Annotated in this window: 178 protein-coding genes, 1 tRNA gene, 2 rRNA genes, 1 other RNA gene, 4 pseudogenes and 3 riboswitches (2 of these 189 running past the window's edge); of the genes and pseudogenes, 161 read left to right on the top strand and 25 right to left on the bottom strand. The window is 28.8% G+C overall.

Translation table 11 applies throughout. From position 1 onward, the window contains the following. The 7 genes from JJC01_04935 to JJC01_04965 form a co-directional block, all read left to right on the top strand. Nucleotides 1-515, top strand: the 3' portion of a protein-coding gene (locus JJC01_04935; protein ID UDN59207.1) for a DeoR/GlpR transcriptional regulator. 271 nt of this gene lie to the left of the window's left edge; 515 of the gene's 786 nt are visible here — the last part of the coding sequence; its start codon lies off the left edge, out of view; the stop codon is at nucleotides 513-515. 257 nt (nucleotides 516-772) lie between these two features. Further along, nucleotides 773-2,683 (top strand): 2-aminoethylphosphonate--pyruvate transaminase, encoded by a 1,911-nt coding sequence (gene phnW, locus JJC01_04940; protein UDN59208.1) that lies wholly within the window; start codon nucleotides 773-775, stop codon nucleotides 2,681-2,683. Nucleotides 2,684-2,937: 254 nt separating this feature from the next. After that, the gene (locus JJC01_04945; protein ID UDN59209.1) at nucleotides 2,938-3,780 is read left to right on the top strand and encodes a hypothetical protein; all 843 of its coding nucleotides are present in this window, start codon (nucleotides 2,938-2,940) and stop codon (nucleotides 3,778-3,780) included. A 39-nt stretch (nucleotides 3,781-3,819) separates the two neighbouring features. Beyond that, entirely contained in the window at nucleotides 3,820-4,590 is a 771-nt protein-coding gene (locus JJC01_04950; protein UDN59210.1) for a polymer-forming cytoskeletal protein, read from the top strand. Nucleotides 4,591-4,597: 7 nt separating this feature from the next. After that, nucleotides 4,598-5,218, top strand: a complete 621-nt coding sequence (locus JJC01_04955) for a YhbD family protein (protein ID UDN59211.1) — start codon at nucleotides 4,598-4,600, stop codon at nucleotides 5,216-5,218. Nucleotides 5,219-5,432: 214 nt separating this feature from the next. Next, a complete protein-coding gene (locus JJC01_04960) occupies nucleotides 5,433-5,867 on the top strand; it encodes a MarR family transcriptional regulator (GenBank protein ID UDN59212.1) in 435 nt (144 codons plus the stop codon). Further along, nucleotides 5,860-7,191, top strand: coding sequence for an MATE family efflux transporter (locus JJC01_04965; GenBank protein UDN59213.1), 1,332 nt, complete (start codon nucleotides 5,860-5,862; stop codon nucleotides 7,189-7,191). Before JJC01_04960 ends, JJC01_04965 begins: the two co-directional genes overlap by 8 nt. Nucleotides 7,192-7,586: 395 nt before the next feature. Here JJC01_04965 and JJC01_04970 read toward each other — a convergent pair whose 3' ends face one another. After that, entirely contained in the window at nucleotides 7,587-8,174 is a 588-nt protein-coding gene (locus JJC01_04970) for a rubrerythrin family protein (protein UDN59214.1), read from the bottom strand. A gap of 86 nt (nucleotides 8,175-8,260) precedes the next feature. After that, entirely contained in the window at nucleotides 8,261-8,698 is a 438-nt protein-coding gene (locus tag JJC01_04975; protein UDN59215.1) for a MarR family transcriptional regulator, read from the bottom strand. A 120-nt stretch (nucleotides 8,699-8,818) separates the two neighbouring features. On the opposite strand from JJC01_04975, the gene JJC01_04980 reads away from it, so the two are divergent. Then, nucleotides 8,819-9,814, top strand: coding sequence for a YhdH/YhfP family quinone oxidoreductase (locus JJC01_04980; GenBank protein UDN59216.1), 996 nt, complete (start codon nucleotides 8,819-8,821; stop codon nucleotides 9,812-9,814). Nucleotides 9,815-10,013: 199 nt separating this feature from the next. Here the strand turns inward: JJC01_04980 and JJC01_04985 are convergent, their stop codons facing one another. Next, nucleotides 10,014-10,940, bottom strand: a complete 927-nt coding sequence (locus JJC01_04985) for a carbon-nitrogen hydrolase family protein (GenBank protein ID UDN59217.1) — start codon at nucleotides 10,938-10,940, stop codon at nucleotides 10,014-10,016. A 398-nt stretch (nucleotides 10,941-11,338) separates the two neighbouring features. On the opposite strand from JJC01_04985, the gene JJC01_04990 reads away from it, so the two are divergent. After that, nucleotides 11,339-12,937, top strand: coding sequence for an amidohydrolase family protein (locus JJC01_04990; protein ID UDN59218.1), 1,599 nt, complete (start codon nucleotides 11,339-11,341; stop codon nucleotides 12,935-12,937). Nucleotides 12,938-13,117: 180 nt separating this feature from the next. On the opposite strand, the gene JJC01_04995 is transcribed toward JJC01_04990, so the two are convergent. After that, a complete protein-coding gene (locus JJC01_04995) occupies nucleotides 13,118-13,660 on the bottom strand; it encodes a helix-turn-helix domain-containing protein (GenBank protein UDN59219.1) in 543 nt (180 codons plus the stop codon). Between the two features lie 370 nt (nucleotides 13,661-14,030). Here JJC01_04995 and serS point away from each other — a divergent pair, with 370 nt between their 5' ends. From serS to JJC01_05070, 15 genes are all read left to right on the top strand, one after another. Beyond that, complete coding sequence (gene serS, locus JJC01_05000; protein ID UDN59220.1) at nucleotides 14,031-15,302, top strand: serine--tRNA ligase; 1,272 nt, start codon at nucleotides 14,031-14,033, stop codon at nucleotides 15,300-15,302. A 198-nt stretch (nucleotides 15,303-15,500) separates the two neighbouring features. Then, a complete protein-coding gene (locus JJC01_05005; GenBank protein ID UDN59221.1) occupies nucleotides 15,501-16,994 on the top strand; it encodes a histidine kinase in 1,494 nt (497 codons plus the stop codon). Between the two features lie 128 nt (nucleotides 16,995-17,122). Beyond that, nucleotides 17,123-17,821 carry a response regulator gene (locus JJC01_05010; protein UDN59222.1) on the top strand — a complete coding sequence of 233 codons (699 nt, stop codon included), beginning with the start codon at nucleotides 17,123-17,125 and terminating at the stop codon, nucleotides 17,819-17,821. Nucleotides 17,822-18,106: 285 nt separating this feature from the next. Further along, nucleotides 18,107-19,195, top strand: coding sequence for a hypothetical protein (locus JJC01_05015; protein UDN59223.1), 1,089 nt, complete (start codon nucleotides 18,107-18,109; stop codon nucleotides 19,193-19,195). Nucleotides 19,196-19,375: 180 nt separating this feature from the next. Beyond that, on the top strand, nucleotides 19,376-20,632 hold the full coding sequence (locus tag JJC01_05020) for a serine hydroxymethyltransferase (GenBank protein ID UDN59224.1): 1,257 nt from the start codon (nucleotides 19,376-19,378) through the stop codon (nucleotides 20,630-20,632). 356 nt (nucleotides 20,633-20,988) lie between these two features. Continuing rightward, nucleotides 20,989-22,590, top strand: coding sequence for a GGDEF domain-containing protein (locus tag JJC01_05025; GenBank protein UDN59225.1), 1,602 nt, complete (start codon nucleotides 20,989-20,991; stop codon nucleotides 22,588-22,590). 103 nt (nucleotides 22,591-22,693) lie between these two features. Then, nucleotides 22,694-24,172: a GGDEF domain-containing protein gene (locus tag JJC01_05030; GenBank protein ID UDN59226.1), complete on the top strand. Its 1,479-nt coding sequence runs from the start codon at nucleotides 22,694-22,696 to the stop codon at nucleotides 24,170-24,172. Continuing rightward, nucleotides 24,172-25,461, top strand: coding sequence for an EAL domain-containing protein (locus JJC01_05035; GenBank protein ID UDN59227.1), 1,290 nt, complete (start codon nucleotides 24,172-24,174; stop codon nucleotides 25,459-25,461). Before JJC01_05030 ends, JJC01_05035 begins: the two co-directional genes overlap by 1 nt. A gap of 36 nt (nucleotides 25,462-25,497) precedes the next feature. Beyond that, complete coding sequence (locus tag JJC01_05040) at nucleotides 25,498-27,144, top strand: peptide ABC transporter substrate-binding protein (GenBank protein UDN59228.1); 1,647 nt, start codon at nucleotides 25,498-25,500, stop codon at nucleotides 27,142-27,144. A 27-nt stretch (nucleotides 27,145-27,171) separates the two neighbouring features. Next, nucleotides 27,172-28,128 (top strand): ABC transporter permease, encoded by a 957-nt coding sequence (locus JJC01_05045; protein ID UDN59229.1) that lies wholly within the window; start codon nucleotides 27,172-27,174, stop codon nucleotides 28,126-28,128. A 58-nt stretch (nucleotides 28,129-28,186) separates the two neighbouring features. Next, on the top strand, nucleotides 28,187-29,107 hold the full coding sequence (locus tag JJC01_05050) for an ABC transporter permease (GenBank protein ID UDN60128.1): 921 nt from the start codon (nucleotides 28,187-28,189) through the stop codon (nucleotides 29,105-29,107). Further along, complete coding sequence (locus JJC01_05055) at nucleotides 29,085-30,089, top strand: ABC transporter ATP-binding protein (protein UDN59230.1); 1,005 nt, start codon at nucleotides 29,085-29,087, stop codon at nucleotides 30,087-30,089. Before JJC01_05050 ends, JJC01_05055 begins: the two co-directional genes overlap by 23 nt. Then, nucleotides 30,073-31,053 (top strand): ABC transporter ATP-binding protein, encoded by a 981-nt coding sequence (locus tag JJC01_05060; protein UDN59231.1) that lies wholly within the window; start codon nucleotides 30,073-30,075, stop codon nucleotides 31,051-31,053. The genes JJC01_05055 and JJC01_05060 overlap by 17 nt, the downstream gene beginning before the upstream one ends. A gap of 268 nt (nucleotides 31,054-31,321) precedes the next feature. Beyond that, on the top strand, nucleotides 31,322-34,096 hold the full coding sequence (locus JJC01_05065) for a calcium-translocating P-type ATPase, PMCA-type (protein ID UDN59232.1): 2,775 nt from the start codon (nucleotides 31,322-31,324) through the stop codon (nucleotides 34,094-34,096). Between the two features lie 497 nt (nucleotides 34,097-34,593). Next, nucleotides 34,594-35,346 (top strand): EFR1 family ferrodoxin, encoded by a 753-nt coding sequence (locus JJC01_05070; GenBank protein ID UDN59233.1) that lies wholly within the window; start codon nucleotides 34,594-34,596, stop codon nucleotides 35,344-35,346. A 183-nt stretch (nucleotides 35,347-35,529) separates the two neighbouring features. On the opposite strand, the gene JJC01_05075 is transcribed toward JJC01_05070, so the two are convergent. Beyond that, nucleotides 35,530-36,291: an EFR1 family ferrodoxin gene (locus JJC01_05075; protein UDN59234.1), complete on the bottom strand. Its 762-nt coding sequence runs from the start codon at nucleotides 36,289-36,291 to the stop codon at nucleotides 35,530-35,532. Nucleotides 36,292-36,772: 481 nt separating this feature from the next. Between JJC01_05075 and JJC01_05080 the strand changes: the two genes are divergently transcribed. The 4 genes from JJC01_05080 (at nucleotide 36,773) to JJC01_05095 (ending at nucleotide 44,061) form a co-directional block, all read left to right on the top strand. After that, nucleotides 36,773-38,392: a hypothetical protein gene (locus tag JJC01_05080; GenBank protein ID UDN59235.1), complete on the top strand. Its 1,620-nt coding sequence runs from the start codon at nucleotides 36,773-36,775 to the stop codon at nucleotides 38,390-38,392. 234 nt (nucleotides 38,393-38,626) lie between these two features. Continuing rightward, nucleotides 38,627-39,805 (top strand): cation transporter, encoded by a 1,179-nt coding sequence (locus JJC01_05085; GenBank protein UDN59236.1) that lies wholly within the window; start codon nucleotides 38,627-38,629, stop codon nucleotides 39,803-39,805. A gap of 120 nt (nucleotides 39,806-39,925) precedes the next feature. Beyond that, nucleotides 39,926-40,011, top strand: a riboswitch (cyclic di-GMP riboswitch). A gap of 116 nt (nucleotides 40,012-40,127) precedes the next feature. Next, nucleotides 40,128-43,028 carry an SrtB-anchored collagen-binding adhesin gene (locus tag JJC01_05090; GenBank protein UDN59237.1) on the top strand — a complete coding sequence of 967 codons (2,901 nt, stop codon included), beginning with the start codon at nucleotides 40,128-40,130 and terminating at the stop codon, nucleotides 43,026-43,028. A gap of 184 nt (nucleotides 43,029-43,212) precedes the next feature. After that, nucleotides 43,213-43,299: riboswitch (cyclic di-GMP riboswitch) on the top strand. Between the two features lie 99 nt (nucleotides 43,300-43,398). Continuing rightward, a complete protein-coding gene (locus tag JJC01_05095; protein ID UDN59238.1) occupies nucleotides 43,399-44,061 on the top strand; it encodes a hypothetical protein in 663 nt (220 codons plus the stop codon). Nucleotides 44,062-44,156: 95 nt separating this feature from the next. Here JJC01_05095 and JJC01_05100 read toward each other — a convergent pair whose 3' ends face one another. Next, the gene (locus JJC01_05100; protein UDN59239.1) at nucleotides 44,157-45,122 is read right to left on the bottom strand and encodes an EamA family transporter; all 966 of its coding nucleotides are present in this window, start codon (nucleotides 45,120-45,122) and stop codon (nucleotides 44,157-44,159) included. A 166-nt stretch (nucleotides 45,123-45,288) separates the two neighbouring features. Continuing rightward, nucleotides 45,289-46,479: a pyridoxal phosphate-dependent aminotransferase gene (locus JJC01_05105; GenBank protein ID UDN59240.1), complete on the bottom strand. Its 1,191-nt coding sequence runs from the start codon at nucleotides 46,477-46,479 to the stop codon at nucleotides 45,289-45,291. 310 nt (nucleotides 46,480-46,789) lie between these two features. Here JJC01_05105 and JJC01_05110 point away from each other — a divergent pair, with 310 nt between their 5' ends. The 6 genes from JJC01_05110 to JJC01_05135 all read left to right on the top strand — a co-directional run bounded on the left by JJC01_05110 (nucleotide 46,790) and on the right by JJC01_05135 (nucleotide 52,394). Next, nucleotides 46,790-47,236, top strand: coding sequence for a MarR family transcriptional regulator (locus JJC01_05110; GenBank protein UDN59241.1), 447 nt, complete (start codon nucleotides 46,790-46,792; stop codon nucleotides 47,234-47,236). Between the two features lies 1 nt (nucleotide 47,237). Next, complete coding sequence (locus JJC01_05115; protein ID UDN59242.1) at nucleotides 47,238-48,332, top strand: NADH:flavin oxidoreductase; 1,095 nt, start codon at nucleotides 47,238-47,240, stop codon at nucleotides 48,330-48,332. Between the two features lie 77 nt (nucleotides 48,333-48,409). Then, entirely contained in the window at nucleotides 48,410-48,940 is a 531-nt protein-coding gene (locus tag JJC01_05120) for a flavodoxin (protein ID UDN59243.1), read from the top strand. A gap of 209 nt (nucleotides 48,941-49,149) precedes the next feature. Further along, nucleotides 49,150-49,422, top strand: a complete 273-nt coding sequence (locus JJC01_05125) for a DNA-binding response regulator (protein ID UDN59244.1) — start codon at nucleotides 49,150-49,152, stop codon at nucleotides 49,420-49,422. Nucleotides 49,423-49,605: 183 nt separating this feature from the next. Beyond that, on the top strand, nucleotides 49,606-51,165 hold the full coding sequence (locus JJC01_05130) for an ABC-F family ATP-binding cassette domain-containing protein (protein ID UDN59245.1): 1,560 nt from the start codon (nucleotides 49,606-49,608) through the stop codon (nucleotides 51,163-51,165). A gap of 371 nt (nucleotides 51,166-51,536) precedes the next feature. Then, a complete protein-coding gene (locus tag JJC01_05135; GenBank protein ID UDN59246.1) occupies nucleotides 51,537-52,394 on the top strand; it encodes a MerR family transcriptional regulator in 858 nt (285 codons plus the stop codon). Between the two features lie 277 nt (nucleotides 52,395-52,671). Here JJC01_05135 and JJC01_05140 read toward each other — a convergent pair whose 3' ends face one another. Then, entirely contained in the window at nucleotides 52,672-54,033 is a 1,362-nt protein-coding gene (locus JJC01_05140) for a hypothetical protein (protein UDN59247.1), read from the bottom strand. Nucleotides 54,034-54,296: 263 nt separating this feature from the next. On the opposite strand from JJC01_05140, the gene JJC01_05145 reads away from it, so the two are divergent. Genes JJC01_05145 through JJC01_05155 form a run of 3 tightly spaced genes read left to right on the top strand, consistent with a single transcriptional unit; the run spans nucleotide 54,297 to nucleotide 56,642 of the window. Beyond that, the gene (locus JJC01_05145) at nucleotides 54,297-55,469 is read left to right on the top strand and encodes a M20 family metallopeptidase (GenBank protein ID UDN59248.1); all 1,173 of its coding nucleotides are present in this window, start codon (nucleotides 54,297-54,299) and stop codon (nucleotides 55,467-55,469) included. A 14-nt stretch (nucleotides 55,470-55,483) separates the two neighbouring features. Continuing rightward, on the top strand, nucleotides 55,484-56,131 hold the full coding sequence (locus tag JJC01_05150) for a hypothetical protein (protein UDN59249.1): 648 nt from the start codon (nucleotides 55,484-55,486) through the stop codon (nucleotides 56,129-56,131). A 1-nt stretch (nucleotide 56,132) separates the two neighbouring features. Further along, nucleotides 56,133-56,642, top strand: coding sequence for a YjiG family protein (locus JJC01_05155; protein UDN59250.1), 510 nt, complete (start codon nucleotides 56,133-56,135; stop codon nucleotides 56,640-56,642). Nucleotides 56,643-56,869: 227 nt separating this feature from the next. On the opposite strand, the gene JJC01_05160 is transcribed toward JJC01_05155, so the two are convergent. Further along, nucleotides 56,870-57,982 (bottom strand): alanine racemase, encoded by a 1,113-nt coding sequence (locus JJC01_05160; GenBank protein UDN59251.1) that lies wholly within the window; start codon nucleotides 57,980-57,982, stop codon nucleotides 56,870-56,872. 340 nt (nucleotides 57,983-58,322) lie between these two features. On the opposite strand from JJC01_05160, the gene JJC01_05165 reads away from it, so the two are divergent. The 3 genes from JJC01_05165 (at nucleotide 58,323) to JJC01_05175 (ending at nucleotide 62,630) form a co-directional block, all read left to right on the top strand. Beyond that, a complete protein-coding gene (locus JJC01_05165; protein ID UDN59252.1) occupies nucleotides 58,323-58,859 on the top strand; it encodes a dihydrofolate reductase in 537 nt (178 codons plus the stop codon). Between the two features lie 247 nt (nucleotides 58,860-59,106). Beyond that, nucleotides 59,107-60,834, top strand: coding sequence for an ABC transporter ATP-binding protein (locus JJC01_05170; protein UDN59253.1), 1,728 nt, complete (start codon nucleotides 59,107-59,109; stop codon nucleotides 60,832-60,834). Then, nucleotides 60,834-62,630 (top strand): ABC transporter ATP-binding protein, encoded by a 1,797-nt coding sequence (locus JJC01_05175; GenBank protein ID UDN59254.1) that lies wholly within the window; start codon nucleotides 60,834-60,836, stop codon nucleotides 62,628-62,630. The genes JJC01_05170 and JJC01_05175 overlap by 1 nt, the downstream gene beginning before the upstream one ends. A gap of 144 nt (nucleotides 62,631-62,774) precedes the next feature. Here the strand turns inward: JJC01_05175 and JJC01_05180 are convergent, their stop codons facing one another. The 3 genes from JJC01_05180 to JJC01_05190 all read right to left on the bottom strand — a co-directional run bounded on the left by JJC01_05180 (nucleotide 62,775) and on the right by JJC01_05190 (nucleotide 64,667). Beyond that, on the bottom strand, nucleotides 62,775-63,083 hold the full coding sequence (locus tag JJC01_05180) for a hypothetical protein (protein ID UDN59255.1): 309 nt from the start codon (nucleotides 63,081-63,083) through the stop codon (nucleotides 62,775-62,777). A gap of 263 nt (nucleotides 63,084-63,346) precedes the next feature. After that, nucleotides 63,347-63,895 (bottom strand): hypothetical protein, encoded by a 549-nt coding sequence (locus tag JJC01_05185; GenBank protein UDN59256.1) that lies wholly within the window; start codon nucleotides 63,893-63,895, stop codon nucleotides 63,347-63,349. A gap of 100 nt (nucleotides 63,896-63,995) precedes the next feature. Beyond that, on the bottom strand, nucleotides 63,996-64,667 hold the full coding sequence (locus JJC01_05190; GenBank protein UDN59257.1) for a GntR family transcriptional regulator: 672 nt from the start codon (nucleotides 64,665-64,667) through the stop codon (nucleotides 63,996-63,998). 402 nt (nucleotides 64,668-65,069) lie between these two features. Between JJC01_05190 and garR the strand changes: the two genes are divergently transcribed. The 3 genes from garR to JJC01_05205 all read left to right on the top strand — a co-directional run bounded on the left by garR (nucleotide 65,070) and on the right by JJC01_05205 (nucleotide 69,000). Next, complete coding sequence (gene garR, locus JJC01_05195; GenBank protein UDN59258.1) at nucleotides 65,070-65,975, top strand: 2-hydroxy-3-oxopropionate reductase; 906 nt, start codon at nucleotides 65,070-65,072, stop codon at nucleotides 65,973-65,975. Nucleotides 65,976-66,122: 147 nt separating this feature from the next. Then, nucleotides 66,123-67,505: a GntP family permease gene (locus tag JJC01_05200; protein ID UDN59259.1), complete on the top strand. Its 1,383-nt coding sequence runs from the start codon at nucleotides 66,123-66,125 to the stop codon at nucleotides 67,503-67,505. A gap of 58 nt (nucleotides 67,506-67,563) precedes the next feature. Beyond that, nucleotides 67,564-69,000 carry a hydroxyacid dehydrogenase gene (locus JJC01_05205; GenBank protein UDN59260.1) on the top strand — a complete coding sequence of 479 codons (1,437 nt, stop codon included), beginning with the start codon at nucleotides 67,564-67,566 and terminating at the stop codon, nucleotides 68,998-69,000. Between the two features lie 139 nt (nucleotides 69,001-69,139). On the opposite strand, the gene JJC01_05210 is transcribed toward JJC01_05205, so the two are convergent. Together JJC01_05210 and JJC01_05215 are read right to left on the bottom strand one after the other, a co-directional pair. Further along, nucleotides 69,140-69,994, bottom strand: a complete 855-nt coding sequence (locus JJC01_05210) for a hypothetical protein (GenBank protein UDN59261.1) — start codon at nucleotides 69,992-69,994, stop codon at nucleotides 69,140-69,142. Between the two features lie 284 nt (nucleotides 69,995-70,278). After that, complete coding sequence (locus JJC01_05215; protein ID UDN59262.1) at nucleotides 70,279-70,602, bottom strand: DUF1540 domain-containing protein; 324 nt, start codon at nucleotides 70,600-70,602, stop codon at nucleotides 70,279-70,281. A 202-nt stretch (nucleotides 70,603-70,804) separates the two neighbouring features. Between JJC01_05215 and JJC01_05220 the strand changes: the two genes are divergently transcribed. The 40 genes from JJC01_05220 to JJC01_05415 all read left to right on the top strand — a co-directional run bounded on the left by JJC01_05220 (nucleotide 70,805) and on the right by JJC01_05415 (nucleotide 125,419). After that, on the top strand, nucleotides 70,805-71,434 hold the full coding sequence (locus JJC01_05220) for a hypothetical protein (GenBank protein ID UDN59263.1): 630 nt from the start codon (nucleotides 70,805-70,807) through the stop codon (nucleotides 71,432-71,434). A gap of 412 nt (nucleotides 71,435-71,846) precedes the next feature. Beyond that, entirely contained in the window at nucleotides 71,847-73,097 is a 1,251-nt protein-coding gene (locus tag JJC01_05225; GenBank protein ID UDN59264.1) for a transposase, read from the top strand. Between the two features lie 129 nt (nucleotides 73,098-73,226). Then, complete coding sequence (ruvC, locus tag JJC01_05230; protein ID UDN59265.1) at nucleotides 73,227-73,736, top strand: crossover junction endodeoxyribonuclease RuvC; 510 nt, start codon at nucleotides 73,227-73,229, stop codon at nucleotides 73,734-73,736. Next, complete coding sequence (ruvA, locus tag JJC01_05235; protein UDN59266.1) at nucleotides 73,729-74,331, top strand: Holliday junction branch migration protein RuvA; 603 nt, start codon at nucleotides 73,729-73,731, stop codon at nucleotides 74,329-74,331. Before ruvC ends, ruvA begins: the two co-directional genes overlap by 8 nt. A gap of 72 nt (nucleotides 74,332-74,403) precedes the next feature. Then, nucleotides 74,404-75,423, top strand: a complete 1,020-nt coding sequence (ruvB, locus tag JJC01_05240) for a Holliday junction branch migration DNA helicase RuvB (GenBank protein ID UDN59267.1) — start codon at nucleotides 74,404-74,406, stop codon at nucleotides 75,421-75,423. A 316-nt stretch (nucleotides 75,424-75,739) separates the two neighbouring features. Then, nucleotides 75,740-76,765 carry a tRNA preQ1(34) S-adenosylmethionine ribosyltransferase-isomerase QueA gene (gene queA / locus JJC01_05245; GenBank protein ID UDN59268.1) on the top strand — a complete coding sequence of 342 codons (1,026 nt, stop codon included), beginning with the start codon at nucleotides 75,740-75,742 and terminating at the stop codon, nucleotides 76,763-76,765. An 11-nt stretch (nucleotides 76,766-76,776) separates the two neighbouring features. Beyond that, nucleotides 76,777-77,262 (top strand): hypothetical protein, encoded by a 486-nt coding sequence (locus JJC01_05250; protein UDN59269.1) that lies wholly within the window; start codon nucleotides 76,777-76,779, stop codon nucleotides 77,260-77,262. 77 nt (nucleotides 77,263-77,339) lie between these two features. Further along, on the top strand, nucleotides 77,340-78,461 hold the full coding sequence (gene tgt, locus JJC01_05255; GenBank protein UDN59270.1) for a tRNA guanosine(34) transglycosylase Tgt: 1,122 nt from the start codon (nucleotides 77,340-77,342) through the stop codon (nucleotides 78,459-78,461). 133 nt (nucleotides 78,462-78,594) lie between these two features. After that, on the top strand, nucleotides 78,595-78,888 hold the full coding sequence (gene yajC / locus JJC01_05260; GenBank protein ID UDN59271.1) for a preprotein translocase subunit YajC: 294 nt from the start codon (nucleotides 78,595-78,597) through the stop codon (nucleotides 78,886-78,888). 57 nt (nucleotides 78,889-78,945) lie between these two features. Beyond that, on the top strand, nucleotides 78,946-79,308 hold the full coding sequence (locus tag JJC01_05265; GenBank protein ID UDN59272.1) for a TIGR04086 family membrane protein: 363 nt from the start codon (nucleotides 78,946-78,948) through the stop codon (nucleotides 79,306-79,308). A 65-nt stretch (nucleotides 79,309-79,373) separates the two neighbouring features. Beyond that, nucleotides 79,374-79,517, top strand: a complete 144-nt coding sequence (gene scfA / locus JJC01_05270) for a six-cysteine ranthipeptide SCIFF (GenBank protein UDN59273.1) — start codon at nucleotides 79,374-79,376, stop codon at nucleotides 79,515-79,517. 312 nt (nucleotides 79,518-79,829) lie between these two features. Continuing rightward, nucleotides 79,830-81,719, top strand: a complete 1,890-nt coding sequence (locus JJC01_05275) for a cell wall-binding protein Cwp8 (protein ID UDN59274.1) — start codon at nucleotides 79,830-79,832, stop codon at nucleotides 81,717-81,719. Between the two features lie 502 nt (nucleotides 81,720-82,221). Continuing rightward, nucleotides 82,222-83,625 carry a cell wall-binding protein Cwp9 gene (locus JJC01_05280; GenBank protein UDN59275.1) on the top strand — a complete coding sequence of 468 codons (1,404 nt, stop codon included), beginning with the start codon at nucleotides 82,222-82,224 and terminating at the stop codon, nucleotides 83,623-83,625. Between the two features lie 204 nt (nucleotides 83,626-83,829). After that, nucleotides 83,830-83,915, top strand: a riboswitch (cyclic di-GMP riboswitch). Nucleotides 83,916-84,037: 122 nt separating this feature from the next. Further along, nucleotides 84,038-89,968, top strand: coding sequence for a calcium-binding adhesion protein (locus tag JJC01_05285; protein ID UDN59276.1), 5,931 nt, complete (start codon nucleotides 84,038-84,040; stop codon nucleotides 89,966-89,968). A 213-nt stretch (nucleotides 89,969-90,181) separates the two neighbouring features. Continuing rightward, entirely contained in the window at nucleotides 90,182-92,065 is a 1,884-nt protein-coding gene (locus JJC01_05290; GenBank protein ID UDN59277.1) for a cell wall-binding repeat-containing protein, read from the top strand. 352 nt (nucleotides 92,066-92,417) lie between these two features. Next, the gene (locus JJC01_05295) at nucleotides 92,418-94,019 is read left to right on the top strand and encodes a cell wall-binding repeat-containing protein (GenBank protein UDN59278.1); all 1,602 of its coding nucleotides are present in this window, start codon (nucleotides 92,418-92,420) and stop codon (nucleotides 94,017-94,019) included. Between the two features lie 218 nt (nucleotides 94,020-94,237). Next, a complete protein-coding gene (locus JJC01_05300) occupies nucleotides 94,238-95,836 on the top strand; it encodes a cell wall-binding repeat-containing protein (protein UDN59279.1) in 1,599 nt (532 codons plus the stop codon). Nucleotides 95,837-96,070: 234 nt separating this feature from the next. After that, nucleotides 96,071-97,852: an S-layer protein SlpA gene (slpA, locus tag JJC01_05305; protein UDN59280.1), complete on the top strand. Its 1,782-nt coding sequence runs from the start codon at nucleotides 96,071-96,073 to the stop codon at nucleotides 97,850-97,852. A gap of 244 nt (nucleotides 97,853-98,096) precedes the next feature. Beyond that, nucleotides 98,097-100,439, top strand: coding sequence for a preprotein translocase subunit SecA (gene secA, locus JJC01_05310; protein UDN59281.1), 2,343 nt, complete (start codon nucleotides 98,097-98,099; stop codon nucleotides 100,437-100,439). 599 nt (nucleotides 100,440-101,038) lie between these two features. Continuing rightward, complete coding sequence (locus JJC01_05315; GenBank protein ID UDN59282.1) at nucleotides 101,039-102,904, top strand: cell wall-binding repeat-containing protein; 1,866 nt, start codon at nucleotides 101,039-101,041, stop codon at nucleotides 102,902-102,904. Between the two features lie 305 nt (nucleotides 102,905-103,209). Further along, entirely contained in the window at nucleotides 103,210-103,668 is a 459-nt protein-coding gene (locus tag JJC01_05320; protein UDN59283.1) for a hypothetical protein, read from the top strand. A gap of 12 nt (nucleotides 103,669-103,680) precedes the next feature. Continuing rightward, nucleotides 103,681-105,297, top strand: coding sequence for an O-antigen ligase family protein (locus JJC01_05325; GenBank protein UDN59284.1), 1,617 nt, complete (start codon nucleotides 103,681-103,683; stop codon nucleotides 105,295-105,297). A 44-nt stretch (nucleotides 105,298-105,341) separates the two neighbouring features. Beyond that, nucleotides 105,342-106,493 carry a glycosyltransferase family 4 protein gene (locus JJC01_05330; GenBank protein UDN59285.1) on the top strand — a complete coding sequence of 384 codons (1,152 nt, stop codon included), beginning with the start codon at nucleotides 105,342-105,344 and terminating at the stop codon, nucleotides 106,491-106,493. Between the two features lie 34 nt (nucleotides 106,494-106,527). Beyond that, nucleotides 106,528-107,313: an ABC transporter permease gene (locus JJC01_05335; protein ID UDN59286.1), complete on the top strand. Its 786-nt coding sequence runs from the start codon at nucleotides 106,528-106,530 to the stop codon at nucleotides 107,311-107,313. A 14-nt stretch (nucleotides 107,314-107,327) separates the two neighbouring features. Next, nucleotides 107,328-108,059: an ABC transporter ATP-binding protein gene (locus JJC01_05340; GenBank protein UDN59287.1), complete on the top strand. Its 732-nt coding sequence runs from the start codon at nucleotides 107,328-107,330 to the stop codon at nucleotides 108,057-108,059. Between the two features lie 12 nt (nucleotides 108,060-108,071). Continuing rightward, on the top strand, nucleotides 108,072-109,343 hold the full coding sequence (locus tag JJC01_05345; GenBank protein ID UDN59288.1) for a glycosyltransferase family 2 protein: 1,272 nt from the start codon (nucleotides 108,072-108,074) through the stop codon (nucleotides 109,341-109,343). A 71-nt stretch (nucleotides 109,344-109,414) separates the two neighbouring features. Further along, complete coding sequence (locus JJC01_05350; GenBank protein UDN59289.1) at nucleotides 109,415-112,288, top strand: glycosyltransferase; 2,874 nt, start codon at nucleotides 109,415-109,417, stop codon at nucleotides 112,286-112,288. Nucleotides 112,289-112,379: 91 nt separating this feature from the next. Further along, a complete protein-coding gene (locus JJC01_05355; GenBank protein UDN59290.1) occupies nucleotides 112,380-114,287 on the top strand; it encodes a hypothetical protein in 1,908 nt (635 codons plus the stop codon). A gap of 51 nt (nucleotides 114,288-114,338) precedes the next feature. Next, nucleotides 114,339-115,307 (top strand): glycosyltransferase family 2 protein, encoded by a 969-nt coding sequence (locus JJC01_05360; GenBank protein ID UDN59291.1) that lies wholly within the window; start codon nucleotides 114,339-114,341, stop codon nucleotides 115,305-115,307. After that, entirely contained in the window at nucleotides 115,279-116,679 is a 1,401-nt protein-coding gene (locus tag JJC01_05365) for an NDP-hexose 2,3-dehydratase family protein (protein UDN59292.1), read from the top strand. The genes JJC01_05360 and JJC01_05365 overlap by 29 nt, the downstream gene beginning before the upstream one ends. Nucleotides 116,680-116,682: 3 nt before the next feature. After that, the gene (locus tag JJC01_05370) at nucleotides 116,683-117,672 is read left to right on the top strand and encodes a Gfo/Idh/MocA family oxidoreductase (protein UDN59293.1); all 990 of its coding nucleotides are present in this window, start codon (nucleotides 116,683-116,685) and stop codon (nucleotides 117,670-117,672) included. Further along, nucleotides 117,659-118,228, top strand: a complete 570-nt coding sequence (gene rfbC, locus JJC01_05375) for a dTDP-4-dehydrorhamnose 3,5-epimerase (protein ID UDN59294.1) — start codon at nucleotides 117,659-117,661, stop codon at nucleotides 118,226-118,228. The genes JJC01_05370 and rfbC overlap by 14 nt, the downstream gene beginning before the upstream one ends. Then, on the top strand, nucleotides 118,221-119,135 hold the full coding sequence (locus tag JJC01_05380) for an NAD(P)-dependent oxidoreductase (protein UDN59295.1): 915 nt from the start codon (nucleotides 118,221-118,223) through the stop codon (nucleotides 119,133-119,135). The genes rfbC and JJC01_05380 overlap by 8 nt, the downstream gene beginning before the upstream one ends. Nucleotides 119,136-119,147: 12 nt before the next feature. Continuing rightward, nucleotides 119,148-120,329: a UDP-galactopyranose mutase gene (gene glf / locus JJC01_05385; GenBank protein ID UDN59296.1), complete on the top strand. Its 1,182-nt coding sequence runs from the start codon at nucleotides 119,148-119,150 to the stop codon at nucleotides 120,327-120,329. Beyond that, a complete protein-coding gene (locus JJC01_05390) occupies nucleotides 120,319-120,708 on the top strand; it encodes a GtrA family protein (protein ID UDN59297.1) in 390 nt (129 codons plus the stop codon). Before glf ends, JJC01_05390 begins: the two co-directional genes overlap by 11 nt. Before the next feature lie 17 nt (nucleotides 120,709-120,725). After that, nucleotides 120,726-121,592, top strand: coding sequence for a glucose-1-phosphate thymidylyltransferase RfbA (rfbA, locus tag JJC01_05395; protein ID UDN59298.1), 867 nt, complete (start codon nucleotides 120,726-120,728; stop codon nucleotides 121,590-121,592). A gap of 3 nt (nucleotides 121,593-121,595) precedes the next feature. Next, a complete protein-coding gene (gene rfbB / locus JJC01_05400) occupies nucleotides 121,596-122,654 on the top strand; it encodes a dTDP-glucose 4,6-dehydratase (GenBank protein UDN59299.1) in 1,059 nt (352 codons plus the stop codon). A gap of 127 nt (nucleotides 122,655-122,781) precedes the next feature. Beyond that, nucleotides 122,782-124,176, top strand: coding sequence for an undecaprenyl-phosphate glucose phosphotransferase (locus tag JJC01_05405; protein UDN59300.1), 1,395 nt, complete (start codon nucleotides 122,782-122,784; stop codon nucleotides 124,174-124,176). Between the two features lie 47 nt (nucleotides 124,177-124,223). Next, entirely contained in the window at nucleotides 124,224-124,661 is a 438-nt protein-coding gene (locus JJC01_05410) for a small multi-drug export protein (GenBank protein ID UDN59301.1), read from the top strand. 50 nt (nucleotides 124,662-124,711) lie between these two features. Next, a complete protein-coding gene (locus tag JJC01_05415) occupies nucleotides 124,712-125,419 on the top strand; it encodes a PIG-L family deacetylase (GenBank protein UDN59302.1) in 708 nt (235 codons plus the stop codon). Between the two features lie 63 nt (nucleotides 125,420-125,482). Here the strand turns inward: JJC01_05415 and JJC01_05420 are convergent. Then, nucleotides 125,483-125,857, bottom strand: a pseudogene (locus tag JJC01_05420) (GtrA family protein). A 256-nt stretch (nucleotides 125,858-126,113) separates the two neighbouring features. Between JJC01_05420 and JJC01_05425 the strand changes: the two are divergent. From JJC01_05425 to JJC01_05525, 21 genes are all read left to right on the top strand, one after another. Next, on the top strand, nucleotides 126,114-128,525 hold the full coding sequence (locus JJC01_05425; protein ID UDN59303.1) for a cell wall-binding cysteine protease Cwp84: 2,412 nt from the start codon (nucleotides 126,114-126,116) through the stop codon (nucleotides 128,523-128,525). A 209-nt stretch (nucleotides 128,526-128,734) separates the two neighbouring features. Next, the gene (locus tag JJC01_05430) at nucleotides 128,735-130,312 is read left to right on the top strand and encodes a cell wall-binding repeat-containing protein (protein UDN59304.1); all 1,578 of its coding nucleotides are present in this window, start codon (nucleotides 128,735-128,737) and stop codon (nucleotides 130,310-130,312) included. Nucleotides 130,313-130,459: 147 nt separating this feature from the next. After that, complete coding sequence (locus tag JJC01_05435; protein UDN60129.1) at nucleotides 130,460-131,572, top strand: DUF5009 domain-containing protein; 1,113 nt, start codon at nucleotides 130,460-130,462, stop codon at nucleotides 131,570-131,572. 248 nt (nucleotides 131,573-131,820) lie between these two features. After that, nucleotides 131,821-133,845: an N-acetylmuramoyl-L-alanine amidase gene (locus tag JJC01_05440; GenBank protein ID UDN59305.1), complete on the top strand. Its 2,025-nt coding sequence runs from the start codon at nucleotides 131,821-131,823 to the stop codon at nucleotides 133,843-133,845. Between the two features lie 219 nt (nucleotides 133,846-134,064). After that, entirely contained in the window at nucleotides 134,065-134,751 is a 687-nt protein-coding gene (locus tag JJC01_05445; GenBank protein ID UDN59306.1) for a sugar transferase, read from the top strand. A gap of 94 nt (nucleotides 134,752-134,845) precedes the next feature. Further along, entirely contained in the window at nucleotides 134,846-135,901 is a 1,056-nt protein-coding gene (locus JJC01_05450) for a cell wall-binding repeat-containing protein (GenBank protein UDN59307.1), read from the top strand. Between the two features lie 115 nt (nucleotides 135,902-136,016). Continuing rightward, entirely contained in the window at nucleotides 136,017-137,573 is a 1,557-nt protein-coding gene (gene murJ, locus JJC01_05455; protein ID UDN59308.1) for a murein biosynthesis integral membrane protein MurJ, read from the top strand. A gap of 45 nt (nucleotides 137,574-137,618) precedes the next feature. Beyond that, nucleotides 137,619-139,325 carry a phospho-sugar mutase gene (locus JJC01_05460; protein UDN59309.1) on the top strand — a complete coding sequence of 569 codons (1,707 nt, stop codon included), beginning with the start codon at nucleotides 137,619-137,621 and terminating at the stop codon, nucleotides 139,323-139,325. A gap of 21 nt (nucleotides 139,326-139,346) precedes the next feature. Further along, on the top strand, nucleotides 139,347-140,420 hold the full coding sequence (locus JJC01_05465) for a mannose-1-phosphate guanylyltransferase (GenBank protein ID UDN59310.1): 1,074 nt from the start codon (nucleotides 139,347-139,349) through the stop codon (nucleotides 140,418-140,420). Between the two features lie 11 nt (nucleotides 140,421-140,431). Further along, nucleotides 140,432-141,154 carry a glycosyltransferase gene (locus tag JJC01_05470; GenBank protein UDN59311.1) on the top strand — a complete coding sequence of 241 codons (723 nt, stop codon included), beginning with the start codon at nucleotides 140,432-140,434 and terminating at the stop codon, nucleotides 141,152-141,154. Between the two features lie 15 nt (nucleotides 141,155-141,169). Then, nucleotides 141,170-142,327: a polysaccharide polymerase gene (locus JJC01_05475; protein UDN59312.1), complete on the top strand. Its 1,158-nt coding sequence runs from the start codon at nucleotides 141,170-141,172 to the stop codon at nucleotides 142,325-142,327. A 2-nt stretch (nucleotides 142,328-142,329) separates the two neighbouring features. Beyond that, a complete protein-coding gene (locus JJC01_05480) occupies nucleotides 142,330-143,169 on the top strand; it encodes a glycosyltransferase family 2 protein (GenBank protein UDN59313.1) in 840 nt (279 codons plus the stop codon). Nucleotides 143,170-143,183: 14 nt separating this feature from the next. After that, nucleotides 143,184-144,359 carry a CDP-glycerol glycerophosphotransferase family protein gene (locus JJC01_05485; protein UDN59314.1) on the top strand — a complete coding sequence of 392 codons (1,176 nt, stop codon included), beginning with the start codon at nucleotides 143,184-143,186 and terminating at the stop codon, nucleotides 144,357-144,359. A gap of 28 nt (nucleotides 144,360-144,387) precedes the next feature. After that, a complete protein-coding gene (locus JJC01_05490; GenBank protein UDN59315.1) occupies nucleotides 144,388-145,137 on the top strand; it encodes a glycosyltransferase family 2 protein in 750 nt (249 codons plus the stop codon). A 21-nt stretch (nucleotides 145,138-145,158) separates the two neighbouring features. Continuing rightward, the gene (locus tag JJC01_05495; protein UDN59316.1) at nucleotides 145,159-146,067 is read left to right on the top strand and encodes a glycosyltransferase family 2 protein; all 909 of its coding nucleotides are present in this window, start codon (nucleotides 145,159-145,161) and stop codon (nucleotides 146,065-146,067) included. Between the two features lie 47 nt (nucleotides 146,068-146,114). Then, a complete protein-coding gene (locus JJC01_05500; protein ID UDN59317.1) occupies nucleotides 146,115-146,867 on the top strand; it encodes a glycosyltransferase family 2 protein in 753 nt (250 codons plus the stop codon). 25 nt (nucleotides 146,868-146,892) lie between these two features. Then, nucleotides 146,893-148,188 (top strand): UDP-glucose/GDP-mannose dehydrogenase family protein, encoded by a 1,296-nt coding sequence (locus tag JJC01_05505; protein UDN59318.1) that lies wholly within the window; start codon nucleotides 146,893-146,895, stop codon nucleotides 148,186-148,188. A gap of 5 nt (nucleotides 148,189-148,193) precedes the next feature. Then, complete coding sequence (locus JJC01_05510) at nucleotides 148,194-149,285, top strand: glycosyltransferase family 4 protein (GenBank protein UDN59319.1); 1,092 nt, start codon at nucleotides 148,194-148,196, stop codon at nucleotides 149,283-149,285. An 84-nt stretch (nucleotides 149,286-149,369) separates the two neighbouring features. After that, complete coding sequence (locus JJC01_05515; GenBank protein ID UDN59320.1) at nucleotides 149,370-151,283, top strand: polysaccharide biosynthesis protein; 1,914 nt, start codon at nucleotides 149,370-149,372, stop codon at nucleotides 151,281-151,283. Between the two features lie 198 nt (nucleotides 151,284-151,481). After that, on the top strand, nucleotides 151,482-152,189 hold the full coding sequence (locus tag JJC01_05520) for a C40 family peptidase (GenBank protein UDN59321.1): 708 nt from the start codon (nucleotides 151,482-151,484) through the stop codon (nucleotides 152,187-152,189). Between the two features lie 297 nt (nucleotides 152,190-152,486). Further along, nucleotides 152,487-154,601, top strand: a complete 2,115-nt coding sequence (locus JJC01_05525; protein UDN59322.1) for a cell wall-binding glycosyl-hydrolase Cwp19 — start codon at nucleotides 152,487-152,489, stop codon at nucleotides 154,599-154,601. Nucleotides 154,602-154,842: 241 nt separating this feature from the next. Here JJC01_05525 and JJC01_05530 read toward each other — a convergent pair whose 3' ends face one another. Together JJC01_05530 and JJC01_05535 are read right to left on the bottom strand one after the other, a co-directional pair. Further along, entirely contained in the window at nucleotides 154,843-155,808 is a 966-nt protein-coding gene (locus JJC01_05530) for an LCP family protein (GenBank protein UDN59323.1), read from the bottom strand. 335 nt (nucleotides 155,809-156,143) lie between these two features. Then, entirely contained in the window at nucleotides 156,144-157,100 is a 957-nt protein-coding gene (locus JJC01_05535) for an LCP family protein (GenBank protein ID UDN59324.1), read from the bottom strand. 368 nt (nucleotides 157,101-157,468) lie between these two features. Here JJC01_05535 and JJC01_05540 point away from each other — a divergent pair, with 368 nt between their 5' ends. Beyond that, nucleotides 157,469-158,257, top strand: a complete 789-nt coding sequence (locus JJC01_05540; protein UDN59325.1) for an HAD family phosphatase — start codon at nucleotides 157,469-157,471, stop codon at nucleotides 158,255-158,257. Between the two features lie 362 nt (nucleotides 158,258-158,619). On the opposite strand, the gene JJC01_05545 is transcribed toward JJC01_05540, so the two are convergent. Then, the gene (locus JJC01_05545) at nucleotides 158,620-159,090 is read right to left on the bottom strand and encodes a DUF4358 domain-containing protein (GenBank protein ID UDN59326.1); all 471 of its coding nucleotides are present in this window, start codon (nucleotides 159,088-159,090) and stop codon (nucleotides 158,620-158,622) included. Nucleotides 159,091-159,228: 138 nt separating this feature from the next. On the opposite strand from JJC01_05545, the gene JJC01_05550 reads away from it, so the two are divergent. The 11 genes and pseudogenes from JJC01_05550 to JJC01_05600 all read left to right on the top strand — a co-directional run bounded on the left by JJC01_05550 (nucleotide 159,229) and on the right by JJC01_05600 (nucleotide 171,011). Continuing rightward, a complete protein-coding gene (locus JJC01_05550) occupies nucleotides 159,229-159,873 on the top strand; it encodes an undecaprenyl diphosphate synthase family protein (GenBank protein ID UDN59327.1) in 645 nt (214 codons plus the stop codon). 42 nt (nucleotides 159,874-159,915) lie between these two features. Beyond that, nucleotides 159,916-160,821: pseudogene (locus JJC01_05555) on the top strand (N-acetylmuramoyl-L-alanine amidase). 325 nt (nucleotides 160,822-161,146) lie between these two features. Beyond that, the gene (locus JJC01_05560; protein UDN59328.1) at nucleotides 161,147-162,697 is read left to right on the top strand and encodes an EAL domain-containing protein; all 1,551 of its coding nucleotides are present in this window, start codon (nucleotides 161,147-161,149) and stop codon (nucleotides 162,695-162,697) included. Then, nucleotides 162,697-163,095, top strand: coding sequence for an Rrf2 family transcriptional regulator (locus tag JJC01_05565; GenBank protein UDN59329.1), 399 nt, complete (start codon nucleotides 162,697-162,699; stop codon nucleotides 163,093-163,095). Before JJC01_05560 ends, JJC01_05565 begins: the two co-directional genes overlap by 1 nt. 39 nt (nucleotides 163,096-163,134) lie before the next feature. Next, nucleotides 163,135-164,868: an N-6 DNA methylase gene (locus tag JJC01_05570; protein ID UDN59330.1), complete on the top strand. Its 1,734-nt coding sequence runs from the start codon at nucleotides 163,135-163,137 to the stop codon at nucleotides 164,866-164,868. 230 nt (nucleotides 164,869-165,098) lie between these two features. Continuing rightward, entirely contained in the window at nucleotides 165,099-166,310 is a 1,212-nt protein-coding gene (locus JJC01_05575; GenBank protein ID UDN59331.1) for a patatin-like phospholipase family protein, read from the top strand. Nucleotides 166,311-166,501: 191 nt separating this feature from the next. Next, complete coding sequence (locus JJC01_05580; protein UDN59332.1) at nucleotides 166,502-166,762, top strand: HPr family phosphocarrier protein; 261 nt, start codon at nucleotides 166,502-166,504, stop codon at nucleotides 166,760-166,762. A 261-nt stretch (nucleotides 166,763-167,023) separates the two neighbouring features. Continuing rightward, nucleotides 167,024-168,736, top strand: coding sequence for a phosphoenolpyruvate--protein phosphotransferase (ptsP, locus tag JJC01_05585; protein UDN59333.1), 1,713 nt, complete (start codon nucleotides 167,024-167,026; stop codon nucleotides 168,734-168,736). Nucleotides 168,737-169,174: 438 nt separating this feature from the next. Then, nucleotides 169,175-169,570 (top strand): annotated as a pseudogene (tnpA, locus tag JJC01_05590) (IS200/IS605 family transposase). Nucleotides 169,571-169,577: 7 nt separating this feature from the next. Then, nucleotides 169,578-170,665, top strand: a pseudogene (locus JJC01_05595) (transposase). Nucleotides 170,666-170,804: 139 nt separating this feature from the next. After that, entirely contained in the window at nucleotides 170,805-171,011 is a 207-nt protein-coding gene (locus JJC01_05600) for a hypothetical protein (protein ID UDN59334.1), read from the top strand. A 441-nt stretch (nucleotides 171,012-171,452) separates the two neighbouring features. Here the strand turns inward: JJC01_05600 and JJC01_05605 are convergent, their stop codons facing one another. Continuing rightward, nucleotides 171,453-172,118, bottom strand: coding sequence for a hypothetical protein (locus tag JJC01_05605; protein UDN59335.1), 666 nt, complete (start codon nucleotides 172,116-172,118; stop codon nucleotides 171,453-171,455). A 343-nt stretch (nucleotides 172,119-172,461) separates the two neighbouring features. Between JJC01_05605 and JJC01_05610 the strand changes: the two genes are divergently transcribed. From JJC01_05610 to JJC01_05705, 20 genes are all read left to right on the top strand, one after another. Beyond that, nucleotides 172,462-173,892, top strand: coding sequence for a DUF4116 domain-containing protein (locus JJC01_05610; protein ID UDN59336.1), 1,431 nt, complete (start codon nucleotides 172,462-172,464; stop codon nucleotides 173,890-173,892). Nucleotides 173,893-174,197: 305 nt separating this feature from the next. Further along, complete coding sequence (locus JJC01_05615; protein UDN59337.1) at nucleotides 174,198-174,806, top strand: accessory gene regulator B family protein; 609 nt, start codon at nucleotides 174,198-174,200, stop codon at nucleotides 174,804-174,806. 3 nt (nucleotides 174,807-174,809) lie between these two features. Beyond that, nucleotides 174,810-174,956 (top strand): cyclic lactone autoinducer peptide, encoded by a 147-nt coding sequence (locus tag JJC01_05620; protein ID UDN59338.1) that lies wholly within the window; start codon nucleotides 174,810-174,812, stop codon nucleotides 174,954-174,956. 356 nt (nucleotides 174,957-175,312) lie between these two features. Beyond that, nucleotides 175,313-176,692 carry a thioether cross-link-forming SCIFF peptide maturase gene (gene scfB / locus JJC01_05625; GenBank protein UDN59339.1) on the top strand — a complete coding sequence of 460 codons (1,380 nt, stop codon included), beginning with the start codon at nucleotides 175,313-175,315 and terminating at the stop codon, nucleotides 176,690-176,692. A 28-nt stretch (nucleotides 176,693-176,720) separates the two neighbouring features. Beyond that, nucleotides 176,721-177,215 carry a gamma carbonic anhydrase family protein gene (locus JJC01_05630; GenBank protein UDN59340.1) on the top strand — a complete coding sequence of 165 codons (495 nt, stop codon included), beginning with the start codon at nucleotides 176,721-176,723 and terminating at the stop codon, nucleotides 177,213-177,215. A 301-nt stretch (nucleotides 177,216-177,516) separates the two neighbouring features. Continuing rightward, a complete protein-coding gene (locus JJC01_05635; protein ID UDN59341.1) occupies nucleotides 177,517-179,181 on the top strand; it encodes an AarF/ABC1/UbiB kinase family protein in 1,665 nt (554 codons plus the stop codon). A 12-nt stretch (nucleotides 179,182-179,193) separates the two neighbouring features. Next, the gene (recJ, locus tag JJC01_05640; GenBank protein UDN59342.1) at nucleotides 179,194-181,644 is read left to right on the top strand and encodes a single-stranded-DNA-specific exonuclease RecJ; all 2,451 of its coding nucleotides are present in this window, start codon (nucleotides 179,194-179,196) and stop codon (nucleotides 181,642-181,644) included. Between the two features lie 12 nt (nucleotides 181,645-181,656). Next, nucleotides 181,657-182,169: an adenine phosphoribosyltransferase gene (locus JJC01_05645; GenBank protein UDN59343.1), complete on the top strand. Its 513-nt coding sequence runs from the start codon at nucleotides 181,657-181,659 to the stop codon at nucleotides 182,167-182,169. Between the two features lie 73 nt (nucleotides 182,170-182,242). Further along, the gene (locus JJC01_05650) at nucleotides 182,243-184,450 is read left to right on the top strand and encodes a bifunctional (p)ppGpp synthetase/guanosine-3',5'-bis(diphosphate) 3'-pyrophosphohydrolase (GenBank protein ID UDN59344.1); all 2,208 of its coding nucleotides are present in this window, start codon (nucleotides 182,243-182,245) and stop codon (nucleotides 184,448-184,450) included. 24 nt (nucleotides 184,451-184,474) lie between these two features. Beyond that, on the top strand, nucleotides 184,475-184,924 hold the full coding sequence (locus tag JJC01_05655; GenBank protein ID UDN59345.1) for a D-tyrosyl-tRNA(Tyr) deacylase: 450 nt from the start codon (nucleotides 184,475-184,477) through the stop codon (nucleotides 184,922-184,924). A 14-nt stretch (nucleotides 184,925-184,938) separates the two neighbouring features. Further along, on the top strand, nucleotides 184,939-185,553 hold the full coding sequence (locus JJC01_05660) for an MBL fold metallo-hydrolase (GenBank protein ID UDN59346.1): 615 nt from the start codon (nucleotides 184,939-184,941) through the stop codon (nucleotides 185,551-185,553). 92 nt (nucleotides 185,554-185,645) lie between these two features. Continuing rightward, complete coding sequence (locus tag JJC01_05665; protein UDN59347.1) at nucleotides 185,646-187,205, top strand: coproporphyrinogen III oxidase; 1,560 nt, start codon at nucleotides 185,646-185,648, stop codon at nucleotides 187,203-187,205. Further along, nucleotides 187,195-188,457 (top strand): histidine--tRNA ligase, encoded by a 1,263-nt coding sequence (locus JJC01_05670; GenBank protein UDN59348.1) that lies wholly within the window; start codon nucleotides 187,195-187,197, stop codon nucleotides 188,455-188,457. Before JJC01_05665 ends, JJC01_05670 begins: the two co-directional genes overlap by 11 nt. A gap of 73 nt (nucleotides 188,458-188,530) precedes the next feature. Continuing rightward, entirely contained in the window at nucleotides 188,531-190,318 is a 1,788-nt protein-coding gene (gene aspS, locus JJC01_05675; protein UDN59349.1) for an aspartate--tRNA ligase, read from the top strand. Nucleotides 190,319-190,651: 333 nt separating this feature from the next. Next, on the top strand, nucleotides 190,652-191,404 hold the full coding sequence (locus tag JJC01_05680; protein UDN59350.1) for a GntR family transcriptional regulator: 753 nt from the start codon (nucleotides 190,652-190,654) through the stop codon (nucleotides 191,402-191,404). Between the two features lie 24 nt (nucleotides 191,405-191,428). Then, a complete protein-coding gene (locus JJC01_05685) occupies nucleotides 191,429-191,842 on the top strand; it encodes a PTS mannose transporter subunit IIC (protein UDN59351.1) in 414 nt (137 codons plus the stop codon). Nucleotides 191,843-191,845: 3 nt separating this feature from the next. After that, a complete protein-coding gene (locus JJC01_05690; protein ID UDN59352.1) occupies nucleotides 191,846-192,589 on the top strand; it encodes a membrane biogenesis protein in 744 nt (247 codons plus the stop codon). Next, on the top strand, nucleotides 192,589-193,059 hold the full coding sequence (locus JJC01_05695; protein UDN59353.1) for a PTS sugar transporter subunit IIB: 471 nt from the start codon (nucleotides 192,589-192,591) through the stop codon (nucleotides 193,057-193,059). The genes JJC01_05690 and JJC01_05695 overlap by 1 nt, the downstream gene beginning before the upstream one ends. Nucleotides 193,060-193,075: 16 nt before the next feature. Further along, nucleotides 193,076-193,834 (top strand): PTS sugar transporter subunit IIC, encoded by a 759-nt coding sequence (locus tag JJC01_05700; protein UDN59354.1) that lies wholly within the window; start codon nucleotides 193,076-193,078, stop codon nucleotides 193,832-193,834. Beyond that, on the top strand, nucleotides 193,818-194,660 hold the full coding sequence (locus JJC01_05705) for a PTS system mannose/fructose/sorbose family transporter subunit IID (protein ID UDN59355.1): 843 nt from the start codon (nucleotides 193,818-193,820) through the stop codon (nucleotides 194,658-194,660). The genes JJC01_05700 and JJC01_05705 overlap by 17 nt, the downstream gene beginning before the upstream one ends. Before the next feature lie 6 nt (nucleotides 194,661-194,666). Here JJC01_05705 and JJC01_05710 read toward each other — a convergent pair whose 3' ends face one another. Beyond that, a complete protein-coding gene (locus JJC01_05710; protein ID UDN59356.1) occupies nucleotides 194,667-194,864 on the bottom strand; it encodes a hypothetical protein in 198 nt (65 codons plus the stop codon). A gap of 505 nt (nucleotides 194,865-195,369) precedes the next feature. Between JJC01_05710 and JJC01_05715 the strand changes: the two genes are divergently transcribed. Next, nucleotides 195,370-196,602 (top strand): cytosine permease, encoded by a 1,233-nt coding sequence (locus JJC01_05715; GenBank protein ID UDN59357.1) that lies wholly within the window; start codon nucleotides 195,370-195,372, stop codon nucleotides 196,600-196,602. A 13-nt stretch (nucleotides 196,603-196,615) separates the two neighbouring features. After that, a complete protein-coding gene (locus JJC01_05720) occupies nucleotides 196,616-197,422 on the top strand; it encodes a carbon-nitrogen hydrolase (GenBank protein ID UDN59358.1) in 807 nt (268 codons plus the stop codon). Nucleotides 197,423-197,543: 121 nt separating this feature from the next. Here JJC01_05720 and JJC01_05725 read toward each other — a convergent pair whose 3' ends face one another. Continuing rightward, a complete protein-coding gene (locus JJC01_05725) occupies nucleotides 197,544-198,413 on the bottom strand; it encodes a LysR family transcriptional regulator (protein UDN59359.1) in 870 nt (289 codons plus the stop codon). A 171-nt stretch (nucleotides 198,414-198,584) separates the two neighbouring features. Between JJC01_05725 and JJC01_05730 the strand changes: the two genes are divergently transcribed. The 6 genes from JJC01_05730 to JJC01_05755 all read left to right on the top strand — a co-directional run bounded on the left by JJC01_05730 (nucleotide 198,585) and on the right by JJC01_05755 (nucleotide 203,949). Next, nucleotides 198,585-199,646, top strand: coding sequence for a DUF917 family protein (locus tag JJC01_05730; GenBank protein ID UDN59360.1), 1,062 nt, complete (start codon nucleotides 198,585-198,587; stop codon nucleotides 199,644-199,646). A 264-nt stretch (nucleotides 199,647-199,910) separates the two neighbouring features. Beyond that, complete coding sequence (locus tag JJC01_05735; protein UDN59361.1) at nucleotides 199,911-200,846, top strand: DUF1177 domain-containing protein; 936 nt, start codon at nucleotides 199,911-199,913, stop codon at nucleotides 200,844-200,846. Nucleotides 200,847-200,955: 109 nt separating this feature from the next. Beyond that, complete coding sequence (locus JJC01_05740; protein UDN59362.1) at nucleotides 200,956-202,383, top strand: cell wall-binding repeat-containing protein; 1,428 nt, start codon at nucleotides 200,956-200,958, stop codon at nucleotides 202,381-202,383. A 373-nt stretch (nucleotides 202,384-202,756) separates the two neighbouring features. Then, entirely contained in the window at nucleotides 202,757-203,158 is a 402-nt protein-coding gene (locus JJC01_05745; GenBank protein UDN59363.1) for a hypothetical protein, read from the top strand. A 42-nt stretch (nucleotides 203,159-203,200) separates the two neighbouring features. Next, a complete protein-coding gene (locus JJC01_05750; protein UDN59364.1) occupies nucleotides 203,201-203,494 on the top strand; it encodes a metal-sensitive transcriptional regulator in 294 nt (97 codons plus the stop codon). Nucleotides 203,495-203,508: 14 nt separating this feature from the next. Further along, a complete protein-coding gene (locus JJC01_05755) occupies nucleotides 203,509-203,949 on the top strand; it encodes a SoxR reducing system RseC family protein (protein UDN59365.1) in 441 nt (146 codons plus the stop codon). 88 nt (nucleotides 203,950-204,037) lie between these two features. Here JJC01_05755 and JJC01_05760 read toward each other — a convergent pair whose 3' ends face one another. Together JJC01_05760 and JJC01_05765 are read right to left on the bottom strand one after the other, a co-directional pair. Next, nucleotides 204,038-204,511 (bottom strand): threonine/serine exporter family protein, encoded by a 474-nt coding sequence (locus JJC01_05760; protein UDN59366.1) that lies wholly within the window; start codon nucleotides 204,509-204,511, stop codon nucleotides 204,038-204,040. Beyond that, entirely contained in the window at nucleotides 204,511-205,299 is a 789-nt protein-coding gene (locus JJC01_05765; protein UDN59367.1) for a threonine/serine exporter family protein, read from the bottom strand. Before JJC01_05765 ends, JJC01_05760 begins: the two co-directional genes overlap by 1 nt. A 316-nt stretch (nucleotides 205,300-205,615) precedes the next feature. Here JJC01_05765 and JJC01_05770 point away from each other — a divergent pair, with 316 nt between their 5' ends. The 7 genes from JJC01_05770 to JJC01_05800 all read left to right on the top strand — a co-directional run bounded on the left by JJC01_05770 (nucleotide 205,616) and on the right by JJC01_05800 (nucleotide 213,646). After that, entirely contained in the window at nucleotides 205,616-206,860 is a 1,245-nt protein-coding gene (locus JJC01_05770; protein UDN59368.1) for a serine hydroxymethyltransferase, read from the top strand. A 247-nt stretch (nucleotides 206,861-207,107) separates the two neighbouring features. Next, nucleotides 207,108-208,205: a UDP-diphospho-muramoylpentapeptide beta-N-acetylglucosaminyltransferase gene (locus JJC01_05775; protein ID UDN59369.1), complete on the top strand. Its 1,098-nt coding sequence runs from the start codon at nucleotides 207,108-207,110 to the stop codon at nucleotides 208,203-208,205. Beyond that, on the top strand, nucleotides 208,196-208,894 hold the full coding sequence (locus JJC01_05780) for a polysaccharide deacetylase family protein (GenBank protein UDN59370.1): 699 nt from the start codon (nucleotides 208,196-208,198) through the stop codon (nucleotides 208,892-208,894). The genes JJC01_05775 and JJC01_05780 overlap by 10 nt, the downstream gene beginning before the upstream one ends. A gap of 2 nt (nucleotides 208,895-208,896) precedes the next feature. Beyond that, nucleotides 208,897-209,961: a flippase-like domain-containing protein gene (locus JJC01_05785; protein UDN59371.1), complete on the top strand. Its 1,065-nt coding sequence runs from the start codon at nucleotides 208,897-208,899 to the stop codon at nucleotides 209,959-209,961. A gap of 179 nt (nucleotides 209,962-210,140) precedes the next feature. Then, the gene (locus tag JJC01_05790; GenBank protein ID UDN59372.1) at nucleotides 210,141-210,845 is read left to right on the top strand and encodes a response regulator transcription factor; all 705 of its coding nucleotides are present in this window, start codon (nucleotides 210,141-210,143) and stop codon (nucleotides 210,843-210,845) included. Beyond that, the gene (locus JJC01_05795) at nucleotides 210,838-212,160 is read left to right on the top strand and encodes a HAMP domain-containing histidine kinase (protein UDN59373.1); all 1,323 of its coding nucleotides are present in this window, start codon (nucleotides 210,838-210,840) and stop codon (nucleotides 212,158-212,160) included. Before JJC01_05790 ends, JJC01_05795 begins: the two co-directional genes overlap by 8 nt. Before the next feature lie 112 nt (nucleotides 212,161-212,272). Then, on the top strand, nucleotides 212,273-213,646 hold the full coding sequence (locus tag JJC01_05800; GenBank protein UDN59374.1) for a hypothetical protein: 1,374 nt from the start codon (nucleotides 212,273-212,275) through the stop codon (nucleotides 213,644-213,646). A 249-nt stretch (nucleotides 213,647-213,895) separates the two neighbouring features. Here JJC01_05800 and pdaA read toward each other — a convergent pair whose 3' ends face one another. Next, a complete protein-coding gene (gene pdaA / locus JJC01_05805; GenBank protein UDN59375.1) occupies nucleotides 213,896-214,837 on the bottom strand; it encodes a delta-lactam-biosynthetic de-N-acetylase in 942 nt (313 codons plus the stop codon). A 353-nt stretch (nucleotides 214,838-215,190) separates the two neighbouring features. Here pdaA and JJC01_05810 point away from each other — a divergent pair. The 3 genes from JJC01_05810 (at nucleotide 215,191) to JJC01_05820 (ending at nucleotide 219,961) form a co-directional block, all read left to right on the top strand. Continuing rightward, a 16S ribosomal RNA gene (locus tag JJC01_05810) occupies nucleotides 215,191-216,691 on the top strand. Nucleotides 216,692-216,912: 221 nt separating this feature from the next. Next, nucleotides 216,913-219,809 (top strand): 23S ribosomal RNA (locus tag JJC01_05815). Together the 16S and 23S rRNA genes with 1 tRNA gene alongside form the textbook arrangement of a ribosomal RNA operon. Before the next feature lie 77 nt (nucleotides 219,810-219,886). Continuing rightward, a tRNA-Thr gene (locus tag JJC01_05820) sits at nucleotides 219,887-219,961 on the top strand. A 239-nt stretch (nucleotides 219,962-220,200) separates the two neighbouring features. Here JJC01_05820 and srtB read toward each other — a convergent pair. After that, nucleotides 220,201-220,884 carry a class B sortase gene (gene srtB, locus JJC01_05825; protein UDN60130.1) on the bottom strand — a complete coding sequence of 228 codons (684 nt, stop codon included), beginning with the start codon at nucleotides 220,882-220,884 and terminating at the stop codon, nucleotides 220,201-220,203. Between the two features lie 134 nt (nucleotides 220,885-221,018). Between srtB and rnpB the strand changes: the two genes are divergently transcribed. The 7 genes from rnpB to JJC01_05860 form a co-directional block, all read left to right on the top strand. Then, an RNA gene (gene rnpB / locus JJC01_05830) (RNase P RNA component class A) lies at nucleotides 221,019-221,353 on the top strand. A 276-nt stretch (nucleotides 221,354-221,629) separates the two neighbouring features. Further along, nucleotides 221,630-224,140 carry an SPOR domain-containing protein gene (locus JJC01_05835; protein UDN59376.1) on the top strand — a complete coding sequence of 837 codons (2,511 nt, stop codon included), beginning with the start codon at nucleotides 221,630-221,632 and terminating at the stop codon, nucleotides 224,138-224,140. Between the two features lie 122 nt (nucleotides 224,141-224,262). Further along, the gene (locus JJC01_05840) at nucleotides 224,263-226,254 is read left to right on the top strand and encodes a hypothetical protein (GenBank protein ID UDN59377.1); all 1,992 of its coding nucleotides are present in this window, start codon (nucleotides 224,263-224,265) and stop codon (nucleotides 226,252-226,254) included. Further along, nucleotides 226,244-226,564, top strand: a complete 321-nt coding sequence (locus JJC01_05845) for a hypothetical protein (protein UDN59378.1) — start codon at nucleotides 226,244-226,246, stop codon at nucleotides 226,562-226,564. The genes JJC01_05840 and JJC01_05845 overlap by 11 nt, the downstream gene beginning before the upstream one ends. Before the next feature lie 199 nt (nucleotides 226,565-226,763). Continuing rightward, entirely contained in the window at nucleotides 226,764-227,633 is an 870-nt protein-coding gene (gene galU / locus JJC01_05850) for a UTP--glucose-1-phosphate uridylyltransferase GalU (GenBank protein UDN60131.1), read from the top strand. Between the two features lie 22 nt (nucleotides 227,634-227,655). Further along, the gene (galE, locus tag JJC01_05855) at nucleotides 227,656-228,669 is read left to right on the top strand and encodes a UDP-glucose 4-epimerase GalE (GenBank protein UDN59379.1); all 1,014 of its coding nucleotides are present in this window, start codon (nucleotides 227,656-227,658) and stop codon (nucleotides 228,667-228,669) included. A gap of 110 nt (nucleotides 228,670-228,779) precedes the next feature. Beyond that, nucleotides 228,780-230,686, top strand: partial view of a cell wall-binding repeat-containing protein gene (locus tag JJC01_05860; GenBank protein UDN59380.1) — the 5' portion only. 28 nt of this gene lie beyond the right edge of the window; the window shows 1,907 of its 1,935 coding nt (coding positions 1-1,907); its start codon is at nucleotides 228,780-228,782; the stop codon falls past the right edge of the window.

Below are 230,686 nucleotides of genomic sequence, written 5' to 3' on the forward strand. Positions count from 1 at the left end.
TTGTGAATGATAATGAATCAATTGTAATAGATGAAGGGACTACTAATTTACAAATTGTGGATTACATAGTTTCTATAAAAAATCTAAAGGTTATCACCAGTTCTTATCCTGTGCTATCAAAGTTGATTTCATATGAAAACCAAGGCGTATTTGATGGAGAAGTTATATTCATTGGTGGTAAAGTAAATTTAAAACATCAAAGAACAGCATGTCAGATGTCAATAGATGCTATGAAAAACTTATATGTAGATAAAGCATTTATATCTAGTGAAGGTATAATTGACAGCTTTGGAATTAGTAGCATAGACCAAAGTAAAGCTTTATTGTCAAAAGAGTATATAAGAAATTCAAAGGAAAGTTTTGTATTATGTGATAGTTCTAAGATAGGAATTGTAAGTATGTACAAGATAGCTGATTTGAATGAATTAGATTTTGTTATTTGTGATGCAGAACCTCCAAATGAATGGAGAGATAAATTAAATGAATCAAATATAACATGGATAGAAGCAAAATAGAAATGATAAATTTATAAAATTTAACCAATTCATAGATTTAACCTAAAAAGAAGATTACAAATTTTAATTTTTTGTATAGAGTTTTAATGTGATTTTTATATTGAAAACTAAAAACAAGTAAAAACAACTAAAAACATAAATTTAATATACATTTAACCTAAATATGATGTATAATTAACATGAAAAAGTTATACTTTAAAAGTAAAAACAAGTAAAAACACAAAAATTCTAAATGAGAATCTATGGAGGTTATAAATATGAAAAAGTTATATGGAGAAAAAATAAAGGCAGTAGTATTTGACTGGGCTGGAACAACAGTAGATTATGGATGTTTTGCACCTCTTAATGTATTTATAGAGATATTTAAAAGAAGAGGTATAGATGTAACAATGGAAGAAGCAAGAAAACCTATGGGAAAATTAAAAATAGATCATATAAGAGAAATGTGCGAAATGGATAGAATAAAAAATATTTGGGCAGAGAATTTTGTAGGATTTCCAACAGAGGAAGATGTAAACAAACTTTATGCTGAATTTGAACCTATGTTATTTGAAACTCTAGAAGAGTATACAACTCCAATTCCTCATGTTGTTGAAACTATTGAGAGATTAAGACAAAATGGATTAAAAATAGGTTCTACAACAGGTTATACAAGAGAAATGATGAATATAGTTGAACCAAATGCAGCTAAAAAGGGATATTCACCAGATTTTCTTGTAACTCCATCAGAAGTATCTCAAGGAAGACCATATCCTTGGATGTGTTATAAAAACGCTGAAGCTTTGGGAGTATCTCCAATGAGTGCTATGGTAAAAGTTGGAGATACATTAAGTGATGTAAAAGAAGGTGTAAATGCTGGAATGTGGAGTGTTGCTGTAATAAAAGGTTCAAGTGAATTAGGACTTACACAAGAAGAAGTAGAAAATATGGATAAAGAAGAATTAAAAGTTAAGATGGAAGCAGTTTCAAAGAAATTTAAAGAAGCAGGAGCGCATTTTGTTATAGAAACTATGGCTGAATTAGAAGATGTTTTAGTAAAAATAGAAAATGAAACAATTAAGTCAGATTTTGTACCAGAAAATGATTACATATTACTTACACCAGGACCATTATCTACTACTAAATCAGTAAGAGCATCTATGTTAAAAGATTGGTGTACATGGGATGTTGAATATAATGATTTGGTACAAGATGTTAGAAGAAGACTAGTATCTTTAGCTACAAAAAATACAGAAAAATACACAAGTGTATTAATGCAAGGTAGTGGTACTTTCTCAGTGGAAGCTACAATAGGAAGCACTATCCCAAAGAATGGTAAACTTCTTGTAATTGCAAATGGAGCATATGGGAAGAGAATGAAGGACATATGCAGTTATTTAAATATAGAATATGTTGACTGTACATTTAGTGATGTAGAAGCAGTTGACTTAAACAGAGTGGAAAATTTATTGAAAGAAAATAAAGATATTACACATATATCAATGGTTCATTGTGAAACTACTACAGGTAGATTAAATCCTATACAAGATATAGGTAAGATTGCAAAAAAATATAATAAAGTTTACATAGTTGATGCAATGAGTAGTTTTGGTGGAATTAAAATTGATGTTGAAGACTTTAATATAGATTTTTTAGTGAGTAGCTCTAATAAATGTATACAAGGAGTACCAGGATTTGGTTTTATAATAGCTAACAGAGAAGAATTAGCTAAATGCAAAGGAATTGCTAAATCTTTATCTCTTGATGTATACGCTCAATGGGAAACTATGGAAAATAATAATGGTAAATGGAGATTTACTTCTCCTACACATGTTGTAAGAGCTTTTTATCAAGCATTACTAGAGCTAGAGGAAGAAGGTTCTGTTGAAAAAAGATATGCTAGATATAAAGAAAATCAATTTACAATATCTTCGAGATTAAAATCTCTAGGGTTTGATACATTGGTGAATGATGATGCTCAGTCACCTGTAATAACAACTTTCCTATATCCTAAGAATGCAAAATTTGAATTTATGGAATTCTACACTTATCTAAAAGAAAATGGATTTGTTATTTATCCAGGTAAATTGACTGATGTAGATACATTCAGAATAGGAAGTATAGGAGAAGTTTATCCAAAAGATATGGATAGATTAGCTGAGGTAATCGAGAAATTTATCAACATGTAGATTATATAAGTTCATTGATAGGTTATAAAGTTTAGAGACAAGTATATGTAAATAGTTAAATAATAGAGGGTATTTTATTTGAATTGGAAATCTAAGAAAGATTCATAGTTCATATAAAATATTTCCTCTATTATTTTTTTGTCTGTCTTTAAAGGAGGATTGTTTTATTCATCGAGATTATTATACTTGACAACGTAACAATGTTTTGTTATATTATATTCAAGAACAAAATAAGTTATTGAAAGGAAATCATTATGGATGGAGAATTACGTTCGCTAAATTTTAATGGAATGGGAAAATGTAAAGGTGGAATTTTTGATGAAGTTAATATAGCAGGTACAGGAAAAATAGATGGAAATATAAAATGTAATAAATTTGATTCTTCAGGTTCAGCAAAAGTGATTGGAACAACAGAATGTAATGAGTTTTTTACAGCAGGATTGAGTAAAATTGAAGGAAATATATTGGCATCACAAGTGACAATATTTGGACTTCTTAAGTGTACTGGAGACATAAATTCAAGTAAAGTTAAATCTGGAGGAATTATCAATGTTGGAGGAAACTTAAAGTCAGATATTATTAGCGGAGAAGGATGTCTAAAAATCAATAAGAGCGTAGAATGCGAAAGTGTTGACTTAAGTGGAATTTTGGATTGTAATGGATTTTTAAATTGTGAAGAACTCAAGATAAGTTTGCATGGAACTTCTAATCTAAACGAAGTTGGTGCATGTAGTGTAAATATAAAAAAGGGACATGGCGATTATTGTAAAAGCTTTTATAGAGCCGAAAAAAAGAGTGGAGATTTTGAAAAGGCATCTTCTAATCTTAGAAATCTAGGTCTACTGTCAGTTAAAAAATATACAGAAAGTAGATTATTAGCAAATGTTATAGAAGCAGATGAAATCAGCTTAGAAAATAGTGAAGTTAAAATTGTAAGAGGTAAAAATATTAACATAGGCAAAGGTTGTTATATAGAGAGTTTGGAGTACAGTGAAAATATAGATATTGATGAAAGCTCAATAGTTGTTGAAATAAAGAATGTAAATGGAAAAGTAAATCTAAATAATGAAAAAGTAAATCTAAATAAAGATAAGTAATATTTAGGCTTAAAATAAAATTTAAAATGAGGTAATGATATGGAAAATGGAACTATAAAAATACTTGGAGAAGGATTTATCAATAGTGGAGAATATGAAAGTATAAAAATTATGGGAAGTGCTAGGTCAAAAGGAAATGTAAAATGTAATGAAGTAAATGTATTTGGAAATGTAAAGTTTGATGGAGATATTAGTATAAAAAACTTTGTAGTAAATGGAAAAGCTACTATAAAAGGGAGTCTTAAAGCTGAACGTGTAAGGGTTAATGGGCAACTTAGTATAGATGGAGATGCAGAAATAGATGACTTGATTATAACTGCTCAACAGAAAATTAATGGAAATTTAAAGTGTAATAATGTTACAGTAAAAGGTCAATTAATTGTAAGTGAAAGTATTTATGCACAGGATATAAAAGTTTATGGTGAAATGAGAAATAAAGAAAATATAGAATGTGAAGATATAAAGGTTCACGGAGCAATAAAATGTGATGGTCTTTTAAATGGAGAAAACATATATATCTATTCAGGAGGAGGTTCTTATTGTAAGGAGATAGGAGCAACTAATATAGAAATAGGTAGAAGTAAAGATATTTTTACATTTGGGATTAAATTTATTAACATTTTTTCAGGCAAATTTAAATGCAATTTGATAGAGGGAGATTCTATTGAATTAGAAGATGTTTCAATAAAGGATATACGAGGAAAAAGCATATCCTTAGTAAGCAATTGTGATGTTGAAAATATTGAATACAGTGACAAGTTGTTAGTTTCAGATAATTCGAGTGTAAAAAATAGTACAAAGGTGGGCTAGAAAAATTATGGAAGAATTGATATCTAAGAAAGATTTATTAAGCAAAACTAATATATCTTATGGGCAGCTATATAGATGGAAAAGAAAAAATATAATACCAGAAGAATGGTTTATAAAAAAATCAGCTTTTACAGGTCAAGAGACGTTTTTTCCAAGAGATAAAATACTAGAGAGAATAGAGTTAATACTATCTATGAAAGAAGATACATCTCTTGATGATATTGCAAACATGTTTACAAAAAAAGATACCAATAAAGAGTTTGACATTGACTTTATTTTAGAGAAAGAAGCTATATGTAATTACACAAAAGAAATATTTCAAAATTTATATAAAAAAGAACAGAGTATAGGCAAAAAGGAATTGCTTATATTGAGTATAATAGAGAAATTTTTAGTTAAATCCACAATAACATTTGAAGAATTAAAATTAATAGTAAATATAATAGAAGAAAATTTTAAATCAATATACAATGAAAATGGAAGAATTTATTTGTTTAGGAAGTTTGGTGTTCCATTTGTAATAGGATGCTTGGATTATAAACAAGTAAAATTTGAAAAGGATGTAGTTAAAATTGTTGAAATTGACTTAATGAAAGAAATAAATGATATAAGTATTAAGTTATCATAGTAAGTTGTTGTAGATTACTTATTATGTAGGAGAAGAGTTAGGATTTAAGTATGTGGAAAACGCACACTAATGCAAAAGTGTGCGTTTTTATTTTTCTATAAATTTTCTTAAATACTACATTTTTTTGAGAGTTTAAATATCCTATTGACTATAGTCCTAATTAGTACTATACTAAAATAGTACTGATTAGTACTTTTATATTGGGAGGGATATTATGGAAATTCGTGAACAAATTAAACTTGTAAATGCTGTTTTAAGTGGAACTTTAGATTTATACAGGGTATGGGCTAAAAAACATGATTTAAATTATAATGCATTAGTTATCTTATATACTTTAGATGAGTATAAGGTATGTACGCAAAAGCAAATTTGTGAGTGGTGGGCTTTACCTAAACAGACGGTACATGGGATTTTGATGGAATTTGAAAAGAAGGGATATATTACTATTTCGTCTAATTCTGAAAATAAAAGAGAGCGTCTGGTTTCTTTTACAAAGAGTGGAAAACAATTTACTGATTCAATATTAGAACCACTTCATAGCATGGAAGAAAAGGCTATTGAAAAATTAGGAGATGAAAAATGGAATCAACTTATTGCTTGTAATACTGCATACTATGAATTGTTAAAGGAGGAAATTAAAAATGGATAATGTATTAGCTAAAAAATTTACATTTACTTCTTTACTATCTTTTGCAATTCCTAATGTTATTATGATGATTAGTTTATCTATGTACATTATTGTTGATGGTATGTTTATTTCTCGTTTGCTTGGTACAATAGCATTATCATCTACGAATATGGTATATCCAGCTATCAGTTTTGAAATGGCTGTAGCAATCATGGTTGCAACAGGTGGAAGTGCTATAGTTGCTAGAAAGATGGGGGAAGGAAAACAAGAGGAAGCAAGAAAAAATTTGAGTTTCTTAATCATTGTAGAAATATTGATTGGTATTTTTATTGCTATTATTGGAAACTTGTTTATTGATGAAATTATTTTGTTTTTAGGTGCAAGTTCAATACAAGCTCCTTTGTGTATTACTTATGCTAAAATACTTTTTAGCTTTGCACCTGCATTTTTTCTTCAAACAGCATTTCAGACTTTTCTGGTTACTTCTGGTAAACCAACACTTGGTCTGATTGTTACGTTGTTAGCTGGAGTTGTGAATATTGTGCTGGATTATATCTTTATGGTTCCATTGAATATGGGTATTGCTGGTGCAGCGATTGCAACTGGATTAGGTTATTGTATTCCTGCAATTGTAGGTTTAGCCTATTTCTTTTTTGCAAGAAATAATCCTCTGCACTTTGTAAAACCAGAACTAAATTGGAATGTGCTTTTTCGTTCTTGTACAAATGGGTCATCGGAAATGGTAACAAACTTAGCAAATGCTGTAACAACATTTATGTTTAACTATACTTTTTTGCAATATTATGGTGAAAATGGTGTTGCTTCTATAACAATTATCCTGTATTTCCAATACATCTTTACAGCTATTTATTTTGGCTATTCCAATGGAATAGCTCCAATTATCAGTTTTAAATATGGACATGGTGATAAAAAGCAACTACAAGATATATTTAAGAACAGTATATTATTTTTGATTATTAGTTCAATAGTATCGAATATTTTAATTCATTTGACTATAACAAAGTCATTGACTATTTTTACTTCAATTAACAGTGATGTTTACAATATTACACTTTATGGTTTTTCCTTCTATTCTCTAGCTTTTGTGATTATGGGATTTGGTATTTTTTCTTCTGCAATGTTTACAGCATTTTCTGATGGGAAAACATCAGCTATTATATCCTTTTCTAGAACGTTTATTTTTATTTTAGGTGCTATTCTTATTCTTCCAAATATATTTGGAGAAATAGGAGTTTGGATAGCTGTCCCTGTTGCAGAATTTTTAGGATTATTTATTTCTCTTTTATTTTTGATTAGAAAAAAACATTATGGCTATTGTAAATAAAACCTTAATTAAGGTCAATCCTATTACTCATACTACAACAGATAAGAATGTAAAAAGCAAGTTGTAAAATAAGATAGAAGTATACCCCAACAATACGAAACATATTGTTACAATATGTGGTGTAGGATATAAATTCAATGACAAATTGAAACAGCAAAAGGAGAAGTGCCATTTTTAATAATTGCACTTCTCTTTATTTTTATTGTATCAAAGTCTTTGATAAATATTAAATAAGTGGTAAAATTAGTTCTCAAGTTTTTTTATACTTTTAGAATACTGTATTTAATGGATAATATCATTTTTATAATATAATTTCATATTAGAATAATCTAATATTTATAAAACTAGATAGTATCAATATAATAAATTGCTTAAATACAGTAGATTATTTTTACTTATTCAAATAATGAATTTTTAAAGTCCAAGAAATATCCTTGTGGATGAAGACAAACAGGGCAAGCTTTTGGAGCTTCTTTACCAATATGAATATGTCCACAGTTTGTACATATCCATTGGATATCTTCATTTCTTCTAAATAAAGTACCTTCTTCTAAATCAGTAGCATATCTACCAAATCTATCACCATGAACTTTTTCTATTTCAGCTATATTTTCAAATAATTTAGCTATAGCTTCAAAACCTTCTTCACGTGCTGTTTTTCCAAAGTTTTTATATACATCATCCCACTCTTGAAGCTCATTATGTTGTGCAGCTTTAAGATGTTGAGCTGTTTTATCATATAAATCTACAGGATATGCTCCTGATATACTTATATTTTCTCCAGCAAATTCTTTTAATTTAGTAAAAAATTGTTTTGCATGTGACTTTTCTTGGTCAGCAGTATAATTAAATAAAGATTCTATTATATATAATCCTTCTTTTTTTGCTACAGATGCAGAAATATTATATCTATTTCTAGCCTGGCTTTCACCTGCAAAAGCTCTCAATAAATTTTCTTTAGTTTTACTGTCTTTTAAATTCATATTATACCTCTCTATTAACAATAAATTTTTACAATATTTGATTCTTTTTATTTATTATTCCAAAACTAGATATAATTATGCTCAATTTAGTCAGCATTTTTGAAATTATTATTGATTTTTTTTAAAATTCTAAGAAATTCTTGCTTTTCCTTTTCTGTGATATTACAGTAGGCTGTTTCTTTAACTTGTGATGAAATACTATTGAATGTATCCTCTATTAGCATTGCTTTCTTTGTAAGTTTTATATATGTAATACGTTTGTCATTGTCACTCTTTTGTCTTTCTATATATCCTAGACTTATAAGTTTATTAACTAATACTGTAACAGTAGATTTGTCTTTTCCTATTTTAGTTGCAATTTCTTTCATTGTAAGTATTCCATTATTTTCATAAAGTGCAGTGAGTATATTTCCATGTGTAGGCAACAATTCATTTAAACCGTTTTTATTGAGTTTATTTTCAATGAATTTAAGCATATTAGCTTTTGTCTTACTTATAAAATGTATAATATATTTATCTTCCATAAATTAATCTCCAATCTTTAAATTATTTGAGGTACTTTGAAATAAAAAGTAGTTTGACATAAAACTATTTTTCAACTATAATTAGTTTAACATAAAACTAAATGTATTGGGAGGAAATTTATGAGTAAAAATTTTAAATCACTATATATTACAGAAGAAGAGGGACGTTTTAAGAGAAATATAATCGAAAGAGATATAGATGAACTACCAGAAGGAGATGTTCTGATAAAAGTAAAATATTCTTCACTAAATTATAAGGATGCACTTTCAGCAAATGGAAATAAGGGTGTAACTAGAAAATATCCTCATACTCCAGGAATAGATGCATCTGGTGTAGTAGAATTTAGTAGTTGTGATGATTTTAAAGTTGGAGATGAAGTTTTGGTAACAGGTTATGATTTAGGAATGAACACCTCTGGAGGGTTTTCAGAATATATAAGAGTTCCTTCTAATTGGGTTGTCAAACTTCCAACTAATCTTTCTCTAAAAGAAGCAATGGATTATGGTACAGCAGGATTTACAGCAGCTTTATCTGTATATAAATTTGTAAATACTGTAGACAAAGATATGGGAGATGTACTAGTTACTGGTGGTACTGGAGGAGTTGCTGTGATTGCAACTAAAATATTAGTTAAATTGGGATATTCAGTTGCAGTTTCAACAGGAAAATTGGAAGAACAAAAAGACACATTATTAAAACTAGGTGTTAAAGATGTTATACATAGATCAGAAGTAGATGATAATTCAGGGAGACCTCTACTTAGACCAAGATGGGCTGGAGTAATAGATACAGTAGGAGGAAATACTTTATCAACAGCAATAAAGACAACTAATTATTGTGGAGCAGTTACAACATGTGGTAATGCAGGTGGAATTGATTTTACAAGTTCAGTATATCCATTTATATTAAAAGGTGTTACTTTATATGGTATAGATTCTGTAGATTGCCCAATGAATTTGAGATTAAAAATATGGGACTTATTGTCAAATGAATGGAAGCTAGAAGATTTAGATGACATGGTAACTGTAGTATCATTAAATGAATTGAGTAAAAGCATAGATTCAATAATAGAAGGAAAGCATGTAGGAAGAACAGTAGTTGATTTAGGATTGTAGTGAAGGTTAGGTTTATAGTTAAGTTAACTGATTCTGAATATATAATTGGTTCTTAATATATAGTTAAGTAAGTTTTAATGTAAAACTATAACATCAAATCATAAAATAAAAAATGAGATACCTTAAAATTATTTTATTTAAGAGTATCTCATTTTGATTTTTATGTAAAAAGTTTATGTAAAGATTTTGGATAAAAAGACTATTCGTGAACAATTAATTCAAATACATCAGGTCTTGAATAGTGACCCTCTGAATCAAAATCTAGTCTACTAAGAACTATTTGTTCTAAATCTAAATCAGCTATTAATATTTCTTCTTTATTGAAAATAGGGCCTGCTACATATTTTCCAAAAGGGTCAACTATGCAACTTCCACCTGGACACATAATCTCTGGTTCTGCATCAAGTTCTTTATAATAGTTAAGGTCAGTTGGGTACATATTTTTTTCAACATATTGATTGCATCCAATAACAAAGCATCTTCCTTCTAAAGCGATATGCTTCATAGTTGATTGCCACTCTTCTCTTGAATCAGCAGTAGGGGCTATATAAAGTTTTACACCTTTAGCATAAAGAGCTGTTCTAGCTAGTGGCATGTAGTTTTCCCAGCAAATTAATGAACCCATTTTCCCATATGGAGTATCAACAACTGTAAGAGTACTTCCATCACCTTCACCCCAAATGCATCTTTCTGTTCCTGTAGGTTTAAGTTTTCTATGTTTACCAATAAGTTTACCTTCTGGTGAGAAAAATAAGTTTGTACAATAAAGAGTGCAATTTATATCGTTTCCATCTCTTTCTGTTATTCCCATTGATAGATATACTCCTGCTTCTTGGGCTGCTTTTCCTAATAAATCTGTTGTAGCACTAGGTACTGGTACAGAATTATCATAGTATCTTTTCCAATCTTCTCTACCTTTCATTGTTCTACTTCCAACAACAAATCCAAATGAAAGTCCTCTTGGATATGCAGGTATAAATGCTTCTGGGAAAACTACTATATTTGCCCCTTTTCTACCAGCTTCTTTAATTAATTCTAATGCTTTTTCAACAGTTTTATCTAAGTCCATTATAATTGGTGATGCCTGAACAACAGCAATTCTTACATTTTTATTTTCTTTGTTCATAAAAACCTCCTAAAAAATATTTGAATTTGTTGATTTGAACAGATTACATCAGGTTTTATTTGAGAAAAAAGTATCTTATCTTGTAAATAATGATGTAACTGTATATTTAAAATGATACATCATGATTTAGCAAATTACAATTATACAAAAAAATAATTCATATTAAGTACTTTTTTTTATTAACATATAATATTAATTTTTCACATCAATATTATGACTATTAAATTATAATATTTGTAATGAATAGTATTTATTTCTTGGCGAACAATAATTAAAAATGAGATTTTTATATATTAATATTAGTTAATATTAAAAAAAATAAGCTTAATGAAATACGAATAATTAATTATAAAATACTAAAATAAATTTATCAAAATAGACAATTTAAGGAGAACTTTATGAAAGAAAAAATTTATTATAATGGAAATATCCTTACAATGGAAGATTCAATATGTGGAGATGCTATTCTTATAAAAGATAAAATAATAAAAAAAATAGGAACTAAAGAAGAAATTCTAGCTTTAAAAAATAATGAAACAGAAGTCATAGATTTGCAGGGTAAAACATTGATGCCTTCCTTTATAGATTCACACAGTCATTTGACAGCTTTTGCTACTACTCTAAGATTAGTTCCTTTAGAAGATGCAACTAGCTTTAAAGATATAGTAAAGAAAATACAAGATTTTAAAGATTCAAATGATATAAAAAAGGGTGAATGGATAATTGGTTTTTCGTATGATAACAATTTTTTAGAAGAAAATATTCATCCAGATAAAGATTTATTAGATAGTGCATCTTTAGAAAATCCAATACTAATTTCACATGCTTCTGGTCACATGGGAGTTGCAAATACTTTAGGATTAAAAAAATTAGGTGTTACTCATGAAACACAAGACCCAGAAGGAGGGCATATAGGCAGAGTCAAAGGGAGTAAAGAGCCAAATGGATACTTGGAGGAAAATGCCTTTTTTAAAGTATCATCTAAAATAAAACAACCATCATTAGATGAAGTTTGTAATCTAATTGAAAAAGTACAAGATATTTATTTAAGTTATGGTATTACAACAGCACAAGAGGGATTAATGGCAGATAATCAATTTAATCTCTTAAAACTAATGTCAAATCAAAATAGACTAAAAATAGATATTGTAGGATATGTAGATTTAAAAAATAGTAAATCTGTAAAAGATGATAATAAAAATTTTGTAAAGAAATATGTAAATAGATTTAAAATAGGAGGATATAAGATATTTTTAGATGGTTCTCCTCAAGGAAAGACAGCATGGTTAACGAAACCATATGAAAATTCAGAAGATGGTTATCGTGGGTATTCTATATATAAAGATGAGGAAGTAGAGAAATTTATAAACATTTCAGTAGAAGAAAAAATGCAACTTTTAACTCATTGTAATGGGGATGCAGCGGCAGACCAGTTGATAAACTTATTTGAAAAAGTTATAACAGGAAAAAATATTAAAGATAATATGAGACCTGTGATGATACATGCTCAAACTGTAAGAGAAGACCAAATTGATGAAATGGAAAAAATAAACATGATACCCTCATACTTTGTAGCTCACACATACTATTGGGGAGATATTCATATTAAAAACCTTGGGGAAGATAGAGCATTTAAGATTAGTCCAATTAAAACAACTATAGAAAAAGGTTTAATTTATACTTTACATCAAGATACACCTGTAATAGCACCTAATATGCTTGAAACAATATGGTGTGCGGTTAATAGAATTACAAAAAAAGGAGTATTGATAGGTGAAAATGAAAAAATAAGCCCATTAGAAGCTTTAAAAGGTGTTACTATAAATGCAGCATATCAATATTTTGAAGAAGATAAAAAGGGTTCAATCAAAGAAGGCAAGCTAGCTAATTTAATAGTACTAGATGAAAATCCACTTACTGTTGACTCTCTTAAAATAAAAGATATTAAAGTTTTACAAACAATAGTAGAAGGGGAAGTATTATATTCATTAAAATAGATATGAATTATATTCTTTTAAATATTATGTAAAAGTATTGTATAAAAAATATTATGTAAAAATAAAATCTAATAAAATAGGTAGAGTTAAATAATATTATATGTGACTGAAGGGCTAGCTTATTAGGTCTAAAGGTTAATTGCCATAATTTTATTAATTCTACCTTGAAAATTTGTGTTTTTAGGACACAACTATGTAGATTACCTTACTTTCAACTTCACTTGGATTTCCCCATTTATGTCTCATACCAAAAGGTATTTTTACACTATCACCTTCATTTAATTCAAATATATCATCTTCCAAACTAAGTTCAACACTTCCTTTAAGTATATAAGCAACTTCGTCTCCAGCATGCCCATTTTTTTCTTTACAGTAAGACTTAGGAGACAAATTCATAATGGCAAATTCGAATTTATTAAATGGATTATTGGATAACATTTCATATAAAATATTTTCTGATTCTGGAAAAATTACTATTTTTCTAAGATTGTTTCTTACAATTAATTCTGAATCATCAATAGAAGGAACGAAAAAAGTAATTAATGGTACATTTAAAGCATTTGAAATTGATTTTAAAAAATTTATGGATGGATTTACGCTTCCTTTTTCTATTTGACTAATTAAAGAAGGTGTAACTTTAATTAATTTAGATAAATCTTTTATACTAATGTTCTGTTTTTTTCTACATAAAGTCAATTTTTTACCTATACTTGAATTACTCATTAAAATCCTCCTATTCTAACATCTGACAAAGAATATATAAAGAATTATATCATAAGGTAAAAAAATTTATATGAAAATTGATAATTATATAAGATTGATAAAAAAAAAGTCAAAATAGATAATTGATTGCTAAAATTAGCATAATTATAATGAAAGTAAAAGTAAGATTAATGATGAAAAATTAAATTATATTAATTTAATTAAATATAATTTGACAATGTGTAAAAAAGTGAGTAAAATATAACTAAATAAAAATAATAGGTTCGGATAAGACAGAAAAAGATTTCTTAACCTTAAGCAAATATACTATTATCAAAGTTAACTGAGATTAAGAGATAACATCCAATCTTAAAGTATTGAGGAGGAAAAAATGCTTGATATAAAAAGAATAAGAGAAAACTTAGATTGTATAAAAAAAGCAATGGAAAGAAGAGGTGAAAAAGCCTTTAATCTTGATGAAGTAGTTAAGTTAGATGATGAAAGAAGAAAAATTCTTCAAGAAGTTGAGGTTATGAAAAACGAATTAAATACTGCATCTAAAAATATACCAAATCTTATAAAAGAAGGTAAAGATGTAGAAAATGAAAAAATTAAGCTAAAAGAGTTATCTGACAAGATTAAAGTTATAGACCAAAACCTTAAAGATGTAGAGGAAAAAATGGAATACTTGTTAATGAGAATTCCAAATGTACCACATTCAGAAGTACCACAAGGGGAAACCGATGAAGATAATGTTGAGGTGAGAACTTGGGGTAAGACGTCTAATTTTGATTTTGAATCTAAAGCTCATTGGGAAATAGGGACTGAGTTAGGTATACTTGATTTTGAAACAGCTGGTAAAATAACTGGTTCAAGATTCACTCTTTATAAGGGATTAGGAGCTAGATTAGAAAGGGCATTATTAAATTTTTATCTAGATACAAATACAACAGTAAATGGATACACAGAAATTATTCCACCATTTATGGCAAATAGAAATAGTTTTTTGGGTACAGGACAACTACCTAAGTTTGAAGAGGATATGTTCAAAATAGAAGGATTAGATTACTTTTTAATTCCAACATCAGAAGTTCCTTTAACTAATATACATGCTAATGAAATACTTAAATTTGAGCAACTACCAATAAATTATACAGCATATACTCCTTGTTTTAGGTCAGAAGCTGGTTCTGCTGGAAGGGATACAAGAGGTTTGGTAAGACAACATCAATTTAATAAAGTAGAAATGGTAAAAATAGTAGCTCCAGAAGAATCTTACAATGAATTAGAAAAATTAACTAATAATGCTGAGACTATGCTACAATTATTAAATTTACCATATAGAGTAGTAAAAATATGTACAGGTGACTTAGGATTTACAGCTTCTTTTAAATATGATGTAGAAGTTTGGATGCCAAGTTATAACAGATATGTTGAAATTTCATCTTGTTCAAACTGTGAAGATTTTCAAGCTAGAAGAGCTGGAATAAGATTTAAAAGAGACAAAAATTCTAAAGCTGAATATGCACATACATTAAATGGTTCTGGACTGGCTATTGGAAGAAGTGTAGCAGCTATATTGGAAAATTACCAACAAGCAGATGGCTCTGTAATAGTTCCAGAAGCTTTAAGACCATATATGGGTGTTTCTGTTATTAAATAACAATTAAAATATATATTTTTAAATAATAAAGTAAGCTATAAATAATTAAAAAATAATAATTAATATAATAATGTGTACAAACTAATGAATATTGATATAGTATAGCTATCATATGAAAGAGTATGTGCACATTTTTATTTGATAATTTATTTAAGGGTAAATGAATATAAATAATCTATAAACAGAAAGGGTTTTTTTATGAAGATTCAAAATACTGAGTGGGGATATATTGAATGGAAACATACTTATGATGAGAATAACCCAAAACAAGCTATGAATATATATATTGCAGTTACTATGCCAGGTAAAAAACATTTTAATCATGTTCATTATGGTCAAGAACAGATGATATATATTTTAGAAGGAGAAGGGTTATATATTATAAATGGAGTTTGGAAGCCATTTTCGCAAGGTATGATTTTTTACATAGAATCTGGTAGCACACATGAGTCTATAAATACAGGAGATGGACCAATAAAAGAACTTATTGTTTCAAATAATGTAGGAAATATAGGAGAAAGTGAAGTTATAGAAATCAATCCTAATAGTGATTTAAAAAAGACCTTAATAAATTATAGTGAAAGTACTTTAAATTTATATGCAGCAGTAGAATCAATTCGTGGTCAGTTTATTGATCCATTTAAAATTCCACTGATTATATATGATGATTCTTGGAACATAGTTTTAAAAAATCCATATTTTCCATTATTTTGTTTTGAAAAGTGTAACCCTATGAAGTTTCCTAAAAATTGCGATTGTATGAATCAAAAAAGTAGCAATCAATTCATATGTAAGTATGGGATAACTATATATAATATTCCAATATTATACAAGAACAATAGTATTGGAGTTATTCGAGGAGGATATGTATTGTTATCTGATTTAAATCTAGATACTACTCATAGTAATTTATATGATATTCCAGAAGGTGCTGCTAGGAGCATAAAAAGATTATTAAAGCAAATATCTAAAAACATAATAAATTTTTGTTCATTTAATGATATAAGAAAAGATTTACAAGAGAAAGAACAAACTATTGCAAGAACATATCACTATGGAGAACAACTTGAAATGAATCTAAAGGTAGCACAGGATACAGTTACTAATTTGAGAATAAATCATCATTTTTTATTTAATACTTTAAATTCAATGGCAAGTATAGCACTTGATGATGGTTGCTATGATTTATATAGTGCAATAATAGATTTGTCTAAAATGTTTAGATATACAATGAGGTCGGATTTAAGGTTTGTAGAATTAGAAGCTGAAATATTATATATTAAAAATTATTTAAATTTGCAAAAGTTACGTTATGGTAATGCATTAAAAGTTGAATATGTTATTCCAAAAGAGTTATATAAGATTTCTGTACCTTTCAATTTTATTCAACCTATTGTAGAGAATGCTTTTACACATGGTTTTAGAGATATTGATAAAGAAAAGCAAATTAAAATAGTTGCAAGTGTAGATTGTCAGTATGCTGTTATAAAAATCTGTAATAATGGAACTATTTTGGATGAAGGTACTATTGAAAAAGTGAAAACAGGTATTCATAGTAATAATGGTCATGGTCTATCTTTAATATATACAAAGTTCACATCTGCTTATGGAAGTGATTTTGAGATGAATATTAAATCAAATAGTAAAGAAGGTACTTATATAACTATTAAAATCCCTCTTGAAAATGAATAAAGAATATGTATAAAACTTAGATAAAATTAATAAGTTTTATCAGTATAAAGAAATATATTAGATGTTTCTATATTATTTTTTACATCTTACTTTTTTGTACATCATTAAGCTAAAAGGGAGGAATTCTCATGAGAAGAGCACTAATAATAGATGATGAAGAAGCTGTTTTAAAAATAATAACACATTTTATAGAGATGAAAGATATGCCAATAGAAATTGTTGGGAGAGCAACTTCTGGTGACGAAGCAGTAGAAAAGATAATTAGTTTAGAGCCAGATATAGTATTTATAGACATTCAGATGCCGATATATAATGGGTTGGAAGTAATAGAAAGAACATCTCACATATCTAAAAAAATAAAATTTGTAGTAATAACTGCCTTTGATTATTTTGAATATGCCCAAAAAGCTTTAAGATTAAATGTAAAAGATATACTTCTTAAACCACTAGACTTGAAGGAGTTTACTAGGTCTGTAGAAAAGATTATTGGTTATCAGTATACTAGCAATGATTTGTTAAATGAAATACTAGAGTATATAAATTTAAATTATAGTGAGGATTTAAAATTAAATGATTGTGCTAAATTATTTTTAACTAATCCATCCAATATATCTAGGATTTTTAAAAGTAATTTGAATACTACCTTTATATCATATTTAAATCATATACGAATAGAAAAATCTATAGAATTGCTTGAAAATACAAAAAAAAGTATAAATGAGATTGCGGAAATAGTTGGATATAACAGTCTAAATAACTTTTATAAGAATTTTAAGATAGAAAAAGGGATGACACCCAAAGTTTATAAATTGAATATTAAAAATTGAAATTGATAAATAAAAAGTCAATATAGATAATTGTTTGAAAATGTCTGGATAAGTATACTTTAATTAATAACAAAAATTAAAGCGCTTTAAACATATTTAATAACATTGAACCTTATAAAAGATGTACCTATATATATAAAAAAATATATATAAATAAAAATTAAAAAATATACAAAATAAAAAAAGTGAATTAAATATTATTCCAAAAAGACAGAATATTCATTTAAATTCGCTGTAAATTTATATTTGTTAAAGAAGGTAACTTTATAATGGAGGTAAGTTGATATGTCAGACAAAGTAAATATTAAAAATGTTATCTGTATTGCAGGTGCTTATTTAGCAACAGCAATAGGTTCAGGATTTGCGACTGGTCAAGAAATACTCCAATTTTTTGCATCCCAAGGATATATGGGATTGATTGGAGCATTAATATCGATGGTACTATTCTCATTTCTTGGTGTTGAAGTCATAACAAGGGGGAGAGAGTTAAAACTTAAAGAGCCAACAAGAATTTACACTTTTTATTGTGGAAAGATTCTAGGAAAATTTTATGAATGGTTTAGTCCAATATTTTTATTTGGAATTCTGATAGTAATGATTTCAGGTGCTGGTTCAACTTTAACTGAATATTATGGAATAAATCCTTATTTAGGAAGGGTATTAATGTCTATTGCTACACTAATCACAGTATCCATGGGGCTTGAAAAATTAGTAAATATACTTGGGCGCATTGGACCAGTAATAGCAGTATTTACTATTGCAGTTGGATTAATAAGTTTATTTAAGCACTTAGATGGATTACCTGTTGTTGGAGAGGCAATGAAAAATATTGAAGTTACAAAAGCATCAGGAAGCCCAATAGTTTCAGGTGTAATTTACAATACATTAAATATAATTGTAATGATTGTATTTTTAACAGGTATGGGAGCTTCTGTTGAAAATAAAAAAGATGCTTTCTGGGGAGGATTATTAGGTGGTGTAGTTTTTATGACTGCTGGTATAGTTATGTATCTAGCTATGATTTCAGATATAGGTAACCTGTATATGAAAGAGATACCATCCCTTTATCTAGCAGATAATATATCTCCTATTGTAGGTGTATGTTTCTCAGTTGCACTTATATTAGGTATCTATACAACTGCTGTTCCACTTTTATGGTCTGTGACTAATAGAATTGTTGAAGACAAACACCCTAAATTTAAATTAGTTACAACAGTAGTAGCTATTTTGGCTTGTATTGGTGGCTTTTTACCATTTGGTAAGCTAGTAAATATTTTATATCCATACACAGGTTATATGGGACTTTTAATTTTAGTTTGCATGGTATATAGGGCAATTACATGTAGAGAAAAATCAACTCAAAGTCAGGAATAAATATAGTTAGGGTAATTGATAGTTGAGAAAATTTCTTATTGTAATACAAATTATAAAAAAGTCAAAATAGTTAAATAAATTGCAAATTTTGATAATATAATTAATTAAAATATTATAGTAGAATATAAATAAAAATTAATTAAATTTATAAAAATAATTAAATTAAGAAGAGGTGTTATTATGTTAAAAACAACAAGAATTTCAGACCCAGAGTTATACGAAATTGTAGCTGGTGAATTGGTTAGACAAGAGCATAATATCGAGATGATAGCTTCTGAAAGTACAGCACCAACAGAAGTACTTGAATTAAGTGGATGTGTATTTACAAATAAAACAGAAGAGGGTTATCCAGGAGCACGTTTCCAAGCAGGTTCTGAAGAAGCAGATAAACTTGAAAATCTAGCAATAAAACGTGCAAAAGAAATATTTGGAGCAGAACATGTAAATGTACAGCCTTACTCAGGTTCTACAGCTAACTATTGTGTATATTCAGCAATATTAAAGCCAAATGATACTGTTTTAAGTATGCGTCTTGACCAAGGGGGACACTTAACACATGGTAGTACAGTAAACTTCTTACATGATATTTATAAATATGAATTTTATGGTGTAGATTCAAATACTGGTCGTATAGATTATGATGCTCTTGAAGCGAAGGCAAAAGAGTGTAAACCAAAACTTATAATTGCAGGGGCAAGTTCATATCCAAGATTGATAGATTATGAAAGAATATCAAATGTTGCAAAAGAAGTAGGAGCTTATTTTATGGTAGATATGGCTCATGTTGCAGGTTTGGTGGCAGCAAAAGTAATACCTAGTCCTGTACCTTATGCAGATTTTGTTTCTTCATCTACAACAAAAACTTTCTGTGGACCAAGAAGTGGTATTGTGCTTTGTAAAGCTGAACATGCAAAGAAACTTGATAAAGGTGTTTTCCCAGGAACATTAGGTTCTATACATCTTAACACAGTTGCAGCGAAAACGTTTTCGCTATTGTATTTAGGGACAGATGAGTTTCGTAAAATAATGGAGCAAGTAGTAGTAAATGCTAAAACTTTGGCAGCTGAACTTATTTCTCACGGATTTAGTATAGTAAGTGGTGGAACTGATAATCATATAGTAATGGTTGATTTAAGAAGTAAAAATTTGACAGGAAAGCAGTTTGAAAAGGCTCTTGAATATGTAGGAATAACGGTTAATAAAAATGTTATACCTGATGACCCACAATCACCATTTGTAACTAGTGGCGTTCGTATCGGTCTTACATCAATATCTCAAAGAGGTCTTAAAGAAAAAGAAGTTGTGCAAATAGCAGGAATAATGAATAAGGTAGCAGAAAATATTGATAATAAAGAAGTATTAGATGAATGTAGGGTAGAAGCTCAGGAACTTATAGCTAAATTCCCATTATATCCAGAAGGATATTTTGAAGATTAAGTATATTGATTTATATAGCTCACAACCTATAAAGCCTATAACATAAAACCCAATAATATATAATTATTATAAGGAGATGCCTCAAAATAAAACTTTGAATCATCTCCTTTTTTTGTAGAAAAATAGAAAATGGAATTTCTAAGAACTCCTAATCTATGTAATAATTTAAATGAAAGTTTATTTAAAATCTTAAAAAACTGTGAACCATTGATATAAGAGGAAAATAGGTATGTTATTGCCAACAATGGACAGCAGTATAGTCTATTTAATACTTATGATACACAAATGTAGATCTCATTGTGGAAAGCCTCACTTGTGTGTTATAATGTTGTAAAAAATAAATTTGGAGTAATGCCATGATTGAAAACTACGTTTTGTGTGAAATTGAGGAATTAAAGAGAAAAATACATGAAAACATTAATGTGAACGATGATGTTATTTGTGGGATTTGTGATAAACTGATTTCGATTTCAAAAGAAAGTAAAGATTGGCAAAGTGTGGCTTTTGGACATGTATGGCGTGCCGATTATTATTTCTATGTGGAATCAAATATGAAATGCGTATCAAAAGAGTTGGAGTATGCACAAGAGTATATTAATGAAAAGAATCCAAGTGAATTATTAGAAAAATTTTATGCACTGTGTAGTTTACTTTCTTTAAATTCATATGATAAACAGTCTGCATTTAGATACACTTTAAAAGCATTGGATGTTTCTGAAAGATTAGACATCAGACATCGCATTGGTATAAATTATGGGAATATTAGTGCTTATTATTTGGACTATGAATTATATGATGAAGCACTGTTCTATTTAGATAAATCAATGGAAGTATTGCGTTCTTTGCCAGATACGAAGCCACGTTTTCTGCGAATGCTGTTAATTAATTTCATTAATATATATTTAAAATTAGGTAAGCTTGAATTGATGAAATCAACTATTGAAGAATTGAGTTTACTTCCCTTCGAAGAGAAAGATTTAAAAATATATGTTGATTATGCATATTTGCTTTATTATGCAGAGATACAGAATCAAGAAAAAAGTTTATATTATCTACAGGAAATGCAGAATGATGGACTTATGACTTTTCCAAATCGTGTTTATCTCATAGAATTTTTGATGAATGCATTAGAAGCAATGATATCTATCAAAAACAAAGTAAAATCAAGTGAATTATTACAATCCTTACAAGAGCTAATAAAAGAAGATGAACCAGAGCCTTTATTGAAATTATGTAAATTGAATATTAAGTATTCACAGAAATTTGAGACAAAAAAAGAATTATATTACCATTACCACGAGTATTATGATTTATATTTAAAAGCACAGAATCAAGTAAATCTATTAAAAGTAGAAGGTTTACGTGCAAAAATTGAATTGAATGACACTTATACTAAGTATACTCAATCAAAAAAAGTATTAGAAGAATTATATGACCTTGTAAATTATGATGAATTGACTAATGTATACAATCGTTATTATTTTAATATTAAGCAAGATGAAATTCTCAATAGTAATAGATATACTAATATTGGTCTTGCAATATTTGATATTGATTACTTTAAAGAATACAATGATTATTATGGTCATTTGGAAGGTGATGAAATATTAAAACAAGTAGCAAGTGGCTTGAAAGAAAAGGCAAATGAACAAATGGCAGTCTTTCGCTATGGTGGTGATGAATTTGTTTGTCTTAGCTGGGATTTGAATTTTGAACAAATGGCTGAATATGTTAATCAAGTAAAAGAAGCAATAAAAGAAAAAAGTCTTGAACATATACATTCACGATGTGAAAAAATAATAACATTGTCAATTGGATATGGTAATAAGACAGTTTCAACTAAAGTTGATGTACTTAATTTATTTGATGAAGTAGATAAAGCACTATATGATGTAAAGAATAATGGTAGAAATAATGCTAAATCAATAATTGCTATGGAAGAGGTGCATAATGAATAACTATAATGTAGCACTTGAACAAATTCAATTGCTGATTGATCGAATTCAGTGTCGTTTTGAGCATAATTCTAGGTTTAATAAACACGATTGTGATAGGTTACTAATGATATCAGAACAGTTAAACTACTTCTATGGACAAGCATTGGCTCATGTGTATTTGGCACAATATTTTCAAATGAAATGGGATGTAGATGCTTATAATTTTCATTCAGAGAAGGCAAGAGAAATTGCTGAGAATAAAAATTATTTTGATGTTTTAATTGAATATTTTAAAATAGAGGGCTTGCGAAATGTTACTATTTGTGACGAAATAGCAGCTCTTACTATATATTTAGAAGGAATCCAAATTGCTTATAAAATTAAAGATAAAAAATCATGTGCTATTTTCTATAACAATATTGCTGATATATTTTACACAAGTGGTGTATATAAAATTGCAGAGCAATTCTATACAAAAGCATTAGATGTTATAAAAGATATTCCTATAAAAAGTGTGCTTTTTTATTACAAGTCTATACTTGTGAATCTATTACACCTTTCTTGTGTTCAAGGAGAATTAGATAAAGCCCTGAAGTATCATGAAAAATGTTTAAGAGTAAAATGTGAAGTTGGCATTTTACCTTTATTATTTATGGAAGGAGAAATACGTCTTTTATTATTAGAAAATAAGGAAACAGAAGCGTTACATAAAATAGATAGTTTGATAAATAAGTTGATTAAAAATAAGGAAGAAGCGTTTTTACTGAAATCCATTTATTTATATTTAATGGAATTTTTGCTTTTGTTGAAAAGAGAAGAAGATGCAGCATGGTGCTTAAACCAATTAGACACATTGTATAAAAATACGAATCAAAATATAATGATACAAATTCAAAAATTACATGTTCAATATTCAATTCTATTTGGGCATGAAACTGATGAACTTTATGAAACTTTTTATGAAACCATATTAAAAGGAGAAATGGACAGTAAGATATCAATGGGCGAAAGCTTCAAAAGTCTTATTTCTCTCTATGAAAGAGAAAAAGAACAGAATCTTATGTTGGAAAAGCAAGTTAGTCTACAAACAGTAGCAGATATAGATGAACTTACAAAAATTTATAATCGAAGATACTGTAGTAAACTTATAAGTAAATTAATCCAAGATGATGAGGTTTTATCCATTGGATATGTTATGGTTGATATCGATTTTTTCAAAGAATATAATGATTACTATGGTCATTTAAAAGGTGATGAGGCAATAAAAGAAGTTACTACTTTATTAAAGAAGAACTTACCAAACAATGCTTTTGCTGCACGATATGGAGGAGATGAATTCACCTGTATATTTGTTGATAGAAGTGATGATGAAATTATTACATTTGTTGAATCAGTTCAAAAAGAGCTGAGAGACAAAAATATTGTACATTTAAAAAGTAAAAATTCCAAACAGCTCACTTTATCTTTTGGGATATATAATGAGATACATATGCATGGTTGTGATGAATTAACTCTTATTAAAAATGCTGATTTAGCCTTATACCAATCCAAAAATAAGGGAAGAAATGTATATACAATTTATAAACAAAGGAGCCAATCGTAATGGAAACGGAAAATAATAGCACCTTAAAGCGTGATATGTATGATACTTCATATATTTTGGAAAAATATTGTAAGATAAAAGGTAGTGATGAAAGATATGCTTTAATACACTTGAACATTAAAAATTTTCGCTATTTTAATACAAAGTATGGAAGTAAAGCAGGTGATGAAATCCTGACATTGGTTTTTCAAAAAATAACCACATTTTTAGAAGAAAGGGAGTACGCTGCATATTTATATGCGGATAACTTTGCTTTTTTAGTAAGGTGTGATGATTCTAACTATCTTATATATGAACGATTGATACCACTAATTGACATATTATATCGTATAGATGATGAGCGGATTTATAGAAATCTTTTTATGTCTATGGGTATTTATGTGATTATTAACCCAGAAGTCTCATTTTATGATGCACTAAATTATGCGAATTTGTGTAGGAAAGAAAGTGAAGCTTTACTTAATAGAAGTTCTTGTATAGAACTTTATGGTGATTCTTTTTATAATAGTTATATGGACCGTATGAAACTGGAAATAGAGACAGCAGATGCATATAAAGGTTATGAATTTGTCACGTACTTACAGCCCAAAATCAGTCTAATAAATGGAAAGGTTATAGGTGCAGAGGCATTACTTCGTTGGTTTGATAAAGATGGAAACAGCATCCCATTATATAAATTTCTGCCTATTTTAAACCAAAATGGCTACATTAAATTAATTGATATTGATACTTTTGAACAAATGTGTCAGTACTTGGATACAAGAATAAAAAACAATCAGAAAGTTGTGCCAATTAGTTTTAATATTTCAAAGTCACATTTTTATGACCCAGGGATTGTTCAAAATTACATTGATGTGTTTGAAAAATATGATATTCCGAAGCACTATATTGAAATTGAATTTATGGAATCAATTTCTTTAAATGATACTGAACGTTTAAAAAAAGTAGTATCTGATTTCAAAGAATATGGGTTTACATGTTCACTAGATGATTTTGGAGATGGTTATTCTTCTTTTAATGTATTACTTAATGCTCATTTTGATATTATCAAGATGGACCGTCAGTTTTTTTTAAATAACTTAAATGGCAATAGTAGTTTAGTAATAAAGACTATTATAGATTTAATTCATTCTTTAAATATGAAAGTAATTGCTGAAGGCGTAGAATCTAAAGAACATATAGAGTCTTTAAAAGAGTATAGATGTGATATGGTTCAAGGTTATTATTATTATAAACCTATGTCAATTGATTCATTTAATATGATATTGGATGTGCAGGATGATTGTTAGGAATTATATGAATTAATTATTTAGAGGGAGAAAAATATGAGATACAAAAAAATTATAACATTATTAGTAGTAGCTATACTTGCACTAAATTTGGTGGCATGTTCCACACCTACTCAAGGAGATGCAACAAAAGGCTCAGTTTTTCAGGGGACTCAAGGAAAAGAAATGGTAACGTTAAATGTTACATCTGAGCCAACAGAATTGAATCCAATGAGAATGAGTGATACTATTGCACAAAGTATTCTCTATCATTGCATGGCTGGATTCACAAAGTTGAATGAGAAGGATGAGCCAGTAGCTGATTTAGCAGAACGTTGGGATATAAATGATGCGAACACTATTTATACAATGCATCTAAGAAAGGATGCAAAATGGTCAAATGGAGACCCAGTAACCGCGAATGATTTTTACTATTCCTGGGTGACACAGATGACGCCTTCTACTGGAAGTATATTTGCTTCGTATATATACAAGAATATTAAAAATGGAGAAGCATTTTATAAGGGTGAGATTGACGAATCACAACTTGGGTTAAAAGTATTAGATGATTATACATTAGAAATTCAATGGTCTCATCCAATGACTAATGGCTTGTTTTATTTGTCACAGCCATATTTTTTGCCAATAAATAAAAAGGCTTATAAGGCAATTGGTGATAAACAGTACGCTAAAGAGGCCGATAAAATGGTAACAAATGGTGCATATAAAATAACAGAATGGGTTCATGATGACCATATTACAATGGAGAAAGCTGAAGAATATTATAATGCATCAGAAATTAATATTCCTAAAGTTAAGTTGGTTATGATAGGAGATGCAAATACAAGTTTGAATGCATTTACTGCTGGAGAAATTGATCTTTGTAACCTATATAACGAACAAATTAAACTCGTGGGAGACAAAAGTAAAGATACTATTCAATCCTATATAGATGGAGGTTCTTGGTATTTAAGCTTTAATACACAAAATGAGTATCTTTCTAACATAAACCTAAGAAAAGCACTTGCCTATTCTATTGATGTACAAAGTCTACTTAATAATGTAATTAATGATGGTTCTATAGCAGCCAATGGTCTTGTACCAGGTGTTATAAAAGGTGTTGATGGTAAAAGTTATGCAGAAAAACGTGGTAGCTTATTTAAGTATGACAAAGATAAGGCAAGGGAATTCCTTGATAAGGCACTTCAAGAACTTGGGATAGAAAAGAAAGATATTAAACTTGTATTTTGGACATCAGATACAACATATAATCAGAATCAGGCTGCCTACTTGCAACAACAATGGAAAGAAAATCTTGGACTGGATGTAGAACTGAAATCTACAGCAGTCAAAGCTTTGTCTGAAGCAAAAAGAAATGGTGATTATAGTTTTGCAGTGGATGCTTGGGGTCCTTCTGAGAATGATGCAATTACATTTTTGGAGAACTATACAACAGAAAATATGAACAATTATGGAAAGTATTCCAATCCAAAGTATGATAAGTTGATTGAGGATTCAACTCATGAGAGTGATTCTAAAAAGCGTCAAGAGATACTGATACAGGCAGAAAAAATTCTAATGGATGATATGGTTATAGGACCGATGTATTTTACATGTACTACTTATGCAGTTTCTGACAAACTAGTTGGTCTAGTACGTACACCATTTCAATTCTTTAACGTTTTAAATGCACATATTAAGTAAATAAAAAACATGACAGGAGCAGACAAGATGTCTTTACAAATGAGGTATATCGCTAAGCGACTTATTTATGCGGTACTTACTGTATGGGTTTTGATTTCCATTACATTTTTACTGATGCAGATGCTTCCAGGAGACCCTTTTTCTGGACTTAAGGTAATTAATTCTGAGATAAAAGCTTCTTTAGCCACAAAATATGGTCTAGATAAACCTGTATTAGAGCAGTACAGAATATATGTGAATAATTTGATACATGGAGATTTTGGTTCTTCAATTGTTTCTGGTCGTCAAGTCACAGATATTATAGCCCAGGCATTCCCAGTTTCTTTAGAACTGGGAATACGGGCTTTGATTTTTGCAATCATTTTGGGATTTTTGTCAGGTATTATAGCTGCTTTGAAGCATAGGACAAAGTGGGACACATTGATGATGATTTTGGTGCTTCTTGGGGTGTCTGTTCCATCATTTATTATTGGTGCTTTGTTGCAGTATTTTTTTGGAATTGTGTTGTTTCAATTTACTGGTATCCATTTTTTTGCAATTATAGGATGGGGGAGTGAAAATAGCAAGATTTTACCTGCATTTGCGCTAGCTTTTGGCTCTATGGCAAGTATTGGAAGATTAATGCGCTCTAGTATGCTTGATGTACTTGGGCAGGATTATATTCGTACAGCAAAAGTGAAAGGAATCAAGAAAAAAGATATTATCCTTCATCATTGTCTACGCAATGCATTAATGCCAGTGATAACAGTTCTTGGTCCTATGACAGCAGTTCTGTTGACTGGGACATTTGCTGTAGAATATGTATTTTCTATTCCAGGTCTTGGAAAATACTTTGTGGACTCAGTACAGGCCAATGACTATCCAGTGATTATAGGAACAACATTATTTTTTGGTATGTTTCTTGTGTTGTGTAATCTAATCGTGGATATTTTGAACAGCTGTATAGACCCTCGCGTGAGATTAGGAGGTGAGGAAAATAGATAGTAGTAAAAGAGTACTTGTTCATGAAGATTTTTCATCTATTGATGGCTGTAATTCAGATATGACTAATAACGAACAGGTGTATCCCTCTATGAGTTTTGCAAGGGAGACCATATCCATACTACGCCACAATAAAATTGCAGTAGTATCATTTATAATGATACTTATTCTTATGATAGGTTCAGTATTTTTTCCAATATTTTGTAATTTTGATTTTTCATCTCAGAATGTGGCATATGCAAATAACCCCTTTTTTAGTAAAGATATGAGTAGTGGTTTTACTCATATCTTTGGTACAGATAATCTTGGGCGTGATATTTTTGTACGTATCTGGTATGGGACACGAGTATCACTTCTAGTAGCAGGGGTGGTAGCTATTATAGACTGCATAGTAGGAGTAGTATATGGTAGTATTTCTGGATATATAGGTGGTATGGTTGACAATGTAATGATGCGTACATTGGAAATCATTAGTGGAATTCCATACCTTGTTGTTGTTCTTTTACTTATGGCAGTGCTTCCACAGGGAATTGGAACTTTGATTATTGCCTATACCCTTGTAGGATGGACTAGTATGGCACGATTGGTAAGAGGACAGGTGGTTTCTCTTATGGGGAGAGAATTTATAATTGCTGCAAAAATTATGGGAGCAAGTATGGGACGGATTATTTTCTTCCACTTAATTCCTAATATGTTAGGTATTATAATTGTACACATGACATTGAGCATCCCAGGAATTATATTTACAGAAGCATTCTTATCAATGTTGGGAATGGGAGTTCCACCACCATATCCATCATTGGGAATTATGGCAAATGAAGGTGTTGCTGTTTTTCAGACTTATCCAGCAAGGCTTGTAGTGCCAGGATTATTTATTTGTCTGATAATGCTTTCTTTCAATCTCTTGGGAGACCAACTTCAAGATGCTCTAAATCCTAGATTAAGGAGGTCTGCTTATTATGGACGACATTCTAAGAATTAAGGAATTAAATGTATCTTTTGATATGTACGAAGGAACAGTAAATGCAGTTCGAGGTGTATCACTTTCCATGAACAGTGGCGAGATTCTTGCGTTAGTGGGTGAAAGTGGTTGTGGTAAAAGTGTAATGGCACAGTCAATTTTGCAACTAAATCCTTCACCACCAGCTAAAATTATGGCTGAGGAATTGAAACTTCTCAATTTTGATATTTTGAATGCATCAGAAAAAGAGATGGAACGAATAAGAGGTACTTTAGCAAGTATGATTTTTCAAGACCCTTTGACCTGTTTGAATCCTACAATGAAAATAGGTAAGCAGATTACAGAGTCACTATATAGAAAAGAGAAAATGTCATCATCTGATTGTAAGAAAGAGGCAGTTAGATTACTTGAAATGGTACAGATACCAAATGCTGAACTACAAGCAGAACAGTACCCTCATCAATTTTCAGGAGGTATGCAACAACGTGTAATGATTGCTATGGCTTTGGCATGCAATCCTAAACTACTTATTGCAGACGAACCAACAACAGCTCTTGATGTTACTACACAACTGCAAATCTTGAAATTGATTGCTAAAATTAGAAAAGAGATGGGAACAGCTGTACTTTTGATTACTCATGATTTTGGTGTTGTAGCAAACTTGGCAGACCGTGTAGCAGTGATGTATGCTGGAAAAATTGTGGAAGAAAGTGGTGTGAAAGAACTTTTTAATAGAGCAACACACCCATATACACAGGCACTGTTAAGAACACTTCCTACATCAGGTGGTATAGGGGAACGCATATCTATATTGGGAAGTCCACCAAACTTATCTGATTTGCCAGTCGGTTGTTCTTTTTCAAAGAGGTGTCCATATTGTATGAAGATTTGTTTGAGAGAAGAGCCACCTTTATTTGAGGTTTCAAATAGTCACAGTGCTTCTTGTTGGCGTCTGCATGAAAGTTTTCCAAAGGAGGAATTGGATGATGGAAAAATTACTTGAATTAAATAATGTATCCAAGAGCTTCCCTCTAGGAAGAAAGCGCAAAAATATTGCTGTCAATCATGTGAACCTAACTATTTATAAAGGTGAAACTCTAGGGCTTGTTGGAGAATCTGGTTGTGGAAAATCAACTCTTGCAAGAGTTATTATGGGTGTATATCCATCAAGCGAAGGTGAAATATTATTTCAAGGCAAAAAGTTAGAACTACATAGACAAAGTAGAAGAAAGGCATTTGCACAACATACACAAATGATATTTCAGGACCCATATATGTCTTTAGACCCACATATGACAGTAGAATCTATTATTGCAGAAAATTTGAAGGTTCATGGGATGTTGGATAAAAATACAAGAACACAAAAAGTATATGAATTGTTAGAAATGACTGGGCTTTTGAGAGAACACGCAGGACGTTTCCCACATGAGTTTTCAGGAGGGCAAAGACAAAGAATTAGTATTGCACGTGCACTCGTGGTTCAGCCAGATTTTATTATATGTGATGAACCAGTGTCAGCACTGGATAATTCTATTCAGAGTCAGATTATAAATCTTTTATATAAGTTAAAGATGGAGCTTGGTCTTACTTATCTATTTATTTCACATGACTTAAGCATGGTACGTTATATTTCTGATAGGATTGCTGTGATGTATGCTGGTAGAATCGTGGAAATTGGAAATGCTGAGGCGGTTTACAATACACCTTTACATCCATATACACAGATGCTTTTGCGTGCAGTTTTGACTCCAAATCCGAATAGCAGAAATATACTACATGAAGAAGTAGATGTACAAGACGAAGTCAAAATTTTTTCGAATTCTGAAAAAGGATGTCCTTTTGTGGAGCGTTGTCCAGTATCAGCAGAATATTGTAGAAAAGAAATGCCTGAATTATTTGAACATAAACAGAATCATCTAGTTGCTTGCTATATGGCAAGTGAAGGATTTAGCTATTATAAAAAGTAATTTTTTAGTGTAATGATAAATTAATTTTATTTAAAATACATATGCTTTACCTCTTGTACTCAAATTTCTTAAATATTAAAATCTAGAATATTAATTAAAAAAGAAGTAGTAAAAAATAGCTTATAAAAATTCAACAGAGGAGTTGAACTTAAAATTTGATTAGAAAAAAATCAATTTTGAGACAACTCCTTATTTTTTTTGAAAAGTAATATACAAGCTATCATAAGCATATAATTCTCTATAGATAATTAACAAGGGGGATAAAGTTATGAGGTATTATAATAAACCTACCAAAGAAGTCTTAAAATACTTAAAGACAAATCCAGAAGTTGGACTTGCTGATAATGAGGTAGAAGAGAGGAAGCTTAGATATGGATTAAATGAATTTACGATAAAAGAAGGACGAACATTTTGGGACGAGTTGGGGGAAAGTCTGACAGAACCTATGATATTAATTCTTATAGGAGCAGCAGTAATAAGCTCATTTGTGGGAGAATTGCATGATGCATTAGGTATTTTAGGAGCTATCTTTATTGGTATTTCCATAGGTATAATAACTGAAGGGAAATCTAAAAAAGCTGCTCATGCTCTATCAAAATTAACAGAGAATATAGAGGTAAAGGTACTTAGAAATGGAAAGATAGTTAAAATATCAAAAAATGATTTAGTACCAGGAGATATTGTATATATAGAAACAGGAGATATGATACCAGCAGATGGAAGGCTTATACAATCTATAAATCTAAAGCTTAGAGAAGATATGTTAACAGGCGAATCTGATGATGTAGCTAAAAATGCTGATGCTATATTAGATATGGAGGTAGTTTATTCTAAAACAGAAATAATTGAACAAGATACAATACCCGCAAAACAAATCAATATGGTATTTGGGGGAACTCTTGTAGCATATGGTAGAGGGATAATGGTTGTTACTCATATTGGTGATAAGACAGAGATGGGTAAGATAGCACAGAACTTATCAAATGATGACCAGCAAACTCCACTTCAAATTAAATTAGGTAAGTTAGGTGCTAAAATAGCAGGTATATCAGGTGTAATAGCTACATTATTATGTATGTTTATGATTATACAAATGCAAAGAAGAGGTATGCTAATTTTGGATACAAGCAGTATTTTATCTTTTTTACAATCATTAGAGCCTGCTAAAAATGCATATATGGTTTGTATTGCTTTAATAGTTGCAACAGTACCAGAAGGTTTACCAACTATGATAAATATTACTTTAGCCATAACAATGCAAAAGATGGCAAAGATAAATGCATTAGTAACAAAGAAAGAAGCCTGTGAAACTATAGGTTCTGTCTCTGTAATATGTTCTGATAAGACAGGTACTTTGACACAAAATAAGATGATGGTAGAAGTAGCATATGTTGATGGTAAGTATATAAGTAGTGGAGAATATCAAAGTAATAGTTATTTTGAACAAAACTGTATAGTGAATTCAACAGCTGATATAGAAAAGGAAGATAATTCATTTAAATATATTGGAAGTGCAACAGAGTGTGCATTACTTTTATATCATAACGATAAAAATTATAATGAAATGAGAAAACAAACTTATTTAATATCACAAATCCCCTTTAGTTCAGAAGAAAAGAAAATGTCAACATTAATTCGTCAAGAGGATTCAGATATACTACTTTCAAAAGGAGCTCCAGAAGTATTATTAAAGAAATGTTCTTATGTACAACAAGGAAAAAGTATTGTCCCAATAACTCCTAAAATAGAAAAAGGTATTCTCGATGAAATTAAAAAACTACAAATTAAATCTATGAGAACATTGGGGTTTGCTTATAAAAAGATGACTAAATCTAGAACAGAAGTTGCAATAACTTCAGAAGGAGAATTGAATTTAATCGGAAATCCAAGAGGGTATGAGAAGGAAGAAAATTTAGTATTTAGTGGCTTTGTAGGAATAGTAGACCCATTGAGAGCAGGTGTTAAAGAGTCTATTGATAAGGCATTTAATGCAGGTGTAGATGTAAAAATGCTTACAGGGGATAATATCAATACAGCAACTGCTATTGGAGATGAATTAGGATTATTGAATGATGGTAAAAAGGCAGTTGAAGCAACCTATATAGATGTACTGACAGATGAAGAGTTAAGAGAAGAAATAAAAGGAATATCTATTGTCGCAAGAAGTAAACCAGATACAAAGATGAGAATAGTTTCTGCACTTCAAAAAAGTGGTGAGGTTGTAGCCGTAACAGGTGATGGTATAAATGATGCTCCAGCTCTTAGTCAAGCAGATGTTGGTATCGCTATGGGAATCTCAGGTACAGAAGTATCTAAAAATGCAGCAGATATAATATTGACTGATGATAGTTTTAGTACAATAGTAGAGGGAATAAAATGGGGAAGAGGTATTTATGAAAACTTCCAAAGATTTATACAGTTCCAGCTTACTGTAAATATAGTAGCATTTATAATTGCTATAATATCTCAACTTACTGGTAAAGATATGCCATTTACTACAATACAATTATTATGGGTAAATATAATAATGGATGGTCCTCCAGCTCTTGCATTAGGATTAGAACCTGTTAGAGATTATGTATTGAAAAGAAAGCCAATAAATAGACATTCTGGAATAATAGCTAGGTCTATGTCTGTTAATATTATTATAAATGCTATACTTATGATTACAATTGTATTTACACAATCAGCTTTTAATATATTGGGAGCAACTCCAGAAGAACAAGGTACAGTTATATTTTCATTATTTGCATTCAGTGCTCTTTTTAATGCATTAAATTGTAGAGAATTTGGATTAAACAGTACAATACCAAATCTATTTAAAAATAAATTAGCATTACAAGTAATAGTTGTGACAGGGGTGATTCAAATAATATTTACCCAAGTATTCCAAAGTTTCTTCAATTCAGTGTCACTAGGGTTTGATATGTGGATAAAGATAATATTATTCGCATCGACTATTCTATTGTCAAATGAATTTGTAAAATTACTTCTTAGAACAGTAAAAAATAGTAAGAAAGTAAATCTTAATAATAAAAATTAGATTATAAAATTTCGCAAAATCGTATTAATACTACGCTTTTGCGGTTTTATTTGTTTTTGTGTAAGTGATTTCAAAATACTATTTATCACTTTTTTGTATGGTACATTATTATACTTAAAAAGATGATTGACCATTAAAATATGGTATTTAGCAAAATATTCGTGAGATTTAAAGATTATTATTGCTACTAATTTACTGCCATTAAATGAGTCCTGATATGATGTAAAGAGTCTTGAAGATATAAACTGATAAACAACATAATTTTAAAAGTATTTGATATGAAATAATGATATATAATCTTTTAATGGTAAAGAGTTTCTTTACCAATGTCGCAATATTTATTTTGTCTGATATAATGGTTAAAGAACATTAACGAAACATATTGAGGAGAACTAAAAGAGTAAAAATACAAATAAAAAGTATATCTGAGTATTTAAGTAAGTTAAAAATATGTATGGGTTTAAAAATAGGAATTTTATAAAGGAGTTGCTAAAATTATGATTGTATATTTTTCTGGGACTGGTAATAGTGAATATGTAGCAAAAAGAATGGGTAAAGAGCTTCAGAATGAAGTATTGAATATATTTGAAAAAATTCGAACTAGGGATTATTCTCATTTAGCATCTGAAAGACCATGGGTTATCGTTGTACCAACTTATGCATGGCGTATTCCACGTATTGTGCATGAATGGTTGATGAAAACAGAACTTAGTGGAAATAAGAATATTTATTTTGTAATGACCTGTGGGGCTGATATTGGCAATTCAGGCACATACTTGAAGAAATTGTGTAAAGCAAAAGGGATGAATTACAGAGGATGTGCTTCTGTAGTCATGCCAGAAAACTATATTGCGCTTTTTAGTACACCAAGTAAAGAAGAAGCTCTAGTAACGATTGAACAAGCTGAGCAGAAAATATCATCTACAATACAATGTATTAGAACTGATATAGCATTCCCAGAATCGAAAGCAACATTTAAGGCTAAATTCAGTAGTGGATTGGTCAATAATATATTTTATCCAGTATTTGTTCATTCTAAAAAATTTTATGTGACAGATGCTTGTGTTTCTTGCAAGAAATGTGAAAATGTATGTCCACTTGGAAATATACACCTTAATGATGGAAAGCCAAACTGGGGAAATCATTGCACTCATTGCATGGCTTGTATATGTCGATGTCCAAAAGAAGCTATTGAATATGGCGAACATAGCAAGGGGATGGCACGTTATATTTGCCCAAAGGAAATATAAAAATAAATGACTTAAATTAATCCTGATGTATTTTGATGAGGGTGCTTTAAAAGCAATCATTATATAACATAGATTTTATTTAATGGAGTATTAACTTAAAAGACAGTTGATAAATAGTCAGCTGTCTTTTTTTAATCAATTAAATTAATTAGTCATCATAATTAAATTATAATGAAACTTGTATTATAGATATTTTTCAATTTTACTTTGTTCAATTACACGTTTACCTAATAAGGTAATTGCCTGTTTTGGGCAATTATTAACACAGCGATAACACATAGTACATTGATTTCCTGGTATAGCAACACCATTTTTCACAACAATATTTTTCAAGCAACATAGGCTTACACATTTTCCACAGCCAATACATTTATCAGCACTTATTTTTAATTTGTCTGAATAGTATTTTGTTTTATTAATAAAATATAACCTTTGTCCAAATAAACCTGCTATATGATGAAAAATTCCGATTCCATCTTGTGGTGGAGTTCCATCTTGTATTTTTCTTACAGCATGCTTTATTTTTTGTTCTGCATTTGTTATGAGTTTCTTGTTGCTTTCTAAAGTCTTTTTTAATGCCTTTTCATCAGCAATGCTATCAGGCATTTTTAAATGTAAACCTCCAATAGTGACTGCACCATATTTTTTAAGCAAACGAGCTAAGATACCTGCTCTATCTCCACTGAATAACCCCATTGTTGTAATAATAAAAACTCGCTTGTCTTTCCATAAATTTTGATGATTGATTATAAAGTCCTTTAATATTTTAGGTATGTTGCTGTATTGTGTAGGATAGCTAAATACAATATCTTTATGCTGACTAATTTGATGTAACAATTGCTTATCTTCAATAGAAAATGCCTTTGATGTCATATCATATTCCTGCAAAAACTTTTCTATACAATATTTTGAATTGCCTGTTCCACTGAAATATATTCCTAACATAATTTTTCTCCAAATTTTAATTTATTGACTTATTTGTTTTATTCTACCATGAGTATATTTAAAAGTCATTTTTTATGTTTTGAATAGATATTTGAGTAAAAATTATGTGAATTAATTTTGATATGTAGAAAATAGAGTATTTTTTATTGATTTAAAAATGTTGTTAATAAAGAATTTTTTATTTTACTTAGATATAAATTAATATAAAAAATCTGCTATAAATATGTTGGTTTGATTATAAATAAGATATTTCTATGCTACTTAATAAATAAAAGTTGTCAATTAAGATGCATATAAATAACTAGTATTATGAAAAATATAATAGAGAATTTGTTTGTGATATTATTTTATATTTATATGAGTAGAAAGTGACTATAGGTTATAATAGTAGAAAGCTTAATAAGTGAATGTTAAGGAATAAATGCAATTAATAAAAATTTAAAAATTTTATCTAAAGGGATATATAGAAAGGAAAATATTTATGAAGTTTAAAAGGTGGGTCAGTATAATTTTATCTATAATAGTTATAAGTTCTCTTCTTGTGGGTTGCACAAATAAATCTAATTCGGATACAGTATCAAATGAAAAAATATCATATGAAATAAATTCAACAAAAAATAGCAATAATAAGGTTGAAACTAATAAATTTAATTTAGGAACATCAGAAATGGTTATAAGAGGTAAATCTATACCATTTAATATGGAAGGAATAATATCAGTACCTGAAAATATAAAAGAAAAAGCACCTGTAGTATTAATCTTTCATGGACAACATGGAGATGGAGAAAATGATTTTGAAGATGGATTTAAATATCTTACTGAGGCTTTGGCAAAAAATGGTATAATAGGAGTATCTATTGATACCTCAGTAAATTATACTTTTAAGTATGGAGAACCAGTGGAAAATGAAAGAATAACTTATTTAGCTCAAACATATATACAAACTTTTAAAGACATAAACGAAGGTAAGAAAAATGGATTTGGGTTATACCTCAAAGATAAAGTTGATTTAAATAGAATTGGTCTTATAGGACATTCTGTAGCAGGTTCAGGGGTAATTAAAATAGCAGAAGACCAAATACAAAAAGGATTCAAAGGGATAAAAGGAATTATATCACTTACACCAGCGTATAATAGTCCGATAGAAAAGTTTCCTGATATACCAACAGCAATAATAGTTTCAGAGTATGATGGAGATGTTGTTCATAGTGGAGATGATATTTTTTATGATATATCTTTAGATAAAAATAGAAAAAGCCCATTGGGTCTAACTTATCTAGTGGGAGGAAATCATAATGCATACAACTCAGTTTTAGGAGAAAAAGAGTTTTCTAAGCCACAGACTACTAATGGAACTTATCCTGAGAAATTAGGACAAGAAGAACATAGAGATTTTTTCTCTAATTATGCAGTTGACTATATGAAATCTATTTTTGAGTTTGATAGTAGTGAATCACCTATCTTCAATAAAAAAGGATTGCCTTATAAAATGTATGGATATCAGACTTTAAATAAAGTTAAATATAGTGAATCTGTAGAATTATTCAATAAAAAGACATTTAAAAATATAAGTTCAAGTAATGTTGATATAAAAGAATTGGTTGAATCAGAGAGATTGAATAAAGATACTGCAAAAATATTTATCAATACTGGAGTGAATGAAGATTTAGACTTGTTACAAGTTGATTGGAAATCTGAAAGTGGAAAAATAGAACTACCTTTAAATAATAATAACTTAGGAGCTTATTCTGCACTAAAGTTTAGATGGGCATTAAACTCTCCTAGTAAATTAAATAATAAAGATAATGTAGTTTCTTTCAAACTTAGCTTAGTTGATTCTAAGGGAAAAGAAAGCAGTATCATTGTAGAAAATGATAAAGTATCTGCTATGAAGTATTTTGAAGGAGAAGTTATAAAAGATGAATATGTAGAAGGGAAGTTTATGGAATTCTGGTCAAGATATACTCCAATAAGTGATACAGTAATACCACTTGAAAAATTTAGAAATATAAATTTATCTAATATAAAGAATGTTACAATTGAATTTGAAAGTCCAGAAACTGGTTCAATTATGTTAAATAAAATAGTTGGTATAAAATAATAAAAGTGGTTCTAGATAAAAGTATAAAGTATCTAGAACCAATTTTATTAGACATTATTAATTTTAGTCAGAGATATAAAACTACTTCATATTAACTATAAGAAAAGAAAATTAAGAATATTTTACTGATATAGAACAAGTTTAAAGAAATTTTATATCTAAATTGTGTTATCATGAGTAAAGATATCAAGTTTCGAGTTTATTAATAAAATAAAAGACAGGGAGGTAAGTTTCATGTTCTCAAAAATCCTAGTCAAAACATTTATCAAAGATAGTGAGAATGTTCAAGATAAAGTTGTTAGAAATAAGTATGGTTATGTAGCAGGAATAGTAGGCATAATATCTAATCTAGTTTTATTTATAGTAAAGGTTTCTATAGGTATACTTACATCAAGTATAGCTATAATGGCTGATGCGTTTAATAATCTTTCTGATATGGCATCTTCAGCAATAACTATGATAGGGTTTAAACTAGCAAGTAAACCAGCTGACAAAGAACATCCTTTTGGGCATGGTAGAATAGAATATCTATCAGCATTAATAGTAGCTTTTATGGTTATGTTGGTTGGACTTCAATTTGTGAAATCGTCTATAGAAAGAATAACAAATCCAGTTCCTATAAAGTTTGAATTAGTACCACTGATACTTTTAATTGCATCTATAATGGTTAAAATATGGTTGAGTCGCTTTAATAAATTTATGGGAAATAAAATTAATTCATCAGCATTAAAAGCAGTGTCATTGGATGCTTTGGGAGATGTATTTACATCAAGTTGTGTAGTTATATCTTTTATTTTGGCTAGATTTACTGATTTACCTATAGATGGATATGTAGGTATTGTAGTATCATTAGTAATACTTTATGCAGGATTTTCTCTTGTAAAAGATACTATAAATCCTCTTCTTGGGGAAGCTCCAGATGAAGAAATGGTCAAATCTATTTTAGAATTATTATTATCTTATGAACATATAATAGGTACACATGATTTAATAATCCATAATTATGGAGTTGGAAGATGCATTGCATCTATACATGCAGAAATTCCAGCGAATATAGATATAATGGAAATTCATGAAATTATAGATACTGCTGAGAGAGAAATATCTGAAAAGTTGGATATATATTTGGTAATTCATATGGACCCTATATGCCTTGATGATGAAGAGGTTATATCATCAAAAAGAGAACTTGAAGAAATACTTAAGAAAAACAGCCTTATAAAATCTATGCATGATTTTAGGATAGTTGGAAAAGGAAGTAAGAAGAATTTAGTCTTTGATATAGTAGTTAATCCTTCTGAATTTTCTAAAGGTATGTCAGAAGAAGATCTAAAAGCAGATATAACAAAACTAGTTAAGGAGATGAATCCTGATTATAATTGTGTAATTGTTGTAGACAAGGATTTTATTTAATGATGATAAAAAAATAAAGGAAAAAAATGTAAAAAATATAGACAATAAAACATAGACATAATATAATGGATATATAACTGTATTTAATTTGAATATAATAATTTTTAATTATTTTTATAAAAAAATTATAGAGACGTTGAAGTATATCCTATTACTGGGCACCTTATGGGTATACAGAGTCAATGGTGCAACCGGCTATGAATATAAATTTTATTTATTTCATAGCTTTTTTTGTATAGTTTTTTGATAAAAAAAGTTAAATTATATTGGGTATTTATGGAATTTTACAAGAGTGTAAATAGATTAGAGGGGAGCAATCTATATGAAGAAAGGAAATAAAAAGGCATTATTAATCAGTTTAATTATGATTTTAAGTATGATAGTTACTACAATATATCCATCTGTATCTTATGCATCAGAATTAGAAGGCAGTGGGTCTATACAAAGCAATTCAAATAATTTACCAACTGGAGATGGAAAACAAGAAGAAAATAAGAAACCAGAACAGACTCCAGAGGGAGATAAGCAAGAAGAAAATAAGAAACCAGAACAGACTCCAGAAGGGGATAAACAAGAAGAAAATAAGAAGCCAGAGGAAACTCCAGAAGGAGATAAGCAAGAAGAAAATAAGAAGCCAGAGCAAACTCCAGAAGGGGATAAACAAGAGGAAAATAAGAAGCCAGAACAGACTCCAGAAGGAGATAAGCAAGAAGAAAATAAGAAGCCAGAGCAAACTCCAGAAGGAGAGAAACCAGAAGAAAACAAGAAACCAGAACAAACTTCGATAGAGGATGAAAATTTACTTAAGACTTTAGAAGAAGAACTTAATGAAGATAATGAAGACCACGGATTTATCGTAAAAATTAATAATGATGCAATAGAAACAGAGTCAATGAAAAAAATTACATTTAATTTAACTTATACTCCAACATCAAAAGGGATAAAAGCAGGTGACTCAATAACTTTTAAGGTTCCAGATGTATTTAATAAAGTTAATTTAGATTATACAAGTGAATGTTTTGATAAAACAGAGAGTAATGGAGAGTATACGCTTACATTTAGAGAATTACCTAATGGTCAAAGTGTAATGCAAGGAAAAATTGGATTAGAAGCATATGTGAATAAAGTTAATGAAGAAACAAGTGCCAAAATTCATATTGAAACTACTGGAAAGATAGAAAGTGGAAATGGAGATGTGGATATAGAAATAAAACCTGGCGATAAAGAAGACATTGAAGAAGCTAAAGGAACACTTAAGAAGCTTGTTGAAGGAAGAGAGTCAACTACTGTATTTATGCCAGTTAAAAATAAAGATGTAAATTATACTATACAAGTAAATGAAAAAGAAGAAGAATTAAAAGATATTACTTTATATGACGAACTCCCTGAAGGAATGACATTAATAAAAGATTCTGTAAGTATAGTAGCAAGCAATGGAAAAGAAGTAAGTGATTTTAATATTGAACAAGGTGAAAATTCTATTTCAGTTACTTTTGGAGATATAGATAAAGCGTATACTGTTAAGTATAAGGCTAGAATTAGTGATGAAAATGCAAAACATGGTAACAAATATAAGAATATAGCTAGATTAGAATCTGCAGGTAATAAAGTTCAAGAAGATGATGCTATTGTAAGTATATTTGATAGAGGAAATGATTATCTTTTGACTAAGGGGCATTCAGGAGCAACAAATATTACTCAAGTAGGTCAAGTAATCAACTATCAGATTTCAATAAATGATGATAAATCACCAGTAAGTAATGTGGTTATAACAGATAATATACCAGAAGGTATGAGATTAACTACTGCTGGAGAAGCTGGGCATGATTTTAGAGTTGTAGAAGTTCCAATGAATGGTGGCTGGACTCCTTGGAGTAAAGAAAAAATTGCAAATAATATTTCATATAAAACAGAAGAAAAAAGAAATGAAAGTGGGCAAGTAGAAAAAGTTATAACTGGATTTACAATTAATCTTAGTGAAGAAGAAGTAGAATCAAAGTTCTTTATAGCATATACATTAAAAGTTATTAGTATTGAAGATAGTTATACAAATAGAGCTGTTCTTGATGCGAATAATAGTCAAGTAGATAAAAGAGATGAGATAAGTTTTAAGAAGAACTCTGGATTAATAAGTGCCAAAAAAGAGGTTGATAAAAAGGTATTAGATGGAAATGATAACCAAATAGTTAAGTATAAAATAAACATGTCAACTTATGGTGTTTATGATGCAGGGCAAGTAAATATTTTAGATGAAGTAAATCCAACATTAAAAATATCTAATATAAAATACTCTGATAATCTTGAACTTAAAAAAGAAGCTGAAGATGGAAAAAATACTATAAGATTAGTAAATAAATATGAATTTAAGCAAATAAAAGAAGGTGAACCTGTACAAGGTTGGGTTACATTTGATGCAGATTTTACAGATGTAAAAGTAGGGGAGACTATACAAAATGTAGCTCAGATTAATGGTTCAAGTCCTCCTGGTGTAGAAACTACTAAACAAGGATATGCTTTTGAAGCTAAGAAGGTAGATAGTTCAGATAAAAGTGCTCTTGAAGGTGCAAAATTTAATTTGGAAAATACCTTTGGAATAGTAGTAGTTAAGGATTTAGTTAGTAATGAAGATGGTATAATTGAATCTAGTGTCAAAAATCCAGGAACATATTATTTAGTGGAGACAATGGCTCCAAGTGGATATGAAAAATTAAAGGGTAAAATAAAGGTGGAAATTGATAGAAAAAATATTGGTAAAATTGTTGATATTGGGAATATAGAAAATGTAAAACAAGAAAATATTCCAGTAAATCCATCAGTACCACCAGGTACAGATGAACCAACAGTGAATCCACCAGTGCCACCAAGTACAGATAAGCCAAGTAAACCATCAAGACCATCTGATACAGAGGAAGCAACAATAAATCCACCAATACCACAATCAGAAAACGTGGTAAATCCTCCTATACCAGAGGTAGTAAATCCACCAATACCACCATCAGAAGATGTAATAGAAAAGCCTGTTAAACAAATTGTTCCAATACCAGAAGTAGTAAACCCACCAGTGCCACAGGAAAAGAATAATACAGTAAAAGATAATACTGTAGTAAATCCACCAGTGCCACCAAAGACAGGTGATAGTACTACAATTACTGTAGAAATACTTTTAGGATTAGGAGCTATTGTAGGACTTATTATATTGAGAAGAAAGAAAAACATCAATTAGACCCTAACATTATAAAAATATAAGTAATATTAAAAAATATCTTCTAAAACAATATTTTCAAGTGAGAATATTGTTAGAAGATATTTTTTTTTGGAGTATTATGTAAAAAAACAATCGTTTTTTAGAAGAAAAATCCAAAAAACTATAGACAAAGAGACAGATATAAGATATAATATAAATATAAAATTAAACGAGGCAAAACTAGGGAAACCTAGTCACGCAAAGCTATAGGGGCTAAAGTTTAAATAAACTACGCCAGCCAGTTGCCGAAAAGAGTAAAAATTTCTTTTTGTATATACAAAGATACTCTTGGGTATCTTTTTTATTTTGAAATTTATTACTCCCGGCCTAACTCAAAGGAGGGAATAATATGAAACCAAGTAAAAAATTATTAATCGCTATAATATCAATATTTTTAATAAGTTCAGTTCCAGTAAGTGCACATGCAGATAGTGCAACTTTAAAAAACAATAAAGAAACACTTAGTGAAATAGTGGTTCTTCCAAATGGAAATTACGATAAAAAAGAAGCTAATGCTATGATAAATAGACTTGCTAATATAGATGGAAAATATTTAAATGTATTAAAACAAGATAACTTAAAAATAAAATTATTAAGTGGAAAATTAACAGATGAAAAAGAATATGCTTATTTAAAAGGTGTAGTTCCTAAAGGATGGGAAAATACTGGTAAAACTTGGGATGATGTTCCTGGTTTAGGTGGAAGTACAGTAGCTCTTAGAATAGGATTTAGTAACAAAGGTAAAGGTCATGATGCAATAAACTTAGAATTACATGAAACAGCACACGCAGTAGACCATCTTGCATTAAATGATATTTCTAAATCAGCACAATTTAAACAAATATTTGCTAAAGAAGGGCGTTCTTTAGGAAATGTAAATTATTTAGGTGTATATCCAGAAGAATTCTTTGCTGAGGCATTTGCATATTACTACTTAAATCAAGACACAAATAGTAAATTAAAAGCAGCTTGTCCACAAACTTATAGCTTTTTACAAAACTTAGCAAAATAGAAAATTTATATAAAAAAATTAAGAGATGCTAGTATGCTAGCATCTCTTTTATATTGCGTGAAAAACTAATTAATTTAATCTTATGTATATATTTATTACTGACTTTTATATAATGACTCAATATGTTTATTATGAGATTGAGTTATTATTGTAGGTATAATAGAAACTATTGAACCAATCACTATCAATAGAATTCCTATAATCATATTAATAGGAATAAATTCTTTAAGAATTAGTAATGCCAGTATTGGAGATATTACTGGCTTAAAGAAAAATACTAAAGATGTAAGGCTAGTAGATGTAGCTTCCATTGCCATAAAATAAAGTGCATAACCAACACCTGTAACAAATACAAATACGTAAATCATAGTAGGTATGTTGTGTAAGGTATAACCACTAAAAATAGGTATATTTGCAAATACATGTAGTCCTTTTTTATTTAATATATTTGATATAAAATTAATCTTAGTAAGTAGAACCAATACAAGCATTTCTAAACTACCAAATATAAAGCTGAAACAAGTCACAACTATTCCACCAAATTTTAACGTTTTTCTTTTACCAAAAACAGTGTACATTGAAAAAATAATGGCAGAAGATAGTGTTAAGAATATACCACTAAAAGTTAATTTTGTGTGCAGTGGATTTATAATAACTATAATTCCAATGACTTCTAATATAAGTGAAATTATATTGTGCCTATAGATTTTTTCCTTTAGAATCAAATAAGCTAGAAGCATAACAAATACTGGGTTACAACTAAATAAGACAGCAACTACAGATGCTTTTGTGTTTAGTACAGCTAACTGGTACAATGACATACTTACTACAACACACATAAAACCTAAAAAAGCAAAGTATTTTAAATCTGATTTTGTAATAGAAAGACTAAGGGATTTTAATCTTTTTATAGCAAAAGGTAATAAGACTAAGCCACCAACAAAAAATCTTGATAAGGTTATTTGTATGGGATTAAAGTCATTAGTAACTGTCTTTAGACTAATTTCCATTGAACTAAAAAATAGGGTAGTTAGTATTATATAAACATAACCTTTTTTCAAATCAAACACCTCCTTGTAATTTATACTAGTACTATAAGCTACAATATTCAAGTACATTGGTATAAAATGGTATATAAATATAAGCTATAAAATTATAAGCTACCTTAATATAGAATATAAAATTCTACACTAAGGTAGCTAATTATTTGTAATTAGATTTATTTAATTATTTTAAATTGTACAATTTAGATAATTTTTCAAATGCTGGTAGAGAACTCTTAACTTTATCGTAAGATACACAGTATGATACTCTAAAGTGTCCTGGGCAACCAAAAGAAGAACCTGGAACCAATAGTAAATTAAATTGTTTAGCATCAGCACAGAATTTTTTATCATCTTCAATTGGAGCTTTTGGGAATAAATAGAATGTACCACTAGGTTTAACACAAGAAAATCCCATTTCTATTAAGCTATTATATAAAAGGTCAAAGTTCTTTTTGTAAATATTTACATCAACTTCTGCATCTAAGCTTCTTGCAATAACTCTTTGGAAAAGAGAAGGAGCATTTACAAATCCAAGTATTCTATTTGCAACATTTAATGAAGACATAACATCATCAAAATCATCCATTTCTCCATTAGCCACAATATATCCTATACGTTCACCAGGTAGAGACAATGATTTACTATAAGAGTATCCTATAAATGAATTTTTATAGTATTTTAATATACAAGGAACTTTAGCATCATCATAAATTATTTCTCTATATGGTTCATCAGAAATTAAATATATATTTGTATTAAATTCTTTTTGTTTTGTATCTAGTAATTCTCCAAGGTTTTTTAGCAATTCTTCAGAATAAATAACACCAGTAGGATTGTTTGGAGTGTTTATTATTAGAGCTCTTGTCTTTGGAGTAATAGCATTTTTTAGAGCATATAAATCTGGTTCAAAAGTTTCTATGTTTGTAGGGACTTCGATTAGTTTTCCATCATAGTTTTCTGTATAATTTTTATATTCACCAAAATATGGTGCAAAAGCAATAACTTCATCGTCAGGATTTAAAAGAGTTTTTAAAATGATATTTAGACCACCAGCAGCCCCACAAGTCATAATTAAGTTATCTTTTGTAAGGTTTAATCCATTTTTTTTATTTATGTGGCTGGCAATAGCATCTCTTACATCTTCATATCCTGAGTTGTTCATATATCCATGAACTAGATTTGGAGATTCTTCATTTAAAATATCGCTTATAACTGCTTTAATAGTTTCTGGAGGCTCAACACTTGGATTTCCTATACTAAAATCAAAAACATTTTCTTCTCCGTAGATATCGGAAAGTTTTTTTCCCTCTTCAAACATGGCTCTTATAACAGAGCTGTTTGCAACTAAAGTTTGCATTTTATTAGATATCATATGTAACACTCCCTTTTATAGATTTATATTGCTTATGTATATATTACCATATTTTTACTGAATTTAGACAATTTTCGAAAAATTATTTGCTTGAAAATATAAACTTTTATATAAAATATATTTATGTATGATGTATATAAAAAATTACAAATTCTAACTAAAGAAGAATTATATTTTATGATAATTTTATAAGGTAGTATAAAAATATACAGTTATAAGGCAAAATATTCTTGACTGTATCAAGTATTTAATATAATATAGTTGATATAGTCAAATATATTATATTAGAATTATAGAGGGGAAATTAAAAATGGATTTTAAAAATTTACAGAATGAGAGTTTATCGTATATTATTTGTTATTTACAAAGGAACTTTAAACTTTATTGTGAAAAATGTCTAAAGCCATATAAGCTTACGAATGGTCTATATTTTTATTTAATTTATATCAATAAGAATAGGAATTGTTCTTTGAATGATATTTCGACGGAATTCGAGGTGGATAAAGCTCATACTACAAGAACTATCTCTAGATTAGAACAAGATGGTTACATAGAAAAGATTCAAAACCCTAATGATAGTAGAGCTTTTCAATTGAGAGTAACAGATAAGGGTGAAGAAGTACTGGGAGATATAAAAAACATATTTTCAAAGTGGGATAGTAATATAAAAAAAGAGTTTTTGGATGAAGAATACAAAGAATTAGTAAAGAAATTACATACAGTAAAAGATATAAAGGCAACAGTGGAGGAAGAATAGGATGTATAGCAACTTATTAAAGTCAATTAAAATTGGAAACTTAGAATTAAAAAATAGAGTATCTTTTGCACCTACAAGTATGGGTCTTAATCTGGAAGAACGAATTAACAAGCTTTGTAAAATTGCTAAATCAGGAGTAGCTTTAATTACTATAGGAGATGTATCAGTTAGACCTAGTTTTCATAAAATGGCTCTAAGCTTATCCAATGAAGATGGAATTAGAGAGTATAAAAAAATTGTAGATGCAATACATGATTCAGGGGCGAAAGTTTCAGCACAAATATTTTGTTCAGATTATGACATAAATTTAATCAGAAATACTATGAAATCGGGAATTACTTCACATGACGAAATAAAAAAAATTATGGATGATGGAGTAAAGGATTATGTAACAAATATGACAAAAGAAGAAATAAAAAATATTATAGAGTTGTTTAGAGTAACAGCATTGAATGCAAAAAAAGCAGGATTTGATATGATTCAAATTCATGGAGATAGACTTATAGGAAGCTTTTCATCCAGTATATACAACAGTAGAACTGATGAATATGGTGGAAGTTATGATAATAGAAGTAGATTTGCAAGTGAAATAATTAGTAGTATTCGTAATAATATAAAGGATGTTCCAATAGACTATAAACTTGCAATTAGACAAGAAAATCCTCATTATGGCAATGCAGGAGTTTTATTTTCTGAAGTAGAGCATTTTGTAAAAAAATTTGAATCACTTGGAGTAAATAGTTTTCATGTAACATTAGCAAATCATTCCAAATTAGAAGACACCATACCAGTTAATAATCATCCTTATTTTAAAGATGAAGGATGCTTTTTGTATTTAGCTGATGAAGTTAAAAAACACACAAACCTTCCAGTTTGTGGTGTTGGCAAGCTATCTAGTCCAGATTTCATAGAAAGTATTATATCAAATAACAGAGTAGATATGGTTGCTATGTCTAGACAACTATTGGCAGACAGTGATTGGTTGCAGAAAGTAAGAGAAGTAAGAGTAGATGATATCAAGAAGTGTTGCTACTGCAATAAAAAATGTGCAGATGCATTACAGACACATTCTCAATTTGGTTGTATATTAGATTAATAAAATCTTATAGTAATTGAAAATTTAATGGTATTAAGAAATTTTAGATAAATACTTAATATATAGGAGGATATATCATGAAAAGTTTAATTTTATATTCAAGTTTAACTGGAAATACTAAAAAAATTGCTCAATCTATATATGATGCAATGCAAGGCGAAAAAGAAATTAAAAATATCAGTGAAGTAACTGATAATAATGTTGACTATGAAAAATATGATATAATATTCTTGGGATATTGGGTAGATAAGGGTATTTGTGATAAAAATTCAAAACTAGTCTTTGAAAATATTCACAACAAAAAGCTAGCTTTATTTGGAACAATGGGAGCAAATACAAAGGGTAACTATGGAATTAACATTATGGACAAAGTGAAAGATGTCTTTTCGAAAGATAATGAAATAGTTGGGTCATTTATATGCCAAGGAAAGATTGCAGAAGGTTTAAAGGTAAAATATGAAGAAATGCTAAAGCTTCATCCTGAAAATGAACATATTCGTGAGCAATTAAAAGGTCATGAAGAGTCTCAAAGTCATCCAGATGAGCAAGATGTATCCGAAGCTGTTAGATTTACAAAAGATATAATGGCTAAAGTTAGTGATATGTAATAGTTTAAATTAGATAGAAAGGGAGTTTGCAATATGAAAGAGAGTAACGATATTATAATTTCAGTTGGCTCTAAGCAAAGACTGCAAAATACAATTGCAATAAAACTTTGTTTAGAGCCTAATAGATAAAGATAATATTTAGGCTAAATTGTTTTTGTGCAGTCTTTGCTTTTATTTACAATTAAAAATGTAGATGGGAGCAGAGTATTATGAAGTATGAAAAAGCACAAAATATATTGCCAGAAGAGATACTTGAATTAATTCAAGAATATACAGATGGTAGTTATTTATATATACCACGAAAGTCTGAAAATAAAAAAGCTTGGGGCGAAAATAGTGGTTCAAGAAATATCTTGAAAGAAAGAAATAGGGAAATACTTGATAAGTACAATAAAGGTATTTCTGTTAAAGAACTTACAAAAGACTACTATTTAACGGAGCATAGTATAAGACGAATAATCAGAGAAGAAAAAAGTGATTGAAAATAGAATATTAATGTTCTAAAGATAGATTTATATAACAAAAAATTAAGAAGAGACTTTTTAACAAAGTCTCTTTTTTCGTACAAAATTAGTACAGGTTTGTTTATGAACTTGAGGGATAATCTATTTAAATGGTATGATTTTATTGAGGAATTTCTAAATTTTAAGAAGAGGAATAGAACAATGAGTATTTTAAATGTAAATAATATAAGTTATGGATTTGGAGATAGAACATTATTTAAAGACATATCTTTTAGATTGTTAAGAGGAGAGCATGTAGGTCTTGTTGGAAAAAATGGCGAGGGAAAATCTACATTTATGAATATAATAACAGGTCAGCTAATTCCAGATAGTGGTGATATACAATGGAGTAGTAAAGTAAGAGTTGGATATATGGATCAACACACTAAACTAGAAAAAGGTAATACAATAAAAGATATTTTAAGAGAATCTTTTAAGGAACTTTTTTATATGGAAAGTGAAATGAATAGCATATACAGTAAAATGGGAGAAATGAATGAACATGAGATAAATAAGTCTCTTGAAAAAGTTGCAAATATACAAGAATTTTTAAATAACAATGAATTTTACAATATTGATTCAAAGATAGATTCAATTGCCCTAGGTCTTGGGTTTAGACATATTGGACTTGATAGAGATGTTTCAGAATTGAGTGGAGGTCAAAGAACAAAGGTATTATTAGGCAAATTATTATTAGATGAACCAGATATATTGCTTTTAGATGAACCTACAAACTATTTGGATGAAGAACATATAGAATGGTTAAGAAAATATCTTCAAAATTATGAAAATGCATTCATATTGATATCACATGATTTGGAGTTTTTAAATAGTGTTGTGAATGTGGTGTGTCATCTTGAAAATATGACATTGACAAGATATATTGGTAATTATGAAAATTTTCAAAAGATGTATAAAGAAAACAAGAGAAATTTAAGAATAGCTCAAGAAAAACAAATTAGAGAAATATCAAAGCTAGAAGAATATATTGCAAAAAATAAAGTTAGAGCATCAACCAGTAAGATGGCAAAATCAAGACAGAAAAAATTAGATAAAATAGAAAGAATAAGTATATCAAAGGAAAAAGTAAGACCTCACTTTGACTTTAAAATATCCAAAAAATCTGGGAAAATGATATTTGAAGCTAAGAACTTAGTTATAGGATATGAAACAGCATTAAGTAAACCTATAAATTTAATTATGGAAAGAGGAGAAAAGATAGCTTTAATAGGTGCAAATGGTATAGGAAAATCAACCTTATTAAAAAGCTTGATTGGAATAAATAAACCAATAAGTGGAAGTATTGAAGTAGGAGAAGAACAAAATGTTGGATATTTTGAACAGGAAGTTAAAGAAATAAGTGATAAAAAACTTATTGATGAGGTGTGGTATGAATTTCCAACATACACAAGATATGAAATAAGAAAAATGCTATCAAGATGTGGTTTGACTAATCAACATATAGAAAGCAAGCTTTCTATATTAAGTGGTGGAGAACAAGCTAAAGTAAGGTTATGTAAACTTATAAATAATCCTAGTAATATATTAATACTAGATGAGCCAACAAACCACTTAGATTCTGAAGCAAAGGAAGAACTAAAAAAAGCTTTAATATCATATGAAGGCAGTATAATTTTAGTCTGCCATGAGCCAGAGTTTTATAATGATATAGTTAATAAAATTTGGGATTGTGAGAAGTGGGCAATTAATTATTTAATATGATAGAAAATCTTATACGACTTGTTATATCTTTTATCAATTTTAATATAAGACAGGCTAATTTGACTTTTGGACTGAGAAAGATATGAAAAGACTAAATTAATAGAAAGGCATGGCATTTATTTGCGATGCCTTTTTTAATAGAATCAAAAAAATGATAAAAATACTTGACTGTAAACCATGTTTATACTGTATCTTATATAATAATCAAGCAGTTTTAGATACACACAAGGAGGAGATTATTACAAAGTGTGGTATTATTGAGAATGGAATATTGGCGAATCAAATAATGAAATAAAACATTAAAGAAGACTTAGAGTAATAAAAAAGAAAGATATTAGGTAATTCAATAAATCGAAAGGTGGTGTTTAAAAATGACAATTAAAGAAGTTGAAGAAAAAACTGGACTAACACGTTCTAATATTCGATTTTATGAGAAAGAAATGCTAATTCAGCCCATTCGTAATGAGAGTAATGGTTATAGAGAGTATTCAGATGAAAATATAGAGGACATCAAAAAAATTGCATATTTACGTACATTAGGGATTTCTATTGATGATATTCGTAATATTATACTTCAGCAAATATCTTTATATGAGATTGTTGAAAAACAGGAACAAGTTCTCAAAACTCAAATATATGATTTGGAAAATGCAAAAACTATGTGTGAAAAAATGCTTAAATTTAATGAACTAAGTTATCTAAATTTAAAAGTAGAAGAATATATAACTGAGATACCAGAATATTGGAATGAAAATAAACATACTTTAAAACTGGACTCTGTAAGTTTCTTATATATGTGGGGAGGAAATATTACATGGGGAATTATAACCATTGCTTGTTTACTGATTGCAATCATAGCATTTCCAAAACTGCCAACTCAAATTCCTGTGCAATGGAATAATGGTGTAGCCAATAGTGTAGATAAAAAATTTATTTATGCTTATCCAATTATTTGTGTTGTATTCAGATTTATTTTACGTCCATTTACATGTAGATGGTTACAAATACGAGCTTTCTATAGTGATACTATTGCAGATTATTTGACGAACTTTTTATGTTTTGTAGCTTTATCCGTAGAAGTATTCTCAATATTTTTTGTCTACAATATTGTCAAGAACGTTACAGTTATTCTTTTTGTAGATACCTGTGTATTTATGATTTTATTACTAGTAGGATGGAATAAAATATACCAAAAAACAAGCAACTCTCAAAAAATGAGTAAGGAGTGAACTTACTTTCCATAAAGAATTTAGGGTACGTGCTAAGGTACATTTTCCATGTTGATGAAGTAAGATAAAAGTAAAAGCTTACTTTAGCATCATTTGTTTAAATTTTGATAGCGAAATAAAAAAGAATGCCAGAGTTGATAAAAATATAGTGTTTATGAGGATTCTGGCATTTTGTATATTCATATTTAAAAACTTTGCTTATTGAAAATCAGTGGAAAATTATTATTTTTATTGGAAAAGCTAATAATTCAGACTTCAATCTCTACATGTTATCTCTCTACATATTATCTAAAAAAGCTAAGAAATCAACTTTGTATATTTTTCGTGGTCTACCTCTTTGATTATCCAGTTTTGTGTTTACAATAGTTGCAATACCAGCCTTATATAAGATACTTAGGATTCTATTTGCACTTCTAAGAGTTATATTCATATAGTCTGATAATATTTCTGCTGATACATTATTTGAATTTCTATCATTAATCATACTCATAATTTTAGATACATTTACATTAGATAAAGGAATGAAAGAAGCAACTTTATTAGCTATTGAACTTTCTTCCAGGTCATTAGAATTTTTATTTGAATATAAAGGTCCTATTATATTATTAGTGTCATTTACTATAAACGTACAATTTCCACCTAGAGAAGCTGATTTACTATTTGCCTGACGAGCGTTCTGTTCTGCATGAATATTTGTGTTGCCAATTCCCCAACCAATATTTAAGCTATACTTGATTTCTTTTAAGTCTTCTGAAATAAAAAATTCTGTATAATCCTTAGTCATATTATTTAGCATTTCTTTAGTAGTATGTATTTCTATTTTCATGTCATTTTTTTTGACTTGAACTCCATAGAACCCATTTCTTGATAAAGAATTTAAGATAGTATTGTATATTTGATTTTGTATCTCATCATTTTTAAATATTAGGTCATCATTTATATACTCTGAGCTATTTATTGTGACTATACAAGTTGCAGATTTATTTTTATCTAAATTTTTTAATGTTATTTCGTTTATTACAGATTTAAATGTGTTTAAGATTGATTCAGTAGATGGCACCATATAAATACAATCATATCCAAGTCTATTTAATTCACAATTAATTATATAATTTCTAGTAATAGAAAGGTTAATCTTATTATTTTTTAATAAATCTAAGTGTATCTCCAATAATTTATCATTTAATTTTTTAAAGTCATATACAGGTTGAGGAATATTGAAATCTCTAATTGTATATGGACAGTTTTTAGAATCTATCAATGAATAGATGTCATAATAGTTATTATCTTCTCTTAAAAAATCAATAAATGATTTTGTAAAATCAATCTCTCTTTTACTATTTAATAGTTTAAATAAGTATTTATAAAAATCTCTTTCATCAAGCTTTAAGAAACTTAATGGGACCTTTATATCCTCTATATTTATTATAAGCTCACTATATGGAATTAGACCACTACAAACAAATCCATCAAAATTATCTACTTGTTCATTATATATATTTGGCAAATTACTAAAAGGATTTTCGCCTTTTAGTTCAATGTATGTAATTTCGCAAATATCTTTTAATTCTTCGAGAGCTTGTTTAAAGTTATCTGCCATAAAATAAGATGTTGTTAAAAAGCCAATCTTATATTTCATAAAACCTCCTTTAAAATTTCGAAAGTATTGTAACTAATTATCAATTTATAACCTCATTTTATAATAGTAGATAAAAAGCGTCAATTTATTTTACAAAGTAAAAATTAAAAGAAAAATCAGAAAATAAAAAATATACTGAAAAAATGTTGACTGATGAAAATAATTGTGTTATTTTGTAATTAAGGACTAGTCTTTTAAAATTTCCTAAAGTATAAACTCAGCTTTTAGGAAAAAAATTTTATTCAAAAATAAAGGAGATTATTATGATTACATATTTAAAGGAGATTTCTAAATTTGTTGACGAGAATAGAGAAGAAATCATTTCACTGTGGAAAGAGATTGTTAATATTGAAAGCTATACAAACTGTAAAGAGAGTGTAAATAAATTGGCTGATAGATTAAAATGTGAGTTTGAAAAAGAAGGATTAGATTGTGATTTAATAGATGCTGGAAATAATGGCAGTACATTAATAGGTACACTTGGTTCTAACAGAAATAAGAAACCAATAATTTTTTCAGGGCATATGGATACTGTCTTTGAAATAGGTACATTTGGAGAAAATCCATTTAAAATAATGGAAGGAAAAGCATATGGGCCAGGTGTGTTAGATATGAAAGGTGGAATAGTAATTTCTTTATACGTTATCAAGGCTTTAAATAAGATAGGATACAAAGATAGACCAATAAAAATAGTCTTTTCAGGTGATGAAGAGATAGGACATAAGGATTCAAACGGAGGAGACATTATATTAAAAGAAGCAAAAGGTGGTCTATGTGCATTTAATATGGAAACTGGGTTGGTAGATAATAGCTTATGTGTAGGTAGAAAAGGAAGAATCGGGTGTAATATAAATGTAAAAGGTGTAGAAACACATGCAGGAAATGATTTTGAAGGTGGAAGAAATGCAATAGAAGAAATGGCTAATAAGATATTACAAATACAAAAATTGACTAATCTTGAAGTTGGGACTACAGCAAGTGTAAGTATAATTAAAGGAGGAAGAGTATCAAATTCTATTCCTGAAGATTGTAGTATAGAAGTAGACCTTAGATTTGAAAAAGTAGAAGAAATGGAGAATGTTAAAAAAAGAATTCAAGAAATATGTGAAGATACTTACATAGAAGGAACCTCTACACATGTTGATTTTGTAAGTGAAATGATGCCATTTGAAACTACAGAGGATGTTATGAAGTTTCACAAATTTGTAAATACAGTATCAAAAGAAAATGGGTTTGGTGAAATAAATTCTAAGAGACTTGGAGGAAGTTCAGATGCTAGCTATTTAACTATTGCAAACGTTCCTGCGATATGTTCTTTTGGAGTAAAGGGAGAATGGAATCATACATCAAGAGAATATGCATTAGTAGATTCTATGTTTGAAAGGGTAAAATTGATTTCTACAATTGTTTTAAATTTAGATAAATTTGATATATAAAAGGGGGATTTTATATGGATACAACAGCTGGAGATAATAAGGTAACATGGAAAGGATATATGTCTTTATTTGTATTGATAATACTATTTTCTGGTATTTTTAAGGAGAGTCAAGGATTTCTAAAAGCTTTAGACTTTGCTAACTTAACTGGCTCATTTGGTACTATTTCAGATGGTGTAGACTTTATGGGAAAGGGTGGAACTGGTGCAAAGGATGGTTTTTTATTTGCACTTACTTTAATACCAACTGTGTGTTTTGCTGTAGGACTTATTGATGTAGTTGAATCTATGGGAGGGATGAAAGCTGCATCAAAAATATTTAATCCATTACTTAAACCTTTACTTGGGATACCTGGAATAGCGGGTATAGCATTTGTATCTTCATTTACTAGTTCAGATGTAGCCTCAATAATGACAAAAGAATTATGTGAAAGCGGAGAAATAACGGATGATGAAAGAACTATATTTGTAGCTTATCAATATGCTGGTTCAGCAGTTATATTAAATACAATAAATACTCAAGCTCCACTTTTGCCAATAGCATTATTGGCATTAGGTCCAATAATACTTATAGAGATATTCTGTAAGATACTTGGTGCCAATCTAGTTAGACTAATTATAAATATAAAAAATAAAAAGAATAAAAATAAGGGGGCTGCGTAATATGAGTCAACAAAATACTGGAAGTACAATTGTAAATAGTAAACCAAAAAAAACTGTTGTTGAAACATTTATGGGAGGCGCAAAAAAAGGTTTTTACATAGGTGTTGAACAAATATTGCCAGCCATGATAATGGGGTATGTAATAGTACAATTTCTACAATTGACTGGTCTAGTTGATATTTTAGGAAATGTTTTTGGTCCAGTAATGGGGATTTTTGGACTACCTGGAGAATCAGTCGTAGTTTTGATAGCGGCTTTCTTTGCTAAGGCAGCAGGAGCAGCTACAGCCGCAAATTTATTTGCACAAGGTATAATTACAGCATCACAAGCAACTATTTTGATTATGCCATGTATGTTAATGGGTACTCTAGTTGGTCATTACGCTAGAATAGTTCTTGTAGCTAATACTAGCACTAAGTATAGAATGTTACTATTAGCAGTTCCTATATTTGATGCAGTGGTAGGTATGTTGATAGTTAGAGTTTTACTTACTTTTATGGGATTAATGTAAAAATTAAATAAAACTAACATAATAATGTCATGATGATGTACTAATTAAAAAATGATATGTTAATTAAAAAAGAAGTTTACTAGTATAGTAGTAAACTTCTTTTAGATTTTCTATGTTTTTAGAGTTTTTTTTAAAACTTTCTATGTTTTGTTTTAATATCTTTAAATCAACAATAAATTAAATTCATTTTTAGTTAATATCAATATAAATTTATTATGATTTTATTTTTAAAGTACAATATGTTTTGAATTTTCTCGTATATCTACTTCAATGACTTTTTCTATTGTATCTCCTCTAAAGCCTAGTAAATTACTTGTTAAGTTTGCAGTAGAACAAGAGTGGTTAGGTATGATTCTTATCCTATCACCTATTTTTATATTAGTTTTTCCATTTACTTTAATTTTACCAACTTCTTCTGAAAGTGAATCAATAATAAGTTCTGGATGTCCACAAACTATACCATAGCCAACAATACTACTATTTCCATGAGCACCCTTATCTAGTCCAAGGCATTTACTTCCACAATCAACTAAATAATATCCATCACTATTTTTTGATATTACAGTACATACGACAGTAAGAGCACACATCTTTTCAGTAGCACATCCTAAAGCTATTTGTATAGCATCATAATATACATAGTTTCCAGGTCTTACAGCAGTGATAGTTTTAGAAGTGGCTTCAGTTTCAACTGTTGGAGTGCTTCCAGAAGCTACAATATCTATATTAAATCCATTATCAGTTAATAATTTAGATGCCTTTTCCATAGCAGAATTTTCTTGAACACAAACATCTGGTACACCTTCTGGAGAACTGCAACCGTATACTTGACCTGGATGTGAGCTTATTCCAACAATCTTTATACTTTCTAGTTTTGAAATTTCAATAGCAAGTTCTACTACTTTTTCTGGTTTAACACCAAAACGGTGTAATCCGCAATCTACAATAAGAAGTAGTTTACATTCAATTTTAGCTAGAGAAAAAGCCTTGCTGTAAGTTCTTGCACATTCTATATTATCTGTAGCACATATTAAATTTATTTTTGAAGCCATGGTTACTACCCTATTTATATTTGCATCTCCCATGTAAGGGTAAGCCAACATAATATGTTTAAAGCCAGCATTTATCAAAGCTTCAGCTTCATCAAGAGTTCCAACAAGAAATCCAGTAGCACCTGTATCTTTTTGAAGTTTTGCAATATATGTACTTTTATGAGTTTTAAGCATAGGCCAAAGCTGTTTGTTATTCTTTGTACAAATTTCTTGTATTGTATTTATATTTTCTTCTAACTGGTCTAAATCTAGTAAAAAACTTGGTGTAGCAATTTCTGAAATTTTCATATTGTTTACCACCTTTCAATAAAAATAAAATCAATCATAGGTCTTAATTTTACGATATTAATAAATATTATGATAAGATTAATTTTATAATATAAATATCTTCTAATTATATTATAGAACCAGTATGAGGTTAGAGCAATATTTATTTAGATTAATTAGAATTTTCAATATATTTATTGGTTATCAAATTATGTAACTATTAAACTGTATATATAATAATGTTTTATTTTTGTGGTTTTACTTAAAACTGTTTGAGTTTTATTTAATAGGGTATTTTAAGTAAGTAAAAATTTTATTTCAGCATAAAAAACTTATATTATAAATTTTGGAGGTAGCAAATATGAGAAAAGTGGTACTTTATATTGCAATGAGTTTAGATGGTTATATAGCAGAAGAAGATGGTAGTGTAGCTTTTTTAGATGAAGTAGCTTCAGATTCTCAACAGGAAGATTATAATACTTTTTACGATACAATTGATACAGTTATTATGGGAAATTCAACATATACACAAATAATAAATGAACTAAGCCCAAATGAATGGTTTTATAAAGGGAAAGAATGTTATGTGTATTCAAAGACTACTAGTGGAGTTAATGAAAATGTAAAGTATACCAATTTGGAACCTAAAAAACTAATTGAGCAAATTAGAGCAGAGAAAAATGGGAAAGATATCTGGATAATTGGAGGAAGTGAAATAGTAGAATTATTTACAAAAGATAATCTAATTGATGATTATTTTGTATATGTATTGCCAATAATATTAGGTAGAGGAATTCCATTATTTAAAGCTGGAATACAGAGAACAAACTTAAATCTTAAAAAGGTTAGTAATATAGAACAACTTGTAAAATTAGAATATAGTAAAAAACAAGTATAAAGTATGTGCTGGCTTGTTATCATTTTATAAAATAAAGTATTTAAAAACTTAAATTATATATGAATTGACATTACTTGTCAAATATGGTAACATATAAGCGACTTATCGGAGGGTGTATTAAAAAGAATATGCTGGAGAAGAGAGTGCACTAACTCTTTTCTCCTTTTTTTATAAAAGCAAGTATTCATAAGCTTGGCATTACTACATAATAATTACACTGTCTCAAAAATTAAGAAAGGAGTAGAATATGAAATTAATTTTAAATTATTTAAAAAATTATAAGTTATTAATAGCATTAAATATACTGGCTATATTTAGTTTTGCATTAGTTGAATTAGGTATACCAACAATAATAGCTAAAATAATTGATAATGGTATTGCAAATCAAAACACAACTTACATAAAACAAATGGGAATAGTAATAGTTGTTATTTCTATTATAGGAGTTGTAGGTAGTGTATTATTGGGTTATTGTTCTGCAAAAATATCAACAGGAGTAACTAGAGATATAAGAAATGATATATTTAAAAAATCTCAAGAATTTTCACACACTGAATACAATAAATTTGGGATTTCTTCAATGATTACAAGAACTACAAATGATGCATTTCAAATTCAACAATTTGTAAATATACTTCTTAGAACAGCTTTATTAACTCCAGTCATGTTTATTATAAGTATAATCATGACAATTAGAACAAGTGTAGAGCTTTCTTTGGTATTAGCTATATCAGTTCCTTTTATAATTATTGGAGTAGCAGTAATAGCAAAAATTTCTCAATCAATATCGTCTAAACAACAAAAAGGACTGGATAAACTAAACCTTATATCAAGAGAAAATTTAACGGGAATAAGAGTAATCAGAGCATTTGGGAATGATGACTATGAGACAAAAAGATTTGAAGAAACAAATACATATTATGCTAATGTTTCTAAAAAATTGTTTAAGCTTATGTCAATTACTCAACCCGCATTCTTTTTATTATTAAATATAGCTGTTTTGGCTGTGTTTTGGATTTCAAGTGAAAAAATAAATATTGGAGAAATTCAAGTTGGACAATTGGTTGCGTTTTTGGAATATCTTTTCCATGCTATGTTTTCAATTATGCTTTTTTCAATGGTATTTATCATGTATCCAAGAGCAGAAGTTTCAGCAAATAGAATAAAAGAAATTTTAGAAGAAGAACCACTTATAAAAAATCCTAAAAATGGAGTAAAAGATACTGAAAATAAAGGACTTATAGAATTTGACAATGTAACATTTACGTATCCAGATGGAGAAGCTTCTGTGCTTAAAGATATTTCGTTTACTGCAAAGACTGGTGAAACAGTTGCCTTTATAGGTAGTACTGGTAGTGGAAAAAGTACCTTAATTAACTTGATACCTAGATTTTATGATGTAACAGAAGGTAGTATTAAGATAAATGGAGTAGATATAAGGGAATATGACTTAAAGGCTTTAAGAAAAAAGATAGGGTTTATACCTCAGAAGGCATTGCTTTTTACTGGTAGTATAGCAAATAATATTAGATTTGGTAAAAATAAAGCAGGAACATCAGAATTAGAACATTCAGCCAAAGTTGCACAGGCATATGAGTTTATATCAAAAAAACCTAGAAAATTTGATGAATTAATTAGTGAAGGTGGAGCTAATGTATCTGGAGGTCAAAAGCAAAGACTTTCTATTGCCAGAGCTATTATAAGAAAACCTGAAATATATATATTTGATGATAGCTTCTCTGCATTAGATTTTAAGACTGATGCAATACTTCGTTCTAAGCTAAAAAAAGAAACAAAAGATGCAATTGTATTGATTGTTGCACAGAGAATCAGCTCAATTATTGATGCTGATAAAATTGTAGTACTAAATGAAGGACAAGTTGTTGGAATGGGAACTCATAAGGAATTATTGAAAAATTGTGAAATATACTATGAAATTGCAACATCTCAGTTGAAAAAGGAGGAATTGGAATAATGAAAAAGTCTAAAGGTTTTAAAAAAACAATTGGTAGACTTCTTCCATTTGTAAAGCAATATAAATTTTCATTTATTATAGCTATTATATGTATAATTTTAGCAGCTACTATGAATGCAATTGCTCCTAAAACAGAGGGATTAATAATAACACAATTAACTAAAGATGTAATTCGTATAGCAAAAGGAATACCAGGAGCATCTGTGAATTTTAACTATGTAGTAAAAATTTTGGCACTCTTAGCATGTATATATGTTGCTAATGCAATTTTTACGTATGCTTCAAGTTTTTTACTTACAAATGCTATTCAAAATACTATGAGAGACTTAAGAAATGAAGTAGAAAATAAGATAAGAAAACTGCCTATTAGTTACTTTGACAGCAATAGTTTTGGAGATGTACTAAGCCGTATATCAAATGATGTAGATACAATATCAAATGCCTTACAACAGAGTTTTATGCAAATTATTAACTCAATTTTAGTAATAATTTTGGCAATTTCTATGATGTTTACAATTAATGTATATATGGCATTTATAGCTCTTTTTATAATTCCAATTAGTTATTTTGTATCTAAGTTTATAGTAAAAAAATCACAAAAGCGATTTTCATTACAACAAAATGCTCTTGGAAAATTAAATGGAAAAGTACAAGAGATGTATACTGGATTTAATGAAATAAAATTATATGGTAAAGAAGAAGACTCTATAGAAGAATTTAAAAAAGTAAATCAAGAACTTTGTGAAAATGGATTTAAGGCACAATTTATATCAAGTATGATGAATCCAATGGTTTCATTAGTAACTTATTTTGGAATTGCAGCAGTAGCAGTAGTTGGTTCTATATATGCAGTGAGTGGAGGGATAACAGTTGGAAATTTACAAGCATTTGTACGTTACATATGGCAAATAAATCAGCCTCTTTCACAGATGACACAATTATCAACTGTAATACAATCTTCTTTTGCAGCAATAGAGCGTGTATTTGAAATTTTGGATGAAGAAGAGGAAACTCCTGATGTTGAAAATCCAGTTAAGATAGAAAATGTACAAGGAAATGTTACATTTGAACATGTGAATTTTGGATATGGAGAAAGTGAGACTTTAATAGAAGATTTAAATGTAGAAATAAAAAGTGGTCAAATGGTAGCTATTGTTGGTCCTACTGGAGCAGGTAAAACAACATTAATAAACTTATTGATGAGGTTTTATGATGTAAAGGGAGGAGCTATTAAAGTAGATGGAGTAGATATCAGAAATATGAGACGTGAAGATTTACGTTCAATGTTTGGAATGGTACTTCAAGATACATGGCTATTTAATGGTACTATTTTTGAAAATATAGAATATGGTAGATTTGGAGCTACTAAGGAAGAAATTATACAAGCAGCGAAAGTAGCAAATGTACATCACTTTATAACTACACTTCCAGATGGCTACAATATGTTTTTAAATGAAGAAGCATCTAATATATCGTTGGGAGAAAAACAACTTTTAACTATAGCTAGAGCTTTTATATCAGACCCTTCAATATTGATATTAGATGAGGCTACTAGCTCTGTTGATACTAGATTAGAATTGATGCTTCAAAAGGCAATGAGAAATCTTATGAATGGTAGAACTAGTTTTGTTATAGCACATAGACTTTCTACAATTCGTAATGCTGATTTGATTTTGGTTATGAATAATGGAAGTATTATAGAGCAAGGTAATCATGATGAACTAATGGAAAAAGGCGGATTTTATGAGAAGCTTTATAATAGCCAATTTGCAGATGCAGATACAGAATCTGAATAGTAAAATATCTGCATGAATAATAGCTAAAATTTAAATTGATAATGTTAGAATTGAAAAGAGTATCAGCAAAGTTATTTTTTAATAAACTTACTGATACTCTTTATATTTAAGCTTAAAAATATTTATATTTGACAATTAATCTTGTTATATCTGATAGCTAGAATTGCAGTATTTTTCTTTTTTACCTTTTTGTTCTCTGACATATAATAACTCACTTAACTTATCAATGTAATAACAATCATCACTTATGCGAATTAAACTAGTTAGATAATATCCGTCTTTACTTCGAGGAATTTTTTTGTTTATAGCTAAGTCAATAGCTGTCTTTGCTGCTTCAAAATGTTTTAAGTGTGTATGACCTTCTTCAAAATTCTTTCTAGTATTATAAACTACATAACCTTTTTTAACTTGAAAAACTATAAATTCTTTTTTTTCATATATTTTATTAAACATTTAATCAGCCTTTCTCAAGATAGTTTTATAGTATAACAATAGAAGCTTCTAAAAAATTTTATAAAGAGTATAAATATTATGTAAATTATAGACCTAAAGGCTATAATTTTATAAAGATAAATTTTTTATTACTTATATGTTAATTCATAGAAGTTAAAAGTAAATTATCTTTAAGTTAAACAAAAGTAAAATAAAAGACTAGTTATAATATTTATATGAAAAAGTACAAAATATAGTATAAAAATATAGAAAAATTAAATTATTTACTTGCAGTTTCTAGTTCCGTAAGTATATTTACCTTGAGATATATTATCATCATGAAAATATATTCTCTCACAAACTTTATCACCCCATAGAATATTTTTTGTTATTTTATGTGATGTATCTCCTGTAAATACCTCAGCAACAGTGGTATCAGTAACATCACAATAAAGGGATGCAAACTGCTTAAACCAAGGATTTTCTTCAAAGCGTGAAAGCCAGGAAGCTCCATAAGGACAGTGTAACTCTTCAAATTCAGGAACCCAACCTAAAAATGGAACATCAGTTATACTAGCAATATTGTCAGCAATCAATTCATCTCCATTTTCATTGGCTCTTTCTCTCATAGAAATAGCTCTTTCTTCTGATCTTTCAAACAAAACTTTTTTTAATATTTCAGCAGTTTTTTCATTTCCAAATTCCTCAACTAATACTTTGGTAAAATAAAAATATAAATCACCAAAATGTTTACAAGCCATACGAACTTCTTCAATAGCATAATCTTTGTCAATAGTTTCATTAGTTACAGTATCTTTGTTCAAAAAAATCACTCCTTAAAATAATAGTAGTTACATTATAATTATAGAGTATTTTTTATAAATAAGAAATTGATTTGAGATAAATAACATTTTAGTAAATGTAAATAGATTATTAAAATAATTTATTATTACAAAAATCTTCTAAATTGATGTATTTAGGAGTCTCCATATGAATAAGTGTTGTTTTGTAAATATCTTCAGTACATCCATTAGATATATTATTAAAAATATCTGTATGCTCTTTTAATGTTGTTTCTAGTCTTCCCTCATGTGATAATGAATCAAGAGCTAATTTTTTTATTCTGTACATATAGCTGTTGAACATCTTATCAAATTCAGTATTTTGAGCATATGAGACGATTGTTGTGTGAAATAAAGTATCATATTCTGCAAATGTGTTTAAATTCTTGTCACTTGATACAATCTCTTTTTGTTTATCTAAAAGATACTTTAATTTATCTATAGTTTGAATTGCTCTAGGCTCTTTGTATTGGCTCGTAATCAAAAAAGTACAAAATCCTTCTATTGCAGAACGTATTTGAAATATCTCTACAATTTCATTGGCTGTGATTTGATGAATTTTGAAACCCTTACTTGGAATGATATCTATAAAACCATCTTGACTGAGTCTTTGAAGAGCATCTCTTATAGGAGTTCTTGAGATTCCTATTTCACTTGCAAGCTTTGTTTCAGAATATATTTCATTTTCTATTATTTCACCAGATAGTATTAATTCTTTTAAATAGTCATATGCTTGTTCTTGTAATCTTTTAAATGTAGCCATATTTTACCCCTCCTAAACAATGTAAAAATACAAAAACTTATATAATGTTAAGAATACAACATAGTAAAATTAAGGTCAATCCTTTGAAATTTAAATTATATATTGGTTGATATGACGATATAAATAAAGGTTTAGTTGAATGATACTTAATTATTGATAAAAATAGTTGATATAAAGAAAAATAATTAATATAAAGTATGATTAAATATAATATAAAAATAGTGTGGTTTATTTAATATAAATAGTATGCGTTAAATATAATGATTATAGATGAAATCTATTATATAAATCTAAAAATCGTGTTTTATTGTTAAAATAAATACTTTTATATTTTATATTGACCGGTATACTGGTGTGTAGTATACTTTAAATCATAAAAAACGTTTTCAAAAATATGAAAATATGGAGGGGTATATAATGAAATTAGGATTTATCGGATTAGGAATAATGGGAAAACCAATGGCCAAAAACTTACTAAAAGATGGATGTAATCTTTTAGTATATGACATTAATAAATGTGCTGTAGATGAGCTTGTATCGTATGGTGCAAAATATGCAAGTCTTTCAGAAATAGGTGAAGAGTGTGAGATTGTATTTACAATACTTCCAAATGGAGCTATTGTTCAAGATATATTATTTGGAGCTAATGGTTTAACAAATACTTTAAAAGAGGGAAGTATAATTGTAGATATGAGTTCAGTTACACCTACAGAATCTATGTTATGTGCAGAAAAATTAAAGCAAATGAACTTAGAATTTATAGATTCGCCAGTAAGTGGGGGTGAACCAAAAGCAATTGATGGAACACTTGCTTTTATGGCTGGTGGTAAAGAAGAGGTATATAAAAAAGTAGAGCCATTCTTTAATATAATGGGAAGCTCAGCTATCTTAATTGGAGATAATGGTAGTGGAAGTGTTACAAAACTTACAAATCAAGTAATAGTTAATCTTACAATAGCAGCAGTATCTGAAGCATTTGTACTTGCAGCCAAAGCAGGAGCAGACCCAGAAAAAGTGTACAAAGCGATAAGGGGAGGTTTAGCTGGCAGTACAATATTGGATGCAAAAATACCAATGATTATGAATCGTGATTTTAAACCAGGTGGGAAAATATCTATCAATCTAAAAGATATAAAAAATGTAATGCAGACAGCACATAATTTGGATGTGCCACTACCTATGACAAGTCAGCTATTAGAAATTATGCAAACATTAAAAGTACATGGACACTTAGAAGATGACCATGGTGGAATAGCTCAATATTTTGAAAAATTAGCAGGTGTTGAAATAAAAAAACACAATAACTAATGGCAAAGATATTGATGATATAGTAGATATGTATTATTAAAATTAGATTTAGATTATATTATACAGAGACAATAGAGTTACAGTATCATAATAAAAGAAAAAATAAGGTCAAGAGATAATAAAGTAAATTATAAAGGGGAAAAGATTATGATTACAGGATATGGACTTTTGATAGCATTTATTATATCTATAGGAATTTTGCTTGTGTCAATTATCAAGTTTAAAGTAAACCCATTTTTGGCATTACTTATAACATCAATAATTACAGGATTTATGGTTAAAATGCCTATAAATGAAATTTCAACTACAATATCAACTGGATTTGGAAATACATTAGGTAGTATTGGTATTGTAATTGGACTTGGAATAATATTTGGAAATATACTTTCAGAATCAAGAGCAACAGAATCTATTGCAAAGGGATTGTTGGCTAGAACTGGAGAAAAAAATAGTGCGTTAGCTATAACTACAGCAGGATTTTTAATTTCAATTCCAGTGTTTATGGATGCTGCATTTGTTATAATGATGCCTATAGTTAAATATGTTTCGAGAGTAACTAAGAAGTCTCTTATGGTTTTTGTATGTGCATTAGGCGTTGGTACAATAGTAGGTCATGCACTTGTAATACCAACACCAGGGCCTTTAGCTGTTGCAGCAAATGTAAATGCAAATGTAGGTAGTTTTATACTTTATTCTATAATTGTTGCATTTCCAGCAGCTCTTGCAGGAGGATGGATTTATGGAAAACGTTTTGAAAAATATCCAGCTTATGCAATTGACGAAAATAATAGAGAAAAAAATTTAGAACAAGAAAAAGAGAGTATTGAACTTGAAGATGATAACTCTAATAAAGTCCCTGGTTTTGGAGTTTCTATGTTTTCTTTATTATTCCCAATACTTCTTATACTTGTATCAAATGTATTTAGTATGTTTTTAGAAAAAGGTTCTAAAATGAGTGGAATACTTGCTTTTATAGGCGATAAGAATATAGCAATATTACTTGGAATATTGGTAGCAATAGTATTTTTAAAGAAGTACATAAGTAAACCTATGGGAGATGTTGTTATTGAAGCTGCCGATTCAGCAGGATTGATACTATTAATAACAGGTTCAGGGGGAGCATTTGGTAGTGTTATAAATGCTAGTGGAATAGGAAACTTCTTAGTTGACACTATGTCTGGACTTAGTATATCAGTTGTAGTACTTGGATTCTTATTAAGTGCATTACTTAGAATTTCTCAGGGTTCTGCTACTGTAGCACTAGTGACTACCTCATCAATTTTAGGACCGACAATTTTAGCAACTGGGATGTCACCAGTTTTAGTAGGGCTTGCTATATGTGCTGGTGGTGTTGGTTTTTCTCTTCCAAACGATTCTGGATTCTGGGTACTTTCAAGATTTAGTGGATTGTCAGTTAAAGATACTTTAAATTCATGGACAATAGGAGGTACAATAGCTGGTATTACAGCATTTGCAATGGTTTTATTACTTAGTGTTATAAATGGTATTATACCACTTCCAGGCTTATAAAAAATATAAATATTAAACATATGTATACTGTAATAAATTGCATAAAGGGGGATTTTTAGTGAGAGAAGTCAATTCAATTAACATAGATATACTCGATACTTTTAAGAACGTAGATGAAGATAAATTAAATAAATTACTTGTAAATGAACTTAAAAATTTAAATAGAAAAATTATTGTATTAGATGATGACCCAACTGGAGTACAAACAGTTCATGATGTTTCTGTATATACTGATTGGGATAAGAATAGCATAGAACAAGGTTTTGATGAAGAAAATAGTATGTTTTTTATACTTACTAACTCAAGGGGATTTACAGTTTCTCAAACAACAGAAGTGCATAAGAAAATTTCAAAAAATATTGTGGATATTTCTCAAAAAGTTAATAAGGATTTTATTATTATAAGCCGAAGTGATTCAACAATGAGGGGGCATTATCCTCTTGAAACTAATCTGTTGAAAAATGAGGTGGAAAAATTATCAGGGAAAATATTTGATGGTGAAATAATAATGCCATTTTTCAAAGAAGGTGGAAGATTTACGATAGACAATGTGCATTATGTAAAAGAAGGAGAAATGCTTGTACCAGCGGGAATGACTGAATTTGCAAAAGATAAATCTTTTGGATATAAATCTTCTGATATAGGAGAATGGTGTGAAGAAAAAACAAATGGAGAATATAAATCTAGTGATATGATATACGTTTCATTAGAGGAACTTAGAAGTTTAAATATTGATAGGATAACAGAAAAGCTTAAAATGGCAAAGAATTTCAACAAAATCATTGTAAATGCAATAGATTATGTAGATGTAAAGGTATTTACAATTGCGTTTATACGTGCAGTAAACAGTGGCAAAGAATTTATATTTAGAAGCGCTGCTGCTATAACAAAGATACTTGGAGGTGTAAGTGATAAGGAATTACTTACTAAAGAGGAATTAGTATCAAAAGATAATACTAATGGAGGTATTATACTTGTTGGTTCACATGTAAATAAAACTACTCAACAACTAGAAGAACTTAAAAATTGTAAACATCCTATAGAATTTATAGAGTTTAATCAACATTTAGTTTTGAGAGAAGATGGATTAAAAAATGAAGTAAAAAGAGTTATACAAGTTGTAGAAGAGAAAATAACTAATGGAAAGACTGTTGCTGTGTATACTAGACGTGAGCGTTTTGATTTAGATACGAATGATAAAGATAAACAACTTATGGTTTCTGTAGAAATTTCGGATGCTGTAACTAGTATAGTTGGTATGCTTAATGTAAGACCAAATTTTATTATAGCAAAAGGCGGAATTACATCTAGTGATGTTGGAACTAAGGCACTAAAAGTAAAAAAGGCTACTGTAATGGGTCAAATAAAACCTGGTATACCAGTATGGATGACAGGAGAAGAAAGTAAATTTCCTAATATGCCATATATAATTTTCCCTGGCAATGTTGGAGAAGTTAGTACACTTAGAGAAGCTGTTGAAGTATTAATGGGCTAGAAGATTTGATTTAAAAATAAGGATAAGTCAATAGTAAGTTTTAGAATATATTAAATAAGGTTTAGAATATTATCAATAATATTCTAAACCTTATTTGTATTTATAAATATTTATATTATAATATGGCATATAATTTAGATTATTTATTTTTTTTGATTGATTTAATATCTTCTTTGATTTTATTTAAAATATCTTTATGCTTATTAGAGCTTATATTAGGGAACGCCTTAATAATACGTCTATGAAGTAATTTGTGACTAGATAGTAGAGTATTAAGCTTGTTTTTAAGTTCTTCAATTCTATTTTTAGCATAACGATAATTTTCTCTTTCTTTTAATATTTCAAATCTATCCTCTAAAGTCTCAAGTCTATTTTCAACCAAAGTCTCAAGTTTATTCTCAATAGTTTCTTGTGTAATAATTTTGTAGTATTCCTTTTTATCTTTTAATTCCTTAATTATAAGATTGATTTGTTTTAATTTACCATTTAATTGTAAAATTGTGTGTACTGTAATTATTAAATCTAAAACAAAATAAATTTCTATGGATATACCAAGAATAAATAGTATATTTTTAGGAATATAATCTATGAAATCAACTACAATAGGATGTATTATCAGCATTACAATTAATGACAACACACCAAACATAAGTGAATTTTCTAGGCACACTCTTCCATGAATGTTGAACTTGTGATTGGAATAATCCCACCACTTCATATTAAATATTTTTTCTAATACAAAACTTGTAAAATACTCCATTATGCTGGTGATAATTATACTAAACACAAATAATAAGGGAATATTATGAACAAAAGGAGTTAATGTAGCTACTATTGCTAGTGCTCCAAATCCATATATAGGACAAAATGGCCCATTTAAAAAACCTCTATTTACAAATTGTTTTTGTAAAACAGAACAATATGTAGTCTCACAACACCACCCTATAAAACTATAAATTACAAAATAAAGAAATTGGATATAAAATGTACTCATAAGCACCTCATTTCTAGTTAATATAACATTATATAATACTATATATCTGGTATTTTCTTTCACAATTAACTATATTACTTTAAATTTAATTTACATATTGATTATACCAATTTATAGAAATTTATCAAATTTAATTGCAATTATAATATTATATGCAAAACTATAATAATGAGATTTTATTTAAAATAAATAAGGGTGTCAAGTATAATCAAATCAATATCTGTAGATACTCTACAGTATATTGTTTTGATTACCTTTGACACCCTATATTATTTATATTTTGTTTATTTACATTTAAAACTAGAACAACATGTTTCAGTGTAAAGATTTACTCTATCAGTTTCAGGAGCTACTACTATATTATCAAGATTACATAAGCTACCATCTTTATTATACTTACAAGTCTTGACACTACAAACTAATTCTTCACAATTTCTATTGTTAACATTATTAGATAGATTACTATAAATAGATTCATCTAAAAACGAACTACAGCAAGTATGTCTATCATTATGAGCTTGTTCACCATTTATAAAAATTTTATCTGCATAACATATATGGCTGTTATTATGTGAGCAGTTAGTTACATTACAATTGATTCTTTCCAAAGTTATTACCTCCTAAACTATTATTTATTATAAATTATGTCCATATAATTGCAAGAATATAACATTTAAGAGAAAACTTCCTTTTAGAAGATATCTATTTTTAGATTAATTTGAAATACAGATATATTTTCTTCTAAAATTTACCTAAATTGTATAAAAACTTACAGCTTGGAGAAAATAATAGAAAAAGGAGGCGTAATCAATGTTTGAAAAGAAGAAAAAAGAATTATTTCCTTGGAAAATATCTGCATTAGTACTAGTAGGAGTATTTGTATTAAGTAGTGGAGTTTATATAGGAACAAAGTTAAAAAATAATGGAGTTCAAACTGGTAAAGTTGTAAGTGCTAGTGCGAATATGAATGAAGAATCAAAAGAAGCTTTTGGATTAAATAAAAACTGTGAAGTTTGGCTTCAAAGCGAAGGTGAGAATGAAACTAACTATAAGAGAGTACTTACAATGGCTGGAGTAGTTCCAGAGTCATTATTAGATAAGACAAAATCAGAAATAGTATCATATTTTAAGCAAGAATATCCAACTAAAACAATAAAGAGTATGGATAAAAATGAAATCATCTTAGTAGAATCTAAAAACAGTGATAATAAAGATGTACAAGCAATGAACACTACTATAAAAGGTAAATATACAATTGAAAATGATAATGGAAATATAGCATTGTATAAATATGATGATAGTGGAAATAAAACATTAGTAGAAAAAACTAAAATAAGAGTAGATTCACTTCCTAAGACTGTTCAAGATGAACTTAAAAAAGGTGTAGTTATGGATACAGAGGAAGAGGCCTATTCAAGATTAGAAGATTTTGCAAGTTAATATTTCAAATTGATATTAAGATTCAAAACATATTTAATGCCTATTAAAATACAATAATTTATTTGTACTAAATATAAAAGTTATATTGGAGTGAGAAGTTCGCTTTGATATAACTTTTTTATTTGATTTTATTAAATCTCTAAGAATACTCGTGACTTTAGTCATGAGATGAATTAGGGAAATAGTAAGCGTATAGAGAAGTTTGTACATAGAGATAGTAAACAATCTATCCAATATACCACTTGAATTGCTGGAAACCCCTAAAGCTTATGTGAACGACAACCTCTAATACGATTAATGTAGAATTTAGCTACAGGTTAAATTTTCTCTACTGTCATTGTTTTTTACCAAAACATTGGCTTTACAGTAAAGATATGTTATAATCATCTTAGAAAGCGAAGTGATATATATCATGTATTTAACTGTAAAACAGCAGGTAAAACATCTTTCAAAGGAAGATTATAAGAATATTAAAGAGCTTTCTCGTATAGCTAAAAATTTAGCTAATGAAGCAATCTATAATATTAGGCAATATTACTTCCAAGAAGGCGAATATCTAAATTATGAAAAGAATTATGTTCTTCTGAAAGATAGTCCTAATTACAAAAACTTAAATTCCAATATGGCTCAACAAATTTTGAAGGAAGTAGATAGTTCATTTAAGTCTTTTTTTGGACTACTTAAATTAGTGAAAAAAGGTAAATATTCTTTCAAAGATATAAAATTACCACATTATCTTCCAAAAGATGGATTTACTACACTTGTCATTGGTTTTGTTCGATTAAATAATAATCAATTAATAATTCCATATTCACGTCAATTTGGAAAAGAACATAAAAAAGTTATAATAACGATTCCGCCAATTCTTAAAGATAAGAAAATTAAGGAAATTCGTATTATACCAAAAGCAAAAGCTAGGTTCTTTGAAATTCAATACACTTACGAAGTGAAAGAAGAACAAAGAAAATTAAATAAAAACAAAGTACTAGCAATTGATTTTGGAATTAATAATTTAGCAACTTGTATTACTTCTACTGGTGAAAGTTTTATTGTTGATGGAAAGCGTTTAAAATCAATAAATCAATGGTATAATAAACAAAATGCACGACTTCAAAGTATTAAAGATTTACAGGGTTATGTAAAACGAAATACCAATCGACAAAAATCGAATACTCGCAATCGAAACAATAAAGTAAATGATTATATGGCTAAAACAGCTCGTATTATTATTAATTATTGTTTAAAAAATGATATTGGTATTTTAGTTTGTGGGTATAATGAAACTTTTCAATACAGAAGTAATATAGGGAAAGTTAATAATCAAACATTTGTACATATTCCTTTTGGTAAATTACGTGATAAATTAGAATATCTATGTAAACTATATGGAATTACTTTTTTAAAACAAGAAGAAAGTTATACTTCCAAAGCTAGCTTTTTTGATAAAGATATTATACCAGCTTATAATGACGATAATCCAAAGGAGTATGAGTTCTCTGGAAAAAGAATTAAAAGAGGATTGTATCAAACTAAAAAAGGAATGATTTTAAATGCTGATGTTAATGGTGCATTAAATATTTTGAGAAAAAGTAATGTTGTGTCCTTAGATGGACTATACAGTAGGGGCGAACTGGACACGCCTGTACGTATCAAAGTAGCTTAGGTTATTTTGAACGTAATCGAACTCTGCGATTTTAGTCGTGGGAGGTTCAGGGTATAATAATTTAGAACATAAGTTTTTATGAGAAATACATTTTGGTATTTCTTTTATTTTTAGGAGGATTTTTTTAAAATGATGATATTGGGGATTGACCCAGGTATAGCCATAGTTGGATATGGTATAATTGAATATAAAAATAGTAAATTTAAAGTAATAGATTATGGGGCAGTGACAACACCTGCGCATATGGATATCTCTAAGAGGTTAGAACTTGTATATAAAGGAATTGATACAATAGTAAAGAATTACAATATAGATGAAGTTGGAATGGAGGAACTATTCTTTAACAAGAATGTAAAGACTGCTATAACAGTAGCACAGGCTAGAGGGGTTACTATGCTTGCTTGTGCACATAATGGTAAACCAATATATGAATACACTCCGCTTCAAGTAAAACAAGGTGTAGTTGGATATGGTAGAGCAGACAAAGCACAAGTTCAACAGATGGTAACCTCATTTTTAAGTTTAAAAAAAGTTCCAAAGCCAGATGATGTTGCAGATGCTCTAGCTGTGGCTATTTGCCATGCTCATTCAAATAAACTTGAAAAAACTTTAAAGAATATAGGTGGGAAGTATGTATAGTTATATAAAAGGTACAGTAGAAGAAATTTATATAGACAGTATAGTTGTTGAAAACAATGATATAGGATATAAGATAAATGTGTCATCCAATACAATAATGAATTTGCAAATAGGGAATACTGCAAAAATATATACTAAACTAATAGTAAGAGAAGATGATATGAGTCTTTGCGGTTTTGCAAGCAGGGAAGAATTAAAGATGTTTGAATTGCTTACATCTGTATCAAAAATAGGACCTAAGGTGGGGCTTTCAATACTATCATTTGCATCACCAGCGCAACTAGGAGCTTATATTTTAAGCGAAGATGTTGGGAAACTATCTAAAGCTCCAGGCGTTGGTAAAAAGACAGCAGAGAGAATCGTCTTAGAACTTAAAGATAAAGTAGATAAAAATAATATAGACTTTGAACCAACATTATTATCACAAAAACCTACTTTCATATCTCAAGATGAATCTATAGATGCACTTGTAGCTTTGGGGTATACCTTAGCAGAATCAAAAGAGGCAGTTCAAAAATGTAAAAAAGATGGTATGAATACAGAAGACATTATAAAAAAAGCACTTACATATATAATGAGTAAATCTATGAAGTAGCATTTAATTTGTGAATGTAAAATAATATTTAAAATAAAGTAGATTTGCAAAATTACGGAAGGAGGGGTATAAATGCAAGATTTTGAAGATGAAAATAGGATAATAACTTCTACTATGAAGGTGGAAGATATAGATATAGAAAATAGTTTAAGACCAAAAACACTAGAAGATTATTTGGGTCAAGAAAAATCCAAAGAGCAACTTAGTATATTTATAGAGGCAGCAAAATCAAGAAATGAGCAGTTAGACCATGTACTTTTATATGGACCACCAGGGCTTGGAAAAACTACACTAGCAAGTATAATAGCTAATGAGATGGGAGTAAATTTGAGGATTACATCAGGACCTGCAATAGAAAGAGCCGGAGACTTAGCAGCTATACTTACAAATTTGAATGAAAATGATGTTTTATTTATAGATGAGATACATAGAATCAATAGGAGTGTTGAAGAAGTATTGTATCCAGCAATGGAAGATTTTTGTTTAGATATAATAATAGGAAAAGGACCATCTGCGAGAAGTATAAGGCTTGACCTTCCTAAGTTTACACTTATTGGAGCTACTACAAGAGCTGGTATGCTTACAAATCCACTTAGAGATAGATTTGGTGTTATTTGTAAATTAGATTATTATACAGTTGATGAACTTTCAAAAATAGTGCTTAGGTCATCAAATATTTTAGATGCAGAAATACAATCTCAAGGAGCTTTAGAGCTTGCAAAACGCTCAAGAGGAACTCCAAGAATAGCAAATAGATTGCTAAAAAGAGTTAGAGATTTTGCACAGGTTAGGGCTGATGGAAGGATAACTGATGAAGTTGCGAAGGATGCTCTTGAACTTTTAGGAGTTGATAATTTAGGTCTTGATTTTGTGGATGAAAAGCTTCTTATAACTATAATAGAAAAATTTAGGGGTGGTCCTGTAGGTCTTGATACGTTAGCAGCTTCAATTGGTGAAGATAGAAATACAATAGAAGATGTGTATGAGCCGTATTTACTTCAACTAGGGTTTATAAATAGAGGGCCTAGAGGTAGAGTAGCCATGCCATTAGCCTATGAACATCTAAAAATACCTTATCCTAGCGATAGATAAGAATAGAAGAAAGAGGTATCAATTAAAAAAATAATCATTAAATTAAAATATTTCTAAAATGGGCAAAAATTCAAACATATCCACAAAATGGTAATTATATCTGTAGATACTGTGGATAAATACAAGGAAAAATGTGTGTACTGTATCTATATATTGTGGATAAGACGTGTATAACGTGGAAAAATATCTATATATTGTGGATATGCTGTATGTTAAAAATAGGGATTTATTGATAGATTATGGTAATATTGTAGAAAATAAGTTGTTTTTTTGATATTATTGTAGCTAGAGAAATTTTAAGAGAGGAAGTTTGACATTGAAAACAAGTGATTTTAAATTTGATTTACCACAGGAACTTATAGCTCAAGTTCCTATAGAAGATAGAGCTAGTTCAAGATTGATGGTATTAGATAAAGAAACAGGAGAAATTGAGCATAAAGTATTTAGAGATATAATAGAATATTTAAATCCAGGAGATTGTTTAGTTTTAAATAATACTAGAGTTATACCTGCTAGATTAATAGGGGAAAAACTTGAGACTGGTGGAAAAATTGAATTTTTATTATTAAAAAGAACAGAGGAAGATACTTGGCAAGCTTTAGTAAAGCCAGGTAAAAGAGCAAAAGTGGGAACTAAGTTTTCCTTTGGAAATGGGAAATTAATTGGAGAAGTTGTAGATTTATCAGATGAAGGTTCAAGAATTATAAAGTTTCATTATGATGGAATTTTCGAAGAGATTTTAGATGAGCTTGGAAATATGCCACTTCCTCCATATATAACTGCTAGATTAGAGGAAAAAGAAAGATACCAAACTGTTTACTCAAAACATAATGGCTCAGCAGCGGCACCTACAGCAGGTTTACACTTTACAGAAGAATTATTAAATGAAATAAAAGAAAAAGGTGTAGATATAGCATTTATAACTTTACACGTTGGTTTAGGTACTTTTAGGCCAGTAAAAGTGGATGATGTTTTAAATCATAAGATGCATTCAGAGTATTATATGGTTAGTCAAGAGGCAGCTGACAAAATAAATAAAGCAAAAAAAGATGGGAACAATGTAGTATGTGTTGGAACTACTAGTTGTAGGACTATAGAATCAGCTTGTGATGAAAATGGCAAGATGAAAGAAACTAGTGGATGGACAGATATATTTATATATCCAAGTTATAAATTTAAGGTTTTGGATAGACTTATAACTAATTTCCATTTACCAGAGTCTACCTTAATCATGTTAGTAAGTGCTATCTGTGGAAAAGAAAATGTTTTAAATGCATATAATGAGGCAGTAAAAGAAAGATATAGATTCTTCAGTTTTGGAGATGCTATGATTATAAAGTAGGGAGGGAATAGATGCATAGCTTACAAAAACAAAAAAAGAATAACCCTATATTAAAGATTGCTTTTATCTTTGAACGTGTATTAGCAGTAGTAGTTTTAATAGCAGTATTTTTAGGTACAATAGATGTATTAAGACTTATGTGGGGAGCATATATAGTTGATTTTCAAAACCCAGTACAATACAGTCAGCTTAATGATTTCTTAGCACAAATATTACTTTTGGTGATAGGTGTTGAGCTTGTAGTAATGCTATCACTTCATATACCAGGAGCATTTATTGAGGCACTACTATATGCTATAGCTAGAAAAATGTTATTGCTTCCTAAAAATGAAGGAATGATAGATGTTTTAATTGGAGTTATAGCTATTGCAGGACTATTTGCTATAAAAAAGTTTTTAGTAACAAAAGACAAGAGTGCTCTTAATATAACGAGTATTCATGATGAAGAAGCAATCAAAGAACAACAAAGTAAAGAAGATAAAGATAAATCTATTTAGAAAATATATTAGATATTTAGATTAGTGAAAATATATGTTATGAATAACTAGAAATAAAAATTATTAAGGAGATATTTATGTACGCAGTAAGATACGAACTGATAAAAACTTGTAAACAAAGTGGTGCAAGGCTTGGAAGATTACACACGCCACATGGGATTATAGAAACACCAATATTTATGCCTGTTGGGACTCAAGCAACAGTAAAGTCTATGACACCAGAAGAATTAAAAGAGATTGGCTCACAAATAATACTTAGTAACACTTATCATCTATATATGAGACCAGGACATGAACTTATAAAAAAAGCTGGTGGACTTCATGAGTTTATGAACTGGGATAAGCCAATACTTACAGATAGTGGAGGATTTCAAGTATTTAGCTTAGGGCCTTTGAGAAAGATAAAAGAAGAAGGTGTAGAATTTAGGTCACACCTAGACGGTTCAAAACATTTTTTAACTCCAGAAAAAGCTATGGAAATACAAAATGCGTTAGGTTCAGACATAATGATGGCATTTGATGAGTGTGCGCCATACCCAGCAGATAGAGAGTATGTAAAGAATTCATTAGAAAGAACAACAAGATGGTTAAAAAGATGTAAAGATGCCCATAATAATACAGACAAGCAAGCTTTATTTGGTATAATACAAGGTGGAATGTATAAAGATTTAAGAGAGCAATCAGCGAAAGAAATAACAAGCATTGATTTACCTGGATATGCGATTGGTGGACTTAGTGTTGGAGAACCAAAGCCACTTATGTACGATGTACTAGAACACACAACTCCATTTATGCCAAAGGACAAACCAAGATACTTAATGGGAGTTGGTAGTCCAGATGATTTAGTGGAAGGTGTTATAAGAGGAGTAGATATGTTTGACTGTGTTTTACCTACTCGTATAGCTAGAAATGGAACTGCAATGACTAGTCAAGGTAAAGTAGTAGTTAGAAATGCAACTTATGCTGAAGACTTTACTCCACTTGACCCTGAATGTGATTGTTATGCTTGTAAAAATTATTCAAGAGCCTATATAAGACATCTTGTAAAAGCAAATGAAATACTGGGTGCAAGATTGATAACTACTCATAATCTTCACTTTTTACTAAATTTAATGAAACAAATAAGACAAGCAATAATGGAAGATAGATTACTTGATTTTAGAAATGAATTTTTTGCAAAATATGGATATGAAATATAGGTTTTGCACTATTAATTATAATCATTTTAATATATAATATTCAATAGTACTCAAAGCTAAAGAAAGTAAATTGTTGTATAAACATTTATTACGATTTGCAAAAGAGTATAATTTACAAAGGAGTGAAAAATTAATGCCACAGCAACAAATAATGATGAGTATAGGTCTATGGGTAGTAGTAATTGCAATCTTTTATTTCCTAATGATTAGACCTCAAAAGAAAAAAGACAAACAATTGAAAGAAATGAGAAGTAGCCTAGGTGTAGGAGACAAAGTCATTACAATAGGTGGAATAGTAGCTAATGTAGCTAAAGTTGAAGATGATGTTGTAATATTAGAATTAGGACCAAACAGAACTAAAGTTCCATTTGAAAAATGGGCTATAGGGACAGTTCAATCTAGAAAAGAAGAAATAGAAGAACAGTAAAATAGTAATTTAAAAGCCTTTTCTCGAATATATATTAATTTGAGAGGAGGTTTTTTTATGGGAAAATCTAATTATATTTTTAAAGGTTTGGGATATGCATATATAATAACTTTGGCTGTTTTATTAGTGTATAACTTATTTTTGACATTTACAGATATCGGTGGAGATAATATAACTATGGTTGCATCATTTATAACTACTATTTCTGCAGCTATAGGCGGTTTTTACACTTCAAAACACATGCAAGAAAAGGGACTTATGTATGGACTTTTAGTTGGACTTTTGTACATAGTGTGTATTTTTTTGACTGTGTTTTTAGCACAAGAGAGCTTCATATTTGAAGTAGGAATGATTTATAAGTTATTGCTTATATCAGCAGCAGGAGGTATTGGAGGAGTATTAGGTGTCAATTTTAAATAGAGTTTATATTAAAGTGGTTTTGTGATATAATCAATAGGAAACAATTAGAAATGGAGGCGTTGAAAATGGAAAATAAACATGTAAAAACTTTATCTCAAGCTACTTTAAAGCAAAGTGCTGCAAAAGGTGGATGTGGAGAGTGTCAAACTTCTTGTCAATCAGCTTGTAAAACTTCTTGTACAGTTGCAAATCAAGAGTGTGAAAGATAGAAAATTATTGATTTAGTTGTTTGTAAGAGGGTATCTCAAAATGGTTCTTTTATCATTAATGAGGTATCCTTTTTTATTTTTTGTCTCCATATAAAATGTTTAATATGTTTATAAAAAATAAGGTTTGACTTGTTAGTGTTTAATTTTTTATATATTCAAAATCTAACTTTTTATTCTTATATTTCTAATATATGCATTAGTAAATTATGTAAACTTATAAAATGTATTGATAAATAATATTATATATAATATTATCTATATGTGGGAAATACGAATATAAAAAATTAAATACAATATTCGGAGGACATAAATATGTTAAGTAACAAAAAGAGAAGTATGGCAATAGTAATGGCAGGAGCTACAGTTATGAGTGCAGCAGCACCAATATTCGCAGACAACACTGTGTCAGAAAATGTTGATAAAAATTACACAGTAAGTGCAAAAGATTCTACTAAACTAATCGAAGAGGTTAGAAAAGCATTAGAGATTAAGTTTGAAGAGACAAAAGCAGGAGCAAATGTAAATGATAGAGTTTATGATATAAAAGTAGATAATGTAAACTTAACTAATGCAACTCAATTACAAAACAAGATAAACTCATTAGTAGAAGGACAAAGTTTAAAAGTTACTATACAAGATAAAGGCCATCAAACTATAGGTGGAAAAGTAGTTGACTATAAAATTGAAAACTACAAAACAGCTCAAGAAATAGTAGATGCAGTTAATGCTTTCAATGCAACTTTAGCAGAAGATTCTGATAGCAAGTTAACAGCAACTATAAAGTCTACTAGTACAGTTGAAGTAAAAAGAGCAAAAGATTCAAAAAATACAATTACAGTAAATGTAGGAGACCAACATTTAGACTTTGCAAAACCAGTAACATCAGAAGAAGGTACTTTTGAAGGCTATGAAAAGCGTTACAGCGATATAGAATCAAAAGAATTACATACAATAACAGTTAAAAATGCAGATTTACAAGACATATCAGCAGAAGATTTATTTGATGGAGTTAGATTAACTACATTAGGTAGAGAAATAGTTAATAAAGTTAAAAATGGATATACTTTAACATTTGAGAATGAAGCAATACTTACTCAAGAACAAGAAAATAGTGATGACAAAGATAAGCCAGAAAAGTCAAGCTTTGATATGGTTTTAAGTAAGACAAATGAAAAGCCAGAAACAATAAGTGTATCAAGTAAAAACCATAAATTAGTTAGAGATTTACACAAAGTACTAACTGATGTAAAAGACGGAAAAGAATTAAAAGTAGAAGTTTTATCTGGAGATTCAAGATTTACAACAGCAGTAGAAGTTAGTAAGGAAAGATTCAAAGATGGAGAAGCAGATTCAATAATTTTAGTTGGAGAAGATGCTATAGTTGATGGATTAGCATCAGCACCACTTGCATCTCAAAAAAATGCACCAATACTATTATCTAAAAAAGATTCATTACCATCAGAAATAGAAGCTGAGATATTAAGAGTACTTGGAAGTAACTTATCTTCTAAGAAAATATATATAGTAGGTGGAGAATCTAAAATATCAAAAGAAACTGAAGAAAAACTTTCTAAATTGGGTGTAAGTAAAGTTGAGAGAGTTTCTGGAGATGATAGATTTGAAACTTCTTTAGAAATAGCAAAACAATTAAAAGATACATTTAAAACTGCATTTGTAGTAGGTGGAAATGGAGAAGCAGATGCTATGAGTATATCTGCTAGAGCTGCTCAATTTGGAGCTCCAATAATAGTTACAGGTAACGAGTTAGATGCAAGTGCTGAAAAATTATTAAAAGGAAAAGAATTAGAAATTGTTGGTGGAGAGAATTCTGTATCAAAAGAAGTTGAAGATAAATTAGTGGAAATAGATTTAAACAACAAAGTTGAAAGACTAGCTGGAGAAAACAGAAAAGATACTAATGCTAAAGTAATCAACAAGTACTATGCAGGAGCAACTAAAGCATATGTTGCAAAAGACGGTTATGTAGGTGGAAATGGACAATTAGTTGATGCACTTACAGCAGCACCACTTGCAGCTAGTTCAAAAGCACCAATAGTATTAACTACAGAAGAACTTTCTAAGTCACAGGAAGAAGTAGTTGAGTTAAGACTTAAAAATGCAACTAAGTTAGTACAAATAGGTGAAGGAATAGCTAAAAATGCTATTGAGAAAATAGCAGAAAAAATAAACTTATTTAAATAAGAACTAATAGTATATAAAAATTGATACTATAAGTTTGTTTAGATAATATAGAATGTCTATAATGTACATTTATACAAGATGCTTAGATAATATATGATGTCTACAATATAAAATATATACAAATAATGAAATGAAAAGAATAACAGTAAAGAATAACAATAAGGTATCTCATTTAGATTTAATTTGAGATATCTTATTTTTTTATTTTTTGATTATAATACTGTAAAATTCATATTATAAAAAAATTATTATAAATGATATTGTTTATAATGATTAAACATCTTATTAACATATATTATTTTGAATTTATTACTTAATTAAATAAAATAAGTTATAATGTTTTGAATTTACGGAGAATAAAGACTTTAATTATAGTATTTGAGTTATATGGATAACTATGGTATTATATATAAAATATGGTAACAAAACTGTAACTTTTTATTGAGAATGGATAAAATTATTGATAAAAAATACGAAAAATATATTGGGGGTAAATAATAATATGAAGAATAGTAAAAAGATATTAGCTATAGGACTTACACTATCTTTAGTAATGGTAAATACTCCTATAGTAAATGCGTTGACATCCGTTGAACAAATAAAAGGTAATGACAGGTATGAAACAGCAGCAAAAATAGCAGATAAACAAAGCTATAATACAGCAATACTAATTAATTCAGATAATAGCTTGGCAGATGGTCTTAGTGCAAGTGGTTTAGCTGGAGCTTTAAATGCGCCTATTTTAATGACAAAACAAAATCAAATTCCAAGTACTACTATGGAAAGACTGAACAAAGCAAACACTGTATATATAATAGGTTCAGAATCGACAATAAGTAAAAATATTGAAAATCAATTACTTTCTAAAAAGAAGGTTGTACAAAGAATATTTGGTGAAAATAGATTTGATACGAGCGTAAAAATAGCTGAGAAAATTAAAGAAATCAAGCCTATTGATAAGGTAATTATAGCTAATGGAGTCACAGGAGAAGCAGATGCGATAAGTGCATCACCAGTAGCGGCAAGAGATGGAGTACCTATAATACTTACAGATGGAAATAGTGTAGGGTTTGATACTACAGGATTAAAGAGTTATGCACTTGGTACTAGTGAAATAATAAGTGATGAATTGGTCAAAAGTACAAATTCTGTTAGGTTAGGTGGAACAGATAGATTTGACACCAATAAGAGAGTTATACAAGAGTTTTATAAAAACAGTAAAGAGTTTTACTTAAGCAAGGGTCTACAATTAACGGATGCATTAGTTGCTTCTACAATAGCAAAAAATGCTCCTGTAGTATTAGTGGAAAATGGTAGCAATAAGAGTGTTTTAAGTGGAGCAGATAAACTTACAGTACTTGGAGGGATAAATCAGAATGTAATCAAACAGTGTATAAATCAAGCTTCTCCAAATCAACAAGGACTATATTATAATCCAAATGATAGAGCATTTAAGGACAGAATAAAGGGAAAAGTGTATGCTCATATAAGACAATATAGAAAAGAAAACGGAGTAAAAGAGTTATCTGTAGCAAGTAGATTAGAGGGATTAGCAAATGATTGGTCTAATTTAATGGCAAATAAGAAGACTTTATCTCACACAATAAATGGCAAAAACTCATACTCTACTTTTCTAAAGTACTTAGATTGGAGTGAGATTAAATCTGGATATGTTGCAGTTCAAGGTGAAAATATAATTAAATATAAAATTCCAGATAAACCCGTTTATACAAATAGAGATGCAGATGATATAGGAAATTTTATTTTCAATGAGTGGAAGACAAATCCTGAAGAAGGTACCAATATGCTACATAAAGGATATGAAATAATGGGATTTGGAATAGCCATAACGGGGGATAAGACTATATACGCAACACATGAGTTTTATGGAAGATATAAAGAATAAATATTTGTTATGATTTAGGTATCTTACAAAATGTAACTACACACAAAATGATAGCTGTGAGAAAATAATATATAAATAATAAAATTATAATGGAAAATAACATTTATATTAATACAATAATATAAATGTTATTTTTTTTAAAATTTAGTGAAAAAATTGTATCAAAAAGTTTAAATATGGTATAAAATGGGTAAGAAAGTAGTGAAAATTAAATGGCAAAATTAGGGAAACTTAATGACGCAAAACTATAGGGGTTAAAGCTTTTAAAGCCATATCAGCCAGTTGCTAAAAAGAGTAAAGTCTTTTTATTTTATAATTAAGATTCTCTTTGAGTGTCTTTTTTTATTGTCTGAAACTATAGTATTTAAATTCATGAGAAATTAGAAATTTATTGAGGGAGGATTGTTGTTTCATGAAAAAAGCAATATCTTGTGTACTAGCAGTATCAATGTGTAGTGCACCACTAAACGTTTTTGCAGAACCTATCTTAGAGGGGAAGTTAAGGGCAGTTGAAAAATCAGTTACAGAGAAGTTAAAGGGGAATCTTGAAGTAGATTTAAATTTTTCACTTCCAATAAAAAATAATGAATCAGAAAGTATAACTAATACACAATTGGAATTAAAAGATGATAGTAATAACAGTGGAATAATAAAGCTTGGAGAAAAAGATTCAGGAACATTAAATATTGGGGCAGATAACATAGAGTATACTATAAAAAAACTATCTGCAAGTAGAAGTGAAATAAAAAATAAAGATGAAAATATATCATATTATAATATTGTATTTAATAATTTACCTGTTGGAAAATATAATGTAGAAGTCTCTGGAGGAGGATTCAAGAGTAAGGAAATTAAGGACATTGATATATCAAGTTATTCACAAAGAGTTTTGTTAAGTAATAGAGCAAGTGTAGATGATAAAAATAAACCTCTAAACTATGAACTATTCTTGATGGGTGATGTGAATAATGATGGGAAAGTTGATAAGAAGGATTATGAGGATGTATTGAAAAATATAAACTCAAATAAAAGTGAATATGATTTAAATAGAGATGGAAAGGTAGATATTGCTGACTTAGACTATGTTCAGAAAAATTTAGGGCAAAGTGAAGATGAAAAAAGCCTAGATAGTATAGTATCTACCAATCCTATAGTAGATACAAGTAAAGTAACATTAGAAAAAAACAGTGATACAAATATTCAAGGTACTGTAGAGGATTTATTCAGTGGAGAGAATAGTGGAGTTAAAATATCTCCAGCAAATGCAGATGATAAGATATCAGAAGAAAAACCAGCAGTAATGGATATAGCTTTATCAGAAGCACTTGATATGGAAGTCATAAATATAAAAGCACCTGAAGGGAATGCTCCAGCAAAAGGAATAGTTGAAGTTACAGATAAAGATGATAATGTTCAACAGATTCCTTATGAAAATAAAGAATATGTAGAAACTTTAAAAGAAGAGCAGAAGCAAGAGGAAGTAAATAATGAGCAAGAAGAAACAAATAATAAAGATGAAAATATAGAGCAGTCTGATAATAATTTAGACAATAATCAAGAAGAAAAAAATGATAAAGAAGATTCAAATACAACTGATAAAGAAAACAACGATAAAGAAAATTCATCAACAGATAAGTCTGACTCAGACAAAGATACATCAAAACAAGAAGACAATATCAGCAAAGATGATAATTCTACAACATCTACATATGGTAGGTCAGCAGTAGAAACATATGCAGAAGTTCAAAATAGTGATATAGTAATAAATCTTGGTAAACAAGTAGCAGTAAAAAAGATAACAATAAAAATAACAGCTACAACAGCAAATGATAGAAATCTTGCAGAAATATCTAAAGTTGAATTTTTAAATAATGTTTATAAAGAAATACCAAAACCAGATATGAATATACCTAAAATCAATAAAATATCGACTAGTACTGCTGTTGGAAACGAAAAAGTATCTTTTTATTGGAATAATGAAGTAAATGTATCTGCATATGAACTTGTATTAGATACGATTGACAGTAAAGGAAAAGTACTATCGACTAAAAAATTACAAACGAGTAAAAACACTATAGATGTAAGAGATATACAAGCATATGGATTATATAGAGTGAGCATACAGTCTTTAAATGGAGATTGGGCTAGTGGATATAAAGAGGCAACAGCAGAAAACTTAGATGGAGTCCCAGAAAATGTAGACTCAAACTATAAGCCTATACAATTTAGTCCAGACAGTATAATAGAATTTCAAGTTGTTCCAGATACAAAACCAGAACCACCAGAAGGTATAAATGTCAAAGGTAGATTTAAGGCTCTTGATGTAAGCTGGAAAAATCATAAACAAGCTAAAGACTTTGATTTATATTATAGAGAAAAAAGTTCTAATGGCTCTTGGATAAAATATAATGACAAACTTATTCGTGGAACAAGTTTAAAAATAGAGGGGCTTAAGGATAATACAACATATGAAGTTAGAATGACAGCTACGAACCATTTAGGTACGAGTGGAATGTCTAAAACATATATAGGAACAACTGAGAGTGTTGATGCTCCAACAACACCTAACTATAGACTAATTAATACTCCTAAGTTAGATGCAGGTTTTGGGATACCAACAAATCATATAGTAGATGTTACTTATCCAGCTGGATATGATAAAAGTGAATATAGTGACAAAAATCCATTTAATAAATTTAATATAGTAGATGGAGATTTTACAACACATTGGACATTCCCAAAATATAATGCTGCTGAGGGAACAAATAGAGGTCCAATCATAACTTTTGATAAAGCTTATACGATGGATACTTTTATGGCTACCCCTCGTTTTGATGTTTCTGATAAGACAATCAATGACTTTGAAATAAAATACTGGGATGAAAATGGTCAAGTACATAATTTAGGAGATGTACCCTTTGAAACAAAAACAGACCCTGTAAATAATAATATATATGTAATGGTAAGATTAAAGGAACCAATAAATGCTACTAAGATACAAGTAAGTGTTTGTTCTTCTTATTCATATAAGTCTAATATATCAGAACTTAAATTCTATGAATATGACAGTATAGAAAAAGATGTAAGAAATCTATTTGTAGATGACTTACAAGTTGAATTAAAAGAAGATGTAACTCAAGAAAAAATAACAGAATTAAAAGATAGAATTAGTACTCCTGATAAAGTGAGTGGGGAATATCATCCATACAAGACAATTATTGATAGAGAATTAAAATTAGCTCAAGACTTATATAATGATAGAGCTACACTTGCTGATGTAACAACTGTAAATCAAGATATAAATGTTTCAGGAAAGTATAAAGATAAGAGTGGAAACTATACTGTTAAGTCCAATAATTTAGGTATGGGAAATGACTGGCAAGCATTGGGTGTAGCTGCTAGAGCTGGAGATGAAATCACAGTATATGTTGGAAGTAAAAGTGGTAGAACTCCTAAGTTAATATATACACAATACTATGGAGAGTCGGGTGCATATAAGAGTGGAGAAATAAATCTTAACACTGGTAAAAATGTAATTCAGTTAAGTAAGCTTCATAGTCTAGATGTAGAATGTGGAGGAAGCTTGTATATAAGATACCCTTATGATGCTCCAAGTGGTGGAGATATAAAAGTACGTGTAGCAGGAGCTACTAAGATACCACATCTTAACTTAAATGGAATGATAAATGATAAGAGCCCTGAAGGAGTTTCTGCATCTAAGAAAAAGATAAGAGCCTATATAGAAGAATTAGCTAAATATAAGAATGATATAAAGGGAGAGCCATATTATCCAGGAACGAATATTGGCAATTCATATGGATATTCAGAAACAACGGGTGTATTAAACACTACAGATATTGAAAGTGATAAAGTTACGTTAAATATTCCTGCAACAGCTGTATACCAAGGAATATCAAGTGGAAATTCTGATTTAAATACACAAGTAGATAGATTATACAGTAGTATGCTTGCATGGGAACAAATAATGGACTTAATATACTCAGAAAGAGGAGTATTTAAGACACAAGATTTAGATGGCAATGGAACTATAGATGATAATGAATTTGACATAACTAAAAATGATATGGCTCCTAAATCTCGTATGAATATAAAATATCAAAGAATGTTTATTGGAGCATTTATGTATGCTTCTGGTTTACATGTAGGAGTAGAATACGGTTCAGTTCCAGGACTTATGAATGGAGTACCTTTCCAAATAGATGCTACTGGAAAAGCTACAGGAGGAAGTTTGTTTGGATGGGGAATAGGTCATGAGATAGGACATGTTACAGACATTGGGAAGATGACATATAGCGAAACTAGTAACAATGTACTTGCTTTACTTGCTCAAACATTTGATGATAAGACACATTCAAGACTTGAAGGTTCAACAATGGACAAGATATATGAACATGTAACTTCAAACAGTGTAGGTATACCAAGTAATGTATTTGAGAGACTTGGAATGTTGTGGCAACTACATTTAGCTTATGATAATGATTTTACTGGTTCAATGCTAAAGAATAACTCAGACGCTGATTTAAGCAATGACACATTCTATGCTAAGATTTCAAGAAAATATAGAGCACTTTCAAGTGATGACCCAATAAATAATTTACCAAAAGACCAAATGTTAGTAGCAATGGCATCAAGTGTTGTTGAAAAAGATTTAAGAGATTACTTTAAAGCATGGGGAGTAGAAATTACACCAGAGTTAAACAGTATAATGGATGGTAAAAAGTACGAAAAAGAGTCTAGAAAGATACAATATATAAATGATGAAGCTAGAAGAAAGATTTTAAATGAAAATATATCTAGTATGGCAGAAGATACTAAAGTAAGTGCTGGTTTTGCTGATGGAGTACAAAGTGGTTCTCTAGTTAAATCTAATAAAATATCTATAGACCTAGATGTTGACAAAGACAAAGACAAGATATTGGGATACGAGATAATAAGAAGTGATGGAAACTACTTAGATGGTGAAAATGGAACTCAAGTAAAATATAGAACAGTAGGGTTTGTAGATGCAAAAGGAAATAGTCAAGCTAAATTTACTGATAATATATCTCCTCTTAATAATAGAGCATTTACATATAAAGTAGTTGCATACGATTATCATCTAAATCCAACAGATGAGTTTGAAATTGGTACTGTAAAATTATCAGATGAAGGAAAAATAAACAAATCAGCATGGTCATTTATAACAAACACTGTTTCTGATGGTGATGTTAGAACTGAAAATGACTCACATGGACCATTACAAAATCCAGAGATTGATAACATCAAGGATAATGATGCAAGTACTACATATAAAGGAAAAAGAATAAGTAAAGCTGAGTGGAACAAAGACCCTCAAAAAGACCCAGATATAAATGTAGAAGAAAATCCATATATAATAGTAGATATGAAGGAAACATTACCTATAGTAGGGCTAAAATATACAAAGCCAAAAACTGAAGCTAGAAAGTTCTCATTAAAAGGATTATTCAACCTTAGAAAGGATACTAGTACAACATACAATCCTTTAACTAATTACAAAATACAAGTAAGTAATGATAAAAAGAATTGGGAAGATGTTAGCCAAGGAACTTTTGAATATGGACAAGACTTAGTTGGTGGAGGAAAAGACCAAGATAATGAAGCTAGAGTTACATTTAATAAAGATGGTAAGCTTTGGACATACCAAGCTAGATATGTAAAACTAATATCAAACAATAAGTCTAATATAGAGGTTGCAGAACTTGATGTAATAGGACCTCCAGGTGACAATATAGAGATTGGAACAGTAAATAGTGTAGACCAAACTCGCACTAATGGAATTGGAAAATTAGCAGAAGACTATGTATATCAAAAGGATGACACTAATACGAGTGAAGATGAAACAGCTAAGATTCCAGCAGGTTCAATAGTAATTACAGGTGAATACAGTGGAAATCCAGCATTTAATTTACCATTACTTATAGATAAAAATAATAAAACTATCTCTGGGGAAGCACTTTTATTTGCAGAGGTACCAGAAAAAGGTGAATTAGGTGAAATAAGCAAAGGTACATGGGTTTACTATCTGCCAAAAGAAAGCTTTGATTCTTTAAGTGATAAAGTTAAGGCAGAATTATATAGATATAATGACCTTCAAGGAGATACTCCAATAGGTCAAAGATTTGTAAGTGATACAATGTATGTACCTGTGGAAGCTAAAACTTATGATGAGTTAAAGACGATAAGTCTTACTGATAGTAATAGTAAAGCGAGAAAAGCTACAAAGAATACTATTGATGTTAGCAATAAGAAGGTTATATCTATAAATAATAAAGTAAAAGGTAATATTGTCAGAGATAAATAAGTAATAGAAATCTAAAAAAAACTAAACATGCTAGTGCCAATAGTGGATATTTAGTAGGATTAGGTACTAGAAAAGTTTTAAAAGAGTAAGATGTTAAAAGTAAAGTATATATAATGTAACTATAAGTTTAGGGTAATTTATAAATTAAATATAAAAGCCAGATAGATAAAGGATTTTATCTATCTGGCTGATGGTAGATAAGGACGGGTGTTAATGAGTAAAGGAAAATTTCTTATAAGAACTATTGCAGTGTCAACTATGGCAGTAGCTGTAACTGGTAGTGCTACATGTGCATATGCTGCTCCAGTGTTACAAGGAACAAAGACATATGAAAAAGTAAATACTATAGATATATCTGTGGATTCAGTAGAAAATATAGTATATTCATTTCAAGCTAGTATAAAAGTACAAGGTGAGGTTGAAGTACTAGATAATGAGCCAGGTCAAAAGATTAAGTGGTCTGATAATATAGAAGCTCAGATAAAAAGTGGAAATGCAAATGCCAATTGTGTTTCAACATATGATAAAGCAAGTAATACAACAACATTAGATATATATGTTACATCAAATGAAGATTTGTTAGATGGAAATACATTAAATATAGGAAGAATATCAGTAAAAAAATCTGGAAGTAATTCAAGTGCTAAGTATAAAATATTGGGTAATGGGGAAAATTCCAAACCAGCTTTAAAAATTGTAACTTACAACAATAAAACCGTTGATTATGAAAGTATAGATTCTAGTGAAAGTTTAAACTTTACTCTTATCAATGAGAATGAAGTAAAACCAATAGGAGGAACTGGAACTAGTAAAAACGATCCTGAAAAATATAAGGTTGAGAAAAGTGAATCACTTGAATATTTATTAAATAATATTAGAATAAACTATTCTGTTGTTAGTAAAGAAACCGAAGAAAGTGGTTCAAATATAATATTGAAGCTTGGATTATCACAAAAATCAAGTAAAGGAAGAAAAGCTACAATAAGTAAGTATGTTGAAGTTACACTTCCAAAAAGTTTAGAGTATGTAGTTGATAATGAGTTAGCTAAACCAGATGAATTACCACCAGACAATTCTGATGACAATAATAATGGTGGAAACAATAATTCAGGTGGTTCATCTGGAGGTGGTAACTCTGGTGGAGGAAATTCAAGCGACTCTACATCTAATGTTACAGTAAAAAAATTAAAAGGTGCAGATAGATTTGAAACTGCTGTTAAAATATCTCAAAGTGGATGGACAAAGTCAGATACAGTTGTGATAGTAAATGGAGAAGACAGAAGTATGGTGGATGGGCTTACTGCTACACCACTTGCTAGTGTAAAAAATTCACCAATTCTTTTATCTTCAAATGATAAACTTCCTCAAAAAACTATAGAAGAGCTAAAAAGATTAAATCCATCAAAAGTAATTGTAGTAGGTGGAAGTAACTCAATGCCAAATTCAGTTGTTGAAGCTATTAAAGGCATAAATTCAAAGATATCAGTACAAAGAATAGGTGGAGAAACAAGATATCAAACTTCTATTAATATAGCAAAAGAAATTGATAAGACAAATAATGTAAGCAAGTTGTATATAGGAGCAGGAAATGGAGAAGCAGATTCATTATCAATAGCATCATTAGCTGGAAAGGAAAAAACTCCAATAGTACTTACACAAAAGGATGGTGTAGATAATGAAGCAGAACAATTTATTAAATCAAACAAAGTGTCAAATGTATACTTTATTGGTGGAGTAGAAAAAATATCTAACAAGGCTATTGAGCAAGTTGGAAAAATAACAAATAAAGATGTATCAAAAAATAGAGTTGCAGGTCAAAATAGACAAGAGACAAATGCTAAAGTAATAGATAAATTCTATTCTCATTCCAAATTGGATGGAGTTGTAGTTGCTAATCAAGATAAGCTTATAGATGCTTTGGCAGTTGGTCCATTGGCAGCTAAAAATAATTCGCCAGTTGTACTTGCTACAAATACGTTAGATAAATCACAAGAATCATCATTAAAAAATAAAAATTCATCTAAGTTGTTTGAAGTGGGTGGAGGAATAGCTTCATCTGTAGTAGATAAGATTAAGAGTTTAATTGAATCAAAATAAATATAAGTAAGCTTAAAATAAGAATGTATTTAGATATAAATCATATGTCTAAGTGCATTCTTATTTTTATTTATATTATCTTAATAATATTATGCTGGAATATATGTGAAAATTTAAGTAGAATTAAATTTAATTTGTAAAGTGATGTAAATTATTTTTAATAATGAAATATATCTTACAAATATTTAAAATATAACTAGAGATAGTTTTTGAATTTTTAATTAAATAAAATATTAATATATAGACGTAATATATTTATATAAGATATACTTTATAATATACAAAAAATAACAAAATAATAAAAAAAAGTAAAAACCATATAAATATAAAACATAAAAATCATCAGGGGGATATGAAAATGAATAAAAAAATATTATCATTAGGTCTAGCAGTATCATTAATCTTGGTAAACTTCAAAAGTGTAAATGCATCATCAGTAGTAGAAAAAATATATGGCAAAGATAGATATGAAACAGCAGCAAAGATAGCTGACAAACAAACTTATGAAACAGTTATTTTAGTAAATACAGAAAAATCTCTTGCAGATGGATTAAGTGCAAGTGGGTTGTCAGGTGCAACAAAAGCACCAATATTATTTACACAAAAAAATAAGATACCAACAGAGACAAATAAGTGTCTAAAAAATATCAAAAAAGCATACATAATAGGTACAGAAGATACTATAAGTAAATCAGTAGAAAAAGAGCTAGATTCTAAACATATAGAAGTAAAGAGAATTGGTGGAGAAGATAGGCTAAAAACAAGTTATCTAATAGCTAAAGAAATAGCAACTATAAAAAAGGTGGATAAGGTACTATTAACTAATGCCTATAGTGGAGAAGCAGATGCTATGAGTGTATCATCAGTAGCTACTAGAGATGGTGTTCCAATTATACTTACAGATGGAAAGAGTGTGCCTTTTGATGTTAAAAGTGTACAATCATATTGTATAGGCTCAGAAGAAATAATGAGTAGTGCTCTAGTTAAAAATACAAACTCAGTAAGAATAGAAGGAACTGACCGATTTGAAACCAATGAGAAGGTAATTGACTATTTTTATAAAAATGTAGATAGGTTCTATGTATCAGATGGCTATCAATTAGTAGATGCTATAGCAGCTGCACCATTGACTAAAGATTTTCCAATGGTATTAGTTAATGATGGTAGTAGTAAGCTTGTATTAGAAGGAGCTAAACATATAACTTCTATAGGAGAGTTAAGTAATAAGGTAATAGAAGAATGTATAAGTGCATCAAAATCAAATGGGCAATCTCCAACAATCACAATAGGAGCTACAGAGATATATAAAGGGGAAAAGTTTGATACTAGTAAGTTGAATATAGTAGCTAAAGATAACACTGGGAAGGTTTTACCAATAGAAATTGATGGATTTATAGATACAAATAGAGTAGGTACATATATATTGACACTAAAGGCTACAGATGAATGGGGAAAAAGCACAGAAAAAAGGGTAGAAATAAAAGTGCTAGATGATAAAACTCATGATTATAATAGTCAAGAATTTAAAAAGATGGTGTCTACTGAAATGTATAACCTAATTAATTCTTATAGAAAAGAAAAAGGAAAAGATTCTTTAGTAGTATCTAGTAGGCTAGAAGGAATGGCAAATGCATGGTCTAAGTATATGATGGATAAAAAAGTTTTTGCGCATTATATAGATGGGAAAAATGCTCCACAAGTATTTTCTGAATTTGGAATGAGAAGTGAAGAGAATATAGCATATATTTATATTAATTCTAAGAGTGTTCAAACGACTCAAGATGCTAAAGATATGGCAAAGACTATATTTGAAGTGTGGAAGAAGTCTCCTGAATACAATACAAATATGCTTAGTGATGATTTTTCTAGTACTGGATTTGGACTTTATATATTATCTGATGGTCAGGTACATGCTACTCAAGAATTTTTAAATGGTAATGAAGGTAGTTTGTAAAAAACTACCATAAATCTTGTTTTTTTATTAATTTACTGATATCATAAAATTTAAAATCACATCTAAAGTACTTTTTGTAGTCTATTTTGTTATTGCTTTATAGGTTATGGTATTTTAGGTGTTTTTTATTTTAGACATTTATAAATTTTAAGGGAATAACTACTGAGGATGTAATTTATAATGAGTTGAATTATTAAAAGATTGGTAGGAGGAGTTTTATGAAGGTAAATAAGAGAATATTATCAATAGGATTGACAGTATCATTAATAATGGCAGGGGCAATAAATATCAATGCATTTTCAAGTATAGAGAAGATACAAGGGAAAGACAGATATGAGACTTCTGCATTTATAGCAGATAAACAAATATATGATACAGTCATATTAGTAAATACTGATAATTCTATAGTAGATGGATTAAGTGCAAGTGGATTATCAGGGGTTGCAAAAGCGCCAATAATGTTGGTACAAAAAGATAAGATACCAGCCTATGTTGAAAAAAGATTAAAGGATGTTAAGAATGCTTATGTTATAGGTACAGAGGATACTATAGGTAAATCTGTAGAAAATCAACTTAAGAATAAGGGGATTGATGTTAAGAGAATTGGTGGAGAAGATAGAATAAAGACTAGCTATCTTATAGCAAAAGAGATTTCTACTATTAAGCCAGTTAATAAAGGTGATAAAGTATTTCTTGTAAATGGGTATACAGGTGAGGCTGATGCAATGAGTGTATCTTCTGTTGCAGCTAGGGATGGTGTGCCTGTGATACTTACAGATGGGAAGAGCATACCCTTTAAGGTTGATGATGTTCAATGTTATTCTCTTGGGTCAGAAGAGATAATGAGTAATGAACTTGTAAGTAAGACTAATTCTGTTAGAATTGCTGGTAAGGATAGATTTGAGACTAATAAGAAAGTTATACAACGTTTTTATAAAGGAACAAAGAAGTTTTATGTTTCTCAAGGGTATAAATTAGTTGATGCTGTGGCAGGTTCTCCATTGGCTAAAGATAAGCCAATAGTACTTGTTAATGATGGTAGTGATAAGAGTGTGCTTAGAGGTGCTGATGAAGTTACTTCTTTAGGTGGAATGGATAAGAAGATTGTTGATCAATGTGTTAGTTCTGCATCTGATAAAAATACATTGCCTATGATAACTGCTAATAATGTTGAGATTTCTGTAGGGGATAAGTTTGATAATAGTATGTTAAATATAGTTGCTACTGATTATTATGGAAATGATTTAAAGCCTAATATTGAGGGCAATGTGGATACTAATAAGGCAGGAACTTATGTCTTGAAAATAAGTGCTTATGATAATTTTGGTCAAAAGTGTGAGATTAGTGTAAATGTCAAGGTAATTGTAAATACAAATACAAAGGAACCAAATAGTTATGAGTTTAAGGCAATGGTTTCTAATGAAATATACAATCTAGTTAATTCTTATAGAAAGGAAAAAGGTAAAAAGCCTTTGAAAGAATTGGAATCTTTGACTGGAATGGCAAATGCATGGTCTAAGTATATGTATGAAAAGGAAATATTTGCTCATGAAATTAATGGGAAAAATGCAGCTGAGGTATTTTCTGGTTTTGGAATGAGAAGTGGTGAAAATATTGCATATCTACCTATGAATACTAAATCTGTATATGGAGATAAAGAGGCAAAAGAGATTGCTAATTCTATCTTTGATTTATGGAAAAAGTCTTCAAAATATAATGATAATCTGTTAAAAAGTGAATTTTACAGTTTCGGATTTGGTATGTATGTATCATCAAATGGTGAAGTACATGCTACAATGGAGTTTCTAAATAGTTAATTTAAAATTAAAAAAATAATTTTAAAATAAAAATAATTTTAAAATAAGATAATTTGTAAAAAAATAGAAAAAAATGTTGGAAAAAACTTCTGATAATTTTGTATAACTTATTGAAAATTTATTTTATATAGTCTATCATAGAGATGTGAGAAATATTTGGATCAATATGAACATGAAATTTTAATGTACATAATAAGAGATGTAATTTAATATAATGTTGGGAGGAATTTTTAAATGAAGAAAAGAAATTTAGCAATGGCTATGGCAGCTGTTACTGTAGTAGGTTCCGCTGCTCCAGTTTTTGCAGCAGGTTCAGATGTAATTGAGTTAGAAAGAGGAGCAAGCTATACAGTAGCAAGTTCTAAGGGAAGTGACTTAGTAAAAGATATAATAGCAGCTCAAAATACAGCAACTGGTGCAAAAGTATCAGGTGTAGAAATAAAGTTTTTTGATGCAAATAAAAAAGATGGTAATACTACAAACCCTAAACCAATATATTCAGCTCAAAATGTTTTAAATGCCACTAATGAAGATTATGTAAAGACAACTTTAAAAGGGTTAGCTTCAGGAGAATATGCAGATATAGTACTGACATATGATGATAGTTCTGATAAAGTTAAAATCAGAGTTGTATCAGCAACTGAAAAGACAGAAATTGTATCAAGTGATGCAAAAGATACTGCAAAATCTATAGCTGAAAAGTATGTATTTAATGATGATGATTTAGAGAAAGCTTTAGATAAAATAGGTAAGCCTGATTTTAGTAAAACAGATAGTTATTATGAAGTAACTCTTTACCCAGAAGGTAAAAGATTACAAGGATTTTCATCTTATTCAGCAACAAACTACAATAAGAATGATTCTTTAAATAGTGGAGAAGCTTATGGTAATACTCCAGTAATATTAACAGTTAAATCTACTAGTAAAAGTAATTTAAAAACTGCTATAGAAGAATTACAAAAACTAAATGCAAGCTATTCAAATACTACAACTTTAGCTGGCGATGATAGAATAGAAACAGCTATAGAGATAAGTAAAGAATACTATGGAAATGATGATGCAGATGATGTTGTAAAATCTGTTGATAATATTGTATTAGTTGGGGCTAATGCTATAGTTGATGGTTTAGTAGCAGCACCTTTAGCAGCTGAAAAAGATGCTCCATTATTATTAACTTCTAAAGATAAATTAGACTCAAATGTTAAATCTGAAATAAAGAGAGTTTTAGACTTAAAAACTTCAACAGCAGTAACTGGTAAAAAAGTTTATATAGCTGGTGGAGAAAATAGTGTTTCTAAAGATGTAGTGAAAGAATTAGAGTCAATGGGATTAAAAGTTGAAAGATTCTCAGGTGATGATAGATATGAAACTTCATTAGAAATAGCTGATGAAATTGGTTTAGACAATGATAAAGCATATGTAGTTGGTGGTACTGGATTAGCAGATGCTATGAGTATAGCTTCTGTAGCTTCTACTAAGTTAGATAGTTCTGGTGATGTAGATCCTAATGGAAAGGTTACTCCAATAGTAGTTGTAGATGGAAAAGCTGATAAAGTATCTGATGATTTAGATAGCTTCTTAGGAAGTGCTGATGTAGATATAATAGGTGGATTTGCAAGTGTTTCTGAAAAAATGGAAGAAGCTATAGCAGATGCTACTGGTAAAGGTGTTACAAGAGTTAAAGGTGATGACAGACAAGATACTAACTCTGAAGTTATAAAAGAATATTACAAATCAGGTACTGCAATAGGTGATAAAACTACTGGAATATCAAACTTCTTTGTTGCTAAAGATGGATCTACTAAAGAAGATCAATTAGTTGATGCATTAGCAGTAGGAGCTGTTGCAGGTGCTAAATACGCTCCAGTTATATTAGCTACTGATTCATTATCTTCTGATCAATCTGTTGCTATAAGCAAGGTTGTAAAAGAAACTGGATCTAAAGACTTAACTCAAGTTGGTAAAGGTATAGCTACATCTGTTGTTAAGAAAATAAAAGATTTATTAGATATGTAATTTAATTATTATATATTTATATAATAAGGCTTCTCGAAAGAGAAGTCTTTTATTTTATAAAAAAAAACAAAAGAGAAACTCATCTGAGTTTCTCTTTTGTCTTTGTGTGAGAAATACTTAAATAAGAAAGATGTTTTATTTATTTAAGTACAATCATTATACTATACTTAAAAAAAAATGTCTACTTATACATAATTTTAATGTATAATAGTATTTGAAAAACAAATAAGGAGGAAAACTATAAATGACAGTTTTAGATAGAATTGTAGATAAGTCAGATGAGCTAGAAATTAAAGTACTTAATTATATAGTTGATGATATAGATACTCTAGAACCCAAAATGGAATCTTTAAGTGATGATGAGCTAAAAAATATGACAAGTATATTTAAAGATAGATTAAAACAAGGAGAAACTTTAGATGATATATTGCAAGAAGCTTTTGCAGTGGTTAGAGAAGTTTCTAAGAGAGTACTTGGAATGCGTCAATACAGAGTTCAATTAATTGGGGGTATAGTACTACATCAAGGCAAAATAGCAGAAATGAGAACTGGTGAAGGTAAGACACTAGTTGGTGTTGCCCCTATATATCTAAATGCTCTTTTAGGAAAAGGCGTTCATGTAGTTACTGTTAATGAATATCTAGCACAAAGAGATAAAGAAACTATGCAAGCAGTTTATGAGTTTTTAGGTTTAAGTGTAGGAGTTATTACATCAGATTTATCTCCAGAAAATAGAAAAAAACAATATAATTGTGACATAACTTATGGTACAAACAATGAGTTTGGATTTGATTATTTAAGAGATAATATGATAACTAATAAATCTGAAAAAGTTCAAAGAGAGTTATATTATTCTATAGTAGATGAAGTAGATTCAATTTTGATAGATGAAGCAAGAACTCCACTTATAATTGCTGGTAGTGGAAAAGAAGACACTAAGCTGTATGAACTTGCAAATGCCTTCATTAAAACTTTAAAAAATGAAGATTATGAGGTAGATAAGAAAGAAAACACTGTATGTCTTACACAAACAGGTTTAAGTAAAGCAGAGTCTTTTTTTTGTATAGAAAATATAACGCATATAGATAATATAGAGATTTACCATCATACAAATCAAGCATTAAGAGCACATAAATTAATGGAGAGAGATGTCGAGTATGTTGTTAAAGATGAAGAAATACAAATAGTGGATGAATTTACTGGAAGGATATTAGATGGAAGAAGATATACAGATGGTCTTCACCAAGCTATAGAGGCAAAAGAAGGGGTAAAGATTAAAGATGAGTCTAAAACATTAGCAACAGTTACTTTTCAAAATTTCTTTAGATTGTATGAAAAACTTTCAGGGATGACTGGTACTGCAAAAACCGAAGAAAGCGAATTTGAATCAATTTATAAGTTAAATGTTGTTCAGATACCAACAAATAAGCCTGTTATAAGAGCTGACTTACATGATAAAGTATTTAAAACAGAAAATGCAAAATATAATGCAGTTGTAGAAGAAATAATAAAGATAAATAAAACTAAACAACCAGTATTAGTGGGTACTGTTTCGATAGAAAAATCAGAAATGCTTTCAAGTATGTTAAAAAAGCGAGGAATAAAGCATGAAGTTCTAAATGCAAAACAACATGATAAAGAAGCTGAAATTATATCAAGGGCTGGAAAATTAGGTTCTGTTACTATTGCAACTAATATGGCAGGTAGAGGAACAGATATAGCCTTAGGTGCAGGAGATAAAATTGAAGAAGAAAAAGTAAGAAATATTGGCGGATTATATGTTATAGGAACTGAAAGACATGAATCAAGAAGAATAGATAATCAACTTAGAGGTCGTTCTGGACGTCAAGGAGACCCAGGAACATCTAGATTCTTTGTTAGTTTAGAAGATGAAATGATAAAATTATATGGTGGAAAAGGAATTGAAAAGATTTTAAAAAGAATGAATGCCAAAGATGAAGATGCAATTGAGAGTAAATCATTATCTAAAGCCATAGAAAGAGCTCAAAGAGGAATAGAAGGAAAGAATTTTGAGCAAAGAAAAAATGTACTTAAATATGATGATACTATTAATGAACAAAGAAAAGTTATATATGAGGAAAGAAATAGAGTTTTAAATGATTTAAATATATCTGAAGATATACAAAAAATGGTTAGAGAAATAATAGAAGATACAGCTAAGAGATATTTATCTAATCAAAGAGATTATTATAGTTACTTTAAATCTTTGTATAATGATTTTATGCCTCCAAACACATTGTTGATTCCAGGGGTAGATAAAAAAAGTGTAGATGAAGTTGTGCAACACACATATGAAATATCCAAAAGAGTTTACGATATTAAAAAAATGGAAGTTGGCATAGAAAAAATAGAAGAATTAGAGAAGAGAGTTTTATTGCAAGTAGTTGATACTTATTGGATAGACCATATAGATGCTATGGATCAACTAAGACAATATATAGGACTTAAGTCATATGCGCAAAAAGATCCATTTAAGGAATATGCTTTAGAAGGATATGATATGTTTGAAGAATTAAATAGAAAAATAAGAACAACAACAGTTCAATATTTGTATAAGTTTGATTAATTAAAAATAGTTTTTTAAAATTATTTTTAATTATATCAAGTAATAACGTATGACTTAGTTATTTAACTTAGAAAAAAGAAGCTATATTTAAAATAATAATTATTTTAAAATATAGCTTCTTTTTGTGTGAGAAATACGGAAAAAAGAGATGATTGAAATTTCTTTCTTCCTTTTAATATTATACTATAAAGAGTATTAAAAGTCTATTAGTTATAAGTGGTAAAATTAAATAAAATTACAAAATTGTTACTTTTATGTATACATAAATATATGACAATATTTTACATGGAAAAAAATGATTAATTTTTGTATAATGAAATAAAGATTCTAATAAAGCCAGAGTTATCATATACATTGAAATAATATTATATTTATATTATAATTTATAGATAATAAGTAATTTTAAAAATATAAATAGAAATATACATAATTCATAATCTAAATAAAGTTTGTCCATACAGTATCAAAGATTTTAATGTTATGTATGATGATTCTGGAATATTGAAATTTTTATAATTACAATTTATATTAACACTTAAGTTTTTTAATAAGTAAGAGCATTAAATGAAATATATTAGAAATTGAGGGGAGTACAACTTATGAATATACCAAAAAAAATTATATCGTTATTGACAATAACAATAATGTTAAGTGGATTATCTTTAAATACAGTGAATGCTTCAACAAAGGAATCTTTAGTTGGTAGTGGGAGATGGGAGACTGCTATAGAAATAAGTAAAAATGGTTGGGAAAGTTCAAAAGAAGCAGTATTAGTCAATGATAGTTCAATAGCAGATGCATTATCAGCAACACCTTTCGCAAAAGCTAAAAATGCTCCAATTTTATTAACACAAAGTAATAGTCTGGACACAAGAACTAAAGCTGAATTAAAAAGATTAAATGTATCAAAGGTTTATTTAATAGGAGGAAATGTTACACTAAGTTCTAATTTAGAAGATGAGTTGAAAAGTATAAACATCAACTCAGAAAGAATATCTGGAGATAGTAGATATTCTACTTCGTTAGAATTGGCTAAAAAAATAGATAGTATAAATACTATTTCTAAAATTGTTGTTGTAAATGGTCAAAAAGGTCTAGCTGATGCTGTAAGTGTTGGAGCTGCGGCAGCTCAAGGAAATATGCCTATAATACTTTCAGATACTACTAATGGAACTAGCACTTCAAAAGATTTTATAAGTAAACATAATATAACAACGTCTTATGTAATTGGTGGTACTAATTCTGTATCTGAGGACATTAAAAATTCGCTTCCTAATGCTAAAAGAATTTCTGGAGAAAATAGAAACCAAACTAATGCAAAAGTTGTAGAAGAATTTTACAAGGGTACAAATTTAAAAAATTTATATATAACTAAAGATGGTATGAAAAAACAGGGTGACTTAATTGATTCGCTAGCTGTTGGTGTTTTAGCTGCTAAAAATAGTTCACCTGTTCTTTTGGCAGGGAGTAAATTGGACTCGGTTCAAAAGGATATACTAGATACCAAAATTTTTGATAAGATTACACAAGTTGGTGGAAATGGAAATGAAGATGTATTTAAGTCAATACAAGATATTCAAGAAGAAACTAAGTACACAGTTGAAACGATTGCTGAACTTGATACAGCTATAAAGAAATCAGATGCTAATGATATTATAAGATTTAAAAATGATGATAAAATAACTGGCTCAATTGATATAAGTACAAAAAAAGCGATAACAATTGAATTTAATGGATTATATAGTGGGAAAATGAATATAAATATGCCAAATGGAGATATGTATAATTATGGAGATATAAGTGGACAGATAGATATTAAAGATATAAAAGCTGATACTTTAGTAAATGAGGGAACAATTAATGATATAACTATATATGATCCAAATGGTTGCAAAATAGAAAATGAAAAAGATGCTGATATTTGGAAAATAACATTATTGGATACATCTAAGAATACTTATATAAATAACAGTGGAACAATAACTAAAATTGTTAGTGATGCATCAAATACAACTATAAAAAATTCAGGAAAAATTGATTCAATAAGCGGAACTAAGTCACCTGCAGTAAGTGGTAATCAAGCTAATGATGAAAATATAAAGGATAGTGATGACAAAGAAGCAGGAGGAATATCTGTATATATAGATTCATGTTCTCCTCCAAAAGAAGGTAAAGTAATGCTAAGAATACCAAAAGAACCTAAAAATTCTAGTTATAAGATATATTATAGAATAGTGAAATCCAGACCATCTGCAATGAGTGTAGGAGATACTATCTCAAAAAATAGTTGGACTCAAGTAACTACTAGAGATTCATTTATGATTAGTGCTCCAGATGGATATTATGTAGAAGCTGTAGAAATCTATGATTCTGATAGAAAGGTAAGTAAGTGGGGAAGATCAGGAAGTATAGATGATGGATATAACAATACAACTTCATCAGCAACATTAAGAAGTTATAAATAAAATATTAGTCTATATAAATTAATAAATGTTTTTTAACTGTTAATTTCATGAAGCTATAGAATATGTATAATCTAAAAATAAGTTATATAAACCTGTTACAATAAGTAATTTTAATTATTGTGAAGTCATTATATAGCTTATTTTTATGAAAAAGTATAGCAATAAATTTAAGGCAAGTATATTGTTTTTGATATAAAACTTTTAAAATTATTATTCAATAAAGTTTTAATAATTTCAAAAGTAGTGTATACTCATTTTATGGAGATTTTTAGTGAAATAAGAATGAATAAGGAGGAAATAGTAATTTGAATATAACTAATAAATGTGTTTTAGGAATATCTGTTTTAGCAATTTTGAGTTTTGGATTTTCAGCATTCCAAGGTAACGCTCAAATTGCTGAGAGAAAAAAGGATTATAATATATATCTTGAGGCTAATTCTGACAAGGAAGATGTAAAAAGTTCTTTAGACAAAATAACTGAATTGGAAAAAAAATATGGTGAAAGTGATGCTTTAAGTTTATCTAAAGTTGAGTTATATAAAAAAGAAAAGGATTATAAATCTTTACAGAATGAAATAGAGAAGGTTTATAATAAATATCCACAAACAAGAAAAACAGTATCCTTTATACTTTTGTACTCTGAAGTAGCATTGAAAAATGGAGATAAAGAATTAGCAAAACAAATGATTACAGAAGCAATTCAGTTAGGAGCTCAAGACAATTATAAAGATAGAACAGATAAGGTTTTATCACAATTAAAGTAAAAGGAGAAAGATATGTTAGATAAATATTATAATAGAGGAAAAATTGAACAAGTAGATAAAATTATTTTATTTATTTTATTAGCTATGATGTGTGTTATTCCAATGATAGTCCATAGCTATGATTTTACAAATTATAGCCCAATTTTTACACTATCAATATATTCTTCAGGGCAAAGAATAGAAATATTTAACTTTTATAAGACAGCAGTACTTTATTTGGGAACATCGATTGTTTTTCTTTTTTTCATGTACAAAATAGTATTTCTTAAGGAAGAATTAAAAAATAGAAAAATAAACATATTATTACTTATACTTACAGTAGGTGTGATCTTTTCAGTTATCGTTTCAGATTATAAAGATATAGCTCTATTTGGTAATGTTGATAGATTTGAAGGTGCATTAGCTTGGTTTTGTTATATAATTATATTTTTTGTTTTATATAATATTAAAATAGATGTAAAGAGTTTTAAGCTGTTTTATTTTGGATTATTCCCATTTTTGATTATAAATCTATTTTTAGGTTTATTTGAATTTTTTGGAATAAATATTTTAGATTACAAAATTATTAAATTGATTCTTGGTGGTGGTGAATTGTCAGGAACTTTTTGGACAACTTTGTACCATTATAATTTTATGAGTGGTATAGCATCCGTTATTTTTGGAGTAAGTTTACTTTATATGTTACTTGAAAAAAATACAAAACTAAAAATATGGATACTATTGGGTGAAGTAATTTCTTTTACAATGATATTAACTTCAACTTCATCAAGTGGATTTATTACTATGATAATATCAATTCCTATTATACTAATTTTAGCATGGCGATTTGCAGATAAGAAAGATTTGTATATATGGACTGGAGTTACTTTTATTATAAATTTAATCATATATGTAGTGTTGAATTCATTTAATTCTACAATTTATGAAGAATCATTCTCTATGCTTGGTAAGTTAAATAGTATCTCTATACTTATAATTCCAGGATTAATTTTAATAATTGTTGCCCTTTTAATGATTATGAAATTCGTAAATAAAAAGAAATTTTTTAATTATACAATGATATTATTTGTAGGATTTATATCTATAGGATTAATACTATTTTCATATAATCTAGAAAAAGAGAATAAAGCTATAGAAGCAAATCCAAATTCAACTATAACTAAAATTTCAGATTCTAAAATTTTTCAAAAAGTTAATGAACTGAGTACTGATAGATTGAATATCTGGTCTAAGACAATAGAGTTGATTGATAATCCAATACTAGGAAATGGGTTTGATACCCTACCATATAAAATATTAAGTGAAGGTAAACATGGTACTCTTAACTCATTTGGTGATACTATAGATAAACCGCATAATTGGTATATGACAGTACTTTATGGAAGTGGTGTTGTTGGTCTAATAGGTTTGATTGGTACAATATTAGTTTTAATAAAAGGATCATTTTATAGTTGTGTTGATAGAGTAGAAAATAAATATTTATATATATTTACTATAGGTGTATTAGCATATGCAATACAAGGTATGTTTAATGATAGTTTTGCAGGCACATCTGTTATTTTTTGGATATTTGCTGGATTAGTAGCTAATCAGATATTAAAAACTGAAGATATGAAAAATGAATCTTAGTAACTTTTATTTATGAATTTAATTTAGAGGAGATAGAGTAAATTATGAAAGTAAAAATAGCATTAATTTCAGAAGCATTAGGAGGAGGAGTGAGAAGACATATAATCGATCTTATGGAAAATCTAAATAAAGATAAATTTGATATTTATTTTCTATATAACTCCCATAGAGCGGATGATATAATGCAAGAAAAGATTCAAAATTTAATGAATTTAGGTGTTCATTTGGTAGAAATTAAGAATCTAAGTAATAAAATAGGTTTAAGTGATATTTTTGCACTTAAAAATATTTATAGAGAGTTAAAAAAGATAAATCCAGATATAGTACATTGTCATAGTTCAAAAGCTGGGGCAGTAGGTAGAATTGCAGCTAAGTTTATTGGAGTTAAATTTATATATTATACACCACATGCATATATTTTTCAAAATACTAAGTTATCTAGAATGAAAAAAGAAATATATATATTCATAGAAAAAATTTTAAGTAGATATTTTACAACTAAAACTATAAATGTTTCTGTTGGTGAGAAAAATTATGCGTTAAATTATAATATAGATAAAAAGGATAAATTTATTGTAATTTATAATGGTGTTAAAGAAAATTACAGTATAAGTAATATTTTGATTAAAAATAAATTAAAGAAAGAATTTGATGTGGATAAAGAAAGTATGGTTGTAGGTGTTGTATCAAGAGTTGATGAACAAAAAGATCCTAATACATTTATCAATATAGCTAAATATACATTAAATAAATATTCAAATGTAAAATTTATTTATGTTGGAGATGGTGATTTATATAAATCTATGAAAGAATGTGTATTACATGAGAGATTAGAAGAAAAAATACTATTTACAGGGTTTAGAAAAGATACAGAAGATATACTGAGTATTTTTGATATAGTGTTGACTACATCACTGTATGAAGGTATGCCATATGTGCTAGTCGAATCTCTTGCTTCCTCCTTACCAATTATTGCTACAGATGTTATTGGAAATAATGAAATAGTTGTTAATAATAAAAATGGGTTATTATTTGAAGTTGGTAATCATATTCAAGGATTTGATTGTTTGGAAAAATTGCTTGAAAACAAAAATATGATTAAAAGTATGAGATTAAAATCTTTGGAAATATATGAAGAGAAGTTTACTTTGGACATAATGATGAATGAATATGAAAAATTATATAATATCAATTAATATAATTGAAATACAGTAAAGAATAGGTGTGTGTATGAATAAATTAAAGATAATGTTATTAGGTTTTTATAAGTATAAAGATCTTTTATACGAACTTGTAACAAGAGATATTAAAATTAGATATAGACGTTCAGTTTTGGGTCTTTTATGGACTATATTAAATCCTATTTTAATGATGTTAGTAATGACAGTTGTATTTTCACAATTATTTAGGTTTGAAATTGAAAATTATCCAATATATTTTTTTGCTGGGAATATATTATTTTCGTTTCTAACAGAATCTACAACAAATTCTTTGCATTCTATGATAGAAAGTAGTAGTTTAATTAAAAAGGTTTATATACCTAAATATTTATTTCCTTTATCAAAGGTAATATCTAGCTTAGTGAATTTATTTTTTTCATATGTTGCTATGATGATTGTAATGATTATTACTAATGTACCTTTTAAGGTTACCATGTTGCTTTCTCCAATATTAATTTTATATATTAGCATGTTTGCGATAGGTTTAGGTCTTATTTTATCAACAATGATGGTATTTTTTAGAGATATAGCACATTTGTACAGTGTAATAACTTTATTATGGATGTATTTAACACCAATTTTTTATCCTGTATCTATATTAAAGGAAAAAACTACTTTAGCATTAACATTGAATCCAATGTATCATTTTATAACCTATTTAAGAGAACTTGTACTATATGGAACTATTCCAAGTTATCAAGATAATATTATTTGTTTTTTAATTGGATTAACATTTTTAATATTTGGATTGTTTGTTTTTTATAGAAAACAAGATAAATTTATTTTATATATATAATGAGGTGTTTAGTTTTGGAAAATATTATTGAAGTTAAAAATGTTTCTATGATGTTTAATAAAAGCCCTGAAAAAATTGATAATATTAAGGAATATTTTGTTAGATTATTAAAAAAGCAACTTATGTTTGAAGAATTTTGGGCTCTTAAAGATTTATCATTTTGTATAAAAAAAGGAGAAGCTGTTGGAATTGTAGGTTTTAATGGTTCTGGAAAAAGTACAATTTTAAAAATTATTGCTCAAGTAATGAAACCAACAGTAGGAATTGTTGAAGTTAAAGGAAATGTTGCACCATTAATAGAGCTTGGGGCGGGTTTTGATGTAAATCTTTCTGCGAAAGAAAATATATTCTTGAATGGAGCAGTACTTGGATATAGTAGGAAAGATATGAAGAGTAGATTTGAAAGCATTATAGATTTTGCGGAACTTTGGGATTTTGTTGATACTCCATTAAAAAATTATTCATCTGGTATGGTAGCTAGACTAGGTTTTTCTATAGCTACATCAATTGTTCCAGATATACTTATTGTAGATGAAGTTCTAGGTGTAGGAGATTATAAATTTCAAGAGAAATGTCAAAAGAGAATGAATGAGATAATTTCAAATGGAACAACCGTTATTTTTGTTTCTCATACAATTGATCAGGTTAGAGAACTATGTAATAAAGTAATATGGCTTGAAAAAGGAACTTTAAAAATGATTGGAGATACAAAAGAGGTATGTGATAGATATATGGGCATATCATAAGGAGTTGAATATATGTATGAATATAAAATTAGTGTAATAGTCCCAATATATAATGCAGAAAAGTATATAGAACATGCAATTTCATCACTTTTAAATCAGAGTATAGGTTTTGAAGTTCTAGAAGTAATTTTAGTAGATGATTGTTCTACAGATAGAAGTGGACTTATTATAGATAAATATGCAAATAGATATGATAATATAAAAGTAATACATTTGGAAAAAAATAGTGGATTGCCAGGAAAACCAAGAAATAAAGGTTTAGAAATTGCAACATGTGAATATGTAATGTTCTTAGATCAAGATGATTTTTTTGATCAAAATGCATGTGAGATATTATATAATAAGATTGAAGATACTGATGCTGATGTAGCATTTGGTTATTATAACTATGTTAATGAGGAAAATGTCACAATTGATAGAAACCCAATATCAGATAAATATGTAAATTATTTAAATGATGATAGTTCTGATTTTGAAGTGATTGAATTAAAAGATAAGTTAAATTTTGTTATTCCATTATTTAATAAGATATATAAAAGAGAATTAATTGAAAAAAATAATATTAAATTTCAAGAATCTGTTTTAGGAGAAGATAGAATATTTGCTTGTGAATATTTTATGTTATGTGAAAGAATTGTATATGAGAATGCTTTGATTTTAAATTATAGATTGAGAAATAAAGGAGAAAAGTCAACCAGTCAAAATATGAATGTTAACTTTTTCTTAAGCGTAATGGATTCATATAAATTAATGTATAAGGTATTTTTAAAGTATGATATCATTGAGCATTTTAGAATTGTTTTTGATGAATGTGTAGAAGATATTGTTTTTAGAATATTAGCCTCAAGATTAGATGACAAAGAATTGATTTTAGTAATAGAAAATTTATATAATCTAATTAATTATGTTGAAGTATATACTTATAATAAAAAATTTGTATATATTAATCTGATTCTTGATGAACTGTTAAAAAAAGAATTTAATAATGTAGTTAATATATTAAAAAAAATTATACCATTATATGAGAAGTTAAATGACTCTTATATCGGAAATGCATGGATAAATATTCAATTATATAATGGAAATAATGAAATAACTAATCTTTTGAAAATAATAGATTGTATGAAGAAAGAAAATACAACCTTAGAAGAAGAAATTATTGAGCTTAAAAATATAAATTTTGAATTAAAGAAAAAATATTTGAAAATAGAAAAAGATATTAACGAAATTGTTAATACAAAGACTTATAAAGTTATTAAAAAATTTTATGCTCTTTTTAAGTAAACATGTTATATAGTATTAAAGTGTAACATATAAAAATAATTAAATGAGTTTTTATATTAAGGAGTAGATTGATGAAATTAATAGATAAAGCTAGGTATTTAAAAAAAGCCTATTTTAAAATAGGCAATAAAAAGTCTCTACTAAAAAAAATATTCTATTCTATACATGAAGGAGGAATAAAAAATTTAAAGAATCGTACTTTAGGTGTTATATATGCAGCTTATAAAGAAGAAAACTTGTATAATGAAAGAAATAACATATATGAAAATCAACAAAAAGAAATTATTGTTTTGGATGATGTGTTTGAAAAAATATCAGTAATAGTTTGTATTTATAATGATTTTAGTAACATTGAACGAGTAGAGAAAAGTTTAGGAGAGCAAGTGTATAAAAATTTTGATATCATATATTTAATGGCTGAAAAATATAAACAAAGTATAAACTTTAAAGAAAAAAATGTTCATTATTGTAATAAGATTGATGGCTCCGCTTTGAATGAAGTTATTAACAAAATAGAAAGTTCATACTTTTTAGTAATAAATATAGATGATTATCTTTCTCCAAATGCAATATTAAATTTTACTAAAGTATCCCAAAATGATGAGTTTATATTGATATATAGTGATGAATGTTTGTATGATTTTGATAATAAAACGGTGAATAGATATTTTTTAAAGCCTAAATTCTCACCAGTTTACTTTTACAATAAGCTGTATATAGAGCATTCTATCTTATTAAAGAAGAAAGAGTTTATGGAATGTGGAGGATTTGATAATAAAGTCGAGAATCTTGATACACTGTTAAAAGGTGCTACTTTAAATATGTTAGAATTTTCAGATAAAATAGCGCATATAGAAAAAATATTATTATTAAGAGATGTAACAAAACAAAGCATATGTGAAAGTATGTACAATTCAAGTATGATAAAAAAACATTTGAGAAATATTGGTATAGAGTCAAATGTTAGACAAAATATTGTTTATGATTCTTATGATATAGACTTACCTGTAGATGATTTAGAAACAGTTTCTTTAATAATTATTAGTGACTGCAAGGAAGATACATTTGCATGTATTGATAGTATTGTAAAAAGTACAAGATGGATAAATTTTGAAATTATAGTAGTTGCTGAAGAGAGTGTATGTGAATATCTTTATAAAGAATTTACATTTTTAGATAATTTTAAATTATGTAAATACAATAAAACTTTAAGTTATGCTCAAAAATGTAATTTGGGAAATTCGAAAGCAATGGGCAAATACGTAACTATTTTAAAGGATTATATATCTATAGAAGATGAGAACTGGTTAAGTGAAATGATTCAATGTTTTAAATTTAAAAATGTTGGTGCTGTGTCCCCAAAAATTATTAATAAATATAATGGTATAAAATACTCTGGAATTATTTCAGGTGGATATGGTTTTTTCCCAATTCCATTTGATGGTGAAAAAAATATAGTACATAAAGGCTATAATGAAATAGCATTTGCTACAAGAGAAATATCAGTTCTTTCTTCAAGTTGTTTTGTAATTAAAAGAGAATTGTTTAATGATATTTCTGGATTTGATGAAAAAAATATACCTAATGAGTTTTCAAATACAGAACTATCTTTTAAAATTCAAGAAAATAATAATAAATGTATATTTTGTTCTAAAAGTTTAGTTATTTCAACTAAAAAAGATGATGAATATGATAGTTGGTATAATACAAAGAATAAAACAGGGTATTTATATATGTTAAAAAATTGGGCTAACTATTTGTTAGATGATCCATACTATACAAAAACAATGCAAAAGCAAATAATTAGTAATTTTCCTTATGAATTTAATATATTTAAAGATAACAAAATTAAAATTAATAATACTAATTTTTCAGGAAGAAATATTCTAATTATTAGTCATGAGCTATCTATGACAGGAGCTCCAATTACTTTACAGTATGTTATAAAGGCTTTAATAAAAAATGGTGACTATCCAGTAATTTTATCACCAAAAGATGGAAAATTGAAAGAAGAATTTTTAAAAGAAGGTATCCCTGTTATAATTGATGATTCAATATATAGTAGTAATAATTGGATGAATTATGCAGAAAATTTTGATATAGTTATAGTAAATACAATAGTGCAATATTTGAATATAATTGAATTAAGTAAAACAGAAATACCAACCCTATGGTGGATTCATGATGCTAGAGAAGGATATGAATTATATATGAAAGATATAATTCCTAGTGAGATAGGAAATAATATTCATACATTTTGTGCTGGCATTTATGCTAAGAATGTATTAAATGACTATAGACCTTCTTATAAACCTAATGTTCTTTTGTATGGTTTACCAGATTTTTCAACTGAAATACCAAATATTCCTAAGTATAAGTTAGAAAATGAAAAGGAAAGAGTAATATTTGTAAATGTAGGAACAATTGAAAAAAGAAAAGGGCAAGATGTATTTTCACAGGCTATTTCTAGTTTGCCTGACTATTATATAGATAAGTGTAAATTTATTTTTATTGGTAGAAAAGTTTCTGATACTATTTATGATAGTCTAATTGATATAAAAAATAAATTTCCTGAAAATATAGAGCTTATTGACGAAGTAAAAAGAAATGAAATTATGGATATTTTTAAACAAGCAACATGTATAGTTTGTTCTTCTAGAGATGATCCAATGCCTGTTTTTATGACTGAAGGTATGATGATGTCTAAAATATGTATTTGTTCTGAAAATACAGGAACAGCTACATTGATTGAGAATGGAAAAAATGGATTTGTATATGCAAATAACGATTATAAAGAATTAGCAAATAAGATTATGTATGTTATTGATAATAATGATAAAATTGATTCTTTGAAAATAGAAAGTAGAAAAACTTATGAGAAATATTTCTCTATGGATGTATTTGATAGTAATTTGTTAAATATAATTTCCAATATTGTTAAGTAAGCTATTTTACAGTAATTGAATTTTTATTTTAAATAAGTTTTAGGTATTCACATTTTGATAATATACTTAAAATAAAGATTGGAGGAAATATATGAGCTGTATTAATAAAAAAAATAATATGGAATATAAAAAATTAGAATATTTTTTAATTCTAATATTTTTAACTTTAATTATTCTATTAAATTTAGAATTTAAATCTATCATTGGAATAACTATTATCCTTTTAATAGTTATTAGTATTTATAGTTTATTTTATTTTGCTTTAAAGATGAGTAATAGTATAGAAATTTTAAAGTCACTTAGTAAAAAAGAAAAAAACTGTATACTTTTGCTATCTATTATATCTATAATATTTGTATATTCAGAAATAAGTAGAGATAAATTTATATATTATGGGGATTTTTCTAATTTCTGGAGTCTTGCTTTACAACAGATGGATATTTTTTTAAAGGAGCCTTTACTAGCATTAAAAAATTCTTATATTAATATATGTTATGCAGAACATAATGTTTTTATGCCAACCATGATAGCTATACCATTAAAGATTTTAGGTGGAAGTTATATGAGTTATGTTCTCATTTTAGAAGTTATATTTATTATACCAACTTGTATTACATATGCACTTATTATGAAAAAAATTATTATAAAAATGAACTATAAAAATGTAAATTTTTCAATATTATTTTTATTTTTTCTAATATTACCAAGTTTGTATTATCCAACATTAAGCGGTTATATAGATATTGTATGTGTTTTTATAGTTTCGTTATGTATACTTCTAACTATGGAAATTGATTTTTTGAAGTTTGAAAAGAGAAAATGTTTAGCTCTTTCTGGATTATTATTAGTATTAGTTTTAATGAGAAGAGCTTATGGATATTGGATTGTAGGATATGCGATTAGTTTATTTGTATATATGATTTTTAATATATTAACAAATAGAAAAGATTTAAAAATAATTATTAAAGCATATATGAAAAATCTTTTATTTATTTTTATTGTTTGCAGTCTTGTTTTAGTGATAATGTTTCCAAATTTTTTGAAAAACATAGCAACTAGTAATATAAGAGTTGTCCATTCAGCATGGAATATGACTTCATCAAAAGAAAAAATAATTGAATTTGTAAATTATTATGGTGTATATATGATAATACTTTCAATATTGTCAATAATAACATCATTTAAGGATAAGTATTTAATGAGTTTTGTAGTAAAAAATATTGTAAATATAATAATAGTAGCAATATTGTTTTCTAATATACAAATGGGACCACATCAATACTATCAAATTACAGGACAATTATCTTTATTGGTTGCAGTTACTATTTTAAAAATATATAATTCAGAGATTAGTAAAAGAAATATAATAGTATTAACTATTGGTATCTTGCATATATATAACTTTTTATATGCACATAATCTTGTTAAACAATACGCATTTGAAAGATATATATTTACAGAAAGAATCTATGAACCAAGAAAAAGATATGATATAGAACAAATGAACATTTTATATGAAAAAATTGAAAGATTAATAGAAAAAGACAGTCTAGTATATGTTCTATCAAGTTCAGATATATTAAACGATGATTTGATACGATGTCTTAAGTTACCAGAAAGAATAAGTTTTGAAAATAAATTGGTGGGTAGTTATCAAGTAGATTTAAGAGATGGATTTCCAGTATCATTCCTTAATTCTGATATAATTATTGTTCCTGATCCAATACAGTATCATTTGAAACCTAATGATCAACAAGTTGTAATAAAGCTTGCAAAAGAGATATTAGATAAAAATTCAATAATAGGAGACAATTTTAAGTTGGTTGATAGTGTATCATTAGAGAAAGATGTAAAAGCAAAAATTTATATAAAAAACAAAGATTTTTCTTTAAAAGAAATAAACTATTTAGAAAATATGTTTGATTTTTCATATAAGGAATACCCTGATTTATTTAAAAATAGATTTGAAGAATTTAAACAACAAGAAAATCTAAAATAGGGTTATAGAGTATTTATTATTTATAATTAAAAATTTTGAAAGGATAAGCTTATGAAAAAGATAAGTATAATTGTACCATGTTTTAATGAGGAAAAAAGTGTACATATTATGCATGAAAAAATTACTAACATGTTTCATAAAGAATTGAAAGATTTTGATTACGAATTGATATTTGTTGATGACTATTCTATGGATAATACTAGAAATGAATTAGAAAAAATATGTATTTTAGATAAAAAAGTAAAAGCTATTTTTAATGCTAAAAATTTTGGATTTAATAGAAATGTTTTTTATTCATTGATGCAAGGTAGTGGAGATGCAGTATTTTTAGTGTTTGGAGATTTACAAGACCCTCCAGAATTACTTTTAGAATTTGTTGAAAAATGGAGAGAAGGTCACAAAGTTATACTTGGTCAAAAAATAAAAAGTAAAGAGAATAAATTTGTTTATTTGCTTAGGACTCTATTTTATAAAATGATGGACAATATGTCACAAGTAAAGCAAATACAACATTTTAATGGGTTTGGTTTGTATGATAAAGATTTTATTGATGTAATAAAATCTATTGACGATTCTCAGCCATATTTAAAAGGTATTGTTGGAGAATTTGGAATGAAACAAAGTATTATAAACTACAAACAAGAAAAAAGTGCAAGAGGAAAATCTAATTTTAACTTCTTTAAATATTATGATGTTGTTATGTTAGCAGTTACTTCATATACAAAAATATTAATGAGAATAGCTACTTTTATAGGCGGTTTTGTAGGGATAATTAGCTTAATAATAGCAATAATCATATTTATAAATAAAATATTGAATTGGAATACTTACCCAATTGGAGTTGCTGCTCTAACTGTGGGAGTGTTTTTTATAGGAGCAGTTCAATTGTTTTTTATAGGAATTCTTGGAGAATACATATTGAGTATTAATACACGTACATTAAAAAGACCATTAGTAGTAGCAGAGAAAAAAATTAACTTTGAAGATGGAGATGCAAAAATTGAAGAATATAATAGTTAAAATGGTTGAATCTTGGTCTAATAATACAGGAAATATAAATGCTATAGAAGATATAATAAATTGGGTTGATTTTTTAAACAAAAACATATGTGTAAATGTAAATAAAATAAGTTTAGATGATAGTGAGTTTTGGTATTATGATAAATTAGAAGGTGGAATTGTAAACACAAATAGAAGTTTCTTTTCAATTAAAGGAATTATAAAAAAAGTAAATGATGAAATACTTTTAGAGCAACCTATAATAATTCAAAATGAAATTGGATATTTAGGGATATTGTGTAAAGAGTTTGATGGAGTTTTAAATTTTCTTATGCAAGCCAAAATTGAACCTGGAAATTTAAATAAAATTCAAATTTCGCCAACAATACAAGCAACTAAAAGTAATTTTACACAAAAGCATGGTGGAAATAAACCAAAGTATTTAGATTATTTTATAAAGTCATCTAATCATGAAATTATAGTAGACCAAATTCAATCTGAACAATCTTCTAGATTTTATAAAAAAAGAAATAGGAATATAATTATAAAGGTTGATGAAGATATAGATGTTTTACCAAATTATAAATGGATGACATTAGGACAAATTAAGAAATTGATGAAGGTTGATAATCTGGTAAATATGGATACTAGAACTGTACTTTCATGTATTCCATTTTCAAATATTAAATTAGATGAAATACAGCTTGAAAATATATATAAATTATTTAGAGATAAGTCACTTTTTCATTCTATTTTTTATGGAGCAAATGAAAACTTATTTCCCAAAGTGTATCATCAGATAAACAATTATAAAATGTTTGATAATAGTGAAATAGAAATTGTTAGTTTAGAAAAATTGAACTTGTGGAAAATGAAAGAAAAAGAATTTATATCTAAAGAACCATATAATTTTAAAGTGATATTTTGTGATATTTCAATTGAAGGAAGAGAAGTAAGTCAATGGACGCAACCATTATTTGAAGCAGATGGAGTGGCAATATTTGGGCTTTTAATGTGTAATGATGAGGGAATAAAAAAGTTTCTAGTTAATTTAAATTCTGAAGTTGGGTGTTTTGATTCAATTGAATTAGGTCCAAGTGTTCAAATTGAGTCAATTGACAAAGATAAGATATATAATGAAGTTACAAGCTTATTTTTCAATTATTTAGATTGTGGGAAAAATATTATTTTTGACAATCTATTATCTGAAGAAGGTGGTAGATTCTATCATGAACAAAATAGAAATGTCATTATTGAAGTTGAAAAATCAGATTTAGTAAATGTACCAGAAGGATATTTATGGATTGATTATAAATCTTTAAATATAATGGTACAATTCAATAATTGTTTAAACATTCAATTAAGGAATTTATTATCTCTTTTGGAGGTGTAAGATTTGAATAAAATAAAAATTGGAATTATAGGAGCTTCAGATATTGCTTTTAGAAGGTTTCTGCCAGCTCTTATTAAGAATGATAAATTTGAATATGTTGGAATAGCTTCAAGAAATCCAGAAAAAGCAAAGAAATTCATAAAAGAATATAAGGGAATGATTTTTTCTAATTATGATGAAATCATTTCTAGCAATGAGATAGATGCATTGTATATACCTTTACCACCAGCACTTCATTACGAATGGGCTAGTAAAGCTTTAGAAAATGGTAAACATGTTTTTTTAGAAAAACCATTTACGACAAGTAATGACGATACTAACAAATTGATAAATTTAGCAAAAGAAAAAAAATTGGCTTTACATGAAAATTACATGTTTAAGTTCCATAGTCAATTAGAATATATTAGAAACTTAATTGATAAAAAGTCTATAGGTGAAATAAGGTTGATTAAAACATCTTTTGGATTTCCAATGAGAGCATCTAATGATTTTAGATATAATAAACAATTAGGTGGAGGAGCATTATTTGATTGTGGTGGTTATACAATTAAACTTGCATCTTATTTGATGGGAAACAAGACTAGAGTTGTAACATCAAAGCTAAACTATTTAGAGAGTTTTGATGTTGATATTTTTGGTTCTGCTGTACTTGAGAATGAAAAAGGAATTATAACGCAAGTTTCTTTTGGTATGGATAATTCGTATAAATGTGATTTGGAGGTTTGGGGAAGTAATGGTTGTATTATTACAACAAGAATTTTTACAGCTCCTACTGATTTTAACCCAAAGGTCATGATTAAAATTGGTAATGAGGAGAAAGTAATTAATTTACAGTCAGATGATCAGTTTTTTAATTCAATTGATTATTTTAATGATTGCATAAATAATGTAAATACTAGAATAGATTCATATATTGAAATTATGAATCAAAGCCATTTAATTCAAACTATAATTGAATCGAACAAAGGAGTGATAAAATATGAAAATTACTGATTTAGGTTTAGAAGGTGTAAAATTAGTAGAATCAATTGTACATGAAGATTTTAGAGGATATTATATGGAATCTTACTCTCTGAGAAGTTTTTCAGATGTTGGTATAAAGAATACTTTTGTACAAGATAATCATTTACTATCACTCAAAAAAGGTACAATAAGAGGCATACACTTTCAGAATATGCCTAAAGCTCAAGCTAAGTTAGTTAGATGTACTAAGGGTAAAATTATGGACTTTGCTATAGACTTGAGAAAAAGTTCGCCTACATATAAAAAATGGGTCTCTGTTGAATTGAGTGCTGATAATAAGAGACAAATATTTATACCTAAAGGTTTTGGGCATGCATGTATTTCACTTGTTGATGATACAGAGGTTCAGTATAAGGTTGATGAATTATATCATCCTGAACTTGATAGAGCTATATTATGGAATGATCCTGAATTTAATATAGATTGGGGTATGGAATCTATTATAGTATCTGAAAAGGATAAAAATGCACCATATTTAAAAAATAGTGATGTAAATTTTGTTTATGGAGAATGTAGATATGAATAGAGTAGTTATTACTGGTGCAAGTGGATTTATAGGAAAATCTCTTTGTAAAGCGTTAATTGAGAGTAAAGTATTTACATATGCTATTGTTAGAGACTCATATAAAATGAAAGATTTAGTATCTAATAAATATATTAAAATTATTGAAGCTGATTTTAATTGCTATGAGCAGATTATATCTAATATAGAAGGAGATATAGATGTGTTTTACCATTTCGCGTGGGATGGAACATATGGTCAAAAGCTTACAAACTATGAATTACAATTAAGTAATGTTAAAAATACTTGTGATACATTGATGTTGGCTACTAAATTAGGATGTAAAAAATTTATTTTTGCAGGAACAATTAATCAACTTGAAATAAAAAAATATATGAATATGGAAACTTGTGAACCTAGATTAGCTTGTATTTATGGAACTTCAAAACTTGCATGTGAAATGATGTGTAAAACTTTGGCATATAATAATAATATAGAATTTAATACAGCTATTATTAGTAGTGTTTTTGGGCCAGGAGATAAATCTAAAATGATACAAAATGTGCTAATTAAAAAATTTATTGATAACGAAAAGCCTAAACTAGTTAAAGGAAATTACTTGTATGATTGGATATATATTGATGATGTTGTTAATATGCTAATTGAAATTGGGAAGAAAAGTGTAAATTTCAGAGAATATTATATTGGAAATATTGAGTTAAGAACATTTAAAGATATAATTTTAGAAGTGAAAAATATTATTAACCCTAATTTAGAAATTACTTTTGGAGAATTAAATGATACATCTGTTATAGATTATTCACAAATAAACTTAAATTCTGTATATGAAGATACAGGATATTTGCCAAAATGTGATTTTAGAGAGAGTATTTTAAAGACAGTTGAATGGGTAAAGACATTGAATTTTTAGAGGAGTGAAAGCATGTTTGATGTTATAGTTGTAGGAGCTGGATTTTCAGGGAGCGTAATAAGTAGAAAATTAGCAGAAGAAAAAAATTTAAAAGTTTTGCTTTTAGAACAAAGAAATCATATAGCTGGAAATATGTATGATGAGATTGATGAATATGGTGTTTTGGTGCAGAGGTATGGACCACATTCACTGACTACTAATAAGCCTTGGATTATAGAATATCTAAATAAATATGGAGAATGGTTTGAACATGATATAAAAGGATTTAGTTTTTTTGATAATAAATATATTAGATTACCATATAATTTTAAAACTGTAAAACAATTATTACCTATAAATGAAGCTAATTATGTAATAAATAAGTTGCGTGAAAAATTTCGAGGTAGGGACAGGATTTCTATTTTTGAAATGCTTGAAGAAAAAGATATTAAGATTAGAAATTTTGGAGAATTAATTTTTGAAAAAGCCTATAAGCCATATGTTTCAAAACAATGGGGATTAAATACAGATGAAATAGATAGAAGTGTGCTAAATAGAGTACAAATGACACTATCGTATGATGAGCGTTATATAAATAAAGATTTTCAGTATATGCCATGTGGAGGATTTACAAATATATTTAAAAATCTATTAAACCATAAGAATATAGAGGTAAGACTAAATTGTAATGCTATAGAAGCTTTAATTTTAGATAAAGAAAGTAGTATTGTTACACACAAGGAAGAAAAATCTAAATGTATAGTTTTTACAGGTGCAATAGATGAACTATTAAATTGTAAATATGGGAATTTACCTTATAGGTCATTAGACATAAAATATTATACAGAGAAAACTGATGCTTTATTGCCATCAGATATAGTGTCATATCCACAGGTTGATGGATATACAAGAAAAACTGAATATAAAAAGTTTAATGGACAAAAGAATATACCTTATACTACAATATCAATAGAATATCCTCTGGAGTATAATAAAGAAAATGAAAAGGGAAATATGCCATATTATCCAGTTATAAATGACAAAAATAGGTTGATTTATGAGAAGTATCATAATGAGTGTAAGATATATAAGAACTTATTTTTGTGTGGAAGATTAGCTGAATACAGATACTATAATATGGATGATGTGATAGAACATGCATTTGATGTTTTTGATGATATTGTAGCGTATTTGGAGAAAAATGATGAATACTAATTTTAAGCATTTGTTGGCTAAGTATAATGAAGGAATTGCATACATTATATTTGGTATACTTACAGTAATAGTTAATACTGTTGCCTTTATGTTAAGCAGTAACTTTTTTGGTATTCTTGAAGCAAATACAATTGCTTTTTTTATAGCAGTATTATTTGCCTATTTTACGAATACTAAATATGTTTTTAAAACAAAAAATACTTTTAAAAAGTTTATTGCTTTTTTAGGAATGCGACTTTTCACACTTATTTTTGATAATTTAGGGATGTTAATTTTAATAAATATAAGTATAGATGAACTTATATCAAAAATAAGTGTGAATTTTTTAGTTATACTATTAAATTATATTTTTAGTAAATTTATGATATTTAAAAACTAATTTGGAGGATATATTATATGAAAGGAATTATACTTGCAGGAGGATCTGGTACACGCCTATATCCACTGACTAAATCTGTATCAAAACAGATGTTACCAATATATGATAAGCCGATGATATATTATCCATTATCAACACTTATGCTTGCTGGTATAAGAGATATATTAATCATATCTACTAATCGAGACATCTCTATGTTTGAAAATTTGTTGGGAAGTGGTAATGATTTAGGAATAAGATTAACTTATAAAATTCAAGAAGAACCAAAGGGATTAGCAGAAGCTTTTATAATAGGCGAAGATTTTATTGGAAAAGACAGAGTTGCTTTAGTTCTTGGAGACAATGTGTTTTATGCAAGAGGATTTTCTGAGATGCTACAAAATGCTGTAGATATAAAATCTGGAGCTGTAATATTTGGATATAATGTTCCAGACCCATCTCAATTTGGAGTAGTAGAATTTGATAAGAAGTGGAATGTAATTTCATTAGAAGAAAAGCCAAAAAATCCAAAATCTACATATGCAGTTCCTGGATTATATTTTTATGATAATGAAGTAGTTGAAATAGCAAAGAAAATAAAGCCATCTGAAAGAGGAGAGCTAGAAATAACAAGTATAAATAATGAATACTTAAAAAGAAAAAAATTAAGAGTAGAGCTTTTCGGCAGAGGCATGGCGTGGCTTGATACAGGAACATCAGAAGGTTTGTTAGAAGCAGCAAACTTTGTTTCTATAGTACAAAAAAGACAAGGTCTTTATGTAGCATGTATAGAGGAGATAGCATATAGAAAAGGTTATATAACAAAAAATGACCTTGTTAGATTGGCTAGTCCGATGTTAAAGACTGATTATGGTAAATATCTGATTCATATAGCGGAGGAATAATCAATGAAAAATATTTTAGTTACTGGTGGCGCTGGTTTTATAGGTTCCAACTTTATTAGACATATGTTGAGTCTATATGATTATAACATAATAAATTTAGATTTACTTACATATGCTGGAAATCTTGAAAATTTGATAGAATTTGAAAATTATAATAATTACTTTTTTATAAAAGGTGATATTACAAATAAAATGTTAATTGAAGATATATTTGACAAGTATTTTATTGATACAGTTATAAATTTTGCAGCTGAGTCTCATGTAGATAGAAGTATAAATAATCCAGAAGTATTTTTGAAAACGAATGTTCTTGGGACTCAAGTACTTTTAGATGTAGCTAAAAATAAATGGAAATGCAATCCAGAGGATAAATATTGCTTTAAATTTATGAATGGTGTTAGATTTATACAAGTTTCAACTGATGAAGTTTATGGAACATTAGGAGAAAAAGGTCTATTTACAGAAGAAACACCAATATCTCCTAATAGTCCATATTCTGCATCAAAGGCAAGTGCAGATATGTTTGTAAGAGCATATTATGAGACATTTAAATTACCTATTAATATCACAAGATGTTCTAATAATTATGGACCATATCAATTTCCAGAAAAATTGATACCTTTAATGATAAATAATTGTGAAAATAATAAACTATTGCCTATTTATGGTGATGGTATGCAAATTCGTGATTGGCTTCATGTAAAAGATCATTGCAGAGGAATTGATTCTGTTTTACATAAAGGCGAAATTGGAGAAATATATAATATTGGTGGAAATAATGAAAAAGCAAATATAGATATAGTAAAAATTATAATCAAAAAACTTAATAAAAATAAAGATTTAATTACTTATGTAAATGATAGGCCAGGACATGATAGACGATATGCAATTGATAATACAAAAATAACCAAAGAGCTTGGATGGAAGCCACTATATACATTTGAAGATGGTATATATGAAACTATTGATTGGTACATGAATAATAAAAAATGGCTAGAAAGAGTTGTTTCAGGTGATTACTTAAAATATTATTCTAGTATGTATGCTTTGTCTTATAGATAATAAGGATTTTATGTGTTACTTTGACTTATTTAAATTTTATTTTTGATTAAGATTATTTTACAAAAAATTATAAGTTATGATAAAATAATTAGGTAAAGAAATATAATTTTTAGAAAAAGGTGTTTGTATGATAAAAGAAAATCAGAAAATCCTAAATAGAATACAGATTATATTAGATATGATAGCTATAATATTTTCATACTTTTTAGCATATTGTACAAGGTTTTATATTCTAGATGGAATTAATTCTATTGGATTAAAAGGATACATATTGACAGCTTTATTTTCTGTGCCAATGTATTTTATATTATATCATGTAGTTAATTTATATAATGCAAAGAGAACTATTAATGTGTATAAAGAGTGTAGACATATTGTAAATGCTAATATGTTTGGAGCATTAATCTTAATATTAATATTATTTATACTCAAATTGATTAATTACTCTAGATTAGTGTTATTGTTGTTCATATTTTATAATATAACATTAACTAGTTTAATTAGAATAATAAAAAGATTTTTATTAAGAAAGTATAGATCAAAAGGTTTTAATCAGAAACATTGTTTGATAATTGGGACTACAAGTATGGCCAATGAACTTACAGATAAGATAAATAAAAATAAACAGTGGGGATATAATATTGTAGGGTATTTAAGTGAGGAAAAAGAAGCAGATAATATAGTTGAAAAAAATGATATATTAGGTAATCTAGATAATTTGGAATATATATTGAAAAATACATATTTAGACATGGTATTTATAACATTAGCTCCAAAGGATTTTATTAGATTAGAATATATAATAAAACAATGTGAAAAGGCTGGAGTAAAAACTAATATGGTTCCTTACTATTACAATTATATACCATCAAAGCCATATATAGATGATTTAGATGGTATACCAATAATAGACACAAGACATGTGCCTTTAGATAACTATTTTAATAGTGCATGTAAAAGATTATTTGATATATTTTTTTCTGTATTTGCTATATTATTAACATCTCCAATAATGTTAGTAACAATAATATTAATAAAGTTAACATCTCCAGGACCAATAATTTATAAGCAGACAAGAGTAGGATTAAATAGAAAGAACTTTGATATGTATAAATTTAGGTCTATGAGAGTTCAAGAAGAGAAAGTAGAAAAAACTCAATGGACAACTAAAAATGATCCTAGAAAAACAAAGTGGGGGTCTATAATTAGAAAAACAAGTATAGATGAGTTACCACAATTTTTTAATGTTTTAAAAGGTGATATGTCAATAGTAGGCCCAAGACCAGAAAGACCTTTTTTTGTGGAAAAGTTTAAAGATGAAATCCCAAGATATATGATAAAACATCAAGTAAGACCTGGAATAACTGGATGGGCTCAAGTAAATGGATATAGAGGGGATACTTCAATAGAGAAGAGAATAGAGCATGATTTATATTACATAGAAAATTGGACATTTTTGTTTGATATAAAAATAATATTTTTAACAATATTTAAAGGAATTGTAAATCAAAATGCATATTAGAGTAATAAGTAGTGTTTTTAAGAAATATAAATACAAGGAGAGATATATTGGAATATATAAATTTAATATTTTTTTCTATGATACCAGTCATAGAACTTAGAGGGGCTATACCTATGGGGCTGGCATTAGATTTAAATCCATTATTGGTATATTTATCATGTTTAATTGGTTCTACTATAATAGGCATACCAATATTACTAACATTTAGATATATATTAAATTATTTCAAAGTGAAGGGATATTTTAAGTATTTAATTGATTTGCTTGAAAATAAATTACGTAAGAGAGCAAAACAATTAAAGTCCATAAGTGTAATTGGAATAATTTTGTTTGTTGGAATTCCACTACCAACTACAGGAACTTGGAGTGCAGCTGGAATTGCATCATTACTTGAAATGAGATTGAAAGATGCAATTTTAGGCATATTTTTAGGTAATGTTTTATCTGGAGGTATTGTATTTGCAATAGCATATCATGTATTTTAAGAAAAAATTATAATATTAACGGATTTTTTATTAAAAGGGAGGACATAAGATTGGTAGAAGTAACTTTATTTTTTTCACCACATCAAGATGATGAAACTTTAAGCATGGGAAATGCAATAATTGAACATGTTGAAAAAAGTGATACACATGTAATACTATGTACAGATGGTAGTAAATCAATAATAAGAAAGGTATTAGATGATGGAGGAACATGTTCATATCATATAAAAGACATACATAAATATTCTCTGCCAGAAGAAGAATTCTCAAAAGACAGAGATGAAGAATTTAAAGGTAGTTGTAAGGAAATGGGAGTTAAAGAAAATAATATACATATAGAAGAAAATAGAGCTCATGATGGAGAGTTGAGTAAAGAAAAAGCAAAAGAAATAATATTGAAATATCTAGATAAATATCCAAATGCAAAAGTAAAAACAGTGACCCCATATAAAGCTAGTGGAATACATGAAGACCATAGAGCTTTAGGTGAAGCAGCATTAGAGTTATATAAAGAAGGAAAAATAAAGGATTTAAGATTTTATGTAGAACCATATGACTATAATGATTTCACAAAAGTTAATCCAAATGTAGAAGTATGGGAAGTTTTAAATAGTCAAGAAAATAAACTACTGAGTGCTATGAATGCTTATAAAAAATGGAATCCAGAGAATGGACAGTACGCAATAGGATATCATTCTGTAAAATCACACTTTGACGAATTAAAGGAAAATAAGATTCAATATGTACATACACCTTAATATCTAATATATTTATATTACTTAAATATATAGCGAAGCCTGCTGAAATAGTAGGCTATTTTTTTATTTAAGATTCTTAAAAATTATCATCTTAATAAATAAATAATTTAAAATTATAACAATTATATTTGTAATCACTTTAACTATAACATCATTTACAAAAAGTAAATCAATCATTATATATATTATTACCATTTCAATAACACCAGAAAGCAACTTAAAGTTAAGAAAAGATAAAAATTCTTTAAATAAGAAGATTATCTCAACCCTCATACTTTTGAATACAAAAAACTTATTTGTAACATAAGCAAATAAAACTGCAATTGTCTATAATAAAGCATTTGCAATCATAAAATTAAATAAAATAACTCAAGTAAAAAATAAATATGAAATTATATTGATAAGGGCAGTAAATGCTCCAAAAAATAAATATAATATTGTCTCTCTATGCTTTTTTTAAATCAAATATAACCTTCCTAAACTAATTAAATATAACTATCTTTAAATAAAAATTAAAACATTCTAGTATAATATATCCATTAATAAATCAATAGATTTTAAAATACTATAAAGAATAAAGCTATAAGATTATATAATTAATATATACTTATAATCCATATTTTATAAAAATAAAATATGACCTAGATTTAGAAATCTGATATAATAAAAATTAAATACATACAAGGGGGTAAATATGAGAAAGTACAAATTAAAAAAATTGTCAAAGCTACTGGCATTGTTGACAGTTTGCTTTTTAATAGTGTCAACAATACATGTCTCAGCAGAAAACAATAAAACTTTAGATGGAGTAGAAACTGCAGAGTATTCTGAAAGCTATCTTCAATACTTAGAAGATGTTAAAAATGGAGACACAGCAAAATATAATGGAGTAATACCAGTTCCATATGAAATGGAAGGGACAATACTTCAAAATAAGGGAAGAAGTACTCTTCCATCATCATACAAATCAAGTGTAGCATACAATCCAATGAACTTAGGCTTAACTACACCAGCGAAAAATCAAGGAGAGCTTAATACCTGTTGGGCATTTTCTAGTATGTCAACTTTAGAATCATATTTAAAGTTAAAAGGTTATGGAACTTATGACCTCTCAGAAGAACACTTTAGATGGTGGTCAACTGGTGGAACACATGGATGGGACTTAGATGATATGTCAGGTAGTTCAAATGTAACAGCTATAGGATATCTTACAGCATGGGCAGGTCCTAAATTAGAAAAGGACATACCATATAATCTTAAATCTGAAGAACAAGGTGCAACGAGACCTTCAAATATGGATACTGCACCTACACAGTTTAATGTGACAGATGTTGTACGTCTTAATAAAGATAAAAATACCGTAAAAAATGCAATAATGCAATATGGTGCAGTAACATCAGGCTATGCTCACTATAAAAGCTATTTTAATAGCAATGAAACAGCATATAACTGCACAAATAGAAGTGCACCTTTAAATCACTCTGTATCAATAGTGGGATGGGATGATAATTATTCAAAAGATAACTTTGCATCTGATGTTAAACCAGAATCAAATGGAGCATGGTTAGTAAAAAGTAGTTGGGGAGAATTCAACTCTATGAAAGGATTCTTCTGGATTTCTTATGAAGATAAAACTCTTTTAACAGATACAGATAACTATTCAATGAAATCAGTATCAAAACCAGATAGTGATAAAAAAATGTACCAACTTGAATATGCTGGTCTTAGCAAGATAATGTCAAATAAGATAACAGCAGCAAATGTATTTGATTTTAGTAGAGACTCTGAAAAACTTGACTCAGTTATGTTTGAAACAGACTCTGTAGGAGCAAAATATGAAGTATATTATGCACCAGTAGTAAATGGAGTTCCTCAAAATAACTCAATGACAAAACTTGCAAATGGAACAGTATCATACTCTGGATACATAAATGTGTCTACTAACTCTTATAACCTTCCAAAAGGTAAAGGTGCAATAGTAGTAGTTATAGACAACACAGCAAATCCTAATAGAGAAAAATCAACTTTAGCATATGAAACTAACATAGATGGATACTATCTATACGAAGCTAAAGCAAACTTAGGTGAAAGTTACATACTTCAAAACAATAAATTTGAAGATATAAATACATATAGTGAATTTTCTCCTTGTAACTTTGTTATAAAAGCTATAACAAAAACATCTTCTGGACAAGCTACTTCAGGAGAATCTTTAACTGGAGCAGATAGATATGAAACAGCAGTTAAAGTTAGTCAGAAAGGATGGACTTCTTCACAAAATGCAGTATTAGTAAATGGAAATGCAATAGTGGATGCTTTAACAGCTACACCATTTACAGCAGCAATTGATTCTCCAATCCTTTTAACAGGAAAAGATAATTTAGACTCAAAAACTAAATCAGAATTACAAAGATTAGGAACTAAAAAGGTTTATCTAATAGGTGGAGAAAATTCTCTAAGTAAGAATATACAAACTCAACTTAGCAATATGGGTATATCAATAGAGAGAATTAGTGGTAGTGATAGATACAAGACTAGTATATCTCTAGCTCAAAAACTAAATAGTATAAAATCTGTTTCACAAGTTGCAGTGGCAAATGGTGTCAATGGACTTGCAGATGCAATTAGTGTTGGCGCAGCAGCTGCTGACAACAATATGCCAATAATACTTACTAATGAAAAGAGTGAGTTACAAGGTGCTGATGAGTTTTTAAATTCATCAAAAATAACTAAGTCTTATATAATTGGTGGTACAGCTACTTTATCATCAAACTTAGAAAGTAAGCTTTCAAATCCAACAAGACTTGCAGGAAGCAATAGAAATGAAACTAATGCTAAGATAATAGATAAGTTCTATACTAATTCAGATTTAAAATATGCTTTTGTTGTTAAAGATGGTTCAAAAAGTCAAGGTGACTTAATAGATGGACTAGCAGTAGGAGCATTAGGTGCTAAAACTGATTCACCAGTAGTTCTAGTTGGAAATAAATTAGATGAAAGTCAAAAAACTGTACTTAAATCTAAGAAAATAGAAACTCCAATTAGAATTGGTGGAAATGGAAATGAAAGTGCTTTTAATGAATTAAATAATCTTTTAGGAAAATAATAATGTTAAATGTTTTATAGTTTAAAAAATATTTAATATTGCTTTAAAAATATATAAAGGAGATAAGCCCTAACTGTTAATATGGTTGGGGCTTATTTCTTGAGAAATTTTTATAGATAAAAATGTAATAATTTTAAACTGTAAAATAGTGTAAAGATATTCTATAATATAATATAGTAAGATTTTAAACGAAATAAGGGGGTAATAAAATGAAAGCACCAAAAACTATTTTAACAATATTGACAATAGCGCTTACTTTAAGTGGGATTTCTATAACTTCATCATATGCACTTACAGAAGAAAAATTAATAGGTGAAGGGAGATATGAAACTGCTGTGAAGATAAGCCAAAAAGCATATAGTTCTAGTAATAATGCTGTATTAGTCAATGATAGCTCTTTGGCTGATGCTCTTTCAGCTACACCATTTGCAAAATCTAAAGGAGCTCCAATACTTTTAACAGAAAGCAATAAACTGGATGATAGAACCAAAACAGAGCTAAAGCGTTTGGGAGCTAAGGATATTTATTTAATTGGTGGGACTGCCGTGTTAAACAAGGATATAGAGAATCAATTAAAAAGTGATGGATTAAATGTAGAAAGAATTAGTGGTAATGATAGATATGAAACTTCATTACTTTTAGCAAATAAACTAAAAGATATTAAAGATGTTAAGGAGATAGCTGTTGTAAATGGCGAAAAAGGGCTAAGTGATGCTGTAAGTGTTGGGGCACCTTCTGCTCAAAATAATATGCCTGTAGTTTTATCTAGTCCAAAGAATGGAGTAGAAGCGTTTGAGAAATTTATAAAAGATGAGAAAGTTATAAAGGCATATGTAATAGGAGGTACAAATTCTGTTTCAAGAACTATAGAAAAAAGCCTCCCTAATGCAGAAAGATTGAGTGGAAAGGATAGAAATGAAACTAATGCCAAGGTTATAGAAAAGTTTTACTCTGATGTAGATTTAAACAATCTATATGTAACTAAAGATGGAAGTAAAAATGAAAATCAACTTATTGATTCATTGGCAGTTGGAGTATTGGCAGCAAAGAATGAATCACCTGTTGTTTTGGTCGGTGATAAACTAAATACAAAGCAAAGGGATATACTTAGTACTAAAAAATTAAGTACTATAACACAAGTTGGTGGAAATGGAAATGAAGAAGCTTTTAATGAAATTAAGACTTTACAAGATAAAACTATCTTTGAAGCTAAAACCGTTGAGGAATTAACTAATATGATAAATATTGCAAGTCCTAATGACATTATTAACTTTAATCCAAAAGAGGATACTGTAAATGAAGCTTTTAGAATGGTAACAAATAAGCCAATAACTGTGAATATAAAAGGTGATTGTTCAAAGACTATCACTATTGATATGCCTAATGGTGAGGTAAATAACTATGCTACTTTAGTAAATGTTATAGTGAGAAATATTGGAGAAGGTGGATTTAACAATCATGATACAATAACTATATTGTCAGTTCGTGACAAAAATGGTAGAGTTATAGAAAATACTAGAAATTCAGATATAGAAACAATGATGATATTGGCATCTGCTAATGATACAAAATTGATTAATGATGGTTATATAGGAAAGCTTATAGATAACTCATCTAATAGTGACATCACTAATCATGGTACTATAGACAAAAAAGTAAATCAGGTTGAAGATTTAGAAGCTAAGGTTGATTCAATTGAAAAAGCTATAGATTCTATAAGCCAGAAAATTAATAAGATACAAGATATATTAGATAAACTTGGATTTCTAAAGAAATTTCTTAACTAAAAAGATGTATATTTAAGAAAGCTATATTTTATACTTATATTTGAAAATATATAGTTAGATTGATTCATAGCTAAAGATAAATATACAATTAAATCTTGGGGAGGTAATATGGAGAGTGGATTTGAAAGTAAATTAGATACAAAAATTATGAAAAATAGAGTTAAATCAATTGATATAATAAGAGGGCTATCAATAGCCCTCATGATAGTTTGCAATAATCCTGGGACTTGGATGAGAATGTATCCACAACTTAGACATGCTATATGGCATGGTGTAACACTTGCAGATTTTGCATTTCCTTTCTTTGTTATATCCTTAGGTGTTACAATTCCAATATCAATAAACAGTAAACTAAAGAATAATAAATCTACAATACGAATAATACTAAGTATATTTAAGAGAAGTATTTTACTAATGTTGTTTGGATTTTTCTTAAATTACCTAGGAAATCATGACTTAAGTACTGTAAGAATACTTGGGGTGCTTCAACGTATGGGATTAGTATACCTTGTAACTAGTCTAGTGTATTTACTACTAAAAAAACTGAATGTAGGAAGCACTGCAACTATAATTACTTTCTTATGTATATCTGCATTTATCATAGTGGGATATTATATAGTGGCAAAACCATATGGATTTGAGCTAGAAGGTTCTCTTGCACAATTGGTGGATTTCCATTTTTTCAAAGGACATTTGTACAAGCCAGAGTTTGAACCAGATGGATTTTTAACAAGTATAGTAGCAATTTCTTCAGGTATGTTAGGCTGTACTATGGGGTGTGTACTTCTAAAAGAAAATATAGGACAGTATAAAAAATTCTTTAAAATATTAATTATGAGTATCATTTTACTTATATGTGCTTTTGCTTTTAATCAATATTTTCCATTTAATAAGAGATTATGGTCAAGTTCATTCGTACTTTTAATGGCTGGAAGTTATGGTATTTTATTGGCAATATTTTACTTTATATGTGACATCAAAAATAAAAGCAAAATATTTACTCCAATAATAGCACTTGGAAGTAGCCCTATTTTTACATATATGTGTCTTGAAATATTGAGCCATGTGTTTTGGAATTTACCAAAACTTACTGATAAAGTAGATTATCCTACTACTTTGGTGGAATGGACTACATATGAATTTATAACACCTTGGGCAGGTACAACATGGGATTCTCTTGTATTTTCTCTCTTGTATGTATTGTTTTGGGTTATAATAATGTCGTTTATGTATAAAAAGAAAATATTTATTAAAATTTAATGTAGTGTTTTGTTTAAAAAAATATTTATTCAATTTGTTTAAATATGCAGAAATTCTCAGTAATAATCCAGTTTTTCCCTAGCGAAAATTAAAAAAACATGCCATAAAAGATTACAAAAAGATTACAATTTGTAATCTTTTGTGCTATAATGAAAAAAGATTTACATAATATTGAATTTATGTAATATAAAACAAGTTCAAGAAGAATTAAATAAGATTTAAAGATCTAAAAATCTAGGGGGGATACGATGAGAAAGAGAACAAAATTATTAGCAACAGGAATGTTGTCTATAGCAATGGTGGCACCAAACGTGGCTTTAGCAGCGGAAAATACTACTGCAAATACAGAATCTAATTCAGATATTAATATAAATTTACAAAGAAAAAGTGTTGTGTTAGGAAGTAAATCGAATGCAAGTGTAAAGTTTAAAGAAAAATTAAATGCTGATTCAATAACATTAAACTTTATGTGTTATGATATGCCACTTGAAGCTACTTTAAATTACAATGAAAAAACAGATACATATGAAGGTGTAATAAACTATAACAAAGACCCAGAATACTTAAATGTATGGGAACTTCAAAGCATAAAAGTAAATGGTAAAGATGGACAGAAGGTTTTAAATAAAGAAGATTTAGAATCTATGGGGTTAAATCTTAAAGATTATGATGTTACACAAGAGTTTATAATAAGTGATGCTAACTCAACAAAAGCAGTGAATGAATATATGAGAAAAACTTCTGCACCAGTAAAAAAACTTGCAGGAGCTACTAGATTTGAGACAGCAGTTGAGATAAGTAAACAAGGATGGAAAGATGGAGCTAGTAAGGTTGTAATAGTTAATGGAGAACTAGCAGCAGATGGAATCACAGCTACTCCACTTGCTTCTACATATGATGCACCAATATTACTTGCAAATAAAGATGATATACCAGAAAGTACAAAGGCTGAATTAAAACGTCTAAACCCAAGTGATGTAATAATCATAGGTGATGATGGTTCAGTTTCACAAAAGGCAGTATCTCAAATAAAATCTGCTGTAGATGTAAATGTAACTCGTATTGGTGGAGTTGATAGACATGAAACATCTTTACTTATAGCAAAAGAAATCGATAAGTATCATGATGTTAATAAGATATATATAGCAAATGGATATGCTGGTGAGTACGATGCTCTTAATATTTCATCAAAAGCAGGTGAAGACCAACAACCTATAATATTAGCTAATAAAGATTCTGTACCAGAAAGTACATATAATTGGCTATCTTCACAAGGTTTAGAAGAAGCTTATTACATAGGTGGAGACCAAAGTCTATCATCAAAACTTATAGATAAAATATCTAAGATAGCAAAAAATGGGACTTCAAAAAACAGAGTATCTGGAGCTGATAGACATGAAACTAATGCGAAGGTAATTAAGACTTTCTATCCAGATAAAGAATTGAGTGCAATGTTAGTTGCAAAATCTGACATAATAGTTGACTCAATAACAGCAGGACCTTTAGCAGCTAAGTTGAAATCTCCAATACTTATAACTCCAAAAACTTACGTTTCTGCATACCATAGTACAAATTTATCAGAAAAAACAGCAGGAACAGTATATCAAATTGGTGATGGAATGAAGGATAGTGTTATAAATTCTATAGCATCTAGTTTATCAAAACACAATGCACCAACAGAACCAGAAAATCCAGGTTCAGCAGCAGGAAAAACTGTAGTGATAGACCCAGGTCATGGGGGTTCTGACTCAGGAGCAACAAGTGGATTAAATGGTGGAGCTCAAGAAAAGAAATATACTCTTAATACAGCACTAGCAACTACTGAATATTTACGTTCAAAAGGTATAAATGTTGTTATGACTAGAGATACAGATAAAACAATGGCTTTAGGAGAAAGAACGACATTATCAAACACTATAAAGCCAGATTTATTTACAAGTATACATTACAATGCATCTAATGGAGCTGGTAATGGTGTGGAAATTTTTTACAAAGTAAAAGATAAAAATGGTGGAACAACTAAGACTGCGGCATCAAATATATTAAAAAGAATATTAGAGAAATTTAATATGCAAAATAGAGGAATCAAGACAAGAACACTTGCTAATGGAAATGATTACCTATATGTATTAAGAAACAATAAATATCCTGCAATACTTGTAGAATGCGCATTTATAGACAATAAGAGCGACATGGATAAGTTAAATACAGCAGAAAAAGTAAAGACAATGGGAACTCAAATTGGAATAGGAATAGAAGATACAGTAAAATAAAATAAAAAATATTAAAGCAAAATATATCATCTCCTGTTATAATGTAAAATATAGCAAGAGATGATATATTTTTGCAAAGAATCAAATTGTTTACAATGACGTTTATTGTATTGATAAACTTCTCATTATTGAGTATAATATAGAAATAAGTCAAAAATAAGATAGAAATACGTTGAAATTAAGAATTTAAAAATTTTTTATTCCAATATGGAGGTAACTATGTCTGGATATACTAATGATGAATGTGAAATACCTAAAGTTACAAGCTATCCAGGGGCAGATAAAGAAATTGCAAGTGAGATTGACTATAGCATAGTAAAAGGCACAGTGTTGTTTGACTTGTACCAAAGAGTTGTGGATTTAGTTTTATCTATATTAGGACTTGTAGTAGGTTTACCTTTAATAGCAATATTTGGAATTCTTATTAAAATAGAGGACAAAGGACCAATAACTTATAAGCAAGAAAGACTAGGAAAATGCGGGAGAAGATTCTATATATATAAATTGAGATCTATGAGAACAGACGCAGAAAAATTTGGCGCACAATGGGCTGAAAAAGATGATCCTAGAATAACTAAGGTTGGAAAGTTTATTAGGAAAACTAGAATTGATGAGATTCCACAGCTGTTTAATATATTAAAGGGGGACATGGGCTTAATAGGTCCTAGACCAGAGAGACCAAACTTTACTGTTCAATTTAATGAGGAAATACCTGGATTTATCAACAGGCTTGCTATAAAACCTGGACTTACAGGTTGGGCACAAGTAAATGGTGGATACGAAATCACTCCTGAAGAAAAACTTAAAGAAGATATTTACTATATAAAAAATAGGAGTATATTACTTGACTTTAAGATACTCTTTAAAACTGTTAAAGTAGTATTGACAGGAGACGGAGCTAGATAATTTTAAAATATTAGATTATTAATCAATGAAAAAGCTCTTTAAAAAAGAGCTTTTTTATTGTCAAAAAATACAAAAAGAAAAGGAATGAGAACTTATGATTAAAAAAATTTCTACTATATTATCGTTAGTTTTGCTAATCTCTATTTCTAGTACAGTGGGGGTATTTGCAGATGTAAGTCCTAAAAAAGAGTTGATAGAAGGTAGTATACCAGAGATTTCAACAGAATTAAATAAAAGAGTGTTCAAGAATTCTAAAGAAGTAATTCTTGTAAATGAAGAGTCAATTGTAGATAGTATAAGTGCAACACCTTTGGCATATGTAAAAAATGCTCCGATAGTTGTAACTAAGAGTAAAAATGTTGGTAGAGTAACAAGAAATTATCTAAAAGAGCTAGGTCCAGAGAAGGTTACGATAATAGGTGGTTTAAAGGCAGTATCTAAAGATGCTGAACGTAATATAGAGAAAATGGGAATTAAAGTGGAAAGAATAAGAGGAAAAGACAGATATGATACATCTTTAAAGATAGCTAGAGAAATGTACAGAACAGTAGGATTCGATAAGGCATTTTTACTTAGCTCAACTACAGGATTAGAGAATGCCATATCTGTATATTCTTATGCAGCTAAAAATGGAATGCCAATAATATGGGCTCAAGATGAAGGTTTTGAAGAACAAATTGACTTCTTAAAAAGTAAAAACCTTGAAAAAATATATGCATTAGGTGATTCAAAAGAGTTTATTGCAGACATTGATTCTAGCTTAAAGAATATAGAAGGTATAAAGCAAATAAATAAGTCAAGCACAAATGTCGATTTAATAAAGAAGTTTTATGATGAAAAAGATATAAAGAAAATCTATACTGCTAAATTAGATTTTGGAAGTAGATCTGATGTAAACGAATATATTTCTTTGGGAGTAGTATCGGCCAAAGAAAATATGCCAATACTGATTTGTAGTGATAATTTAAGTCATGCACAAGATAAATTTTTGAAAGATAACAACATAAGTGATGTAATTGAAGTTGGATATACAGTAGGTAATTATAGTCTGTTAAAGAGTATACTTAATTTAACATCCTTATCTTGTATAATATTAATACTATTATTACTATTGATTGTATTTAGAGCGCTTAGATATGAGTCAAGATAGTCTTTAATTTATTAAGGAAGCTTTTCATAGGTTAAATTTACTTAATCAGAATAATGTTTATAAGCAGTTTTAAAAGTTCTACTTTTAGAGTTTAAATTAGAGAAGGAGAAAGAAAATGTCAAAAACAGCTAAAGCAGCATTGTGGATTATGGCGGCCACTATGTTTTCAAAAGTATTAGGTTTCCTTAGAGAACTTGTACTTGCAAATTTCTATGGAACAGGTATGTATGCAGACGTATTTGTATTAACATTAAATATACCTGGTTTAATCATAGCAGTCATAGGTTCTGCAATTGCTACAACTTATATACCTATGTACTTTGAGACAAAGAAAAGACTCGGAGATGAAGGTGCCTTAAAATTTACTAACAATGTTTTAAATATATGCTATATAATGGCTATAATAATAGCTATTTTGGGGCTTTTATTTACAGAGCAATTTGTTACAGTATTTGCAGCAGGATTTAGAAGTGACCCTGCTAAGTTTCAAGCAGCAATACTATTTACTAAAATAATGATTTCAGGAGTTTTGTTCTTGAGTGGAAGTAAAATATTTAGTTCATTTTTACAGGTGAATGACAGTTTTGTAATTCCAGGTCTTATAGGAATTCCATATAATATCATAATAATAGCAGCAATAGCACTAAGTGCAGGTAAAAATGTATGGATACTACCAGCAGGAGCATTGGTTGCCATGGCAAGTCAGTTATTGTTTCAACTCCCATTTGCATTTAAGAAGTCCTACAAGTATAAACCATATATAAATTTAAAGGATGAGTCCATAAAAGAATTAGTGAATCTAGTCTTGCCTATGTTAATAGGTGTAGCTGTTGGACAGTTAAATATATTTGTTGACAGGTTATTGGCAACTACTTTGGGGGATGGAAAGTTGTCTGCCCTTAACTATGCAAATAGACTAAATGAGTTTGTTATGGCATTATTTGTTACATCTATAATAACAGTTATATATCCTAAGTTAGCAAAAATGTCGGGTAAAGATAATAAAGAAGGCTTTATAAGTACTATTGTAAAGTCATCAAATTGTATTATATTGGTAGTGCTTCCAATATCCATAGGAGCTATTATATTAGCAGAACCTCTAGTTAGAATACTATTCCAAAGGGGTAAGTTTGATGCATTATCAACAGACCTTACATCTATAGCTCTTAGATTATATTCGTTAGGTTTATTGGCTTGTGGGGTAAGAGATGTTTTATATAGAGCATTCTATTCTCTTTCAGATACAAAGACACCAATGATAAATGGAAGTATCGCGCTAATAATAAATATAGTTCTTAATTTAATATTGATAAGACCACTTGGTCATGCAGGTATTGCTATATCAACTAGTACGTCTAATATAATTACAGTTATATTATTGTTTATATCTCTTAAAAAGAAAACTGGATATTTTGGAGGAGATAAAATCATAAAGACTGGTCTTAAAAGTTTGGTAGCATCAGGTGTGATGGCAGTAGTCACTTTATTGATATATAACAATCTATATGCATTTATAGGTGCAGGAACAATTAAAGAAATTATAGCAGTTGGAACTGGAGTATTAGGTGGGGCTTCTGTATATACGATATTGATAGTTTTATTTAAGGTAGAAGAGATGGACTTAGCTTTTGAATTTTTAAAAAAAGGAAAGCAAAAACTACTTAAAAGATAGACATTTACCTTAAAAAATTAAAATAGAGTCAGAAAGGATGAAAATATGGATTATAAAAATAATTATGAGATGTGGTTAAATTCTCCTTATTTTGATGAACAAACCAAAGAAGAGCTATTAAGTATAAAGGATGATGACAAAGAAATACAAGATAGATTCTATAAAAATTTAGAATTTGGTACAGGTGGTCTAAGGGGTATAATAGGAGCGGGAACTAATAGAATCAATATTTATACTGTTAGACGTGCAACACTTGGAATTTCAAATTATATTATGAAGACGCAAGGTGAAGAAGGAAAGCAAAAAGGAATTGTTATAGCATATGATAGTAGATACATGTCAAGAGAGTTTTGTATAGAAGTAGCTAAAACTTTAAGTGCATATGGTGTAAAGGCTTATATTTTTGAAGAGTTAAAGCCTACACCAGAACTTTCTTTTGCTGTTAGATATTTAAAGTGTGCTATGGGAATAGTAATAACAGCAAGTCATAATCCTAAAGAGTATAATGGATATAAGGTATATGACTCAGATGGAGGTCAAATCTGTATAGATATGGCCAATGATATAATTGCAGAAGTTAATAAGATTGATGATTACAGTATCATTAAAAGTGTAGATTTTGAAGAAGCTTTATCTAAAAATTTAATAACTATATTAGATAATGAAATAGATGATGAGTTTATAAAGGCTGTTAAGAAGCAAGTTTTAAGACAAAGCACGATAGATGAATATGGAAAAAAATTAAAAATAATATATACACCTATTCATGGAACCGGAAATAAACCAGTAAGAAGAGTCTTAAATGAATGTGGCTTTGAAAATGTAATGGTGGTTAAGGAGCAAGAATTGCCAGATTCTAATTTTTCAACAGTTAAGTATCCTAATCCTGAAGAAAAGTCAGTATTTAATATAGCTATTGAAATGGCAAAGAGTAATGGTACTGATTTGATAATAGGGACAGACCCTGATTGTGACAGAGTAGGTGTTGTTGTAAAAGATTCTAGTGGTGAGTATGTAGTCTTAAATGGAAACCAAGTTGGCTCACTTTTAGTTAGATATATAGTAGAGAGTTTAGTTGAAGAAAATAAACTTCCTAAAAACAATCCTACAATAATAAAAACTATAGTTACATCAGAACTAGGTGCAAAAATAGCAAAGGCTTATAATGTAGATTGTTTGAATACTTTAACAGGGTTCAAATTTATAGGAGAAAAAATAAAAGCGTTTGAAGAAAGTAATGATAGAAGCTTTATAATGGGATATGAGGAAAGCTATGGTTACTTAATTGGAACTCATGCTAGAGATAAAGATGGTGTTGTATCTTCGCTTATGATATGTGAAATGGCAGCATACTATTTTTCAAAAGGTATGAACTTGTATGAAGCCTTGATAGATACATATAATAAATTTGGGTACTACAAAGAGGAATTAAAGTCAGTGACTTTAAAAGGCATAGAAGGAATAAAAAAAATAAAAGAGATGATGCTTTACTTTAGAAGTGTTAAAATAGATAATGTGGCTGATGTAAAAGTAGATAAGATTTTAGATTATAAAGATGGAGTAGATGATTTACCTAAATCAGATGTACTTAAATTTTTACTTGAAGATGGTTCTTGGATAGCTATAAGACCTTCAGGTACAGAACCTAAAATTAAATTTTACTTTGGAGCAAATTCAGATAACCAAGAAGATGTAGAATCTAAGTTGAATAATTTAATATCTTATATATTAAATGTGGTGGATTCTATATAAAGAGCTAAGGGGAGATAAACGATGAAAGTATATAATGTCATAATGGCTGGAGGAGGCGGAACTCGTTTCTGGCCACTTAGTAGACAAGAAGTACCTAAGCAGCTTATAAATTTAAGTGGAGAAGATGCTTTAATAAATGAAACTATAAACAGAATAGATTCTCTAGCAAACAAAGAGGATTTATTTATAGTAACTAATGAGAAGCAAATGGACGCTTTAAAAGATACAGTGAAAGATAAATGTTTATACAGCAATATCTTACCAGAACCATGTGCCAGAAATACGGCAGCAGCTATAGGTTTTGCAGCCTTTAACATAATGAAAAAATATGGTGATGGTGTTATGTGTGTATATCCAGCTGACCATTATATAAAAGATGAAAAAGAATTTAAAGCTATTTTAGAAAAAGCTATTTATATAGCAGAAAATAATGATAAACTAGTAACTATTGGGATAAATCCTACATTCCCATCAACAGGATATGGATACATAAACTTTAGTAGAGAAAATACAATAGAAAATGTTGCATATGAAGTAGTGGAGTTTGTAGAAAAGCCAAACTATGAAATTGCTAAAGAGTATGTAAATTCTAAGAAATATGTGTGGAATAGTGGTATGTTTGTATGGAAGGTATCCAAGATATTGGAAGATTTTAAGAGATACTTACCAAAAGTATATGAAAAATTAGAGGAAATCAGTAATTACTTAGGAACAGAAGAAGAAATAGAAAAAATAAGAGAAATCTATCCAACAATACAATCAATCTCTATAGATTATGGTATTATGGAAAGAAGTAATGACGTTATAGTAGTTCCTGGTGATTTTGGTTGGAATGACGTTGGTTCTTGGGACTCCCTAGGTGCGATATATCCAACTGATGATGAAGGTAACATCAAAAGAGGTGAAAATATTACTATAGATACTAAAAACTCAATTATATATTCAGATGACAAATTAATATCGACAATAGGTATTAGTGATTTGATAGTAGTATCTACAAATGATGCAGTTATGGTTTGTAGAAAAGATAAAGCTCAAGATGTCAAAAAGATAGTAGAGCAATTAAAAGAAGAAGATAGACAAGAATATATGTAGGAGGTGTTCATTTGATTCCTAAAAAAATACATTATGTATGGTTTGGTGGTCCAAAAGGAAATATAGAAAATATATGTATAAATTCATGGAAAGAAAAACTTCCAGAATATGAGATAGTAGAGTGGAATGAAAAAAACTTTGATATAGAGAAAGAAATAAAAGGAAATAAGTTTTTGGAAGAATGTTATAAAAGAAAGCTTTGGGCATTCATATCAGATTATACAAGAGTAAGGGTACTCTATGAACAAGGTGGAGTTTATCTGGATACAGATATGCAGATATTAAAGGATATAACTCCTCTTTTAGAAAATAATAGGCTTATATGTGGATATGAAGATGATGGAGAATACATGAATGCAGCCATAGTAGGTGTAGAAAAAGGACATCCTTTCTTTAAAGATTTATTAGAGTACTACGAAAAAGAGGTGCTTACTTCTTCATTGTTTACAATACCAAAGGTTATGACTCATCTTATGGAAAAAAATTATAAAAAGATTGACCAAAATAACTATGAAGAAGGCATTCGTGTCTACGATAAAGAATATTTTTATCCTTTTGGATTTAAAGAAGACTTTACACCAGAATGTATTACAGAAAATACTTATGGAATACATTGGTGGGGAAAAAGTTGGGCTAAGAAAAGAAATTATTTCTTAGAAAGCAAGCACTTAACAGGTGTAAATAAGATATGGAAGTGTTGTAAAATATTTGCAAGTAATACTTTAAGAAGCTAAAAGGGAGAAAGTGAAATGAAGACTTTAAACGATGATAGAAATATTATGATTAAAAAATATCTTTATATATTTGTTTTGTTTATCATAGTACTTAGAAAGTATATGATATCATTTATTGACCCAGATATGAGTATAGGGATAATTAAATCAGCGTTATTTTATTCTTCAATAGGAATACTAATGCTACTTTTTTTATTTGATAAGAGAAAAAGTATAACAGAAATGGTGCTAGTTGGAGCTTGTGTATTACTTTATATATTAAATAGAGAAGGAGCTATATTATTAATTGTTTTGTTAGCTGTATCAGCTAAACAAATAGATGATAAATGTATAGTTAAAAGTTATTTAATAATATCTGTATGTTTTTTAATAGGAGCTATATTATTATTTAATTTATTTCCTTCATTAGTATTTAATCAGGAAGTCCACTATAGATATATAGGAAAATTAGATACGCTTGTTACAAGAATGGATTTTGGACTTGGTAATCCAAATGGAGTATTTTATTATATGGTTACTATATATGCAGCATATATATTCTTAAGATATAAAAACTATAATAAATGGGATAGAATAATTTTATTTGGATCTGCATTCTTTGTTTATCAAACTACATATAGTAGAACTGGCTTTTTTACTATATTAGCAGGATTAATATTTGTAGAGATAATAAGAGTGATAGACCTAAAAAAAATAAAAGTACTACCAATGCTTATAAAGACATCACCGATAATACTTACTTTATTTAGTGTAATTATTGGTATGATGTTTTCTAAAAGTAGTGTACTAAATAGATTATTAGCAAGTAGACCTAAGTTCTGGAATGTATACTTAGCTCAAGAGGGAAATTTTATGAAACCTTTTGGAAATTCATATAGTGCTGCTATAAAAGCAACTAATCCATTAGACAGTTCTTATATATATATAATTAGTGTACTAGGAGTAATTGCTTGCATCTTATTTATGTTTTTGATGTATAAAGGTATACAAAGCTTTATAGAAAAAGATAAAAAAGAGTATTTAGTAGCTTTGTTCATATTTTTACTATATTCTTTTGCAGAAAATTTATTATTAGAAGCTTCATTTAGTTTCACAATAGTATTACTAATAAAAGAAGTAATATTAAATGATAAAAGAGAGGTAGATTTGTGGAAAATGAAAAGTAGGAGGTAGTAATGTTAATATCATTAATAATGCCAACATTAAATAGATATGATGATATATACTTACTTATGGATAGCTTAGAAAATCAAACTTACAAAAACTTTGAACTTATAGTAATAGATCAAAATGATAATAACAAAGTTAAGGAGATAGTTGATAAATACGTTGATAAGTTAGATATAAAGTATATAAAAAGCGATAAGCTAGGATTAAGTTATAACAGAAATGTAGGCATAGATAATGCTAAAGGGCAAATTATAGGTTTTCCTGATGATGACTGTGTCTACGAAAATGATACATTAGAAAAAGTTACAAACTTCTTTAATAAAAATAAAGATTATAAAATATACAGCTGTAAAACTATGGATGCAAATAAAATTGATGCATTTAAGAAAATGTATGATGGAACTTGTGATATCACAAGTTCCAACGTTTTAAATACTATAACATCCATAACTTTTTTTGTTGATTTTGGAGAAAAAGAATATACACGATTTGACGAAAAATTAGGTGTTGGTGGAGATTTTGGTGCTGGTGAAGAGATAGATTATGTTTTAAACCTGTTGAGTTTAGGATTTAAAGGAAAATACTTTGGGAATGATATAATTTACCATCCTGCAAAAAAACATTCTAAATCTAAAGAAAAGTATCAAAAAGATTATAACTATGGAAGAGGTTTTGGAGCCATTTGCAAAAAAGAAATAGTCTATAGAAAGAATTATAAGTTTGTAAAGGTTATGGCATCAAAGCTTGTAAGAAATATAGGCGGTCTTATATTGAGTTCCAACAAAGATTATCATAGTGCCACTATAAAAGGAAGAATTAATGGATTTAGACAGTATAAGTTATAATGAGGATGGTGTTTATGGACAAGGTTAAATTTTTAATAAATATGCTTTTGGCTTTTTTTATGTATCCATTTAATAAGCATAAGTTTAATGGTAGAAATATTTGGCTTATAGGTGGACATTCAGGAGATATATACAATGATAATGCCAAGTTCTTTTATGAGTATATGTTGAAAGAACATAATGATGTAGAAACTTATTGGGTAGTAAATAAAGACAGTAAAGTATTCAATAAAATTCCAGGCAAGAAATTAATAAGAGGAAGTGTAGAAAACTATCTATATTATTACAATTCAAAAGCTATAGTATTTTCACATGCGCCATCAGCAGATATAGCACCTTATAACTTTGCTGTACCTGTTCTTAATTATTTCCATAAAAAGACGATAAAAGTGTTCTTAAATCATGGAACGATAAGTTTTAAAAAGAGAAAGCCAATGAATAAAAAGTTTAAAAATATTATAGATAACCTATATAAAAGTTATAATATAGTTACAGCAAGTTCTGAGTTTGAAAGAGATGTTATGGTAAATGATTGGGGAATGTTAGATGACTCAGTTTATATAATTGGAAATGCAAGATATGACAATTTACCAACAAATGAAGTTGCACAAACACGAGATATATTATATACTCCTACATGGAGAGACTGGATAAAATTTAGTTCAGGAAAATTTACAGATACAGATTATTTTAAAAATATAATGAATTTCTTGAATGATGATAAATTAAATAAAATATTAGATGAGAAAGATATAAATGTAAAAATTTATATGCATCATCTTATGCATGAGTTTATAGATGACATAAAAGAAAACATAACTGGTAAACGAATTGTATTTTTAGATAAAGGGGTAACTCTAGCAAATGAAATAAGAAAATCAGCTGCAAACATAACTGATTATTCAAGTGTTGCCATAGATTTTCTATATATGAACAGACCTATTTTATTTTATCAATTTGATTTAGATGAATATATGGAAAAAGTTGACTCGTATATAGATTTAAAAAGCGAAATGTTTGGGTCTTTGGCTTATAATAATGATGAAGCTGTGAATAAACTTATTGATATTATTGAAAATAATTTTGAGGTTATGGGTAACCAAAAAAATGAAAGAAATAAGTTTTTCAGATATAATGACAATAAGAACTGCAAGAGGATATATGATTGTGTATTAAGTAAAATTAAATAAATATTTTATAAATGATGAGGAAGGTAATATGAAGAAGAATTTAGTATCTATAATTACTCCCATGTATAATTCTGAAAAATTTATTGAAGCAACCATAAAATCAGTATTAAACCAAACTTATCAAGAATGGGAAATGTTAATTATTGATGATTGCTCAACAGATAATAGTCCTAGTATAGTCAAATCTTATATGCAACAAGATAGTAGAATAAAATGCATAAAGACTGAGACTAATAAGGGTGTCTCTAATGCTAGAAATCTAGCATTAAGTAATGCGACAGGACAATTTATAGCTTTTTTAGATAGTGATGACCAGTGGAATAGTAGTAAGTTAGAAAAACAAGTAAACTTTATGTTAGAAAATGACTATGTAATCTCATTTACTTCATATGAACTGATGGACGAAAATGATAAAAAGTTAAATAAAGTAATAAAAGTGCCACCTAATGTAGATTATAGAAGGTTATTAAAGGGAAATATTTTGGGATGTCTTACTGTTGTAATTGATAAGTCTAAATTGGATTTTGAAATTAAAATGAGTGGTGTAAGACATGAAGATTATGTCTTGTGGTTATCTATATTGAAAAGAGGACATATCGCTCATGGAATAAATGAAGTTTTAGCATTATATAGAAAATCTAGTAACTCCCTTAGTGGTAATAAGATAAAGGCTGCTATGTGGACTTGGAATATATATAGAAATATAGAAAAAATACCTCTATACAAAGCTATATACTACTTTATTAATTATGGAATAAATGGAATTAAAAAAAGTTAGATAGAGAGGAAGATTTAATTAATGTATAAATATAAATTTACTGTATTTACTCCAACATATAATAGAGCACATTTACTTGAAAATTTGTATAATGATTTAAAAGCTCAAACATATGATTTCAACGACTTTGAATGGTTGATTGTTGATGATGGAAGTAGTGACGGTACTAAAGAATTAGTTGAAAAATTTATATCAGAAGATAAATTAAATATAAGATATATATACAAAGAAAATGGAGGAAAGCATACTGCAATAAATCTAGGTGTAAAAAATGCAGATGGAGAACTATTTTTCATTGTAGATAGTGATGATGGTTTAATTAAAGATTCTCTTGAAATTGCTAATGATGAATGGAATTCTGTAGAAAATAAAGAAGGATTTAGTGGGGTTGTTGGACTTTGTGTATACCCAAGTGGAGATTTAATAGGCACAGAAATGCCTGAGGATAAAAAAATATGTCACTTTGCAGACCTATATTTTAAATATGGTGTTAAGGGAGATAAAAGCATAGTATTTGTAACTGATGAGCTTATAAAATTTCCTTTTCCAGAAAGAAAAGAAGTGAGATTTTTACCAGAAAGTGTAGTATGGAATGAAATGTCTAAATACTATAATGTTAAATGTGTAAACAAACCTATGATAATAAGAGATTATTTGGATGATGGTTTGACTAAGAATATATTAAATAAAAATGCATTAAAAGGTAGAGCATTAGAGTTTTTATATTTAATAAATCAAAATACATATCCTTTAGGTAGATATCCATATATGTGGATAAAGAATTACATAAATTTAGCTAGATACTCATTGTTATCTGACAGTCATTATTTTGGCGAAATCAAAAAAATATCTGATAAATTATTGTATTTAGTGTTATTCCCATTAGGATATTACAAATATATTGGACAAAAAAAGTTAGTATCTAAGTAAACTTGTTGGTATAGTACTGCTAGTTGCTATATAAGGAGAGTAAAAATATGAATGAGCCTTTAGTATCGATAATTACTCCTGTATATAATTCAGAAGAGTTTTTATCAGAGACAATAAAGTCAATCCAAAATCAAACTTATAAAAATTGGCAGCTTTTATTAGTGGATGATTGTTCTAAGGACAATTCAAGTGAAATTATAAAAAGTTTTCAAAAAGAAGATGCTAGAATAAAATATATAAAGCTTGAAAAAAATTCTGGAGCTGCAGTATCTAGGAATGTTGGTATTGAAAATGCGGAAGGTAGATTTATTGCATTTGTAGATAGTGATGATTTATGGGAGAGTAAAAAGTTAGAAATTCAGATAGGATATATGTTAAAAGAAAATATCGGGTTTTCTTTTACATCTTATAGATATATGAGACAAGATGGAACAAAAACGAGTAAAGTTGCAAGAGCACCTAAAAAGATTGACTATGAAGGATTACTTAGAAATACTATAATAGGGTGTTCTACTGTAGTCATCGATAAGGATGTCATAGGTGAATTTAGTATGCCTTTAGTAAGAAGAGGACAAGATACTGCAACTTGGTTACAATTACTTAAAAAGGAAAAATATGCATATGGAATTCAAGAAGATTTAGTGAATTATAGGCTAGTTGGGAATTCTATATCAAGCAATAAGATAAAAGCATTAAAACGAACTTGGAATACTTATAGAAATGTTGAAAATTTAAGTTTACCAAAAAGTCTATATGTATTTTGTTTCTATGTTTTTAATGCCATTAAAAAAAGAGTATAAGTTTTATATACTTGGAGGTAAAAAAATGAAAATAGCTATAGCTGGGACTGGATATGTAGGGCTAGTAACAGGTGTTTGTCTAGCAGAGGTAGGCAATGAAAATGTAATTTGTGTTGATATAGATGAACACAAAGTTAAATCGATGCAACTTGGGATAGCACCTATATATGAAGAAGGCCTAGAAGAACTTATGGTTAGAAATTATAAAAAAGGAAGAATAAATTATACTACAGATTATAAAAAAGCTTATGAAGATGTAGATATAATACTAATAGCTGTGGGAACTCCTGAAAGAAGTGATGGTTCAGCTAATTTAGATTATATAAAGGCAGTTGCAAAGCAAATAGCTGAAACTGTAACAAAAGATACTTTAGTAGTAATAAAATCTACAGTACCAATTGGAACAAATGAAGAAATAGAAGATTATATAAATAGAAACTTAAAAAATGATGTGAAAGTTGAACTTGCATCTAATCCAGAGTTTTTATCACAAGGTAGCGCAGTAAGAGATACTTTACATGCTTCAAGAATCGTTATAGGAGTGGAAAGTGAGTGGGCAAGAGAAATACTGGAAGAAATCTATAAACCTTTTAATCAACCTATAATAGTAACTAATAGAAATAGTGCTGAAATGATAAAATATGCATCAAATAATTTTTTAGCACTTAAGATATCTTTTATGAATGATATTGCAAATCTTTGTGAGATAGCAGGAGCTAATGTGGAAGATGTTGCCTTAGGAATGAGTTATGATGATAGAATAGGAAGTAAATTCTTAAAAGCAGGTATAGGTTATGGAGGTTCTTGTTTCCCTAAAGATACAAAAGCTCTTCACTGGTTGTCTGAACATAATGGATATGAGTTAAAAACAGTAAAAGCTGCTATAGAAGTGAATGAAAGCCAAAAACTTAAATTAGTTAGAAAGGCATCTAAACTAGTAGAGAGCTTTCAAGATATGAAAGTTGCTGTTTTAGGACTAACATTTAAGCCAGATACTGATGATATAAGAGAAGCTCCATCTATCCCAAATATAAAATATTTGCTTGAAAGAGGAGCAAAAGTTACTGCATTTGACCCAATAGGAGTTGAAAATACTAAGAAAATATTTGGAGATTCTATACTTTATGCTAAATCTATAGATGATACAATAGAAGATGCAGAGATATGTTTTATAATGACAGAGTGGAAAGATGTCTTAAATTATGATATACATAAGTATAAGGAAAAGATGAAAAATCCTTTAGTTCTAGATGGAAGAAATTGCTATAAGCTTGAAGATATGAAAGAACTAGGTATTGAGTATTATTCGATAGGAAGGTAAATATTATGAAGACTGTTTGTTATTTGGCTGATGGGTCAAATCCTCATACTTTGAAATGGTGTAGTTTTTTTAAAAATAAAGGATATGACATTCATGTAATCTCTTTAAATGGAGGTCACATGGAAGGAATTAAAATATATGATTTTGGTTCTAACGTAGAAGAACTGAAAAATGAAAATATTTCTAAAAAAACAGGATACTTAGGTTCAATAAAACAAATAAAGAAACTAGTAAATGAAATAAAGCCAGATATACTTCATGCACAATATGCAAGTAGCTATGGATTTATAGGGAGTTTACTTGGGTATCATCCATATATTATTTCTGTTTGGGGTACTGATATTTACGATTTCCCAAACAATGGTTTTATACAAAAACAAATTATAAAACATAACTTTAGAAAAGCAGATTATATATTTTCAAATAGTAGAGACATGGCTAAAGAAGCTAATAAATATACAACTAAGCATGTAGATGTAACCTTTTTCGGAGTAGATATGGATAGATTTAAACCTATGGAAGTAGAAAAAGAAGATGCTTTTGTAATAGGAATTATAAAGAGTTTGGAAAAAAAATATGGAATTGAATATTTAGTACAAGCATTTAAGATGTTGAAAGATGAATATAAAGAAAAGAAAATAATTTTAAAAATAGGTGGTTCTGGAAGTCAAATGGATAACTTAGTGAATTTGACTAAGGAATTAGGACTAGAAGAAGATGTTCAATTTTTAGGTAGAATATCTCCAGAGGATGTAAGTAAGACTTTTAATTCTTTTGATGTAACTGTATTTCCTTCTTTGAGAGAGGGTTTTGGTGTAGCTGCAATAGAATCAGAGTCTTGTGAAGTTCCTGTCATTGTTACAAATGTAGGTGGACATCCAGAATCTGTATTGAAAAATGAAACTGGGCTAATTGTAGAGCCAAAGCAACCAGAAGAAATAAAAAATGCTATAATAAAGCTAATGGAAAATGATGAACTTAGACTTAATATGGGTAAAAAAGGGCGTCAGTTTGTTAGAGAAAATTATGAAGTTAATTTAAACTTTAATGATATAGCAAAAATATACGACTCTATATTAGATAAATATAAAAAATAAGAATTGAAAAATACAGCAAAAGATAGATGTTGTTGGCTATGCTTAGGTGCGTAGCTTTTGCTGTTTAATGGAGGGCTTCTAGTTATGCGAGAAAGTATAGATTTAGAGAAAGAAAGCTTTTTTAATAAGCTTTTTAAAAAATATAAATTTAGACAACTAACATTATTAATTCTAGATATTTGTAGCGTGCTAGTAGCATTTCGAATGTCTTTGAGTTTGACAGGAAATTTAGATGTATTCAATGTTAATAATGTAATAATTTCAGTTTGTATATATATTGTACTCCATATAGTATCATTTAGATTGTTTAAATGTTACAACACATTGTGGAGATATGCAGGAGAAGAAGAAATTATTTCGATTTTTATTGCAACTTTAGCTTATCTAATTCCAGCTTATGTGATAAATAGAATATTGGGACTCGATTATCCTATAATGCTTTATGTATTAAATACGATATTCATTATAATGTTTACAAGTGGAGTGAGAATAGGGTACAGAGCTATAAGAATAGTCATGAATAAAACCTATTCTAGAGGGAAGGTTTCTAACATTCTTATAATTGGAGCAGGAGATGCTGGAGAGATGGTTATACAAGAATTAAAGCGAAATCCAGAACTTAAAAAAGTCGCAGTAGCTATAATCGATGATGATAAAAATAAAATCGGAAGAATAATTCATAATGTAAAGATTGTAGGAACAACTTCAAAGATAAATGATATAGTTGAAGAATATAAAGTAGATGAAATAATTTTTTCTATTGCCAACATAGAAAAACGCAGAAAAAAAGAAATTATTGATATGTGTAAAAATACTAATTGTAAAATAAAGACAATACCAGGGATTTATGAAATTATAGATGGAAAAGTTGACATAAAACAGATTAGAGAGGTAGAAATAGAAGACTTATTGGGTAGAGAGCCTATAAGAACAAATTTAAAAGAGATAAGTAACTACATTGAAGGAAAAGTAATCCTTGTAACTGGAGGAGGAGGCTCAATTGGTTCAGAGCTTTGCAGACAGATTGCAGGATTTAATCCTAAAGAGCTTATTATAGTTGATAATTATGAGAATAATGCTTATGCAATACAACAAGAATTGCTTAGAAAATATAAAAACAAGCTGGATTTAAAAGCAATAATAGCTTCAATAAGAGAAGAAAAAAGAATGGATGAAATATTTAATAAATATAAGCCAGAAGTAGTGTTCCATGCAGCAGCTCATAAACATGTTCCTCTTATGGAGTCAAGCCCTGGTGAAGCTATAAAGAATAATATATTTGGAACTTTAAATATAGCAGGTTTATCTTCAAAATATAAAGCTAAGAAGTTTGTCCTTATATCTACAGATAAAGCTGTAAATCCTACAAATATAATGGGAGCTACTAAAAGAGCTGCTGAGATGATTATACAGACAATGAATGATGAAAGTCAGACTGAGTTTGTTGCAGTTAGATTTGGAAATGTACTTGGAAGTAATGGAAGTGTAATTCCCCTTTTTAAGAAGCAAATTGAAGATGGAGGACCAGTAACTGTTACACATCCAGATATCATTAGATATTTTATGACGATACCAGAGGCTGTAGGACTTGTTATACAGGCTGGAGCTATGGCTAAAGGTGGAGAAGTATTTGTGCTTGATATGGGAGAGCCTGTAAAAATATTGGATTTAGCAAAAAATTTAATAAAATTTAGTGGGTTTGAACCAGATGTTGATATAAAAATTGAATTTTCTGGTCTTAGACCAGGAGAAAAATTGTATGAAGAACTTCTTATGTCAGAAGAAGGTCTGTTAGATACAGAGCATAAAAAGATTTTTATTGGTAGGCCAATAGATGTTGATAGAGAAGAAATAACAAAATACTTAAAACTTTTAAAAGAAATTACAAACAATGAAGAAACTGAAAAAATAGATAGTGTAATGAGAAAATTAGTACCAACTTACATTAAACCAGAAGATGCTAATATCAAGGAAATTGCAATAACTCGAGATAAGTAGAATATATTTCTAATTTGTAACCAGGGGGAGCAAAAAGAAACAAATAGAGACTAAAAAGAAACAAAAGATTACAAAAAGATTACAAAAAGATTACAAAAAAGGTTGCAATTTATTTTGATGTAAGTTAGAATGTTAATTAGGAATTGGAAACGAAGGAACAAAATGTTAAATTTTCGAAAGGATTAGGTATTTGAGATTATGATGAATATTAAAAATAAAAAACATATATTGAAAAAATTTATAGCGATGGTGTTAATAGCAGGAGTTGTTACAGTGGAGGCGGGAGCAATAACAGCTAGTGCAGCAGAGTTATCTAATTCACCTATGACTGCGACAGTAGATCAATGTGACTTCTTAAACATGAGAAGTGGAGCTAGTGCAAATGATGCAATAGTAGGAAAGATAAACACAGGTGACAAAGTTGAAGTTTTAGAATTACATTCAAATGGATGGATAAAAATAAAAACAGTTGACAATGTTACAGGATGGGTAAATGGAGATTATTTAACTATTGAAGGTGGAAATGTAGACGCAAAGGTACAAAATGTTTTAAACTTAGCATTTAAGCAACAAGGTAAACCATATAGATGGGGAGCAACTGGACCAAACTCTTTTGATTGTTCTGGGTTCACTTCTTATGTTTACAAAAATGGAGCAGGAGTTAATTTGCCAAGAGTATCAAGATCACAAGCAACAGTAGGAAAGAAAGTATCTAGAGCAGAATTAAAAGCAGGAGATTTAGTTTTCTTTGGTTCAGGTGGTTCAATAAATCATGTTGGGTTGTATATAGGAGATTCTAAATTTATACATTCACCACAAACAGGAGATGTAGTAAAAGTTACTAGTATGGCTCCAGGAACTAATTATGCTAGAAGACTTATAACTGCTACACGTGTTTTACAATAATAATAGATTTAATTTACATAGGATTGAATATTAACATTAAATACAGTTATGTTTAATGTTTTACATAGAGAGTGAAGTATTAATTAATATTAAAATAGTGATGAACGTTATAAAAACAGCAAAGAAGATAAATTTCTTTGCTGTTTTTTTATAATAAATTATTTCATATTATAATCAAATATTAAATATAAATATTAACTATATTATTCAATATTTGACAGATAATATGAATTTTAGATATACTTAGTAAGGAGTATATTGTAGAAAAAATAAATTTAAGAAATTAAGGGGGATGAAATGAAAAAGATAAGTATATTACTATTATCGTTGGTAATGACACTTACAATGTGTAGTGTAAGTTCATTTGCTGATTCGTCAAATGATAAGGAAATGAGAGCAGCTTGGATATCTACAGTTTATAACTTAGATTGGCCTAAGACTAAAAATAATGAAGCCAAGCAAAAAAAGGAATACACAGACCTATTAGACAAATTAAAAAGTTCAGGGATAAACACAGCAGTGGTTCAAGTAAGACCAAAATCAGATGCTTTATATAAATCAAATATAAATCCATGGTCTGAATATCTTACAGGTACTCAAGGTAAAGACCCTGGATATGACCCATTACCATTTTTAATAGAAGAAGCACACAAAAGAGGAATGGAATTTCACGCATGGTTTAATCCATACAGAATAACTATGGCAGATGAGAGCATAGATAAGTTGCCAGCAAACCATCCAGCAAAGAAAAACCCAAGCTGGGTAGTTAAACATGGAAATAAGTATTACTATGACCCAGGTCTACCAGAAGTTAGAAAGTACATAGTTGATAGTATAGCAGAGGTAGTTCAAAATTATGATATAGATGGTGTTCATTTCGATGATTATTTCTATCCAGGAGTAAGCTTCAATGATACTGCTACATATCAAAAATATGGACAAGGACAAAACAAAGACAATTGGAGAAGAGAAAATGTAAATACTCTACTTAGAGATGTAAAGGCATCTATAAAGAGTATAAAGCCTGAAGTTGTGTTTGGTGTGAGTCCAGCTGGAATATGGAGAAATAAGAGTAGTGACCCAACAGGTTCAGATACATCAGGTAATGAAAGTTATGTAGGTACATATGCAGATACAAGAGCATGGATAAAACAAGGATTAGTTGATTACGTAGTTCCACAACTTTACTGGCCAATTGGTCTTAAAGCTGCAGATTACTCTAAATTAGTAGCATGGTGGGCAAATGAAGTAAAAGGAACAAATGTAGATTTATACATAGGACAAGGTATATATAAGCAAGGGCAATCAAGTTATAATGGGCAAAACATAGCAAAAGAAATAGTTAAGCAAGTAACATTAAATAGAAAATATAGTGAAATAAAGGGTAGTATGTATTTTTCAGCTAAAGATATAGCAAATAGTACATCTATACAAAATGATTTAAAGAGCTTGTACTCTGACAGCAATGAACAGCCAGTGACTCCACCATCTAATGTCAAGGTGGAAAAATTAAGAGGTGCTGAAAGATATGATACAGCAGTTGCAATAAGTAAAAAAGGATGGGCTACAAATTCAGATACAGTAGTATTAGTAAATGGATATTCTATAGTAGATGGTATAACATCAACTCCACTTGCTACTGCAAATGATGCACCTATATTATTAGTAAATAAGGGTGACATACCAACATCTACCAAAAATGAAATAAAAAGACTTAATCCAAGTAAAGTTATCTTAATAGGAGGAAATAGTTCTATTGGAGATAAAATTGAAAGTGAGATAAAAGATACATTATCAAATGTATCAATAAACAGAGTAGGTGGCTCAGATAGATATAGCACATCTCTTTTAATAGCAAAAGAATTAGCTAAGACTAATCCAGTAGACAAACTATATATAACAAGTGGTACAGGTGAAGCAGATTCTCTTTCTATAGCTTCAAAAGCAGGAGAAGAAAAACAGCCAATCGTATTAGTATCAAAAGATAATGTAAGTGATGAAATCTATAACTGGGTATCAGACTTAAATGTAAAAGATGCATACTTTATAGGTGGTAATTTAAGTATATCTGATTCAGTAATAAGTAAATTAGATAAAGTTATTACTAATGATGTATCTAAAAATAGAATAGCTGGAGAAAATAGAGAAGAAACAAATGGAAAAGTAATACAGAAATTCTATCCAAATGTTGAATATTCATCAATATTTGTAAGTAAGAGTAATCAGTTAGTAGATGCATTAACATCAGGACCTTTAGCAGCAAAATTAAAATCACCAGTAGTTATGCTTGGAAATAGTGTAACATCTGCTCAGAAAACTGCTCTAGAGCCTAAAAAGACAAGTCTAGTATATGAAGCTGGAGATGGCATAAATCAAACTGCATTAAACAGTTTATTAAACTTAGTTCAGTAGTAAGAATTTAATAAAGATGCTATATTATAAATTCTATAAAGGCAAATTAAAATAAAAGTATCAAATTGGAAAATGTTAAATTAAAAAGTATTAAATAAAAGTAGAAATTAAAAAAAGAACTATATACATTTTATAATCAAGCATGGATAACAACTTGAAAATAATTATGTAATATAGTTCTTTTTCTATATTTAATCTTATATTTTATAATAATATTTGTATTAAATGTTTTTTAGTGTTATTATTGTTTAAATTCTATATCATTAAATATAAAATTATGTAATATATCTAAAGTATCTGGGTCAAATCTAAGAACCCAACCAGCCTTTCCATATATACCACCTGTACTATGAATTTCATCATCAATAGGGAATTCAAATTGTTTAACATTTAAGTCGCCCATTTTTAAAACTTGAGCTCCTAGAGAAAGTATTGCATTAGGCTTCATATTAGTTTTAACATATGGAAGAACAGCATCTAATAAACCTGGATATTTAGTAACAGGTAAGGTTTCTGTTTTCTTGATTATAGCTTGTATAATCTCTCTTTGTCTTCCATCTCTTGCAAAAGCTGTATCATTATGTCTGATACGTGCAAAAGATAATGCTTGATATCCATTTAAAGTTTGTACTCCAGATTTTCTAATATATTGTATGCTACCTTTATCATCACTTTTATTCCAACCATAAGTTTCAGGAATAAATTTATTTAATTCACTTATTTCTCCTTTTTCAATTGTAACTTCAACGCCACCAATAGCATCAATTATATACATAAATGATTCGAAATTAACACAAGCATAATTTTGAATATCAACATTAAAGTTCTCTTCAATTGTTTGTATTAATAAATCAGCTTGTCCATAAGCATAGGCATGAGTAAGTTTTTGTTTACCATGACCAGGGATGTCTACATAGCTATCACGAGCTAATGATGTAAGTTTGATATCATTATGTTTGTTATCAATAGTTAATATCATCATAGCATCTGACCTTGAAGAATCTTCATTTGGTCTAGCATCTGTTCCCATAAGTAGTATGTTAGTTATCCCATTTTCATTTTTATGGTCATTATTATCTAATAAATCACTATTTATGCTTGAGTCATGAATAGTAGATAATTTATAATAAAAATATCCATAGACGCTTATAGGGAATATTACTACCAAGAAAGCCAGTAGTATAACAAATTTCTTTAATTTTGACAAAAGTACCCCTTCTTTCTTCTTTTTCCTGTATATTTTTTAATAGCATACACTTAATTATATTAAAGTATTGAGATATATTCAATACTTGTTTCAGTTACAAAAAAAAGACAATGGCATAATTTATAAGAAAATTTGTCAATTTATATATAATTAAAAGTATGTGTAGTATACTCTTTAAAAAATTAATTAAATTTTTAAAGAAAAATAAGATTTATATGTTTTTTTACAATAAAAATAAGTACACACCTATCAATTACAAAATAATTTGCTTCTTGAAAGGCATGCACTTACTGTCAAATTCTGTATATAACTTTTTATTAATATAAATAAATATTTTACTCTTCAACCATAATATCTTCAAATATGAAGTCGTGCATTGCATCTAATTCATATTCTTCAAAAGGAATTACATAGCCTGCACTACCAATTTTTCTACCATTTTCAGTAGAAAGAGGGAATTCCATTGATTTTAAGTCTAAGTTTCCAATACTTAAAAGTTTTGTTCCTAGAGAAATTATTTCATTAGGACTCATATTAGTTTTAACATATGGAAGTATAGTATTAACTAGATTAGGATATTTGGTAACTGGTAAATCCTTAACACCATTTATTAAACTTTGTATAACACTTCTTTGTCTTCTATCTCTCTCATCTGTACTATCATTTTTTCTTATACGAGAAAATGCAAGTGTTTGATATCCATTTAGTTTTTGCTCACCTGAACTTCTTATATACTCAAGAGAGCCTTTGTCAGAATTTTTATGCCATTTATAAGTTTCAGGTATAAATTTGTTTAATTCTCTTATTTCACTCTTATCAACTGTAACAGTAACCCCTCCTAGAGCATCAACTATATCCATAAAAGAGAAAAAGTCAACTACAGCATAATTCTGTATATCGAGTTGGAAATTTTCTTCTATAGTTTCTATTAATAAATTAGCTTGACCATATACATAAGCATGTGTTAATTTTTGCTCTCCATGTCCTGGTATATTAACGTACGTATCTCTATTTAATGATGTTAATTTAAGACTTTTATTTTTATTATCAATAGTTAATATCATCATGGCATCAGAACGAGAAACTTCTTCTCCTGGTCTTGCATCTGTACCTAATAATAATATATTTGTAATATCTTCTTCATTTTTATAGTCATTACTGCTAAGAGCCTCTGTATTTATACTATCATCTTGGATAGTTTTTAATTTAGTAAAAACATATCCGTATACACTGACAGGAAATGCTATGACTAAAAGGGCTAGAAATATAACAAATTTTTTGAGTCCTGACAATAATATCCCCTACTTTCTAAATTTTTTAATTACACATAGTTAATTATATTAAAAAATTGTTACATAAGCAATAAAAAACACAATAAATTAGCATAAGTTTGTCATAATATAATTATTTTTATAATATTTTATAGAAGGAAGTGTGTAGTTATTATTAATTTTCTTGGAATATAATTATATGAAGATTTAAATTTTTATAAATTACTGTATATATTGGAAAAAATATTTTCCTGATTGTAGTTATATCATCTTACAAAAGGTGTAAATTGTAATTTAGAATTTTTGGTGTATAATAGGAATTGAAAATTTAAACTGATAAAAATTAATAAAAAATAATCATAAATTATATAATTTGGGGGAGGAAATGTATGATAAAATTAATAGCAACAGACTTAGATGGAACTTTGTTAGATGAAAAGAGCGAAATAAATCCAGAATTTTATAAAGTATTTAAAAAATTAAGAGAGAGGGGAATAATGTTTTCTGCTGCAAGTGGCAGGCAGTATCAAAATCTTATAAAAAAATTTGAAGATATAAAAGATGATATGATGTTTATCTCAGAGAATGGAACATTAGTAGTATATAAAGGAGAAGAAATATTATCAAATCCTTTGGATAAAGAGTTAGTAAATGAAATCATAGAGACAACAAGAAGTATAAAAGGGAAAAAAATTGTAATGAGTGGTAAAAAATACGCCTATATAGAGAGCAAAGATGAAGCTTTTATAGAAGAAGTTAATACTTACTATGCAAAGTTTAAAATTGTAGATGACTTGACTGAAGTAGAAGGTGATATATTAAAGATAGCTATACATGATTTCAAAGGTGCAGAACATAACAATAGTATCTACTTTGATAAGTTTTCTGATAGAGCTCAAGTATGTATTTCTGGGGTAGAGTGGCTTGACTTAACTGCAAAAGGTGCGAATAAAGGAAGTGCCATAAAAAAAGTACAAAGAATGTTAGATATAAAATATGAAGAAACTATGGTATTTGGTGACCAATTGAATGATGTGGAAATGATGAAGAGTGCTTATCATAGCTATGCCATGGAGAATGCAAATGAGTATTTGAAAGAAATTGCTAGATTTAGAGCAAAAAGAAATACTGAAAATGGTGTTGTAGATAAGATAAAAGAAGTCATAAAAATTGGATAGCCATCTATGATGGGGTTCTAAATGAAAAAGATTATTTTGGCTGGTATAAATGATAAATTAAAGGAAGCATATAAATTACAGCTTGAAGAAGTATTGGGAGAAATTGCAGAAATAGAAACTAACTAACTATATGATATGTCTGGTGGATATACATTAGCATGGATGACATACTTAGTATTGACTGTAATTATGGTCGATTTGATATTAATAAGTTTAGTTTTAGGAAAAAAGAAAAATATAAATATCAAAGAGAGTTAAATGATACTAATTGAATAAATAAAAAATATCAATGTAATTTTTGATAAAATAAATTTATTTATATAAAAATTACATTGATATTTAATAAACATCAATAAAGATATTTATTTTTTTATGATACTCAGTATTTTGTCCTCTATTTGAGATACATTTTCTGCGGAAATCAAATAAACATATTTACCTGCTTTTTCAACAATAGTACTGTTTGCTATTTCAGAATTGTTTTTTTCTCCATGTCCTTCTCCAAAAGGTGCTTGAATCATGTCTCTTTTATAATTTTCTAGAGTTTTATAGATTTTATTTACATCGTCAGTTTTTATGACAATGATATCTTCTAGATATAATTTTTCAGAAGAATTGATTACAAAACCTTGTGTAATGTCTTCTTCTACATCGTTAAAATAATTAAATTCTTTTGCATCAAAAAATTTTGATTCTTTTATAAGCAAATCAGAAGACTTTAATGCTTTTTCAATTTTTGATGTAGAAACGTTTTTATAATCGCTACTTGAAGAACAACTAACCATTCCAAAGGATAAGATTATTGAAAAAAACAACATTAAAATTTTTTTCATGAGAAACCTCCAAGTTTTTTTAACTCTATCTTAATTTAGTTTACTACATAATTATATAAAAATAAATGTATTTAATGTTACAGTTTTGATTAATAATGTAAGAATTTGATAATAATACCTATTAAGAGGTGATTAAAAATGAGAGTACCAAAACATGTAGGAATTATCCCAGATGGAAACAGAAGATGGGCAAGTCAAAATGGAATGACAAAGGATAGAGGATATGAAAGTGGAATAAATCCTGGACTAGAATCTTATAGATTATGTAGAGATTTAGGTTGTGAAGAAGTAACTTTTTATGGATTTACAACTGATAATACAAGACGTCCATCAGTCCAGACAAAAGCGTTTACAAAAGCATGTATTGATGCAGCAAATATATTGATAGAAGAAGGTGCAGCTTTACTAGTTGTTGGAAACACAAAATCTCCAATGTTCCCAGAAGAATTATTACCATATACAAATCGAATTCAAGCTAAAGATGGACAGATAAGAGCAAATTTACTGGTAAATTATGGATGGTATTGGGATTTAAATAATATATCAGGAGTAGAAAATGTAAATAAGAATAACATACAGGATTACATACAGTCATTTGATGTGTCAAGACTGGATTTGATAATTAGATGGGGAGGAAGACGCAGATTAAGCGGTTTCTTGCCTGTGCAATCAATTTATGCAGACTTTTATGTTATAGATAATTATTGGCCAGATTTCAAAGGTGATGATATAAAAGATGCCTTTAGTTGGTATGATACACAAGATGTCACTTTAGGCGGATAATTAAGAAATTTCAGTTTTTAGATTGTAGAGTATTTTAAATTATTGAAAAAAAAACTTCTTGGTGGTAAAATAACACTAATAATATGAAAAAATGTAAAAATCTATACCAAGAAGGGTGAAGAAATGTCGAAAAGCAATAATAACAATAATTCAAGAAACAAATCTAAAAATACCAGCTATCTAAATAGAAAAAAAAGAAAAATAAATAAAAAAAAGTTAGTAGTACTGATTTGCTTTACAGCGTTATTTTTATTTATTGCATTTAAGGCTACTCAAGGTGTAGTAGCTTTGGTCAAAGGGATGGATAAAAATAATAAAGCAAATCAACAACAAAAAGTTGACTCAGAACAATTTGACCTTGGTGATGAAAACGAAAATAAAAACAAAAAATATACTGTATTTATAGACCCAGGTCATGGAGGAAATGATAAAGGAACTCAAAGTAAAACTAGTAACAGATATGAAAAAGACCTTACTTTACAAATTTCAAAGAAATTAGCAAATAAATTAGCTAAGCAAAAGGACATTCAAGTAGTTGTATCTAGAACTGATGATACATATGTATCATTAATGGATAGAGTAAACTTAGCAAAAAATAGCTCTGCTGATGTACTTGTTTCTATACACTTAAATGCAGAAAAAAATGGAAATACAGCAACGGGTATAGAAACATGGTATAGAAATAAAGCTACAGATGGCTCAAAAGAATTTGCACAAACAGTTCAAAGTACAATAGCATCTTATGTTAAAGTAAGGGATAGGGGAATAATTGAAAATAATTTTGAAGTACTTAGAGAATCAAATATGCCAGCTATATTAATAGAGTGTGGTTTTTTAACAACGCCTTCAGAAGAGCAAAAAATAATAAATGCGAAATATCAAGAGCAACTTACAGAGGGAATTGTTCAAGGTATACTTTCATATTTGGATTCTAAGGGAAACAAATAATTTAATTATTATCTAAATGTAAAAGTTAAATTAAAAATGCAAAGGTGTGAATTATATTAAAAGTATGATTTCATACTGAAAAGATTATTTAGATTCAAGAACTATGAAACTACAGACTGTTTTATGTATGTCTGTCTTCATAGTTTTTTTTGTCAAAATTAGTTGGTATTTGAAAAAAATAGAGAAATAAAATCGTAGAAATAGAGTTATTTATATGTGATTTTAAGTTAGATTGATTTACTAGCAATTGTGCCTTATAATTAATATATAATATAAAAAAAGTTTGATTGTAAAATAATTTAAAAAATAATATAGGGGAATTTATATGAATAAAAAAAGTATAATGAAAATTTGTTGGTTAAATAAAATAGTTTTTATTATAATTGGTGTTTTGGGAATAGTTTTACTTACAAAGCATATTGGAATAGACATTAAGAGTCAAATTTTGCTTTTATTAATCTTATTTAGCATAAGTATGTTTATTTCATACCTTAAGGTTAAGGCATATGAAGACGAAATTAATTTAGATATCACAAGTAATTTGGATAAACTTATAAACATCACTAAGGATGATGACTTTTTACAACATATTCAAAGTTATATATTTGCTAATAAGAGAGAAAATTGTGTGTTAGCATGCTTTGATTTATGCAGACTTAAACTTATAAATGAGATATATGGTTATAAGCTAGGGGATGAAGCATTAGACAATATCTCAAACAACTTAAAAAATTATTTTGGAAATGAAGCTATTTATGGAAAGTTAAAAAGCGATGTCTTTTTATTAATAATAAAACTTGAAGATAGAGATGAAAAGATTCCTAATTTGGCAAACCTTATTAAAAATAAAATTGTGACCTTGAGTCAGATAGATAGTTTTAAAATGAATATAAACATTGAAGCTTCTATTGGTATTTATAAATTTAATAATGATGAAATTGACATAAAAAAAGCCATAGATAATGCTGATATGGCAAGAATTAAATCAAAAGGATTAAAGCATATAGAATATGTTGAATTTGATGATGCTATGGAAAAAGAAATAAAATCACTTATGAAAATAGAACAAGATTTATTTTTAGCTATTAAAAACAAAGAGTTCATAATTCACTACCAACCTAAATTTGATTCAAGTACAAATAAAATTATAGGTTCAGAAGCATTAATAAGATGGATTCATCCAACCTTAGGTATGGTTGCTCCAAATAATTTTATACCTATAGCTGAGAAAAGTGGTTTGATAAATAATATTGGTAGATGGGTGATTGAAGAAGTTTTTATTACTATTGATAAATGGATTTCAGAAGGGATAAATGTTTTACCAGTTTCAATAAATTTATCTAGAGTAGAACTTTATAAGAATGATTTAGTAGATTTTTTTAAGTCGATGTTTGATACATATAATGTTCCTAGAAAACTTGTAGAAATAGAAATAACAGAAACAACAGCTTTAAATGATGTAAAATTTATTAGTGAGAGACTTTATGAAATTAAATCTTTAGGTATGAATATATCATTGGATGACTTTGGCATAGGGAACTCAAATTTTATCAATCTTAAGGGGATACCAGTAGATGTTATAAAAATTGATAGGTCACTTATATTAGATATAGTAACCAACTCAAAAACAAAGGTTATGATAAAAGCCATTGTTAATCTTTCGCACGATTTAAATTTAGCTGTTATATGTGAAGGTGTAGAGGATATGGAACAAGTTAAAGTTTTAAATAATATGGGATGTAATTTTATACAAGGTTATGTATTTTCTAAGCCAATAGAAGAATGTAGTTACAAGGAACTTCTTACTGGAAGAAGTAATATAAGTTTAGAAGAGAGTCTTTTGAAAGAATATATGGCAGTTGAGGAGGTGGAATAATGATTTCAGAAGACGTAGATTATGCAATAAGAATTGTAAGAGCTATATTTAATAATGGAGAAAATAATCCAATAGATGTCAAAACAATATTAAAGAATGAAGATATACCAATATTAACACTATATAAACTACTTAGAAAACTTTGTGCAAATAATTTACTTACTTTTAATAAAGAAGATGGAAAGAAATACATGTTAAATGTATCATTGGATACAATAAGTTTGAGAACAATTGTAGAAATAATTGATGGGAAAATATATATAAATAAATGTACTAGATATGTATCTAATTGTAGTAATTGTTTAAAAGGTTGCAAGGTAAATCAGGAATTACTAGAGATAGAAAAAGAAATCTATAAACTTTTATCAAGAAAATCTATAAGACAGATATTAGAATAATAAATTTTTAGCTTAGCTAATAGTTGGAGGTTTTCAGTTATGGATGATATATCTCAAGATAATTTTCTATTATCTAAAGAGTATGAGAATAGTTTAGATGTAGATACTAAAAAAGCAGGTGGAATATACTATACACCTAAAATCATTGTCGATTATATTGTTAAAAAAACCTTGAGAAATCACGATATAATTAAAAATCCATATCCGAGAATTCTTGACATATCTTGTGGATGTGGGAACTTTCTTTTAGAAGTATATGATATTTTATATGACTTATTTGAAAAAAATATTTATGAATTAAAAAATAAATATGATGAAAATTATTGGCAGATTGATAATATACACAATCATATATTGAACTATTGTATATATGGTGCTGATATCGATGAAAATGCTATAAATATACTAAAGGATAGCTTAAAAAACAAAAAGACAACGAATGATTTAGAAGATGAAGGTATTAAAATCAACCTATTTTGTTGTGATAGTCTAAAGAAAAACTGGCGATATAAGTTTGATTACATAGTTGGTAATCCTCCGTATATTGGACATAAAAAACTTGAAAAAAAATATAAAAAATTTCTTTTAGAAAAGTACAGTGAAGTTTATAAAGATAAAGCTGACTTATATTTTTGTTTTTATAAAAAGATTATAGATATCTTAAAATGTGGAGGAACTGGAAGTGTTATAACGCCGAGATATTTCTTAGAAAGTTTGTCAGGAAAAGATTTGAGAGATTATATTAAGTCAAATGTTAATATTAAAGAAATAGTAGATTTTTTGGGTGCAAATATATTTAAAAATATAGGTGTTTCTAGTTGTATTCTTACTTTTAATAAAAAAAAATTGAATGATACGCCTATAGATATATTTAGAATAAAGAATGAAGATGTATCTATAAATAAATTTGAAACACTAGAAGAACTTTTAAATAGTAGTAAATTTGAATATTTTAATATAAATCAAAACTTGCTTTCTGATGAATGGATAATTGTAAATAAGGATAATGAATCTTTTTATAATAAAATACAAGAAAAAGGTAAATATAGCCTAGAAGACATAGCTGTAAGCTTTCAAGGCATAATTACAGGATGTGATAAGGCTTTTATTTTAAGTGAAGGGGATTTAAAATTAAATTTTGTAGATGAGAAGCTTTTAAAAGATTGGATAAAAAGCAAAAATATAAACAAGTATGTAGTAGAGAAAAGTAAATATAAGTTAATATACTCAAATGATATAGATGACGAGGTTAAAAACAAAAAAATACTTGATGAAATTATAGGTGTGTATAAGACTAAATTAGAAAACAGAAGAGAATGTAAAAGTGGAATAAGAAAGTGGTATGAGCTTCAATGGGGTAGAGAAAAGCTTTTTTTCGAAAGAAAAAAGATAATGTATCCATATAAATCCAAAGAAAATAGGTTTGCTATAGATTATGATAATAATTTTTCAAGTGCAGATGTATATTCTTTTTTCATAAAAGATGAGTATTTAGATAAATTTTCATATGAATATTTAGTTGGAATTTTAAATTCTAGTGTATATGATAAATACTTTAAAATAACAGCTAAAAAAATGAGTAAAAATATATATGATTATTATCCTAATAAGGTTATGAAGATAAGAATTTTTAGAGATAATAATTATGAAGCAATAGAGGATTTATCAAAACAAATAATATCAATTTTATTAAATGAAACAATAGACAAAGACAGAGTAGAAAAATTGCAGATAAAAATAGATAAATTAGTAATAGATTCTTTGGGAATATAAATAAGTATGGATATGAAAAAATATGTTGAATGTTAATAATTTATCTAAATTGATAAAGAAAAAGTTAACCATATAAAAAATATTAAAAATATATACTTTTGAATATTTTTTTGATAAAATAAAAATAAATTTGTACAATTTTATTTTTCTCCAATAGCTAAAAGTAGTTTTTTGAATTAATATTTGCTGAGGAATATAAATTAGGAACGCTTTAAATAGTAGGTGATAATATGAAAGGATTAGTTTTAGAAGGTGGAGGAACAAAAGGAGCTTATCAAATAGGTGCGTATAAAGCTTTAAGAGAACTTGGTATAGAATTTCAAGGAGTAACAGGAACATCAATTGGGGCTTTGAATGGAGCATATATAATTCAAAACGATATTGAGGTAATGGAAGATATATGGCTAAACTATGATTATACTCATTTTATGAATATTGACAAAGAAAGCTATGAGAGATTTAAAAATGTAGATTTTACTACGAAAAATATCAATGCAGTTTTTGAACTTATAAATAAAGCCAGAAAAAATGAAGGTATAGATATAAGCCCATTAAGACACTTGATGGAAACTACATTAAATGAAGATATAATAAGAAAATCAAAAAAAGACTTTGGACTTGTTACGGTTTGGTGGGATAAAAAAATTAATCCTCATCCATTGTATATAGAAGATATGCCACAAGGTAGATTGGTTGATTATTTAATTGCTAGTTCTAGTTTGCCTATTTTCCAAACAAATGTAATGGATGATAAATTGTATTTGGATGGAATGTTTTGTGATAATATGCCAATAGGGCTTTTAGAAGATAAAGGATATGAAGATGTTGTTGTAATTAGGTTAATTGATGATTTTCTTGGAAAAATGAACCTAAATAAACATCAAAATATAAATATAAAAACCATAATACCATCAGAATATTTAGGCGGTTCTCTTAATAAAGATAGAGATAATGTAGAAAAAAATATTCGATTAGGATATTTAGATACCATGAAAGCTTATGAAAGATGCGATGGTATTAAGTATTACTTTGATGTAGAGTATAAGTATGATGAAGAGTATTGTTTTGATAGATTTAGAAGAATGAGTAATGAAACAATACAATGTATTTGTAACTTATTGAATATAAAAAGAGATGTTTCGCTTAGAACTGTTATGGAAAATGTAATACCAAAGCTTGGTGAGACACTTGGTTTACCCAAAAATTTTTCATATAAAGATTTATTTTACTGTGTATATGAGAAAAAACTTGAAGAAAATAGTATAAATAGGGTAAAATTATATGATTTTAATAAGGTTATAGATGTTGTAAATACAAATATTGATTCTAATAAGAATTTAGCATCAAATTTTGAAATTAGACCTAAAATCAGTATTAAAAAGAACAAAAACACAAAATTATTGACAAATTGTATTATAAAAGACTTAAAAAGTCAAAGTTAAATAAAAAACAAAAAAAAATTTGTAATTATACTCGAAAAAAGTGTATATTAGTAGTATAATATTTTTGTAGCACTAGTGGGAACAAAAAATGACCATAGGACAAAAAAGTACCACTAAGTGCCATTAAAGTAAAAAATAGGAAAACAATTTTAAAAAATATAAAATGTTAGGTTTATAGGAGGATTTAAAAAATGGAAAAAGTAGTTAGTATCAAAAATGCAAGTGGATTACATGCTAGACCAGCAGGAATGTTTGTTAAGAAGGCTGCTGAGTTTAAATCAACAGTAGAAGTTGTGGCAAAAGACAAAACTGTAAATGCAAAATCAATCATGGGAATAATGAGTTTAGGTTTAGCTCAAGGAGAAGAATTAAAATTAGTTGTAAATGGAGAAGATGAAGAAGTAGCTTTAGCAGCAATGGTTGAATTAGTTGAAAGTGGATTTGGAGAGTAGATATAATAATTTCTAAAAATTTGGTATTTATAATCTAATCATTGCTTAGAGTAAAAGTAACAGAGAAACATTAAAAATATACAGACAAAAGTTTGTAAATATTTAGTTTCTTTGTTACTTTCATGTTTATTTAATCAGAAGATTAAGATTATTATTAATTGGGTATGAAAATATAAATATTTTAAATGATGAAATAAGTAAGATATTTTTAATTATAAATTTGGAATCAAAATACAGAAGATATTTTTAGGAGGTAGGGTTATGGCTTACAAAGGAATAGGAGCTTCTCCTGGTATTGCTTTAGGGAAAGCGTTAGTAGTTGAGCATAGTGAGTTAGTAATTGAGAAAAAAACTATAGATAATGTTGAAGCGGAAGTTGCTAAATTAGAAAATGCAGTTGTAGTTTCTAAAGAAGAATTAATAAAAGTTAAGGAAAAAGCTTCTCAAGAATTAGGAGAAGAAGAGGCAGAAATATTTGAAGCACATTTATTAGTTTTAGAAGATCCAGAGTTAATTGGTTCTGCAATTGATAAAATCAAAACTGAAAATGTAAATGCAGAATATGCTTTAAATGAAATAAAAGAAATGTTTGTTAGTATGTTTGAGTCTATGGACAATGAATATATGAAAGAAAGAGCAGCAGACATAAAGGACGTTACAAATAGAATACTTAGACATATACTAGGAATCAAAGTTGTTGATTTATCTGCTTTAAGTGAAGAAGTAGTATTAATAGCACATGATTTAACTCCATCAGATACAGCAACTATGAACAAAAAAATGGTTTTAGGATTTTTAACTGACATAGGTGGAAGAACTTCTCATACAGCTATAATGTCTAGAACTTTAGAAATCGCTGCAATCGTTGGACTAAGTGATATAACTTCAAATGTTAAAGATGGAGATTTTGTAGTTTTCAATGGAGATACTGGTGAAGTAATCGTTAATCCAGATGAAGAAACTATAAGCAAATACACTGAGTTAAAAGCTAAGTATGAAGAGGAAAGAAAAGCATTACAATTATTAAAAGGAAAGCAATCAGTAACTCTTGATGGGAAACACGTGGAATTAGCTGGTAATATAGGAACTCCTAATGATATAGAAGGTCTAATAAAGAATGATGCTGAAGGTGTTGGTCTTTATAGAACAGAATTTTTATATATGGATAGAGATTCTTTCCCAACTGAGGAAATACAATATGAAGCTTATAAAGCTGTATTAGAAGGAATGGAAGGTAAACCTATAGTTATAAGAACATTAGATATAGGTGGAGATAAAGAGTTAAGTTACTTGACTATGGAACCTGAAATGAATCCATTTTTAGGTTACAGAGCAATAAGACTTTGTTTAGATAGAACAGATATATTTAAGACTCAATTAAGAGCTTTATATAGAGCAAGTGTTCATGGAAGATTGAGAATAATGTTCCCTATGATTTCATCTTTAGAAGAATTATTACAAGCTAAAGAAGTTGTAAAAGAAGTTTTAGCAGAACTTGATTCTGAAGGTATAGCTTATGCTAAAGATGTAGAAATCGGTATGATGATAGAAGTGCCATCTGCTGCTGTAATATCTGATATACTTGCTAAACATGTAGATTTCTTCTCAATAGGAACTAATGATTTAATACAATATACTTGTGCAGTTGATAGAATGAATCAAAAGATAAGCTATCTTTACAATCAATTTAATCCAGCTGTTTTAAGACTTATAAAGACAGTTATAGATAATGCACATAAAGAAGGTAAATGGGCAGGTATGTGTGGAGAATCTGCTGGAGACCAAAAAATGATACCAATACTTTTAGGTATGGGATTAGACGAGTTTTCTATGTCTCCAATATCAATACTTCCTGCTAGAAAATTAATAACTTCAGTTAAAGAAGCGGATATGAAAAAATTAGCTGATGAAGTACTTAATATGGGTACTGCGGAAGAAATAAAAAGATATATTGAAACAACTTTTAACATGTAATTTATAAAATATATAATATGTAATTTACAAACTTATATTATATAAAATATCCATGTAGATATGTTATAAATAATATGAATAACTCAATAAGTAAAGAAAAGCCATAGTTTATTTTATACGCTATGGCTTTTTTATTATTATAAATTAAAATTTATAATACTTTAATTATAGTTTGTGTTTTTTGTAGACTTATTTTTTAGGTAATTGCACCTGAATATGTATTAATGTTATGTGGATGTACTTTTGAAATATGGTAATATATATTAAGGGTGAATGGTTTAAAGAGTATATATTTAACCTCCTATGGCGAAATTCCTCTTCCTCGTCATAGGAGATGGAGGATGTAAGCCTAACCGATAGGTTATTTATTTTACTTGATTTTCAAAAAATGTATTGTATTATAAAATCAGTAGTAAAAACTGAAAGGAAGTAACTACAATGAAATTAGATAGTAATAATCATTAAGTATTTTTGTTACACTATCACTTAGTTATGTGTATAAAATATAGAAGAAAAGTAATAGATAACTCTATATCAGATAGACTAAAAGATATATTTGTAGATATCTCCCCAAATTATGGAGTGGAGTTGCTAGAATGGAATCATGATATTGACCATGTGCACTTGTTATTCAAAGCAAAACCAAATACAGAGATATCTAAACTCCTAAATGCTTATAAATCAGCATCAAGTAGAAGAATAAAGAATGAATTTCCAAGTATTCGTAAGTCCTTATGGAAAGAATACTTTTGGAGCAAAAGTTATTGTCTAGTAACAACTGGTGGAGCTCCATTGGATGTTGTAAAACAATACATAGAAAATCAAGGAAAGTAGGGATAATATGCTAAGAGCATATAAATATAGATTATATCCAAATAGCGAACAAAAAGAATATTTTGCTAAAACTTTTGGATGTAGCAGACTTATATATAATCTTATGTTATCCGATAGGATTAAAGCATATGAGGAAAACAAGGACTTAGATATTAAAAAAATAAAATATCCTACACCTGCACATTACAAAAAGGAATATGAGTTCCTAAAAGAAGTTGATAGTTTAGCACTAGCAAATGAACAAATGAATTTAGATAAAGCCTATAAAAACTTTTTTAGAGATAAATCAGTAGGTTTTCCTAAATTCAAATCTAAGAAAATAAACTATCATAGTTATACTACTAACAACCAAAAAGGTACTGTAAGGATTGAAAATGGATATATAAAATTACCTAAACTAAAATCGATGGTTAGGATAAAACAACATAGAATGTTTGATGGAGAAATAAAGAGTTGTACTATATCGAGAACACAGGTAATAGATATTATATTTCTATATTAGCAGAAACTGAAATAGAGAAACTAAAAACTATTGATAAGAAAATAGGTGTAGATGTTGGATTGAAAGAATTTGCAATATGTAGCGATGGATTTAGAGTAGATAATCCTAAACACTTTAGAAAATCAGAGAAAAGATTAACTAAACTACAAAAGGACTTATCAAGAAAACAAAAAGGAAGCAATAATAGATATAAAGCAAGATTGAAGGTAGCAAGGTTGCATCAAAAGATATCAGACCAAAGAGCAGATTTCCTAAATAAGTTATCAACTAAACTAATACACGAAAACCAAGTTATAGTTATTGAGGACTTGAAGGTAAAGAATATGGTGAAAAATCATAAGTTAGCGAAAGCTATAAGCGAAGCAAGTTGGTCGGAGTTCAGAAGAATGTTAGAATATAAAGCTAATTGGTATGGTAGAGAAATAATAGTAGCAGATAAGAATTTCGCATCTAGTCAATTATGTTCTAAATGTGGATATAAAAATCCATTAGTGAAGAACTTAGGACTAAGAGAATGGGAATGTCCAGAGTGTGGAGCATTCCACGATAGAGATATCAATGCAAGTATCAATCTACTAAACTTAGCCATATAAATGGTAATCATAAGGGTTAGGAACTAGCCCAATAGCTTGGAGATACTGATAACAATAGTTATCTTGACCAAGAAGCCACCACTTCAAACATTACCGTAGGTAGTTAAGTGGATGGTAGTTCACTGATACTAGATTTGAAATGAATTTACCAGATTATATTAATAGCGATACAATTGTATATATAGAAAAAATGGATTTAGGAGAAGAAAAAGATAAAAGAAGTTATAATGTAATATTTGCCAATGATGGGGTAGAAAAAGCTGGTGGGAAGTTAGGTTTTTCTGATATTAATATTGATGTTATAAATGATGGTGGAGTGTGGAAAGTATCTGGATTTACGAAATAAATTTAAACTTAAAATTATTAATGTTAAAATTTGATATTGTATTGAAAAATAATTAAAAGTATTTAATAATAGAATTAAGGGTAAAATAAATTAAGAACTTAAGATATTGAATATGAATGTATAATTCTAATGTGATATCCAGATAAATCCTGAATTTAATTTGAGTTTTAATATATATGGTCTAAGGTTTGATTATTAAAGATTTAATTGTAAGTGTTACAGTTGATGATATTGATGTAGAGATTAAAGTTTAGAGTAGAAAGTGCACCTTAAATTTTAAAATGTAAATTTAAAAATGTAAGCTAGTACAATCTAAAAATTATAATCACTCAATAGATTCAGGGATTTATTTGTTTATTATAAATAAGTGGGAGTAGATTTTTCTACTCCCACTTTGTATATTATTATTTAATCAAAAATTATCACATTAAAATCCTAAGATTAGTTGATATTTCCTGCTTTATTAGCAAATAACTCCTTAATAACATTGTTTCTAGTAGCTAAATCTCCATTAGAATTATTTGTTTTTTTCATAATTACAGAATAACGCTTTTTATTTATAAAAAATATTAAAATCTTATCATCATCAAAGTTATATTCTTTGTATCTATCAATAGATTCATAACCTAAATTTAAGATGTTTTTATCTTTTATGCTATCTACATCCAAAACATATGATGGGTCAGCCTTTAGTAATATATTAATTAAACATTTTTCTTCACCAGCACAAAATAAATCAACCTTATTTGATATAGACTTAGATTGTTCTGAAGTTATTTTTACAGGAATAAGATTACTATTGCTATCTCTTAAAAGAGAACCATATGTGTCTTGTTGATATACTAAATTAACTTTTTTCTTAGGAACACTTACCATCTTATCCAAATGTACATAATGATGATTTTCAACAAAGCCTTCATTTAATATTTCAACAAAGTTGTCAATTTTACCTAAACAAAAAGATTCTATAGATTCTTTACAGAATTTATTTGTAAATGGTATAATGTTTACGTTTTCCTCGTCTATATTCCATGCTATAGCATAATCCAATGAATATACTTCTTCCTCTATATCTGCAAAATTATATTGTACTATGTTTCCTTTCAAAATTACTCAACCTCCATCTTATAATATATTTAATATACTTTATAAAACTTATATTATACTTAAATAATATCATAAATTAAATGAATATGATATAGTAAATGATGAAAAAATTGAAAAAAATAACTATAAATGAGTATTAAATATAAATAGTATATACTAATGGGATGAAAAATGTCCACTATTAACTTTATTACCCCGCATGTTTATAATTAAATTATTAATATAAAATAGAATCTATCGACAATGAATGGACTTTTAAAAGAACTTAATATAAAATTAATTAAATAAATACTTAAAAATGATTTACTTTAATGATAAAATCGTATTAAAGGAGGTTAATTTTATGGATATAAAAAATAAAATTAAATCTATGTTTTTGCCAGATAAAGATGACTATTTAGATGATGAAGAATTTGAGGATGATATAAAAATTAATGAGGATAATTCAGAAGAAGATAATAATGTACATTTAAATGACTTAAGCAGAGTGAAATATGACTATAGAGAATTAAAAGACATAGAAAATCAAACTGAAGAAATGTGTTTACTAGCAGTAAGGCAAGATGGTACAATAATAGAATTTGTAAAAGATAAGACTGATAGGGTGTGCATGGAGGCAGTAAAGCAGACTTATAAAGCTCTCAAATACATAACAAATCAAACCGAAGCTATATGTATAGAAGCTGTAAAACAGAATTATAGAGCCTTATATTACGTAAACGACAAGACAGAAAATATATTAATTGAAGCTATAAGAAGTGCATCAACTCATGATGTTATGGAAGTTTTTAGATTTGTTGAAGAGCAGACAGAAGAGGTATGTTTAGAATTAATAGAAAGGGCATCAAAAAATGATGTGGCAGAAATATTAAAGGATATAAAAGAACAGACTCCAACAATATGCTTAGAAGCAGTAAAAAAAGATGGAAAGTCTTTAGCTTATGTTAAGGAACAAAATAATAGTATATGTTTAGAAGCAGTAAAGGAAAACTACAGTGCATTGCCTTGTGTAGAAGAACAGACAGAAGAAATATGTATAGAAGCAGTAAAGCAAAATGATTTTGCCTTGTATTATGTAAATGAACAGACAGAAAAAATATGTATAGAAGCAGTAAGACGAAGTTATATGGCTCTTCAATATGTAAATAAGCAGACGGAAGAAATCTGTTTAGAGGCAGTAAGAAATGATGGAAGAGCACTACAATATGTAAAAGAGCAGACAGAGAATATTTGTTTAGAGGCAGTAAGACAAAATGGGAAAGTATTACAATATGTAAAGAAACAGACAGAAGAAATATGTATAGAAGCTATAAGGGGCTCATTTAAAGATTTTGAAATAAAAGAAATATTGACCTATATAAAGATACTAACAGAAAAAGTATGTTTAGAGGCAGTAAAGCAAAATGGAAATATTCTTAAATATATAGAAGAGCAAACAGAATCAATGTGTATAGAGGCGGTAAAAGAAAATTACAGTGCTATACAATATGTAAAAGAGCAAACAGAAAAGGTTTGTTTGGAAGCAGTAAATCAAAGTTTTGAGGCACTTAAATATGTAAAAGAACAAACAGAGGATATTTGTTTAAGGGCAGTAAGACAAGATTATAGAATGATAAAATATGTTAAAAATCAAACAGAAAAGATATGTTTAGAAGCAGTAAAACAGAATTATAGAGCTTTGGAATATGTAGAAAATCAAACAGAAAAAGTTTGTTTAGAGGCAGTAAAACAGAATAGAAAAGCACTTCAATATGTGAAGCAAAAACAAAGTTAAACATATATATTACGAAAATAAAAGCAAAACTAAGGTATATCATAAAAATAAATATAAAATTAAGGATTTATAATAAAAATAAAAGCACATAACTTATATGCTATAAGTTATGTGCTTTTATGCATATAAAGCTTAATAAAACTCTTTTATTATAACTTTTTTATTATATAAAAAATAACAAAATGATTATATAGGTCTTTTTTTGACCAGTTTTACAATTTCAATAACTAGTTTTGAAAAATATATTGAATTTTCTCAAAAAAGACGCTATTCTATATATGTAAAATTTTTTTCTGGAGGTAATAATGTTTAAGAGATATGCTGATAAAATGACATCTGTTTTAATTTATAACAACATGATAGATAACCATGAATCTAGGGTGTATTCTTATGGATTTGAAATATTAATTGCTTTTATAGTTAATATAACGACCATACTACTCTTAGGTTTTTTATTTGGGAAATTTACATATATATTATTTTTTTTAATATGTTACTGTCCAATAAGACAATTTTCTGGAGGGTATCATGCAAATAACTATTTTAGATGTCTATTAACCTTTATTTTTATAATCTTATCTACAATATTTATTATAGAAAATCTAAATGTATATTTATTTAAAAATATTATTATGATTATTGCTAGTATTAGTTGGATTGGAATTTGCATCATGTGTCCAGTAGAGCATAAAAGTAATCCTATAAGTGAGATAGAAAAGTTAACTTATAAAAAAATTGCTATATCTATGTCTACAGTAGTCTTGTTAATGACAGTTTCAAGTTTTTCATCAAATGTATTTATGGATTACTTTATATATAGTGCTTTTGCAATGTTTTGGATTTGTATAATGCTAGTATTAGGTAAATTAAAATCTAAAAAGAATATAAGTAAAATGTGTACGAGGGAGAATTAAATTATGAAAAAGTTTATTGTGAAAATTATGAAGTGTGCTAGTTCATTAGCACTGAGTACTGCAATTTTGTCAGCAAATAGCACTTGTCCATGGATTATACATCAACCCAAGGTACCAAAAGAAATTAAGAATTTAAAAAAGATAAATTAAAAACAAGCAATTATTTATATGAAATAATTATAAGAAATATTATGGTTTAATAAATACAAAATAAGCAAATTATTTATATAGAATTATTATAAAAAGAACTTATTATACTTTTAATAAATATAAAATAAGTAATTAGATACAAAAATTTTATTTTATGAGTACATAATATACTTTATTTTGTAATGTATAAGTGTGCTAATTTAGGGGGATATAGTGTATCCATTGAAATGACTTACGAGTAGTAAGTCATTTTTGTATTGTATGTATTTTAAGCAAACTGTATGATATAATGAAGGGTAAAGTTTAATTAAAACAGTAAAAAACTTTAGTATAGATAGTAGTTTAGGAGGTAGGTTATGAGTATAATACATAAATTTTCTATGAATGGATATAATATCGTTTTAGATGTGAATGGAGGAGCTGTTCATGTATTAGATGATGTTGCATACGATTTATTAGATTTTTATAAAGAAAAAAGTAAAGAAGAAGTACTAGATATATTAAAATCTAAATATCAAGAAGAAAAAATAAATGAAGCATATGAAGAAATATTAAATTTAGAAAAAGAAGGTCTTTTATATACAGAAGATACATATCAATATCATCCAAGCTTTGTACATAGAGAGCCTGTAGTAAAAGCATTATGTTTAAATGTAGCACATGATTGTAATTTGAAATGTAAGTATTGCTTTGCAGCTCAAGGGGATTTTGGTGGAGAAAAAGAACTTATGAGTTTTGAAGTCGGTAAAGCAGCAATAGATTATTTGATTGCCAATTCTGGAAGTAGAAAAAACTTAGAGATAGATTTCTTTGGTGGAGAGCCTCTAATGAACTTTGAAGTTGTAAAGCAATTAGTTGAATATGGAAAAAGTATTGAAAAGGATTATAATAAAAATATAAGATTTACAATAACTACAAATGGTGTTCTGTTAAATGATGAAATTATAGATTATATAAATGAAAATATGCATAATGTAGTTTTAAGTTTAGATGGAAGAAAAGAAGTCAATGATAATATGAGACCAACTTTAAATGACAAAGGTAGTTATGATATTACATTGCCAAGATTTAAAAAACTTGTAGAAGGAAGAGCAAAAGATAAGTATTACTATATAAGAGGTACATTCACAAGAGATAACTTAGATTTTTCTAAAGATGTTATGCATTTTGCAGATTTAGGGTTTAAATTAACATCTGTAGAGCCAGTTGTTGGAGATGAAAGTAATCCATATGCACTTAGAGAGGAAGATTTACCAAAAATATTTGATGAATATGAAAAATTTGCGGTGGAGTATGCAGATAGACAGTTACAAGGAGATGGATTTAAATTTTTCCATTTTATGATAGATTTAAATCAAGGACCATGCGTAATAAAGAGAATAACTGGATGTGGTGCTGGAAATGAGTATCTTTCTGTAACACCAAGTGGAGACATATACCCATGTCATCAATTTGTTGGAAATGAAGAATTTAAAATGGCAAATATATTGGATAAAGAAATTGTACTTCCAGAAAAGTTAAAAAATACATTTAGAGAAGCTCATGTATATACTAAGGAAGAGTGTAAAAAATGTTGGAATAAGTTCTATTGTTCAGGTGGATGTCATGCAAATGCAATAAACTTCAACAATGATATATCAAAACCATATGAGTTGGGCTGTGAAATGCAAAGAAAGCGTACAGAATGTTCTATTATGATACAAGCAAAATTAATGTTAGAAGGAGCAAATAATTAAATTTATATCTTAAAGGAGTTGTTTATATATGATTAGAGATTATTTAGAAGATAAACCTTTAATTGATGAAAGTGTCTTTGTAGCAAAATCAGCAGATATAATTGGAAATGTTAAAATCGGTAAAGATTCAAGTGTATGGTACAATGCAGTAGTTAGAGGAGATGAAGGACCAATAACTATTGGAGAAAATACTAATATACAAGACTGTTCAATAGTACATGGAGATGAAAATACTGTAATTGGGAATAATGTAACAGTAGGGCATAGGTCAATAGTTCATGGTTGCAAAATTAGTGACAATGTTTTAATTGGAATGGGTTCAATAATACTAGATAATGCTGAAATAGGAGAATACACTTTAATAGGAGCAGGTACATTAATTACATCTAATAAAAAGTTCCCACCAGGAGTTTTAATAATGGGCTCTCCCGGAAAAGTAGTTAGAGAACTTACTGAAGAAGATAAAAAATATATTGATGAGTCATATCAATGGTATTTAGAAGCAGCACAAAATCAAAAATAACAATTAAAGAGTGGTTGTTTCAAAACATGCTTAAATTTGTTTTGAGGCAACCACTAATTTATTTTATTAGGTTAGTTGGTATTTTAATTTTGAGAAAGCAGTTGTTTAGAATAGGTATGAAATGTCAAAAATAAAAATTAACTGAGTTAAAGAAATTTAATAAAATTACTAGTATATGTGATAAAATTAAATATTAAAGAGGATATAAGATATTAGAGTATCAATTAGTAAAATAATGTCGTAGACAGAGATAAATTAAGGTGTAAGTTTTTGGGTATACCTATTCTAGGAGTGAAAAAATTTGAGAATAAGTTATAGGAATTTAAAGAGATATAGAGAAATTGGATATATTTTGATAAAGTATGGTTTTAGTTTTATTGTAGAAAGATTAAATATAGAGGGCATAGCATATAAAATACCACTATTTGACCCACCAGAAGAAATAAAAAACATGACAACTGGTGAGAGAATGAAAAGAGTCTTAGAAGAACTAGGACCTACATATGTAAAAATAGGTCAAATATTGAGTACAAGAAAAGACTTGTTAGACCAAGATATAATTGATGAAATATCAAAGCTTAGAGATGATGTAGAAAAATTTGATTCAAATATAGCTATTGAAATATTTAAAGAAGAAGTAGGCTTAAGCATAGAAGAAGTATTCTCAGAATTTAAAGAAGAACCAATAGCAGCAGCTTCAATTGGTCAAGTTTATGAAGGAATACTTAAAACAGGAGAAGAAGTGATTGTAAAAATTCAAAGGCCAAATATAGAGAAGATAATAAAATCTGACTTGGAGATTCTTAGAACTATTGCACATACATTAAAAGACTTAAAAAAAGATTTTAATTTAGATTTAGAGCAAATGATAGAAGAATTTCAAACTCAATTAATGAGAGAACTTGACTACAATTTTGAATCTATAAATGCAACTAAATTTTCTAGGATATTTAAAAATAGTGATGAAGTATATATACCAAAAGTATATTCAGAATATAACAGTAAGAGAATTTTAGTAATGGAGAAAGTTAATGGCACAAAGTTAAGTGATGTAGAAAAAATAAGAAAATTAGGCTACAATACAAAAACTATTGTCGAAATAGGTGTTAGGTCTTTTTTTATACAGGTATTGTCACATGGTTTTTTTCATGCAGACCCACATCCAGGTAATATATTTATAGTTGGCAGAAACAAGATAGCATATATAGACTTTGGAATGATTGGAATTATTGATAATAGAACTTTGAACCAATTAAATGAAATTGCATTAGCAGGTGTAGAAAAAAATGTTGATAAAATAATTTACTTATTAATAGAAATGGATGCATTAAATGGAGAAGCTGATGTTAAAGGTCTTAGACAGGATTTACTGTATCTAATACATTACTACTATGATATCTCTATAGAAAAGATAAATGTGACAGATATATTAAATGAATTGTTTAGATTTTTTAGACAGTATAAGATAATTATGCCTGCACAGTTTGTAACACTTGCAAAGACTATTATAACATTAGAGGGTACAAGTAGAACCTTAAATACAGATTTTTCTCTTGGCTCTATGGGAAAAGAGTTTATGAAGCATCATTATAAAAGTAAATTCAATCCTAAGAATGTAGTTTTAAATTCAAGACAAAATGTGGAAGAGATATTGCTTGACGTAAAAACTATTCCAAAACAGTTAAAAGCAATCTTAAGAAATGTAGAAAGAAATAATATAAAAATGCAAATTGAAGATGTTAAAATGACAAAATTAGAAATTTGTATAACAGAATTAACTTCTCAAATGTCATTAAGTTTAGTATTAGCATCCATCATAGTAGGTTCTTCACTTATAATTGCATCACCAAATATAGAAAATAATATATGGATAAAATTTACTGCTATAGCAGGGTTCTTTATTTCTTTTATAATAGGGCTATGCTTAGTTATAAGAAGTATTAGGTCAAAATACAAAAAAGATTAGGGGGAATTAAATTTGAAAAAATGGACACTGAAATATAAAGGGAAGATAGAGGAAAGTGAATTTAGCAAAAAACTTAATATTTCCCCGGAAATCTGCCAAATTTTAAAAAATAGAGGTATATATACTGAAAAAGATTCAGAAATATTCATGAATCCATCTTTAGACTATTTAAGAGACCCTTTATTAATGAAAGATATGCAAAAGGCTGTAGATAGAATAAAGTCAGCTATTGATAAAAAAGAAAAAATTTGGATTTATGGAGATTATGATGTTGATGGTGTATCTTCTACTTCTATTTTATGCTTATATTTTAATAGTATAGGATATCATGTGGATTACTATATTCCAAATAGACTAGAAGAAGGCTATGGTATAAATGAAGAGGCTATAAAGCTTATAAGCTCTAGGGGATGTGACTTGATTATAAGTGTTGATTGTGGAATTACATCAGTATCTGAGGTTAACCTAGCAAATAATTTGGGTATAGATGTTATAATAACAGACCATCATGAATGCCAAAATGAAATTCCCTCAGCTTTTGCAGTAATAAATCCAAAGCAAGAAGATTGTAACTATCCATTTGATGCATTATGTGGATGTGGTGTAGCATTTAAAATGATACAAGCACTTACTCCAAAAGAAGATTTTAAGACTAGCATGTATGATTATTTAGAAATAGTAACATTGGCAACTATTTGTGATATTGTTCCACTTGTGGATGAAAATAGAATAATTGTAAAAAATGGTTTAAAATTAATGAAAGAAGGCAAAAATATTGGATTAAGAGAGCTTATAAAAGTTTGTGGTGTAGAAAGTGAAAAAATAGGTTCTTCTCATATAGGCTTTGCAATTGGGCCTAGAATAAATGCATCAGGACGTTTAGGATATTCTTATTTGGGTGTTGAGTTATTTACTACTCAATCTAAAGATGAAGCTGTTGAAATAGCTAATATATTGGAAGAAAAAAATAATGAAAGACAGATGATTGAGGCTCAGATGTATCATGAAGCTGAGGAAATATTAAAGTCCAATAGTAGATATAATGAAGATAAAGTATTGGTTTTAGCTAAAGAAGGTTGGCAACATGGGATAATAGGAATTGTAGCATCTAAGTTGACTGAAAAATACTATAAACCAACGATTCTTTTAGGTGTAGAAGGTGGAGAAGCTACTGGCTCAGCAAGGTCAATAAAAGGATTTAATATATTTGAGGCTCTTGTAAAGTGCAAAGACTTAATGACTAGGTTTGGTGGACATGAGCAAGCAGCTGGATTGTCTTTAAATTCAGAAAATGTGGAAGCTTTGGCTAATGAAATAAATAAGTTTGCAGATTATAATTTGACTGAAGATGATATGATAGAAAATGTAAATGTTGAATTTGAACTACAAGAAAATGTAATAAGTTTAAATCTTGTGGAGGAATTACATAAGTTAGAACCATTTGGATTAAATAATCCTAATCCTAGATTTATAGTTAGGAACTATATTCTAAAAGACTTAAAAATCATAGGTAAAAATCAACAACATTTGAAATTAAGCATAGAAAATGAAAAGTGCTATGAATGTATAGGATTTAACATGAGTCATTTAAAATCATTATTCAAGGTAGGAGATAAAGTAGATGTATTGTTCCAACTAGATGAGAACAACTATATGGGAAATAGGAAAGTGCAGTTTCTACTTAAAGATATTAGATTAGCTCGACCTAAAAGTGCAAGTAATGACAAACTTTCGCTAAAATTAATGTCAAAAATAATACCAAAAGATTCACAAAGCTTGTATAATATATCTGAGTCTGGTTTTGAATTATTTGATGGAAATACAGATATAAATATATTTGATTATTTTGAAAAAGAGACATTGATAATATCTAATTCTATAAATGGATTCTATAGAGCAATATCAGATGTATCACTTATAGATTTGGATTTTAACATAAATTACAATATTATTGAAGATATTAACAAAAATACTGATAAATTAGAGCTTATATTTTCTCCTAATATTGATAAAATAGACTTAAAAAGATATAATAATATTATTCTTTATGATTATTTATACAATAAAGGCGAATATTCGTATATATATGAGAATAAAAGAGAAGAAAGTGAAATTATAAAATATTATAATAAAACAGACCTATTATATTTAAAGAATGTAGTTAGTAATATAGTTCCATCAAGAGATGAATTTATAACAATTTATAAACAAGCACTTATAAAAAAAGAAATTGATTTGGATATGGTAAATATAAAGGGAACTTTTAATGTAATTCCATTAAAGTTTTTTACGATATTGAATGTGTTTAGAGAATTAAATTTACTTGACTTTAATTTAAATTATGAAAAAAATTCTGTACTCATAAGAATATTGCCAAAACCACAGAAAAAATTAGACTTAAATGAGAGTTTAATACTCAATAATCTAAAAAAATTAGAAAAACAATACAATAGCAGTTATTAGGAGGCGTTTCCCATGGATTTAAAAAACTTTATAAGGAATATTGATGATTTCCCAAAGCCAGGTATAGATTTTAAAGATGTTACAACTCTATTTAAAGACGGCGAGGCATTTAAATATGCAGTAGATTCTATGGCTGAAGAATTGAAAAGCAAGGGTGTGGATTTAGTAGTAGGTCCAGAAGCAAGAGGATTTTTGATGGGTACACCTGTAGCATATGCACTAGGAGTAGGATTTGTTCCAATTAGAAAACCTGGAAAGTTACCAGGAGAAGTTGAGAGTTATGAGTATGGATTAGAGTATGGTACGGATACTTTAGAAATACATAAAGATGCAATTAAAAAAGGTCAAAAAGTGGCAATAGTAGACGATTTATTGGCTACTGGTGGAACTATGGAAGCTGCTGCTAAGCTTGTAGAAAAATTAGGTGGAGAAGTAGTTTCTATGCAATTTTTAATTGAGCTAGAATTCTTAAATGGGAGAGAAAAGTTATCTAACTATGATGTTAATTCTCTTATAAAATACTAGTACTTTTACAATAGTTGGTATAGCACCAACTATTTTCATATATATTAAAATTTTATACAAAATAGGTGGTTATATGCATGATAAAGAATTACAAGAAATAATTGAAAAGATAAAAGTTTATGCACCTAATGCAAATTTTGAAAAGGTTGAAAAAGCCTACAATCTTGCAAAAAAAGCGCATGATGGACAATATAGAAAATCTGGGGAACCATACTTTATTCATCCATTGGCAGTGGCAAATATTTTAATAGAGATGGAATTAGATATTGAAACTATAACAGCAGGTTTGCTTCATGATGTTGTAGAAGATACAGAATATACCTATGAAGACATAACAAAAGAATTTGGAAAAGAAGTAGCGGATTTAGTTGATGGAGTAACAAAACTTGGTCAGATAAAATATCGTTCAAAAGAAGAAACTCAATCTGAAAATTTAAGAAAAATGTTTCTAGCAATGGCAAAAGATATAAGGGTTATACTTATAAAGCTTGCTGATAGATTGCATAATATGAGAACGTTAAAATACATGCCTCCAGAAAAAGCAAAGTATAAAGCAAAAGAAACTTTAGAGATTTATGGAGGTATAGCCCACAGATTAGGTATATCTAAGATAAAGTGGGAACTAGAAGACAGAGCATTAAGGTTTATGGACCCAGAAGGATACTATGAATTAGTTGATAGAGTGTCAATGAAGAGAAGTCAAAGAGAAGACTATATACAAGGGATTGTTGAGCTTCTTAAAGATAAGTTTAAAGATTTAAGTATACCATGTGATGTATATGGTAGACCAAAGCATTTTTACAGTATTTATAGAAAGATGCAGAAAAAACACAAGACTTTTGAAGAAATTTTTGATTTAACAGCTGTAAGAATACTGGTAGATAATGTGAAAGACTGTTATGCTGTACTTGGTATAGTTCATACATTATGGAGACCTATCCCAGGCAGATTTAAAGACTATATAGCAATGCCAAAGCCAAATATGTACCAATCATTGCACACTACTGTTGTAGGGCCTGATGGAGAGCCTTTAGAGATACAAATAAGGACTCATGAAATGCATAATATAGCAGAAAATGGTATTGCAGCACACTGGAAATACAAAGAAGGTATTTCTGGCAAAGAAGTAAAAGTTGAAGAGAAACTTCAGTGGTTAAGACAAATGATGGAGTGGGAAAAAGATTTAAAAGACCCACAAGAATTTATGGATGCACTTAAAGAAGATGTATTTAATAGTCAGGTTTATGTATTTACTCCACGAGGAGATGTAATTGAATTACCAGCAGAATCAACTCCTATAGATTTTGCCTATAGAGTCCATACAAATGTAGGAAATAAATGTGTTGGAGCAAAAATTGATGGAAGAATAGTACCTATTGATTATAAGCTTCAAAATGGTAACATTGTTGAAGTACTTACATCATCTAATTCTAATGGTCCAAGTAGAGACTGGCTTAACATAGTAAAAACACCAAATGCAAAAAGTAGAATTAGACAATTTTTCAAAAAAGAAAGAAGAGAAGAAAATGTTGACCGTGGGAATACCATATTAGAAAGAGAGTTTAAGAAACATGATATACCACAGAAAGACCCTCTTGTTGAAAAATACATGGCATTAGTTGCCAAGAAGTTTAATCAGCCAAGTGTTGAAGACTTAGTTGCCACTGTGGGTTATGGTGGTATAATGTCATCTCAAGTTGTATCTAAAGTAAAAGACTTGTATTTAAAAGAAATTAAAAAAGTAAAAAAAGAACAACAGATGCAAGAAGAAGATTTAAATAAACACAATATGAGCGAAACAGAATACAGCAAAAAGAGAAAGAAAAATTCATCACAAGGTATTGTAGTAAAAGGACTTGATAATATCTTAGTAAGGTTTGCTAAATGTTGTAATCCACTTCCAGGAGATGAGATTGTAGGATATATCACTAAAGGTAGAGGTGTAGCTATACACAGAGCGGATTGCCCAAATGCAAATAACAATGGAGACTTCTTCCAAAATAGATTAGTGGAAGTGTCATGGAGTTCAGCAGGTAAAGGCAAGTTTGAAGCAGAGATTCAAATAAAGGCTGTCGACAGAAGAGGAATTGTTAATGAAATAACTCATATTGTTGCAATGGATAAACTTAGCTTAAATGGAATAAATGCAAGAAAAGGAAAAGATAGTATTGTAAGTATAAATCTACTTGTAGAAGTTAATGACACTGAGGAATTGAAAATTCTAATGAAAAAATTAAAAGCAATTCCTGGTGTAGAAAGTATTTATAGAATGACAAATTAGAGTTAAAATAATAGGGAGGAAAATATGAGAGCAGTAGTACAAAGAGTATCTTCATCTAAAGTTACAGTAGATGAAAACATTATAGGTGAAGTAAATAAGGGGTTGCTAGTACTGTTGGGAGTAACTCATGATGATAAATCGAGTGATGTAGACTACATGATTGATAAAATATTAAACCTAAGAATTTTTGAAGATGAAAATGATAAGATGAATTTATCTCTAATGGACATAGGTGGAGAGCTTTTAGTAGTATCTCAATTTACTTTATATGGAGACTGTAGAAAAGGAAGAAGACCTGGATTTAGTAACGCAGCTAGACCAGAACTTGCAAATGATTTGTATGAAGAATTTGTAAAAAAAGCCAAAGATAAAGGTGTAACAGTAGGTACAGGTCAATTTGCAGCTCATATGATGGTAGAATTAACTAATGATGGACCAGTAACAATACTATTAGACTCAAGTAAATCTTTTTAAGGGGGAAAACTTTAATGGTTATAAAAAAATTTGTAGATAGTTATTTTGGAGTAAACACTTATGTGTTAGGTGATGAAAAAACTAAAAAATGTGCAGTTATAGACCCAGGAGGAAGTTTAGTAGATACATTAAGCTTTGTCAAAGAAAATGGATTGAATGTTGAATATATAATTCTTACTCATGGACATGGTGACCATATAGGGTATGTTAAAGATATTAAAGATAAGACTGGTGCTAAGGTAGTTGCACATACTGATGAAAAAGAATTATTAAATGATAAAAATAAAAACTTAAGTTACACAATGAGATGTGGCGCACAAGAATTTGATGCAGATATATATGTAAATGATAAAGATAAAATGGAACTTGGTGAATTAAAAATGACTTTCTTGCATACACCAGGTCATACACAAGGATGTATGTGTATAAGAGTTGAAGATGACATGTTCACAGGAGATACTTTGTTTGCTGGAAGTATTGGTAGAACTGATTTATATAGTGGAGATTTCCACCAAATGGAGAAATCACTTAAAAAATTATGTAAATATGAAGATGCTGTTAGAGTATATCCTGGTCATGGGCCAACTAGTACTCTAGGTGTTGAAAAGAAGACAAATCCTTACATGTAATTTTATATTAATATTTAAAAATAGTATCAAATATTTAATAAATGTATCAGTGATGGGGTTCTTCTAGTGTTTAAATAGAAGGAGTTAAGTTGATGTTGGATGTTTTTTTAAAAGGACATGATTATAAGTATGAAGTAGCAGAACTTATAAAATTGTTTACTAGTGAATTTAAATTTAATGACTTTGCTGATTGTAGCAATAGTATAGAGTCAAGATATTTAATAAATAGATTGATTTGTGAAAATGATACTTTACTTTCAATTACTGAATATTATGAAGGTGGTAACTTAAAGTATGAATCAATACAAAATATCAAAGATATAAATACGGAGTTTTTAAATGGATTTTGTAATAATAATACGATTGAAGAGTTTTTAGATAGACTAGACAGTGAAAGTAAGAGAAAGATTAGAAAATTATGCAAAGAAAGTATTAAAAAAAGTATGTTTATAGTACTTAAACAAATATTTAATTCTTATGTTCCATGGGGCATTTTGACTGGTATAAGACCAGTCAAAATTGTCCACAATCTGATGGATGAAAGACTAGATGATGATAGTATAAGAACTATTCTAAAAGAAAACTATTTTATAATGGATGAGAAAATAGATTTAGCTCTTGAAATAGCTAAAAGAGAACGCTTATTTATGTATCCGATAGACAAAAATAAAATTTCTCTTTATGTAAGTATTCCATTCTGCCCAACTAGATGTGTATACTGTTCATTTCCTTCAAACTCGTTAAAGCAATTTGGCCATTTAAAAAGAGAATATGTCTATAAATTGATTGAAGAAATTAAAGGGTTTTCCAAAGTTATTGAGGATACTAATAAAGAAATTGAAACTCTATATATCGGTGGTGGAACTCCTACTACATTGGATGAGGAAGAATTGGATTTACTTATAAATGCTCTCTTTAGAGAATTGGACTTAAGCAAAATTAAAGAATTTACGGTAGAAGCAGGTAGACCAGATACTATTACCAAAGAAAAATTAAGTGTATTAAAAAAACACAATGTAAGTAGAATTAGTATAAATCCTCAAACTATGAATGATGATACTTTAGTTAAAATTGGAAGAGAACATAAAGTTTCTGATTTAGTAGAATGTTTTAATATGGCTCGAAATATGGGATTTGACAATATAAATATGGATATAATTTTAGGTCTTATAGATGAAGACTTAGACATGGTAAGAAATACATTAGAGGAAATAAAAAAGCTTTCTCCTGAAAGTCTTACAGTTCATACATTAGCTATAAAAAGAGCTTCTAACCTAAATATAAATATGGATAAGTACAAAGAACATTTAACTCAGTATGAAGAAATGATAAAAATGATAGATTTATCAATGAAATATGCCAAGGATATGGGACTTAATCCATATTATATGTACAGACAAAAACATATGCTAGGTAACTTAGAAAATATAGGTTATGCTAAAGAAGGATATGAGTGTATTTACAATATACAAATTATGGAGGAAAAACAAAGCAACTATGCCTTGGGTGCAGGTGCTATATCAAAATTTGTCTATGTAGATGAAGATAGAATTGAAAGAGTAGAAAATGTAAAGAATGTTGAACAATACATTGATAGAGTAGATGAAATGATAAAAAGGAAGAAAGAAGAGGTATATAAAAATGTTGACTAAAGCTCCTAGAGGAACTAAAGACATAACTCCAAAAGAGGCTTATAAATGGCGTTATGTAGAAAATAAATTTAGAGAAATATGTGCTTTATATGGGTATGAGGAAATGGTAACTCCTATATTTGAACATACAGAACTTTTTAAGAGAAGTGTTGGAGATACTACAGATATAGTTCAAAAAGAAATGTATTCTTTTAAAGATAAAGGGGATAGAGAAATTACTCTAAAGCCAGAAGGTACAGCTGGTGTAGTAAGAGCATTTATAGAGAATAAATTATATGCAGATACTCAACCAACAAAATTATTTTATGTTACACCTTGTTTTAGATACGAAAGACCACAAGCTGGTAGACAGAGACAATTTCATCAATTTGGTATAGAGGCACTTGGAAGTGATACTCCTTCAATGGATGCTGAAATAATAGCACTAGCTGTTCAATTTTTTAATGAAGTTGGATTAAATGATTTGGTAGTGAGTATAAATTCAGTGGGTTGTCCAGTTTGTAGAAAAGAGTACAATGCTTTATTAAAAGAATATCTTGATTCAAAAGCAGATATATTATGTGAAACTTGTAATGAGAGAAGAGAAAAAAATCCAATGAGGGTTATAGACTGTAAAAACCCTACATGTAAAGAAAATATCAAAGATATACCATTTATTGCAGACCATTTGTGTGATGATTGTAAAGTTCACTTTGATAAACTTCAAGAATACTTAAAGGAAATGAATATAAACTTTGTAATTGATAAAACAATAGTTAGAGGGTTAGATTACTATAGAAAAACTGCTTTTGAAATTATATCTAATGATATAGGTGCTCAAAGTACTGTATGTGGTGGAGGCAGATATGATGGTCTTGTTGAACAACTAGGTGGTCCAAAAGGTATAAGTGGAATTGGATTTGGACTAGGGATTGAAAGACTTTTACTTACACTTGAAGGTAATGGAATTGAAATAGAAAACCCTCAATCTACAGACATATTTATAGTAACTATAGGTGAAGAAGCAAATACAAGAAGCTTTAAATTGTTGAAAGATTTAAGACAAAATCATATAAGTGCGGATAAAGACCATATAGAAAGAAGTGTAAAAGCACAATTTAAGTATTCAGATAAAATAAATTCAAAATTTACAATAGTAATTGGTGATGACGAGCTAAAAAATGACACTGCAACATTAAAAAATATGAAAACATCAGAGCAAACTACTGTAAAATTAAGTACATTAGTTGAAGAATTAAAGCAAAAGCTGTAAAATAAGAAAGTATGATGTTTTGTGTATTAGATAAATATATAGCATTAAAATTAAATAAAATGGAGGTAGTATCTTGGAAACTTTAAAGGGTTTAAAGAGAACTCACTACTGTGGAGAGTTGAGAGAAAAAAACATAAATGAAGAAGTTGTACTTATGGGATGGGTACAGAAAAAAAGAAACTTAGGAGGACTTGTATTTGTTGATTTAAGAGATACAAGTGGATTATGCCAAATAGTTTTTGATACAGATGTAGATAAAGAAGCTTTTGAAAAAGCTGAAAAATTAGGTGCTGAGTTTGTAATAGCAGTAAAAGGAAAAGTATGCGAAAGACAGTCTAAAAACCCTAACATGCCAACTGGGGACATAGAGATATTTGCAACTGAACTTAGACTTTTAAATAAATCAGAAACTCCACCTATTTATATAAAAGATGATGATGATGTTTCAGAAGCACTAAGACTAAAATATAGATACTTAGACTTGAGAAAATCATCTATGCAAAGAAATTTAAAGTTAAGACATAAAGTAATGAATATTACAAGAAATTACTTATCAAATAATAGATTTTGTGAAATAGAAACACCATTTTTAATTGCTCCAACACCAGAAGGAGCAAGGGATTATCTTGTACCAAGTAGAGTTAATCCAGGTAAATTTTATGCATTACCACAATCACCACAATTATACAAACAATTATTAATGGTAAGTGGTATGGATAGATATTTCCAAATTGTTAAGTGTTTTAGAGATGAAGACCTAAGAGCTGATAGACAACCAGAATTTACACAAATAGACTGTGAAATGTCTTTTGTTGAACAAGAAGATGTTATGAGTATGATTGAAGGATTACTTGAAGTTATATTTAAAGAAGTTTTAAATGTAGAATTGACACTTCCACTTCCTAAAATGACTTATGCAGAAGCTATGGCTAGATATGGTTCAGACAAACCAGACACTAGATTTGGTTATGAACTAACAGATATATCTGATGTCGTTTGTAATTGTGGATTTAAGGTGTTTGCTGATGCTACACAACCAGGAAAAAGCGTTAGAGGTATAAATGTAAAAGGAAAAGCTGACGATTTTACTAGAAAACAAATATCATCATTAGAAGAACATGCTAAAACATATAGAGCAAAAGGGCTTGCTTGGATGAAAGTAGGTCAAGATGGAGTAACTTCTCCAATAGCAAAATTCTTTAGCGAAGATGAAATGAATGCTATACTTACAAGAATGAATGCAGAAGCAGGAGATTTACTTTTATTTGTAGCTGATAAAAACTCAGTAGTATTTGATGCTTTAGGACAAGTTAGACTTGAAGTGGCAAATAGACTTAATATACTAGATAAGAATGTATATAATTTATTATGGGTAACTGAATTCCCTGTTTTTGAAGAAGATGAAGAAACAGGTAAGTTTGCAGCAATGCATCACCCATTTACATCACCTATGGATGAAGATTTAGATAAACTAGAAGATGGAGATAAAGCATCTTTAAGAGCTAAAGCTTATGACATTGTATTAAATGGATATGAAATAGGTGGAGGAAGTGTTAGAATATCAAATTCAGATGTTCAATCAAGAATGTTTAAGGCACTTGGGTTTACAGAAGAAAGAGCTAATGAGAAGTTTGGTTACTTATTAGAAGCATTCAAATATGGAACTCCTCCTCATGCTGGTCTAGCTTTTGGGCTTGATAGACTTGTTATGTTGCTTGCAGGAGCTGAAAATATAAGAGAAGTTATTGCATTCCCTAAAAATCAAAATGCTGTTTGTCCTATGACAAATGCTCCTACAGTAGCAGATGATGAGCAATTGGATGAATTAAGTATAAAAGTTGATATAAAAGATAAAGAATAATATATGAATAAGAAATAATATATAAAAGACTGTCGCACTAAAAATAGGGTGACGTCTTTTTTTTGTACTATTTAATAGTAATAATTGTCAATTAAAAGTAACATTAATTATTATTTACACAATTCTAAAAAAGAATTCTGTTAGATTAATAATCCAAACTATTCCTACCTGATACTACAAACAATAAAATACTATATTAGACAAAAAAATTAAAAAATTACCAAATTAAAAATTATTTAAAAATAAATTGACAACGATTTCGAGTTGTTATAATATGTAATAAAGAACTTGTTATATAATGTTATAAAAATACTACATGAGGGGGTGAGTAAAATGGATGAAAAAAAGCAAAAAAAAGAAATGGACTTAGAGGTAAATTCATTTATTCCTTTGTACCAACAACTATATGACAACATAAAAAAACAAATAGCAGCTGGTATATATAAGCCAGGAGATAAACTTCCATCTGAAGTAGACCTATGTAAGGAGTTTAATATAAGTCGTATAACTGTGAGAAATGCGCTTAATGAACTTGTAAAAGAAGATATATTATGTAAAAAGCGTGGAAAAGGAACTTATGTAACTATTCCAGAGAGAATAGAAGCAACATGTGCAGGAAATAGTTTTACTAATTCTTGTCATCGTATTAATGCAAAACCAAGTACTAAGATAATCTCTATTTTGATAAAAAAAGCTGATAAGCAGGTGGCTGAAGCTTTAAATATTGAACTAGAAGAGAAGATAATATGTATTAAAAGACTTCGATTAATAGATGAAGTACCTGTTATTTTTGAAGTTGATTACTTTAGAATAGATTACATGTTTTTATTAAAAGAAGAGCTGGAAGATAAGTCTTTAATGGAAGTTATATCTAATAATATAAGTACACTACCTAATCGTGTGGAAAATATATTTGAAGTAAAACACTCAAACAAAGAATATTCTGACCACCTTAAATGTGCAAGCAATATGGCATTATTAAAAGTAAGACAATTAGTATATACAGAGAATAATGATGTTTTATATTACAATGAACAATTTATAAGAAGTGATAAGTATAAATATGCAGTATCAGCAGAAATATAATTTACACTTAGGAGAGGAATAAATATGAGAAAAATAATATTAGCGTCTCATGGAGACTTTTCAAAAGGGCTTTTAGATTCAGTAAAAATGATAGTAGGAGATTTAGCAAATTGCGTTAATTCATACAGTTTATATCCTGGACAAAGCGCTTCAGATTTTGCTTTAGAGTTAGAAAAAACAATAGTAGAAGATAAAGAATGTGAATATATAATTTTATCTGATTTATACGGAGCAAGTGTATGTACTGCTATGTTAAGGTTAACTAAGTTACATAATGTTAAGCTATTTTCAGGAATGAATTTAAATATGGTATTAGAGCTTCTTACAAGATTTTCTGATAAATTAACAACTGAAGATGCAGAACAGTTAGCAAAAGAATCTAGAATGGGAATACAAAATGTAACATTACAAATAAATGAAGAAGAAGAGGTATTTTAGTTTATGGACAATAAGGGAATATTATCAGTTTTTAAAAACAAAAAGCCAATTATAGCAATGATACACCTAAAGGGAGATACTTCAGATGATATTTTTGAAAGAGCTAAAAAAGAAATTAGTATCTTAGAAGCAAATGGTGTAGATGGAATAATGTTAGAAAATTACTATGGCAATTACTATGATTTAGAAAGAATACTTGAATATGTATCTAAATCTAATTTGTCAATACCATATGGAGTAAATTGCTTAAATGTTGATACTATGGGATTTGAACTAGCAACAAGATATAATGCAAGCTATGTACAAGTTGACTCTGTAGTAGGTCATGTCAAACCTAGAGATGAGGCTACTTTAGAAGAATTTTTCAAATTACACCGCTCAAAATGTCAAGCTTATTTAATTGGAGGGGTACGTTTTAAGTATCAACCAGTTTTATCAGAAAATACTGTTGAAGAAGATTTAAAGATAGGAATGACAAGATGTGATGCTATAGCAGTTACAGAAAATGCTACAGGGCAAGAAACATCAATGGAAAAAATAGAATTATTCCGCAAAAATGTAGGAGATTTCCCTTTAGTTATTGCAGCTGGAGTTACATTAGAAAATGCAAAAAAGCAGCTTGAGATAGGGGATATGGCAATAATAGGAAGTTACTTCAAAGATAATTACCAAGACTTTGGAGATGTTAGTGCAGAACATGTAAAAACATTTATGGATGAAATAAAAAAAATTAGGGAGGAATTATAATGATTAAATTAGTAAGGGTAGACCACAGACTTATACATGGACAAGTAGCATTTACATGGACAAAGTTTTTAAATACAGATTGTATATTAATAGCAAGTGATGAACTATTAAAGGATGATTTAAGAATGGCAGGGCTTAAAATGGCTAAGCCATCTAATGTCAAACTTGTAATGAAAAGTATCGCAGATTCTATAAAAGCACTTAATTCAGGTGTAACTGATAAATACAATCTTTTGATACTTTGTGAATCTGTAGAAGATGTTTATAGACTATCTAAAGAAGTTAAATCTATTAAATCAATAAACCTTGGTGGAACAAAATCAGATGATAATCGTGAAAATATATCTAAAGCAGTTCATGTATCAAAGGATGATATAAACATGATTAAAGAATTAGATTCAGAAGGTGTAAATGTATTCGTACAATTAGTTCCTGATGATGATGCTACAAATGTAATGAAACTAATATAATTTTAGGGGGATAAAAATGGAATTTACACAAGTTATTCTAATAACTCTAATTGCATTCTTTGCATATATGCATTGTTTTGTAGGTTCTACAATGCATAATAGACCTATAGTTGTTGCACCACTTGTTGGTTTAGCACTAGGAGATTTACGTACAGGTATAATAATAGGGTCAACATTAGAACTAGTATTTATGGGTGCATTCCCAGTTGGAGCAAGTAATCCTCCTGACTTTGTATCTGGTTCTATTATTGCTACAGCATTTGTAATATTAACTGGTCAAGATGTATCAGCAGCAGTTGTACTTGCAGTTCCTATAGCAACTTTAGTATTACTTATAGACAACTTCTTAATGACAGTAGTACTTACATGGGGAGCTCATCTTGCTGACCGTTATGCAGAAGATGGTAACATTGAAGGCGTAGAACGTATACAATTATTATTTGGTATAGGCAATAAATTAATACTAGCAATAATAGTAGGTACAGGATTCTCATTAGGTGTTCCAGTAATAGAAAAAATACTTTCATTTATACCATCATATGTAATTCATGGTATGGATGTTGCAGCAGGCGTGATACCAGCAATAGGTTTTGCCATGTTAGCTAGAATGATGCTTAATAAGAAAACGATAGCATTCTTATTATTAGGTTTTATAATGGTTGCTTATTTAAAAATAACAGTAACAGGAGTTGCATTATTTGGATTAGCAGTAGCTTTAATATATGTTAACTTTTTAGGAGAAAAGGAGGTAGTAGTAGATGACAACGAATTCTAAGAAATTAGAAACAATTTCGCCAGATAGCAAAATAACAAGAAAAGACTTTTGGAAATGTTTTAGAAGGTCTTTAACATTAGATTCATCTTGGAACTACGAACGTATGCAAAACATAGCATATGCATATACGATGGCACCAATAATCCGTAGATTATATAAAAATGATAAAGAAAAAAAATCTCAAGCTTTAAAAAGACATCTTGAATTTATGTCAGTTACACCTCATATAAGTACTCTTTTAGTTGGTATATCTGGAGCTATGGAAGAAGAAAATGCAAAAAATGAAGAATTTGATGCAAAGAGTATAAATGCTGTTAAGTCAAGTTTAATGGGTCCAGTTTCTGGAATAGGAGATTCATTTTTCTGGGGAACATTAAAGCTTATAGCAGCTGGAGTTGGTATAGCTTTAGCTTCTCAGGGGAATATAATGGGTCCAATTTTATTCCTTCTAATAATAAATATTCCTCACTTTATTATTCGTTATATATGTTTAGATAAAGGATTTAAGTATGGAACTCAATTTTTTAAAGATGTAAGTGGTTCAAATATAGTCTCAAAAGTTATGGAAGCAGCATCAATGCTAGGACTTATGGTAATTGGAGGGATGACCGCCTCTAATGTAATACTAAAACTTAGTGTTAATGTAGGGAGTGGAGAATGGGCAGAGCCTATTCAAACTTACTTAGACCAAATAATGCCATGTATGCTTCCAGCTATGATATTTGGAATTATGTATTGGTTATTAGGAAAAAAAGTCAAGACAACTACGATATTAATTTCAGTTATGATTATTTGTATAATATTAGCTGCAATTGGGGTAGTATAAGTAAAATTATGAATATGATTTTTGATAATCTTTTCTACAATTGAAATATATAAAGGGGGGGCGTACTAAAAAATAGGCGATTCCCCTTTTGAATAAAAAGTAAATACTAAGTTCAAATAAATCACCAATTTTATGCCTATAGTGGCAAGCACCTTTTTCTTTTTTATCCATTAAAGTTATCTTTATCTTTGGTCTTCTAGCCATAATCTTACACATCCTCCTTTGTATTCATATTCAATATAATAAAAATACTGTATTTTAAAATTTTATCATGAATTCGTTTTTAAGTAAATTTTGTTTTAAAAACTATTTTTATAATAATAATCAGAAAATTTAGACTAAATTTGATTAGTAAAGTTGTAATAAATTCACTAAAAATAAGTTAGAATAGGTGAAAATTGAAGTATTTATAAGCCTCATAAAAAATATTTGGGAATAAATTACACACTATAAAATTTTAATAAAATAAGTATAATTCTAATAAAACTGAAATAAATTTAAAATATGTGTGAATAGTCTAAATTTAAATAATAATTTTAGACTATTTATCTATCTATAACTTAAATTATATCAAATTGATAATAAACTATATATTATACTTTTTTGTAGAGTAGAATTATAATTATAGAAAGAAAAAAAACTATCAAGGGTGAAAAAAATGTAGAAAAAAGTAGAAAAGATTCTTTTACAAAGAAAGGGAGGGATAATCTTGCAAGAGAGAGAAGAATTAGTTTTAAATCCAGTTCCAAAAGAGGAAAGAGTTGGATGGTTAGCTCCATTATTTAATATGCTTGGCTCTAATATAGCCATATCAGAATTAATGGTTGGAGGAACCTTAATTTTAGGAATGACTCTTTCCAATATGATTATTACATCAATTATAGGGAACTTAATATTAGTCGCAATTATTATGATACAAGGTTATATTGGTTGTAAAGAAGGGTTAAATACATATGTATTAGCTAAGGGGGCATTTGGAGAGATAGGTGGAAAATATCTAATATCTCTATTGCTTGGAATAACTAGCTTTGGTTGGTTTGGTGTACAAGCAGGAGTTGCGGGATTATCAGTACAAAAAATATTTCCAAGTGTAAACTTAACTCTAGTCACAGTTATACTTGGATTATTAATGGTAGTTTTCGCTTTGTATGGTTTTAAGGCAATGGCTAAGTTTAATTACTTAGTTATACCACCACTTATAATATTAATGGCTTGGGGAGTTTTTAAAGCTTTTTCTACTTATGGAGTTGAAGCTATCTACAATTACACTCCTCAAACAACAATGAGCATGGTTGAAGGATTAAATATGGTTGTTGGTCTTATCATAGTCGGTGCGATTATATCACCTGACCAATTAAGATATACAAGGGGAGTAAAAGATATTTGGATAATTGGTTTTTTAGGATTAGGTATTATTTCATTGTTCCAACAAGTTGCAGCAGGTGTAATGTCTATGGGTGCTCCTACTTGGGATATAACAGAAGTATTGGCTAATTTAGGATTTGGATGGATAGCATTTGTTATTTTAATACTTGCATCTTGGTCAACCAATGTATCAAATGCCTATTCTGGTGGATTGGCACTAAAAACTATTTTTCCAAATGTAAAGAGAAATGTATTAACTTTAGTTGCAGGTCTAATAGGTACAACAATAGCAGCTACTGGTATAATATTCAAATTCCAATCGTTCTTATCTTTCTTAGGAATAGCAGTTCCAGCTATAGCAGGAATTATGTGGTGTGAATATTATTTTATACAAGGAAGAACTTATAAACACAGAGAAGGAATAAATTGGATTGCAGTAATAAGTTGGTTAATTGGTTTTGCAGCATCATATTATACTTCAAAAATAAGTTTCTTAATACCACCAATAAATGGAATTGTAGTAAGTATGATTCTTTATTATATACTAATGAAATGTTTTGGAAGTAAGGATAAATAAAGGGGGAATTTGTATGAGTCGTAAAGTGAAAATAGGTATAATTCAACAGCATAGTGTACTTGGAGATGTTAAAAAAAATATAGAAAAAGCAGTAGAGATGATAGATGATTTGGGAAATCAAGGTGCAGATATTATTTGTTTGCCAGAATTATTTGCTACAGGATATAACTTAGAATATTTAGGTGGAATTAAAACATTAGACCTAATAAGAGAACATAACAAATACATAGAAGAATCAATGTCAGAAGCAGCTAAAAGAAATAATGTATACCTAATATCTCCATATGGAACTTTAGAAAAGGACTCTACACATGTTTTCAACTCAGCTGTTATATTCGATAGACAAGGTAATATGATGGGAGAATACTGTAAAAATCACCTATGGTCATTAGAAGCAGTATACTTTAAAGCAGGGGAAAAAGTAGATGTATATGATGCTGATTTTGGTAAATTTGGTGTAATGATATGCTATGATGCAGGATTCCCAGAAGTGGCTAGAGAGTTGACATTAAAAGGCTCTGAAATAATATTTATACCTTCTGCATGGAGAATACAAGATGAAGATATGTGGGATTTAAACGTATCTCAAAGAGCTTTAGAAAATACTGTGTATACAGTAGGAGTAAATTTAGTAAGTAATGACCCTAATTTGATACTGTTTGGAAAGAGTAAAATATGCAATCCTAGAGGAACTATAATAAGTCAATTAGATACATATAGAGAAAAATATATATTAGCAGAGATTGACCTAGATGAAATAGAAAAATATAGGAACGATATTCCATACTTAAAAGACAGAAAAAATAGTTACAATATATAATTTTACATTATATGTTAAGGTACAATTTTGATAAAAAATAAAATAGGAGGATATGTCAAACGCTAAAGATAAAGTTATTAACTCTGTTTGATATATCCTCTTTAATAATACCAGCTTTGGTTTAAAGGTTTTTGAAATAGTTTATAAGAAAGTCTTTGAATAATAAGACTGCTTTAGATGCATAATTCTCACTAAACCATGAAAGATTTAAATATCTTTTAAATTCAATATCTTTTATATGTAATAGTTTAATTTCAGGGTCTCGAGATAAGCCCCATGATTTTCCACATATAAATCCAACTCCTTGAAGTGATTTTATAAGAGCATAGATTGTATATGGAGAATCGGATTCAAAGGCTATTTTGGGCTTGAAATTAGCTGATTCACATAATATATCTATTATTTCTCTGTAATTCTCACCTTTAGTTATAACTATAAAATTTTCATCTGAAACTTCATTTAGATAAACCTCATCTTTTAAAGATAGAGAGTGGTTTATTGAAACTCCTAATAATATTTCCTCACAGGTTAATGTTATATTATTTTCTGAGTTTAATTTTGTAAATGAAGAAGATATATACAAATCAAAATCACTTTTCTTATAAGACGATGGTAGAGTATGTGAAACATTAAAGGTAATATTAGGATATAGTTTTCTAAAGTTGCTCAAAAGTGGCGGTAATACATTAGCAGCTGCTGTAGCTAATATTTTTACTTCACCAGAGTTTTCTAAGGAAATATCTTGTAATTCTTTTTTTGACATTTCTACTAAATCTAAAATACTATCCACCCTTTTTAGAAATAATCTACCATACTCATTTAGTACAATATATCTTCCTTTTCTATCAAACAACTGAACTCCAAGTTCTTTTTCTAAAGAAGATATGGTTTTACTTAAAGCTGGTTGTGCTATATTTAGTTTTTGTGATGCTTTTGTTATGTGTTCCATTCTAGCGACAGTTTGAAAATACTTAAGATGCAATAAATCCATAATATAAAATACACCTCTTTTAATATAACTTGAATTATATAAATTTGATAATTAATTATATATTATACATTATAATACAAAGCTTGTATAATAAACTATAATATGGCATAAAGTTATGTAAATATTTACTAATACATTTACATAATCTAACTAATAAAGGAGATATTTAATATGAAATTAACTAAGGAAATATTAGAATATGCTTTAATAGGAGGTACAATTTTAGGTGGAGGAGGTGGTGGTGCAAAGGAAAGTGGAAGAGAGATGGGGGAATATGCCTTACAACATGGATTTCCAAATCTAATAAGTATAGATGAATTACATGATGATGCAATTGTCTTAAATGTATCAGCAGTAGGAGCTCCAGCAGCACCACTCAAGTATGCTGATAATGATGATTATATAAATACAGTCAAGATATTTATTGATAAACTAGGATTAGATATACAAGGTATTATTACAAATGAAAATGGAGGATGTGCAACAATAAATGGATGGCTTCAGTCTTCTGTACTTAAAATACCACTAATAGATGCACCTTGCAATGGTAGAGCCCATCCAACAGGCCTGATGGGGAGCCTTGGATTACATAGAGATAAAACATATAAGTCTTATCAAGCTGTGTCTGGTGGAAATCCAGAACTTGATAATCATATAGAGGGATTTGTAGAGGGTTCTTTAAATAAGACAGCAGGACTTGTTAGACAGTGTGCTGTAGCAGCAGAAGGTTTAGTTGCTGTAGCTAGAAATCCTGTAAAAGCATCTGTTGTAAAAGAAAATGCTGCTATAGGAGGTATAAGCCATGCAATAGATTTGGGTAGAGAGTTTTACTTAGGTTTAGAAATATCAAAAGATAAAGCAATAAACAACGTTGTCGAATTTTTGAATGGAGATGTAGTTTCAGAAGGAACAATAGAAATTTTAGAGTTAGAAACTATAGGTGGATTTGATGTAGGTAAATTGATTGTAAATGGTTATGAGGTAACTTTTTGGAATGAATATATGACAATAGAAAAAGAGAATAATAGAATAGCAACATTTCCAGACTTAATTATGACTTTTGATAAAAACACAGGCATGCCTGTTACATCAGCAGAAATCAGAGAAGGGCAAGAGATAGTTTTAATAAAAACTTCTAAAGAAAATTTAAAACTTTCAATAACAATGACACAAGAAGAATTATTAAAAGATATAGAAGATATATTAAATAAAAAAATAATTGGAGTTAATTAGGATATGTAGTAATTTGATTGATTGAAGAATTAAAATTAATTAAATTTAATGAGCAATATAATACCTATAAAACTATAAATAAAACAAATACTTAGGAAAAAGTTTATAAAAATAAAAAAATAAATAAGATATTAAATATAATAAGAAAAAGTTTATAAGAATATAGATAAAATAAAAAAATGCTGTAATATTTATAAAAATAAAAGTAAAAATATTTAAACAAAAACTATAAATAAAAGAAATAAAATTGGATGGTGAGCAAATATGATGTTAAAACAAGTTTTGGAAGTTTATGATATTATTGATAGCGCAGAAGTAGATGGAGAATGTGTAAAAAAATATTTGGAAAGCTATGGTGGGAAGAATATATTAGTAAAAACTTTAGGTACAGAAAAAGGGTCTACTGACTTAGTAAAGCTTACAATACCAGGAAAAAATGGAAAATCATCAGGAGGAACAGCTAAGACATTAGGTGTTTTAGGAAGACTAGGAGGAATTGGAGCAAGACCAGAAATGATGGGTATGGTTTCTGACGCTGATGGAGCTTTAGTAGCAATAGCAGTAGGAGCAAAATTATTGGACATGCAGAATAAGGGAGATTTTATTGATGGAGATGTAATAGTTTCAACTCACATATGTCCAGATGCACCTACTAAAGAACATAAACCAGTTCCATTTATGGATTCTCCAATTGATATGAGAACTATGAATGAAAATGAAGTTGATTTAAGCTGTGATGCTATATTATCAATAGATACAACTAAAGGGAATAGAGTTATAAATACAAGAGGTTTTGCTATATCTCCCACAATAAAAGAAGGGTATATTCTAAAAACAAGTAATGATTTATTAGACATAATGCAGACTACTACAGGAAGACTTCCTTACGTATTTCCAGTGTCAATACAAGATATAACTCCATATGGAAATGGTTTATACCATATAAATAGTATTCTTCAGCCTGCTGTAGCTACAAAAGCACCTGTAGTAGGAGTTGCTATAACAACTGAGACAACAGTTGCTGGATGTGCAACTGGAGCAAGTAATTATTCTGATTTAGAGAGTGCAGGAAGATTTGTTGTTGAAGTAGCAAAACACTATTGTGGTGGAAATTGTGAGTTTTATGATGAACATGAATGGAATATTTTAATGAATAGATATGGAAGCTTAGATAAGTTTCAAACTTTTGGAGAAGAATAAAGTTGTCTTTTATTGATGTTTTAGAATGGATGATATAGGCTAAATTATTGTGATATAATATTTAGAGTAAATAAAAATTGTAGATATAATAATTTTAGGGGGAGTTAATATGAAATCAACAAAATCAATATCATCAGTATTGTGTTTATCTCTAGTTTTAAGCTTATCATCAATATCATATGCAAATGAAGTGGGTAGAACGGCAACAGAAAATACTTTAATAGGTAAAGATAGATATCAAACAGCTATTGAAGTAAGTAAAGAGGGTTGGAGTAGCACAAATGAAGCTGTAATAGTGAATAGTGAATCTATTGTAGATGCATTATCTGTTACACCATTTGCTAAATTAAAGAACGCTCCAATACTACTTACAGAAAAAAATAATTTAAATTTACAAACAAAGAAAGAATTAGAAAGATTAGGTGTTAAAAAAGTTTATATAATTGGACTATCTGGTTCTGTATCAGATAATGTAGAAAAACAACTAGAATCTAATAACTTAACAGTTGATAGAATTGGTGGTAGTGACAGACATCAGACAGCTTTAAACATAGCTAAAAAGATAGAAGGTTTAAAAGACATATCAGAAATAGCTGTGATAAATGGATATACAGGTCTTGCAGATGCAGTTAGTATAGCTTCTGTAGCTGCTACTAATGGTATGGTTATACTTCCGGTTTCTGATGCATCTGGAGTGTCTAGTTTTAAGGATTTTATAGCTTCTAAAAATATAAGTAAGTCATACATAATAGGCTCTACTAATGCTGTATCAGATAAAATAAAACAAAGTCTACCAAATTCAGAAAGAATAGGTGGAGCAGATAGAAATGAAACAAATGGAAAGGTAATAGAAAAATTTTATACATCAAATGACTTAGATAATGTATTTGTAGCTAAAGATGGAATGAAAAAACAAAATCAACTTATAGATGCTCTAGCAGTAGGTGTATTGGCATCAAAAGAAAATTCTCCAGTACTTATAGTAGGAGATAAATTGAGTGCAACTCAAAAGAGTATATTTACAAATAAAAAGGCGACTGCTATAACTCAAGTTGGTAGTGGTGGAAATGAAAATGCATTTGCAGAACTAAAAGATTTACAAGGGAGTAGTACTGGTAAGAAAGTAATGTATGTAGCTAATACAGATAAAGTAAATGTAAGAAGTGATGCTACAATAGAAGCTTCTGTAGTGGGTTATCTAAACAATGGTGATGAAGTAGAAGTTTTAGAAGTACTAAAAACGGGATGGGTTAAGATAAAATACAATGACGATATTGGATATGTCAGTGGATCTTATCTAACAAGTAATAAACCTAATAACAGCAGTGAGAATGTTAAGATAAAATATGTAAAAGAAAAAGATGGTCTAAATGTTAGAAAAGGACCAAGTACGGAAGATGAAAAAATAGGACAACTTCCATATGGAAGTAAGGTAGAAACTGTAGAAATGTTTGCTACTGGATGGGTAAAAATAAAATACAATAGTGGATATGGTTATGTAAGTAATGATTACCTATCTGATACACCAGTTATCTAAACTTATAGATAATAAACAATAAAGAGACTGTCTTAATATTAATGACAGTCTCTTTATTGTTATGAAATGTAGATTTTAATAATGATTTATATTTTGATAACCTAACTTTAGAAGTTATTATTGTAGATATTATTAATATATAAATACTTAAAATCCGATGCTTAATACCAAAATTGCATATTAATATGATGAGATAATTTAAATATAAATAATTTTATCTAATTATTATTATAAATTAAGTAGTAATATAAAAGAAATAGCTAAAATGAGTCCTTTTATTTTTGTTTTTTGTATCTATTTGGTATAATAGTATTGAAACATATAATAATTTAGATAAAATTTCTTAAGAGAAATACTATGAGGAGAACATAAAATGAAAAAATGTCTTTACTGTAATAGGGATATAAAGTCACCAAATAATAAATTGGCTATAAAATACGATGACAATACCAATATATATCCATGCCGTACAGAATGTAAGGAAAAAATTGAAGAATATATAATAAAAAAACCTACTTATAAGTTTATAAATATATTGGAGGTTCTTTTAGGTGTAGGTGGAATATTTTGCTTTTTGAGCAAATGGACTATTGCAGCCCAAATTGTACTTGGAATTGACGCATTAGTTATATTTTTATTTCCATTAGCAGGGTTTAAGATGAATGGTAAATTAAGTATGGAGCAAACTAAGCATCAGAGCAGGTCTATAGCAATATCAATTTTAGCATTTATAATAGTAATAACTGTATTATATTTTAAGCAAATTGGTAAGTAAATCATAATTGTATAGAACATCATAAGAGTATGAGGTGAGTTTATGGAAGAAAGAAAATTAGCACCAAACAATGAGCGAGAAGCTCTTATAAAAAGATTAAAAAGAATAGAGGGTCAAGTTAAAGGGATACAAAAGATGGTAGAAGAGGAACGTTATTGTGTTGATATATTAGTTCAAATATCTGCTATAAGGTCTGCTATAAATAGAGTGGGTACAATTATTTTGGAAAATCATATAAAAGGATGTGTAGCAGAAAGTATCAAACATGATGATAGTGAAAAAACTGAAGAGATGATAAAAGAACTTATGGATACCATAAATAAATTTACAAAATAAGGGGGCGATTAGGTATGAATCAACAAGGATTTATTATGGAGATTGTTGATGATAGAACTGCAAAATTAAAAATGCAAAGACACTCAGCTTGTGCTGCTTGTGGAAAATGTGCTACTGCTGACTCATCAGAGTCAAAAGAGATATTAGTAGAGGTAGACAATACAATTGGTGCGAAGGTTGGTGACCATGTAGAAGTAAGTATGGATAACATGAATGTATTAAAAGCAGCTGTGATGGCTTATATAATACCTCTTGTAGCACTTCTTGTTGGAACAATAGGAACATACTATATATTGGGAGCAATTGGCATGACATCTGGCGTTGAAGCGATAAGTGGATTAGTTGGGATTTGTCTTACAATAATTTGTTATTTGTATTTAAAGAAGAATGATAAAAAATTTAGAGATAGTAGAGAATTTATACCAGTAATCACAAGAATCTTAATTGACCTTTAAAATGATTATAATTTAAAAATAGCAATGTACTCTTATAAACACTTAATGTATATTTATAGGATTTGGGTACATTGCTATTTTTATATTTTTATTTTGATTTTCTTTGAGGAATAAAGTTCTTTCGTATTTTTAAAAGGTTTAATGTTCTTACAAAAGAAGTTACAACCAATACACCAAGCGATATTGCAGCACTTAAAAATAGTGCATCAGTACCTTTTGACATAGCTAAATCATAATTTTTTTGAATTAAAGATAACATTGTATTGTATAATCCAATTCCTGGTATCAGAGGAAGAATACCTGGAATTACAAATACAATAGCTGGTTGCTTTAGTTTTCTAGCCAATATCTCACTACATGCTGAAACCAAAGCGGCAGCTATAAAGCCCGCAAAAATTGAGTTTGTAGTGAAATTAAATAAATATACATACACAATCCAACCAACTCCACCAGTTATTCCAGCTGGAAGAAGTAGATAAAGTGGTGCATTAAAAAAAACAGCAAATCCAGCAGTTGCAATGCCTGAAAATAAAAAATGTAAAATCATTGACATATCAGTCATTAGAAAGGACCTCCAATTCTATACCATGTATCAAGGACAAAACCGACTCCAGAAGCAATTGCAATAATAATCATAGCAGCATCGAAAGCACGAGAAATTCCTGATATTAAATTACCTGATATTAAATCTCTGATGGCTTTTATAAAAGCAACTCCTGGGAGTAGTGGCATTATTGCTCCAACTATAAGCATTTTAGGGTCATTCAAAATACCTATTTCAACTAGTAAAACTCCTGAAAGTGCTATTAAAAAAGAAGATACTAAACATGAAAATGCAGATATTGCACTTATCTTCATGGTTTTATCATAAGTAATTGCAGCAAATATTGCTATTATAAATGTAAGAATAAAATTTAATATATAATTCCCTCCAAGCAAGCAAGCAAAGCAAGCAGATGCAATTCCTGTACAAGAGTAAAACAACCATAAAGGATAAGGTTTTACCTCTTGAATTTCATAAAGACGTGCAATAGCAGTATCAATATCATATTCTTTATCATTTACAAATTCTCGAGAAAAACTGTTTAATAAGGAAATCTTATTTAAGTTTATACCTCTTGATTGAATCGTTTTCATAAACGAAAAACCGTCAAATTTTTCATCTGAAATAATTATTACTGTAGGAGTTGTAAAAATATTTACATGATAAAATCCTCTTGACCTGCATATTCTAAGGACACTGTCTTCAACCCTAGATGTTTCAGCTCCATTTTTTATCATAAGTTCCCCTACAAATAGAGCTAATTTTAGAATATTTTTTTTATATTCAAGTTCCTCATTTTGATTCATAAATACACCTCCAAATTAAAAAACATAATATTGAAATTATATCAAATTTTTAAGTAATATTCCTTATATATATATAAATTATATTATCTTTTTTTATTTAAAAATAGTCACATCTAAATTATATCCAATTAAAAGAATTAGACAATATTATTTATTATATTTTAACTTAAAATACAGAAAGAAAACATGTAAAAGTAGTAAAACACTTGACTATTAATTTATAAAAGACTATAATAATAAATTATCATATTGATAAAAACGAAAATTATGAAATGTCTGTAAAAGTAAAATTTAAATAATAACTAGGAGGAGTAATATGTTTGAGAACTTGAAAAAAGCGGACCCTGAGATTTATGAAAGTATGAAAAGAGAGTTAAAAAGACAACAAAGGAATATTGAGTTGATAGCATCTGAAAATATAGTATCAGTTCCAGTAATGGAAACTATGGGAAGTCATCTTACTAATAAATATGCAGAAGGTTACTCAGGCAAAAGATATTATGGTGGATGTGAGTACATAGATGAAGTTGAAACTCTTGCAATAGATAGAATTAAAAAGATATTTGGGGCAGAACATGCTAATGTTCAACCTCATTCTGGAGCAAATGCAAATATCGGTGTATATTTTGCTATGCTAAAACCAGGTGATGTTGTTATGGGAATGAATTTATCTCAAGGTGGGCATTTAACTCATGGTGCTCCAGTTAATATTTCTGGTCAATATTATAAATTTTATGAATATGGAATAGATAGAGATAGTGGACTTATAGATTTTGATGATGTTAGAAAAATAGCACATGAAGTAAAACCTAAAATGATAGTTGCAGGAGCAAGTGCATATCCTAGAGAGATAGATTTTAAAAAATTTAGAGAAATAGCTGATGAGGTTGGAGCATTACTTATGGTAGATATGGCTCATATAGCAGGTCTTGTAGCTGCTGGTCTTCATCAAAATCCATGTGAGGTAGCTGATTTTGTTACAACAACAACTCATAAAACTTTAAGAGGACCTCGTGGAGGAGTTATCCTTTGTAAAGAAAAATATGCTAAAGCTATAGACAAAGCAATATTCCCTGGAATTCAAGGCGGACCTCTTGAGCATATAATTGCATCTAAAGCAGTATGTTTTAAAGAAGCTTTAAGTGATGAATTTAAAACATACCAACAACAGGTTGCTAAAAATGCAAAAGCTTTAGCTGAAGAACTTATTAAGAGAGATTTTAAATTGATTTCTGGAGGAACAGATAATCACTTAATATTATTAGATTTAACTAATAAAAATATAACTGGTAAAGCAGCAGAAAAAAGATTAGATGATGCTTACATAACTGCTAATAAAAATACAATACCATTTGATCCAAATGGCGCACTTGTTACAAGTGGAGTAAGACTTGGTACTCCAGCTGTAACTACTAGAGGCATGAAAGAGGAAGATATGGCAGTAATTGCTGAGGCTATAGACCTATGTTTAACTTATGATGAAGAATCTAAGGCAAGAACATTGGTTGTTGGTTTAACTGAAAAATATCCTCTATATGAAGAATATAATATTATGGATTAATTAAAAGTATAATTAAATAAGACATATCTAAAGAATTAAAATGATAGTATTTATGTTTAAGTATGTTTATAAAGACAAAACCCAATTAATTAGGAGATAGCTTCCAATATTAATTGGGTTTTGTCTTTTTTAATTAAAACTTTAAGATTTCTTAAGAATTATACTAGGTTTTTCTAAAGATTTAAAGTTTATACTTATAAATATAGTAATTAAAGGTATTTAAAGGCTTTAATGAGGAGGGAATCTTATGAAAGTATTAATTCTTACAGGAAAATTTGGTATGGGTCATTACTCAGCATCAAACTCTTTAAGTGAAGATATAAAAACAAAATTTAATAATTCTGAAATAATAATTAAGGATATATTTGAATATATTATGCCTAACTACTCAGATAAAATGTATAAAACTTTTTCTATTCTTGTAAATCGGGGAAGTAGTCTTTATAATTTATTTTACAAATGCACTGAAAATGGTAAAAAAGATATAAAATTTACATTTTCAGATTATTTCTTAATTAAATTAGACAAGTTACTTAATGAAATACAACCAACAGTAGTTATTTCAACTTTTCCATTTTGTTCTCAAGTAGTATCAAGATATAAAGAAAAGTATAATTCAAATCTTCCTTTGATAACATGTATAACAGATATAAGTAGTCATTCAGAATGGATTAGTAAAAATACAGATTGTTACTTAGTGGCTAGTGAATCTACTAAAGAAGAACTTATTTTAAAAGGAATAGATGAAGATAAAGTAAAAGTTAATGGTATACCTGTAAAAAAAGAATTTAAAAAAATAGAACATATAAATCATTTAGATAAAAAAAACATCCTCATAATGGGTGGGGGCTTAGGTTTATTGCCTAAGTCAGAACAATTTTATAGAGAACTAAATAGTTTAGAAGGAGTAAAAACTACTGTAATAACTGGTAATAATAAAAAAATGTACTATAAATTGTGCAATAGATATGAAAATATTGAGGTTGTAGGCTATACTAATGAAGTATACAACTATATGGAGAGTGCTGACCTTATTATTTCTAAACCAGGTGGAATAACATTATTTGAAACAATTTACTCAGAGCTTCCAATATTAGCATTCAATCCATTTTTGCAACAAGAGATAAATAATGCTGATTTTATACTAAATAATGGAATTGGAAGAATACTTGATAAAAATAAAAAATACTATGTAGATGAGATAAAAGACTTAATCTATGATGATGTTACACTTAAAGAAATGAGTTTGAATATGAAAAAACTTAAAAAACAATTTGATAATAATTCATTAGAAAATATTTTATTTTCATTTGATGGACAAGGAGTGTGTAGAGAATGTATGTAGTAGGTTTAATTATAGTTGTTGCTTTGATTTTTTTAATCCATTCAATTATACCTACATATTATAATAAATTATTAAATAAAGATGTATTGAAAAATATGACTGAGAAGAATGAAATTGCTCTTACATTTGATGATGGACCAGACAAAAGATATACAGAAAAATTGTTGGATGTACTAAAAGAAAATAATATAAAGGCCATGTTTTTCGTAGTGGCAAAGAATGCTGAAAAAGAGCCTGAAATTATAAAAAGAATGTTAAGAGAAAATCACATAGTTGGTTTACATTCACTAGAACATAAGAATGCATGGCTTTATAGTTATAATTATGTTAAAAAAGATTTTATTGAAAGTACAAATACAATGAAAAATTTAGGTGTAGATGTAAACTACTATCGTCCACCATGGGGTCATACTAATATATTTTCATATCAATTTGTTAAAAAATATAACTTAAAGATGACCTTATGGGATGTAATGGCAGAAGATTGGAGTAAAGATAGTACAGTAGAGATTATAGTAAATAAGTTAATAGATAGAACAAAAGAAAATTCTATAATTTGTTTGCATGATGCAGGAGAAAACTCAGGAGGAGCAGTTGGCGCACCTGAACGTACTATCGAAGCATTAAAGATAGCTATTCCAAAACTCAAAGCTAGTGGTTTTAAATTTGTAACACCAGAAAGGATGTAGTTATGATAAGTAAAACTGAAAAGAAAAATAAGTGTCTAGGTAGTGTAACCTTCTTAGTTTTACTAATGGGTATAACTGGATACTTTGTTTTTAGAGGTCAATCAATTGAATCGTTAATAAAATCATTAAAAGGTGCAAGTCCTGTGTTTATATTAATTGGATTTGCAATGATGTTTATATATGTTGCTTGTGAAGGTATAAATATATATTTAGGTATAAAGGCTTTAAATCAAAAAACTACATTTTTAAAATGTATGGGATATGCGTTTGTTGGATTTTATTTTAGTTCAATTACACCTTCAGCGTCTGGAGGTCAACCAGCGCAAGTTTATTACATGAAGAAAGATGATATAAACATATCTTATTCTTCACTTATACTATTAGTTATTGTTGTCATTCACCAAGTTGTTGTATTGGCATATAGCGGAATAATGTTCATTATGGAACGTGAATTTATACTAAACAATGTAAGAGGAATGAGTATTTTATTGATATATGGTGTAATAACGAATGTTGCTCTTGTTGTTGGAGTAATTGCAGTTATATTTTCAAAAAAATTAGTAAATAACTTCATAATATTCATAACGAATTTATTAGGAAAATTAAGAATAATAAAAGATGTTGAAGGTTCACGAAAAGTGATAACTTCTCAAATTGAAGAATATGTTAAAGGTGCTCAATATATAAAACAAAATCCAAAGTTAGTAATTAAGATTTTACTTATAACTATTGTGCAAATAACAGCTATGTTTTTAGTACCATTCTTTGTATATAAAGCTTTCCATCTATCAACATATACTGTGTTTGAAATATTAGCAATACAATCATTACTCAATATTGCTGTTTCATCTTTACCATTACCAGGAGCTGTTGGGGCATCTGAAAATAGTTTTATGACATTATTTAAGATATTTTTCCCAGGGCATTTATTAGTGCCAGCGATGTTACTTAGCAGAGGAATAAGTTTTTATGCATTCGTTGCTATAAGTGGTTTAGTATGTATTGTAGCACATGTTAAATCTTCTGAAAAAGTTAAGTCAGTAAAAGAAGTTGTTTATGTAAGATAGTATTGTATAGTTTATTTTTTACATCAAGGATATGTGTGTACGTTTTGATTAAACTTTGAGCATACTTACAATAGTAGAAAGTATTAAAACGTATGACATTGCTAAGCTTTTACTAATAAAGTATAATATTTTATATAGTTTGAAATATTTAAGAAATATAGTAAAAAAGGAGCTTAGCGATGAATAAAGAGATTCAAAAAAAAATTTTAGTAGCTGATGATAATCCAGAAATTAGGGAAATTGTAGAAATACTTTTAACTGGTGAAGGTTATGAAGTTGTTATGGCGACGAACGGAGAAGAGGCTGTAAACTTAGTAGACAGTACAATTGATTTGATTATTTTGGATGTTGTTATGCCAGTAAAGACAGGGTTTGTTGCATGTAATGAGATTAGAGAAAAAACAACAGCTCCAATATTATTTTTAACTGCGAAAACTCAAGATTCCGACAAGGTTATTGGGTTTTCAGCAGGAGGAGATGACTATTTATCAAAGCCTTTTTCATATTCTGAGTTAATTTCAAGAGTTAAGTCATTACTTAGACGTTATTATATATATCAGGGAAAGGAAAAGAATAAGGAGCAAAATATATTGAAAACAAGAGGTTTAAGTGTAAATTTGGATACCCAAGATGTCATATTGGATGGAGAAACTATATTTTTGACAACTATAGAATATAGCATACTAGTTCTTATGCTAAAAAATAGAAAAAAAGTTTTCTCGTCTGAAAATATATATGAAAGTATTTGGGATGAGCAATATTTTTATACAGCAAATAATACTATAATGGTACATATTAGAAATTTAAGAAAAAAATTAGAGAAAGATCAGAAAAATCCACAATATGTAAAAACTGCATGGGGAAAGGGGTACTATATTGATTAGCAAAATTAAGCCATCAAAGTTGGGTGTCATACTATTGATATATGTAGTAATCTCAGCTGGGGTGGCTTTTATTTTAAATATACCATTTTATTCTGCCGTTGAGTCAATAGTAAAGGATGTATCAGAAGGTAGAACCTATTTTAAAAGAGAAGCAGACCAGTTAATGGCTGATTTTCAAATCTATGTGAATGATAAAAATTTAAGTTCAAATGATGGAGAAGATATATCAAATTGGAATAATGACAATTGGTTTGTATCTATGAAAGTATATAAAGGAAATGAGCTTTTTTATGATACACTGTACTATCCAGATGAAGTACCTGATAAGAGTGAAGAAAATGAATTTTATAGTAGCTCTATGGCTAGACATTATGAGATACAATTTTCTGATATTAAAGCTAGTGTAGTTATAGTAGCACTATTTAGATTTCGATTTCAAAATTTTATAGAAGCTGTTTCTATCACATTTATGGCAATTACATTTATTGTAACATTTTTATTGCTGTTGAGTAGAAAGATTAAATATCTAAGAAAAATAGAGATGGGCATAAAGATAGTAGAAAGTGGTAGTTTAAAGTATAGAATTCCTGTTAAGGGTAACGATGAATTATCATCACTTGCATCTAGTATTAATGAGATGAGTCAGGCACTTGATAATCAGATTATAAAAGAAAGAGAAATGAAGAATAAAAATAAGGATATAGTAACTTCAATATCACATGATGTCAGAACTCCATTGACATCAGTAATTTGTTATTTGGATTTAATTAAAGATCATAAGTATAATAGCCCTGAGCAATTGGAGCAATATATAAAAAATGTGAGATTAAAAGCATATCAGATAAAAGATTTGACAGATGACCTTTTTACACATTTTGTTAATTCGGAAGAAGAAGTTTCTAAAAAATATGAAAAGATTAATGCAAATGAATTTATATTTCAACTGCTTTTAGATAGTTCATATACATTGGAAGAAAAGGGATTTCATATAAAAATAGAAAATGAACTTTATAATCAATATCATATTTATGTAGATGTAACACAATTTAGAAGAATATTTGATAATCTATGTTCCAACATAATAAAGTATGCAAGAAGGGATAGACCAATAGTATTTTTAATTAAAGTTGAAGATGGTAAGCTGTTAATTATACAAAAAAACAAAGTTAGTAACATTCATAAAAATGTAGAAAGTTTTGGAATTGGCATAAAAAACTGTGAAAAGATAATTGCATATCACAATGGAAGTATAAATGTAAAATCAGGTGACAAAGAGTTTTCTATTGAAATATCTATTCCAGTAAATGAATCATAAATGTCTAAATTAAGTACTGCACATGCCAATTGTTATGTGCCTATGACCAAGTAACAAGTTTACTTGTAAGACCATATAATATTATTATCTTAAAAAAAGGGGACATAATAATATGGTTTTAACAGGAGCGCATTATATTTACATTGTATTTATGGTAATTATCTTAATTACTATGCTTATGAAAAAAGATACTATAGTACCATGTATATTAGGTGTTTTTTTCATGGGGCTATTCTTTGAAAAAAATATCTTTGGAGCTATAACAGCAGTGTTTAACTCGTTTATTATATCTTTAAATGAGTTGGGACCTATTATTTTAATCATAGCTATTATGGTAGCTTTATCTAAAGCTCTAGAAGCAAATAATGCCATACAGTATATGGTAAGACCATTTTCCAAAGTTATAAAAAATTCTAACACAGCATTTTTTGTAACTGGATTTGTAATGTTGATTCTTTCTTGGTTTTTTTGGCCAACTCCAGCTGTTGCCTTAGTCGGAGCTGTATTTTTACCTGTTGCTATTAGAGCTGGATTACCAGCGATTGGTGTTGCAGTAGCATTAAACTTATTTGGTCATGGTCTTGCCTTATCTACAGACTTTGTTATTCAGGGAGCCCCAAGTATAACAGCTGGTGCCGCAGGAGTAGCAGTATCATATGTCATAAATGATGGTATGATTTTATTTTGGGTAATGGGAATTGTAACGATATCGATGGCGTTTTATACATTAAAAAGAGATATCAATAAAGGAATGTTTAGAGAAGAGCTTAAAGATTTTGAAAGTGAAGAAGTAAAAGAATTTAATGGAAAATCTAAGATAGCAACTATTTTAGTAGCTTTAGGATTTCTTGCTGATATAATTGCTATGTATATGTTTGACCTAAAAGGAGGAGATGCATCAGCTCTTTTAGGAGGAACAGCAGTGTTTCTAATAATTATTATAAACACTATAAATTTTGGTAAAAATAGTCTTGAAAATGTGTGTGAAAATATAATAGATGGTTTTGTGTTTGGTATAAAGATATTTGGAGCTATTATACCAATAGCAGCGTTTTTCTACATGGGAGAAGTTGCACCTTTAACTGGTGTATTTGGAAAGGTATTAGCCCCTGGTTCTCAAGGATTATTATCAGATATAGGGATAGCTCTTTCTCAAACTATACCACTTAATAAATTTGCAGTATCAGGTATAGAAACTGTAGTAGGAGCAATAACTGGGCTTGATGGTTCTGGGTTCTCTGGAATCTCATTAGTTGGTTCACTTGCATCTGTATTTGGAACTGCTATTAATGCAAGTGTTGGTGCATTAGCTGCATTAGGTCAAATTAGTGGTATTTGGGTTGGTGGAGGATGTCTAGTTCCTTGGGGGCTTATTTCAGCAGCAGCAATTTGTGGAGTTAGCCCTATTGAATTGGCAAAAAGGAACTTTATTCCTGTGATAACAGGTCTCATTGTAACAACAATAGTAGCAGTATTCATTATTTAGAAAATAAAAGCTAATATTATTTTACTTGTAGATTAACAAAGCTTATGTAAATTAAAACTTATATAAATTAAAAATAAAAAATCATATAAATTAAAAATAGATGTACAGTTATTATCTACTAAAAGACTTTTGTATCATGTAAAAACTATACATCTATTTTTTTTGGAAGTATTTAATTTGAAGTAGTTTATGTAAATTAATATCTGAATATTAGATTTAAAATATAGCTTTTAAATATATTTCTAAATGTTAATAATTTAGAAGCTCAAAATTGTATCCTAGTTTTCTAGCATCTGATATAAAATCACTTAGAATTTCTGTACTAGTTTTAGAAACAGCATGTAGTAATAAGATAGAACCATCATGTAAATTATCCATTATTTTCTTCTTAGCTTCCTCATGTGATGGTTGTTTTTCAGTATCCCAATCTCTATATGCGAAACTCCAAAATATAGTTTTATAACCTAGGTTTTTAGTCATTGCTAAGCTTTTTTCTGAATATTTACCCATAGGAGGTCTGAAAAACTTAACTATGTTTTTTCCAGTTAATTCTTTATAAAGTTTTTCAACATCTTCAAATTCATCATTAAAGCTTTCTAGATTGCTTGTTTTTGTTGGCATAGAAGGATGAGTTTTACTATGACTTCCAACTATGTGACCTTCTGCAACCATTCTTCTTATCAAATCTTCATTTTCCTTTATATATGGAGAGGTAACGAAAAAAATGGCCTTTACTTTATTTTTTTTTAAAACATCTAGTATCTTTGATGTATATCCATTTTCATAACCTTCATCAAATGTAAGATATAATGTTTTTTGACCATCTTTGATGGGTCCATTATATATAGCATTATAGTCAGAAAAATTAAATTTGATGTCAGTATTTACTTCTGGAGTTTGATGTTTAGTATTTGGTATATAAAACCAATCAAGAGCAGTATTATCCAAAGATGACACATCTAACTTTTCATTATCATTGTTCACAGTATTTTTATTTGATGGACTGTCTGTTCCATCTGAAACAGTTACATTGGAAGTATTTTTACTATCATCAGCATTTTGAGAATCTCCTTGTGTTGATATTTCTTTATTCTGTTCTGTGTTTTGTTTTTTTTGTGAGTTTGAACATCCCACAACGAAAAAAATAGATATAGAAAGTATTGTCAAAACGTATAGTATCTTTCTAAGCATTTTTTAGCTCCCTTCTAAATTAATTGTAATTATATATAGTATTATTATAGTTTGAAAGTGTTATTATTAATAGTTACATATTTGAAAATAAAGTCGCAATAGTATTATAAAATATGAATAATTAATAAATTTAAGAAAAAATGTAAAAAAGTAGTTGACCATATTATAATAAGATGTTATGATAATAAATGTGCTCAACAAGGAACCAAAAGGAACCAAAAAATAATGAGTACAAAATGATTTATTTAATAAAATGAACTTTGAAAATTAAACAGTAGGTTAATTTATAAAACAAGAAACAAACCATAAAGCCAGATATTTAGATAACAATAGTATCTGAGCCTGATAAACTTTTATTTGAGAGTTTGATCCTGGCTCAGGATGAACGCTGGCGGCGTGCCTAACACATGCAAGTTGAGCGATTTACTTCGGTAAAGAGCGGCGGACGGGTGAGTAACGCGTGGGTAACCTACCCTGTACACACGGATAACATACCGAAAGGTATGCTAATACGGGATAACATATTTGAGAGGCATCTCTTGAATATCAAAGGTGAGCCAGTACAGGATGGACCCGCGTCTGATTAGCTAGTTGGTAAGGTAACGGCTTACCAAGGCGACGATCAGTAGCCGACCTGAGAGGGTGATCGGCCACATTGGAACTGAGACACGGTCCAAACTCCTACGGGAGGCAGCAGTGGGGAATATTGCACAATGGGCGAAAGCCTGATGCAGCAACGCCGCGTGAGTGATGAAGGCCTTCGGGTCGTAAAACTCTGTCCTCAAGGAAGATAATGACGGTACTTGAGGAGGAAGCCCCGGCTAACTACGTGCCAGCAGCCGCGGTAATACGTAGGGGGCTAGCGTTATCCGGATTTACTGGGCGTAAAGGGTGCGTAGGCGGTCTTTCAAGTCAGGAGTGAAAGGCTACGGCTCAACCGTAGTAAGCTCTTGAAACTGGGAGACTTGAGTGCAGGAGAGGAGAGTGGAATTCCTAGTGTAGCGGTGAAATGCGTAGATATTAGGAGGAACACCAGTTGCGAAGGCGGCTCTCTGGACTGTAACTGACGCTGAGGCACGAAAGCGTGGGGAGCAAACAGGATTAGATACCCTGGTAGTCCACGCTGTAAACGATGAGTACTAGGTGTCGGGGTTACCCCCTCGGTGCCGCAGCTAACGCATTAAGTACTCCGCCTGGGAAGTACGCTCGCAAGAGTGAAACTCAAAGGAATTGACGGGGACCCGCACAAGTAGCGGAGCATGTGGTTTAATTCGAAGCAACGCGAAGAACCTTACCTAAGCTTGACATCCTAATGACATCTCCTTAATCGGAGAGTTCCCTTCGGGGACATTGGTGACAGGTGGTGCATGGTTGTCGTCAGCTCGTGTCGTGAGATGTTGGGTTAAGTCCCGCAACGAGCGCAACCCTTGTCTTTAGTTGCCATCATTAAGTTGGGCACTCTAGAGAGACTGCCAGGGATAACCTGGAGGAAGGTGGGGATGACGTCAAATCATCATGCCCCTTATGCTTAGGGCTACACACGTGCTACAATGGGTAGTACAGAGGGTTGCCAAGCCGTAAGGTGGAGCTAATCCCTTAAAGCTACTCTCAGTTCGGATTGTAGGCTGAAACTCGCCTACATGAAGCTGGAGTTACTAGTAATCGCAGATCAGAATGCTGCGGTGAATGCGTTCCCGGGTCTTGTACACACCGCCCGTCACACCACGGGAGTTGGAGACGCCCGAAGCCGATTATCTAACCTTTTGGAAGAAGTCGTCGAAGGTGGAATCAATAACTGGGGTGAAGTCGTAACAAGGTAGCCGTATCGGAAGGTGCGGCTGGATCACCTCCTTTCTAAGGAGAATTGCCTACTGTTTAATTTTGAGGGTTCGTTTTTACGAATACTCAATTAGCACTTTGAGCAACAGGATTTATCTGTTGGCGCTGTGCGTTAGCACTTTGAAAACTGCATATATATATTTAGTGATATGACATCTAATTTGTAATATATAAAGCTGATAACTTTTAAAAATTATCGAAGTTGATAGCTTCTAATCTATCAAACCTTTTTAACTGGTCAAGTTATTAAGGGTGCAGGGCGGATGCCTTGGCACTAGGAGCCGATGAAGGACGTGATAAGCTGCGATAAGCTTCGGGGAGTTGCACGTAAACTTTGATCCGAAGATTTCCGAATGAGGAAACTCACTTAGAGTAATGTCTAAGTATCATTAAGTGAATACATAGCTTAATGAGGGGGACTCAGGGAACTGAAACATCTAAGTACCTGAAGGAAGAGAAAGAAATTCGATTCCGTAAGTAGCGGCGAGCGAACGCGGAATAGCCCAAACCAATAAAGTTTTCTTTATTGGGGTTGCGGACGTATCTTAAACGAAGAGGTATCGTAATTGAAGAGGTTTGGAAAGACCCACCACAGAAGGTAATAGTCCTGTATGTCAAACGAGAAAACTTCAGATATGATCCAGAGTACCACGGGACACGTGAAACCCTGTGGGAAGCAGGAGGGACCACCCTCCAAGGCTAAATACTACCTAGTGACCGATAGCGTATAGTACCGTGAGGGAAAGGTGAAAAGAACCCCGGGAGGGGAGTGAAATAGAACCTGAAACCCTGCACTTACAAGCTGTGGAAGCACATTTCTTGTGTGACCGCGTACTTTTTGTAGAACGGGCCAACGAGTTACGTTAAGTAGCAAGGTTAAGCACTTAAGGTGTGGAGCCGTAGCGAAAGCGAGTTTTAACTGAGCGTTCAGTTACTTGACGTAGACCCGAAACCGGGCGACCTACCCATGAGCAGGATGAAGCGAAAGTAAAATTTCGTGGAGGTCCGAACCCACGAGCGTTGAAAAGCTCGGGGATGACTTGTGGGTAGCGGTGAAATTCCAATCGAGCCCGGAGATAGCTGGTTCTCCCCGAAATAGCTTTAGGGCTAGCCTCAAGGTGAGAGATACGGAGGTAGAGCACTGAATGTCCTAGGGGGTATTGCACCTACCGAAGACTATCAAACTCCGAATGCCGTCATCTTATACTTGGGAGTCAGACTGTGGGTGATAAGATTCATAGTCGAAAGGGCAACAGCCCAGATCGTCAGCTAAGGTCCCTAAATGTAAGTTAAGTGGTAAAGGATGTGGGATTGCACAGACAACCAGGATGTTGGCTTAGAAGCAGCCACTCATTCAAAGAGTGCGTAATAGCTCACTGGTCGAGTGATCCTGCGCCGAAGATTTCCGGGGCTAAAACTTACTACCGAAGCTACGGCATCAGTAATGATGGGTAGGGAGCTTCCCATACGGGTTGAAGCATGACCGTAAGGACATGTGGACAGTATGGGAGTGAGAATGTTGGCATGAGTAGCGAGATGTGGGTGAGAATCCCACAGGCCGTAAACCCAAGGTTTCCAGGGGAAGGTTCGTCCGCCCTGGGTTAGTCGGGACCTAAGCTGAGGCCGAAAGGCGTAGGTGATGGACAACAGGTTGATATTCCTGTACTACCGATAACCGTTTGAGAGATGGGATGACACAGTAGGATAAGCTAAGCACACTGTTGGTTATGTGTGCCCAAGCATTGAGGCAGTCAGAGTAGGTAAATCCGCTTTGATAATGCTGGGATGTGATGGGGAGCGAAATTTAGTAGCGAAGTAGCTGATTTCACACTGTCAAGAAAAGTCTCTATCGAGGTTAAAGGTACCCGTACCGCAAACCGACACAGGTGGGTGAGGAGAGTATCCTAAGGCCCGCGAGAGAACTGTTGTTAAGGAACTCGGCAAAATGACCCCGTAACTTAGGGATAAGGGGTGCCACCATACGGTGGCCGCAGAGAATAGGCCCAAGCGACTGTTTACCAAAAACATAGGTTTCTGCTAAGTCGCAAGACGATGTATAGGAGCTGACGCCTGCCCGGTGCTGGAAGGTTAAGGGGATCTGTTAGAGTAATCGAAGCAGTGAACTTAAGCCCCAGTAAACGGCGGCCGTAACTATAACGGTCCTAAGGTAGCGAAATTCCTTGTCGGGTAAGTTCCGACCCGCACGAAAGGCGTAACGATTTGGGCACTGTCTCAACAACAGACTCGGTGAAATTGTAATTCCGGTGAAGATGCCGGATACCTGCGACAGGACGGAAAGACCCCATGGAGCTTTACTGTAGCTTGACATTGGGTCTTGGTACTACATGTACAGGATAGGTGGGAGGCTTTGAAACCAGGACGCCAGTTTTGGCGGAGCCATCCTTGGGATACCACCCTTGTAGTACTGGGACTCTAACCATAGGCCATGAATCTGGTCTTGGGACACTGTCAGGTGGGCAGTTTGACTGGGGCGGTCGCCTCCCAAAAGGTAACGGAGGCGCTCAAAGGTTCTCTCAGTACGGTCGGAAATCGTACGTAGAGTGTAAAGGCAAAAGAGAGCTTGATTGCAAGACATACAGGTCGAGCAAGGATGAAAATCGGACTTAGTGATCCGGTGGTTCTGCGTGGAAGGGCCATCGCTCAACGGATAAAAGCTACCCTGGGGATAACAGGCTTATCTCCCCAAGAGTCCACATCGACGGGGAGGTTTGGCACCTCGATGTCGGCTCATCACATCCTGGGGCTGTAGTAGGTCCCAAGGGTTGGGCTGTTCGCCCATTAAAGTGGTACGCGAGCTGGGTTCAGAACGTCGTGAGACAGTTCGGTCCCTATCCGTCGCAGGCGTAGGAAATTTGAGGAGACCTGTCCTTAGTACGAGAGGACCGGGATGGACGTACCTCTGGTGTACCAGTTGTTCTGCCAAGGGCATGGCTGGGTAGCTATGTACGGAATGGATAAGCGCTGAAAGCATCTAAGCGCGAAGCCAACTTCAAGATAAGATTTCCCACCGCAAGGGTAAGACCCCAGAAAGACTATCTGGTTGATAGGTCGAAGGTGTAAGTGCAGCAATGTATTTAGCTTATCGATACTAATAGGTCGAGGACTTGACCAATATTTATTTGATGTTCATTAATTAAAATATATATGCAGTTTTTAGAGTGTTAATTTAACTCACAATAGAATAAGTGTGCTGGTGTGGCTCAACGGTAGAGCAGCTGACTTGTAATCAGCAGGTTGTAGGTTCGATTCCTATCACCAGCTCCAGTAAAGACTATGTTTTTAACATAGTCTTTTTTATTATATAATATATTTATTATTTTATATAGTTTATAGAAATAGACAGGAAATTGATAAATTTAAGTAAAAAATAGCTATTAAGTAAGAAATAGCTATTAAGTAAGAAATAGCTATACAGATTAAAATAATTATTTTAATCTGTATGTGAATACCTTAACGCAAAAATTTGATTATTTGTGTAAGAATTGTTAAAAAGACATGTATATTTAATTTGAAACTAACTTGCCATGGATTACCATTCTAGCATCATCAAATTCATAAGTGCATGTAGAAAGTGTAACTATCTTATCTTTACTACTTACTTTCATATTTGATTTATGTAATGATTTGGAAGTAATAGCATCTATGTATTTTTGATAGTCTGATTCGCTATTAAAGCTTGTTTTTAGATAATCATAATCAGATTCTACAATATAGGCAGAAAATACTTCATATAATAATTCTTTTCCATCCATAGTGATTTTTATTTGATTGTTTTCTTTAAAGAAATCATCATCTTTAAACTTATTTAGATTATTAAACATTGTTTTGTTTTTCATATTATGTCCATATACTATAACATTTTGGTCATCCAGAGATTTATTTCTATAATCCATGAATAATGTACCTGAGATAGATTTTTTACCATAAAAGTCTTTGTCAAGATAATAAGAATTATCTTTAGATTGTACAACTGGATAATTTATATTTGTATTATCAACAGAAAGCCAAAACTTAAAATCTTTGTTTATTTTTAATAAGTCTTCTTTTTTATTTTCTTTTTTCTGAAGTTGAGCAGATACTTTAGTATCATGGCTGTACTTGCTAAGCTTTAAGCATATATTAAATCCACTATAGATTATTACTAATATTAATATAATATTAATTATTACTCTATATAATTTTTTCAACATTCCACCTCAAATCATAAATAATAGTTTATATACCTATATTACACTATTTTTGAAGAAATTTAAATTTTTAGTATAATATTACTTTGACATACTTAAGTATTTATGATAATATAGCTAAGTAAAATGAATATTAAGTAAGCCAGATAATCGCATGTAATTTTACATGAGGAAAGTCGGAGCTCCATAGAGCAGGGTGCTAGGTAACACCTAGTGGGAGCAATCCTAAGGATAGTGCAACAGAAATAAACCGCCACTTAAGTGGTAAGGATGGAAAGGCGAGGTAAGAGCTCACCAGCAGCTAGGCGACTAGTTGGCTATGTAAACCCCACCTGGAGCAAGACCAAGATAGGAATAAAGAGTGCTGCTCGTACTCTCCGGTAGGTAGGTCGCTTGAGCTTATTGGTGACAATAAGCCTAGAAAGATGATTATCTAATACAGAACTCCGCTTATAGACTTGCTTAATTTTTTCGATAGGTGAAACATCAGTTTAAACTGATGTTTTTTTATTTGCAAATTTGTCTAATTTACTTTCAAAATTTTGTGGAATATTGTAATATAAGTTAGTACAGATATTAAAAATGGTATAATATAAGATGGATATAAAAAGAAAAAGTAAAATGATGTAAATAATATGATATGATATAAGATGTAGTAAATTTAGTAACTAATTATTAAAATATCATAATCAAATTAGTAATTTTACATAATGTAAATATCACAATAAAATAATTGATTTAAGGAGTGAAGGTTTTGAGTGAAAATAATATAATAAGAAATACTGTTTTAAATGTCACAGCAAGTTTTTTAAAACAAGAGTCTAAGATAAATGAAAAATTAGAAGGTGTTTTAGAAAAGAAATTTGAAAAAGTAGAATTCAATGAAGCAAAATATGCTGAGCTTTTAAAATTTAATATATTGTTTTATAAAACATTAGCAAGAAATACAGAACCGCTTATCGGGAAATGGATAGTAGATAAATACATACCTGAAATAGATGAATTAGAGAAAGAATTAGAATTAACTACAGCTAAATGTAGAAAGTATGTAAATAAGGCAATGAAGGATGGTTTAGACTGTCTAAAAGCCAACGATTTAAGTAGTTTTTTAGCTTATGATAAAATGGACCTATTAGAGAGACGAAGACGTTTAGAAAAGGATTATAAGGTTCTAAATCTATATAAAGACCTTCTTAATATAACACTTAGAAAGATAAGTTTAGAAAAGAAAGATTGTGCAAGTTTATTTCTTAAGAATCAAGCTGATGCTAAAAGAGAACTAAAAAGAGAAATAATATTCTGTGTAAATAAGATATTAGCTAGTAGCAAAGAGGTAGTACCTAAAAATATAGAAGAGAATTCTGAACAAAGCAGTGAAGATATAAAAGCAACAGAAATTGAAGATTTACAATTAGGTAAAGATAATTCAGAAAATGATGTTTTATTAAATTCAGTTAAAAAGTCAGAATTAGGAAAAGAACCGCAGATAAATGATGTAGAAGCAAAGTTTATGGATAAACTAAATAGTTTAAATGATGAAAGTATATCTCAAACTGTATATAATGAATATAAAAAATTATGTGGGTTAGAAGAACTTCCTTATGTTGAAGGCTATGGCTTTGGTGGAGAAGTTATTAAAGACTTTGTTTGTGCAACAGTTGCATTAGAATTTTTGAAGAGAAGAAATAGAGACCTTATAGAAGGTGCGATGAGATTAACTATAATTGGAGAATTTGGTGCTGAAAATTTTAAGGAATTCATAGATTATGTAATTAAAAATAAAACAGAAATTAGTGAAAATGTTTGGGAAGAAGCACACATTGTTCTAAAAGATAAATCTTCTGAATTAGAAAATCACGATATTGTATCAAAGAGAACTAGAAAAAATAAAGACATTGATATTGAAGAATATATTTATATGATAAAAAATGCAGATAAAGATGTTTGTTTTAGAAGTAGCATTTCTATAGAGGAAGATACTAAAGAAGAAGTAATTAATAAGAATGAAAATGTAGAGAATGCTATAGAAAATAAAGAAGATATTGAAAAAGATCATGATATAAATAAAGAAGAAATAATTGAACCAGAAAATAAGAAGAGTAGAAAAAAAGATAAATTATTTGGATTTATGAAAAAGGAAAGCAAAAAAGAGGATGTGCTAGAAGAAACTGAAAAGGAAGAGATTGGATTAGATAATACTTCTGATACAGTTCCAGGTGAAGCTGATGAATCTATTAAGGAAAATATAGAAAACTTAGAAGAAATAAACCAAAGTTTAGAAGAAGAACGCAACATAAAAATAGAAAAACCAATAAATAATGATGAGTTAGATAAAAAACTATCAGCAAGTAATGAGCCTAAATCTGAAAAAGAAAGTAAGGGATTAGGTGATGAAATGCCAAAAGAAGCAGAAGAAAAAAAGGTAGAAAGTGAAAAATCAGTAGTAATACCTATTAACAAGAAAGAAAAAAATAGCAAAAAGTCTAAACATTCTTCTAAGTTTAATTCTAAGGAAAAGAAAACAGAAATAAAAAATTATGAATCAAATGAAGAAGATTCTATAGATGATGAAGAGGTTGGTTCTAAAAAAAGCAGATTAAAAGAGACTATTATAGCTATAGTTATAGTGGCAATTGTTGGTGTAGGATACTTTATAACAGTAGGCAATAACAAGAAAAATGATAAAGACACGACACCTCCAAAAGCACCAACTCAGCAACAAGCCAACAATAAACAAACAGAAGAAGAAAAGAAAGCAAAAGCTGAAAAAGAAAAGAAAGAAGCAGAAGAAAAGGCAAAAGCAGAGGAAAAAGAAAAAGCTGAAAAGAAAGCAAAAGAGATGGAAGCATATAAAGACGGTAAAGGTGTATATTATACTGTCTATGCAGGTTCACTTAAAGTTGAAGCAACAGCAAAAGAAACAGCAAAAGAATATGAAGCTAAAGGTATTTCTTCAACAATAGTTCAAGAGAATGGATATTATAAAGTGAAGATAGGTGATTATTCTGAGTATGGAGAAGCACAAGAAAAATGTAATGAATTAGCTAAGAAATCTATTGATACATATATAGCGATGTATGATAAGTACTATGATTACAAATTAGAAGATTTGAAAGAATCAGCTCCTTCATTAAGTGCTGAAGAACTTAGACAAAAATATGAAGATTTAAGAAGTGAGTTAAAAAATAAATCTGGATATCGTGAATATGTTAAACATTTAGATAAACTTTATGAAGAAATAGTTGAAGGTGCTTAGGATATTTATTAAATAAGGACGAATTATGTCTCAAAATAAAAAGTATTAAAAGATATTATTTATTTTGAGACATTTTATTCACCTTTAGAAAATAATTATAATTTTGTTTAGGCGGTGAAGGTATGTTGAAATTAGGAGAAAAAATTATATATGAGCTTTCAGATGGATTTGAGCTTAGTGGTATCAGTAGATATTCAAAAGAATCTAAGAAACTTCATATAACAAATTTAGGTAATATTATAATCAGCAAAGCAGATGAAGTTAATGATGAATCAGGGGTAAAATATATATATAGTTTTTCAGATAATAAAAAAAAGTTAGAAGCAGTTTTAGAAGGTTCTCAAATAATCATTTATGGAGATAACTTGCCTTTTTATATAAAAAGTGAGAATTCAAGTAAGAATGTTACAGCAAGTTTAACTATGAAAATAACTTTAGATGAATATGATTTAATCTGTAAGAACCAAAGAGAATTTATATTTTATTTAAAAGACAACATGACTATCTTGAGTTTAGATGATAATAAATTTTATATGGGTGGAATTAATAAAGATAATGAAAAGTTTATATTTATCAGTGGAAAAAATAGATTTGAAATAAACTTTGATGATATAGAAAGATATATTTTAGAAGATAAGAGAGTTTCTCTAAAGGGTTATTTTCATATGGAAAGAGAAGGTCTTATAGTAAGGTCTATTTCTATATTTAATAATAATGTAGAAAATATAGTTCCAGCCGATTTAAGTGAGAGAGTTAAAGATAATAAGAAAATAGGAAATCTTCCTAAAGATTGTGAGATAGTATTCTGTAAAATATCAGGAAATATAGATGGATTTGATTATAAAAATACTAATATGCTTTTAGTAAAATATCAGGATCAACTTATTTTTATAAATAAGAAGTCTAAAAAAACTATTGTTAAGTCAACAAAAGATAATTGTTCAAAGTTAATTTTAGGAGAAGACATTATATTATATGATAATAAAAATGTATTTAACTTGCACATAAATGATAAAAATAAAGAAGCTATGCAAATAGAGGATTTAAAAGATATAGAAAATGAAATAGTAGGATATACATTAAAACATGCCCCATTTTTTATCCAAGAAGATTTTAATAGTTTAACAATAATGAAGTCTTTCCAAAAAGAAATTATATCTATAAAAAATAGTGATGTTAAAGATATTGTAATTAATAGAGATATTGAAAGTAAAAATTCTGATTTTGTAGAAACAGAAATAAAATTTAATAATCAAAAAATAATTTTAAATTTAAGTAGAAGTATGGTTCAAAAACTTATGCAAGATGTCTTTATATATGCAAAAAAACCACTACTTAAAGACGTTTCTGTTGAGATTTTATATAAAAATTGGTCTAAAGCTATGAATGATATGATAATATTTAATTTCTTTGGAAATATTTATTACATGAAATCTGAATTTGATAAAGTATTAGAAAGAGAATTGAATGATGAAATAAGAATAGAAGTCATAAATGCACTTTATAATCAGATACAAGAACAGAGAAATAATTTAGACTTGATATCAGCTTATACTCCAAGAATATTAGAAAATCAAGAGATAGAGTTATTTGAAAAGTATAATGCAAAACTTGATGTACAAGTATTTAGACAGATTAAAAATTTATTCTTTGATTTATCATACAATATAAGTAGTTATTTAGATGGAGTTGAAAAAAGTTTAGATAATATTATATTTGTAATATCAGGTAAAGATAAGAAGCGATACAATTATAGGATGTTAAAGGAAAGTGAAAGTGCAAACTTGGATGTATTTTTAAAACAAGCTATATCAAGATTAAATCATTTAGTAGAAAATATGTATCCTTACTATGTGGATGAAACTAGTAGAGAGATGTTTAAGTTATTTGAAGTTTTATGGAAAAATTATAAAAATATTAATGATGATAGTGTAAAAGAAGTATTATTCGAGAGAATAACAAATACATATGTATTTAGACAATTGACATTAAATAATAATACAAATGAAAGAAGAAAAGACATAATTGAAAAAATATATAATTCTGTTGATTATGGAGCCAATAAGATAGATGAAAATATGTTTTTCACAGGAGGTATGAAGTATGTCAAGTAAATACAATGTATGGAATTTTAATTATGAGTTTTTAGGTTTGAATTCAAGTGATGAAAAAAATAATGAAGTTTATTATGAGATTGATTTAGATGAAGTCTTAAATGAAAACTATATAAGTGAAGATATAGATGGAGATTTAGATACTGATGGAAATAGCATCTTAGGAGAATTAATATCAGAAATGGATATAGATGAAGATGTAAGTGTTGACATGACATATCAAGAATTAGACGTGGATTTAGAAGATTTAGATTCATATTTGGATGATGATATAGATAGTGATATAAAGGGTATTTTAGATGAAATTTAGTATCTATGTGAGTTTTAGGTAGAATATATAAAATATAATATATTAACTTATAAAAACTAAAGGTAGATGAAATTTCATCTACCTTTATGTTCTTGTAATGTTAAGAATTGGGATAATATAGAGTTTGAAGAAAAAGTATAAATATGGTATATTAATTTGGTACAAGAGAAAATTTACGAAGAAGGGTGAAAAAATGCAGATGACAGTAAAAAAAGCGATAATACCAGCAGCAGGGCTAGGAACTAGATTTTTACCAGCAACAAAATCACAGCCCAAAGAAATGCTTCCTATAGTAGATAAGCCAACTTTACAGTATATAATAGAAGAAGCTATAGACTCAGGAATTGAAGAAATTCTTATAATAACAGGTAGAAATAAAAAATCTATAGAAGACCATTTCGATAAATCAGTTGAATTAGAGTTAGAATTAGAACAAAAAGGTAAGACAGAAATGCTAGAAATGGTAAGAGATATATCAAATATGGTAAATATTCACTATATAAGACAAAAGGAGCCAAAAGGTCTTGGACATGCAATTTACTGTGCAAAAAGTTTTATAGGAGATGAACCTTTTGCTGTACTATTAGGTGATGATATAGTAGACTCAGATGTGCCTTGTCTAAAGCAATTAATAGATACTTATAATGAATATAAAACAACTGTACTAGGTGTTCAAAAGATAGCTAAAGAAGATACAAACAAATATGGAATATTGGATATAAAACATATAGAGGATAGAGTTTATAAAGTTAAAGATATGGTTGAAAAGCCTGCAATTGAAGAAGCACCATCAGATATAGCCATACTTGGAAGATATATAATAACTCCTGCAATATTTGATATATTAGAGAAACAAACACCTGGAAAAGGTGGAGAAATACAGTTAACAGATGCACTTCAAACTCTTGGAAAACAAGAAGCTATTTATGCGTATAATTTTGAAGGAAGAAGATATGATGTGGGAGATAAGATTGGTTTTTTAGAGGCGACAATAGATTTTGCTCTACAAAGAGAAAATCTAAAAGATGATTTAATGGATTATATGAGAAAAAAAGTAAGCGAAAAATAAATTTAGAAAAGAGGTAATTACTATGGCGGTTTTAGTAGCTGGAGGAGCAGGATATATAGGAAGCCATACAGCAATAGAACTTTTAGAATCAGGTTATGAAGTTGTTATAGTTGACAATTTAAGTAATAGTAACTCAATAGTAGTTGATAGAATTAGAGAATTATCTGGAAAACAAGTAAAATTTTATAATATTGATATAACTAATAAAAATGAAATGCACACTGTATTTAAAGAGAATAATATTGAATCTATTATACATTTTGCAGCTTTAAAAGCAGTTGGAGAATCAGTGGAAAAGCCAATTGAATATTATAGTAATAATCTAATAAGTACATTAAATTTATTTGAATTAATGAGAGAATATGGTGTTAAAAAATTTGTATTTAGTTCATCAGCTACTGTATATGGAGATCCACATACTTGTCCAATATTAGAAGATTTCCCGCTTTCCGTAACTAATCCATATGGAAGAACTAAGCTTATGATAGAGCAGATGTTAGTGGATATATCAAAAGCAGATGAGTCATTAGATATAGCACTTTTAAGATATTTTAATCCAGTAGGTGCTCATAAGAGTGGAAGAATTGGTGAAGAACCAAATGGAACTCCAAGTAACTTAATGCCTTATATAACAAAAATAGCAGTGGGTAAATTAAAAGAACTAAGTGTATATGGAAATGATTATCCAACTCATGATGGGACTGGAGTTAGAGATTATATACATGTATTAGATTTAGCTGCTGGTCATGTAAAGGCATTACAAAAATTAGAAGAAAATCCAGGACTTGTTGTTTACAATTTAGGAACTGGTAAAGGATATAGTGTTCTTGATTTAGTTAAAGCATTTTCTAAAGCCAGTGGAAAAGAGATACCATACAAAATTGTTGGAAGAAGAGCTGGAGATGTAGCAATGTGTTATGCAGATTCATCAAAAGCAGAGAAAGAACTTGGATGGAAAGCTAAATATGAACTTGAAGAAATGTGCCAAGATTCTTGGAGATGGCAAAGTATGAATCCAAATGGATACGAAGCATAAAATGTATATTAAAGGGGTAAATGTAACAAATTTGTAAATGCAAGATATTGGTAATTTTATGTTATAATTAGAGGCGTGTAGTTATGTTTCTAAAAGAGGGGGAAGTTATAGTGAAAAAAAGTCTAAAAAAGTATTTAGTACTAGCAATGACTTTAGTTTTAGTATTTGCATGTGGTGTACCAGAATCAAGTGCAGCCAGTAAACATGTAATTATAGTAAACTCAAGAAAAAATACTCTGGGATATTTTGTAAATAGCAAGCTTGTAAAAGAATTTAAAGTTGCAACAGGGAAAAAAGGTTCAGAGACACCAACAGGGAAAACAAAGGTAGTTAACAAGATAAAAAATAGACCATATTATAAAGGAAATATACCTGGAGGAAGCCCAAAAAATCCATTAGGAGATAGATGGATGGGATTAGCACTAAAAGGAACTTATGGAGATACATATGGGATACATGGAAATAATAATGAAAGTTCTATAGGAAAACACATTTCTGGTGGATGTATAAGAATGCACAATAAAGAGGTTAGATGGTTATTTGACCAAGTTCCAGTAGGTTCAGATGTAATTATAGATTATAGTAATGACAGTTATACTAAAATAGCAGCAAAATATAAGATAAATTTAAACCAAACAGGATGGAAAACAGAAAATGGTAAGAAGTATTATGTAAAATCTGATGGAACATACCAAAAAAATAGTTGGTTAAAAGTAAATGGAAAAATGTATTATTTTGATGCTTCAGGAGTAATGCAAACAGGATGGAAGACAATTAATAATAAAAAATATTACTTAGGAACTGATGGAGTAAGAGTATCTGGATGGAAGGTAATAGATGGAAAAACTTATTACTTTAATTCAGATGGAGTAATGCAAACAGGATGGCAAGAAAAAGATGGCAAGAAATACTATCTAGGAAATGATGGCTTATCAGTAGTAGGATGGCAAGAAATAGATGGTAATAAGTATTACTTTGATAAAACAGGAGTAATGCAAACAGGATGGCAGCAATTAGAAGGTAAATCTTACTATTTAGACAAAGAAGGTAAAATGCTAACAGGAACTCAAAAAATAGATGGAAAAGATTATACTTTCAATGAAGATGGAACAATAAACCCTACATGGAACACAGTTATAGGAGCAAATAGATTTGATACAGCTAAAAAAATAAGTGAAGTTGGAAATTGGGGTGCTGATAGTTCAGATACTGTTGTATTAGTAAATGGAAATGCAATAGCAGATGGAATAACAGCAACACCTTTGGCAAGTAGTTACAATGCAACAATATTACTTACTAATACAGATAAATTACCAACTGAAACTGTTGCAGAAATGAATTTATTAGCACCTAAAACAGTAATTTTAATAGGTGGAGAAAATGCAATAAGTTCTAAATTAGAGCAAGAAATAAAGAGTACTTTTAATGCAGAGACAAAGAGAATATCAGGTCAAGATAGATATCAAACTGCTGTAAGAATAGCTAATGAACTTGGAAACAGAGAAGAAATAAAGACAGCTTATATGGTTTCTGGAAATGGAGAGGCAGATGCTCTATCTGTAGCTTCTAAAGCTGGAGAAGAAAAACAACCTATAATACTAGTTAAGAAAGATGGAATTACAGAAGAATCTTATATTTGGCTAACAGAAAGAAAATTAGAAAATGCATATTTTATAGGTGGACCAAATGCAATTAATGATTCAACAATAGCTAAGATGAATGAAATAACTACTGAAGATGTTTCAGGAAATAGAATATATGGAAATGACAGATTAGATACTAATGCTAAAGTTATAGAAAAATTCTATGGCGATACTGATTTACAATCTGTGTTAGTTAGCAAATCAGATGCTTTAGTAGATGCTTTATCAGCTGGACCATTAGCTGCAAAATTACACTCACCAATAGTTTTAATGGATAATTCAGGATTATCAGCAGAACAAAATAGAGTATTTGCAAATAAAAAAGTTGAAACTCCTTATCAAATTGGAGGAGGAGTATCTTATATAGGTATGGA

The organism is Clostridioides sp. ES-S-0010-02 (assembly GCA_020641055.1).
In the GTDB taxonomy this organism is placed as follows: Bacteria; Bacillota; Clostridia; order Peptostreptococcales; family Peptostreptococcaceae; genus Clostridioides.

Bases quoted from the DNA above. Each gene is read 5' to 3' on its own strand.
- phnW (UDN59208.1), top strand. From the start codon at position 773: ATGAAAAAGTTATATGGAGAAAAAATAAAGGCAGTAGTATTTGACTGG.
- JJC01_04945 (UDN59209.1), top strand. From the start codon at position 2,938: ATGGATGGAGAATTACGTTCGCTAAATTTTAATGGAATGGGAAAATGT.
- JJC01_04950 (UDN59210.1), top strand. From the start codon at position 3,820: ATGGAAAATGGAACTATAAAAATACTTGGAGAAGGATTTATCAATAGT.
- JJC01_04955 (UDN59211.1), top strand. From the start codon at position 4,598: ATGGAAGAATTGATATCTAAGAAAGATTTATTAAGCAAAACTAATATA.
- JJC01_04960 (UDN59212.1), top strand. From the start codon at position 5,433: ATGGAAATTCGTGAACAAATTAAACTTGTAAATGCTGTTTTAAGTGGA.
- JJC01_04965 (UDN59213.1), top strand. From the start codon at position 5,860: ATGGATAATGTATTAGCTAAAAAATTTACATTTACTTCTTTACTATCT.
- JJC01_04970 (UDN59214.1), bottom strand. From the start codon at position 8,174: ATGAATTTAAAAGACAGTAAAACTAAAGAAAATTTATTGAGAGCTTTT.
- JJC01_04975 (UDN59215.1), bottom strand. From the start codon at position 8,698: ATGGAAGATAAATATATTATACATTTTATAAGTAAGACAAAAGCTAAT.
- JJC01_04980 (UDN59216.1), top strand. From the start codon at position 8,819: ATGAGTAAAAATTTTAAATCACTATATATTACAGAAGAAGAGGGACGT.
- JJC01_04985 (UDN59217.1), bottom strand. From the start codon at position 10,940: ATGAACAAAGAAAATAAAAATGTAAGAATTGCTGTTGTTCAGGCATCA.
- JJC01_04990 (UDN59218.1), top strand. From the start codon at position 11,339: ATGAAAGAAAAAATTTATTATAATGGAAATATCCTTACAATGGAAGAT.
- JJC01_04995 (UDN59219.1), bottom strand. From the start codon at position 13,660: ATGAGTAATTCAAGTATAGGTAAAAAATTGACTTTATGTAGAAAAAAA.
- serS (UDN59220.1), top strand. From the start codon at position 14,031: ATGCTTGATATAAAAAGAATAAGAGAAAACTTAGATTGTATAAAAAAA.
- JJC01_05005 (UDN59221.1), top strand. From the start codon at position 15,501: ATGAAGATTCAAAATACTGAGTGGGGATATATTGAATGGAAACATACT.
- JJC01_05010 (UDN59222.1), top strand. From the start codon at position 17,123: ATGAGAAGAGCACTAATAATAGATGATGAAGAAGCTGTTTTAAAAATA.
- JJC01_05015 (UDN59223.1), top strand. From the start codon at position 18,107: ATGTCAGACAAAGTAAATATTAAAAATGTTATCTGTATTGCAGGTGCT.
- JJC01_05020 (UDN59224.1), top strand. From the start codon at position 19,376: ATGTTAAAAACAACAAGAATTTCAGACCCAGAGTTATACGAAATTGTA.
- JJC01_05025 (UDN59225.1), top strand. From the start codon at position 20,989: ATGATTGAAAACTACGTTTTGTGTGAAATTGAGGAATTAAAGAGAAAA.
- JJC01_05030 (UDN59226.1), top strand. From the start codon at position 22,694: ATGATATCAGAACAGTTAAACTACTTCTATGGACAAGCATTGGCTCAT.
- JJC01_05035 (UDN59227.1), top strand. From the start codon at position 24,172: ATGGAAACGGAAAATAATAGCACCTTAAAGCGTGATATGTATGATACT.
- JJC01_05040 (UDN59228.1), top strand. From the start codon at position 25,498: ATGAGATACAAAAAAATTATAACATTATTAGTAGTAGCTATACTTGCA.
- JJC01_05045 (UDN59229.1), top strand. From the start codon at position 27,172: ATGTCTTTACAAATGAGGTATATCGCTAAGCGACTTATTTATGCGGTA.
- JJC01_05050 (UDN60128.1), top strand. From the start codon at position 28,187: ATGACTAATAACGAACAGGTGTATCCCTCTATGAGTTTTGCAAGGGAG.
- JJC01_05055 (UDN59230.1), top strand. From the start codon at position 29,085: ATGGACGACATTCTAAGAATTAAGGAATTAAATGTATCTTTTGATATG.
- JJC01_05060 (UDN59231.1), top strand. From the start codon at position 30,073: ATGGAAAAATTACTTGAATTAAATAATGTATCCAAGAGCTTCCCTCTA.
- JJC01_05065 (UDN59232.1), top strand. From the start codon at position 31,322: ATGAGGTATTATAATAAACCTACCAAAGAAGTCTTAAAATACTTAAAG.
- JJC01_05070 (UDN59233.1), top strand. From the start codon at position 34,594: ATGATTGTATATTTTTCTGGGACTGGTAATAGTGAATATGTAGCAAAA.
- JJC01_05075 (UDN59234.1), bottom strand. From the start codon at position 36,291: ATGTTAGGAATATATTTCAGTGGAACAGGCAATTCAAAATATTGTATA.
- JJC01_05080 (UDN59235.1), top strand. From the start codon at position 36,773: ATGAAGTTTAAAAGGTGGGTCAGTATAATTTTATCTATAATAGTTATA.
- JJC01_05085 (UDN59236.1), top strand. From the start codon at position 38,627: ATGTTCTCAAAAATCCTAGTCAAAACATTTATCAAAGATAGTGAGAAT.
- JJC01_05090 (UDN59237.1), top strand. From the start codon at position 40,128: ATGAAGAAAGGAAATAAAAAGGCATTATTAATCAGTTTAATTATGATT.
- JJC01_05095 (UDN59238.1), top strand. From the start codon at position 43,399: ATGAAACCAAGTAAAAAATTATTAATCGCTATAATATCAATATTTTTA.
- JJC01_05105 (UDN59240.1), bottom strand. From the start codon at position 46,479: ATGATATCTAATAAAATGCAAACTTTAGTTGCAAACAGCTCTGTTATA.
- JJC01_05110 (UDN59241.1), top strand. From the start codon at position 46,790: ATGGATTTTAAAAATTTACAGAATGAGAGTTTATCGTATATTATTTGT.
- JJC01_05115 (UDN59242.1), top strand. From the start codon at position 47,238: ATGTATAGCAACTTATTAAAGTCAATTAAAATTGGAAACTTAGAATTA.
- JJC01_05120 (UDN59243.1), top strand. From the start codon at position 48,410: ATGAAAAGTTTAATTTTATATTCAAGTTTAACTGGAAATACTAAAAAA.
- JJC01_05125 (UDN59244.1), top strand. From the start codon at position 49,150: ATGAAGTATGAAAAAGCACAAAATATATTGCCAGAAGAGATACTTGAA.
- JJC01_05130 (UDN59245.1), top strand. From the start codon at position 49,606: ATGAGTATTTTAAATGTAAATAATATAAGTTATGGATTTGGAGATAGA.
- JJC01_05135 (UDN59246.1), top strand. From the start codon at position 51,537: ATGACAATTAAAGAAGTTGAAGAAAAAACTGGACTAACACGTTCTAAT.
- JJC01_05140 (UDN59247.1), bottom strand. From the start codon at position 54,033: ATGAAATATAAGATTGGCTTTTTAACAACATCTTATTTTATGGCAGAT.
- JJC01_05145 (UDN59248.1), top strand. From the start codon at position 54,297: ATGATTACATATTTAAAGGAGATTTCTAAATTTGTTGACGAGAATAGA.
- JJC01_05150 (UDN59249.1), top strand. From the start codon at position 55,484: ATGGATACAACAGCTGGAGATAATAAGGTAACATGGAAAGGATATATG.
- JJC01_05155 (UDN59250.1), top strand. From the start codon at position 56,133: ATGAGTCAACAAAATACTGGAAGTACAATTGTAAATAGTAAACCAAAA.
- JJC01_05160 (UDN59251.1), bottom strand. From the start codon at position 57,982: ATGAAAATTTCAGAAATTGCTACACCAAGTTTTTTACTAGATTTAGAC.
- JJC01_05165 (UDN59252.1), top strand. From the start codon at position 58,323: ATGAGAAAAGTGGTACTTTATATTGCAATGAGTTTAGATGGTTATATA.
- JJC01_05170 (UDN59253.1), top strand. From the start codon at position 59,107: ATGAAATTAATTTTAAATTATTTAAAAAATTATAAGTTATTAATAGCA.
- JJC01_05175 (UDN59254.1), top strand. From the start codon at position 60,834: ATGAAAAAGTCTAAAGGTTTTAAAAAAACAATTGGTAGACTTCTTCCA.
- JJC01_05180 (UDN59255.1), bottom strand. From the start codon at position 63,083: ATGTTTAATAAAATATATGAAAAAAAAGAATTTATAGTTTTTCAAGTT.
- JJC01_05190 (UDN59257.1), bottom strand. From the start codon at position 64,667: ATGGCTACATTTAAAAGATTACAAGAACAAGCATATGACTATTTAAAA.
- garR (UDN59258.1), top strand. From the start codon at position 65,070: ATGGAGGGGTATATAATGAAATTAGGATTTATCGGATTAGGAATAATG.
- JJC01_05200 (UDN59259.1), top strand. From the start codon at position 66,123: ATGATTACAGGATATGGACTTTTGATAGCATTTATTATATCTATAGGA.
- JJC01_05210 (UDN59261.1), bottom strand. From the start codon at position 69,994: ATGAGTACATTTTATATCCAATTTCTTTATTTTGTAATTTATAGTTTT.
- JJC01_05220 (UDN59263.1), top strand. From the start codon at position 70,805: ATGTTTGAAAAGAAGAAAAAAGAATTATTTCCTTGGAAAATATCTGCA.
- JJC01_05225 (UDN59264.1), top strand. From the start codon at position 71,847: ATGTATTTAACTGTAAAACAGCAGGTAAAACATCTTTCAAAGGAAGAT.
- ruvC (UDN59265.1), top strand. From the start codon at position 73,227: ATGATGATATTGGGGATTGACCCAGGTATAGCCATAGTTGGATATGGT.
- ruvA (UDN59266.1), top strand. From the start codon at position 73,729: ATGTATAGTTATATAAAAGGTACAGTAGAAGAAATTTATATAGACAGT.
- ruvB (UDN59267.1), top strand. From the start codon at position 74,404: ATGCAAGATTTTGAAGATGAAAATAGGATAATAACTTCTACTATGAAG.
- JJC01_05250 (UDN59269.1), top strand. From the start codon at position 76,777: ATGCATAGCTTACAAAAACAAAAAAAGAATAACCCTATATTAAAGATT.
- tgt (UDN59270.1), top strand. From the start codon at position 77,340: ATGTACGCAGTAAGATACGAACTGATAAAAACTTGTAAACAAAGTGGT.
- yajC (UDN59271.1), top strand. From the start codon at position 78,595: ATGCCACAGCAACAAATAATGATGAGTATAGGTCTATGGGTAGTAGTA.
- JJC01_05265 (UDN59272.1), top strand. From the start codon at position 78,946: ATGGGAAAATCTAATTATATTTTTAAAGGTTTGGGATATGCATATATA.
- scfA (UDN59273.1), top strand. From the start codon at position 79,374: ATGGAAAATAAACATGTAAAAACTTTATCTCAAGCTACTTTAAAGCAA.
- JJC01_05275 (UDN59274.1), top strand. From the start codon at position 79,830: ATGTTAAGTAACAAAAAGAGAAGTATGGCAATAGTAATGGCAGGAGCT.
- JJC01_05280 (UDN59275.1), top strand. From the start codon at position 82,222: ATGAAGAATAGTAAAAAGATATTAGCTATAGGACTTACACTATCTTTA.
- JJC01_05285 (UDN59276.1), top strand. From the start codon at position 84,038: ATGAAAAAAGCAATATCTTGTGTACTAGCAGTATCAATGTGTAGTGCA.
- JJC01_05290 (UDN59277.1), top strand. From the start codon at position 90,182: ATGAGTAAAGGAAAATTTCTTATAAGAACTATTGCAGTGTCAACTATG.
- JJC01_05295 (UDN59278.1), top strand. From the start codon at position 92,418: ATGAAAATGAATAAAAAAATATTATCATTAGGTCTAGCAGTATCATTA.
- JJC01_05300 (UDN59279.1), top strand. From the start codon at position 94,238: ATGAAGGTAAATAAGAGAATATTATCAATAGGATTGACAGTATCATTA.
- slpA (UDN59280.1), top strand. From the start codon at position 96,071: ATGAAGAAAAGAAATTTAGCAATGGCTATGGCAGCTGTTACTGTAGTA.
- secA (UDN59281.1), top strand. From the start codon at position 98,097: ATGACAGTTTTAGATAGAATTGTAGATAAGTCAGATGAGCTAGAAATT.
- JJC01_05315 (UDN59282.1), top strand. From the start codon at position 101,039: ATGAATATACCAAAAAAAATTATATCGTTATTGACAATAACAATAATG.
- JJC01_05325 (UDN59284.1), top strand. From the start codon at position 103,681: ATGTTAGATAAATATTATAATAGAGGAAAAATTGAACAAGTAGATAAA.
- JJC01_05330 (UDN59285.1), top strand. From the start codon at position 105,342: ATGAAAGTAAAAATAGCATTAATTTCAGAAGCATTAGGAGGAGGAGTG.
- JJC01_05335 (UDN59286.1), top strand. From the start codon at position 106,528: ATGAATAAATTAAAGATAATGTTATTAGGTTTTTATAAGTATAAAGAT.
- JJC01_05345 (UDN59288.1), top strand. From the start codon at position 108,072: ATGTATGAATATAAAATTAGTGTAATAGTCCCAATATATAATGCAGAA.
- JJC01_05350 (UDN59289.1), top strand. From the start codon at position 109,415: ATGAAATTAATAGATAAAGCTAGGTATTTAAAAAAAGCCTATTTTAAA.
- JJC01_05355 (UDN59290.1), top strand. From the start codon at position 112,380: ATGAGCTGTATTAATAAAAAAAATAATATGGAATATAAAAAATTAGAA.
- JJC01_05360 (UDN59291.1), top strand. From the start codon at position 114,339: ATGAAAAAGATAAGTATAATTGTACCATGTTTTAATGAGGAAAAAAGT.
- JJC01_05365 (UDN59292.1), top strand. From the start codon at position 115,279: ATGCAAAAATTGAAGAATATAATAGTTAAAATGGTTGAATCTTGGTCT.
- rfbC (UDN59294.1), top strand. From the start codon at position 117,659: ATGAAAATTACTGATTTAGGTTTAGAAGGTGTAAAATTAGTAGAATCA.
- JJC01_05380 (UDN59295.1), top strand. From the start codon at position 118,221: ATGAATAGAGTAGTTATTACTGGTGCAAGTGGATTTATAGGAAAATCT.
- glf (UDN59296.1), top strand. From the start codon at position 119,148: ATGTTTGATGTTATAGTTGTAGGAGCTGGATTTTCAGGGAGCGTAATA.
- JJC01_05390 (UDN59297.1), top strand. From the start codon at position 120,319: ATGAATACTAATTTTAAGCATTTGTTGGCTAAGTATAATGAAGGAATT.
- rfbA (UDN59298.1), top strand. From the start codon at position 120,726: ATGAAAGGAATTATACTTGCAGGAGGATCTGGTACACGCCTATATCCA.
- rfbB (UDN59299.1), top strand. From the start codon at position 121,596: ATGAAAAATATTTTAGTTACTGGTGGCGCTGGTTTTATAGGTTCCAAC.
- JJC01_05405 (UDN59300.1), top strand. From the start codon at position 122,782: ATGATAAAAGAAAATCAGAAAATCCTAAATAGAATACAGATTATATTA.
- JJC01_05425 (UDN59303.1), top strand. From the start codon at position 126,114: ATGAGAAAGTACAAATTAAAAAAATTGTCAAAGCTACTGGCATTGTTG.
- JJC01_05430 (UDN59304.1), top strand. From the start codon at position 128,735: ATGAAAGCACCAAAAACTATTTTAACAATATTGACAATAGCGCTTACT.
- JJC01_05435 (UDN60129.1), top strand. From the start codon at position 130,460: ATGAAAAATAGAGTTAAATCAATTGATATAATAAGAGGGCTATCAATA.
- JJC01_05440 (UDN59305.1), top strand. From the start codon at position 131,821: ATGAGAAAGAGAACAAAATTATTAGCAACAGGAATGTTGTCTATAGCA.
- JJC01_05445 (UDN59306.1), top strand. From the start codon at position 134,065: ATGTCTGGATATACTAATGATGAATGTGAAATACCTAAAGTTACAAGC.
- JJC01_05450 (UDN59307.1), top strand. From the start codon at position 134,846: ATGATTAAAAAAATTTCTACTATATTATCGTTAGTTTTGCTAATCTCT.
- murJ (UDN59308.1), top strand. From the start codon at position 136,017: ATGTCAAAAACAGCTAAAGCAGCATTGTGGATTATGGCGGCCACTATG.
- JJC01_05460 (UDN59309.1), top strand. From the start codon at position 137,619: ATGGATTATAAAAATAATTATGAGATGTGGTTAAATTCTCCTTATTTT.
- JJC01_05465 (UDN59310.1), top strand. From the start codon at position 139,347: ATGAAAGTATATAATGTCATAATGGCTGGAGGAGGCGGAACTCGTTTC.
- JJC01_05475 (UDN59312.1), top strand. From the start codon at position 141,170: ATGAAGACTTTAAACGATGATAGAAATATTATGATTAAAAAATATCTT.
- JJC01_05480 (UDN59313.1), top strand. From the start codon at position 142,330: ATGTTAATATCATTAATAATGCCAACATTAAATAGATATGATGATATA.
- JJC01_05485 (UDN59314.1), top strand. From the start codon at position 143,184: ATGGACAAGGTTAAATTTTTAATAAATATGCTTTTGGCTTTTTTTATG.
- JJC01_05490 (UDN59315.1), top strand. From the start codon at position 144,388: ATGAAGAAGAATTTAGTATCTATAATTACTCCCATGTATAATTCTGAA.
- JJC01_05495 (UDN59316.1), top strand. From the start codon at position 145,159: ATGTATAAATATAAATTTACTGTATTTACTCCAACATATAATAGAGCA.
- JJC01_05500 (UDN59317.1), top strand. From the start codon at position 146,115: ATGAATGAGCCTTTAGTATCGATAATTACTCCTGTATATAATTCAGAA.
- JJC01_05505 (UDN59318.1), top strand. From the start codon at position 146,893: ATGAAAATAGCTATAGCTGGGACTGGATATGTAGGGCTAGTAACAGGT.
- JJC01_05510 (UDN59319.1), top strand. From the start codon at position 148,194: ATGAAGACTGTTTGTTATTTGGCTGATGGGTCAAATCCTCATACTTTG.
- JJC01_05515 (UDN59320.1), top strand. From the start codon at position 149,370: ATGCGAGAAAGTATAGATTTAGAGAAAGAAAGCTTTTTTAATAAGCTT.
- JJC01_05520 (UDN59321.1), top strand. From the start codon at position 151,482: ATGATGAATATTAAAAATAAAAAACATATATTGAAAAAATTTATAGCG.
- JJC01_05525 (UDN59322.1), top strand. From the start codon at position 152,487: ATGAAAAAGATAAGTATATTACTATTATCGTTGGTAATGACACTTACA.
- JJC01_05540 (UDN59325.1), top strand. From the start codon at position 157,469: ATGATAAAATTAATAGCAACAGACTTAGATGGAACTTTGTTAGATGAA.
- JJC01_05545 (UDN59326.1), bottom strand. From the start codon at position 159,090: ATGAAAAAAATTTTAATGTTGTTTTTTTCAATAATCTTATCCTTTGGA.
- JJC01_05550 (UDN59327.1), top strand. From the start codon at position 159,229: ATGAGAGTACCAAAACATGTAGGAATTATCCCAGATGGAAACAGAAGA.
- JJC01_05560 (UDN59328.1), top strand. From the start codon at position 161,147: ATGAATAAAAAAAGTATAATGAAAATTTGTTGGTTAAATAAAATAGTT.
- JJC01_05565 (UDN59329.1), top strand. From the start codon at position 162,697: ATGATTTCAGAAGACGTAGATTATGCAATAAGAATTGTAAGAGCTATA.
- JJC01_05570 (UDN59330.1), top strand. From the start codon at position 163,135: ATGGATGATATATCTCAAGATAATTTTCTATTATCTAAAGAGTATGAG.
- JJC01_05575 (UDN59331.1), top strand. From the start codon at position 165,099: ATGAAAGGATTAGTTTTAGAAGGTGGAGGAACAAAAGGAGCTTATCAA.
- JJC01_05580 (UDN59332.1), top strand. From the start codon at position 166,502: ATGGAAAAAGTAGTTAGTATCAAAAATGCAAGTGGATTACATGCTAGA.
- ptsP (UDN59333.1), top strand. From the start codon at position 167,024: ATGGCTTACAAAGGAATAGGAGCTTCTCCTGGTATTGCTTTAGGGAAA.
- JJC01_05600 (UDN59334.1), top strand. From the start codon at position 170,805: ATGAATTTACCAGATTATATTAATAGCGATACAATTGTATATATAGAA.
- JJC01_05610 (UDN59336.1), top strand. From the start codon at position 172,462: ATGGATATAAAAAATAAAATTAAATCTATGTTTTTGCCAGATAAAGAT.
- JJC01_05615 (UDN59337.1), top strand. From the start codon at position 174,198: ATGTTTAAGAGATATGCTGATAAAATGACATCTGTTTTAATTTATAAC.
- JJC01_05620 (UDN59338.1), top strand. From the start codon at position 174,810: ATGAAAAAGTTTATTGTGAAAATTATGAAGTGTGCTAGTTCATTAGCA.
- scfB (UDN59339.1), top strand. From the start codon at position 175,313: ATGAGTATAATACATAAATTTTCTATGAATGGATATAATATCGTTTTA.
- JJC01_05630 (UDN59340.1), top strand. From the start codon at position 176,721: ATGATTAGAGATTATTTAGAAGATAAACCTTTAATTGATGAAAGTGTC.
- JJC01_05645 (UDN59343.1), top strand. From the start codon at position 181,657: ATGGATTTAAAAAACTTTATAAGGAATATTGATGATTTCCCAAAGCCA.
- JJC01_05650 (UDN59344.1), top strand. From the start codon at position 182,243: ATGCATGATAAAGAATTACAAGAAATAATTGAAAAGATAAAAGTTTAT.
- JJC01_05655 (UDN59345.1), top strand. From the start codon at position 184,475: ATGAGAGCAGTAGTACAAAGAGTATCTTCATCTAAAGTTACAGTAGAT.
- JJC01_05660 (UDN59346.1), top strand. From the start codon at position 184,939: ATGGTTATAAAAAAATTTGTAGATAGTTATTTTGGAGTAAACACTTAT.
- JJC01_05665 (UDN59347.1), top strand. From the start codon at position 185,646: ATGTTGGATGTTTTTTTAAAAGGACATGATTATAAGTATGAAGTAGCA.
- JJC01_05670 (UDN59348.1), top strand. From the start codon at position 187,195: ATGTTGACTAAAGCTCCTAGAGGAACTAAAGACATAACTCCAAAAGAG.
- JJC01_05680 (UDN59350.1), top strand. From the start codon at position 190,652: ATGGATGAAAAAAAGCAAAAAAAAGAAATGGACTTAGAGGTAAATTCA.
- JJC01_05685 (UDN59351.1), top strand. From the start codon at position 191,429: ATGAGAAAAATAATATTAGCGTCTCATGGAGACTTTTCAAAAGGGCTT.
- JJC01_05690 (UDN59352.1), top strand. From the start codon at position 191,846: ATGGACAATAAGGGAATATTATCAGTTTTTAAAAACAAAAAGCCAATT.
- JJC01_05695 (UDN59353.1), top strand. From the start codon at position 192,589: ATGATTAAATTAGTAAGGGTAGACCACAGACTTATACATGGACAAGTA.
- JJC01_05700 (UDN59354.1), top strand. From the start codon at position 193,076: ATGGAATTTACACAAGTTATTCTAATAACTCTAATTGCATTCTTTGCA.
- JJC01_05705 (UDN59355.1), top strand. From the start codon at position 193,818: ATGACAACGAATTCTAAGAAATTAGAAACAATTTCGCCAGATAGCAAA.
- JJC01_05710 (UDN59356.1), bottom strand. From the start codon at position 194,864: ATGGCTAGAAGACCAAAGATAAAGATAACTTTAATGGATAAAAAAGAA.
- JJC01_05720 (UDN59358.1), top strand. From the start codon at position 196,616: ATGAGTCGTAAAGTGAAAATAGGTATAATTCAACAGCATAGTGTACTT.
- JJC01_05725 (UDN59359.1), bottom strand. From the start codon at position 198,413: ATGGATTTATTGCATCTTAAGTATTTTCAAACTGTCGCTAGAATGGAA.
- JJC01_05730 (UDN59360.1), top strand. From the start codon at position 198,585: ATGAAATTAACTAAGGAAATATTAGAATATGCTTTAATAGGAGGTACA.
- JJC01_05735 (UDN59361.1), top strand. From the start codon at position 199,911: ATGATGTTAAAACAAGTTTTGGAAGTTTATGATATTATTGATAGCGCA.
- JJC01_05740 (UDN59362.1), top strand. From the start codon at position 200,956: ATGAAATCAACAAAATCAATATCATCAGTATTGTGTTTATCTCTAGTT.
- JJC01_05745 (UDN59363.1), top strand. From the start codon at position 202,757: ATGAAAAAATGTCTTTACTGTAATAGGGATATAAAGTCACCAAATAAT.
- JJC01_05750 (UDN59364.1), top strand. From the start codon at position 203,201: ATGGAAGAAAGAAAATTAGCACCAAACAATGAGCGAGAAGCTCTTATA.
- JJC01_05755 (UDN59365.1), top strand. From the start codon at position 203,509: ATGAATCAACAAGGATTTATTATGGAGATTGTTGATGATAGAACTGCA.
- JJC01_05760 (UDN59366.1), bottom strand. From the start codon at position 204,511: ATGACTGATATGTCAATGATTTTACATTTTTTATTTTCAGGCATTGCA.
- JJC01_05765 (UDN59367.1), bottom strand. From the start codon at position 205,299: ATGAATCAAAATGAGGAACTTGAATATAAAAAAAATATTCTAAAATTA.
- JJC01_05770 (UDN59368.1), top strand. From the start codon at position 205,616: ATGTTTGAGAACTTGAAAAAAGCGGACCCTGAGATTTATGAAAGTATG.
- JJC01_05775 (UDN59369.1), top strand. From the start codon at position 207,108: ATGAAAGTATTAATTCTTACAGGAAAATTTGGTATGGGTCATTACTCA.
- JJC01_05780 (UDN59370.1), top strand. From the start codon at position 208,196: ATGTATGTAGTAGGTTTAATTATAGTTGTTGCTTTGATTTTTTTAATC.
- JJC01_05785 (UDN59371.1), top strand. From the start codon at position 208,897: ATGATAAGTAAAACTGAAAAGAAAAATAAGTGTCTAGGTAGTGTAACC.
- JJC01_05790 (UDN59372.1), top strand. From the start codon at position 210,141: ATGAATAAAGAGATTCAAAAAAAAATTTTAGTAGCTGATGATAATCCA.
- JJC01_05800 (UDN59374.1), top strand. From the start codon at position 212,273: ATGGTTTTAACAGGAGCGCATTATATTTACATTGTATTTATGGTAATT.
- pdaA (UDN59375.1), bottom strand. From the start codon at position 214,837: ATGCTTAGAAAGATACTATACGTTTTGACAATACTTTCTATATCTATT.
- JJC01_05840 (UDN59377.1), top strand. From the start codon at position 224,263: ATGTTGAAATTAGGAGAAAAAATTATATATGAGCTTTCAGATGGATTT.
- JJC01_05845 (UDN59378.1), top strand. From the start codon at position 226,244: ATGTCAAGTAAATACAATGTATGGAATTTTAATTATGAGTTTTTAGGT.
- galU (UDN60131.1), top strand. From the start codon at position 226,764: ATGACAGTAAAAAAAGCGATAATACCAGCAGCAGGGCTAGGAACTAGA.
- galE (UDN59379.1), top strand. From the start codon at position 227,656: ATGGCGGTTTTAGTAGCTGGAGGAGCAGGATATATAGGAAGCCATACA.